The following is a 224,185-nucleotide window of genomic DNA, read 5'->3' on the forward strand; positions in this document are numbered from 1 at the left end:
GTTGACATGGCATAAAAAAGTCGGTGACGCAGTTGCGCGCGACGAAAACCTGATCGATATCGAAACAGATAAAGTTGTGCTCGAATTGCCAGCTCCTGCAGCTGGCGTGATCGTTCAACTGATCAAGACAGACGGCAGCACCGTGGTAGCCGATGAAGTCATCGCCATCATTGATACCGACGCTTCGGCCAAGGTCAGCCCAATGGAAGTGGCAGCAGTGCCTGTGCCGCAAGCCGGCAACGCACCGACTCCGGTGGCAGCGCCTGAATTGCAATCGAATTCGGCTGCTGGCATCGCCATGCCTGCCGCAGCGAAACTGCTGTCGGAAAATAATCTGTCTGCTTCGCAGGTCGCGGGCAGCGGCAAAGACGGCCGTGTCACCAAGGGCGATGCTCTCGGCGCGATCGCCAACAAGGCTGCACCGACTCCAGCGCCATTGGCGCCGGTAGCCGCCAAGCCAGCGCTGCAACAAGTCGCAGCGCCGACCAAAGCCAATCTGGATGACCGCCCAGAAGAGCGCGTGCCGATGAGCCGCCTGCGCGCCCGTATCGCTGAGCGCCTGGTGCAATCGCAGTCGACCAACGCGATCTTGACGACATTCAATGAAGTCAACATGCAGCCGGTCATGGATCTGCGTACCAAGTACAAGGACAAGTTCGAGAAGGAACACGGCGTCAAGCTGGGCTTCATGTCGTTCTTCGTCAAGGCTGCAGTTGCTGCGCTGAAGAAGTACCCGATCGTCAATGCATCGGTTGATGGCAACGACATCGTGTATCACGGCTACTTCGATATCGGTATCGCTGTCGGTTCGCCACGTGGCCTGGTAGTGCCGGTGTTGCGTGATGCCGACCAAATGTCGATCGCGGATATCGAAAAGAAAATCGGCGAATTCGGCGCCAAGGCAAAAGACGGCAAGCTGACACTGGACGACCTGACCGGCGGTACTTTCTCGATCTCCAACGGCGGTACTTTCGGTTCGATGTTGTCGACACCGATCATCAACCCACCGCAATCTGCAATCCTGGGCGTGCATGCGACCAAGGACCGCGCAGTGGTCGAGAACGGCCAGATCGTGGTGCGTCCGATGAACTATCTGGCCATGTCTTACGATCACCGGATCATCGACGGTCGTGAAGCAGTGCTGGCGCTGGTTGCAATGAAAGAAGCGCTGGAAGACCCGGCCCGCCTGTTGCTGGATCTGTAAGCGTTAAATTCGCAAAGCGAGCGCGCCCTGATTTCTATTTTTCGATCCAGAATTCGACGGAACGAAAAATAGAGCAGGGCGCGTCGTTTAGGTGGCTATGCAAGCACACCGCTAGATTAATGATGAGTGCCTTGTTGCCGCTTTTTGCAAGGATCGCAGGGCTTATAGCCTGGGTAGGCAGGCGGCATTGACAAGGCAATAACTCGAAGGATGGAAATGAGCAAACAATTTGATGTCGTGGTGATCGGTGGCGGTCCCGGCGGCTATATCGCAGCAATTCGCGCCGCACAATTGGGTTTCAGTACAGCATGTATTGATGAGTGGAAAAATGCCAAGAACGGTCCTGCGCCGGGCGGCACTTGCACCAACGTCGGTTGCATTCCGTCGAAGGCACTGCTGCAATCGTCTGAGCATTACGAGCACGCGGGCCATGCGTTCGCTGAGCACGGTATCAACGTCAAGGGCCTGGAACTGAACCTGGGCCAGATGCTGGCGCGCAAGGATGGCGTTGTCAAACAGAATAACGAAGGCATCCTGTACCTGTTCAAGAAGAACAAGGTCACCTTTTTCCATGGCCGCGGTTCGTTCGTCAAGGGCGATGCCGGCGTTTATGAAATCAAGGTTGCCGGTGCGACAGAAGAAACCATCAGCGCCAAGCACATCGTGCTGGCGACCGGTTCCAACGCCCGCGAACTGCCAGGTGCTCCGTTCGATGAAAAACTGATCCTGTCGAATACCGGCGCGCTGGCAATTGACGCGGTTCCGGCTAAACTGGGTGTTATCGGCGCCGGTGTGATCGGCCTCGAAATGGGTAGCGTATGGCGTCGCCTGGGTGCGGAAGTCAGCGTGCTGGAAGCGCTGCCGACTTTCCTCGGCGCGGTCGATGAGCAGATCGCCAAGGAAGCGGCGAAACTTTTCACCAAGCAAGGTTTGAAGGTCAGCCTGGGCGTCAAGATCGGCGCCATCACAGCTGGCAAGAACGACGTCACGGTGGAGTATGTCGACGCTACAGGCGCCGCGCAAAAAGCCGTGTACGACAAGCTGATCATATCGATTGGCCGCACGCCGAACACCATCGGCCTGAACGGCGAAGCGGTTGGCCTGAAGCTGGATGAGCGTGGTTTCATCGCGGTGGACGACGATTGCAAGACCAATTTGCCGAACGTATGGGCGGTTGGCGACGTGGTGCGCGGCCCGATGCTGGCGCACAAGGCTGAAGAAGAAGGCGTTGCAGTTGCAGAGCGCATTGCTGGGCAGCATGGCCATGTCAACTTCAACACGATTCCTTGGGTTATCTATACCTCCCCTGAAATCGCGTGGGTTGGCAAGACAGAACAACAACTGAAGGCAGATGGAGTAGCATACAAGGCTGGCACTTTCCCGTTCCTGGCGAACGGTCGGGCGCGTGCCTTGGGTGACACCTCGGGTATGGTCAAATTCCTGGCAGATGCCAAGACCGACGAAATCCTGGGCGTTCACATTGTTGGACCAATGGCATCAGAACTGATTTCAGAAGCCGTGGTGGCGATGGAATTCCGCGCATCTGCGGAAGATATCGCCCGTATCTGCCATGCGCACCCATCCTTGTCGGAAGCTACCAAGGAAGCGGCGCTGGCAGTGGACAAACGGTCCCTGAACTTCTAAGGGAGAAGCAACATGCGTTATCTGATCCTGTCGTTGGGGGTGGCACTGTCCGGCTGCGCGACTACGGCATCGGATAACGGTCATGTGCTGATCGAGGCTACTTCCGCCAGCCAACAATTGGCAGGTGCTCGTTGCGTGGTCAAGACCGACAGCAGCCGTTGGGATGTCGTCACCCCTGGCGATGTCCTCATCGTTGCGGCTGACGGCGACTTGCATGTGATATGCAATAAACCCGGCTACCGTACATCGGAAGTGGTTTATCGGGCTCCTCCGGGGCTGAATTCTCCTAGTGTCGGGATTGGCGCTGCCGGCGGTAGTGGCGGTATCGGTAGTGCCGGTGCGGGTCTGGGCGTCAACCTGCCGCTGACTTTCAGCGGCAAGGAAAAGGCGTACCCAAGCCGCGTCCTGATAGAGATGGGACCCTCGTAATCGAATCGATTGTCGTTCCGGAATGATATGGGCGAGCGCAAGCTCGCCCATTTTTGTTTTATCCAGGCGCCGACAATGGATGCAGCATACGGCAGATCGGGATTGCCGGTTTGTTGAGTTTTTATTGATTTTATCGGTCGCAGCATTGATTTTGGCCTCCATCAAGAATTGAAAAACAATGAACGTTTTAGAATTTTATGAACAGGCACTGACACAGCGCGGCTTCCAGGCCGATGAAGCGCAACGGCGCGCCGTCGAGCGCTTGCAGCGGGCTTATGATGAGTGGGTTGAGTACAAGGCGCAGCGTTCCAATTCGTTCAAGCGCCTGATCAATCGTCCTGAGGTGCCGCGCGGCGTCTATATGTGGGGCGGCGTCGGGCGCGGCAAGTCATTCTTGATGGACAGCTTTTATTCCGTAGTGCCGGTGGTGCGTAAAACCCGCCTGCATTTCCACGAATTCATGCGCGCCGTACATCGCCAGATGGACGAGATGAAGGGCGTTGCCGATCCGCTGGACGAAGTGGCGAAGCGGGTCGCAAAAAAATACCGCTTGATCTGTTTCGACGAGTTCCACGTCTCCGATATTGCCGACGCCATGAGTCTCTACAACCTGCTCAAGGCGTTGTTCGATAATGGCGTGTCATTTGTCATGACGTCGAACTACGAGCCGAGCACCTTGTACCCGGATGGCTTGCACCGTGATCGCATGCTGCCGACCATCAAGCTGCTGCAGGATAATCTGGACGTAATGAATATTGACGCCGGCATCGATTACCGCAAGCGCGCGCTGGAGCAGGTCCAGACCTATCACTCGCCGCTCAATGCCGATACCGACCGCGCCTTGCGTCATGCTTTTGCCGGCGTTGCCGAAACTGCCGATGACGATCCGATGGTCGACATCGAAGCGCGTAAAATAAAGGCCTTGCGTCGGGCGGGCGGGGTTATCTGGTTCGATTTCAACACCCTGTGCGGCGGTCCGCGCTCGCAGAATGATTATCTGGAAATTGCCAGCCGCTTCCATACGGTGATATTGTCCGGTATCCCGCAGATGTCGGCCGCAATGTCTTCCGAAGCGCGCCGCTTCACCTGGCTGATCGATGTGTTTTATGATCACAAGATCAAATTGATCATGTCGGCTGCGGTGCCGCCTGAAGAGTTGTATACGCAGGGCATGCTGGCCAATGAGTTTCACCGTACGGTGTCGCGTATCGTCGAGATGCAGTCGCGCGAATATATGGATGCAGAGCGGCGCTCCGAAGCGGATTCGATCGTGTAGATCGATGTCGTTGCAGGGCGCCCTGAATAATGTTGAGAAATGGATAGGATCACGTGGAATTCGCCTCTTTGAATTTGGCTTCTCTGTCGCCTTCGACGGCCGTCGCGCGCGTGCAGCGCGGCGCCTTGCTCGGTATGACCGCCGCATTGTTGACGTTGTCAGCCGCAGCCCAGGCCGCAGATACCGCTGAGCCGTTGAAGTCGGTTACCGAGCCGGCCACGGAACTGGCAGCGCGCTACCCACTGGAATCGCTGACGACGGTGGAAACTGCGAATCTGGCGGTAACCGACGTCGCCAACGCCAAGGCCGAGGTTGAGGCGCGCGATCTTGAGCAGCGACGCGCCTGCTATCAGAAATTCTTCATGAATCATTGCCTCGACCTGGCCAAGGATCAGCGTCGATTGGCGATGAAGACGATTCGTCCGGTCGATATTACCGCCAATGCCTTTTTGCGCCGCGACCGTGCCGATGAGCGTGACCGTGCACTAGAAATACACGACGCCGGCATGCCGGTCGAGGCCGCACAGAAGGCGCAAGACCAGAAGGAAAAAGAACTGTCGAATGCCGAGAAGGTCAAGCAAGGCGCGGCAAAGGAAAAGGAAGTCGCAGCCAATACGGCCAAACATGCCGGTGAAGCTGACAAGCGCGTTGCGGACCATAACGCACGCGTGAAAAAAGCGCAGGAAGATGAAGCGGCAAAAGCCCAGCAACGCATCGACAACGCTGCCGCTTTTGAGAGGAAGGCCCAGGAATCGGCTGCGCGTCAACGTGAGGTAGCGGCGAACAAGGCTCAGAAGGCCAAGGACCTGGCGGCGAAGAAGGCTGCCGCTGCGGAATCGGCGGCTTCTACGCCGGCCAGCGCCACTCCGGCGGCATCGACACCACCGGCAGCGACGCCGTAAATTAAATCACACCTGTCGTCGCGCTGCGCGGTTTATACCGCGCGGCGCATCTTCTTGACTGTATAGTTTTGCGCTTCCTTGGGCGGCGCCACCAGTTTGACGATCGCAAACGTGCAGTTGTCGGCAGCATGGCCTTCGGAGCGCTTGCGGGTCTTGGTGATCAGCATTTCGGCGGCATCGCGCGGCTTGTTCATGGCGATCGCCGCGCCCAGCTCATCTTCCGTAAAGTAATGCCAGAGGCCATCCGAGCACAGCAGGAAGGCATCGCCGGCTTTCAGGCCGGTGTGGCGGCTGATGGTAACTTTCGGGGTGTCGGTGCTGGAGCCGAGCGCATTGAGCAGGATGTTCGACAGATTGTGCGATTTGGCTTCGGCACGCGACAGTTTGCCTTCGCTGACCAGTTTCTCGACATACGAGTGGTCGATAGTGTGTTCTGCGAAATTGGGGCCGTCGAAACGGTACAGGCGCGAATCGCCGACATGGCCCCAGGTAGCGGTGCCATCCGGCGCCAGCACCAGGATCACCATCGTCGTGTGCGGGTCCTTGTCATTCGAGAAACCGCTCAGCTTGATGACGGTGTGCGTCTCCAGCGCAATGTTGTGCAGCATTTCTTCAACATTGTCGGCCAGCGGCGAAAATCCTTCGAAAATCTGTTTGGCGGTGCAAATGACCTGCTCGGCAGCCAGCGCGCCGCCGGTTCGGCCGCCCATGCCGTCCGCCAGTACCGCCATCATGTAACCCGGAGCTTTGGGGGCGGTAAACAATGCTGCACGGTCTTGTTGTTCCTGGCGGTCACCGATGTGCTGGCCAGTTCCTGCTTCGATCTTGTATTGGCTCATTCGTCTGGGTAGATTAAACTGCATCCTGTTCTAGGTAATTCCGTTTTTGCTTGTAGCTCGCCAGCTTGCTATCAATCCGGTGACAATTCAAGCTGGTTTGCTCGCTTTGCTCGCTTTGCTCGCTTTGCTTACTTTGCTTAGGCGAGCAACGCGGATCGGGAATTATTATACGCACGTATTATTTTAAAAGTGTTTCCATGTGTCAACGTTTTCCAACATCAGAATATGGCCATGATTGATCGGGAAGAAATCCTTCGTCGCATTATAGAACTCGAAGTCGAGCATCGCGACCTGGATGCCGCCATTCATACCATGACGAATCAGGTCCTGCATGAAGAATTACAATTGCGTCGCTTGAAGAAGCGGAAGCTGCAGCTGAAAGATCAGATAACGCTGCTAAGAATGCAATTAATCCCTGATATCCCTGCCTGATAGCCCACACCCAGGCTGATAAGATATACCTGTCATCAGCCGTTCTCAGTAAGTTACCTTGACCGAAGACACATCCCCCCCGCCTGCCGAAGGCCTAAGCGCTGCTGTTGCAGTTGTTGCCAGTGGCACGCACGACGCCGACGTTGACCGCCTGTTTGCCAGTTCCGGCCCACTTGGACAGGCAGTCGGCGGCTTTCGTCCGCGCCAGGCGCAGACCGAAATGGCGAAAGCCATCGCCGATGCGATTGCCCAGCAGCGCACCTTGATCGCCGAAGCCGGCACCGGCACCGGCAAAACCTTCGCCTATCTGGTGCCGGCCTTGCTGTGGGGCGGCAAGGTGATTGTCTCGACCGGCACCAAGAACTTGCAGGACCAGTTGTTTTTGCGCGACATTCCAACCGTGCGCAAAGCCTTGAGTGCGCCGGTCTCGGTCGCGCTGCTGAAAGGTCGCGCCAACTACGTCTGCCATTTCCACCTGGAGCGCACGCTGCAGAATGGCCGCATGACCTCGCGCGAGGATGTCGGCTACCTGCGCGAAATCTCGCGCTTCATGAAAACCACCTCGTCCGGCGACAAGGCCGAGTTATCCAAGGTGCCCGAGACTGCGCCGATCTGGAACCTGGTGACCTCGACTCGCGATACCTGCATGGGCGCCGAATGCCAGTATTACCAGGACTGTTTCGTCATGAAGGCGCGCAAGGAAGCGCAGCAGGCCGACGTGGTGGTGGTCAACCATCACCTGTTCTTTGCCGATGTGGCCTTGAAGGATACCGGTGTGGCCGAATTGCTGCCGTCGGCCAACACCATCATTTTCGACGAGGCGCACCAGTTGCCGGAAGTGGCGACGCTGTTCTTCGGCAATACCGTGTCGACTTCGCAAATCCTGGAGTTGTGCCGGGATGTGCTGGCGGAAGGCTTGTCGCATGCGCGCGACGGCGCCGATTGGGCGCAAGTGGTGCTGCCGGTTGAGAAAGCGGCGCGCGATTTGCGTCTGGCTTTTCCCCAGGATGTGGTGCGGCTGGCTGTAAACCAGATTGCCACGTCGAGCGTGTTCTTCCCGGCGCTGGAGACCATGCGCGAGCAACTGCACGGCATGATTGCGGTACTTGAGAAGCAGGCCGAACGGGCGGAAACCATCGAACAGTGCCGCACCCGCGCGGTCGAGCTCGGTTACAAGCTGGACGGCTGGAACAGCGCGCCGGCGGCGAGCGGCAAGACGCCGAAGAAAGCCAAGGGCGACGATGGCGACGACGAGGGCAGCGTGTTGTGGGTAGAGGCTTTTTCCTCTTCGCTGCAGCTGCACCAGACGCCGCTGTCGATTGCGCCGATCTTCAACAAGCAGCGCGAAGGCGTGGCGCGTTCCTGGATCTTCACTTCGGCGACGCTGGCGGTGAAGAACGATTTCCAGCATTACGCTTCGCAAATGGGCTTGTGGGACGAGCCGGCGCAATCCTGGCCTAGTCCCTTCGACTATGGCCAGCAAGGCCTGCTGTACGTGCCGCAGAACCTGCCGCAGCCGAATTCGCCAGACTATACCGATGCCGTTATCGACGCTGCGCTGCCGGTGATCGAGGCTTGCGGCGGGCGTGCTTTCCTGCTGTGCACGACGATTCGGGCGGTCAATCGCGCCGCCGAGCGCTTGCGTGCCGAGTTCGAGGCGCGGCATCTGAATTTTCCGCTGATGGTGCAAGGTGAGGCCGGGCGCACCGAGTTACTGGACCGTTTCCGCGCCGCCGGCAATGCCGTACTGATCGGCAGCCAGAGTTTCTGGGAAGGCGTCGATGTGCGCGGCGAGGCCTTGTCGCTGGTGATCATCGACAAGCTGCCGTTTTCGCCGCCGGACGATCCGGTGTTGGCTGCCCGTATTGAAGCATTGGAAGCGAAGGGCATGAACGGTTTCATGCATCATCAGTTGCCAGCCGCCATCATCAACCTGAAGCAGGGCGCCGGTCGCCTGATCCGCGACGAAACCGACCGCGGCGTGCTGATGATTTGCGATCCGCGCCTGATCTCGAAGGGTTACGGCCGTCGCATCTGGCAAAGCCTGCCGCCGTTCAAGCGCACCCGTGAACTCGATGTTGTACAGGCATTCTGGAGCGCTCAGACGGTCGAGGAGTGAGTCCGCCGATTGCGCTTGTGGGGCGGCGCATCGTGCAGTACATTGTGATGTCGATGCGATAAATTTTGCCCGGCGCAATTTGGCGTAATTTGGCGCAATTAGCCAAGCGCTTCCGGCGCTCTCCGGATTTGTCATCAAGTCGTAATAATCAGTCTTTATTGTCGCAGCTTGCCTCTTGCGAGGGGCGGTAATTGGGCTTGGAATGTTTTTTGTCGAACGTTCGTTTGGATAAAGGTAAGCAATGTTTGCAGCAGTGGATTTGGGATCAAACAGTTTCCGTTTGCATATCGGCAAATACAATGGTGACGCCATCCGCGTCATCAAGAGTGCGCGCGACCCGATTCGACTGGCTGCCGGCCTCGACAGCAAGGGCTATCTGACCGAGCAAGCCATGCAAGTCGCGCTGGATTCACTGTCGCGCTTCCGCGATATCCTGGCCGATTATCAATTAGAAGCAGTGCGCGTTGTTGCGACCAATACGTTGCGCATCGCCAAAAACGCCGCCGAATTCCTGCCGATCGCCGAACAGGCCATCGGTTATCCGATTGAAATCATTTCAGGCGAGGAAGAGGGCCGCCTGATTTACATGGGCGTCGCCAGCATGCTGCGCCTGCCCAATGAAAAGCGGCTGGTGCTCGACATCGGCGGCGGTTCCACCGAGTTGATCCTGGGACGCGGACAGCAAATCGAACGGGTTGAATCGTTTGGCATCGGTACGGTCAATCAAAGCCTGGCTTTCTTTGCCGATGGCCAGATTACCGCAGCAGCTTACGATGCCGCGGTGCTGTCCGCGCGCAGTCATTTTGAGGACGCTGCGCCGCCATACCGGCCGCAGAACTGGAGCCATGCCTACGGTTCATCCGGCACCATCCGCGCGATTGCCGAAACCATCGAGAAAAATGGCCTGGGCGACCACCGCCTGTCCTATACCAGCCTGGAAGCGCTGAAAAACTGCTTTGTCGAATTCGGACATGTCAGCCGCATCGATTTGCTGGGCATGAAGCCGGAGCGCGCTGCCGTGATGGTGGGCGGCTTGGCGGTGCTGATCGGGTTGATGCAGGAACTGGGTATAGAAGTGATCCAGCCGATTGAGGCGGGCTTGCGCATGGGCGTGATGTGGGACCTGCAGCTGCGCGGTACGCGCCTGGATAGGCGCGACCAGTCGGTACATGATTTTTCTCAACGCTTCCACGTTGATCAGTTGCGCGCCAGCCGCGTTGCTGAAACGGCAACTTCATTGTTCGACATGCTCAAGCCGACCACCGATGTGCTGAGCCAATACCTGCATTGGAGCGCGCTGCTGCATGAAGTGGGCCTGGTCGTGTCGCAAAGCGGTTATCACAAGCATGCGGCCTACCTGATTGAAAATGCCGACCTGTCTGGATTCACCACCCGCGAACAGCGCGCGATGAGCATGCTGATCCTCGGCCAGAAGGGCAATCTGCGCAAAATCAGCGATGCGCTGCTGGATCCGGATTTTTCCAAGGCGGTGCTGGCGCTGCGCCTGGCGGTGATGTTCCTGCATTCGCGGATTGAGGTCGATCTTGACGAATTGCGCTTGAAGATGAAGAGCAAGATCGAACTCGACATCAAGCACGACTGGATCGAGGATCATCCGACGGCCAGTTACTGGATGGCCAAGGAACAGGATTTCTGGCGCGAGATCGGCGTCGATTTCGCGATTCGTACGACTTGATTCGTTTGGCATGATTCGGCTTGCAGCGACGCATCTGCGCCGCTGCAAGCCGCTAACTCAGTACGTCAGGCCGTTGGCTTTGTTGAACAGGGCGATGTCCACATAATTGGACAGGCGGTTGCTGTTTGCCACGTCGCCCACCATATATCCCCCCACGTCAAAGCCGCCGCTCGGAATAGTGTATTCGGATTGGCCGGCGACCCGTTTGCCCGTCTGCAGCAGCCGCACCCACGATTTGGCCGCAGTGAAGCCTTCCAGCGTCAGCGCCGATACTGGTTCGTCGCGATACTTGCGCATCATGTTCAGGTGTTCAAGCTGGATCGACGAGCTGCCCATCCCAGGGTTGGGTACCACCTGTGAAAACACCGTCCACTCGACACCTTTGCCGCCGGCCAGTTGCCGCAGCGTTGTCAGGTTGGTGAGAGACGAGCCGGCGACAAAGGTCTGTGGCGCCAGTTTTCGAAAATCCTTCAGGAACAGTCCCGCGCTTACCGAATCGGCGATCATGACGACGCAGCCCGGTTTGGCATTGGCCAGTTGCTGGGTTTCGGCGCTGACTTTGGCGCGGTCACTGCTCAAGTGCACGGTGCCGCTGAGTTTGATGCCGCTTTGCTGCATTTGCTCGGTCAGGCGCCGATAGGCGTCCGCGGTAGCGGCGGATTCCTGATAGACGACGCCGATGTCCTTGATGCCGAGTTTGCCGAAATGGGAAAATATATGACGAATTTCCTCCTGGTAGCTGGGACGCCAGAACAGGACTTTCGCATCCTTCTGATAGTCGGCGCCGGCCAGCGGTGCGTAAAGCGTCAAGCCGCTGCGTTTGAAGTCGGGCGAGTTCAGCACTGCACGGGTGACATCGTCACCGACGCCGCCGAACAGATACGAAGCGTGCCCCTGATCGACCAATTCGGCCACTGCCTTGACCGCCAGATCGCTCTGGCCGCGATCGTCGCGCACCAGATATTGAATGCGGCGGCCATTGATGCCGCCCTTGGCGTTGAGCACATCAAAGTAGGTTTTTATCCCCGCCACATAGTCGCGCCCGAGATCCGCATTCGGCCCGGAAAGATCGATTGCCTGGCCGACTACGATGGTTTCCGGCACGGCTTCAGCGAGCAGCGGCAGGCATAGTGCCGCTGCGCTGAGGGACTTGCACAAAATGCGTTTCAAGTTTAATTTCATCGGAGCGGTTGAAATTCGGCGAGGGAGAAGTCGCGATTTTGGTTGCAAATTGTTACCGCTTGATGAATTTGTTGTGTGTTTTTTAGCTAATTTCTTGCTGTGGATTGAAGAATTGTATATATTATTTATACGATTTATTTTTTGGAGAGTCGAATGGTTACCAGTAAAAGTGTGAAACGTGTCGCGAAGAAGCCAGCTGCTGCGGTCAAGGCGGCAGTAAAACCTGTTGGTCGTCCTGCGATCAAGGCAAGTCCAGCGGCAACGTTGAAGTCTGCAGTTAAAGTGGCAGCTAAACCAGCGACTAAGCCGGCGACTAAGCCAGCAACCAAGCCGGCAACCAAGCCAGCCCTTAAGTCGACACCTAAATTGACCGTCAAGCCAGCCGCAAAACCGGCGGCCAAAGCAGCAAAGCCTGTTCTCAAGCCATTGACAAAGTCGTTGATCGTCACCAAGCCTCTCGCGCCGAAACCGGCTCTGCCAGCCGGCAAACCGCTGCCGGATGCAAAAGCCAAGGTCAAGAAAGCCAAGCTGGTGCGCGATAGCTTCACCATGCCTGCCGATGAGTACCAGGTCCTGGGCGACGTCAAGAAGCTGTTCCTGAAGGCCGGCCTGGAAGTGAAAAAGAGCGAATTGCTGCGCGTCGGCGTTGCGCTGATCCGTGATCTGGACCTGGCCAACCTCAAACTGGCCGTGGCCAGCCTGCCGCCAGTCAAGGCTGGACGCCCTAAGAAAGAGAAATAATCCTTCCAACGAAGGCAGCGCCGCCCGCGATTCGGCTTCCTTGACGGACTCATCATATGAATTTTTCAGGGCCGATTCGTGGTTTGGCGATATCCAATCTCTCCGGCGACATTCGTTTCCGGAACATCTCCTGCATATTTTTCCTGCCGATTCGTCACTGTTGCTGTGTCATCAAACCGAAATAAACTTGTCATTTCCTTGAAGTAATCGGAAGTTAGGCTTGTCATCGTCACAATCTGAAAGGACGATGAATGCGACTGCTAACCAATCCCGGCGATGCAAGCCCAAGTGTTTCCAAGTTAACGGTAAGTCTTGCAAGTACGCCGGAAGAAGTGCGCGAAGTGCAACGCCTGCGCTACAAGGTATTTATCGAGGCGATGGGCTTGTCGGCGCTAGCCAATGCAGATGGTTTGGACAGCGATGAATTCGATACCTATTGCGATCACCTGATCGTGCGCGATACCAAGACGCTACGCGTGGTGGGTACCTATCGCTTGATGAGTCCGCATGCGGCACGACGCATGGGGCGCTATTATTCGGAGCAGGAATTCGACCTGGGTCGTCTCGATAATCTGCGTAGCAGCATTGCCGAAGCAGGGCGCGCCTGCATTGATCCGGACTATCGCAGCGGTAGCGTGATCATGCTGCTGTGGGCCGGCTTGGCAGCATATATGCGACGCGAACGCTGTGACTATCTGATGGGATGCGCCAGCGTCAGCCTGGCTGACGGCGGGCATAATGCTGCGGCCTTGTATCACGCGCTGGATCAGAATAATTTTTCGCCTGCGGAATATCGGGTGACTCCGCATGTGCCTTTCCCGGTGTACGAACGCGAAGCCGGGCACGTGGCGCAAATGCCGCCGCTGCTGAAGGGTTATCTGCGCAGCGGCGCCTGGGTCTGCGGCGATCCCGCCTGGGATCCGGATTTCCATTCGGCCGACTTCTTCCTGCTGTTGCCGCTGTCGAAACTGGACGACCGTTACGCACGTCACTATCTCAAAGAAACGAGGGCAGCATGAAGCCCGGCGAGCAGTTCCTGGATGCGGCGTTCCTTGGCGCCGGACCGGGTTCCAAGCGCGATCCGATCCGCTTTCGCACGATCTGGATTTCCGATGTGCATTTGGGAACGACCGGATGCCAGGCTGCTCGCCTGCTGGAATTCCTGCGCGCGACCGAGTCGGATACCTTGTATCTGGTGGGCGACATCATCGACGGTTGGCAGCTGAAGCGGCGCTGGTATTGGGACCAGGTGCACAACAACGTGGTGCAGACGGTATTGAAAAAAGCCAAGAAGGGCACCGAAGTGATCTTCGTGCCAGGCAACCACGACGAAGCTGTGCGCCAATTCATCGATCTCGATTTCGGCGGCATACGGATCCGCGACGAGCTGGTGCATACCACCGCAAACGGCAAGCGCATGCTGGTGCTGCATGGCGACCGTTTCGATGGCGTGATCGCCTGCGCAAAATGGCTGGCATATGTCGGCGACGGCCTGTACACGGTCATCCTCAAGTTCAACCAATGGTTCAACGGCTGGCGTGCGCGCGCCGGTTTGCCGTACTGGTCGCTGTCGCAATACCTGAAAGGAAAGGTCAAGAACGCGGTCAATTACATCTCGTCGTTTGAAGATGCATTGGCGGCGGAGGCGCAAAAGAAGGGCCTCGATGGCGTCATTTGCGGCCATATCCACAAGCCGGAAATCCGCGACATCAATGGCATTACCTATTGCAATGACGGTGATTGGGTGGAAAGCCTGTCAGCGCTGGTGGAAGACGCCAGCGGCGAACTGCGCCTGGTTACCTGGCAAGAAATCATGCAACAAAAAAATACCGTATCCAGCAACCAGAATCGTGAATTATGCGAATTGCCATCGTAACGGACGCCGGACAATCGCAAATCAATGGAGTGGTCAATACCTTGCGGGCCACCTGCGCTTGTTTGCGCAATAACGGCCATGAGGTGCTGCTGCTCAGTCCCGACGATTTTCCTACTTTTGCCTGCCCCACTTATCCTGAAATCCGGCTGGCCCACAAGCCTTACGCCCGGGTTGCCGCCAGCCTCAAGGCATTCGGCCCGGACTGTATCCATATTTCGACCGAAGGCCCGATGGGCCTGGCGGCGCGGCGGTTTTGCCTGCGCCAGGGGATCGGTTTCACGACGGCCTATCACACGCGCTTTCCTGAGTACCTGAGCGCGCGCTCGATCCTGCCCAAGGCCATCACTTATCGCTGGCTGCGCTGGTTTCATGGGCCGTCGAAAGCGATCATGGTGCCGACTCCGCATATGCTCAAGGAACTTGAACAGCAAGGTTTCCGCCGGCTGGTGTTATGGGGGCGGGGTGTCGACACCGAACGCTTCAAGCCGGTCGAAGAAGACCATGCGTGCATTGAACGGCCTCTTTATTTGTATGTGGGCCGGGTTGCGGTGGAAAAGAATATCGAGGCATTCCTGCAAGTTGATTTGCCGGGCAGTAAATGGGTGATTGGCGATGGCCCGCAGCGCGAAGAGCTGCAGCAGCGCTATCCCCAGGTGCAGTTCCTGGGCGCCAAGCCGCATCATGAACTGACCTCATACTACAATTGCGCCGACGTCATGGTATTTCCCAGCCAGACCGACACGTTTGGCCTGGTGATGGCAGAAGCCATGGCTTGCGGCGTGCCGGTGGCGGCTTACCCGGTCTCAGGTCCGGTCGATGTGGTGGCGCATGGTCGTTCCGGGATACTCGATACCGACCTGACTTCCGCCTGCCTGCGCGCACTGGCTCTCGACAGGCGGGAAGTGCGACAGCATGCATTGGAGTTTTCGTGGGAATCGGCGACCCTGCAATTCCAGCATCACCTGCATCAGATCCAATGGCTGAAAGCGCCGTCAAAGAGCCTGCTGACCAGTCGCTCGCGGCCGGTATCCGGGCTGTAAATGCAAAAAAGCCTCGCTGAGCGAGGCTTTTTTATTCGGGATCATTTCCGGATGATTATTTCCAGAATTTCCACCACGGCGCTTTCGCGACCACTTGTCCGCCACCGTTATAAAACCGGCTGTTCGGGTAGTTTTTCTTCATGACGCGCTCGGCGTCGTCGCGCAACTGGGTCAAGCCCAGTGCATCGTATGACCTGACCATGATGAACAGCGCTTCCTCAACCGCTGGCGCATCGCGGTATTCCTGGATCGCGCTCTCCGCACGGTTGGCCGCTGCAACGTAGGCGCCGCGACGGTAGTAATAGCCGGCCACGTGGACATCGTACTGGGCCAGTGCATTTACCAGATACTTCATGCGTGCCAGCGAATCCGGGGCATAAGTGCTGTCCGGGAAGCGCACTACGACTTGCTTGAAGGCATCAAACGCGTCGCGGGCGGCTTTTGGATCGCGCTCGGTAGCGTCTTCGCTCGCCAGGAAGTCGAAAATACTGACCTTGTCGTTAAAATTGACCAAGCCGCGCAGGTAGTACATATAGTCTACATTCGGGTGATTTGGATGCAATTTGATGAAGCGGTCGATGGCGGCCAGCGCTTCAGGCTGCTCGCCCTGGCGATAGTGGGCGTATGCAATATCCATCTGCGCCTGTTGCGCGTAAGTGCCGAACGGATAGCGGGACTCCAGCTTTTCAAAGTACTTAATTGCCTTGTCATAGCCACCACTGTTCATTTCGTCCTTGGCCTCCGAGTATAATCGGGGCGCAGACCAGTTTGCGGTTTCATCGACCTTGTCTGGCAATAAGCCACACGCGGATAGGGATAGAGCGAATGCGACAGCAGCTAGTTTTAAGAGTCTTTTTTGCATAGTGGTTTGCAAGATTGCGCGTATTTACGTGTATTAACGATGGATTGATTATAGCCGATGGGACTTCATGTGATGTCATTTACCAAGCCAAATTTGGCTGAAAGTCTGCCAGAAGCTGATTTTGATGCCGATATCGAGGATATCGATGAGGGCGTTGAAGGAGCCGAGGCGGCCACCGCAAGTGCGCCGATCGTACTTCATTTGACGCCGGATGTGTGCGGTACGCGTCTGGATAAAGTAGTTTCGGGCCTGGTGCCGCAATATTCCCGTAGCCGTATCCAGCAATGGATAGAGGCCGGGCACGTTACCGTGGACGGCAAGCCGGCCACGACCAAGATGACCACCTACGGTGACGAGACCGTGGTGGTGCTGCCACAGCCGGCGCCTGACGAGCAGGCTTTCAAAGCCGAGGACATGGCCTTGTCGGTCGTGTATGAGGATGCCGCCATCATCGTCATCGACAAGCCTGCCGGGCTGGTGGTGCATCCTGCCGCTGGCAACTGGTCGGGAACGCTGTTGAACGGTTTGCTGTTTCGCTGGCCGTCATTGGTGGGGGTGCCGCGCGCCGGTATCGTCCACCGCCTGGACAAGGACACCAGTGGCCTGATGGTGGTCGCCAAGACGCTGGAAGCGCAGACCGACCTGGTGCGCCAGCTGCAAGCCCGTACCGTGAAGCGTCAATATCTGGCGCTGGTGTGGGGATCGCCGCAACTGAGCGGCACCATTGATAGCCCGATGGCGCGTCATCCACGCGACCGCATCAAGATGGCGGTATCGGATAGCCTGATCGCCAAGCCGGCGATCACCCATTATCAACGCCTGGCTACCGGATTGCTGGATCGCCGCCCGGTGAGCCTGATGGGATGCCGCCTGGAGACTGGTCGTACCCATCAGATTCGGGTGCACATGCAGTCGCTCGGTTTTGCGCTGGTGGGCGATGCACTGTATGGCAAGCAGCATCTGATGCCGACCTTTCCGCGCCAAGCCTTGCAGGCATCGCGCCTCGGATTGATTCATCCGGTGAGCGGTAAGCCTTGCGAATGGTTCGCGCCGTTGCCGGCGGATTTTGCCGAGTTGCTAACGCGTGCAGGCATCACCGCCCCGGAATAGCCGGCGTTGTTGCGCCGGGAGCGATCCCGCGCGGGTTTTCATGAAACTGAATTGGATTGCTGACCATATGCAATTGATTATTCCGGATTGGGCCAATGTCCCGCAGAATATTGGCGCTCTTTCAACCAAGCGGGGCGGAGGCGCCAGCCAAGGTCCCTACGACGATGGCAGTGGCGGCGGCGGGCTGAATCTGGGCACGCATGTCAACGATGCGCCGCAAGCCGTTGCTAGCAATCGGGCACTGCTTGCTGCGGTGTTGCCAGCCGAGCCGGTATGGATGACGCAGGTGCACAGTAACCATGTCATCGATGCCGGTGACGCTGAGATTGGCGTCGAAGCCGATGCTGCAATCGCTACCCGGCCTGGTGTAGTGTGCGCAGTGCAGACCGCAGATTGCCTGCCGGTGTTGTTTGCCGATTTGCAGGGGCGGGTAGTCGGCGCTGCCCATGCCGGTTGGCGCGGGCTGGTTGGTGGCGTCCTGCAAAACACGGTGGAGCGGATGCGGCAGGCGGGGGCTGGGCAGATCGTGGCCTGGCTGGGGCCGGCGATCGGGCCTGAACAGTTTGAGGTTGGCGCCGATGTGCTCTCGGCATTTACCGACGCGGCGCAATCAGCGCAAGTGGCGCCGCGGCTGCTCACGCAGACCCAGGCATGCTTCCATCCCATCAGCGCGCGGCCTGGAAAATATTTGGCGGATATCTATGGCTTGGCGCGGATCGCGCTACAGCAAGCCGGTGTCCAGGGTGTCTATGGCGGCGGATTGTGCACCGTTACCGACCGCATGTTTTACTCTTATCGCCGGGATCATGTGACTGGCCGCATGGCCTCATTGATCTGGTTGAAGTAACCGCGGGCTGCAAGATTATTTTTCTGGTGGAGTGAGCGGCTGATCGGCTGCTGGTGCGGTTGACAGGGCTTTCTGTTGCGCCAACAAGCGCGCAGATTTTTCAGCCCGTTGTCGATTTCTCTTGCGCTGCGGCGTGCCCATCAGGTATAAAACAATTGTCAAAGGAAAAACACCATACAGCAGAAATGTCATCAGGGCGGCAACCACGGAAGACTCCGTAATTGCCATCATGGAGACAACGTAAATCCAAGCGATGGCGACGATATACATACGAATTTGTTCGAGTTTCAGAGTCAATCCGATAAGATACGCCAAAACAACGGTCACAGCATGAATACGCCAATTTTTCCTGTCTTCGATCCAGCCGCATTGTCGCAACTCTCGCAGCAATTCAACCAGTCGTTCAATCCCCAGTTCCTCCAGCAGCTTGGCAAAGTGGCCGATCCCAATGTTTTCCTGGATTGGCTCAATGCCGCGGGCAAGCAGGGCGCAGGTGCGCAGGCCGCAGCCGGTTTCGGCGACCTGGGCATTTCGCTGGATCCTGCTGCATTGGAAAAGCTGCAAGTGCAATACACGGCGCAATTGACGTCGCTATGGCAGGACATGCTGGCCTCACGCGTGCCGACCATTGCCGACCGGCGCTTCAATGCAGCGGCGTGGCATGACAATCCGCTCCATGCATTCAATGCTGCCGCCTATCTGCTGAACGCGCAATTCCTGACCGCGATGGTCGATGCGCTGGACGCGCCGCCGAAGGTGAAGCGCAAGATCGGCTTCACTGTGCAGCAAATGATCGACGCCATGGCGCCGTCGAATTTCCTGGCGACCAATCCGGTGGCGCAGCAAAAAATTCTGGAAACCAATGGCGAAAGCCTGACCAGGGGCATCGCCCATCTCATCGCCGACATGAACAAGGGGCGGGTGTCGCAGACTGATGAGTCGGCGTTTGAAGTCGGCAAGGATGTCGCCACGACCGAAGGCGCGGTGGTCTTTGAAAATCCGCTGTTCCAGCTGATCCAGTACACGCCGCTGACCAAGAAGGTATATCAGCGGCCGCTGCTGATCGTGCCGCCTTGCATCAACAAATTCTATATCCTCGATCTGCAGCCACAAAACTCGTTAGTGCGCTACGCCGTTGAGCAGGGATATACCGTGTTCCTGGTTTCCTGGCGCAATGCCGATGAGTCGCTGGGGCATACGACCTGGGACCAATACATCGACGAAGCAGTCGTCAAGGCGATTGAGTTGGCGCAGGATATTTCGGGCCAGGAGCAGATCAATGCGCTGGGTTTCTGTGTTGGCGGCACGCTGCTGTCGACCGCGCTGGCAAAATTGGCAGCGCAAAAGATCAACCCGGTTGCCAGCCTGACCTTGCTGACCGCATTCCTCGATTTCACTGACACCGGCATCCTCGATGTGTATATCGACGACATGCAGATTCGCATGCGCGAACAGGCCATCGGTAATGGCGGCTTGATGCCGGCGCGCGAATTTGCGTCGGCATTTTCCAGCCTGCGGCCGAATGATCTGCTGTGGAACTATGTCGAATCGAATTACCTCAAAGGTGAGGATCCGACGCCATTCGATTTGTTGTACTGGAACGCCGACAGCACCAACTTGCCTGGCCCGATGTTTTGTTATTACCTGCGCAATATGTATCTGGATAACGCGCTGAGGGATGCCGGCCGGCTGGCGGTGCATGGCACCAAAATCGATCTCGGCAAGATCGATGCGCCGACTTTCATCTACGCTTCGCGCGAAGACCATATCGTGCCCTGGACGTCGGCGTATACCTCGACCACGTTACTGAATCCGAAAAAGCCGGCACGCAATCGTTTCGTGCTGGGCGCCTCGGGCCATATTGCGGGTGTCATCAATCCGCCGGCCAAGAACAAGCGCAGCTATTGGACCAATCCGAAAACCGGCGGCGATGCCGAGTCCTGGCTGGCGGCAGCGGTCGAACATCCGGGCAGCTGGTGGACAGAATGGGCGGCATTTTTGGCGGAGCATGCTGGAAAACAGGTGGCGGCGCCGCGCAAATTGGGAAATACTAAACATGCTGTGATCGAAGCGGCTCCTGGCAGATATGTCAAAGTCAGAGCAGAATAAAAGAAGACGCATGAAGTGCGCAAAGCGGGCAGGCAAGTAGAAGATAGGCAGCACATCGTTTTTTGAATTGTTTTTTTGAAGGAGACAAAAGATGGCAAAGCGAATCGTTTATGTGACCGGGGGTATGGGTGGAATCGGTACCCCTATTTGTACTCGTCTTTGCACAGATGGTCACACCGTGGTGGCGGGTTGCGGCCCGAATTCCACACGTAAGGACAAATGGCTGGCCGACATGCGCGCCAAGGGTTTTGATATCCATGCTTCAGAAGGCAACGTCTCCAGCTGGGAGTCGACCAAGGCGGCATTCGACAAGGTCAAGGCTGAAGTCGGCGAAATCGACATCCTGATCAATAATGCCGGCATCACGCGCGATGGTCAGTTCCGCAAGATGTCCAAGGCCGATTGGGATGCGGTGATCGACACTAACCTGAATTCCCTCTTCAATGTCACCAAGCAGGTCATCGACAGCATGGCGGATCGCGGCTGGGGCAGGATTGTCAATATATCATCCGTGAACGGCCAGAAAGGCCAGTTCGGCCAGACCAACTACTCGACCGCCAAGGCCGGTATCCATGGCTTCACCATGGCGCTGGCGCAGGAAGTGGCGACCAAGGGCGTGACCGTCAACACGGTTTCGCCAGGTTATGTCGGCACCGACATGGTGCGTTCGATCCGGCCGGATGTGCTGGAGAAGATCGTCGCCGGAATTCCGGTCAAGCGTTTGGGCGAGCCGGAAGAAATCGCTTCCATCATTTCCTGGATTGTGTCGGAAGAGGGTGGTTATGCAACCGGTTCAGACTTCTCGCTGAACGGCGGCTTGCATATGGGCTAAGTACCAATCAGCCGCGCGGACGCGCAATTTGTCCGCGCGGTTGCTGGAATGGCATTGCGTGAATTGCAATGCAATAAAACTTTCAACACGGACAGTTGCACATGTTTTGCGCAATATAATGGGCTGTGCTGTAGCAAACTTAGATTTGCAATGCGAAACATATAAAATGCGTTACGGCGCAGTAACCTGGGACTGAAATGACTACTACAAAAAAAATGTCTGAACGTTTGATCAAGAAGTATCCGAATCGCCGCTTGTACGATACGCAAACCAGTTCATACATCACGCTGACGGATGTCAAACAGCTGGTACTGGACAACGAAGAATTCGTTGTGCTCGATGCCAAGACCGATGATGATCTGACGCGCAGTATTTTGTTGCAGATTATCCTGGAAGAAGAATCCAACGGTACACCGATGTTTTCCAGCGCCGCGCTGTCACAGATCATTCGCTACTACGGCCATGCGATGCAAGGCATGATGGGCTCTTACCTGGAAAAGAATATCCAGGCGTTCATCGATATCCAGAACAAGCTGGCTGAAAACTCCAAGGGTTTTTACGAAGGCAAACCGTTCAGTCCTGAAATGTGGACGCAGTTCATGAACGTGCAAGGGCCGATGATGCAGGGCATGATGAGCAACTACATCGAGCAGAGCAAAGGCTTGTTCATCCAGATGCAGGAACAGATGCAGAATCAGACCAAGAACATGTTCGGCACTTTCCCGTTTGCGCCACCGCCACCCGACAAGACCAAAAAATAAACCGCAGTAGCGCTCGGCATCCTGTCGCACGGCAGGTTTTTAGCGCTCATTCAAGGTAACCATGGCAGTGGAAGGGGTACAATAGCGACTTTGCTTTGACCCCATTTTCGCCATGTCCAACGTCATTCCCGCAGCGCCTGCTGCGCCAGCTATAGCCCCTAAAGTCGGTTTCGTCTCCCTTGGTTGCCCCAAGGCACTGGTCGATTCCGAACAAATCCTGACCCAGTTGCGTGCAGAGGGTTATGAAACTGCCAAGTCTTACGAGGGCGCCGACCTGGTCATCGTCAACACTTGCGGCTTTATCGATGCCGCCGTGCAAGAGTCGCTGGACGCCATTGGCGAGGCGCTGAGCGAAAACGGCAAGGTCATCGTCACCGGTTGCCTGGGTGCGAAGAAAGACGCCGACGGCGACGACATCATCCAGAAGATCCACCCGAAAGTGCTGGAAGTCACCGGCCCGCATGCGGTTGGTGAAGTCATGTTCGCGGTGCACAAGCACCTGCCGAAGCCGCACGCGCCTTTCATCGATCTGCTGCCGCCGCAAGGCATCAAGCTGACCCCAAAGCATTTCGCTTACCTGAAGATTTCTGAAGGCTGTAACCACCGTTGCAGTTTTTGCATCATTCCTTCGATGCGCGGCGACCTGGTTTCACGCCCGATTGCCGATGTCATGCTGGAAGCTGAAAATCTGTTCAAGGCCGGCGTCAAGGAATTGTTGGTTATTTCGCAAGACACCAGCGCCTACGGCGTCGACGTCAAGTTCCGCATGGGTTTCTGGAACGGCAAGCCGGTCAAGACCCATATGACACAACTGGTGACAGCGCTGGGCGAACTGGCGGCACAATACGGCGCCTGGGTCCGTCTGCACTACGTTTACCCGTATCCGCACGTCGATCAGATCATTCCGCTGATGGCAGAAGGCAAGATACTGCCTTACCTGGATGTGCCGCTGCAGCACGCCCATCCAGATGTCTTGAAGCGCATGAAGCGCCCAGCCAGCGGCGAAAAGAATATCGAACGCATCCAGGCCTGGCGCGCCATGTGCCCGGACCTGACCATCCGCTCTACCTTCATCGCCGGTTTCCCGGGCGAGACCGAAGCGGAATTCGAATACCTGCTGGATTTCCTGAAAGAAGCTGAAATCGATCGCCTCGGCTGCTTCGCCTATTCGCCGGTCGAAGGCGCAACTGCCAACGCGCTGGACAATCCGGTGCCGGAAGAACTGCGTGAAGAGCGCCGTGGCCGCGTGATGCAGTTGCAGGAAGAGATTTCCAAGAAGCGCCTGCAAGCCAAGGTCGGCAAGACCATGCGCGTGCTGATCGACTCGGTTGATCGCAATGGCGGCGTTGGCCGTTCCAGCGCCGATGCGCCGGAAATCGACGGCGTGGTCTACGTCAAGCCGCCCTATGAGCCGCACAAGAAGCTGGTGGTTGGCGAGTTTGTCGATGTCACCATCACGGCATCCGATGCGCATGACCTGTGGGCCGCTGCATGATGGCAGGGAAGTTTGTAATTGCACTGGCGTTGTCGCTGGGCCTGACTTCAGGCCTGGCGCTGGCGGATGGCGATACTGCCGCCACAGCGCCGGCGGCAGTCAACCTGTTCGCCAAACCGCTCGACTTGCGCGGCACCTTGGGTGATGCCAAGATCGAAATGCATCTGCAATTGAAGCCGGATCCAACTGAGGGCATCCAGGGGACCTATGTGATTGCCGGACAGAGCGGCAAGATCCTGCTGGCCGGCGAATCGGAAAATACCGATGTCATCATGGAAGAATCGGTCAACGGCAAGGATGTTTCCGGCGAGTGGGCCGGCACCCTGGTTGGCAATACTTTCAGCGGCACCTGGTCGACCACTGACGATGCCGTCACCAAGCCGTTTGTGCTGGTGGTGCAGCACTCGGCGCAGACTGCGCGTTCAGGCAAGTAATTCAGATAAGTAGTTGTTCGAGAAACTCCTCAAGAAATTCGTCCAGGACACATGGCAAAAAAGAATTTTCAGACCGCGCTGATCCATAGCGAGTACCAGGCGCCGGACGGCTTTGATGCTTTCCCGGTCGGTATCCATCACGCTTCCACGGTGCTGTTCAAGAACGTCGCCGCGATGCGGGCCCGTGACTGGCAGGAAAAGAACGGCTATACCTACGGCTTGCATGGCACCCCGACTACGTTCACGCTGGAAGCGCGCTTGGCCGAAATCGAAGGCGGCCGGCATTGCCTGCTGGCCCCGAGCGGCCTGGCGGCGATCACGATGGTCGACTTGGCGCTGTTGAAGAGCGGCGACGATGTCCTGCTGCCGGATAATGTTTATAACCCGAACCGCGAACTGGGTAACTGGCTGGCGCGCGATTTCGGCATCAGCGCGCGCTATTACGATCCATTGATCGGCGCCGGCATTGCCGACTTGATCTTGCCAAATACGCGTCTGATCTGGACCGAGGCGCCAGGTTCGGTATCGATGGAGATGCCTGATATTCCTGCGATCTGCCAGGCTGCCCACGCCAAGAATGTACTGGTCGCGATCGACAATACCTGGTCGGCTGGCCTGGCCTTGCGCGCTTTCGACCTCGGCGTCGATATCGTCATGCATGCACTCACCAAATACCAGTCGGGCGGTTCCGACGTCTTGATGGGCGCAGTCATCACGCGCGACGACGACTTGAACCGGCGCCTTCAGGCTGCGCATATGCGGCTCGGTTTCGGCGTCGGGATGGATGATGTCTACCTGGTGTTGCGCAGCTTGCCGACCATGAAAATGCGCTTTGAAGCGCATGATGCGGCGGCGCGTACTGTCGCCGCCTGGCTCAAGCAGCGGCCCGAGATCAACCGGGTGCTGCATCCGGCGTTCCCGGATTGCCCTGGACATGAAATCTGGCAGCGCGATTGCAGCGGCGCCGCCGGCTTGTTCTCCGTGGTGTTCGATGAGCGCTACAGCGAAGAACAGACCGACCGCTTTGTCGATAGCTTGAAGTTGTTCAAGATCGGCTACAGCTGGGGCGGCGCCAACAGCCTGTGCGTCCCTTACCGAATCCAGAGCATGCGTCAGAGCTGGCCGGGCAACGGCATCCTGGTGCGTTTCAACATCGGCCTGGAAGATGCGCAGGATCTGATTGCCGATATCGAGCAGGCGCTTGCTGTTTTGTAGCGTCAGTTCTTAAGAAGAAAAAACCGACCTCAACAGAACAGGTCGGTTTTTTTTTGCCGACGTTTTCCCATAAATGCGCTTACGGGCGTTAAAGCAATTGCTGCAGCATGTACACCGCGCCGGGCTGATCTGTGCTCACCTGGTAGCTGGCCAGATTTTTCCTGGCTTGCGACGGCAACCCGTTGGTTGCTGCCTGATAGCCTAGCGTACCCCAGAACGATTGTGATTGTTGTACCGATACTAGCGCCGACCAGTTCAGGCCAACGCTACGCGCATGCGCCAATGCAGCGGCGACCAGTGCATTGGCAGCGCGCTTGCCGCGTGCTACCGGCGCCACGGCCAGGTCGTGCAGGTACAGACAGTCCGGCGCCGCAGCCAGCTTGAACTGCGCGCCGAGCGGGGTGATGACATCTTTACGGGATGGATAGCTGAACAGATAAGCGCCGGCACAATCAGGAGCCGGCGACCAGATCCAGCAGGTGGCAGGCGTCAGCGCCAGGCGGGCGCGAAATACTTCTTCGGATTCCAGCATCGACGGCGGGTAGCATTCGGCCTGGATCCGCATGACGGCGGGGATGTCGCTGGCAAGCATGGCCCGGACCACAGGAAGGACGATAGTGTTGGGCATGGCTGAAGCAATATCTGGTTGGAAATGCCGCCACTGCCCGCGATTGCGGGCAGTGTGCAGTCGCAAGCTTGGTTGCGAGATTGGTCAGGCAGGCATTGCCTTGTTGTCATTCAGGTCGATCAGGCCCTTGATCAGTCGATAGGCCTTCCACAACCAGGCCAGGCCCCACACCACGAAGGCCAATGGAATGCCGATTACGGTCAAGAACAGGGCGCCGCCGACAAACATCCAGACCAGATACCACCAGAACGAGCGGATCTGCCAGTTATGGTGGCTGTACACAAAGGAATCCGCCGCATCCTGGCGCTTGACGTAGTTGACGATCAAGGGAATCCAGGAAAGTGCTCCGAGCGAGAACAACAGGCTGGCGCCATGGCACAGGTAGAGCCACCAGGCAAGATTTTTCTCTGAAGACAACTTGCTATCGAAAACCAGTTCGTTGGCCATGTTTTTCCTTCAAGGTTAAGGATTTATCGTTACCGTCAGCGTCGATTTCTTCGAAAATCACGCCAGTATAGGCAAGATGCCATCCAAACCGACAAAATTCAAGGCCACGCCGGCTTGCGCGCGCACCACCGGCTTGGCGCGGAAGGCTACCGAAAGTCCGGCGATCTTCATCATGTTGAGGTCGTTGGCGCCGTCGCCCATGACGATCGCCTGGCTTGGGGCGATGCCCAGCTCAGTGCAGACGCGCTCGACCGTGTTTCTTTTTTCGTCAGCGTTGACGATGCCGCCGACCACTTTGCCGGTCAGCTTGCCGTCGACGATTTCCAGCACGTTGGAATGGGCGTAATCAAGTCCGAGTTTGGCCTTGATGCGGTCGGTGAAGAACGTAAAGCCACCCGACACCAGCAGCGTCTTGATCCCTGCTGCCTTGATTGCGGCCAGCATCGGTTGCGCTCCCAGCGACAGTTGCAGCCGTTCGTCATAGACGCGTTGCAGGGCAGACGCGTCCAGGCCTTTGAGCAAGGCCACGCGGCGCGTCAGGCTTTCGTTGAACTCCAGCTCGCCGCGCATCGCCGCTTCGGTAATCGCCGCGACTTGGGGCTTGAGGCCTTGCATGTCAGCGATTTCGTCGATGCATTCGATGGTGATCAGGGTCGAGTCCATGTCCATCGCCAGCAGCTTGAAATCGCTCAGCTTGAGGTGGGACGGGTGCAGCGCGTAATCAACACCGGCGTTGAGGCAAGCGGTGTCGAGTTGCGTCTTCTGCGCATCGGAAAGTGTGACGTTGTCGCAGCGCCATGCGTGGCGGCCGGCATCGCTGATGTCGATTGCGTGTGCGCCGGCCAAGGTGGAAATATGCTCGATGGCGCCAGGTTCTGCGTTCAGGCTTTGCAGGATCAGTTTCATGTTTCGCTTGCAGTGATAGATAAGGGATTGAATGGCATGGTCGGCATGTTCAGTTTATCCGGCCAGGGCCTTGATGGTCGATTTGACCTGCACCAGACGCGCTGCCAGGTCAGGCATGTTGGCGGTGATGCGCAACTTGTCCTGGCCGTTCAGTTTGATATGCCGGTTTTTTTGAATCAATTCAATGATGCGCATGGCGTCGATCGGCGGGTTTGGCACGAACTGCAACAGCGCCGAGTCGGTGTGCGCATCGATCTTGACGATGCCGATCGATTTCGCGGCAATTCGCAGCCGGTGCGTTTCGATCAAGGCCTTGGCCGGGTCCGGCAGCTTACCGAAGCGATCGATCAACTCCTCCTGCAGATCGTCGATTTTGCCTTGATCGTTGCAATTCGCCAGGCGCTTGTAGATCGACAGCCGCTCGTGCACATCGCCGCAGTAATCGCTCGGCAGCAAGGCCGGCACGTGCAGGTTGATTTCGGTGGTGGTCGAGAGCGGCGCCGCGAGGTCGGGCTCTTTGCCGTTCTTCAGCGAGCGCACCGCTTCATTGAGCATGTCGGAATACAGCTGGAAGCCGATCTCGTGCATTTCGCCGGATTGGTTGTCGCCCAGCACCTCGCCGGCGCCACGGATTTCCAGGTCGTGCATGGCCAGGTAAAAGCCGCTGCCGAGTTCTTCCATCTGCTGGATCGCATCCAGGCGGCGCTGCGCCAGTTTGGTCAAGCCTTGCACGTCATGCACCAGCAAGTATGCGTAGGCCTGGTGATGCGAACGGCCGACGCGGCCGCGCAACTGGTGCAACTGCGCCAGGCCGAACTTGTCGGCGCGGTGCATGATGATGGTGTTGGCGGTTGGCACGTCGATGCCGGTTTCGATAATCGTCGTGCACAGCAGGATGTTGAAGCGCTGCGCGACGAAATCGCGCATCACCTTTTCCAGGTCGCGCTCATGCATCTGGCCATGGGCGATACCGATGCGCGCTTCCGGCAGTAATGCTTCCAGCATCGCCTTGCGATTCTGGATGGTTTCGACTTCGTTGTGCAGGAAGTAGACCTGGCCGCCGCGCTTCAATTCGCGCAGGCATGCCTCGCGGATGGTTGATTCGCCTTCGCTGCGGACGAAAGTCTTGATCGCCAGCCGCTTTTGCGGCGCGGTGGCGATGATCGAGAATTCGCGCAAGCCTTCCAGCGCCATGCCCAACGTGCGCGGGATCGGCGTTGCGGTCAGCGTCAGCACGTCGACTTCCGAGCGCAAGGCCTTCAGCGCCTCTTTCTGCCGTACGCCGAAACGATGCTCTTCGTCGATGATGACTAATCCCAGGCGCGAGAACTTGATGTCGTCGGACAGTAATTTATGCGTGCCGATGACGATATCAAGCGTGCCGTCGGCCATGCCCTTGATCGCTTGCGTAACTTCCTTGCCGCTGCGGAAACGCGACAGCTCGGCGATTTTCACCGGCCAGTCGGCAAAGCGGTCGGCGAAGGTTTGCGCATGCTGTTCCGCCAGCAGGGTGGTCGGCGCCAGGATCGCTACCTGTTTGCCGCCCAGTACCGCGACGAAGGCGGCGCGCAACGCCACTTCGGTCTTGCCGAAACCAACGTCGCCGCAGATCAAGCGATCCATCGGCTTGCCGCTGGTCATGTCCTTGATCACGGCGTTGATGGCGGCGGCCTGGTCGGCGGTTTCCTCGAAGCCGAAGCTTTCGGCGAAGGCTTCGTAATCGTGCGCCGAATATTCGAATGCATGACCTTGCCGCACCGCGCGGCGCGCATACAGGTTCAACAGTTCGGCGGCAGTGTCGCGCACCTGTTGCGCGGCTTTGCGCTTGGCCTTTTCCCATTGGCCGGAGCCGAGCGCGTGCAGCGGCGCATCTTCCGGCGAAGCGCCGGAGTAACGCGAAATCACATGCAGCTGCGACACCGGCACGTACAGCTTGGTGTCCTTGGCGTATTCCAGATGCAGGAATTCGGTTTCGCCTTCGCCCAGGTCCATGCTGAGCAGGCCCATGTACCGACCAATGCCGTGGTTGACGTGCACCACCGGATCGCCGATCTTCAGCTCGGACAGATCGCGCACCATCGATTCGACCTGGGTCGCACCTTCCTGTTTCTTCTTGCCGATGCGGCGTCCGGAACCGGCATACAACTCGGTTTCGGTGATGAAGGTGAATTGCGGCAGTTCGAAACCGGCGTGCAGCGGCGCCACGCCCAGCATCAATTTTTCGCTGGATGTGATGAAGTCGGCATAGCCTTCGCACAGCGCAAGCGGCAAATTGTATTCGTTGAAATACTGCTGCAAGGTTTCGCGGCGGCCGTTCGATTCGGCGCAAATCATCACGCGGCGCTTGGTCTGCAGCAGATAGGAGCGCAGATTGGTCAGCGGATCTTCGATGCGGCGGTTGACGGCGATGTTGGGTATCGGCGCCGACAGTTCCGAGGCGACGTCGCTGTGCTTGATGATCCAGCGGCCGAACGGTTTGGCCAGGCTGAAGAACAATTCGTCGGTCAGGAACAGCGCTTCCGGCGCCAGCAATGGGCGCTCACGGTCCGACTTCAGAAATTTGTAGCGCGATTGCGTATCGCCCCAGAAACGCTGGATCGCGCCTTCGATATCCCCGACCAGAGCGAACATCGTGCTTTCCGGCAGATAGTCGAACAGGGTCGCGGTTTCCTCGAAAAACAGCGGCAGGTAATACTCGATACCGGCCGAGGCGATGCCGCTGCCGATATCCTTGTAGATCGCCGAACGCGACGGATCGCCTTCGAACACTTCGCGCCAGCGGCTGCGAAATGCCGAACGTGCCGCTTCATCCATCGGGAATTCGCGGCCCGGCAGCAAGCGCACTTCCTTGACCGGGTACAGCGAACGCTGGGTGTCGGCGTCGAAGGTGCGGATGGTTTCGATGGTGTCGCCGAACAGGTCGAGCCGGTAAGGCAGCACCGAGCCCATCGGGAAAATATCGATCAGGCCGCCGCGCACCGAATACTCGCCGGGCGACATGACCTGGTTGACGTGGCTGTAGCCGGCCAAGGTGAGCTGCGATTTCAGGCGCGCTTCATCGAGCGTCTCGCCTTGCTTGAAAAAGAAGGTGTAACCGGCCAGGAAAGACGGCGGCGCCATTTTCACCAGCGCGGTGGTGGCGGGCACCAGCAGCACGTCGCACTGGCCGTTCTGCACCTCGTACAGGGTCGCCAGGCGTTCTGACACCAGGTCCTGGTGCGGCGAGAAGGCATCGTAGGGCAGGGTTTCCCAGTCAGGCAGCAAGTGGCAGCGCAGGCCGTTCTGCTGGCCTTCGGCCTGGGCGGCCTGGAACCAAGGGATTTCGGTGCGTAGCCGCTGGCCGTCGGTGGCGTCCGCCACGACCACTACCAGCATCCGCTGTTGCGCCTTGAGCGCCAGCGCGGCTTGCGCCAGCGCGAACGCATCGGACGAACCATGCACCGCCGGCAGCGCAAAACGTGCAGCCGGCTTGGGCAACAATTTTTCTAGATCGAAGGACATTAGGGCCTGTTTAACACACTACAGCGCAAACCACAGCGCGCGCCGGCTTACCGGCCGTCGTGCAAGAGCGGCCCAGCCACGCAGGATGTGACTAAAAAAAGCCACAATACGCCTGATTTGACAGTTAAAATTCAGAGCCGCATTATAAACCACGGGCCACATTGCCGAATTTCATCTGCCCGACCGGCGTTTTGTGCCGCGCGTGGCCAGGGGTGAGCGGGTATTGTCGCAAGCAATCCCCCATTTTTTGTTAAATATCCATGACATTTCTTCATAGTTTCCAGCGGATCGCCTGCGCATGAGCGGCCCACGCCACCCACGTCATTTTGGCCTGATTCCAGCTGCCGGCATCGGCGCCCGGTTGGGTGCAGGCATTCCCAAACAATACATGCCGCTGGCCGGCAAGCCGATGCTGGCGCATGTGCTGGACACCTTTGCCGCAACTGCCGCCATCACCCATACCTTTGTCGTGGTTAGCGCTGACGACGGTTATATTGGCGACCTGGTGGCCGCTGCGCCGCATTGGCAGGGGCGTATCACTATTTTGTTTCATGGCGGCGCCGATCGTCACGCATCGGTGCTGAACGGCTTGAATGCGGTCCGTGCACAGGTCGACGATGATGACTGGATGCTGGTGCATGATGCGGCGCGGCCAGGATTGACCAGCGCCTTGATCGAGCACTTGATCCAGGCATTGCGGGATGATGCGGTCGGCGGCCTGTTGGCGCTGCCGGTGGTCGATACGCTCAAGCGCGGCGACCAGAGCGGCCGCGTGGCGCAGACCGTGGAGCGCACCGCGCTGTGGGCGGCGCAGACGCCGCAGATGTTCCGTTACGGCTTGTTGTTGCAGGCCTTGATGCAAGCGACGGCACTGACCGACGAGGCGGGAGCGATTGAGATGCAGGGATTGCAGCCGCGCCTGGTCGAGGGTAGCCCGCGCAATTTCAAGGTGACCTTGCCGCATGATGTGGCGCTGGCAGAGATGTTTTTGAGGAGTTGAAATTGCAGGACGTTTTTTTAAAGGAAGAAGCATGAGCAAGCATCCCGGATTTCGCATTGGCCAGGGCTACGATTGCCACGCATTGCAGGTCGGCAGGCCATTGATCATCGGTGGCGTGACGATCCCACACAAGACCGGTTTGCTGGGCCATTCCGATGCCGATGTATTGCTGCATGCAGTGATCGATGCCCTGTTCGGCGCAGCGGCCCTGGGCGACATCGGCCGCCATTTTTCCGATACGGATGCGCAGTTTGCCGGCGCCGATTCGCGCAAGTTGCTGCGCGAGGCGGTGCGTTTGATCGGGGAGGCCGGATTTGCAGTTGGCAATATCGATTCGACCATCATCGCCCAGGCGCCGAAGATGGCGCCGCATATTCCGCTAATGGTGCAGCATATTGCTGCCGATTGCGGTATCGCCGTGAATCAGGTCAACGTCAAAGCCAAGACCAATGAAAAGCTTGGCTATCTGGGACGGGAAGAGGGCATTGCTGCGGAGGCCGTCGCGCTGCTCTATCCTGTGTGACGGCAGGCCGCCGGCCTTGAGCCGGCTCGGCCTTCAGTTCAGCATTAAGTTTTCAGCTGCAATTCGATCTGGGTTACCAGGCCGCCGCCTTCGCGGTTGCTGACGCGCAGTTTGCCGCCGTGCTGTTTGACGATCCGGCTAACGATGGCCAACCCGAGACCCGAGCCATTTGCCTGTCCTCTGGCGATGTCAAGCCGTGTGAACGGCCGCAGCAAACGGTCTATTTCGCCTTCCGGGACCCCTGGACCATGATCGGCGATGCTGATGAGCAGCTTGTCCTGACGCGAGCTGCAATCGATATCGATGACAGTAAAATCGTCGCCTTCCTTCTTGCCATAACGGCGTGAATTCTCGATCAGGTTATTGAAGACGCGGCTCAGTTCGGTGACGTCGCCCATCGTGTGCAGATTGGGGGCGATATGGGTTTGAATGCGTATGTCGCTTTGGCGCGAGGCTGTTTGCACGACGTTTTCGATCAATTCGCTCATGTTGATCTTTTCGAAGGTGCTGGTGTCGGTCGGTTTTGCATAATGCAGGAACTGACCGATGATGCCATCCATCTGCGCCAGATCCGACTGCATGCCGTTGCGCGCGTCGTCGGGAAGGTTGGCCATTTCCACTTCAAGCAGCATGCGTGCAAGCGGAGTACGCAAATCATGTGAAATGCCGGCCAGGATAATCGCGCGATCGGATTCGATGCGTTGCAGGTCATTGACCATCTGATTGAAACTGCGGTTGGCCTCTTCAATTTCGGTGGGGCCGGTTTCGGGCAGCGGATCAGGGTGCAAGCCTTTCGCCACGGCGCGCGTCGCGGCGGTCAGGCGCGACAAAGGCTGGTTGATCAGCGTTGAAATGAACATCGCGCCAAGCAGCGACAGTACCAATGCAATCCCGGCCCATTGCAGCCATTGCACGCCCGAACTGCGGTCTACGCGATCGAGGTCGAGCATCAGCCAGTATTCGTCGCCGTCGATCTTGAAGCTGACCCAGAAGCCGCCGATGTCGTTGACCTTGGAAGAGAAGCGGGTCTGATTGCCAAGCCGGGCGCGGACTTCGTGTTCCAGGTCCGGCATGATCGTCGAGTCGGGCGGCGGATCGATCTGGTCGGTGTCTTCCAGAGGGTAGATACGGATGCCTTCATTGCTGGCGAGATCGAACAGCAGTTCGCGCCGCAGGTCCGGCGCCGAGTGGGTCAGGGCGGCGCGAGTGATGGTGACGATCGAGATGATCTGCGCCGCAACTTGTTGCGCGCGCGGGCCGCGTTCGACGATCCTGAAACTGGCGACCCAAGCCACCATGCTGACTGTGATGAGGAATGCCAGCATGAAAAAGGTCCGCCACAGCAGACCACTTTTCAGCCAGGCCAATCGATTAGCAGTCGTCATGTAGCGGGACTATACGGCGGCTTTGGATAACGGATACTGCGCAAGCAAACCATCAACGCGGCTGGCCTTCTGGAATGAACACGTAGCCGAGTCCCCATACCGTTTGGATGTAGAGCGGGCTGGCAGGATCCGGCTCGATCAATTTACGCAGGCGCGAGATCTGTACGTCCAGGCTGCGGTCGAATACTTCGTATTCGCGGCCGCGTGCCAGTTCCATCAGTTTCTCGCGGGATAGCGGCTGCCGTGCATGCCGCGCGAATACCTTGAGCACCGAAAATTCACCGGTGGTCAGCGGGATCGATTCGCCGTTCTTTTTCAGGGTGCGGGTGCCGAGGTCAAGCACGAATTCACCGAACTCGAAAGATTGCGGCGATTCCGATGGCGCTCCCGGCAATTCTTCCGGGCCTTTGCGACGCAGCACTGCGCCGATGCGCGCCACCAGTTCGCGCGGATTGAAAGGCTTGGGCAGGTAATCGTCAGCGCCCATCTCCAGGCCGACGATGCGATCGACGTCTTCGCCCTTCGCGGTCAGCATGATGATCGGTGTCTGGTCGCCAGCGCCACGCAGGCGTCGGCAAATTGCCAAGCCGTCTTCTCCAGGCAGCATCAGGTCGAGCACCAGCAGATCGTAGCGTTCACGAATCCATAGCTTGTTCATCGCCTGAGCGTTCTCGGCCGTGACAACCTGGAAGCCTTGCTCCGTCAGGTAGCGTCGCAGCAGATCGCGCAATCGGATGTCGTCGTCAACCACCAGGATTTTATGTTGGTGGGCGTTGGATGTTTGTGTTGAGGTGTTGATCGTATTCATGGTCGTATGGTAACTTCAGAGTGCGCAACAAAAATATAGTTGATGCCCATGGATTACAAAGTGTTACAAACTTTACCAAAAACGTCTTATGACAAGTAGTAGGGAAGCTTACACTTAATTCGTGACGATGAAATCCTAATCGCTATCCTGAATTCAAAGAAGAAGTGCATATGATGATGTTTCGGAAAATCAGTATTTGTTTATTGCTGCTGCTGGCGGCGATGAGCGCATCTGCGCGTTCCGAGCGCATGCCTGAAGAGCGTTCGCAGCGCGGCTCTCCTCCGCCTTCACAGTATGATGCACGACGCGGTGGCGCGCCAGATGAACAGTGGCAAAATCGCGGTCGCTACGGTGAGCCTAATGAGGGATCGGCGCGTCCCAAGATGTCGCCTGATGAGCGACGCGAATTGCGTCAGCAGATCGATCGGGCTGGGCGTGATATTTATCCGCCGCGACGCTGAGATCGAAAATAGTTTAACGCAAAATGGTATGACGAAAAAACCGGTGATGAAGATCTCCGGTTTTTTTATTGCCGTTCGGTCTGCAAGAGCAAATTCGCCGGGATGAAATGACTGCGCAGGGGAGATGTGTTGAAAAACGAGAGATGTAAACCAGAAAGGGGTTGCAAGATTTCTCTTGCAACCCCTCGAATTACTGGTGCGGCTGGCAGGAATCGAACCCACGACCCCTTGGTTCGTAGCCAAGTACTCTATCCAGCTGAGCTACAGCCGCGAAAAACAAAATTATATCTGAGCTTTGTTTATTTTGGAAGAGAAAATATTTAAAAAACTTTATATTTTCTTGCTGCTTGCAGAGTGAAACTCTTTTTCTGCTTGCGCTCAACCAAGTCCGCTACTATGCCATAGACATTTCCATTTGAGAAGCTTTATTTTGAATTTTGTTTTGAGAATAGTGCGTTTTTCCGATTGGCGTGGCTCAGTCACGGTCTTAACTTCCCGATGATATAATCAAATAATAATCATTATCATTTATTGCTTGGGAAAGGTTGATGTCATGAACGTGAAGTTATATGCAGCTGCGGCGCTGGTATCGGCAGGATTTGCGAGTGCGGCGATTGCCGCCGAATATCCGATCGGTAAGCAGCAAATCATGAATGGCCTGGAAATCGCTGCCGTCTATCTGCAGCCGATCAAAATGGAACCGGAAGGCATGATGCGCAAGGCTGAAGAGTCGGACATTCATGTCGAGGCCGATATTCACGCAGTAAAAAATAATCCAAACGGTTTTGCCGAAGGCGACTGGATGCCCAACCTGGTGATTTCCTATGAGTTCACCAAGGCCGGCTCGAAGCAGGTCATCAAGGGCGACATGATGCCGATGGTGGCCAGCGACGGTCCGCATTACGGCGATAACGTCAAGCTCGCAGGGCCAGGCAAGTACACATTGAAAATGATCATTTCGCCGCCTTCGGCCAACACCGGCGCGCATTTCGGCCGCCATGTGGACAAGGAAACCGGCGTCGGTCCCTGGTTCAAGCCATTTGAAGTAACGAATGAATTCACCTTCGCCGGCGTCGGCAAAAAAGGCGGCTATTGATTGCGTCGTCAATCAGTTGCAATGATCGCAGGATTTTATCGGAGAGCGTGACGATGGTTTCAGGCATGGTGAAGGGTTGGCTCGGTATCGGTATCTTATTGGCGGCGACGCTGGCAAGCGCTGCCGACCTGCCGACCTTCAAACTGGAAATGAAAGACGGTGTGTTGAACCCGGCCCGTATTGAAGTGCCGGCCGGGAAGAAGATCAAGATCGAAATCCACAACGTCGGCAAATCGGCGGTGGAATTCGAGAGCGTGCAGCTGCGCAAGGAAAAGGTGCTGGCGCCTGGTGCGGAATCATTCGTTGTGATTGCGCCGCTGTCGCCCGGCGAGTATAAATTTTTTGACGATTTCCATGCCCAGGCGCAGGGTGTGATTGTGGCCAAGTAAGAGGTCGTGCAATCGACTGTATATATAAGTCGGGCCGGATACTATCGTCGCCGCTGAGCGGCCGGGTTCCGGTTTCCGACTGACTGAGGATAGAAGAGATGGGTCAGATATTATTTATTGTCTGGCGCGAGAGCGTCGAGGCGTTGCTGGTGGTAGGCATCCTGCATGCCTGGTTGAAGAACGGCGGCGAAGCCGCGCGACGCGGCTTGCCGTACTTGTGGGGCGGCGTCGGCGTGGGTGTGCTGGCGGCGATCGGCCTCGGTGCGGCGCTGCTCGGTTTCAGCGAATTGTTGTCGGGCGATGCGCAGGATTACTTCCAGATCGTCATGGTGATCGTGGCTGCGATACTGATCGTCCAGATGGTGTTCTGGATGCGCAAGCACGGCCGCACGCTCAAGCGCGAAATGGAAACGTCGCTATCCGAGAACCTGAAAAGCGCCAATTGGTGGGGTGTATTCGCGTTGGCCGCGTTGGCGATTGCGCGTGAGGGCAGCGAAACAGTGATCTTCCTGTATGGGCTGGGCTTGTCGGAGCAGGGTAATAGCATGGGCTCGATGGTACTGGCGGCACTGGTCGGTTTCGCATTGGCCTTCCTGACTTTCTATCTGCTACAACTCGGCGGCAAAATTTTCTCGTGGCGTCGTTTCTTCCAGGTCACTGAAATCATCTTGCTGTTCCTGGCGGCAGGCTTACTGCTGACTGGTATCGAGCGCCTGATGTCGCTGGATCTGATCCCGACATTGATCGATCCGGTCTGGGACAGTTCGCGCCTGCTTGACGATACGACGACCTTCGGCAATCTGGTCTCGACGCTGACCGGTTATCGCGCGCAGCCCGCGTTGATGAGCCTGCTGGTCTATGCAGCTTATTGGGTTGGCGTTCTGCTGCTGCTCAAGCGCGCACAGCCGCCGCGGCCACAGGCAGCGCCCGCAACCTCGGCGACACCGGTAAAATAAGCTGATGAATACTTGCGCCATCCCTCAAACGCGATTGTCCCGCACCGCCGACTGGATGCGGGATCACGCCAAGCTGATTCGTTGGGTGCAGTGGGGGATAGTGCTGTTATACGGTTTCTTGATCCTGGTGCCGATCTTCCTGCCGCTGCCGGACGAGACTGCGCATATCTGGTCTAACCTGACCTTGATCGCGCAGTTTGCGTTCTGGGGTGTCTGGTGGCCGTTCGTGCTGATCAGCATGGTGCTGATGGGGCGCGTCTGGTGCGGCGTGCTCTGCCCTGAAGGCGCATTGACCGAATTCGCCAGCCGCCATGGTCGCGGCAAGGCGATTCCGCACTGGATGCGCTGGGGCGGCTGGCCGTTCGTGGCGTTTGCGCTGACCACGATTTATGGCCAGATGGTCAGCGTCTATCAATATCCGAAAGCGGTGCTGCTGGTGCTGGGCGGCTCCACCCTCGGCGCGATCATCGTCGGCTATCTGTATGGCCGCGACAAGCGGGTCTGGTGCAAATACCTGTGCCCGGTCAATGGCGTATTCGGGCTGCTGGCCAAGCTGGCGCCGTTCCACTACAAGGTTGATGAGACCGCCTGGCGTGCTTCCTACAATACCCATGGGCGCAAGACGATTGCCATCAATTGCGCGCCGCTGGTGCCGTTGCGCGCCATGAAGGGCGCTTCCGATTGCCATATGTGCGGGCGTTGCAGTGGTCATCGCGATGCAATTGAACTGACCTGGCGCGCGCCGACCGAAGAGATTGTCGAGCATGGCCGGCAGCACAACAGCCTGTGGGAAAGCGCATTGGCCTTGTACGGCTTGATGGGGATCGCGATTGGCGCTTTCCACTGGTCGGCCAGCCCATGGTTCGTGCAGATCAAGCAGGCGCTGGCGACCTGGCTCATCGATCGCGACATCATGTGGCCGTTCGCTACCAATGCGCCGTGGTGGGTATTTACCAATTATCCGGCGCAAAGCGATGTGTTCAGCTGGCTCGACGGCGGCCTGGTGATTGGCTACATCCTGGCCACCGGCCTGGTGCTTGGCACCGCATTGAGCCTGTTGTTCGCACTGGCTACGCGTTTGCTGGGCAGTTGGGATCGCAGCCGTTTCAATCATCTGGTGCAGGCGACGATTCCGCTTGCCGGCTGCGGCGTGTTTGTCGGCTTGTCGGCAACCACCGTCAGCCTGTTGCGCGGTGAACATCTGCCGGTATTCTGGGCCAATGACTTGCGCGCCATCCTGCTGATCGCTACCAGCTTGTGGAGCGTCTGGCTGGCCTGGCGCGTTACCGGCCGCCATACAACGTCGCTGCCGCGCCGCCTGCTGAGCATGACTGCTGTTATCGGCGGCTTGGCGCTGGTCAATTTTGCCTGGCTGCTGATGTTCTGGTTGTGGTGAAATCCCATCACTCCTGAGGCGGGATTCAACAATTCGTCGATACTTGCGCGGTTAGTGCGTAAAATGCGAGTTGTTGTCCCGTCTACATCAGGGCTTCGCTTCTCCAACTCTTGCTCACGCCCCCTCTATCATGGCTCGCCCACGTTTTTTGCCTGACAACTTCACGTTGTTGCTGGTCACAACCGTTCTCATCGCCAGTCTTCTGCCCTGCAAAGGCCAGGTTGCTGTTTCCTTCAATCTGATCACAACGTTTGCCATCGGCCTGTTGTTTTTCCTGCATGGCGCAAAATTGTCGCGGGAAGCAGTGGTGCAGGGCGCGTTGCATTGGCGTCTGCACTTGACGGTGCTGCTGGCGACTTTTGCCCTGTTCCCACTGCTGGGATTGGTGCTCAAGCCAGTCTTGCTGCCGCTGGTGACACCGGACCTCTATCTCGGCATTCTGTTCCTGTGCACGTTGCCGTCGACCGTGCAATCGTCGATTGCCTTCACGTCAGTGGCGCGCGGCAATGTGCCGGCGGCCGTTTGCAGCGCTTCGGCGTCGAACCTGATCGGCATCTTCCTGACGCCGCTGCTGGTCGGCCTGGTGGTGGTAGCGCACGGCCAAGGCCATGGTTCGTTCGAATCGATCATGAATATTGTGCTGCAGTTGCTGGTGCCGTTTGTCGCCGGCCAGATCGCGCGGCGCTGGATCAGTCCTTGGCTCGACAAGCACAAGGTGATTCTCAAGGTGGTCGACCAGGGTTCCATCCTGCTGGTGGTCTACACGGCCTTCAGCGAGGCAGTGGTGCAAGGGCTATGGCAGCAATTGCCACTTCTTTCCTTGCTGGGCCTGGTTGTGGTGGTGGCGCTGTTGCTGTTCGTGATGTTGACCATTGCAACGCTTGTCAGCCGCCGCCTTGGCTTCAATAAAGAAGACGAGATCACGATCGTGTTTTGCGGATCGAAGAAAAGCCTCGCAAGCGGGGTGCCGATGGCCAAGGTGCTGTTCGCCGGACACACCGTCGGCATGGTTGTGCTGCCGCTGATGTTGTTCCATCAAATACAGCTGATGGTCTGCGCCGTGTTGGCCAAGCGTTATGCTGACCGTCCGGTCGAAATATTGCCTGCCGGACCACGCGCGGTCTGGAATGACGTCAGTCCTGAAGATTGATCTGTTGCCGCGTTGTCCGAGTGGACAACGCGGCCTTCCTGCCTAGTCCTTAGCAGTTCCTCATTGCCCTTACGGCGCCGGATTCGGCTGGCGCTGGTGGATTGCTTCGATTTCGCGCAGGATTTCCTCATCCAATGTGAGGTTCACGCTGTCGAGGTTGCTTTGCAATTGTTGCAGCGTGGTCGCGCCGATGATGTTGCTGGTCAAGAAGCCACGGCTATTGACGAAGGCCAGCGCCATCTGCGCCGGATCCAATCCATGCTTGCGCGCCAGCGCGACGTAATCGCCGATCACACGATTGACTTGCGGATTGGTATAACGAGCGAATCGTTCGAACAAAGTCAGGCGACCCTCCGCCGGCTTTGCGCCATCCAGGTATTTTCCCGACAGTACGCCGAATGCCAGCGGAGAATAAGCCAGCAGGCCAACTTGTTCGCGGTAGGAAAACTCCGAGTGGCCAATTTCAAAAGTGCGATTGAGCAGGCTGTATGGATTCTGGATGCTGACTACGCGCGGCAGGTCGAATTTCTCTGAAGCGCGCAGGAACTGCGCAATACCCCACGGCGTTTCATTTGAAATGCCGATATGGCGGACTTTGCCGGCCTTGATGAAATCAGCCAGGATGGTCAGCGTCTCTTCAATCGGCACCGTATCTTCATCGGCGATATGGCTGTAATTCTGCATGCCGAAGCAATTGACGCTGCGGTCCGGCCAATGCAATTGGTACAGGTCGACGTAATCCGTCTGCAGGCGTTCCAGGCTGCCATGCAGTGCTTCAGTCAAACCTTTGCGATCGAAATTGTTGATGCCGCCGCGCACATGGCGTGGATTGTGCGGTTTGCGCGCCGGTCCGGTGGCCTTGGTGGCGATCAGCACCTGATCGCGTTTGCCGGATTTCTTCAGCCAGCTGCCGACGTAGCGTTCGGTCGAGCCCTGTGTCTCGGCGCGCGGTGGCACCGGGTACATTTCTGCGGTATCGATCAGGTTAACGCCATGCGCCAGCGCCAGGTCGATTTGCGCATGCGCTTCTGTTTCGGTGTTTTGTTCGCCCCAGGTCATGGTGCCCAGTGTGATCAGGCTGACCTTGAGATTGCTGTGTCCGAGTTCACGATATTGCATTGTTACTTCCTTTGCGGCGGGCTCTAAGAGAAATGATGATTTGACGACGTCGGCCGCCGGTCCGCAACAGTCTGCAAGCTGCGCCGAGGCGGCTGGTAATTGTGGCAAGCTGTTGGGTCTTGAAGTATAGCTGGAACGCCGTGATGCTGCAGGCCACGAGGCGCCCGCAGCATCGTCGCTCAGGTAGTTCCAGAGGTTCCTGGCGCTGCCACAGTTGGCGAGGACGGCGCTGGATTGACAGCGGTTGCCGGATTGACCAGCCGATCGAGGCCGAACAGGGCAGGAAACAGGCGTATCCAAAGCAGCACCACAACCACCGTGCCGACACCGCCCAGCAGCACCGCGTGCACCGGCCCCAGCCAGGCCGCTGTGACGCCGGATTCAAATTCTCCCAACTGATTGGAGGTGCCGATGAAAACCGAATTGACGGCGCTCACCCGGCCACGCATGTGGTCCGGCGTTTCCAGTTGTACGAATGAGGAGCGCACCACCACGCTGATCATGTCGGAGGCGCCGAGTACGACCAATGTCGCCAGCGACAGTGCGAACGAACGCGACAGCGCAAACACAATGGTCGCCAGGCCGAAGATCGCCACCGCAATGAACATGGTGCGGCCGACTTTCCTGCTGAGCGGCCGGCGCGCCAGCAGAATCGCCATCGAGAGGGCGCCGACGGCAGGCGCCGAACGCAGCAGGCCGAGGCCTAACGGGCCGGTTGCCAGGATGTCGTGCGCGTAGATCGGCAGCAGCGCGGTGGCGCCGCCCAGCAGTACGGCGAACAAATCAAGCGAAATCGCGCCGAGGATTGCCGGCCGGCTCTTGATGAAGGCGATCCCTGCCAGCAGTGATTTGAGGGTTGCCGGTTCGCGCCGCGGCAACACGCTTTCGATGCGGATCAGCGCCACCAGCAGGCTGGCGGTGATGAACAGGACGCTGCTGCTGGTGTAGACCGCGCTTGGCCCCAATACATAGATAAACCCACCCAGCGCCGGGCCGATAATCACGGCGGTTTGCGTGGCCGAGGCCGACCAGGCAATGGCGCGCGGCAGCAGCCGGGCTGGTACCAGGCCGGGCACCAATGCCTGCAATGTCGGCGATTCGAAGGCACGCGTGGCGCCGATCACGAAGACGATGGCAAAGATGGCTTCCTTGGTCAGCCAGCCGTTATAGGTGCCGATAGCCAGCGCAGCGGCAGCCAATCCTTCGATGAACAGGCAGATACGGGCGATCTTGCGGCGGTCGTAGCGGTCGGCGACATGACCGACAACCAGCGCCAGGAACAAGGCGGGCAGGAACTGCACCAGGCCGACCATGCCGAGGTCGAATGCGCTGTGTGTGATCTGATAGACCTGCCAGCCGACGGCGACGATCTGCATCTGGTTGGCGATGGTCGAGGCGACGCGGGCGCCCCAAAATAAGGTGAACGGACGGTGGCGCAAGACAGATTCGGCAGATTCGGATTCGATGCTGGGCGGTACGGGAGCGGGGGCAGTCATTGGTGGGGGCTTGATGAGACGTAGGCGTAATTAGGGGGCGAGCAGGGCAAGGCCATAGAATATGCCTTTCCAGAAAAAAAAGCCGCTATCTTCAGCGGCTTTTTTGTTGCGGTTTGTATTACTCAGGACGGAATTGGAAGGCAAAGGTGAATTCATCCGTGCGCGGCGTGTACTTCAGGCCTTTGCGCAGAGCCCAGGTTGCGTACTGGTGATACAACGGAATCAGCGCGTAATCGTTGAGAGCGGTGACTGCGCCCTGGCGCGCAAAATCGTCGCGTTGCTTTTGATCGACCGAAGCCAACGACGATTGAATCAGCTGATCCAGTTTCGGATTAGTGTACTTGCCCCAGTTCCACGAGCCCCAGCCGGTGTCAGGATTGGTGGTGCCGAGCAGTGTGCGCAAGCCGAAATCACCTGCCAATGTGCCCCAGCCCAGCAGCGCCGCACTATATTCGCCGGCTCTGGCTTTGCCGAAATAGACAGCCAACGGCAAGGTCTCGACCTTGGCCTGGATACCGACCCGATTCAGGAATTGGGCAACGGTCTGCACCACGCGTTCGTCGTTGATGTAGCGGTTGTTGGGGCCGTGCAGCGTAATGCCGAAGCCATTCGGATAGCCCGCTTCCGCCAGCAGTTTCTTGGCGCCTTCCGGATCGTATTTTTCAACTTTCAAGCTATCGGCGTAACCCAGGATGCCGGGTGCGACGATATTAGAAGCAGGCACTGCCAAACCTTCCAATGTGCGGTCAACCAGCGCTTGGCGGTTGATTGCCTTGGAAATCGCTTGTCGCACGCGAATGTCTTTCAACGGATTCTTGTCGAGTGGCTTGCCGTTGTTGTCAGTAATGTCCGGCGATTTGTCGCGCGATTGGTCTAAAGTCCAGAAGATGGTGCGCCAGGAGATTTTTTGCGCCAGCTTGAATTGCGGATTGGTCTTTAGTTTGGCGACGTCGGCCGGCGGCACGTTTTCGATGGCGTCGACTTCGCCCGCCAGCAGGGCTGCCAGGCGCGCACCGTCAGAAGTCAGGATGCGGAAAGTGACTTTATCCCAAGGTGATTTCTCGCCCCAGTAGGCATCGTTGCGCACCAGTTCAATACGGTCGCCGCGCTTGAAGCTGGAGAACTTGAATGGGCCGGTGCCGACCAGCGCCTTGCCGCTGTTGAAATCGTCGGTAGTGGCGTTTTGCGCAGCTTTCTTGGAGACGATGAAAATCGTGCTGACATCCAGGGCCAGCGGTCCATAAGGTGTCGCAGTCTTGAGGCGAACTGTATATGGATCGACCACTTGCTTGCTGACGATCTGTTTGGTGTAGCTGGTGAACGGGCCAGGGCTGTTGGTCAGGGTGGCAGGGCGGTCCAGCGAGAACACCACGTCTTCCGCCGTCAGGTCCGAGCCGTCGCTGAATTTGACGCCGTGGCGCAGCTTGAATTCCCAGGTCAGCGGATCGATGGCTTTCCAGGATGTGGCCAGGCCTGGGATCAGGTGGCCGTTGGCATCGACGTTGACTAATGCGTCGAACAGATGCGACGACAAGGAAATATTAGGGGCGATGTTGTTGAAATGCGGATCGAGCGTAGAAACATCGGCATACAAGCCGATCTTCAGGTCGGCTGCATGGCTGGCCTGCATGCCGAGCGACAACGAAGCCAGAACGCTAAGGCCGGCAAAGGCGGCGCTGAGTATTTTCTTTTTAGAAAGGTGAAGCATGCATTCTCCCAGTGTAAGGCGAGGCGGACGGGCGGCGACAGGTGTCGCAGCGAGGCCGGGTTGAAAAATCCTGGCTAATCGGCGCTTGCAAGGCGTGCAGCAAGCGCGAAGGTCAAGGTAAGAGCCTATTCTAGGGCTGTGGATTTAATTATCAAAACACAATAATTGCCTTTTATTATGTGTTTTGGTTATAAGGAAAATCCCGGCAGGCAATATATGTGGGAAAATAGGCAGCACATAAATCGATTAAATCCGTGATTCTTTCCATGGTCGCAACTTTTATTTACATGGAAGTGTTTTATGTGGATTTATCGAGTATAATGAGACCATCGTTTAAGATTCGAGCTAGTAGTGCAGTATTAGTCTGTCATTTCTTTCTTGCTTCAAACGATCTAACGGGCGACAGCCCAACTTAACTGAAATAGGAAATGTAATGGCAACTGGTATCGTAAAGTGGTTCAATGACTCGAAGGGTTTTGGTTTTATTACTCCTGACGAAGGCGGCGAAGATCTGTTCGCGCACTTCTCGGCAATCAATTCCAGCGGCTTCAAGTCGCTGCAAGAGAACCAACGCGTTTCGTTCGAAGTTACTGCTGGCCCAAAGGGCAAGCAAGCTTCCAACATTCAAGCTATCTAATAAATAGCTAGCTGTACAAGCTTCAAAGAAATCCCCGGTTCGCCGGGGATTTTTTTTGTCCTGACCAATTGCACTGATTGCGTTGGGCAAGCGCTGTATCGGCGCTTCTCCTCAGGATGTCTTTTCGAGTCCGTCCTTACGAGCCTGTCCTGATTTCCGTGTAAGCCACCGTTTGACTGGTGTCGACTTGAGTGCCGACGCGGCTTCGAACGCGATTTCTTCTCCTGGCAAACGCTATGGATACACCCGCCCGTCGATAGTTTCTCTTGCGATAGATCCACTGCTGTCAGGAACCTGTAAGGGTGGCCTGAAATGCTGGGGCTGTCTGTATCTTAGACGGCAACAAATTTGCTGCAGGCGGGAACGCGTAGTGCGGTGCAAGGGCTTGCCCGGACATCGGAAGCTGGCGTCAATCAATAGAAAAAATACAGAGGAAAGAGGACGACATGAATTACACAACCAAAGCGTATGTGGCGGCTGCACTCGTCACTTTGTCATTGTCGGCTGCCGCGATTGCGGCAGAACCGATCAAGATCGGCGTCACAGGTCCTTTCACTGGCGGCTCCGCACCGATGGGTGTGTCGATGCGCGACGGCGTCAAGCTGGCGGTAGCCGATATCAATGCCAAGGGCGGTGTGTTGGGACGGCAGTTGCTGTTGGTCGAACGCGATGACGAAGCCAAGAACGAACGCGGAGTGCAGATCGCCCAGGAACTGATCAACAAGGAAAAAGTGGTTGGCACAGTCGGTTTCATCAATACCGGCGTCGCGCTGGCGTCACAGCGTTTTTACCAGGAAGCCAAGATTCCGGTGATGGACAATGTTGCCACCGGCAGTATCGTTACCAAACAGTTCGTCGCGCCGGAATATAAAGATAACTACGTATTTCGTAATGCCGCCAACGATACGATCCAGTCGGCGATGATCGTCGACGAAGCGGTCATCCGTCAAAAACACACCAAGGTCGCGATTCTGGCCGACTCAACCAACTACGGCCAGCTCGGCCGCGAGGATCTGGAGCGTGCGTTGGGCAGCAAGGGCATCAAGCCGGTTGCCGTGGAAAAGTACAACCTGAAAGATGTCGACATGACAGCCCAGTTGCTGAAGGCGAAGCAGGGTGGTGCACAGGTGGTGCTGACATACGGTATCGGCCCTGAACTGGCGCAAATTGCCAACGGCATGGAAAAACTCAACTGGCGCGTACCTATCATCGGTAGCTGGACTTTATCGATGGGTAACTTCATCGATAATGCCGGGAAAAATGGCGAAGGTGCGCGCATGCCGCAAACTTTCATCCAGGACCCGGATACGCCTAAGCGCAAGGCTTTCATCGACGCCTATCAAAAGGCTTATAAGGTTGACCGCATTCCATCGCCGGTGTCGGCCGCTCAAGGCTACGATTCGATTTACCTGCTGGCCGCCGCAATCAAGCAGGCTGGCACGACCGACGGCGTCAAGGTGCGTGAAGCACTGGAAAACCTCAACACGACCGTTGACGGTGTTGTCACCAGCTACAACAAGCCTTACACCCATGACGACCACGAGGCAATCAAGCCGAACATGGTTGTGATTGGCGAGGTCAAGAGTGGCCGCGTGGTATTAGCCAAGTGATCGGATAGGCCGGCAGGAAATCAGTCAGGTGCTGGCGGGTCAGTGTTCAACCCGCCGGCTCTCCAATGATCTGCCGGCAATTCGTTTGATCGATATGGCGTTCAAGACCAGCCCTCGCGATGTGCGGGCGGCTGGTTTTATCGCATCAACCAGCATCGTCGATTTTGCCATACTGCGTTTCGCAGTTTCCTGGCGGGGTCTCTTGGATCGCAGTCTCTTGGATATATATCATGGAAATTCTGCTGCAACTTGTCTTTAGCGGTATCGCGCTAGGGATGATCTACGCTGTCATCGCTTTCGGTTACCAACTCACTTTTGCCACTTCCGGCACCCTCAATTTCGGTCAGGGCGAAGCCTTGATGCTCGGCGCGCTGGTCGGCCTCAGCCTGGTCGGCAATATCCACGGCGGCCCTTATCTGAATTATTGGCTGATGATTCCGGTGGTGATCGTCTTCGGCGCACTGCAAGGCATGGTGGTCGAATGGATCGGCGTGCGCCCTGCGCTCAAGATCAAATCCGAATTCGGCTGGATCATGTCGACCATCGCACTGGCGATCATTTTCAAAAACGTTGCAGAAAATATCTGGGGCAAGGACGATCTGACTTTCCCGACGCCGCTGTCGGCGACGCCGTTCCAGGTGCTGGGCGCGAATGTCCAGCCGATGCAGGTGGTGGTGGTGCTGGGCGCGCTGGCGATGATGCTGGCCGTTGAGCTGTTCAACCGCAAATCGATTTACGGCAAGGCCGTGGTGGCAACCTCGAATGATCGCGACGCCGCCGGGCTGATGGGGATCAATACCAGCATGGTGATTACGTTCTCGTATGCGTTGTCGTCGGCGACTGCGGCATTTGCCGGCGTGCTGGTGGCGCCGTTGACGCTGACCGGTGCCACCATGGGCACTGCGCTCGGCTTGAAAGCCTTTGCGGTGGCGATCATCGGTGGTTTGACGTCGGGCATGGGCGCCATCGTCGGCGGCCTGATCCTGGGCATCGCCGAAACACTGACCGGCTTCTACATCTCGACCGGCTACAAGGAAGTGCCGGGGTTGCTGCTGTTGCTGCTGGTGTTGGCGATCAAGCCGGCCGGCCTGTTCGGCAAGACGGCCATCAAGAAGGTGTGAATATGAATAAAAAATTATTCGCACTGTCGATCGTCGGCATTCTGTTGCTGTTGTTGTTTCCGCAGGTTATTCCGAATCCGTATTACATCCATCTGGCAGAGACCATCCTGATCTACGCGATCCTGCTGTTCGGCCTGGATATCGTGGTGGGTTACACCGGCCAGGTGTCGCTGGGGCATGCCGGCCTGTTCGGCATCGGCTCCTATACGACTGGCGTGCTGGTGTTCAAGCTGGGCTGGCCATTTCTGATTGCGGCACCGGCCAGCCTGGTCGTGACGGCGATTTTCGGCGCCATCCTGGCGTTGCCGGCATTACGTGTGACCGGGCCTTACCTGGCGATGGTCACGCTGGCGTTCGGCACCATCATCCAGATCCTGATCAATGAAATGTCATTCCTGACTGAGGGGCCGATGGGCATCAAGCTGAACAAGCCGTCATTCTTCGGCTATCAGTTGGGCGATGTCGGCTATTTTTACCTGGTTGCCGGGTTGATGGTGCTGTCCTTGATCGTAGTCCACCGGATCGTGAAGTCGCATCTGGGGCGCGCCTTCCAGGCATTGCGCGATAGCCCGATCGCTTCCGACTGTATGGGCGTTTCGGTGTATCGCTACAAGGTGTATGCGTTCGTGATCAGTGCTGCGCTGGCTGGCCTGGCCGGCAGTTTGTACGCCTACTCCGAAGAATATATTTCGCCGAACACCTACAACTTCGAGCTGACTATCCTGTTCCTGCTGGCGGTGATCATGGGCGGTCGCAAGAGCCGCATCGGCTCGCTGATCGGCGCCTTCATCGTCGTCATGCTGCCGAGCCTGCTGGCCGATATCGACCTGTTCCGTCAGATCGCTACCGTGGCGGCAGTGGTCGCTGTATTGGCGACAGCTTTCCTGCTGTGGAAAAAGCGCCGCACGCCGCGCCAGGTTGCGGTGCCGCTGGCGGCTACCCTCGGCATGGCGATTTTTGCCTACCGTCTGGAAAACATCACCGATTGGCGCCTCACCATATTTGGCGTGATGACGCTGTTCGTGGTGTATTACCTGCAGGACGGTATCGTCGGTTTCGTGCGCGGCCTGTTTGGCCAGCGGATCGCGGCAGCAGCAAAGCTGGTGCCCAAAGCCGCTTCAGCCAATCAAGAAAATACCTGGGCTGTGGCCGGTGGCAGCGGCGCGGTCGGCACTACGCTGCTAAGCGGCAAACAGATACTGATGCAGTTTGGCGGCCTCAAAGCGCTCAACGAAGTCAATCTCGATATCATCAAGGGCAGCGTGCATGGCCTGATCGGACCGAACGGTTCGGGCAAGAGCACCATGATGAATGTGCTGACCGGCATCTACAAGCCGACCTCAGGCAAGGTCGAGTTCAACGGCCGGACGATTTCCGGTGCGACGCCATCGGCGATTGCATTGGGCGGGGTGGCGCGTACTTTCCAGAACGTGCAGCTGTTCGGTGAAATGACGGCCACCGAAAACGTGTTGGTCGGTTTGCACCATACCTTCCGCAGCAACATGCTGGATGTGATTTTCAACACGCCGCGCTATCGCCGTGAAGAGCAAGGTGCAAGGGAGCGCGCGGCCAGTATCCTGCAATTTGTCGGATTGACCGATCTGGCGGCCGAAGAAGCTCGCAATCTGCCTTACGGCAAGCAGCGCCTGCTGGAAATCGGCCGGGCGCTTGGTCTCAATCCGGAACTGCTGTTGCTGGATGAGCCGGCGGCAGGATTGACGGCGCCGGATATCAAGGAATTGATTGCGATCATCCACAAGATCAGGCAACACGGCATCACGATTATCCTGATTGAACATCATATGGACGTGGTGATGACGATTTCCGATACCGTCACGGTGCTGGATTTCGGCCAGAAAATCGCCGAAGGCAAGCCGGCTGCGGTGCAGGTCGATCCGAAGGTCATCGAAGCCTATCTTGGCGGCAGCGCCGGCGAAACGGCTGAGGTTGATGCCGGCAGCATGTCATCCCCATCCAGCGCAGCGAGGTCTTAAGATGCTTTCAATTTCCAATTTGCACGCGGCATATGGCAAGGTTGAGGTGCTGCACGGTATTTCGCTGGAAGTACCGAAGGGCAAGGTAGTAACACTGATCGGCTCGAACGGCGCTGGCAAGACCACTACCATGCGCGCCATTTCCGGCATGATCAAGGCCAAGGCTGGCAGCGTAACCCTGGCCGGGGTCGATGTTACCGGCCTCGATTCGCACAAGATCGCCCGCGCCGGACTGGCGCATTCGCCCGAGGGACGGCGCGTATTTGCAACGATGAGCGTGGTCGACAATCTGTTGCTCGGCGCCTTTCCGCGGTTCACCCGGTCGCGTCCGCGCGGCGACATCAAGCTTGATTTGGAGCGAGCGCTGGAATTGTTCCCGCGTTTGAAGGAGCGCCAGCATCAACTGGCGGGTACGCTCTCCGGCGGCGAACAGCAGATGCTGGCCATGGCGCGCGCGGTCATGCTTAATCCGGAAGTGATCCTGCTCGATGAGCCTTCGATGGGATTGGCGCCGATCCTGGTGGAAGAAGTTTTCCGCATTATTTCGCGACTCAAGGCCGAGGGCGTAACGATGCTGCTGGTCGAGCAATTCGCCGCTGCGGCCTTGCACGTTGCCGATTATGGCTATGTGTTGGAGAACGGCCGAATCTCGGTCCACGGTCCAGCCGAAAAGCTGAAGAACGATCCTGCGGTCAAGGCGGCTTATCTGGGTGGTGGGCAGCACTAAATGGGTGCAATAATTGTCTTTTAATTATTGTATTTGAGGCTTGAGGCAATCGTCTGGCGGCCTTTGATAGGTCGATGATCAAGAATGGCAACAGTTGAAGAGGTTTAGCTAATCCAGAGTGTCCGGAACGTGAGAATCTGGCAATACCGTAATGCAATGTACGCATAAAACGGTCAACCACATGTCCAACTTCGGAGTACTCCAAATGAAACTCGACCACGAAATTCACGAAATAGCCACAGCTGACCAAGTAGACGAACACAGCTTTATCAACTCACCTGCGCCAACGCGAAGGGCAGCGGCCAAGGCGCTGCCCGAGCAACGCCTGCCATTTACGATCAGGATAGTGAACGATGAACAGGCCTTGCAGAAGGCGGTCGGCATTCGCTATTCTGCCTACAACCGGCACCTGCCGAAATTAGCCGAAAATCTGATTCGATTTGAAGAGGCTGATCTTGCGCAGGATACGATCATCTTGCTTGCAGAGTCGAAGCTCGATGGATCTCCGCTGGGGACGATGCGCATTCAGACAAACCATTATCACCCGTTGGGATTGGAGCAGTCGGTAACCTTGCCGCCGTGGTTGCAGGGGCGGCACCTGGCGGAGGCAACCCGGCTCGGCGTGAGCTCCGGCCAGGCCGGCAAGGTGGTCAAGACTTTGCTGTTCAAAGCCTATTTCCAATATTGCGTTGAAAACGGAATCGACTGGATGGTGATTACTGCGCGCTTCCCGCTGGATCGGCAATATGATGCGCTGCTGTTCCGGGATGTTTTTTCCGGGCGGGAGTTTATTCCGATGCAACACGTCGGCAATCTGCCGCACCGGGTAATGGCTTTTGAGGTGGCGACGGCCAGGGAGCGCTGGGCCGCTGCATCCCATCCGCTGTTTGATTTGATGTTCGAGATGCGTCATCCTGATTTGATGCTCGAGCAGCCGCCGAATGCAATGGGCGAGCAAATATCCTTGCTCAGGAGCCGTATTGCCAGAGATGGGGGAGTCGGGACACGTTAGGTCGGTCAATCAAATTTTAGAGCCGACAGTTTTCTTAAAGTCCCGCATTGAGGGGGTACTATTGTTAAAAATAAAAAATGTGTCTTTTTTTTACAGTACAGTAGAACCCTCTCACTCTGGATACGAAGTTTATGTGGTTATTTCACGCCGATACGCCGAAAAACCGTATTGCCGCCCTTAAGCCCCGCGATTGGGCCGGGTTTTATTTTTCGGTTGTATTGGTGCCGGCATTGATCATTGTGCTGACCGTGATTGCGTTTATCTCGCTTGAAAGCCGCTTTGGGCATCGCAACCCGAGTCCGTCGTTATTTCATGCCTTGAGTGATCCCGGGCAGCGCCTGCTGCCTGAGCAGGCATTTCAGCAATTGGCTGACACGCCATTGCAGGCATATCGCGACACGCAATTGCTGGAGACGCCATTCTGGTTCTCTTTCCAGGTATCGCCTAATGATGGAAATGCGCAAACCGAAATTGAGCTGCCGTCCAGGCACGCGCAACAGATAAGCTGCTGGGAAATGCCCGGACAACGCCTGCTGGGCGCCGGCAGCCGCGATCTGCTGGAGGGGCAGATCCGCGCCGAAAAGACCGGATTCGTCCTGACGCTGGGGCATATTGCAGCCGCCACCAACGTGATTTGCAAAGGAACCTTTTCCGGGCCGGCACGGATCTCGGTGCGGCAGTGGGAGAGCACCGAGTTTGAGCAATCGCAAAATGAGTTCTATCGCGGCATAGGCTTGCTGGAGGGCGGCCTGCTGACGCTGACTTTGTTCGTGCTGGTGGCGGCGCTGATCAACCGCGAATGGATGTACGTGTTGTTTGCCGTCTGGCTGCTCGGTAACTTGCGTCTTGGCGCCAACGCCATGGGATGGGATGCCCACTGGCTGGTCTGGACCATTCCCAATCAGTGGCTACCCTGGTTGCGGCAGTTCACCTTCGCCACGTACTACATCGTGACCTTCACTCTGTTTGGCAGGTTGTTTCAAGCCGAGTTGAAGCAGGTCGGATTTGCAATCCTGCAGGATATCCTGCGCTGGCTTGGCTTGATACTGTTGGGGGCGGCAGTGGTTTTGCCATACCGGCAGTTTCTGCCGATCCTGTGGGTCTGGACTGTCGTCGGGATTGTCATATTGGTGTTTTTGCTGGCCCGGATTGTCTGGTTGGCCCGTACGCGGGCGGTGCTCTGGTACTGCGCCTCCATGTTCGTGGTGTTGTTTACCAGGGTTGAGGAAGTGTTTGCCGCGGCATTTGGCATCAAGACCCTGGATGAAGTGCCGAACAATGTGATTGCGGCGTTGCTGTCGAGCTTGATGGCATCGTTTGCCTTCGCTGAACAAATGCGGGCAGGGAAGCGCGAACTGGCGATCGCCCAGGCCGAATTGCGGACAACCTACGAGGTCACTCCAATCGGTTTGTTTACGCTGGATGCGGATGGCCGCTTTGTGCGCACCAATCTCGCCCTGGAAAAAATCCTGGGAAGGGAGGGCGCCGACCAGCAGCTGAAAAAATGGGATGACTATTTCCAGCCCGGTGCGCGCGACAAGCTGCTCAAGATTGTGTCGGGAACCGGCGGCAATGAAGCTGAATTGCGCGGGATTGCCGGCCCTGACGGCAAAGCCAGTTTCTATCTGGTTCGAGCCACCTTTGCCAATGGCCGGATCGAAGGTTCGTTGCAGGACATCACGGACCGTTCGCAGGCGGTAGAGCGATTGCGCTTCCTTGCTGAACACGATCCATTGACCGGCGTGCTCAATCGGCGCGGCATAGAGATACTGTTGGAGCAGGCGATCGAACGGCAATGCGTTGATCGGCCCTTGGCCCTGGCTTATCTCGATCTGGATCGCTTCAAACTGATCAACGACCTGTTCGGACACCAATCCGGCGACGAGGTCTTGAAGCAGTTGTGCGATCGCGTCGAGCAATCGCTGGATCGCAACAGCCATATCGGCCGCATCGGCGGCGATGAATTCATCATCCTGTTCCAGGACACCAAAATAGAAGATGCGACGGCGATATGCTCGGCCATCGTCCAGAAGATCAGCTACCAGTCGTACCACATCGGCGCCCGCGCATTCCAGGTGAAGGGATCGATCGGGTTGATTGAAGTGGATGGCAGCATGCGCGTGCAAGACGCCATTTCAGCGGCTGACCGCGCGTGCCGGGAAGCGAAGAAGGCGCATGACGAACATATTGTGGTGTATCACAAGAATGCGCCGGTCTTCCTGGAGCGGCTGGAAGAACTCAGCCTGATCGAAAAACTGGGCGGCGAATTCCTGCCGGCCGGCCTGTTCGTCGAGATGCAGCCGATCATGTCGTTGCGCGAACCGGAAGAATCGCTCAATTTCGAAGTGCTGCTGAGGCTGCGTGATGCCGACAACCGCGTGGTGCCGGCCACCAAGGTGGTCGCCGCCGCAGAAGAGAACGGCAATATTGGCGCGATTGATCGCTGGGTCATGTCGACTGTGCTGGATTGGCTGGCGAAACACCAGTCTCAACTGAAGCGGACAAAATTCGTCTGCGTCAATTTGAGCGGAGCCTCGCTCAACGACGAGAAATTCGTCCAGGACATTTTCACGATCCTGCATCGCCATCCGCAAGTCGTACCGTTGCTCTGTATCGAAATCACCGAGAGCGTCGCCTTGCACGATCTCGAACATACCGGTCGCTTCATCGATCGCCTGCAGGCGCTCGGCGCCAAAGTCGCGCTGGACGATTTCGGTGCTGGCTATACCTCGTTCACCTATCTGAAGAGCCTGTCGGCCGATGCCTTGAAAATTGACGGCGCGTTCATTCAAAGCATGAATACGCATCCGGCGAATGAAGCGATTGTGGAAGCGATCGTCGAGCTGGCGCGTAATCTGGGCATGAAGAGCATTGCCGAATGGGTGGAAGATTGCAGGATGATCGAAGCCTTGGCGAAACTCGGAGTCGATTATGTGCAAGGTTACATCGTCGCCACGCCGCAATCGCCTGACGCCATACTGACTGCGCAGTCGGCCGCCAGTTTCATTACAGATCCCGCGTTGCTGCGTTTCGTGGCGAGCCGGCGTGTTGGCGGGGCGGCCTGGGCAGTTGGCGAGGATGACGATTTGCCGCCATCGGGCTTACATTAATTAAATCAACGCAGTGGTAAGCGATACCGCAGCTTTTTCAATGCATTCATGAACGCAGCAATCTCTGGTTTTTCTCTCGGTCTCTCGCTTATTCTCGCCATCGGCGCCCAAAATGCCTTTGTCCTCAAACAGGGACTCAGGCGCGAACATGTGTTCCTGGTTTGCCTGACCTGCGCCGCGTCTGACGCCATCCTGATACTGCTGGGCGTCCTGGGTTTGTCGATTCTCATCGAACAGGCGCCGTGGCTGATTGCCGTCATGCGTTATGGCGGCGCGGCCTTCCTGATCCTGTACGGCATCAAAAGCTTTATCGCGGCATGGAAGTCATCGGATGTGCTGCTGCAATCAGAGCATGTGAAAGCAGCGTTGCTGCCGACGCTGCTGACTTGTGCCGCTCTGACCTGGCTCAATCCGCATGTCTATCTGGATACGGTGCTGCTGATTGGTTCGATATCGACACAGTTTCCCGGCGAGCAGGCAATGTTTGCCGGCGGCGCCATGCTGGCGTCTTTCGTTTTCTTTTTCTCGCTCGGCTACGCTGCGGCCTGGTTGCGGCCGGTTTTCGCACGGCCGATGTCATGGCGTGTGCTGGAGGTTGTGGTCGGCATCACGATGTGGGTGATTGCCTATAAATTGCTGAGCGAATAATGGGAAGCGCGAAAAACCTGCTGCACGCCGCCATCTCGACACTGCGATGCTCACGGAACTCTCGCACGGCTGCGCTTCTCCTGCCGACATGACAGCGTTCGCTACGGTTTTACTAGCTCCCCTGATGTCTTTGTGTTCATGTTGCCTTGGCAATATTGCAACTTGCGAACGCAAGGGCTGGCGAGAATGTAAAATGGCGGCTGAAACCGACTTCAACTACCTGGCTGAGCAGAGATTCTTATGAGCGCGACCCTGAAACACATCGTATTTTGGAAATTGAAAGAACATGCGGAAGGCGCCGACAAGGCGACCAATGCGTTGAAACTCAAGGCTTTGCTGGACAGCTGCGCGGACATCGTGCCTGGCATCCTGAAATTCGAGGCTGTGATTGCGCAACCTGGTCTGGAAGCGACCTACGATGTCTTGCTCAATTCCGAGTTTGCATCTGCCGAAGCCTTGGATGCTTATCAGGTGCATCCAACCCATGTGGCGATCAAGCCGTTCGTGGCTGCAGTGCGCGAAGCGCGCCAGTGCATGGATTACCTGAGCTGATTTGATCCAGCCGCCGTCAGCCGCGCCTGACCATCATTCATTTCGTTGACCCCGCAGATGTTTCCTTCGCATATTTTCCCGATCGACAATCCCTTCCTGAGCCACCTCGGCGTCGAATTCGTCTCGATGGGCGATGGCGCCGCCGAATTGGCGCTGACTGTGCAGCCGCATCACATGAACAGCTGGCAGGTTACCCATGGCGGCGTGTCGATGACCATGCTGGATGTGGTGATGGCGTTGGCCGGGCGTTCCCTGTACCCGCAAGCTGAAGCCGCGGTAACGGTCGAAATGAAAACCAGTTTCCTGCAACCGGCCGGCCAAAGCGGTGCGCGCCTGGTGGCCAAAGGCAAGGCGTTCCATCAATCCACCACCATGTGTTTTTGCGATGCTGAGCTATGGCACGGCGAGCATCTGGTGGCGAAAGCGATGGGCACTTTCAAATACCTCAGGCATCAACGCGCCGCCCTTAAGATCAAGCCGGGCTGACGCGGCATGCCTGCATGGCAAGTTGCATGAATGAGTTAAATACACGAGTTAAATACACACGAGTTAAACCATGACATTTCATCTGACAGTAGATAACTGGGCAGTACAGAAAGCCGATGCCCGCGCGGTGCGCTTCGATGTATTCGTGATTGAACAGAAAATTCCGGTTGAGCTGGAATGGGACGATATGGATGAGCATTGCCTGCACGCAGTTGCCTACAACGAGGCCGGGCACGCCATCGGCACCGGGCGATTGCTGCCTGATGGCCATATCGGGCGCATGGCGGTGCGCGCCGCAGGGCGCGGCCAGGGAATTGGCGCGACGATCTTGCAGGCATTGATGGAAAAAGCGCGGCAACGCGGCGATACGGCCGTCGTACTCAACGCCCAAACCCAGGCCGAAGCTTTCTACAGCCGCCATGGTTTCAGCCGCGACGGCGATGAATTCTACGAAGCCGGGATTGCGCATATCTGCATGCGCCACGTATTCGATTAATCGCGGGACTCTATAGTCGGTGATCGGTTAGGAGTCTGCTCGCTTACCAGCTTACTGCATCGGTTCCCAGCGGCACCGAAGGCCGCGCCCAGTAAGCCGGCGTTGCCGATAATTGCGCAGCGTGCGTGACGGCAGTCAGGCGGCCGAAGCCCGAATCGCTGTGTTCCAGCAGATCCTGTACTTGTTCGAAACCGTTATCGGCTGTCGCCAGGCCATTGTCGATGCGGCCCAGCTGGCGCAGCCAGTTCCCGGTTTGCGCCAGCGATACCCGCACATGCCAGCTACCGCCCTCGGTTACCCGTCTTGCCAGCGCACTCATGGCGCCCGCCGCCATCAGGTAGCCGGCCGCGTGATCCAGCACTTGCATCGGCAATGGTTTAGGTTGTTCGCTATGTGCAGCTTGCGCTTCGGCATGGTTGAAACCGCTGGCGGTCTGCACCAGGGAATCGAAACCGCGCCTTCCGGCCCACGGGCCGACATGGCCGTAGGCCGATAGCGATACATAAATGATCCCAGGCCGTTTTTTTGCCGCCGCTGCCGGCCCGAAGCCCAAGGCATCCAATCCACCCGGGCGATAGCCTTGCACAAAGATGTCAGTGTCATGCAGCAGGTGACTCAGGGTCCGATGGTCGTCCGGCTGTCGCAAGTCTAGCTGGCAAGAGCGTTTGCCGCGTCCGGTGTCGATGACCAACGGACCGATGGCGGGTAATTGCGGCGCTGTCACCAGCAGGACATCGGCGCCGTGTGCCGCCAAAGTGCGGCCGCAGACCGGCCCGGCGATGATGCGGGTCAGGTCGAGCACGCGCACACCATCCAGAGGACGCTGCAACACTGCCGCAGGCAGGGCTTGCGGCGGCGCATCGCCGATTTTTTCGATGCTCAGCAGCGGCAGGGTTTGTACCGCCTGGCCTTGCGGATGACGATCCCACTCGTCGAATGAACGCATCGCAGTCACCACCAGCCCGGCGTTGGCGGCGGCATCTTCAAAATCTTCGGCTGCCCATTTTTGCAATGCCTGGCCGACGCTTGCGCGATCGTGTTCGCACTGCAGCAGTTTCAACACGCCATCGCGATGATGCGGGAAATTGGTGTGCAGGCGTACCCAGCGGCCATCGCCGCAGCTGTAGGTGCCGGCGATCTTGTCCCAGATTTCGTCGCTGCTGGCGCCGTTGACGCGGAAGTAGCGTTCACTGCGGAACTCGGCCGCGGCATGGCGCATGTCGACGCTGACCCGTTGGCGTACCTGGCTGCGCAAGTGCCACAGTTCAGATGCCGCCAATCCCGCAGCAGCAATGCTGACCTGGGCAGCGGTACCGACTGCAAACGATGAAGGCAGAACCGGATCGCTGCCGCTCAGCGAGACCTGGGACAAGGCGGCATCCGCTTGTCCCAGTGCGTGCCATACCTGTCGCAAGGCTTGGTGCGGATCAGGCGTTGTTTGCGCAGAATGCGGAATCGACGATGACGACATGCTTGGCTCTCCTGAAGGATCGGCTGCGCTGCCCGTATTGCTTGCGTGGATGTGTTAAATGTATCCAGTACCGCAACGGCGTTACTGTGGCACGGGAACAATTCTTTCATGCAGCATGGCGCTGCCGTTGGCTTGGATCCTGACCAGGGTCGAAGCGCGGGTGCCGTAATCGGGCGATTCAATGAATACCGACGACAGCACGCGTTCGCGCTCGATGCCGACGCCAGTGGATGGCAGGCGGCAATCGCCGGCGCGGGTGGTGTCGGTTAGCATTTCAAAGAAACAGGCGTCGGGCGCGCCCTGGCACAGCAGGCTGGCGAATTGCGCCTTGGTGCGCACCACCTTGGGCCAGCACACGTCCAACAAGGCGTTCGAGATGCCGTAGATGCCTGGCGTCAACGGTTGGCCGTTGCGCGGGTCGGCTTCACCCTTGTTCGAATACCAGATTAATTGCTTGCCGTCGCCGATCAGCAGATTGAAGCCGTTGTAGCCGGCGGCATCCGACGAGATTTGGGCGACATATTCCGCTGCGCTCAATTTACTGTCGAGGAAGTCCGCGACCAGTCTGCCGCGCGTCGGTGCATCGCTGCGTCGTTCCGCCGGCGCTCGAACGTTGGTGATGGCGGCAAAACGGCCGCTGCGGGTGATGCCGATCCAGGTGCCGCCATCCTGCAGATCGCGGCCGGCGTAGATGTCGGGACGGTCTTCCCACCAACTGGCAGGGGCGCTGGGGCGCGCATAGAATTCATCGCGGTTGGCGGCGGCTATCAGCGGCGAACCAGGAACTACTTGCCAGGCAAAAACAATCAAGCACATGATGAGATATTCACAAAAAATTCAGTATGACGAGGACCGTCGATAAACCTGGTGAGTCCATGCTGGACTACTGCCTGTTCAACAATGCGCGCAAAATCCGGCGGCACTGAAGCATACACTTCCATCCAGGTATGACGATCATCCTCGATCTCGGGCCGGCGCTTGAGGGCGCTGGCGACCCGGTGTTGCTGTGACAGGCCGGCTTGCATCGCCGTGGCGGCACTGTCGAATTGCTGGGCGTTGGCGGCGGCCACCCGGTAATAAATATAAAGATCGTTGCTCATGCTGCGCTTACGCCGGCTGCTCGGTTGCGGTGACATCGGTAATCACATACGGCAACGTGCCGATCTCCAGTTGCGGCCCATCGGCCGAACCGAGATGGAAGCTGCCGCCTTCTTCCAGCGCCGCCAGTTTGATTTCCACCAGGCAGGCGCTGTGGCCGGCGCCGTCGGCCTCAGCATTGACGATCATGCCGCACGGCTGTCCAGGATCGGCGCTGGAAAATACTTCGGTTGCGGCGGCAATGTCGATTGCCGCCACGCCGGCCAGCACGGCACGGCGCTTTAATTTACCCAGATACTGGCTGCGGGCGACGATTTCTTGCCCCGGATAGCAGCCTTTCTTGAAATTGACGCCGCCGATAACTTCAAAGTTGATCATTTGCGGCACGAATTGTTCTTGCGTCAGCGCCGTGATTTGCGGAACCCCGGCCAGGATTTCGGTCAGGCGCCAGCGCCCGGCGTCTGCTGCCGGCAGGTTCTGCGTCAGTTGCGGCCAGGCGGCGATGGCGATGTCGGGACTGGTGATCCATTGGTAACGCGGCGCACTTTCGGCATCGGCGAGGCGGATCAAGGTGCCGTGGTCGTTGTCGATCTTGGCGTAGGGTTTAGTCGGTAACGCTGGGAACCACGGCGCCAGCGTCGCGGCCACGGCATTGCCGGCCAGGCCGAGTACGACCTGGCTGTCCGAGGCATCCGCCAGTTTTGCTTTGGCGCGCATGACGAACATCTGCAAACGTTTCTGCAGCGTTGCCTGCAGGTTGCGCGGCAACTGCAGCAGGATGGCGTCGCCGGTCTTCCACATCAGGAAGGTCGCCAGCAGGCGCCCCTTCGGCGAACAATAGCCGGCCAGGCGGGCTTGCTCGGCCGAAAGGCCTTGAACGTCATTGGTCAACTGCGTATGCAGGAAGCTGGCAGCGTCTTCCCCAGTCAGTGCAATCAGGCCGAGATCGGTCAAGGGGGCGACAAAAGACTGGTTCGCCTCGAAAGGTGCGGGCGCGGTAGAGAGCTTTTGTTGCTGCAGGAAATCCAGCCAGGTACTTGTTATTTCATTCATAAATTGTGGGCAATCTCATTTCAGCGATTATCATATTGGGTTGATTATAGTGATGTCGCAAAAAAGGCGTTGGGCTTACCCCGGTTTTGCGAATCCACTGAACCCGTTTGGAGCGACCAGTCTTGTTTAAAAAACTATTGTTGAGCTTGATCCTGCTGGGTGGCCTGGCCGCCGGCGGCATGGTTTACTGGGCTAAACAGCCAGTTTTCGATGCCGGCCAGCCGCGTCCTTTCACGATCAAGCCGGGCAGCAGCCTGGCCAGTTCCGTACAGCAAATTGATGAGGCGGGCGTTGGCGTCAACCCCGAGTTGCTGGAATTGCTGGCGCGCGCCACCGGCAAAGGCGGCAAGCTGAAAGCCGGCAGCTATGAATTGAAGCCAGGCGCCACACCGTTGCGCCTGCTGACGCAACTGGTGCGCGGCGAATTTGCGCAGGAATCGTTGACGGTGATCGAAGGCTGGACTTTCCGCCAGATGCGCCAGGCGATAGCGGCGCAAGCGTCGCTGAAGCACGATACGGCAGCGTTGTCCGATGCGGAGCTGCTGGCCAAGATTTCACCTGACTACAGCATGCCGGAAGGCCTGTTTTTCCCGGATACCTATCTGTTTGCCAAAGGTTCCAGCGACATGCAGGTCTACAAGCAGGCGCACAACCTGCTGCTCAAGCGCCTCAACCAGGCCTGGGAAGGGCGTGACGCCTCGGTGCCTTACAAGACCCCATACGAAGCCCTGATCATGGCGTCCATCGTCGAGAAAGAGACCGGCCGCCGCGCCGACCGCAATACGATTGCCGGTGTGTTCGTCAACCGGCTCAAGATCGGCATGTTGCTGCAAACCGATCCGACTGTGATCTACGGTATGGGCGACCAGTATCAAGGTGTGATCCGCAAACGCGACCTGACCACCGATACGCCGTATAACACCTATACTCGCGCCGGCTTGCCGCCGACGCCGATTGCCTTGCCAGGGGCCGAGTCGATAGAGGCCGCCATGCATCCGGCGCAAACCGATGCGCTGTATTTTGTCGCCAAGGGCGATGGCAGCAGTCATTTTTCAAGCAGCCTGGATGAACATAACCAGGCGGTAAATCAATATCAGCGGTAGATCGGTCGACGATGGGCGATAATTACAAGATTGCATCGCGGAATCATCCCGTTGATTTTTTAAAGAACACATAGGCAACGCAATGGCATCAGGAAAGTTCATTACATTCGAAGGCATCGACGGCGCCGGCAAATCGACCCATATCGGTTTCGTTGCCGACTTGCTGCGCTCGCGCGGGCTGAATGTCGTCACCACGCGCGAACCCGGCGGGACGGCGCTAGGCGAGGCCTTGCGCGAAGTGCTGCTGCATCAGAAGATGCATCTGGAAACCGAGGCGATGCTGATGTTCGCCGCTCGCCGCGAACATCTGGCGCAAGTCATCGAGCCGGCGCTGGCGCGCGGCGATTGGGTGATTTCAGATCGTTTCACCGACGCCACCTTTGCCTACCAGGGCGGTGGCCGGCAATTGCCGCTGGCAAAACTGGAGGCATTGGAGCAGTGGGTGCATCCGCATCTGCAACCGGACCTGACCCTGCTGTTCGATGTGCCGCTGGAAGTGGCGCGCATGCGTCTCGATGCGACGCGCACACTGGACAAGTTTGAACAGGAAAAGGCCGACTTCTTCGCCGCCACGCGCGCTGAATATCTGCGCCGCGCGGCGCAGTTTCCGCAACGTTTCCGCATCATCGATGCTACCCGGACGATTCCCGAGATCCAGCAGGAGCTGGCGCAGATCATCGCCGCACTGCAAGGACCGGCGGCCTGATGCGTCGACGAATCAATTACTGCGCCATGACACTGACGCCAACCATGCCCATCAGCGAAGCACACATCAATGAGTAACTCTTTGTTCCCATGGCAGGAAGGCGTCTGGCAGCAGCTGCAGCAGATGCGGGCGCGCTTGCCGCACGCGATCCTGTTCCATGGCGCCGAAGGCATCGGCAAGACTGTTTTTGCGGAACAGTTCGCGCAGTCGTTGCTATGCGAGCAGCCGCAGGCCGATGGCCATGCTTGTGGTACTTGTGGTTCCTGCGGCTGGTTCGTCCAATACAACCATCCAGATTACCGCCGGGTGCGTCCGGAAATTCTCGATGGCGACGAAGCCGGTGAAGGTGATGACGGCGAGGCGGGCGACGGCAAGAAGAGCGCCAAGGCGACCAAGGCGCCGTCCAAGGAAATCAAGATCGACCAGGTCCGGGCCTTGTCCGGTTTCATGAATATCTCGACGCATCGGCAGGGCCAGCGGGTGGTGTTGCTGTATCCGGCCGAGGCGTTGAATACGGCCTCTGCCAATGCCTTGCTGAAAACGCTGGAAGAGCCGCCGCCGAATACCGTGTTCCTGTTGTGTTCCAATAGCCTGGATCGCTTGCTGCCGACGATCCTGTCGCGTTGTCGCAAGTTTGCCATGCCGCTGCCTTCGCCGGCAGAGGCGCTGTCCTGGCTGCGCCAGCAGGGCTTAAAAGAAGCGGATGCGAATGCTTTGCTGGCGGAGCAGGGCGGCGCGCCGTTGACGGCTTACGCGCAATCGCAGAGCGACGGCCGGGAACTGATCGATGAATTCCTGGAGCATTTGACCCGGCCCGGCATCGATGGCGCCTTGAAATGTGCGGAACATTTGCAGAAAACTCCGGTTGTCGAGTTGGTGGCCTGGCAGCAGCGCTGGCTGTATGACCTGTTTTCTTTCAAAATGTCCGGCACAATCCGGTATTATCCCCGTTATGAGAAAGCGCTTGCAGCGCTGGCCGCCAAGGTTGAAACTGGCGCCTTGCTGCGGGCCTTGAAGGCGACCGGCGAGCGTCGGGCGATTGCGGAGCATCCGCTCTCGGCGCGGCTCTTCATTGAAGAGATGCTGCTTGATTACGCCGCAATGTTTGCTTGAATATTGAAAGGATCAAGATGGCAGAAAACTCGATAAGCACGCCCGAGCCGGTCAAGCTGGCCAGGCCGTCGGTGTTGTCCCTGGTGATCAAGGAAAAATCGGCGCTGTACGCGGCTTACATGCCGTTCCTGACGAACGGCGGCATCTTCGTGCCGACCAACAAGACCTATCGCATTGGCGACGAGATCTATCTGATCCTGAGTCTGATGGATGACGCCGCCAAGTATCCGATTGCTGCCAGGGTGGCATGGATCACACCGAAGAACGCCAATAACAACAAGGCGCAAGGTGTCGGCGTGCATTTCCCTGACGACGACAGCGGCCAGCGCCTGCGCAAACGTATCGAAGAAGTGCTGGGCTCAGCATTGGGCTCGGCGCGGCCGACACATACTTACTAAAATTCACCATCAGATTCACACAGTTTCGGAACACAGCATATGGATTACAGCTTCAGATTGGCAAACCAGCAGGATTTGCCGGCAATTGTCGCCATTTATAACAGCACGGTCGCTTCGCGCGAAGTGACCGCCGATACCGAGCCGGTTTCGGTCGAATCGCGCCAGGCCTGGTTCGATCATCACAATCCTGAGCGCCGGCCGCTATGGGTGGCGGAGCAGGACGGCGCCATCCTCGGCTGGTTGTCTTATTCCGATTTCTACGGTCGCCCGGCCTATGCGGGCACTGCCGAGTTGTCGATTTACCTCCACGAAAATGCGCGCGGTAAAGGTCTTGGCCGTTACCTGCTGGGGCAAGCCATCGACCATGCACCGGCCATCGGCGTGCACACCTTGCTCGGTTTCGTGTTCGGCCATAACCAGCCCAGCTTGAAATTGTTTGATGCCTTCGGCTTCGAACGTTGGGCCAATATGCCCCGGGTTGCTACCTTGGATGGCATCGAGCGCGATCTGGTGATCCTCGGCAAGCGCGTCGCGTAACTGTCGATCTGCTCCAAAATAACGGGGGAGGCTGGCGCCGACCCCGGCGTTGGCTCCCCTCCGGTTTCAATCAATTTGCCTATTCACGTCCATTTGTTGTTGGTTTGATTACTTTATGGCGCCATGGCGCTGTTTCTTCAGGCCGACATCGTCCCGATCCGGCGGTAATCGCCATCCGGTGCTAAAGTACCGCCTTTCCCCAATTTGCTTCGAGTTGCCCATGTCACGCACCCTGGTTCTGGCCTCTAATAACGCCGGTAAATTAAAAGAATTCGGCCAATTGCTGGCGCAGATCGATTTCGACGTTCGTCCGCAGGGCGAGTTCGACGTGCCTGAGGCGGAAGAGCCGTACCTGACCTTTGTCGAAAATGCATTGACCAAGGCGCGCCACGCTTCGCGCCTGACCGGTCTGCCGGCACTGGCCGACGACTCCGGCGTGTGCGTCAACGCGCTGGGCGGCGCCCCCGGCGTCTTGTCGGCACGGTATGCCGGCGAGCCGAAATCCGATGCCGAGAACAACCGCAAACTGGTTGCCGATCTGGCACCGCATGCCGATAAATCGGCCTATTATTATTGCGTGCTGGTGTTTGTGCGTCATGCCAATGATCCGCAACCTGTGATTGCCGATGGCCGCTGGAACGGGGTCATCATCGATACGCCGCGCGGCGAGGGCGGGTTCGGCTACGATTCGTATTTCCTGCTGCCTGAGCAGAATAAAACCGCGGCTGAATTCAGCGCCGCCGAAAAGAATGCGATTTCGCACCGCGGCCAGGCGCTGCGTGCACTGGTAGAAAAGTTGCGATGATTCCTATCAAACCTATCGGCATGCCGGGCCAAGCCAAGAGCCAGCCAGCAGACAAGCCATCCGCTGCGGCCCAGGCCGCGCTGGCCTATCTGCAACCGGGCGCATTGAGCCTGAGCGCGTTGCCGCCGCTGTCGCTATATATCCACTTTCCTTGGTGCGTCAAAAAATGTCCGTATTGCGATTTCAATTCGCATGAAGCGAAGGGCGATGGCGGCTTTCCTGAAGAGGAATATCTGGCAGCGCTGCGTGCCGACCTGGAAGCGGCGCTGCCGCTGATCTGGGGCCGCAAGATCTACACAATCTTCATCGGCGGCGGCACGCCGAGCCTGATGTCGGCAGCCGGACTGGATCGGCTGATGTCTGATGTACGCTCGTTGTTGCCGCTGGACGGCGCGGCGGAAATTACGATGGAGGCCAATCCCGGCACCTTCGAAGCGGAAAAATTCAAGTCGTATCGGCAAAGCGGCATCAACCGGCTGTCGATCGGCATCCAGAGTTTCAACGCCCGCCATCTGCAGGCGCTGGGCCGTATCCACGATGATGGCGAAGCGCGTCGCGCGGTCGAGATCGCGCATTCGACTTTCGACAATTTCAATCTCGACCTGATGTATGCGCTGCCGTCGCAAACTCTGGAAGAGGCGCGGCAAGATGTCGCCACCGCGATCGGTTTCGCGCCGCCGCACCTGTCGCTTTACCATTTGACGCTGGAGCCGAATACCTATTTCGCCAAGTACCCGCCAGTAGTGCCGGACGACGACGCCAGCGCCGAAATGCAGGACATGATCAGCGCCCAGACCGGCGCCGCGGGCTACGGACACTACGAAGTGTCAGCCTACGCCCAGCCTGGCCGCCAGGCGCGCCACAACCTCAACTACTGGCAATTCGGCGACTATCTCGGCATCGGCGCCGGCGCCCATTCCAAGCTGTCTTTCCCGCATCGTGTAATCCGCCAGATGCGCTACAAGCAGCCCAAGGCTTACCTGGAACATAGCCGCTTGGGCAATGTGGTGCAGGAAGAGGTAGAAATCGGCCGCGACGATCTCGGCTTCGAGTTCATGCTCAATGCGCTGCGCTTGAATAATGGTTTTGAAGTCAATCAGTTCAGTGAGCGCACCGGCCTGGCGCTGAACGTCATCGAGAAGTCCCTGAACCAGGCCGAAGCCAAGGGGCTGCTGTATCGCGATCACAAAATCATCCGCCCGACCGAGTTGGGGCGCCGCTTCCTGAATGATTTGCAGCAAATGTTTCTGCTGGATTGAGCCGTTTGCGGGCTCTCTTCAATAGAAAAGTAATAAAATCCACGCCCAATGTCGTTAAATTCATGCAAATTGGGTATAATGGCGGCCTTCCCGGAAGGTTGGCAGAGCGGTTGAATGCACCAGTCTTGAAAACTGGCGAGGTGTTAAAGCCTTCGTGAGTTCGAATCTCACACCTTCCGCCATATTCTATGCGGGTTCCGGCTGTTTTTTGATATTGCTTAACTTACTCAAAAACACTGATTTTCCCGGACTTGCGGAAAGTTATTTCCGCAAGTCACGTGTTTATCGCGTCGGTTTTACTTCTTCTCCTACCCGTCGGTAGACCTTTTCGGTAATTTGCTGCTTGGTGTGTCCCAGCAATTTGCTTGCATCGTCCAAGCTCAGGATTTCACTGGCTGCCTTGGGGCGAATGTCCCTAAATTGAAATTGTTTGATGCGTTGCGCAAGCGTGTTGTCACTGCGTTTGGCAGCTATTACTGCGGCTCTTGCTCGTGCAGAATCAAACCGAAGTCGCAATGTTCCTTTGTTAAGCGGCTGTCCTTTTGGGGTGGCAATCAAGTATAGACTATGAATTTTGCGTGATCTCGATTGAATCCGATCAATGATCTGGCCAAGTTCGGACTTGAGGCCGTCCTGTTCAAGCATGATCCTAAGAAATTTCTTGGTTTTACCCTGCCGCACTTCCAGTGCGCCATTCCGAATATCAGTTAACATCATTTTGAGCACATCACCAGGGCGCTGGCCGGTCAGGTAAGCCACGTCCATGGCGTCCCGCAATTCCTCTGCAGCGACAGCATAAACAGCATCCCACACTTCTTTGTCAGCGTAAAAATCGCGCGGAGCCTCTTTGTTTTTACGTACTCCCCGACATGGATTTTCTTTCGCCGTGTAGCCCCATTCTCTCGCCATATTGAAGATATGTGACAGCAGAGTGATTTCTCGATTTGCTCGTACTTTGGCTGACCTTGTGTCGCGATAGCGAGCGATGAGTTGTGGGGTGAGGGCGTCAATAGGGGCTGTATCAAAGCCTTTGCGCAATTGCCTTATTGCATCTGTATTGTCGCGCTGAGTGCTGGGGGCTTTGCCGGATAACATCTCGCTCAAATAGCGATCAAAAATGTGCCGCATGATGCTCGTATCGACCGGCGCTGGCACACACTCCAATTCAGCCCACTTACGTTTGGCTTCATTCAGATCACTGCCAAGAGGTATTTCCTTGCGGGCGCCGTCTTCATCGCGCCCGTTGTAATAGTAGCCGACCCATTCCTTCCCACTCTTTAAACGCCGAACGCGCCTTAACATTCGTGGAGGAAGGTCACGTCCGGTCGATTTTGGTCTCATCCGCATAATTATCTTACTCCCGAAAAATCAGGCACCCAGGTCGTTCCTGATGCCAGTGTAGCTGGATTGATTCCAGCAAGTTTGAGGCGCGCATACATACGACCAATGATTGGTTCCCCAGCCTTGTTACGATGAATGGTCCAGCCGTTTATTTTCAACCATTCGAGCTGGTCGGCTCGACGGGCGCAACCGGTGATGGCAGATACTTCCTCAGCTTGTAGAATTTCGCTGCCGATTTCCATTGCAAAGATGGCGCTCATGCTGCCTCCAGCAATTGCAAACCTAGAAGGGGGATCGACTCGACAATGCTGTTCAATTGATGATCAATTTCGACCAAAGCAAATTGTTGTGCATTGGAGACGTGTCGTTGAATAGCGATGACAGTTCCAGTCTGCGGTCCGTAATTCAGATCGAAAGCGACTGCGTCACCAACGGCGGCGAGCTGAGCAGTCTTACCCATTGAATGCCCCCAGGAGCATGCCGTGCATCAGGATCACAAATACAACCACTGCCCATCCCATGGTGGCAATTAATGAAGTGCGGAATATCATATGGATAAATCTGCCTAACCCGAAATCCGCGCAGAACAATAGAATGAGGAGGCACAAGTGCATGAATATTTTCATAATGATTTTCAGTGAGTGAAATTGGTGGTGAGAAGCTGGTGCAGATCTACAGCCACACTGGCGCCGGCGACGGCCTTGTCGAGATAGCGGGCGGCGTAAGCTGCCGCATCGCGCAGACGCGTCTCTTCCTCGGAGACGTTCGTCGCGTCCGCAAATGTCTTGGTGGCCTTCTCGATATCCCGGCTTTGCTGTTCAATTGCCGACCAGTCGGTGGGCTGATAGTCCGGCAGCGGATTGTTGTGCAGGTATTCCTCGAACCGTGCCGCAATTTCTGCCGATTCCTCCGGTTCAATGACCGAAGTGGAAACCCTCTTTTTGGATTTTTCCGTACAGTTATTTACACGAGTCCAAGGTAAGTCAAAGGCAACAGCCTTGGCCTCACCAACGACCGTCCATTGATAACGGACCGATTCATAGACGGCGAGGGGATTCCACGCGTGATAGATGCCGCAGGGAACACGGGTGTCATAGGTGGCGTACTTGCCCTCGACGGTAGTGGTGCGCCTGGCAATCTTGACCAGTACATCGCGCCCGACTGTCGGGCCACCCTGCGCCCGCAGGTAGTCGCTAAACGATGCCTGCTTGATCGTTTTGATGGTTTCGACAAGACGGCCGTCAACCGTATTGACTTCAATCGCCTTGATGCTCTGCGCCGCCTGCCAGGCATCCTTGACGGCATCGGGAGCATGCTGGATACATTCGCCCTGGACGCGCCGTAACTCGCGCCATGTACCAACCGGTGCGCCGCCGATCTGCTGAAACTGACGGATACCCCAGGTCTGCGCCCAGAAGGACACGCGCTGGCCAGGGGTGATGACCTCATTGCCCAACGTGTCAGCGGTCACAATATAGGTTTCGCCATCCTCGACCATATGGTGGTCGCCACCATGCTCGATGCCGACATTCTTGGTTACATATTTGAGGATGTAGCCGGCAGCAGTACCTTTACCGGCCTCGATACGCACCAGCTTGACCCGGTTCCTATCGGCGCCGCGCTCGTCGCCATCCTCCATCAGCGCATAGGCGCTGATGATCGCCTCATAGCGCTCCAGGTGCTCAGAAGCCACAAACATCAGCATGTGCCAGTGCGGGCAGCCATCGTGGTGCGGCTCGGCAATGCGGATGCCATAGGCGTCAATGCCCTCGCGGTGCAGCTTGGCGCGGATGCGCTCCCAGACATCGCACAGATAACGCTGAGCATCGCGGGGCGTGGGTTCGCCGAAGGCAATGTATTTCGGATTCGGCTCGCCGTTCTTGCTCATGACCGCGTGATACTTGCTCGGTGCGGTAATGGTGGTAAAAATGCCAACATGGCCCAGATCATGGGCAATCTCTTCAAAGCCGCGGGCGCGCACCATCAGTTCATCGTGCCGAATCGACTTATTGGCTGTGCCGAGTGCCGCCAGCTCTTCCAGGCTGTAGACCTGGCCATGTTCGTTTTGCACCTCGACTGATGCGAGTAGCTTGGCATTTTGCTTATTGCGGCGGCGCTGGCGATAGACCGCTTCATTGCTGACATAGCAGCCAGTTCGGTAACTGGTAAAGCCGAGACGGATTGCCATATGTTCACAGCGGCGCGCATGTGCCTTGCGGATACTGCGCAGCCACCAGGCCTTGTCGACGGCCCGGCGAATGATGCCGATTTCCTTCTCCGGTCCCTCCATGCTGGGCGGCGTGGGGACATCGACGGCGTACTGGTCGCAGAGCTGCGTAATGGCCGACACAATGACATCGACCGACTGCAGGTCGGCGCAATACTGATAGCACTCGCGTGCTGCCAGCTCTGCCGTCTGGTGCAGCGCCTCGTCGGGAGCATCAAGCGGCAACAGGTGTTTCTCCGCCTGGATCGCCTGGATGACCTCAATTTTATGCGCGTGCTTCTCCACGCCGTCGCGGGTGAACAAGTTGCACAGGGTGCGGCTCATACGCTTGGGCAGACCGAGAATGTCGTCCTGATGGTCAAAGAGCAAATTCATGCTGCAATGCCGTCCGTGTCATGATTGGCGGCAGGGAACTGGCTCACCAGTTCACCGCCCTGAGCGCAGCGCAGGACGAGCTGCAGCACGCCGATCAGCCGGCGGGCTTCGCAATGCAGCTTGCCGCGCTCCAGAGCTGTTAGCGACTGCAGGGCGGCATCACCCTTAGTGCTACTCAGATTCGCCATCCAGGCCAGCATGCGACGATCTCGCTGGGCGATACTGTTCCAGCGTGATGCCCGCAGGCTTTCTTTATCGCCGGCCAGCACTACGTAGGCATACTCCAGGTGGGTGTGCGCGATATCGACGGGAGACTGTTGAGAGTGACTTGCCATGATTACCCCTTAAGGAGACCTACGGCCTGCAGCAAGGGACCGGCCATCATCAAGCCGCAGCCGAGGAACACCGTCAGTAAGTCGAGAAGAAACTGTTTCATGCGGTCACCTCGTCGTGCGTGACGACATCGCCCTGGGCCAAGGTGTGCTGACCTGCTTTGAAGTGGAACGTCATGTCGTGCCTGGAGCCATCTTCAAAATAGATTGTTATCGCTTGGACGGAAAATAGGCCGTTGTCCGGATTGAGGTGTCGGATCGTTTGCACAGGCTTGATCAGAACGTCTTTAATACCTAAAAAACTTGTTTCAGCCGACATGAGTAACCTTTCTTCGGGGTGAGCGAATCCCGCATGCCTGAAATCAGGCATTGCAGGGAACAACGGGAGGAAGTAAAACGAAACTAGCGGGGAGTTACGGCGGCGCCAGGCTGTGAGCAATCATCATTGGCGGCTCACAGTTGCAAGGCCAGCTGATTGGCGCAGGCATTGCGGACATGCTGCGATACGTGGATGCGGACATCCGGATTGGGGATAGCCGACAGCGACAAGGTGCGCAGCACTTCCAGACTGGCGACAAAGACATGGCCGCAATCGGGGTTCTGGCACATATAGGTAATCTCTTTCATCATGTCCGACATGGTGCGGCTCTTGGCGGCGCGCACGCGATGGCGGCAATGGGGACAAGGAATGCTGATAACTCTCATGCGAGTTTCCTGGTTACTGGATACAAGGCGCGGCGTCTGCCGGATATTTGGCGCGGTTGCTTACGCAAACGCGAGTTTGCAAGCCATTCTGCTGCCCGCCCAAGCTGGCAACGAAAATGAAATGGCAAACCGGGTTCGGACACATGTAGGTGATCTCTTTCATCATGTCCGACATGGTGCGGTTCTTGGCGACAGGCACGCGATGGTGGCAACGGGGGCAGGGAATGCTGATGGCGCGCATGGGAATCGATTGTTGATTATTGGTACGTGGCAAGTTCGCGCTTGTAGTCTTCCAGGCCGCGTATTGCCATGGCGTGAAGAAACCACGAAAAGGATTCCTGTTCATTGGCGGCATAGTGTTTAACCTCAATTACCTCGTCGGAAGTCATACGCACATTGCGCGTATGGCAAACGGTGCCATTGGGGAGGCGTTTGGCTTTTGGGAGGATTTTCATGGTGCTATGATGTGTGGTAACTAGAATTGACTCAATTTTAGTATGCAATCATATACATGTAAATAGAAAATGAAAATAAATGAATTCATTTGGCGATAGATTACGAGAAGAAAGAAAAAAATTGGAGCTAAGCCAGGATGCTATGGCGTCGGCTGGGGGGGTACAGCGGCTGTCACAAATCAACTACGAAACAGGAAAAAGAAGTCCAGACTGGGACTATCTCGCTCTTGTCGCAGCGATTGGTGTTGATGTTCAATATGTATTAACGGGGAAGGTATCTTCTGCAGAATTGTCTTCTGATGAAGACGAATTATTACGCGGATATCGGTGCCTCGATATTCGTGGAAAAGTTAGCGTTCTCGGAATGGTTGATGGCCTGGGAACAGATCCATCAACGGCTGTGCGCGAAAAACAAGCTCAACTCGTTCATACCATAACGGGGAAGAATGCCCAGGTCATTCAAAATACCGGCGGCAAGAACAACATTTCCACGGGTAAAACGACCATCAAGATTGACCGTAAAAAAAAGGACGGTCTATAAAATCAGGCCGCGTTTGTCCCTCCTGACAATCTCGATCAAGAAAGCCGCTGATAAAAAAAGGCGTAAGAAGAAACCGCGTTGGGACAAGAGGAAGGCCGCTAAAGCGGCTGGGGGCGAGATGATACCGATTGCTCCGCACAAAGTCACGCCGCCTCGTCGTTTTCCGCAACTATCTCGCGTCGTTCCTGAATCTTTGCCCACTCAAGTTTTGCTGAGCGCACAGCCGATTGCTTACTTGTATAAATATGCGGTAGCGTTTTGGGACGGTTTCGAGATCCTGCAAGCTGTTCCCCTTGTTTCTTGCTGACCTTGTCGCGCCATTTCGCAATGACGCCGGTAATACCCGGATCGGGATCGGCCTGATCTTCTCGCTCGGCGCTGGCTTCCTCTGTGCGCGTCTCGCATTCAATATCTGTGGTCAATCCCGCATCGCTCAGATTGTGCGTGGTTTTACCCACTAGCCATTCCTGATGATCAATTTCCTCTTTCCATCCACTGACTACCACTGGAGATTGAGGCGTCAGCGCCGGATTGCCGAGCGCCAGCGATAATTCAAAGGTCGCTGCGCCGCGCTGGATACGCTGCCATTCGGCGACCGCTGCCGTGCGTGCGTCGGCCTCATTGGCGTAGGTGGTGCGTAGCCGCTTGCTGTTGCCTGGCACGCCGGCCACGACGCTGCGCCGCAAGCTGTGCCGGTCGTCATACCAATAGGCTCGCACGCCGCTGTAACTGTTGCGCTCGGCGCTGTGATAGCGGTGCTTGTCGCCGTCCTGTCGCGTAATCTGAACCGTTGGCAAATCGCGTCCGGACGCCGTCTTGCTGCGGCCTGCCGGCATGAACAGCAAAGTTCCATTTTTGACGGTGGCCAGGGCGTCGTATTTTTTACCTAAGCGCCGCAAGAAAGCCGCATCGCTTTCTCGGGTCTGATCCAGGTGTTTGACGGGGATCGCCCGTAACGCTTCGGCAATGCCGGCAGTCAGCTCCTGCTGAAACGCGATCACCTCAATCACCGCGCCCAGGGTCGTGTCGTGGAAGCTGCGTTCCATCGGCTGTCGTAACGTGTCGATCAGGCTGGCGGCGCGGGCGTGCAAGGTCAGCACATCCGGCGTGCCGGCATGCTCAACTTCATCGACAGTGAATTCCCCCTTGTCGACCAGGCCGCTATCGCGCCAGCCGATCTGCACATTGATCCGGGCGCCCTTGGGCGGCAATGCCAGCAGACCATCGGCATCGGACAGAGACAGACGCAGCTCGTCGGCATTGTCGCTACGGAATTCCGTCAAACTCAGATTGACCAGGCGCGGCGCGAATTTGGGGGTGAGGTCCAGGCCGTCCAGGGTGATCTTAAACGCCGGCGCCGGATAGTCCATCGGCATGTCCATTACCGAAAGCTCCGCAGGCTGTTGGCAACGTTGCCCAACGTTGATGTGCCGGTATTGATCGCATTGCTGACGCTATTGCTGATGCCTTCGAGACCCAGCATATTCTTGATGCTGCCGAGATCCCCGAGCGTGTTGAGCATACCCAGCACCGACTCGTCTACGCGCTCCAAGGTGATCGAGAATTCAATCCTGGCGGCATCGCCATCCTGGCCCAGGACGGTGCGCCCCTCGGTCATGCTGGCGATGATGAACGATCCTAGTATTCGTCCGCTTCCCTGGATCAGAATCCACGCTTTACCGGTGTCGGCCATCATGCGTAGCGCATCGAGCGAATAGACGCTACCCGTTAATTCTGGCGCGAACCAGCCGGACAGGGTAAAGGTGTCGTCGCCCTTGCCGGTGAACTGGCGGGCATTACGGGCGCCGACCCGCGTTGTGGTCGGATGCTTCCAGTCGGTTTTACGCTGCAGCTCCTGGTAGGCCAGGGTCGGCAGGCTGAAGACGAACATGCCCAGGGCCATCATCATGATTGATATTCCTTCATCGAGTCTCAATAGTCGTAATCGGACAGACTGGAGCGCATCCGCACGGCCTTCTGGCGGTCTCGCTGTTCCAGCGCCTGGGCGACAGCGCGGGCAATCGCTTGCTCATCCATGCCGGGTGCGGCAGTGACGGTGATCTGGATCGTGTCACCCTGGATCACCATGCCGGCACCTGGTGCGCGTGGCGCAATCGGTGGCCGGGTGTCGAAGGCCAGCGCCGGCATGCTTGCTGCGCCGATGGCGATGCCGGCGCCGAGCTGGGCCAAGCGCTTGGCGAGACCGCTGACCTGGTCGAGCGGATCGTCCTGGCTGCGCTGCAGGCCGACGGACAGCCCTTGCATGGTGAAATCGCCCAGCTCGGCAAACACGCGGCTAGGGCTATGGATCCCCAGCTTGTCCTTGAACCAACCGACCACGTTGTCGCCGGCGCCAGTGACGGCGGCCTTGACTGTACCCAGTGCGCCGGTGATGCCATTGGCTAGCCCTTGCATGATGTAGAGGCCAAAGTCGCTAAATTTACTCGGCAGCTCAATACCGAACCAACTCATCACACCGGCAAACGCCTGGTAGAACAAACCGAGCGGCGACCAGTTCAACACCAGCGCATTGACGCCCACAATGCCACCACCAAATGCCTGTTTTACGTCCGCCCAAAGGCCGCCTGCGAATGCCTTGATGCTGGCCCAGGCGGCGGTAAAGACGCTGCCGACGCCGTCCCAGAGAGATGTAAAGAAATCCTTGATCGGCCCCCAATACTGATAGATCAGGTACGCGGCTACGCCAATCGCAGTCACGACCAGGCCAATCGGATTCATCAGGAACGCCCGTCCTACAAACAGCAGAATGCGACCTAACCAGGTGAAGGCGGAACCCAGCCCGCGCATGATTGGCGTCAACACACCGCCGGCAATGCCCATCTTGGCAAACAGAACATGCAACATCGCGTAAGGGCCAATCAAGGCAGCCAAGCCCAGCATCAGCGGCCCCAGCACAACCAGGATGGCCGCCAGGCTGCCAAAGCCGACGATCATGACCTTCGCCAGGGTGGGATTACGCTCCATGAAGCCATTTAATCCATCCAGGGCGGCGGTGACCGTTTCAATGGTGCGGGAGTAGAGCGGCAGGATTTTCTCGCCCATGGTCAACTGCAGGTCGGCCAGCTTGGCGTGCGCTTCCATCTCTTTACCGGCAGCTTGCTCGCGCGCCAACGGTTCGAGCTGGTCGACATCGTAGGCGCCTTCGTTCAATGTGCGGTTTTTATGGATCTGGTCACGCTGCAGATACATATTGGCCATCAGGTCGCCGGCCTTGCGGTTGGTGTAGAGGCTGCCGATGGTATCTAACACCTGCGATTTCTTGGTAATGCCGTGTTTCGCCAGTTGCGGCAGCAGCACTTGCTCCATCCACTCGAATTGGCTTTTCTTGAACAGGTCGGCCCCCAGCAGCGCGCCGGGATCGAGCTGGGCGGTCTGGCCGACCTTGTCGTGTTTGACTTTGGTGTGGTCGCCAATCAAGCCCAATTTGTCCAGGTTCATCGCAGCACGCTTGCTGGTGCGGCCCTGATACAGATTGTTGTAGCTCGACATCAAGCCGTTACCAACCCCAAATCCGCCCAGCTCCTGCACCAACGGTTCCAGCTCGTAGTAAAACGCCTTTTCGTCCATGCCCTTGGCGGCGATGCCGCCGGTCTTGATGAGATTCAACCACTCGGTCGGACCGACCCGGCCACCGGTGGCAGAAATGACCTTTTGCACCATGTTGGCCTGCTCGTTAAATTTACCGGCGCTGGCGGTGCCGCCGCGCACCTCGATGACCTTGAGCATGTCCATGAACTTGCGCTCATTCTCGCCGCCGGCTTCTTCCCCGTAAAACGCTTTATTCGCAAATTTCATCTTGGCCAGCATGGGCGCGACCATCTGCGCGTGCGGCAGATCGCCGAACACCGACATGCTGTCGCGCACCAATTCCAGGTTTTCGGCATGGCTGGTGCCGTAAGTCTTCATGCTGCGGGCGTATTTCTCGGCATCAGCGCTGGTTTGCGGTCCCAGGCCCAGCGCAGTAATGCGACCCTTTTCGGTCTGGTAGTGCTTCGCTTCCTGCAACCCTTTGACGATGGGTGTACCGACGGCGCTACCTGCGACGGTTGCGCCAATGCCGGCGGCAGCCACGTTGCCGGCGGTGGCGCGCAGCTTGTCGGCGTGTTGACGGGCACCGGCGACTCTCTGCTGCTGTGCGCCGACGGCGGCCAGCTTCTTCTGCTGTGCCGTCAGTTCGGCATTGGTAAAGGCTATGCTGTCTTTTAACCAGGTTTGCGCCGAACCCAGCTTTCGCGTATCGATGCCGGCGCCCGATAAACGGGTGCGCAGGATCTGCATTTGCTCGCCTTGCTGCTGGCCGGCCTGTTTCAGCGCGCCGGCGGATTTGACGGCAGCATTGAATTCGCGGGTCATGGCCCGCGTCGGCTGTTCGGCCTGATTCATCTTTTGCGCGAGGGCGGCGATCTGCTGCTGCGTCTCGCGCAACTTACCGGAGCTGGCCTGCAGACCGGCATTCAATTCACGGAAGCGCCCAACATCCTTCTGCTGGGCATTGAGCTCTTTCAACCGGTCGTTATTGGCCTTGATGGCTTTGCCGAGTGCGGACGACTCACCGGTGATCTTTTTTAAAGGGCCAGTCAGTTTATCCAGTGCCGCAAACACCACCTGCAGCCGCAATTGCTTGTCGCTCATGTTTTTATTAACCTCTCTATTCTTCGGCGCCGCTACGCACCCTGGCGCGTTCGCGCCAGGCCATCAAGTCCGATAACGATAAATCGTCCATGGCCTGCGGCGGCCAGTGAAACACCACCGCAATATCGGCCATCGGATCTTCTACGTATTGGGGAAGGCCGCCAGACGATCCGCTTTCTTCACCAAAAAAATCGCCACCTCCGAGCCAATCTCGGTCAGGTCGGCAGGGTCCATGCCGGCGACCTCCTGGGCGGTCAAGGTGGGCTGCGTGATGCGCGGCAGCACCGTCTGCAAAGCGGCCACGCCCAGATTACCCAGATCCATCAGGGACACACCGCGCAAGGCGCCAGCCTTCGGACGACGGATGGTGATCTCGCTGATGACGGTGTCGCCGCGTACAATAGGATCATCGAGAACAATCGTCTTGGAAGTGGCAGGGGTGATGCTGGTGGAGGTATCAGTTTTCTTCATAAGAGGAGCCTTTACAAGTGAATAAAAAAAAGAAATTGGTGTTGATGTGGCTGTTGGTGTTGATCCTGGCTTTGACAGCGATGTTGGTCGTGACGCTAGTCCCAACTTAAAGACCGATAGCCCGGCGAATCGACGCGTTGGTGTCTTTACCGCCGATTTTTTCAACGCCGTTGATGAAATCGAATTCATAGATCGGCTTGTTGTCGATGGTCAGCTTGTAGTAGCTGCAGGTCGTGGTGTATTTCTGCTTGGTGTCGTCGCCGTTCTTGGCGTTGCCCATATCGATTTCCTTGTGGCGACCGCGCACGACGATCTCGACGGCTGACACAGTGCCGTCGTCATCGCTTTCATAACCGCCGGCAAAGCGCAGCTGGGTAGCGTTATGACTGCGGGCGCCATACTGCAGCAGTGCGTCCAGTAACAAGCCGCCGGCGGTCCATTCCAGGGTGATGGCCTCATTGCCCAGATCGACGGAGACGGGGCCGGTCATACCGGCGGCGCGGTACTCTTCCATCTTGCGGGAGAGCTTAGGTAAAGTGATTTCTTCGACTTCGCCGCGATAGGAATTGCCGCTATCGAACAAATTAAAGTCCTTGAGTTTTTTAGACATGCCCATGCTGTGGTGTGCTTTCTCTATAAATGGGTAGGTCGGCGATTACGCGGCAACGGCAGCGGCGAAGTCGGCCAGGTAACGGTCGGTGATGCGCTGTTGGAACATCAGGTTCTCTAGCGGCGGGACCGGCGTGTAGTCGTAATCGATGGCCAGCTTGCCGTCCTTCAAATTCTCCTTGCTGTTGTACTGTTCATCGAACCAGGCGCTGCCACCCAGCAGATAACCCTGTTTGACCAGGTCGCGGAACTTGGCGTTGATGCTCTCAATCATGTCTTTCACCAAGGACGGATGCATTGGCACATCGACATAGGCCATGTGCGCTTCGGCAATGGTGTCGGCGACGACTTGGGCGGTGCGCGTGTAGTTCTCAAAGTAAAAGAAGCCGCCGACCTCGCAGGTACGCGAACCCCAGAAGCGGAAGCCGCCGCTGTTGATCAGGGTGGTGACTTCCTTGCTATTCAGGTAGCCGGCATCAGTGGCCGGATCTTGCAGATCCCAGAACACGTCTGCCGAGATCCCGGTCGGGCCATTGACCGGAATGTTTGACAGCGTCTTGTGCCAGCCGACTTCTTCGTCCAGTTTGGCGCGCAAGCCCAGCGCGTAGGCAACCGCCGGGATACTGGCCTCGGCGTTGGCGGCGGTATCCCAGCTCACGAAATCGGGCCAAATCAACATCAGTTCACGCTGGCCGAAATCCTTGCGGTACAGGGTGGCGTCTTCCTTCGTGAGACAGCCATGCGCTGCCGCATAGACGAAGCTGCGCAGTTGCTGGGCCACGCTGACTAAGGCATTGGTGACGGCCTTGGTATCCAATCCCGGCGCGCCCAGGATGCGCGGTTTCACCCCGAGCCGGGCCTGCGCCGCCAGTAGCGCCTTGATGCCGGTGTATTTGCCGGATGCGGTGGTGGTGCCGATCACGTTGGACGTTGTCTCAGCTTCATCTTTACCTTCGGCCACGCGCACCACAATCGTGAACGGTTTAGTTTGCGCGCCGATGGCCTCTAAGGTGCGGCGCAGCGTACCGGTGGTGCCGGCTTTGCCCAGGGCGGCAACGACGTTGGTCAGCAGGACCGGCGTATCGAGTGGAAACACCTTGGGGTCGGCATCCTCGGCGGTGGCAATTAAACCGATGACGGCGGTGCTGACGGTACGGATCGGGCGTGTACCCTCGGTTTTTTCGATGACGCGCACGCCATGGTGGTAATCAGTTGGCATCATTTCTCCTGTGGTATGTGGGTAGTGGTATCAAGCGCCTGGCGCGGATGGCCAAACAATGGCTTCGGGAAAGTCCGTCTGCGATTCGATGCGATTCAAGGCAACGCGGTATTGCTTCCATTGCTTGAGCAGTGCAATTTCGGCTGTGCTTGCGTCGTCGAGGTCGACGGCGTCCTGTAACGGCGCGATCTTCGCGGTGGCCGCACCCAGCAATGCATCACGCTGCCGGATAGCGCTGGCAGCCAGACGCGATTTCTGTCTAGCCTGATCGAGCTTCCATTTCCCGTTTGTCCAGGTGTGATCCATGGAGGGGCAAGGCAGTTCGGTTCCTTGCACGCTATCCGGCGTATCGCCAATCTTGTCGATAAAGACGGGCGCGCCATCGACGACGCTAAAGAGCGGTACGCCGCGCCAATCTGGGAACACCTCCCAATGATCGCCGGCGAACACCGCCACTTCCCGCATGCCCGCTTTGGGCGGCGCGATCTCGGTGGCAAATGCCGGCATTAGATACACCAGCCCATCATCGAGCGGCGACTTGTCGGCGGCGCAGGCGTGGATAAATTCGCCCGTGACCTGACTGAAATTGAAAACGATCTTTTCCATGCGACCTCTGTGATTAATATTTGATGCAGGCCAGCAACGCGACGTTGCGCGGGCGCGTTTCCGTGCCGCCTGTTCCCGCTGTCGTGTTGGACGTCCAGTAGTTACTGCCGCCCAACGCGATGCCAGCGCCACTGCTACCTGGAACGCCGCCCGAGGCAGTGACAATGCCTAGCGGACCGTGGCTGTGCATCCTGAAATCTTCAGCCTGTCCTGAACCAAAGACCCGGCCACTATCGGCGCCGCGACCTTCATCGAAGCCCCGGATGAATTCGCCGCGGAGATCGGGCAGATTGAACGTTGTGTTGTTGTCGCCGGCGCCAAACCTAGTGCCGATGGCGGCAAACAGTGCAGCGTAAGCGGCGCGCGATATCGCCGCGCCGTTGGCCTTGAGCCAACCGGCGGGTGCGGTCGACATGGCAAAGTAGGCTGTCATCCCTGCAGGACTTGCCAAGGCTGCAACCTGCTGCAGCGCTTCCATATTGGCGAGGCTCTTATTGTTGCTACCAATGGGCTGCGTTCGTGCGGTCGGGTCTCCCGTGAAGGCAGGGCTGTCCAGCGGCGCGGCATCGGTCAGGCCGTAGCCGGCCAGCGTTGTCGGATTGCTGCCGCCGGTGACATTCCCCTTGGCATCGACCGTGACCTGACGATACGTCCCGGCCTCGATGCCCGAGGTTTTATATTTGATCGTCATCTCGACGTCGCCCGTGCCGTCAAACGACACCGAGCCAGACACATCGCCTACCAAGCTAATCTTGCGTGCCGTTGCCAGCTTGCTGGCTTTATTCGCGGCCTTGTCACCGTTTTCCAGGGCGTCGACATGATCCTTCAGATAATTGGTACGGGCGGCCAGTTGCGCCGCCTGCCGATTGGCAATGCCACCAGGGCCGCCCACGACATCGTCGTCAGTGGCCAGCTCGTAAATCCCGGCCTTAAAATCGCGCTCTTCCACAATATTGGTCATTCTCGTTTTCCTTACACCATGCCGTAGCTGTAGGTGCCGTTGTATTTGATGCTGCCGTTATATTTGATCGCCGCCGACGTGAAATCCAGGCCGGTCAAGTGGCAGCAAGCGCGCTTGACGTTGTTGATGCGTTGCCGAATGATGCGTGCCTGCTGAATGGATACCGGGCGCGTCAGAACAATGCGGAAGGTGGCCCATTCGCACGATCCGCCATAGGTGTTGTTGCCGTCGAACTTGGCCGCGCCGTCATAGCGAATGCTGCCGCTACGCTCAAACAAGATCGCATTGGGGTGGCCAAGCGCGGCCAGAGCACGTTTAATGGCACCTGCTGTTCCCTTCTTGTGCCGGATCTCCCTTGCTGTGGCGACGACCTCGCGTTTCAATGCCTCTGGCCAATTCGCGTCCCATTCCTCGACGCCCACCGCCCAGGCCAGCCACGGCAGTAAATCGACAGGGCAGGTACGTGCGTTCCAGTTGTCGCGCAGGCGAAACGGTACGGCGCCAATGCTGGCGGTCGCTTGCTCCAGTGCGCGCTCTAGCGGCGTTGTGTTGGGTGGCAGCAGGCTTTTAACGGTTTTCATTGGCCTGTTCCTGCAATGCGGATGTTGGTGGCTTCGCACCACGACGCCTGATTGTCGGCACACACGATTTCGGTGATTGGGCTACGGCGCACCACCTTAAACACGCCAGGAACGTGCAACGCTGCCGACAAGGCGGAGTCTGTAACGTCATGCCCAAGCAACTGATGCTGCGCTTTGTACTCGTCAAAGCGCTCTATAGCAGCCTGCAGGACGATGCGTTGGTCCGGGCCGCCGTAGGTGTAGATATCGGCATCCAGCGTCCAGCGAATGATTTCACCGGCTTGCACCAGTACCTCTTCCGATAACGGCCGCACGTCGGCCGTGTTTAGGCGCGCGCGGACCTTGTCCAGTGTGGCGGTGGTTGGGGTGCCATCGCCGCTACGACCGATGACATAGATAACGGTCGTGCCTGGCTTGGGACTGGTGACAGAGACGTCCTTGACCTGTCCGTCTGCGGAGAGCGCGTGAAACTTGTAGGCGTTCTCTGATCCGGCGGTTGAATAGCTGTCATCTTTCAACAGCAGGCGACGGCGATAGCTTTCGTCATCCTCCATCACCAGGTCCACCGGCGGCAAGGCGTTAGGATCTGCGGGCGTGACGACCAGGCGCTCTTCGCCGTCGTAATAGGTGATGCCAATATGATCCAGATCCGGGCCAACGGCGAAGGCGATCAGCAGCGCCTTGCCTTCCTCGTTGATGCGTTGACGCAGTAACAACTCACGGTAAGCGGCAACTTCCAGCACTTTGTAGGCTGGATCGGATTCAACGATGCCGAGATCTTCAGGATTGCGCTCGACGTAGTCGGCTGCCATCTCGGCCAAGATGGATTCAAAGGAGAGCGCCTCGACAAATGCTGGCGGCGGCAGTTTCGACAGGTCGATGGTCGATACACTCATAATGCACCGCCTTGTTTGACTGGAACGGCAAGTTGCACGCCAGCGCCATCAGCCTGACCGTCGAGAATCAACGTGGCCGATCCGTCCGTATCACGTTGCAACTGCACACCGGTCAAGGCGATGCGACGCTCCCATCGCAGCACCGCATAGGCGGTGGCGGCATAGATGCGCAGCACGGTGGCGCCATTCAATGGCTGGTCGATCAGTTCTGGCACTTCGGAGCCGTAGGGACGGCGCATCAGGCGCGAGCCAATAGGTGTCGTGAGAATGTCGGCCAGGGACTGGCGGATATGGGCAATGCGGGTCATGGCGCGACCGGTACGGGCGTTCATCATGTCGGGCCACCTGAATCGTCGTCACCTTTCTTCACACCGCCGTGCTTATGCCCAAACAGGCTGACGCTATTGGCGATGACATCTCGCGTAGCCTGCATCACACCTTCGATCATTGCCGTGACGCCGCCGCCTTTACCTGCTTTGACGTTCATGCCGGCGTTCAACGCTGCGAAACCGTTGACGATCAGATTCTTTTGCACCAGTAGGTTGCCGGTGCATTCGGTGTCCTCGGCGTTGGAAGTGACTTTACCGGGGGCGACGGTGACGCTGGTGCCATCTGGCAGTGTGGCGCTCAAGGTGTGAGCATCACTGTCGTACTGGATCACGGTGCCGTCGACGTAGCGCGTGGTGTGGTGCGCCGGATTGGTCGACGGTGGTCGGGATTTGTCGGAGTAGAGCGCCGGCAGAATCACGGCATTGGTCAATTCGCCTTCTGGCGAGAAGACGATGACCTGTTCGCCTACGGACGGCGGAAACCAGGATTGGGCATCGCCGGCGCGTAACGTGATCCAGGGGCGCCATGTGGTGAGATTGCCACCAACACGGACGCGCACACGCTGGGCGTCGTGATCGATATCGGCAATGGTGCCGAACCGGATCAGATTCGACAGTAGGCGCAGCAGTTCGGAGAGGTCGGCAGTCATGCATCGCATGTTGCCGGGTTGCGCAAACTACCGCACCTGGTAGCGGGTTGGTATGGGTGTTACTGACTGCTGGGGGATGTTGCGATGCGAGGCAGCGTACTACAGTGCGGGGCTTGTAAAAAAGACGCGGCGACGTGACAAGTGTGGGGACACCGATCACGCCACCGTACCGGCAGGATACGACTGCAAGCACAGCCAAGGCCACGCCACCTGTACAGGTAGGCCGAAGGCTAGCATATTTAGGCAGGTATACCCAAATTGCAGGAAATTCGTTGCGGAAATTGTTCTAAAAAACTCGGTGAGGGGGAATACATCACCCTCGCTATCAAATGTCCGCGCTGCCGGACAGTCAATCATCTGAGAACCACGCGTTCCACATCAGCAAGCCATCGAGCATCAGACACGAAAGTTTTACATAGTGAACATCAATAAGTTACATCAGGGCGACTGCTTGCCCTTTCTGGAATCGCTCCCTAGCGAAAGTATCGACGCCCTCATTACCGATCCACCCTACGCCAGCGGCGGCCTGCACATCGGTGCGCGACAGGCCAGCACCACCGCCAAGTACATGCAAACCAGTACCAAGCGCGGCTTCCATGACTTTGCGGGGGACCACCGCGATCAGCGTTCGCATTTGCGCTGGTCAATGATGTGGCTGTCCGAATGCTGGCGCTTGCTGAAACCAGGCGCGCCGGTTTGCCTGTTCACTGATTGGCGGCAATTGCCGACCACGACCGACGCATTGCAAGCGGCTGGGTTCTCCTGGCGTGGGATTGCCGTTTGGGATAAAACTGAAGGCACGCGGCCAGTGATGGGGCGATTCCGGGCGCAGTGTGAATATATCGTCTGGGGCAGCAAGGGAAACATGTCGCTAGACCGCGGCGTCGGTGTTCTGCCCGGCGCCATTCGTCAGGTCGTTAAAACTGCCGACAAGCATCACATTACCGGGAAGCCTGTAGAGGTCATGCGTCAAGTCAACCGCATTTGCGCGCCATCGGGGCTCATCCTCGATCCGTTCGCCGGATCTGGCTCAACACTCGTGGCGGCGGAAATGGACGGCTATCAATGGATCGGATGCGAACTGTCGGAACATTATCGGGAGGTGGCCGAGGCCAGGTTGCAAGCGCTTAGATGTTCAGGTGCCGTAGCAGCGCATCGCGGATAAGCGTCTGATCGGTCGCACTGAAACCAAGTAAAGGCCGGGCCGGGTAGCGATATTCCGGCCCTTTCTTCGACACTTTGTCCGTCAATCCGTCCTGATGCACCCGGGCGATGCGCGCCACACGACCAAAGAAGCCGACTGAGAGTTGGTTTTCATCCTGTTCGATTTTAAGGTTCTTCTGCAGCCGGATTTTCTGAAACATCGCCGCCTTCTGCCGTTTTACTCTTCCCTTCTTGCCGCGCAGGTTCTTGCGCTGTTTCCGTTTCTCGTAGGGCGTACCATCCGGCGCCTGCTGGGCAGCAATGCTTTGCGCCTGGGACCGTCGCAAGTCCTGGGCAATCTTGCGCGTAAGAGTCCGGCGCTGACCAGGTTGCAGTTGCGCCAGCAGCGCGCCGGCCCAGGCTTCAATTGCCGTGAAGTCGTCACTCATTCGGGATTTGCCGGCGTATGCCACTCGGCCAGCAGCGACTCGCCCGTATAGGCTTGCCAGAATGCATCCGCGTAGCTTGGTGTCATTTGCGGCTCGGCCAGGTGCAATACTTCCAGTCGGCCGGCACCGGCCTGCTTGACCACGACGCGCTCGGTGAGCGCCAGCGTGATCGCGATATCGATGGATTCGTGGTTGTTGTAATCGACATCAAAGCCAATCCCAGTCTTGCGCAGATCCGGATTGTCCAGCAAGTCGCGCTGATGCAGTTGCGCCCAGGCCAGTAGCGGCACCATGATCGCGTCCTCACTGCCGGCGTAGTCAGTGATGATGATGTTCAACTTGTAGCGATACTCAAACGACAGCGAGGCGGTGCCGGTAGCCACCGTGTTGCCGCCATCCGCAAAAATCAGCAGCTTGTCGGGATTGCGCTGCAGCTCGGCATTGGACGCCGTCAAATGCGCTCTAAGGCTTTTCGGCTTGTACATCGGCGCTCTCCTGGCAATCTACCACCGTGTCGACCTTGGCCGCACACATCATCAACGCCGCCTTGGCGCGTTCCAGCGCAAGCAGCATGCTACCGTTCGTCGTCAGCACGCCGGTCGATAGGCTGCAGCGCGTGATCGCCGGGCAGGCGTTCACTTGCAGCGTCGGCGCCGGTGGTGGCGGGGCTGTCCCGCAGCTGGATAAGAGCATCAGGCAAAGGAGTATCGAACCAGGCTTGTATATCGGGATGGTCATGGCGGAGGCTTTCAATTTGGCTTTCTCGTTCAGTGAGGTTGTCAGCGATACGGTCGTGTTTGGCCTGCAGTCGGGCAGCAGCCTGTCGATTCCTGGCCGCCGTCCTGGTCAATGTCTCGATGGTGGCATCGCGTTCGCCGACTTGCTGTTCGACCCGTTCTGCTCTATCTCTGGTGGCAATGATGGCATTGCGCTGAATGGTGATGAGGAACACCAGAAACGCGACGATCAGCGCCGCGACGGCGCTTCTGACGATCACGCCCATAGACCGGCCCGCGTGCCACGGTTGTCAATAGTGAGTACCTGGCGCCGTGGTTTGACACCTTCGGCAGCAATACCGAGATGCACCCAGATCGCACCGCCCGCACGCTCATAGATCAGCTGGTCGAATGGCAGGCTCGATGTACTCAATGCCTGGCAAATCGCCAGCGGGGTGCCGAACGTCGGCGCCGTAAAATCACAAGCCAGGCCGACCAGGTGCGCACTGTTGGCAGCGCCGCCGACTGCTCGGTTCAGCTCGGTGCAATGATAGCCGCTGGAAATGACCATGGCCGCGCCGCCCAAGGTAAGCCGGACCAGCTCGGCGAACTGTGCCAGGCGCCGCAAGTTGGCCACAATGGTCGGCGTCGGCATGTTGGCGATGCCTCGGCTGCGCGCGGTATCGCTGCGCGTAAACTCTTCCAACGTGAAATGGTCGGTCAATGCGGTCAATGGATTCTCCTGATGAGTTGGGCAACGTTGCCCTGGGTGCGATGCGCGAGATAGCTCAAGATCAAGGCGACAGCAGTCTCACCAAAGGACGGATGACGTAGACCCAGCAGGATCTCCAGCGCGCTGGTGCCGGTGGCCACAATCAGCAGCCACGCCACCAGCGAAATGTGCATGCGGTGATTGGCGAGGCCGCGCCGGTAGCACAGCAGCCGCAGGCAGGTGCTGGCGTAACTGAGCAGTGCCAGCATCGTGAGCGCTTTACTCATTGCTGCCTCCCTTGCGCAGCCAGGCCGGGAGCTCAATGGTGTGAATGAGTTCAATGCCGTGCAAGGTCAGTGCGATGGCGGCCGCCGAGGCGAAGAAGGCAGCGACGCCGGATTGCTTCAAGGGCGTATTGCTAATGACCTCGGGCGCGGCCAGGTAGCCAATCGCTAGGGAGATGGCCATATAGGCCAGGCGCTGCAGCACAGCTAGATTTTTGCTGGAAATGGCGACCAAGGCCGCTCCGGCAAAGGCCCCAATGAGCGCATTGCCGTCGATGCCTGGAAACAGCGACGACAGCCCAATGCCGGCGGCGGTGGTCACAACGAGGGTGGTGGTGCTGGGTTCTGCCATCAATAGACTCTCTCAGTTAATCCCATAGGCTGATGACCTGGGCGGTTTTAGTAGGGGTGGCGGTCGGCTCGGGCAAGGTGACGAGCAAGCCGTGCGGCAGGATCGGCCCGTATTCGGCCAAGCCGGGATTTAATTCCAGTGCCGCCTCGACGACGTTGGCGGTGGCGCCCAGGTGACGCCAGCACAGTAAATCGAGCGTGTCGTGCTGCTGGGCGCGTACCTGCATCAAATCAGCTCGACCGTGACATGCGGACGGCCAAGGATGTCGGCAATGGCCCAATGTGCATTACGGCGTTGCTCACCTGGTGCGTTATCCAATGCCTCCATGGTTTTCTTATCCGACAGGGAGGACGCGGTGCTGTCGTAATCCCGATAGCGTTCGATCAGATCGGCTTTTGCGGTGCAATAGACGGCGCGCCGGTAGTGGGCAACCAGCTCGCTTTCGCGGTTGACCCGATCCGCCGGCACAGCTGCCAGCGAAGCGTAGCCGGCAGCAACTCTCTCCCGCTTCCAGTCACGCAGCTCGGCGTTGACGTGCATGATGGCGGCAACTATCGCCTGGACCAGACGCGGCGCCGTCACGGTGCCATCTAAGCGCATACTGTCGCGCATGTCCTGCAGCACGATATCGGGATAAAAGCCGTCGTTCTCGACGCTGCCGGCGTCCGGCAAGTTGACCGCACCGCCTGCAGAGGGCGGCGCGAAGGCTATAAAACTCATGTGGGGTTCTTTCGAAATAAACCGGCGGTGGGCGGGCGTCAGACAGACATCGCAGTGATCCCGTCATCGACCCGCGCCGCCGTGCGCCAGGGGGTGCTCGTTTAACCAGGAACGGTTTTAAGGATGCGGGCGCGCAAGCGATCCATCGTCTGCTTGACGCCAACGCCGGGGAACAGCGCTACAGCGCGCTCCATCAGCGCATGCGCCGCTTCCGCCTGCGGCAACTGTGATACCTTCAACAACTCGGCATCGTCCTGGTCGAGAACGGCCAATATTGCGTAAGCATTGGCTTTCAACAATTTGGCCCGTGCCTGGTCTGGTGCATCGGCGGTTTCGGTCAGTTGCCGCACCTGGGTCAATATTTCGATAGCAATAACGGGATCGCTGGCCAGCTTGCCTTTAAGGAAGGCTGCCGAGAATTCATCGAGCAGCATCGTCGGAATATCGCGGTTGAACTGGTCCGGCAAAGTCAGCTTGTGCTCTACCGCATAGCGCGCCATCTCGACCGCCCGGTCGTACTCGCCGCAGTCGATATGCCAGACCAGCAGTGACGTGAAGACGTCGTCCTGGCCGCCTTGACCCTTCGATAGCACGCCGTCGATCCAGTCCTGGTACTCCGGCAGCAATTCCGCCTTGACGGCGATCTTGCGTTCCATCGACTGGATATTGCTCAGGGTGCGGCGGTCGTTCGCCAATTTGTAGAGCATCAGCTCGTAGGCGCTGCCGGCAGTGACGCCGCCAGGCGCAGCGTCGGCAGCGGCGCGCTCGGCCAAGATGCGCGCTTTATGGCGCTGGGCGGGAGAAAGATCGCTCATCTCAGTCTGCCAGGTGGATGTTTTCAATCACGGCGCCTAAGCCCAGATCCTCGATCACGTAGGCGTCATTGGACGACTCATAGTTCTCGATGCGGTCGCGCTTGGCTTCGTCGACCACCCGGCGCCGGCGTGCCGATTCCTGCCAGTAGATCGACAGATTGTCGAAACGGGTGATCAGGATCGTGTTGTCGGGGAAGAAGGGGACTGCTACCGCCTGCAGGCCGCCGATGCGTTTTTGGCTGATGACGATGTCGGTAGCCAGCGTCTCGGTTGGCGCCTGCTTGGTATTGACCAAGGGGAAATATTTGTCGTGCAGCAGATTGCGGCCCACGATGGCGACCAGACCGGCGTCCTTCTGATACCAGGGATCGAGCAAGGTGAGGGCATCGAACACGGTGGCGTCCAGGTTCGCGTAATCGCCGCCGGCGCCAATGACGACCTTGCCGGCGGTTTTACCCTCATGCATCACGCGTTGCGGCGCTTGCTCCCGATATTGCTGCAGCCAGCCTTTGTTCACGTCCTGCAGCAGTGGATTCTTGTTGATGTCAGTATCGGCAGCAATCGACAGACCATTGAAACCGATCATCATGCGGTCCAACGCCTGGCGTTGGAGGATGGCATTGGCGACGCGCTGCTGGAAATCCGGAAACTTGGCCCAGGCATCCAAGGTTTGATATTTGATGTGGGTGTCGAAATTGGTCTTCTCGCAGCGATAGCCACGGTTGTCCAGGGCGGTCAGATCACGCGTTTTGCGGTCGGCCTTGTCGGTGTTGGTGCGGCTGGCAACGGGACCGGAAATGCCCAGGCCGATTTTTTCGCCTTCCTGTTCCGTGACGCCGTAGATATTGATTTTACTCAGGAATTCGCTCGACTCTTGGATCTTGCTTTCCAGTTTCTGCTGCACGCTGGGCGCCACGCCAAAGGTGCTGGCGACATTGCTGGTGTCGTTCAATTGCGCCAGGCGGGCGGTGTACTTGTCGAAGGCGATGCGGGTAAGTTTTTTCATGTCGGTTGATTCCTTAATGTGTGGGGGCGGTGGTCAAGCTGGGGCAGGCAGCGCTTAGAAATCGGTTTCCGCCACGCCATCGCCGCCGGTGGCCGCCGGACGTTGGGTCGCGTTCGCGTCCGTGGAGTCGACCTGTTGGCGAAATGCCGCGAAATCTTCGGTGGTTTGCTTCAAGGCGGCTTCCAGTGCGTCCACGCGGGTCTTCTCAAGCGCGAATTGATCGGCGCTGACATTCGCATGCGTCGCCAAGGTTTCGACGGCGTCGACCAGCTCGTTAAAGCGCGCATCGTCGCCCGTGGCTTTGCTGGAGAAACGTTTCAACAGATTTTTGACGGTGTCAGACAATTTGATTCCTTCGGAGGCAGTAGGGGAGGGTTCGTCGAATTCCAGTGCGGTTTCCACCGCCGCCGTAAACAAGTTATTGGGATCTTGTTTGCGGCTGGCGTAGGGATTCTGGTCAGGGTTCTTGGCGGCAAACGACAGCACTTCCGTGCCGAGGCTGGCCGGGCTGTCGGTGACGGCCAGACCGACCAGGTAAGCCTCTCCGGTGTCGGAGAACTTCGGATTGATTTCGATACTGGTGTAAATCTTCTGGCGTGCCTTGTTCATCGCCACCAGCTCCGGCGTCGGCGAGATTTGTGCGTAGAGCGCCAGTTTCTTGACACCGCCCAGCTCGACCTCTTCGGCCTTCACCGCTGTCACATCGCCATAGGCTTTGAAGGCGCCGTCTGCCCAGGTGCTGCGCAGGTGTTCGACCCAGATGCGGGCACCATAGACTTGCGGATCGAAATTGGCCGCCATTTGTTCAATGAAGGCGCGATCAATGACGCGGCCATCGGTGGTGGCGCCTTCGACGGCAACGCGGAAGAATTTGGATTTGGGGGCAGCAGCTTGGCTTGTCGGCATGGTTGGATGTTGGGCAAGTTGGAATACCGCCATGGTCATCATTCCTGCGCCAATCAACAATCGGCAGTGGGTTGGTAACGCTATTAGCGACTTTCCGACAAGGGCTTTTAGCGCGTAAGCCACCTACGCTTGCCGCATGTCAGAAACCACTCCATTCAAACTATCGCCGCGCTCTTCCTCGCGTGCGCAAGGAACGCGCAAGCCGTTGGCGCCCGCTGTCGTCGATGATCCGGCCGCCATGCGCGACGCCGCCCGCAGTCTGTACTGGCAGGGCTGGCGCATCTCGTCCATCGCCAGGCACCTGAAAGTACAACGCAGCACGATTGCCAGCTGGAAGCAGCGCGATCAGTGGCATTTGTCCACGGCCATCGACCGTGTCGAGGGACAAATTGAAGCGCGCATGGTGCAACTGGTCAGCAAGGAAGTCAAAAGCGGCAGCGACTTCAAGGAAATCGACCTATTAACGCGCTCTCTGGTGCAGATGTCGCGCAAGCGCCGCTATGACGGCGGCGGCAATGAAGCCGATCTCAATCCGAACCTGGACAAGAGAAACGCCGGCCCGAAGAAGAAGCCGACTCGCAACGAATTTAGCGACGAGCAACAAAGTCAATTACTGGACGCCTTCCGCGATTCGCTGTTCGATTACCAAAAGGTTTGGTATCGCAACGGCCACGAGAGAACACGCGTCATTCTGAAATCGCGCCAGATCGGTGCGACCTGGTATTTCGCCCGCGAGGCGCTGGCCGATGCGCTGGCGACTGGCCGCAATCAGATCTTCCTGTCGGCCTCCAAGGCGCAGGCGCATGTTTTTAAACAGTACATTGTGCAATTTGCCAAGAAAGCCGCCGGCGTTGAATTGTCGGGCGACCCGATTGTGCTGCCGAACGGTGCGCACCTGTATTTCCTCGGCACCAGCGCCCGCACCGCCCAGGGCTACCACGGCAATTTCTACTTTGACGAATTCTTCTGGACCCACAATTTCACGGAGCTGAACAAGGTGGCCTCCGGCATGGCGATTCAGAAGAAGTGGAGAAAAACCTATTTTTCGACACCATCGTCCGTCAATCACCAGGCGTATCCGTTCTGGATCGGCGAGGATTTCAGCAAGCGCCTGCAGAAAGCGAACAAGGCCAAGATCGACGTGTCGCACGCCAGATTGTCGAGCGGCTTCACGGGAGAAGACAAAATCTGGCGCCAGATCGTCACCATTCTGGATGCCGAGCGCGGCGGCTGCAACCTGTTCGACCTCGATCAGCTGCGCGATTACGAATACAGCCCCGACCAGTTCGACAACCTGCTGATGTGTAACTTCGTCGACGACAACAAGTCGATATTCCCGTTGGCCGAGCTGCAGCGCTGCATGGTCGATGCCTGGGACGCTTGGGATGACGTCAAACCGTTTGCGGCGCGTCCGTTTGGCTATCGCCCGGTCTGGATCGGCTACGACCCTTCATTGAGTGGGGATAGTGCCGGTTGCGTGGTGCTGGCGCCGCCGGTTGTCGCTGGCGGTAAATTCCGCGTCCTGGAGCGTTTCCAATGGCGCGGCATGGATTTCGCGGCGCAGGCGGAGGCGATCCGGCAGATGACCCTGCGCTACCAGGTCGAATACATCGGCATCGACACCACCGGCATGGGTATCGGTGTGTTTCCGATTGTGCGCCAGTTCTTCCCCGGCGCCACAGCCATCAACTATTCCCCCGAAGTGAAGACCCGCATGGTGTTGAAAGCCAAGGATGTCATCAGCAAGGGACGCCTGGAATTCGACGCCGGCGCCACCGACCTGTCGGCGGCCTTTATGGCGATTCGCAAAACCATCACCGCCAGCGGCAGGCAAGTCACCTATGACGCTGGCCGTACCGCTGAGACCGGTCACGCTGACTTGGCCTGGGCATGCATGCACGCGCTCGATCACGAACCGATTGAGGGCATATCCGAATCCACGACCTCATTTATGGAGATTTTTACATCATGAAGAAACAACGTTTTAAACACGCACGGCAGCACGCTGCCGCACCGCCGGCAAGTATCCCGGCAGCGGCAATGCCGTCCGTAGCAACCCAATCCATGGAGGCATTCTCGTTTGGCGATCCGACGCCGGTGCTCGATCACGCTGACATCATGGAGAACCTGGAGTGCTGGCTCAATGGCCGTTGGTATGAACCGCCGATCAGCTGGCAAGGTCTGGCGAAATCGTTTAACGCCAGCGTCCACCACAGCAGCGCCATTCACTTCAAGGTCAACATCCTGTCGTCCACCTTTGTGCCGAATAAATATCTGTCGCTGGCAACGTTTAAGCGCCTGGCGCTGGACTTCATGACCTTCGGCAATGCCTACCCAGAAAAGCGCAGCAGCCGCACGGGCAGGTTACTCGAGATCAAGCACGCGCTGGCCAAATACACCCGGCGGGGCAAGGATCTCGATAACTATTATTTTGTGCCAGGTTGGCAGCAGGAGTACGCATTCACCAAGGGCGCGATTTTTCACCTGATGGACCCCGATGTGAACCAGGAGGTGTACGGCATGCCGCAGTACCTGTCCGCCTTGCAGTCGGCTTGGCTCAATGAATCCGCCACGCTGTTCCGCCGCAAGTATTACCAGAACGGCTCGCACGCCGGTTTCATCCTCTACATGACCGACGCCGCGCAGAACATTGAGGATGTCGACAAGCTGCGCAAGGCCTTGAAGGAAAGCAAAGGGCCGGGCAACTTCCGCAACGTGTTCATGTACGCACCCAACGGCAAGAAGGATGGCATCCAGATCCTGCCGGTGTCGGAAGTCGCGGCCAAGGACGAATTCTTCAACATCAAGGGCGTGACCCGCGACGACCTGCTGGCCGCGCACCGGGTGCCGCCGCAACTGCTGGGCATCATGCCGAGTAATGCCGGCGGCTTCGGTGCGGTCGAGCCGGCGGCGCGCGTGTTCGCCCGCAATGAGCTGGTGCCGCTGCAATCGCAATTTTTAATGATCAACGAATGGGTAGGAGAAGAGGTCGTGAAGTTCGACAAATACCAACTGGACAACATGGAAGGGAAAGCAGCAGCATGAGCGATGTAGCTGACCGCGCCGAGTGGCGTATTGCCAAGGATCTCGAAAACGCTATGGCGCATGCACGCAAGATGCCGCAACTGGTGGCAGATGGGCATTGCCATTACTGCGACGAGGATGTCGCCCATGGCCTGCTGTTTTGTAATACCGATTGCCGCGACGACTACCAGAACGAACAGAAGGCGCTCAGGCGCGCCGGACGCTGACGGTATACCTGACCCGCTGCCATGTTGTTACGGCAGCGCCTGCATCGCCTCAAGCCGCTTACGCGGCTTTTTTAACGCCCTGGCATTGTTGCCTTGCCATGAAAAATATCCTTGGTAACGGCCCGCAAAACGTAGTCCCCCCACGCCTGCCCGCCCCGTTAAATGGTGTGCTTTTAACGCAATTGGCAAAAGCGCCAACCCTCCAAGTGGCGCGGGGTTCGCCGGGGAGATTGGCTGCAACGAGTTAACGCAAAATGACGCATTTTATTTGGTGTCTTGGGGCAAGGTAAATTTGCTTTATCCGTTTCCATTCGGGCAACGTTGGTTATTTGCAACCTATTCATATAGCTATCATGTAGAAAGTGTAACCAATTGAAACAATGAGCAAGGTGGCAATCTTTAACATTTGGGTTTTCACTACAATTAGCCTCTAATAATAGTGCATAGAAAGCAATAAAATGGTGGAGGGGACTTTGTCTGGCGCAGGTAAGGGGCAGTCGCCGGGCATTGCTCATGACAGCGGTATTGCTGCATTGATGGTCGTGGCGCAGTTATCGGGCGTGGCAGCCAGTGCTGAACGTCTCAAACACCTGTCAGGCAGCTCGGCCAGCGTCGACGCCATCACGGTCGTGCGCTTGGCGCGCCAGATAGACCTCAAGGCCCGACTGGTCAACAGCCAGTCCAATCGACTCGTGCAGACACCGTTACCGGCCATCGCCGAACTCAAGAACGGCAGCTTTCTGGTGTTGGCGAAATGCACCAACGATGCAGTGTTGGTGCACGATGAAGTCCATCAACGCACCTTTCAACTCCCTCTGGTCGAGTTCGAGCAACTGTGGTCAGGACGCCTGATCCTCATTACCTCACGCGCCATCCTGTCTCAGGGTGGCGGCAAGTTCGACGTATCATGGTTCATTCCTTCCATCGTCAAATACCGCAAGCAATTGCTGGAAGTGCTGGCTGGTTCTTTCTTCCTGCAATTATTCGGCCTTGTTTCTCCCTTGTTCATGCAAGTGGTGATCGACAAGGTGTTGGTACATAAGTCGATGTCGACGTTGGACGTGCTGGTATTCGGCCTGGTCACTATTTCCGTGTTCGAGGCATTGCTGGGCGGATTGCGCACGTATGTCTTTAGTCACACCACGAATCGGATGGATGTCGAGCTAGGCAGTCGCCTGTTCAATCACCTGTTGAATTTGCCGTTGGCCTATTTCCAGGCAAGACGCGTCGGCGACAGCGTCGCTCGTGTGCGCGAACTGGAAAACATCCGCAACTTCCTGACCGGTAACGCCTTGACCGTCGTGATGGATCTGCTGTTCACGATTGTCTTCTTCGTGGTGATGCTGTCGTACTCCGGTGTCCTGACCCTGGTGGTGTTCATTTCCCTGCCTTGTTACATTGCCTTGTCAGTGCTGGTCACGCCCGCACTCAAAGCTCGCCTCAACGAAAAATTCCGCCGTTCCGCAGAAAACCAGTCCTTTCTGGTGGAGTCGGTGACGGGCGTCGAAACCATCAAATCGATGGCAGTTGAACCGCTGATGCAGCGCCGCTGGGAGACGCAGCTAGCTGGCTACGTGTCGATTGCCTTCAAAGCCTCCAATCTATCGAGTGCCGCCAATCAGGTCGCGTCATTGATCAGCAAGCTGACTACCGCAGCACTCCTTTGGTACGGCGCCAAATTAGCCATTGATGGCAGCCTGTCGGTCGGTGAGCTGATCGCTTTCAATATGCTGGCCGGTCGCGTCAGCGCGCCGGTGCTGCGCCTGGCACAGCTGTGGCAGGATTTCCAGCAGGTGCGGCTATCGATGGACCGCCTGGGCGACATTCTCGACAACAAGGCCGAATCGAATACCTCGGGCGGGCAAACCTCGATGCCACCGGTCAAAGGCGAAGTCGTGTTCGATAAGGTGGTGTTTCGCTATCGTCACGATGGTCCGGAAGTGCTACGTGGCCTGTCGTTGACGGTAAAGCCTGGGAGTGTTACCGGTATTGTCGGCCCCTCTGGTTCTGGCAAAAGCACTTTAACCAAACTGGTTCAACGTCTGTATTCGCCGGAACGGGGGCGGGTGCTCATCGATGGCATGGACTTGGCAGTGCTTGATCCGGCATCGCTACGGCGGCAGATCGGCACGGTCCTGCAAGAGAACATGCTGTTCAAAGGAACGGTGCGTGACAATATCGCGTTCGCCTCACCTGGGGTGTCGTTCGAGAAAGTGGTCGAGGCGGCGACTTTGGCCGGCGCCCACGAATTCGTGCTGGAACTGCCACAAGGCTATGACACTGAACTGGGCGAGCGCGGCACCGGCCTGTCGGGTGGACAGCGGCAGCGCATCGCAATTGCCAGGGCACTGGCGACCAATCCCAAAATTCTGATCTTCGATGAAGCAACCTCGGCGCTCGATGCCGAATCCGAAGCCATCATCCAGGGCAACATGCAGCAAATTTGTGCTGGCCGTACTGTCTTCATCATTGCGCATCGTTTGTCGGCTGTGCGCATTGCCGAACGCATCATCACTGTCGAAAAGGGAGAGATCGTCGAAGAGGGTACGCACGACGAACTGATCCAACGGCACGGTGGTCGCTATGCCTCGTTATGGCAGCATCAAACGGGGTATCTGCATGCTGCTTGATACCTTGCGCCATTATTGGGACATCGCCCGGGCTTCGCTTGCCGAAGAAAGGGCGCAAGGTGCGCCGGCCAAACGACAGCGCGACGAAGTCGAATTCCTGCCGGCGGCGCTGGAGGTGCTGGAAACGCCGGCTTCCCCAGTTGGGCGCAGCCTGATGTGGGCCTTGATGATTCTGTTCACAATCGCCCTGATCTGGTCTATCGTCGGCAAAGTCGATGTCGTTGCCGTAGCACAAGGCAAGATTGTCCCGAACGGCAATAGCAAAGTGATCCAGCCGTTAGAAGCGGGCATCGTCAAAGCGATCCTGGTCAGCAATGGTCAGCATGTCACGGCAGGGCAGGCGTTGATCGAACTCGACCCAACTGACGCCACCGCCGATGTCGGCAAATCGCGCACTGCCCGGATTGACGCGATGCTGACAGCCAAACGGGCGCAGGCGCTGCTAGATGCGCAACGCGATAACAAGCCACCACAGCTTCCTCCCATACCTGATGCCACGCCAGAGCGCCAGCATGACGTGCAGCGCTTGGCCGAAGGGGCATTCATTGAGTATCGCAGCAAGCTGACCTCGCTGCGTGCGGAACTGCAAAAGCGCGAACACGAACTACAAACCACACGCCACAAGATCGAGGGCCTGCAGCAGACTTTGCCAATTGCGCGTGCCGAAGAGTCCGATTATCAATCGCTGCTCGGACAGAATTACGTGCCGCGTCACGCTGCACTGGAAAAGCAGCAGACGCGGATTCAGGCAGAGCAGGATCTGGCGTCGCAACAAAGTTACGCACACGAGCTAACCGACGGCATCGCCGAGCAACAACAGGACATCGAGACCGCTATTGCGCAGTTCCGGCGTGAACAGCTGGACGCGCTCAACCAGGCACAGCAGCAATTAGCACAGGTACAGGGCGACGAAGCGAAATCTGAGCAGCGGCAAACGCAAATGCATCTGACGGCTCCTGTTGCCGGCACGGTGCAGCAATTGGCGATTCATACGGTGGGTGGTGTGGTCACGCCGGCACAAGAGTTATTGGTCTTGGTGCCGGACGATGCTGGCTTGGAAATTGAAGTACAGATACTGAATCAAGACATTGGCTTTGTGCGGCCAGATCAAGAAGCGGCGATCAAGCTAGATGCCTTCCCTTATACCCATTACGGAACGTTGCCGGGTAAGGTGATTTCGATTTCGCAGGATGCGGTCAAGGACGACAAGCTGGGCTTGATTTATCCGGCGCGTATCAAGCTGCTGAAAACCACTATCGTTGCTGATGGCAAGAACGAGCCATTGACTCCGGGGATGGCGACCTCGGTAGAAATCAAGACGGAGCAAAGGCGGATTATTGAATATCTGCTGACGCCGTTGCTGAAATATCGGAGCGAGGCTTTGCGGGAACGATAAAAATCGTGGCGTAAGAAGTTGATTCTTTATTGAGACGTAGCCACTATCATTGAATAGTTGAAAACCAAGGAGAGTTCATTATGCTTCGAGTATCACAGGAGAAAAATGGTATCGATCAAGGAATAAATCAAATGAAATTGAAGCAATTTTGTGCGTTGTTCAGTTGGGAAGTGTGGGCAGTTGCAAGTGCGTTTATCGCTTTGAATTTTCCAGTCATGGCTGACGCAGGTGAATATTCTGCGACAGAAATAGAGATGGGCGCGCAGCCACCCTCAATCCAAAGTGATAGTGGGTCCATTAATTCATTTCTCAACGTAGGAGACTCCAATATGTCGAATCCTAAAGATGTATCTGTAACTGCGCAAAAATATCCGGCGCCACCACCTTTTTCACCGCAAGAGTTTTGGACAAAAGTCGTTCGAGTTATCAGTGAAAATAAAGGCTATGTCACTCACGATAAGTTTGAGAGTGGCTTTGGAGTGATTATGACTAAAGGGGCGCAAATAGAAGAGGTCACAGGTTTTAGCCTGAGAGCTGGAGAAGATTGGTACTTCGAGACGGGCATTCGCGAAACAACTGCTCATTACAAGGACTTATCAGACTACGCCTTTTCCGGCGTGACTTCCGGCTTACATATGCAATGGCCAGTAGATGCATTTGGGGATTGGCGACAAGGTAAATGCGTGCTGGCTGGATATGCAATCAAAGCTCTGCTTAACGTTGGTTGGAAACTGGAGGAAAAAAAAGTATGGATGATGAACAACGCCGAACTGATGGGTGATCAGTTTTCCCTGGGGAAAAGTAGGCTCTTCCTCAAGCACTATGTCCATTATCTAGACCCCGTTCATCCAGACGACAGTGCTACCTGCGTTACTGAGTTTTCTGTTGTAGGTAAGGCCTAATACGATTGTATTTTTTTGCCCACTTTTTTCAGCACACTACAGGATAATGATATGCCTCTCGACCCTAGTCTTCAAAAGCTTCTTAATACCTATGACCAGCAGAACGGCGGCTCCGGCGCTGCTACAGGGACCCACAGTGCAGCATATAACAGTGTCGTTGCCTCTCTCAATGCATCTCCAGGGCTATTGAACGATTTTACTGTTGCTGCGCAAAACGGCACTCTGACGGGTATTTTTAGTCAGTCTCCTAACCCGAATTCGCCTACAAATGGGGCTTATTTTTCGCCAACGGATAACAGTCACGGATACATGGTGATCACGCCATCGTTTTTAAGTTCGGCGGCACAGTCAAATCAGAACAATTTGATCTTTGTGTTGGGGCATGAATTGCAGCATTTATCTGACGATCCTGGCGTCTCTATAGCGTACAACTCGCTTGATCAATCTATTACCAATTACAACTCTAATTCGGCCAATGCTGGTAAGCCACAGAACTTAACCAATGCAACCAACAGCTATGTAACTACGCAATTGCAGGACGAGGGAACGGCTAATATCAAGGGTTGGAATGACGAAGTTAGCGCTGCGGTTGCGGCCAACGGTGGTGTGGCCTTAACGGCGCAACAATTGGCTAACTTAGCGAATAATAATGGACAGGCATCATATGGACTTCAGTTTTTCAATCTCAATTCAACACAGACAATAGCAACCCCAAAACCCGGCTACACGGTCAATTCTGATGGCACCATTTCGCCGAACACGGCGAATATTGTGCAGGCGGGAATAGATCAAGGGGCGCGCTTGCAATCAACGACGCTACAGCCCTATCAACAAACGGATGTAGGCATTGCTCTGAACAGGTTTGCTATTGATGAAAGTGGCAATACATTTGCAGTAGATTATACTCAACTGGGTATAACGGCGAGCGGTGGAAACCTAACACTTATACAGAACGGTTTTCGAGGAAACGCAACGATAGTGGATCTTGCTGATAACAGTACCAACAAATTTACTTTCTCTGGCAATACTGCGAATGTGGATGTCAAGTCAAGTGATGCGTCGGGTAATGCGCTAGATGAACAAAGAAATTACTCCATTACACCCAACGGCTCAGGTGGCAACACTGTCAGTTTGAGTAACGATGTGCTTACTACCACAAGTGCAGATGGCAAGATGGTATCAGTGTCGACCGACAGCAATGGCGATGGAAAAGTCGATAACAGTGACACGCAGACGTTTACTGATAGCACGCGAACTACCTTGTCAACTGACACATCTGTTTTCAATAATTATTCCGCTGGAACTAGCTCGACCACTACCGTCAATTACAATCCAGGGGTTGTGGGCGGACAATGTACATTTGATACCAAAGTTAATCAGATAGGATCGCCTAGTGTTGCTACTAGTGACGTTAACGGCACTGAAACTCCGACTGGATCGATTCTTACCGCTGCTATTACTGGAACTGGTGCAACGGTGAATGCGAACAATGCCCGCATTAATGAAGCGAATGCTGCAAGTGCAGCGTTAAATGGCAGTGGTAACACTGTTTCTAGCGGTACAAATACTACTGTCGCGCTTGGTGCCAACAGTAACAATGATGTCGTGACCATGGGTTCGAATGGTGCTGTCAGCGTCGCGGACGGTGATCACGGCGAAGTGATAAATCAGACCGGCGGGACCGTGACGCTTGGTAATGGAACGAACACTACGATTGTAGGTAGTAATGTCCAGATCGGTGGCGGTACGGGCAATACAGTATCGGTAGTGGGCAACGATACCGTTAGTGGTACGAACGATTATGTGTATTTGGGAAGCAACGAATCTGTTACGACAAACGGAACAGGCTTGGTTGTCGAGACCAGCGCAAACGATGTGATCTTTGGTTCTGGCGATACCGTCCGTGTGGGAGGCAACGGTGGCGGTAATACAGCCGATACAACTGTGGTGGGCAATAACGACGCTATCGACGATCTTGGCAGCAAGAATACATTATCGGTCGTGGGAACCAACCAGACAGTTCAGAATGACGCGGCAGGGACAGCGATCTATTTGGGTAGCAGCACGTCGGTGACGGACAAAGGTAGTAATAATATTGTCAATACGTCCGCCGGTGATGCAATCACGGCGACGGGAGATACTGTGCGCGTGGGTGGTAACGGCGGCGGCAATACTGCTGTGACGACGGTTCTTGGTGGTAATGATGTCATCAATGACCTAGGCGCTACCAATACTCTTGCCGTGGTGGGAAGCAATCAGACGATTCAGAATGACGCCGCAGGTACAGCAATTTATCTTGGCGCCGGCACATCTGTCACCGATCAGGGGACACATGACGTGATCAACACGGCGGCTAGCGATGCGATCACTGCGACAGGAGATACGGTCTACGTGGGCGGCAACGGTGGCGGTAACACTGCTGTGACGACGGTACTTGGCGGCAGCGACATCGTTGATGACCGTGGCACCAATGGCACGCTCGCTGTGGTGGGCTCTAGCCAAACCGTCCAGAACGATGCGGCAGGTACGGCTATTTATTTGGGTGCTGGCACATCCTTGACGGACAAAGGCACAAACGATGTAATCAATACAGCGGCCAGTGACGCGATCACGGCGACAGGCGATACGGTCTACGTGGGCGGCAACGGCGGCGGTAACACCGCTGTGACGACAGTACTTGGCGGCAGCGACATCGTTGATGACCGCGGCACCAATGGCACGCTCGCTGTGGTGGGCTCCAGCCAAACCGTCCAGAACGATGCAGCAGGTACGGCTATTTATTTGGGTGCCGGAACGTCTGTGACGGACAAAGGCACGAACGATGTGATCAACACTGCAGCTAGCGACGCAATCACAGCAACGGGTGACACCATCTATGTCGGTGCCAATGGTGGCGGCAATACTGCAGTAACCACAGTTCTTGGCGGCGGTGATTACGTTGATGATCGAGGCACCAGCGGCACGTTGGCTATAGTTGGGAATAACCAGACGGTCCGGAATGATGCGTCTGGTACCGCTATTTACTTGGCTAACAATACCTCTGTGACTGACCAAGGTACTCACGATATTATCAATACCGCCGGTAGCGATATAATCAATGCGACCGGAGATACGATACAGGTCGGCAGTAATCTGACCGCAGGTCAATCTGTGGGTAACACGACTGTCTTAGGCAATGGCAACACCATTAATGATGGCACGGGCAATACGCTTTCAATAGAGGGGAGCGATACTGTCTATGGGAAAAATGACGTGGTGTATGAATACAATTCGGCAGGGCAGGAGACTGACGAGGTGCACTTGGATGCTGCCGGGGACGAAAACTTCGATGCTAAATTTGCACCGGGGGCTTCATATTCCTACGAAATTGATCAATTCAATGATAGTGGGAATGAAATTCAAGCCGATAAATTTAACCAAAGCAGTGGGCAGTTGTCCGAGGTCGATACATGGGACGGTACGCATCCTTATGCATCCGAAGAGGAGTTTTCGAACGGTGGCACTTATTTCTCGGAGATCGAGACTTTCAATACTAGTACCGGTGCTCAAACGGCTGGCGAGCAGTTCAACTCGCAGACTGGGGCCGAGGTAGACTATTACAGTGGCGGCTCATGGTATGCCGGCAACCAAAACGCTACCGACTACTCCGATACGAACTATAGCGATACTGAGTATGAATACGATGGTGAAGATCCGATCATTCTCAACTTACAAGGCGGTAAAGTTCAAACTACCTCGGCTTCCGGATCTAGTGCTTATTTTGATATGCAAAATAGTGGGCAGAAGTTGCAAACGGGCTGGGCTACTGCTGGTGAAGGAATGCTGGTCTTTGATCCGAATAATACGGGTACTGTAACGAGTGAGGCGAATCTGGTTGCTGGTTTTGAGGAGCTGTCAACTTTGGCAGGGCAGACTGGCGGAGTACTCAATGAGAGCAATCCTCTGTGGAATGAGTTGAAGGTATGGGTAGATCCGACTGGTACTGCCAATTTCCAGAAGGGACAATTGGAATCGCTGGATCAACTAGGTATTACGTCTATTAATCTTAACTCGACTGCAGAAAAGGTAAATAGCAACGGGAATACAATTCTCAACGATAGTTCATTCACCTGGAAAAATGGGGCGAGTGGTGATATCGCGGGTGTAGATCTGGCCTTTAATCCGGTTGCTGCTACGAACAAATCGATAGCATCGTCAATCCTGAATAGTGGTATTGGGGCTACATCGTTTGGTTCCTTGAATCATCTTATCCAGTCGATGGCTGCATTTACAAATGACGGTAGCGGTATTGATCCTACTGTCCCGCATGCAAGTGCGAATGCAGATGCGTTTCATCTGGCGGTATCCCAAATGGCCCGGCATGTTTAATCGATGCTAGTTCGTTTTACTTCCTGGGATATTGAAGTTGCCGGGGACTCGGGTCAGTCATGATGAGAATTGTGGCTGACCTGCGCGATGGTTTCGGATTCAGTGGAGCTTGCAAAAAAAGGCAAACTTCACTGGTCGGTTGCATCTTTGTGGTGGCATTGATTGGTTTGCTAGCAAACGTCCAGATTTGTTATGGATTCGAGCCAAGGTCGCATGACCCGTTGTTTCAACTTAGCGGCGTACCGTTAAGTCCGGCCAGCGCAATGATGGCGTCTCCGGTCGCATCCCATGGATGTACTGACATGCCCGAAGCGACGTACACGCTGCTTGATGTGGTGGAAAACGCTTTATGCCACAACCCTAAAACCCGAGCTGCCTGGGCCAATGTCAAAGCGCAAGCGGCACAAGTCGGTGTCGCCAAGGCGGCCTATCTGCCTACCTTGACCGGCTCTGTGCAAGCGATCAAAGATCATTCTACCAGCCAAGGCACCAATGTCGTGCCGTTCTATATCGCATCGGACAGCAGCTATCACAACGACACGTTGACGCTCAATTGGGTGTTGTACGATTTCGGCTTGCGTTCGGCCACAGTCGACAATGCAGAAAAGATGCTGGCCTCTGCGATGGCAAGTCAGGACAACGTGTTGCAGACGGTGTTTGCAACAGCGGTCAAAGATTATTATTCGGCGCTTGTCGCGCAAAAGAATATCCAGGCGACGACCGAGATCGAAGCAGAAGCAAAGCGTGTCCTGGATGCCGCCATAGTACGCGTGCAAAAAGGTGTAGCGGCGATTAGCGATCAGTTGCAAGCCAAGACGGCTTATTCGCAAGCCGTATTTAATCGCAACAAAGCCGAGGGGGATTGGCAATCGGCGCTCGGCACGCTGGCAATCGATATGGGGCAACGCCCGGACGATTCTGTTGTGTTGATCGAGTCCGACAATCCAGCGATACCAGAATCTGAAATGGTTCGTTCTGTTGGCGAGTTGCTGCAGTCAGCCCAGAAAGCGCATCCGGCACTCGTTGCTGCCAGAGCGGATATGGAGGCGGCACAAGCCAACGAACAGATGGTGCGGGCACAAGGGCGCCCCTCAATTAGTTTAGTCGGTCGTTACAACGCCAATAATCAATCGCAGAGCTCAGGAGTGGGGCAACCCTATATTGGCGCCAATGGGCGGGATCGATACGTTGGCGTGCAGGTTGATGTTCCTTTCTTTGAAGGCTTTAGCCGAACCTACAAAATTCGCACGGCTCAGGCACAGGTGGAGGGAAAAGAGGCAAATCTCGCCGACGTCGAACTCCAAGTCGCTGTGGGCGTATGGACAAGCTACCAAAGCCTGAAAGTGAGCGCGGAGAATTTGCATACTTCGCAAGACATCCTAGATAGTGCGTACGATGCATTCAAGGCTGCTGAAAGCCGCTATCAAAAGGGTGTGACCAATATTCTGGAGGTGCTGACAACTCAGACGGCACTGGCCAATGCGCAGCAACAACGGATTCAGGCGATAGCCAATTGGCAAAATGCGCGAATTCAATTGGCGGCGAGCGTTGGCCGATTGGAGTTGTCATACCTAGTGAACGCAATGAAAAGTAGATAGAAAGAAAAATTGATCTGATAAGCAATAGTTGTTAAAATCAAAAAATTTATTAGAAATAATCAATGTTTCAATTGTTTATCCGTTATCTATCCATCGGTGCAATTAACACCATAATACATTGGTGTGTGTTCTATTTACTTCACTATATTGTCGGTGTAAATCAAGCTTTTAGCAATCTTGGAGCATTTTGTGTGGCAATAACATTCTCATTCTTTGCCAATGCCCAATACACGTTTAGAGCGGAAACGACTACGACGCGCTATCTACTTTATGTGATATTCATGGGGACGTTAAGCGCAGCTGTTGGTGCAATAGCTGATAATTTGAGGCTAACACCAATAGTTACTCTTATCGTGTTTTCTGCTATTAGCTTGCTGTGTGGCTTCTTTTATTCAAAATTTATTGTTTTTCGAAGCAGAAACAAATGAAAATATCCTTGGTTGTCCCAGTATTTAATGAAGAAGCTACAATTCCAATTTTTTACAAATCTGTTCGTGAGTACCAAGCTTTAGAGAAATATGAAATAGAAATTATATTCATTAATGACGGTAGCAAAGACAAAACTGCAGATGTCGCAGGTAGATTGGCTTTATCGGATTCTCTTGTGACTTTAATTAATTTCTCTCGTAATTTTGGGAAAGAGCCTGCGCTATTCGCTGGCCTGGAATATGCTACGGGCGATGCGGTGATTCCAATTGATGTTGATCTGCAAGACCCTATTGAAGTTATTCCTCTTTTGATCGAAAAATGGCAATTGGGTGCTGATATTGTACTTGCTAAGCGCATTGATCGACAAACAGATCATTATTTAAAGCGCTTTAGTGCAGAACTATTTTATAAGTTGCATAACAAAATATCCACTCCAAAAATTGAAGAAAATGTAGGGGATTTCAGGCTCATGGCTCGACAAGTCGTTGACGAAATAAAGCAACTTCGTGAGCGTAATCTGTTTATGAAAGGGATACTGAGTTGGGTGGGGTTTAAGGCCGAAATTGTTGAATATACGCGAGAGCGAAGAGTTGCCGGAAATTCCAAATTTAATGGATGGAAGTTGTGGAACTTGGCGTTGGAGGGCATTACGTCATTTTCTACTGTACCGTTAAAAATATGGACATATATGGGCCTGGGAGTTGCTTTGCTTGCGTTTTTTTATGCCGTATGGATGATTGTGGACAAAATGATCTGGGGAAATCCTGTTCCAGGTTATCCCTCAGTGATGACCGTAATTTTATTTTTAGGTGGAGTCCAATTGATTGGTATTGGGGTATTGGGTGAATACATTGGGCGGATCTATACCGAAAGTAAAAATAGGCCAAGATACATTATTAAAGAAATTATTAAATGAATAATATAGTTTTAAAAAAAAATCTCGGTATTATATTTGCATTGTTTTCTATTTATCAAATATCTTTGGCGCTAAATTATGTGACGCCACTGATGACAGATGATTTTACCTACATGAAATTAGGTACAAATCTGGTTGCTCATTACAATCACTATATGGGGTGGAGCGGTCGGGTAGTCGCGGATATGATAAGTACATTAATTCTTTCATTGGAAGAAAAGAATTTTATGTCACTTGCAAATGCAATCCCTCTGATCACAATTCCTTTACTAATTTGCATAATTGCTGGAATGAAAGAAAGTACTATTTCCATAATCGGAATATTTGTCGCATTTATATTTTATATATTATTCAATCCATCTCTTGGCCAAACGACGTTTTGGATTGTTGGATCAGCCAATTATTTATGGACATCGATGTTCGCATTGATTTTCATTTTGATATTGTATTTTCTATATTATGAAATAGAAATTAATAAATACTTTTTGATTGTTATTTCACTATTGGCAGGATGCTCAAATGAAAGTACGGCAATCTCATTAGTGATGCTAGCCGCCATATTTTCAGCTTATGCTTTTTTTTATAGAAAATCTATTTTTTATAAAGTGATGACATGTTTCATTCCTTTGCTTTTGGGTACCATTATCCTGGTGGCAGCTCCAGGAAATAGAAACAGATTAACAAATCCTGATTTTTCAGCATGGCGTCAACTTGGAATTATTGGGAAAATGGAATTGCATATATTTGATAGAATTCCTGCGATGTTGGAAAATACCTATCAAATATATCTTCTGATTACAGTGTTTTTCTTGATTATGGTGTTGCAGAAAAATAAGCCGAAAAAAAATGAATTGATAATATTTGTGTTGGCCCCAGTAGTGTTATCCATATTTATGGTGGCAATCATGGTCGCATCTCCATATTCGCCTCCTAGAGCTGCGAACATGTCCTTGATTGTTGTGTTAATACCAATAATTTATTTGCTTAGTAGAGTTCATAAGTCAATATCAGTAATCACCCTTGTTATTTCTGCCTATTATTTTTCGAATTATTTGCCCTTGGAATATATGAATTTAAGTAAGGGATTAATATAGGCAGCTCGAAGAACTCGTTTTTGATGCGATGAGGGTACGCAACGTAGCTCAACAAAATTTAATTGGGTTCTTTTTAGAGTCATACTTATGCGGAGCGTGGGCGGAATTTGGGCGAAAACGTAGGCTTTTCCAGACCACGCCAGACCGAGTAGCTTTTGTAACATCTAGCATTTACCCGGTCTAGCGAGGTTTGGGGCGATGTGTGATGGTGGAGGCGGCGGGAATCGAACCCGCGTCCGATACTTTGTAGGGCTGCTATTCGTAATTTCAAATAGCCAATATGCTAAGTCATTGGCGCGGCTTTGAAGAGAAGGTTATGAGCAGCAAAATCATTTCCGCAACTCTTTATCCAACCTCGTAAATAAAGGGACTGAAGCATCTAAAATTGATGAGATTGCGGAAATTATTTTAAGTTAAGTTATTGATTTAGATAATCTATGCAATGAACTTGAAAACTGGCGAGGTGTTAAAGCCTTCGTGAGTTCGAATCTCACACCTTCCGCCAGAACATCGAAAACCCCTTGATCTCATTGAGATTCCAAGGGGTTTTTTATTTTCAACTGTCAAATCGACATTCAATACGCAGGTCAACGTCCCCGATCTTTTCCGTGCACATTGCAAATCATTGAGGGGCGATGCGGGCGTCCACAATCAGACAAATCCCACGGTTTATCAGATTTTCCCTACATACCAATGAACGCATGTTTTTTATACTCGTTCCTGATATCCGCAGTCACAACGGCTGGATAAGCGCGATGCTCGGTCCGTCGAGAGCATTGAAATAGTGTGTGTCAGCTATGTTCCAGTTCGCAACTGTTGGCGCGATGCAGCGTTATGCAGATAAGGCTCACTACTCGGCAGATTTTCCCTGGGTATCGATAAATGCCTATTTTTATGCTTGTTCCTGAAGTCTTTAATCGCAAAGACCAAGAAAATATCGCCGATTTTTTAATGGGATTGCGAGTTTTCCATCGCACCGAGTTGCTTCAGGAATTCTTACTACGTCTATTTTTACTCACAAAATTCTTTTCGACAGCGCAATCGCTGGCGCCGTTGGCATCGACTTACGCGTTGCCAATGGCGCAGAGACAGAGCGCCGGTCCGGCGCGGTGGCGCAGTAAGTCATCCGGCGCCAATGACGTGTCGCTGATGAGTCGTTTTAGGAGCCGCCATTCTCCCGGTGTACGTAGATAGTGGGAGTTCAAGCTGCCCTTGCGCCGCCTGGTGGTCTGCAAGCGTTACCGGATGGCTGGCTCCTGCTGATTTGACGCGATGTACACGTTGACGCAGCGATCTTCTCTTGCGTGTCGCTGTCGGCATCGAATTGCTACGTTCGTATAGCTTTGGACGCGGGTGCTGATCGTGCATTCGTCGCTGAATGGCGATCGACGGATAACAGTCACATGGCGTGAATGGGGTGCGGCCCATTTTTAACACCGCAGTCTGTTCTCTTATATCTTGGAGCTTCTCATGAGTAAAATTTTGATTGTTGACGATCATCCCGTCATACGTATGGCAGTGCGTTCGCTATTGGAAAACGAGGGGCATCAGGTTGTTGCGGAAACGGACAACGGAATCGACGCCTTGGATCTTGCCAGGGAATTCCAGCCTGATTTGATTGTCCTAGATCTCACAATCCCCAAACTTGATGGCCTTGAAGTGATTGCGCGTTTCAGAGCACTCGATGTTCCCATGCATGTTTTGGTTTTTACTTCGCATAGTCCGAAACATTTTGCGCGGCGTTCCAAGAATGTAGGCGCCTCAGGCTATATATGGAAGCAAGGTGAATTGTCTGAGCTGGTTGCCGCAGTCAAGGCAGTTTTGTCGGGATATACCTATTTCCCCAATTTTGCAGTGCTGGGTGGTCAACCGGGCGAGGGGGGAGAAGCTGAGCAACTTGCGCGCCTGTCGAATCGAGAAATGACTGTGCTTCAGAATCTGGCCCAAGGAAAGTTGAACAAGGATATTGCCGAGCATATGTTGTTGAGCGATAAGACGGTGAGCACCTATAAAAACCGCTTATTGACAAAATTGAACATGCACTCGCTGCTTGACCTGATTGAGTTTGCCAAGCGCAATGGAGTCGGTGGCCACGAATGAGGCATTCCCTCTCGCATTGCTTGCTGCTGCTGTGGATGTGGAGTTTTCTTGCTTTCCCCGCCAGTGCACATGACGATGACGGAACACCCTTGCAATTATTTGGTCGCTCAACGATAGCGAAATTTAATTTTGAATTAAGCGGAGAAGATTGGAGCTGGTTGGGACGAAAACGTGAATTGGTGCTTGGCTTTGGCGCCCCCGGTTATCCGCCATTTGATATCGATATCAGCGATACGCATTATGAGGGCATCACCGCAGATTATGTGGCGATCATGGCCAAGGCAATGGGGGGCAAAGTCAGTGTTCGGCGCTATGCGACACGACGGGCGGCGTTGGATGCGTTAATGCATGAGGAAGTCGATCTCGGTGTGCAGCATGGCGCACCGGAATTGCTGTCGATTCTCAACAAGGCGCTGTCGGGCATTCCGCCTGAAGAGTTGGCGATACTGGCAAACCGCCGCCGCAATAATGCGGATGTAAAGGTCAGCACATGGCGTACTTACCCAGGTTATCTGTACCTGGGTATCGGAACCATGCTCATCTTAATGATCGGGACCTTGGCCTGGATCGGCTATTTGCGTCATCAAATGGCGAATCGCAAGTTGGTGGAGCGTGCACTGGGGGATCAGCTTGAATTCATACGGACGCTGATCGATGGCACTCCCCATCCGATTTACGTGCGCGACAGCGAAAGCAGACTCATTCTGTGCAATCGCGCATATCTGGATTTTTTTGGTGTTGAATCTCGGAAAGTCATGGGCCAGAGCCTGGCAGAGACGTTCATCGCACCGGATCCGTCGGCAGAGCATTTCCTGCGGTTATACCAGCAAGCTCTGGATACCGGCCTGGTGAGCACCCAGGATGTCGAGATTCAAGTCCGCGGCAGCTTGTTTCGTATCCATCATTGGATGTTTCCCTACAAAGATTCGGTCGGACAGCATGTTGGAATTATTGGCGGCTGGCTGGACATAACGGAAAGGGAAATCCTGATCCAGGAATTATTGAAATCCAAGGAGCGGGCGGATGCCGCCAACTCTGCGAAAAGCACCTTCCTCGCTACCATGAGTCATGAAATCCGAACGCCAATGAATGCCATCATTGGTATGCTCGAACTGACGCTCAAATATGCTGATCAGGGGCGTTGGGAACGCTCGTCAATCGAAGTGGCATACAGTTCGGCCATGGCGTTGCTGGATTTGATCGGCGATATTCTCGATATTGCGAAAATTGAATCCGGTAAACTCGACTTGTTCCCGCAGCGCGCCAATTTGCGAGAGTTGATTGAATCGGTGGTGCGGGTATTCGACGGCCTGGCGCGGCAAAAGAAAATTCTGCTGCATCTGCAGATTGACGAGCAGATCAGCAACGATGTCATGATTGACCCTCAGCGCTTCAAGCAGATCGCGATCAATTTGATCGGCAACGCGATCAAATTTACAGATCAAGGGACGGTCACGGTACGGCTTGAGGGGGAAATGCAGGAAGCCGACCGCATCCTGATCCGATTGCATGTAGAGGATACCGGCATAGGAATAAGCGCGGAAGATAGCGAGATGCTTTTTTCTCCTTTTTCACAAGGACGAGCCACCAAGAGCAATGCAAGTTCAGGGACCGGCCTGGGTCTGGTCATTAGCCAGAAATTGACAAAAATGATGGGTGGCCAGTTGCATCTTTCCAGCCAGTTGGGTGTGGGAACGACGGTGGTGGTGACGATGTCGTTGGCAATGCTGCCTACTGTTCCGGCGCTATCTGAACCGTTGCCGCATGACTCGAAACAGGCAAGAAAAATCAGTTCGTTACGAGTATTGGTCGTGGATGATCACGTGCCGAACCGGATGGTGATTACGCAGCAGTTGCAATTTCTCGGGCATCAGGTCGTGACCGCCCAGGATGGCGAGGCGGCGTTGCAATTGTGGGAGCCGGGCCGGTACGATCTTGTGATCACCGATTGCAATATGCCGATGATGGATGGGTATGAGCTTGCCAGGGCCATTCGACAAAGCGAACGAAACCATCCGACATTTTCCCCATGCACCATATTCGCTTTCACGGCCAATGCGCAGGTGGAAGAGGTCGCCCGTTGCCTGGAAGCGGGCATGGATGATTGTTTATTTAAACCGATCAGCCTGGAGAGGTTGCGCGAGCGACTGATTTCGATCACCGTCGATAATCCGCGATTGCATGGAGAAAAGAAAGTGGATTTCGCTGGCGAACCGGAAGAACTTTCGCCATTTGAGAGTGAAACGCTGAATATGTTGTCTGGCGGGAATGTGGCGATTGTCAGCGATTTGCTGCGGGAAATGATCAAATCCAACCGGCAGGATCAGGTCCAGCTCGACATTTATGCACATGATGCGAGATGGAATCAGGTGGCGGAGGTCGCGCACAGAATCAAAGGGGCCGCGCGACTTGCGAACGCTGACATGCTGATTGCCACTTGCGTTGCGTTGGAAAGCGCTTGCGGCGGGGTGATAGACAAAGCCGCGATACACGCAAAAATCGCTGCAGTGGCGACCGAAATAGAAAAGCTGGAAGTGGCGCTTAGCACGCACTTGTCCACCATCGATGAGCTTTAGCGATAATTTGATTTCTGTTCATCTCGGTGCCAGCCACGCCGACCTGACAATCGCCATTTTCCTACATACAGACTTAGATTTTCTCCAGAAAATGGCAACGGGTAAATACCAAAAAAATGCTAGGGAGCGCTGATGGTTTCTGTCGCTGAATTATCCATTCTTGTTGTTGACGGCGATTCGCTGCAAAGAAAATTTTTTGCCAATCTTCTGTATCAGGTGGGAGGCCGCTCGATTGTCGTTGCGTAGAGACATTTTTTCCTTTCCTCTTTCTGCCATATGCCGTTAGCTAAAGGCGGTGATCATTGCGATGTTTCAGTATTCAATCGTGCGGCCGGTGGCGAGCGCGGGAATGCAGGATGACGAAGGGACGCTATGGTTGACGTTGAACTCGGTGATGTCGACTACGAAGGGCGTTGAAGACCTTGGGGAATGTCACGGCGTCAGGAAACGCGTGGCGGATATACATGGAGAGAGTCTCTTGTGGAGAGGAATGGCGGAAGAAAACTATCGATTAAAAAATGAGATCTGGGGCAGCATTCCGGCAGCAGCGACGTGACAGCAAGACGTATTGTAGAAAAATCGAGATTGGATCGTATGCAGGAAAAATCCGGAGCGGGCTGCGATTAATCTGATTGATGCTGAGATTTGTTGTAGAGAGTGTATTTTTGACGAGGATGTTTCTGAGGCATTTACTTCTCTGGATTTCCCGGGCGAATCGGGCACTCTCATGGAGTGCCGATCGTGGATTAGCGGAGTGGTGGAGGGGCACGGAGGTGCTTTCTCGGAGGGGCGGGCACGGCGCGCGGCGGAAAGTTGTCCGACTAGCGCGCCGGCAGATGACGCTACAACGGCATTAGAAAGTGAACAGGCACAGGCATTGCGAAGATCCGTCGCCTCGCAACAAGCTGCTGACCAGTCCGCCGAGCGTGATTTTTCGGATCAGGTTATTGGCGGTGTCGGCCACATACATATTGTTCGCCGTATCGGTGGCGATGCCCTGGGGTTGGTCGAAGCGCGCGTTGCTGCCGTTGCCGTCGATATATCCTGCCGCTCCGGCTGTACCGGCGATGGTATTGACGACGCCAGACATGGAGATATTGCGAATCAGTTGATTGCCGGTGTCGCTCACCCGTATATTGCCGGCGCTGTCGACAGCGATGCCAACCGGCTGGTTGAAGCGGGCGCGCTGGCCGCTGCCGTCGCTGCTGCCAGCGCCATCGCCCGCCAAGGTGCTGACGTCGCCCGCCTGGGTCAATTTGCGGATCGTGTTGTTGTTGGTATCTGCAATGTACAGATTGGCCGACGTGTCGATCGCTATACCGTGCGGCAGATTGAATTGCGCGCCGCTTCCATTGCCGTCGCTGTTCCCGGCAAAACCTGAACTGCCGGCGATGGTGCTCACAAGACCAGAAGTGGTGATCTTGCGGATCGCATTATTGCCGGTGTCCGCCACATACAGATTGCCGGCGGCGTCGAGTGTTATCCCCCAAGGCTGGTTGAAACGCGCATTCCCCGCGTTGCCATCGTCGCGTCCGGCTTGGCCGGCGCTACCGGCCAGTGTCGAGACAATGCCGGCGGACGAGATCTTGCGGATCGTATTGTTTTGCGTATCGGCCACATATAGATTGCCGGCCAGATCGACCGCAATGCCGCCGGGCTGGCTGAACCGCGCCTGTTGCGCAGCACCGTCCTTGCTGCCTGCATTGCCAGCGCTGCCGGCCACGGTGGTTACCACGCCGGCGCTTGTGATTTTACGGATGGTGTTGTTGCCAGTGTCGCTGACAAACAGGTTGCCGGAGATATCGGCCGCGATGCCTGCCGGCTGGTTGAAACTGGCATTGCCGCCACTACCGTCGCTGCTACCTGCCTTGGTATTGTCGACGGTGGTGCAACTTGGCTGGCTGGTGCGGCAGCAGGCAGCCAGCATCAACACAAACAGGCACAGGGAGAGTCGGGCGGGTAGCTTGTTCAATTGCATTTAACCTCTGGCGAGTCTGGTACTTGGGGAGCGGGAAGTGTCGTCAAGGCGCACATTGATACACACATGCCCATGACAAATCGATATGAAGATATTACCGGATTTCGAACGTTTCTCGATAGGAATGTAGGTGCATGCCGAAGCGTTGGCGATTCGCTTAACAGAGTGGTGAAAGTTGTTTGGTGCGATGCCAAACAGGAAAAATCTGTTGTTAATTGGCCAAAATATTGGCCGTTGCAACAGCTAGCTTTCTCGGTGATCAAATTTCCATGCCAATTTGCAATGCCCATGATAAATTTCCGGTGTGCAATTTGTATCGAATTGTATCGCCAGATTCAGGTGACGGCGTTTGTTCAATCTGTCCAATTTTTTCATTTCAATCACAACGAGATTCTAGGGAATGATCGCATATGCTCAATAACGCCACTGTAGGTAAACGCGAAAGGGTGCTGGGAGCCGTGGCGCTTGCCGCAGTATTCGCATGCTGTCCATTGCCGGCGCTCGCCGCCCAAGTTGCGGCGGGTACCGTCCCCGATGCGATCACGCCGGACGGCGGCCGTTATTTTGGCCAACTGGTGGATGGCAAGCTGCAAGCGCAAGGTCGGATCGAATGGACCAACGGCGCCTGGTATGAAGGCGAATTCGACAAAGGTCTGTTGTCCGGAAAAGGCAAATACCGATGGACCAATGGTACTTACTATGAGGGCCATCTCAAGGATGGCATGCTGGCCGGGCAGGGGCGCATGGTCGAGCCGGAGGGAGCGGTGTATGTCGGGCAGTTCGCCAATGACCAATTCAACGGGCAGGGACGATACCAACTGGCCGATGGCAGCGTGTATGAAGGCGGCTTCGTCAACGGTTTGTACGACGGCAGCGGCAAATGGAGTGGGCACGGCGAAGAATATGTCGGCGGCTTCAGCAAGGGAAAGTACAGCGGGCATGGCGAGCTGGTGTACGCGAACGGCCGCAAATTCACCGGTGATTTCGTGGACGGCATGTATCAGGGAAAAGGCCGCTATGAGTTGCCGGACGGGCAGTTCTACGAAGGCGACTTTGACAAGGATAAGTTCACCGGCAATGGCGTCCACGGCTACAAAAGCGGCGTGCTGCACACCGGCGATTTCGTCAATTGGCTAGCGGAAGGCGCCGGCACGCTTTCCAGCCCGCAAGGGGATATGTATCAAGGCACTTTCGTCAAAGGCGAACTGGTCGGCAAAGGAACCTTTATCGGCAAGGACGGCAGCCGCTACGAAGGCGAGTTCAAAGGCAGCAAGTTCCACGGGCAGGGCACCTACAAGGACGCCGAGGGCAACGAATATGTCGGCAGTTTCAAGCATGGCGTGTATGACGGCGAGGGTGTTATTACCTACGCCGAGGCGCAAGAGGATGGCCGCACCAAGGATAGCGGTACGTGGCGCTATGGACAGTTCGAGGATAAGGCTGCCCTGCGCAACGTCCAGGAAAAAGTTGAAACGGCCATCTATAACCAGCGAGCCTTGCTCGACAAGACATTGGCCGGGCTAGCGCCGCATGAGCCCGGCAAGATCAATCTGTATTTGCTGGCGATAGGCGGTGACGGTTCGCAAGAGGTGTTTCACCGCGAAACCGATTTTGTCCGCCAGCAGTTCGACCGCGACTACGGAACTGAGGGGCGTTCGGTGGCCTTGATCAACAGCCGCAAAACAGTATCTGACGCGCCGATGGCAACCTTGACCAGCATCCGCGAAAGCGTGTCCGCCATTGCCGCCCGGATGGATAAGGAAAGCGACATCCTGTTTCTGTTCCTGACCAGCCATGGATCAAAGGATCATCAATTCAAGCTGGACCAGAACGGCATGGATTTGCGCAGTCTTGAAGCAAAGGAGCTGGGGCAAATACTCGCCGAGTCCGGTATTCGCTGGAAAGTGGTGGTGGTGTCGGCCTGCTATGCGGGCGGCTTCATCGATCCCCTCAAGGATGAACACACGATGGTCATGACAGCCGCACGCCGCGACCGGACTTCCTTCGGCTGCGCCGATGACCGCGATTTCACTTACTTCGGCAAGGCGTTCTTCGAGCGCTCCCTGCCTGGCAGACGCTCTTTCGGCGATGCTTTCGACAAGGCCAAAGCTCTTGTCGCGACCTGGGAAACGGAAGATTTCAAGGATGCGAAGGAAACCGGAGAAGTGATGCATTCGGAGCCGCAAATCTATCGCGGGGCATTGATCGATGCCTATCTGAAAAAATGGCAGGTGCAGAAGAAGCCGACGTTGGCCGTGAAAGACGCGCAGCAGGCGCCGCGCGCGCAGCTTGCTGACGATAAATAGATTTGCATCCGGTCTGCAAAGCCTGAAAACCGATCTAGCTTATCAGCCGCTCACGCTTCTGTTCTTCATCAAAGAACAAGCGTGACGGTTTGATCAGGTCGCTGCGGCTGATGATGCCGATCAGGCGCCGGCTTTCCAGATCGCTGACCACAGGCAGCCGTTCCAGATGATGACTGGCCATCCTTGCCGCTGCGATGCGGCAGGTTTCGGACGGCACTGCCATCAGTGCTGCGGATGGCGTCTGGTGTATGGGATTGAACAAGGTCGTCAACGGATTGTTGCCGTCGACCTGCGGACCGAAACTACTGCGCTCGACCATGCCTAGCAGGCGCTGTTCCTCATCAACTACCGGATAGCATCGGTGCGCTTGCTGCGTGCCGAAATAGCGCTCAAGGACTTCCGCGATAGCCAGGTTGGCCGGAATTGCCGTTACGGTATGGCTCATCACTTCATCGACATGCTGCCGCTCTAGCGGATCGACACCGTATTCACGATAGATGTGATAGCCCCGTCGGGCGATTTTCTCGGTCATGATCGAGCGCTTCATGGTGAGCACCGTAAAGCCATAGGCGACACCGGTGGTGAGCAGTAGCGGCAGCAGGGCGTTGGTGTCGTGCGTCAAGCCGAACGCGAATACTGCTGCGGTAAGTGGCGCGCCCAGCACGCCGGCCAGCACTGCCGCCATGCATACCAACGGCCACAAATGCGCGTCGCCGCCCGGCAGCCAGGGCGCCAACACCGCCCCTAATCCGGCGCCGATGATCAGTAACGGTGCCAGCACACCGCCGGAGGTGCCGGAACCGAGTGCAATGACCCAAATTACTGCCTTCACCAGCAACAGGCCCAGGACCAGTTGCAAGGCCAGGTTGCCATTGAGCAGATCCCCGATGACATCGTAGCCGACGCCGAGCGCACGCGGCTCGAAATAACCGCCAATGCCGACTGCGATGCCGCCCAGCGCCGGCCACCACATCCAGTGGATCGGCAATTTTCCGAACATGTCTTCGACTTTGTACAAGACAGTCGACATTAGTGCCGACAACGCGCCACCGAGAATGCCGGCAATGACACAGGAAAAGAGCGCACTGACGCCGACTTCCGATGTCTGCAGTGGAAACAACGGGCCGCTTTCCAGCAGCAGCGGACGGGTAAAGCCGGCCACTGCGCAGGCCACGATGACTGGCAGCAAGCTACGCGGGCGCAATTCGAACAGCAGTAGTTCCACCGCCAGTAGCACCGCCGCCACCGGCGTACCGAACACGGCTGTCATGCCGGCCGCGGCGCCAGCCACCAGTAAGGTCTTGCGTTCGGCTGCGGTCAGGTGGAAGTGCTGTGCAATCAGTGAACCGATGGCGCCACCGGTCATGATGATCGGGCCTTCGGCGCCAAACGGTCCGCCGCTGCCAATCACAATGCCGGACGATAAAGGTTTGAGTACCGCGACTTTGGCCGACATCTTGCTCTTGCCGAACAGGATCGCCTCGATCGCTTCCGGGATGCCGTGGCCGCGGATCTTGTCGGACCCGAAGCGCGCAATCAGGCCGACGATCAGGCCACCCAGCGCCGGGAGGGCAATGACCCAGGCGCCGAGATGATTATCGGCCGGAGAGTGCGTGGCGAAAGAGAAGGATTGGTAGAAGAACAGGTTGGTGAACATCCTGATCAGGTTGAGCAACACGAATGCGGCCAGCGTGCCGCAGCCGCCGATGACGACAGCAATCATTGCGATCCGGAGAAGGCGACTGTCGGCGGCGAAGTCGCGTTTATACAGATTGTGGAGGGATGACATGGCGAGGTTGATGGGTGCTCAGGTATTGATGGTCGGTACGCGGAAAATGTCGCTCAGCGTATTCAGTTCGGCGTGGTGCAGTTCAGCCAGCTTGGCTAGGCAGCGCTCGCCGGCCGGCAACAGGTAGACGTTGACTTGGCGCCGATCGACCTCGCTCGGCTGGCGTTTGACCAGTTTCAGCTTCTCGCAGCGCGACACCAATGCCACCACGCCGTGATGCTGTGATTGCAAGCGTTCGGCCAGCTCGCCGATGCTGGCCCAGTCCCGATCCGGGAAGCCCTTGACGTGCAACAGCAGCAAGTATTGCTGGGGCGTGACGCCTTCCGCCTGCGCAGCGTCTTCACTGAATCTCAGGAATTTTCGGAGTTGGTAGCGGAACGCGGACAGGGCTTCGAAATCCTGCTTGGTTAGCGCGGAGGATGGTTTTGGCATCTGATAATCGGCTTGCAGTAAAAAACGGGTTGTACTTCTGTGGTGCGCAAATATATCACAATATGATATATATTTCTGCGAAACAGACAAACCGAAGGAAAATGCGAACGAAAAAAAGCCCTGTTGAATCAGGGCTTTGGGTCTTAGTTATCAGGTAACCTGGATGACGCCGCTCATGTTTTCATGGCCGGAGCCGCAAAATACATCGCAATGAAATGGAAATTCGCCGGCCTTGTCGGGCGTGAAGCGCAGGCGCGAGGTGGCGCCGGGAAGGATATCGGTGCGCAGCGCAAAATCCGGCAGGTTGAAGCCCATCACGACATCTTGCGTGGTGAATTCGAATATCACCGGGACATTCTTTTTCAGATGGATCTCGCCTGGGGTGAAGTCAAATTTCTTTGCCACGACCTTGATTACCCGCTCCTGCGATTGCGCGCCCACGGCGGCAACCACGCCGCCCAAGCCGCCCGCGAGCGCACCGGCCAGCAACAGGCGCCGTTTGTGGTTGGTATTCATGCTCCCTCCTTTTTGACCGGCAATTCAATCAATTCATATTCTGCTTTCGGTACTTCCGCGACTACCTCACGGAAGCCAAGGCCGCGGTATGGATAGGCATCGTCCCAGGGCAGCGGGGTACGCTTCGGTTGCGAACCGGGCGCCGGTAGCGGAAAGATCAGCGACTTTGCGGCGTGGTGCGCAATGTGGCCGGTCATATGGTGGTTTTCTTGATGGATATGGCCGTAGAACACAGTCACGTTGGCATGTGGCATCAGCAGATCGACAGCCTTGGCGCCGTCGCGCGTCGCCCAGTCCCATTGCGGGTACAGGTCGAATAGCGGCCGGTGCGTGAAGACGACAATCCTGGCGTCTGCCGCTTGTTGCGCCAGATCGGCGGCGAGCCAGGCGAGTTGTTCTTCACCGATGGCGCCGGTCGGATCGGAAACATTATCGATCGTGATGAAATGCACGCCTTTATGATCGAAGGTGTAGTGCGTCTTGCCGAAGAACTCCTGATAGGCTTCGCCATGGTCGAGCGACGCATCGTGCTCGCCGGGCATGAAGTGGACAGTCTTGACCTTGAGCGCGCCGACAATCTCCTTGAATTCGGCGAGCCTCTTGCGCCGCTCTTGCGGATCGTCCGTAGTGTGGGTGAGGTCGCCGGTGAAGACGACGAAATCCGGTTGCTGCTCCAGGCTGTTGACGGCGGCAACTGCCTTTTTCAAGGTGCCGTGGGCATCGGGATTGGGTGCTCCTTCAAATCCCCAGTGGCTGTCCGATAGCTGAATGAAGAAAAAGTCTTCATTGGCCGCTCCCGGTTTGGCCGCTGCGCTGACCCAGCCGCTCAGCCCGGACACGTAGATGGCGCCACCCAGGCCGGCCAGCCTGAGGAAACTGCGCCGATTGATGTGATTGTCCATGACCCCTCCAAAGTTGGTTGAACCGGTCAGTTGACCGATACCATCCCATACCGGTGTACCCTGTCGTTTATTCCCGGTTTCAGAAAAAGCAGCTTTTCGGGAATAAAATTCACGTGGTAGCGGTCTCGTGTGCATGGAACCTGGAAACGCCTGAATGATCGAATCAACAAAAACAAAGCGCTTTCAAGCAGTTGTGCTGCCGCACCTGAACTCGGCATTCAACCTGGCCTGCTGGCTCACGCACAGCCGTCAGGATGCCGAAGACGTGGTGCAGGAGGCTTACTTGCGCGCCTTCAAGTTTTTCGATGGCTTCCATGGCGAAGACGGTCGTGCCTGGTTGCTGACGATCGTGCGCAATACGTTCTACAACTGGTATCAGGAGAACCACCCGCAGCAGCAGGGGCCGTTGTTCGATGAGGAGTTGCACAGCTTCGAGCAAACCGGCGCCGCCGCGCTGGCGCGTGCCGACGATAATCCGGAGCATCTGCTGATGCAGAAGGACAGCGAGCAGCTGTTGCAGCGAGCGCTTGGGGCGTTGCCGCTGGAATTTAGAGAGGTGATGGTGATGCGCGAGCTGGAAGAACTGTCCTACAAACAAATCGCCGCTATCGTGGGAATCCCCATCGGCACGGTCATGTCGCGCCTTGGGCGTGGACGCAGATTGCTGGCGCAGATCCTTGCGCCTGCGGATCGGGAGTGATGATGGATCACAAGGAAGCCTTGGAGCTGATGCCGGCCTATGTCGATATGGAGCTTGGCATCGTCGAGACATTGGCTATGGAACGCCATCTGGATGGTTGCGATGATTGCCGCCGGGAATATGCGGCGCAGCGCATTATCAGCGAACGCTTCAAGAAAGAAGTCGCGTATTTCGATGCCCCTGCACATCTGGCTGCGCGCATCAATGCCGCCTTGCCGCCGGATGACCATCCGCAACCGTCGCGGCGCTTTAACTGGCTTCGCTTCAACGGCGCCATCAACTGGTCACTCCCCGTCGCGGTAATGGCGAGCGTGTTGGCGCTGGCCTGGAGCGTCGGCATGTATCTTAGCGTGCCCTCGGCCGATGACAGGCTGGTGGAGGAGGTGATTGCAAGTCATGTGCGCTCATTGCAGGTCGATCATTTGTCGGATGTGGTGTCGACTGACCAGCACACGGTGAAGCCCTGGTTCAACGGCAAGCTGAATTTTGCACCGCCGGTGGTTGACCTGGCGCAACAGGGATTCCCGCTGATCGGCGGCCGTCTCGATTATCTGGACGGTAAGGCAGTAGCTGCACTCATCTACCGTCGCCAGCAACACCCCATCAATCTCTACATCTGGCCTAGCAACGGCAAGGATGTCGCTCCTCAGCAGCAGAATTTCCGGGGCTATCACCTGGTGCGCTGGACTTGGGATGGCATGGAGTACTGGACAGTGTCCGACCTGGCGGCCAACGACCTGAGGAGTTTTGCAGAGTCTATACGCTCCAGGGTGCGTCAGTGAGCAACACCTCCTGCTGCGGGTCGTGATCGGGCGGCTTGTTGTAATGTTTTCTTAAAACCAATATCTATTTCCAGGAAGAACTAATGTCATCTTGCAAATTGGGTACAATGCTTGCCGTACATCAATTGCAAAACATTTATCTTATTACCTGGAAATTTTGATGAAAAAACTGATCCTGATTGGCATGTTGAGTTACGGTACGGCGGCGCTTGCCGATGGCGGCAATACCTTGCTGGAAGTCCCGGTCACCTATCATCCTGATGCCGGCGTGGTGGCCAAGGTGAAAGAGGAATGCCAGATCGAAAGCATGCTGTCGCATCGCGTTGGCCCGGTACTGGCGAAAATGAATAAAACCGGCGATGGGACCATTCCAAGCGGAAGCGACGCCGCCGGAGCAAACCTGTTGCGTCTGCAAATCACGCATGTATTGGGTGTCGGCGGCGGCGCCTGGAGCGGCCCGAAAGCCATTACCGTCAATGCCGACCTGCTGGATGCCAGCGGCAAGGTCATTCGGCATACCAAGATCAATCGCTGGTCGATGGGCGGCATGTTCGGCGGCTTCAAAGGAACCTGTTCGATCCTCGACCGCAGCGCTGCCGCGATCGGCAAGGATTTGAGCCGCTGGGTGCGCGATCCGTCCTACCAGATCGTCGAAGAAGCTGCGCCGAAAGAAGCTGAAGCGGCGCCAACAAGCGAAGCGACACCCGAAAAAGTGCAGTAATCGCAGGCTGTTATCGCTACCATCCGGCGCGCTGGCGCACGAAAGAAAAGCCCTGGTCATGTCAGGGCTTTTTTTCGTTTACAAGGAAGTTTCGGGCAGCAACAAAGCAATAACATTTTGGTGTTTGACAGATGCTCAGCGATGGACAACAGTGAATGAGGCTAGCGCCGCAGCAGCAAGCGGAAACTTGCCTGCCTGTCCCGAAGAAAATCCTGCGGACAGGCAACCAACTGCCAAATTTGACAGTTCAGCAGGAACCACCAAAAAGCGTAATATCGGACAGATCATAAGGGCTGGCTAGACTGGCGTGCCATTGTCGTTGCCGCTGTTGCGACTGCTTTGGAGATGCCATTTTTCCCGCGCATCGGCTGCGCAAGTGAGGTTACTTTTCCTTGCAATAACGGGGAAAACGATACTTTCTGGCGTGCTACGATGGCCCTTCCTTTTCAACGCTAGATTAAGGAGATAGTAATGGTAAGGCTTAATGATGCGACCGTCATTTTTAAAGGACTAGCTTACGAGTTCGACAGCACTGGCGAAGCGGCCGAGTTCAAGAAACGCCTGGAAGCGGGTGGTGATCCGAAACAGTATGTGGATACGTTCAAATGCATTGATATTTACGCCGCTCCCAGCAGGCGCGAGCCGCAAGAAGCATGATGCAATTGTTTGCTGTTCCGGGCGGCCGTGGTGAAGTAATTGAGTTTGATTTTTTATCGATAAAGTTATGCCGTTCGCTGCGCAATGCGAGTATGGAAATTTCAGGTTCACGCCGAAAATCTGCGTGCACGTCAATGGCACGTTCGGCGTGGTGATCGTCATCGTCGCAAACTCAGGCCCGGACCGGGCAATTGAACAAACGTTTGAGCCGCCAGTTGCAGCGGTGAGCGCAACCGAAGCACTCTACCTCGGCACTGAATGGGCGCGGATCTGGATCGATTCGCAAAGCTAGACGCCGCCGGACCGGCAAAGTGCGTCGATGCTCATTGATGTCATTTCATCCTGGTATTTTCATGCTAGGATTTCCCTCTGATAAGTTTGACCAGGCGATGACGTCCGACAGGCGTTTGACGCATGCCGGTCCCATATAACCAAATAACCAAAGGGAAAACATGCAGCTCATCGGTATGCTCGATTCACCTTACGTTCGCCGCGTCGCGATATCTTTGCAACTGCTCGGCATTCCGTTCGAGCATCGCTCGGTTTCGGTGTTCAGCACCTTCGAGCAATTCCGTCAAATCAACCCGGTGGTCAAGGCGCCTTCGCTGGTATGCGACGATGGCGAGGTGTTGATGGAGTCGAGCCTGATCCTGGATTATGCCGAAGCGCTGGCCGCGCCGCGCAAGAGCCTGATGCCCGCCGCTATCGGTGAGCGCCAGCACGTATTGCGGCTGATCGGCCTGTCATTGGCGGCGTGCGAGAAGAGTGTGCAGATTGTTTATGAGCGCAACCTGCGGCCGGCCGAGAAACAGCACGAGCCTTGGGTCGATCGCGTGCAAGGACAGTTGTTTGCCGCCTACCAGGCGCTGGAGCAGGAACTGCGCAGCAAGCCGTTGGCGGTGGACAGCAACAGCATCAATCAAGCGGGTGTATCGGTTGCGGTGGCTTGGCAGTTCACGCAGATGATGCTGCCAGGCGTAGTCAAGATCGCGGATCACCCGTTGCTGCAGGCATTTTCCGAGCAGGCCGAGCAATTGGCGGAGTTTGTCGCTGCGCCTCCCGTTTGACGCTACGGTCGCCGCAGTTTCAGCAAAAGTAATCGGCGGCTCACGCCTTATTTGGAATGCGAGCCGCCAATCATCCCGCCGGTATCATCGCACCATGCCGGCCGGACATCGGGATCGTCGCACTTCAGGTTGGGAAACGCACAGCCCGTCAGCAGCGAAATGATGGCGAGTATTCCCAATGCTGTTTTCATAGAAGCCGCCCGTTGGTGTGGATTCAGTTCATCATGCGGCATTGCCGCAGTTCGCACTTGTAGATCTGCTGCTGGCCGTCCTGGCAACTGACCTGGTAGGTTTCAGCGCCGCTGGTCTTGGCGATCAGTGTTGCGCCAGTTGCCGGCGTGCAGGCGTTTTTCCTCGCCATGCGTTCCACCAGATCCGACAACTCGCCGTTTTTCCGGCCGCCCGATTGCGGCGGCATGTCAACGATCTGTTCGGATGGGTCGAGCGATTCAGACAGCGATACCGGCGCTTCCTGCTGTACCGGTGCGGTGCTGCGCGGAGGCGGGGTATAGCTGCTGCGCATGCTGGATTGTGGCGGTTGCATGACGCAGCCGGCCAGAATCATCGTGGCGAAAAACGGGACCAGAAATGGAAGTGAACGTAGAGGTGGATTTTTCATGCGTCTCCCAAGAAGAAAAACATCAGGTTGGACCGAGACCGTGGTGAGAAAGGTGATATCTCAAATGTATCATCTTTCAGACGTTATTCAAATTCCGCTGTAAGTTAAATGCCTGTGGCGGCGTCAACGAAAACCACAAGCCAACTACGACGTAATCAAGGTCCATCCTGGTGTGACGGGGACACAACTACCGATATGCATGCCATGCGCGCCTGAACTTTTTTTATCTTATTTGGCAGGCCCACTGATAAAACGCCAGACCAGCAGCGCTGCTGCGCAATACGATAGTCCGATTACGCTGAAAGCAAATGGCATGCGGCTATCCCAGGTCGTGACGCTATGCAGGATACTGCCGACAATGGCGACGCCGACCAGCGCGCCGATCTGGCGGTTGGCGTTCAACGCTGCAGCCGCGCTGTTGGCATGGCTGCGTCCAGCGACTTGCATGACAGTGGTGGTCATCGCCGGAATCGCGATGCCGACGCCCCAGTTGGCGATGGCTACGCCGAGCGCGAACAAGGGATAGGGCGTGTGCGACGTGGTTGAGGTCAACACGACAGCCATCAAGGTCGCCAGCAGCAAGCCGCCCAGCATCGGAACACGGGTGCCCCAACGCACAGTGATGCGGCCGGAAAGCAGATTCCCGAAAGAGAACACCGCCATCATCGGCAACAACTGCATGCCGGTGTGCAGCGCATCGCTGCCGCGTGCTTGCTGCAGGTACAGGCTGAGCAGGAACAACTGGCCGAAGACACCGAAATTGATCAGGAAGCCGATCATGTTGGAAGCGGCAAAGCGCGGCGTTGCGAACAGTGCGCGCGGTAGCAGTGGCTCGGCGCCGCGTCGTTCGCGCTGCACCAGGGCGCCGGCGGCAATCAGCAACACCGCTGCCGCGGTCAGGATCGGCGCCGAGGTCCAGCCATAGACCGGGCCTTCGATCAGCGCGAAGCACAGGGCGGCTAGCGCGGTAATGCCCAATGCATGGCTGAAAATGGTCAATGCACGCCAGTGCTTAGGGGCGGCTGGAATCAGCATGTGCGCCATGAACATGCCGAGCAGGCCGACCGGAACGTTGATCAGGAATACGCTGCGCCAGCCGAAACGATCGACCAGTATGCCGCCCACCAGCGGCCCCATGGCCGCCGCCACCGCAACAATGGCCGACCAGGTGCCGAGCATGCGGGCGCGGACTTTATCGTCTTCGTAAGCATGGGTCAGCAAACTCAGCGAGCTCGGCATGAACAGCGCCGAACCGACGCCCTGCAGCATGCGAGCGGCGATCAGCGTATTGCCGCTGGGGGCGGCGCCGCATAACAAGGAGCCAACCATGAACACCGCCAGGCCGGTCAGGTAGATCGTCTTGGCGCCGTAACGATCAGCCAGCGCACCGCCAACCAACAGCAACGCCGCAAACGTCAAGGTGTAGCCATCGACCACCCAGACCAGGCCGCTGAGCGGCGTCGACAGGCTGTGCGAAATGTCGGAAAGGGCAACGTTGACAGCCGTTACGTCCAGCATCGCCATCACGAAACCGATAGCCAACGTGATCAACGGCAGCAGGCCGGGCGTGACGGGTTGGGCGGCAACGGATGGCGTGGCCGGAATGGGGCACGGGGCGGACATGAAGTGTTTCTCCTGATAGGCGGGTGCGGCAGTGCACCAAACTATCATCATAGTGTTCGTCGGTGATGTAATAAAGCCGTATAATTTCATTGGATGGATGCAAAAATGCATCACGCTTGCATTCTTAATATAGTTGATGTCGGCCGCGTCTACGAAATTTCCGGCAAGGACTGACCGGCAAGACTGGAAACAACATGGATTGGGATAACGCCAGGATTTTCCTTGGCATTTACCGCGTCGGCACCCTGCGCGGCGCGGCAACCTTGCTGCAAGTTGACCAGGCGACTGTTGGCCGGCGCCTGGCCGCGATGGAGCAATCGCTCGGTGCGCGCCTGTTCTTGCGTACGCCCGCCGGCTACGTGCCGACCCCAGCCGGGGAATTGGCCTTTACCGCAGCGGAGCGGATGGAGCTGGCGGCCGATCAGTTGCAGCGGCAGATGCAAGGCATCGACGATCGCCTCTGCGGGGTAGTGCGGGTGGCGGCCACCGACACCATGGCCAAGCACTATCTGTTCATCGCCTTGCAGCGCTTGCGCGCGCTACATCCAGACATTCGGGTGGTGATGAGCACTTCCACTCAATTATCCAACCTGACCCGGCGCGAAGCGGACCTGGCGGTACGCACCTTGCGCCCCAGCAGCCCCGATCTGATTTCACGCCACCTGACGCGGCGCGCAGTTGGTTTGTATGCTTCAAAAAGCTACCTGAAGACGCACGGCGAACCGCAACCCGATACGGCGCTGGCTGGACACGATTTGGTGATTTATCAAAGCAGCATCTCGCCCTCCCAGAGTGAGGCCTTGTGTGGCGAGCCGACCGGCAACGCGCGCGTTGCGCTGGAAGTCAATTCCGGCCTGATGCTGATTGAGGGCGTGCGCGCCGGCCTTGGCCTCGGCGAATTACCGACCCACATGGCCGATCTCGATCCGCAACTGGTGCGCATCTGGCCGCACCGTACCGAGACTTATGACGTCTGGCTGGTGCTGCATGGCGACCTTAACCGCACGGCGCGGGTGCGTGCGGTGGCGGATGCAATCGTCGAGGTGTACACCGAAAACGATGAAAGCCTAAAAAAGCGACGCACCTGAGAAAAGCCCCGCCGGGTTGCAATAACCGGGCAGGGCTGATTTTCGTCTTTCTTCGGCAAGTCGGAGTTACATGATGCGCTTGCCGTTGATGGCGACACCTTGCGGACCGAACGTTGATTCCAGCGACAATTGCTTGCCGTCGTCCTTGATATAGCCTTGGTCGACATACATCTTCAACTGGCTTTCCTTCCTTTGCCGCTGGGCCGGCGCGGCCGCATTTTTCTGCTCGAATGCATTCAGGAACACATCGCGCGCGAGCGTCAGCGAACCTTTGCCGGAAATTCTTTCCTTCAGCAGCGCCATCACGTTGTCGCCCTTCAATGCGTCCGGCGCCAGGCCTTTGCCATCCAGGTTGACTTCAAAGGTGCCGGCGACGTCGCCGTTAGGCGTCTTCAAGCTGAGACGGTCGACGCGGAAACCGGGGGAGTTGGCGACCAGTTCGCCCGCATTTTGCATCAGCAAATCCATATGCGCCTTTTGCTGGGCCAGCTTGGCGTCGGTGCTGTCGTCACCCGCCGCTGCAACTGCGGCAGCATCGGCGCCGGCGGCTGGCTGGGTTTTTGCCATATCTTCATAGAACGCCTTGGAAGCCGCCTGGATTTTCAGTAGTGCATCCTTGTTCAGGTTGAGGTAGGAAAAGTCGAAGTGGATGTCGTCGGCGACAACGCCGTTGGCATCACCGAACAGGCTCTTGTCGATCTTGGTCTGGTAGACCAGGTCGAAATTGTTGCCGTGGTCTTTCAGGTCGGTATCCATGACCAGGTTTTGCAGTTTCAGGAAGGCGTTACCGTTTCTGGTCGCCTCGACACTGTCCAGCTTGATGCGGCCGTCCTGTTTCCAGGTATCGGTGGCGCTCTTTTCATCCTTGTAAGTGCCGCTCAGGTTGAGATTGCTCAAATTGAAGTTGAGCTGGGTGGCCGCTGTGGTGGCGCTGAGGGATGGCAGGTTGAGTTCGTATTTTTGCGTTTCGCCACTTTTTCCGTGGAAGTTCAGGGTCAGGTTTTTGCCTACAACATGCAAGCCTTCTTCATTTTTCCAATCGATTTCCGGCGCCGCGATGTTGGTCGAGAAGCCGCCGAAAAACAGTTTGTCGCTGCTGGCGTCGAGCTTCACCGGCAACGGTGTTTCCACGCCCTTGTCATCTACCAGTGTAATCGTGTGCGTGATCTTGGCCCAACGGTAAAACGGAATCGCGAACTGATTGATCTGATGTGTTACCGCCAGGCGGATTGGCTGTGGCCCCATCGCAATCGCGTACTCGGTCTTGGCTGTCGACGAGAACCAGCCGCGCTGAAACGATGCCAGCTTGGCGGTGACTGGCAGGGAGCTACTGTTCAGCGTTGCTTGATCGATTTTGCTCAATTCCGCTTCGGCGCGCATGCCAACCAGGCCGGGAACTACGGCAACCCATGCAAGCACGACGACGCCGACGGCGATGGCAATTTGAGAACGTTTCATGTTTTTTAAGTGAAAGGGTAAATGTTAATAATAACTTAAGTATTGCGGTAGGGTAAGTGTATTGTGATGTTTCTCTAGTTTTTTAGTCTAATTTTTAACTTACGAGCCACCGACGCCGGCTGGAGATGAGGAGGGCTTGTCGACCCGATCGGCAATCGGCTGGCGCTGCTCATCGGCCAAGCCGGCCAGCAATGCCGTGCCGTCATTGGCCACCCGGAATATGGCATAGCGGGCCTTGGCGAAACGTGCGCCTTCTCCTTCGGCGAAGAAGTAACTTTGGCTCGGCAAGCGAGCGCCGCCGTTTTCCCATTTCAGGCGTAACCGGATTTCATCGTTTTGCGCTTGCTCTCCGGCTTTGGCGATGCGCAGCAGTTGAGCGACGCCGTCTGCGTCAGCGTTCAGCATGACCGCCAACGCTTGCCCTTCGCCGGCAGTGGCATCGGTGGTCGACAGCAATTGCCCGACTTGTTGTGTCAGTTGATAGTCGAGCGCCATGTAATCGCCTTGCATCAACGAACGTGGATCGACCGGGCGCAACTGCAGCAGCACTGCGCGGCCATGTTTCAAGGTTTGCTCGTGCTGCCAGACGATGCCGTTGAGTAGCAGCAGCGTAACCAGGGCGGCAATGACGAAAGCCGGGAGGTGCCAGCGCTTCATGGTCATGGTGTTCTCCTCGACATGAACAGCCACGCCAGCAACAGCACGGCGCCGCTCGCCATCAGCAGTAATCCTTTATGCAGCAGCGGCCAGCTCAGGTTGTAATAGAAGGCGCCGAAGCCCGCCAGTGCCGCGGCAATGCCAAGCGCGGTCAGGTAGCTGCGACCTTCGGCCAAGCCGATCCATAGCACCAGCGCCGCAGTCGCCAGTGCCGGCGACAAGACGCAGAGAGGCAGCAGCACCGCCAGCGGCCAGATCCTGGCGCCTAATCCGGGGGAGTGGCGCAGCGTCGCCGCCACTGCCAGCAGCAAGGGCAGCAGGTCAAGCAAGCGGTGGGCCAGCCAGAGCGTATTGGGAGCCAGCCATTGATCGGCATCGGCGGGTGCGCCGAACAACGTGTGCCAGAAAATCGCCTGCCACACTTGTACGCCCAGCCAGAACCACAGCAGCGCGTGACGCAGCGGTTGCCAGACCGCAGGGCCGATTCCGAGCCGGTTCGGCGGTTGGGTCCATAGCCACCACAGCGCCAACGAAAACAGCAGGTCGCGCAGCGGCGCAAGTTGCCAGACCCAAGCCGTCTGCTGTTCCAGATCGTAGCTGTAGCGTCCCAGCCATGGCGTCATCCAGTACCACAATACCGCCAGCATGACGCCGGCCGCGATGAAGCGCAGCAGGCGATGGCTGGACAGTGCGAACAGGATCAGCGCCAGGATGAAAGTCGTCAGTTCCCACGAATCCGGCTTGAGGCCAAAACCGGCCAGCACGGCGCCGGCAATCGCCACTGGTACCGCCATCTGCGGCAGGAAAAACGATTTCCGGTTGAAGTGCATTACGGCGATGGCAAGCGCCATCAGCACCACCCCGCAAACCAGCCACGCGCTTTCGTTGCTGGCGATGAAGGCCGGCACCACCACGGCCGCCACCAGCAATGCGGCAGCAATCCACGCCGCAATGGTTTGCAGGATCATCACTGACCACGGCAGGCTGTCATCGTGCTCAGGTAGCGCCGCATCCTGACGCAACGCGCCACTGTCGCGCAAGCCGGTGATCACGCTGTCCCAGCCCGCAAGCTGATTGATTGATTGGCTCATGGCGCCAGCTCCTCTAATGGCGATGCGGTTTGCCATTGCCGGTGCCGTGCATGCAGCCACCAGGCGATACCGCCCAGGCCGCCGATGGCCAGCAAGGCTGTAGGATACAGCCAGCCATTGTCATGCGTGAAATTGGCGATCCATGCCAGCACGGCAGCCCACACTGAAAACAGCGGCAAGGCCAGCAGCAGCAGGTCGCGTCGCAGCGAATAGAAGTACAGCGCTGCGCCCACGCAGGCCAGCCACAGCAGCAGGACCAGGCCGTTAGCGGTCGGCGAATATTCACCGAACACACGCGAATGCGCGCCGGCCAGGATCATGCACGCCTGGATTGTCAGCAGCAGCGTTAACCCGAGGCCCAACAGGCGCGGCAGGATGCGTGCTGTCCATGGCGCTGCTGCGCTTTGCCGCCATTCGGTAACGATCAGCGCGGCCAGCCAGAAGCCAATCAGCGGTAGATTCGCATTGTCGAACGGATCCCATGTCGACAGCGCCGAACGCCAGGGCGCGTGCGGCAGCCACAGTTGCAGCGCCAGCGAGACGATGATGATCCACAAGCCCCACAACGGCGCGAAATTGGCAAGCAACGTCCATGGCAGCGCTAGCGCTGCCCACAGCGCGAACAATTGCCAGGCATCGGCGCCGGTCTGGTACGCCTGGCCGATTACCGCCAGCCAGATGCCGGCCATGGTGGCGACGGCAAACAGCGCCCAGCGCCGGGCCTGGCTGTCCGGTCGGGCCATGAAGGCCCACGCCAGCAACGCCAGCCAGCCGGCTTCGGCGGCGCCGACCCGCGCCAGGCGCGGCCAGGCCAGCCAGTTGGAGGCGAACAGCATCAGGGTGCCGGCCAGTACGCACAGCACGCCGCCGATCAGCAGCAGGCGTGCCGCAAGCTGACGCCAGCGCGCAGCGTCCGGCGCCAGATGCAGTGCGTATAGCGCCTGGCGATAGCCCTGATGGTCCAAGGCGCCGGTGTCGTGCCAATGATCAAGAATGCTGCGTGCATTCATCGTCAAACTCCAATTAGGTGAGAGATTGGCAACATATTGAGGCATAAAGTGTTTTTTGAAAAGCAACATTAGCATTCAACTGCCTGTTGCGATGCGGCTGCCGAAGATCAGAATTTCAACGGTTTCAGATAGCCGGTCAATTCCAGATACCCGCGCCCGGTGCGCTTGCCGTCGCGCTTGACGGTCACTGCGCCTTCCCAATATACCGAGCCGGTTGAGCCGCGCGAATCCAGTTCCTGGTCGTCCTGCAACGGCACCAATTGCCAATCGATAGCGCCGGTGCGCAACATGGCCTGCACCGGATAGCTGGCATCGGTACGCGGCGAGCGCCAATTGCGTTGCGGCTGGAATGCAACCTGGTCTGGCGTGAACTGCGTGACGTTGCCGTTGGCATCACGCAATGTCGCGTGAGACCAGATCCGCTCGCCGTTGCGGCTGCGGATCTGGAACGCCATCAAGGCTGAACCATCGTCCAGGTTGGCGCCCAGCCAGTCCCAGCCGGCGGCGTCGGCGGCCAGTACGCTGGTCGACCATTCATGATCGAGCCAGGCGTTGCCACTGACAGTTTGTTCGTGGCCGGCCCGGCTTAACTTGCCGCTGACCTGCAACTGCGGTTCGCTGTAGTAATAGCTGGCTTGCGCCGGCAATGGTCCTTTGCGGGAATAGCCGCGTTCGCCCTGCAAGAGCGGCGCCTGGGTTGGTGTCAGTTTGATGTCGAGCGTGAAATCGTTGGCGTCGATCCTGGCATGGTAGCTGCCGTCGGCCTGGCGCAGCAGGCGCCAATTATCGAGGACGACATCGGTGTTGCCTTCTTTTGCATAGGCCAGGCCGAAGCCGGCGCGCGCGCTTTTTTGGTCATGCAGCAGCTTGCCGACAGCAGGGTCGGACAGCGCGACATGGGCGATGATCAGTTGGTCGGGAGCGAAGGCGCTGGGATTGGCGCGGTCGTGATCGGTGGCGGAACGGAAAAAGGTAATCTGAAAACCGAGCGGTTTGCCGTCCGGTGTCGCCAGCCAGCCGGTTGCGTACCACCATTCGGTGCGGAAGTCGGGATGGGCGCCGCTGTCTTGCGGCAGCGTCAACGGCCGCTGTGGCGTCACCTGCGTGAACTGCGGCGGCGCCGCCTGTAATAACTGCGCAAGCGATAAAAAGAGCAGGCCCAGTAGCCAATCACGTAATTTCAAATGCATGTCACCAATCCTCCCGCACAGCGCGTACCGCATCGATCGATACTGCCCGCAAACCAGCCAGCAACGCCGTAGCGCCGGCCGACAGCAACAGCAGCAGGGCCACCGAACCCAGGCCGCGCCACGGCATGTGTAAATCCATGGTCCAGTGGAACGATTGCGGATTGACGACGAATACCAGGATCAGGCTGATGGTCCAACCGAGCAGGAAGCCGACCGCCATGCCGAGCGCAGTCAGCAAACCGCCTTCCAGCGCCAGCATGGCAAGTATCTGGCGGCGGGTGATGCCGACATGGCGCAACATGCCGAATTCCCGTGTACGAGCCAGCGTTTGCGCCGAAAAAGTCGCGGCCACGCCAAACAGGCCGATCACGATCGCCACGATTTCCAACAGGTAGGTCACGGCAAAGCTGCGATCGAAAATCTTCAAGGTGGTGGCGCGGATGTCTCCAGGTTGGGAAAACTCGAGCGCGGCGCCGAACGGCAGGCGGCGCATGGCGCCGATAACGGCGTTTGCATCGGCGCCTGGTTGCAAGGTAAGCGCGGCATCGCTGACCTGGTTGTCGCCGCTGAGTCGCTGATAGTCAGACAGGCGCAATTGAATCGCCCCGGTCTGCCGCGCATAATCGCGCCAGATGCCAGCCACCACGAAGGCATGACGCTGGCCGCCGATCGGCAGCATGACACGCTGGCCGAGCCGGTAACCATACAGGTCAACCATTGCTTCAGAAACCCAGATCGGCAGGGCGCCGGCAGCGTTGGAGGCAGTGAGAGCCGCCGGCGATATCAATGCGCCGCTGAGCGGCAAGGTACGGCCCGGATCACCGGCGTCGATCATGCGTGCGATCAGGGTTACCGGCGGCCTGGCCGGATCAAGGGCCAAGTTCGCGCTGCGCAGGAATGTGGTGTGCGCCACGCCTGGCACTGCGGCCAACGCTTGCTGTTCGGTCGGGCCCATGGCGCCGGTTTCACCACCGCCGGCGGTGCGCACATAAATATCCTCTGACAGAAGCTGTTGCACCCAATCGTCGACCGAGACGCGGAAACTGGAGACCATGATCGCCATGGCCACAATCAGGCTGAAGCTCGACAGCACGCCACCCAGCGCAATCGAAGCCTGTCCGGGAACGTTGGCTAGGCGCGCCAACGCCAAGGTCGGCACCGCGCTGAGACGCCGTCCCAGCATCACTCTTTGTAGCGCGGTAAATGCCAGTGCCGCCACGCGTGGCATGAGCGCAATGCCGCCGATCAGCAGCAACGCCACTGCGATATAGCCGAATACCGGCAGGTCGAACACCGGCGGCAATTGCGTCAGCAGCGCGCCCAGCAACAGGCAGGTCAGCGCCGGCCAAGGCGTTGCCAGCCGTGTCAGGGCCGTTTCTTCGCTGCCCGATTTTAATGCTGCCGCCGGGCGCGCGCGAGCGGCTTCCAAGGCCGGGGCCAGGCTGCCCAGCAGGGCAATGCCGGTGCCGAGCGCGAAGAAAAACAGGGCAGCCGGCAGATCAAACTGCACGCTCGGCTGTACGCCGCGGAAATAGCCGCCACCGAGGTCGCCGCCAAAAAAATGCAGCGCCGTGGCCGCCAACGCATAACCCAGCGCAAGTCCCAGCAGGGCGCCCAGCACGCCGAGCAGGCTGCCTTCCAGCAGCACCTGGCGCAACAATTGGGCGCGCTGCCAGCCCAGCACGCGCAGCAGCGCAAACTGCGGACGGCGCCGGATGACCGATAGCGCCTGGGTCGAGAACACCAGGAAAGCGCCCGTGAACAGGGCTACCAGCGCCAGTACGCTGAGATTGACGCGATAGGCGCGCGACATGTTGTTGGTGCGGCTGTCCTGGTCCTGGCTTTCCGAGACTTGAAAGGTATCCGCCAGCTGTGCCTGCAACCTCCGTTTGAATGCGGAGCGATTAACGCCTTGCTGCAGCTTGATGTCGATGCGCGACAACTTTCCGAGGCGCTGGAAGCGCCATTGGGCGGCGCCGATATCCATCACCGCGATGCGTTGCCCGGGCCGTGCGCGCACCAGGCCGCCGGCCACTCGCAGGGTAACGATGCCAGTGCCATTCTGCAGCGCCAGTTGCCCGCCCGGCCGCACTTGCAGCCATTCCTGCGCTGCAGGTGAAAGGAAAATCGCGTCGTCGGCGAGGGTGTCGAAAGGTCGTTGACTGTCCGGTACGCCGATCAGGTCAGGCGCAATGTGTGCTGCCCGCATGACATCGATGCCAAGCACTTTGAGGGGAGTGTGTTGGCCAGGCACGGTGATGTCCAGTTCCAATACCGGGCTGGCCAGCGCAACGCCGTCGTGGGTCGCCAGTTGCGGATAGATTTTTTCGTCGAATAAACCTTGTGCGCCGCGCACCTGCAAATCGGATTGGCCGGACAGGCTTCTGGCCGCAGCGGAAAACTCATTGAAGGCGGCGCCGTTGATCAGTTCGACCCCATAGCCGAGCGCGACGCCGAGCGCAATCGCGATAATTGCCACCAGTGCCCGCACCGGGTGGGCACGCCATTCGCCCAGTAGCAACCAGCGCGTGAAAGTGCGCATTGGATTAGCAGATTTCCTGGTGATCGGATCGACGGCCTGCATCAGCAGCTCAACCCTGCGCCGGCAGCGGCTGCAAGCCATCGGCCGTCATCAGCAGGATGCGGTCGGCGTTGGCTGCGGCCGCTGCCGAATGGGTGACCATGATGGCCGAGGCGCCGTTGGCCTTGATTTCCTGGCGCAGCAGGGCCAGCACTTCGTGTGCGGTATCGGGATCGAGATTGCCGGTCGGCTCGTCGGCCAGGATCAGCGTCGGCCGGTGCACCAGTGCGCGGGCGATGGCGACCCGCTGCATTTCCCCGCCCGACAGCTGGCGCGGGAAATCGTTGCCGCGGCCAGCCAGGCCGACCGCTGCCAGCAGTTCCAACGCACGCGTCTGCGGTTCATCGTTGAGCAGCAGCGGCAGGGCGACATTCTGCTGCACGGTCAGGTGCGGCAGCACGTGGAAAGCCTGGAAAATGAAACCGAGCTTTTGCCGGCGCAAACGGGTGGCGGCATCATCGTCCAGGCTCGACATGGCGACGCCGTCGATCAGTATCGCGCCGCCGTTGATGTTGTCGAGGCCGGCGATCAGGTTCAGCAGCGTCGATTTGCCGACCCCGGAATCGCCCATGATGGCGACGTATTCGCCGGCGGCCAAGGTGAAATCGAGATGGTGCAGCACTACGCGGCCGTGTCCGTAAGATTTGCGCAAGCCGCGGCATTCCAGTGCCGGGACGCTGGCGTTGATAGCGGATGTGGTATTGGTGGTGTGCATGCAGGGGCGATGGGGAAGTAGGCTGACCGTCGACAGTGTAGAGGATTTTCTCCTTGGCTGCGGATGCGCTCATTTCAATCAAAATCGCATGGCGTCAGGAATATTTGGCACAATACGCGCCTTTGCTGCCTTTATTTTCTTGTCATTGCTCGTGCAATCCTCAGGCCATATCAATATGAACCCCGAACACTTACAACTGCTGGTGACGCGCCAGATGCCTTTTGGGAAATACAAGGGACGGTTGCTGGCGGACCTGCCCGGCGATTACCTGGCCTGGTTTGCACGCGAAGGTTTCCCGTCAGGTGAATTGGGCGGCTTGATCGCCCTGATGTATGAACTGGATCACAATGCGTTGACGCACCTGCTGGCCCCTTTGCGCCAGAAATGAAGCAGAGTGTGAATCGTGTCACGGCAATCACGCCAAACTCTTCAACGACAGACAAACTCCCATGGCTACTCCGCTCAATCCCGCTGAACTGAAACAGTCTGCGATCAATATCAAGACCCGTTTCGTTGCGATCTCCTGGCGCGACCTGGCCATCAGCTTCGGGCCGATTGCGCTGTTGGCGATCATCGCGGTCTGGCTGGCAATCTGGTTCATCCATCCGGCGCCGCCGAAGACCATCACCATCGCCACCGGGCCGGAGCACAGCAATTTTTGGAACACCGCGCAGAAATACAGCAAGATCATGGCGAGCAACGGCATCACGCTGAAGATCGTCACATCGGAAGGATCACTGGATAACCTGCGCAAATTGAACGATCCGAAATCCGGCGTTGATGTCGGCTTTGTGCAGGGCGGGGTGGCCGGGGACATACCGATTGATGAGCTCGTGTCACTCGGCAGCGTTGCTTATGTGCCGGTGTCGGTGTTCTATCGCGGCCATAAAGCGCTCGATCGCTTGTCTGAGCTGGAGGGAAAACGTGTCGCCATTGGCCTGCAAGGCAGCGGTTCGCGCGTGTTGGCGCTGACCTTGCTGAAGGCAAACGGCATTGAGCCGGGCGGCAAGACCGAGCTGCTTGACATGGGCGGCGATGAGGCCGCCCAGGCACTGACCGACGGCAAGATTGACGCGGCTTTCCTGATGGGCGATTCTGCTTCGCCGCCAACCATGGGCAAGCTGTTGCGTACGCCCGGCGTGCGCTTGCTCGATTTCGCCCAGGCCAGCGCTTATGCGCGGCGCTTCAGTTATCTGAACGAGCTGCGGATACCGAAGGGCGTGTTTGATTTCGGCAAGAACATTCCAAATCGCGACATGCGCTTGATTGCTCCGACTGCCGAATTGGTGGCGCGTGAGGATCTGCATCCGGCCTTATCGGACCTGCTGATCGATGCCGCCAAGGAAGTCAACGGCGGCGCCAACGTGCTGCAGCGTGCCGGCGAATTCCCGGCGCCGCTGGCTCACGAGTTCCGCATCAGCGACGACGCCACGCGCTATTACAAATCCGGTAAGGGCTTCTTCTACCGTACCTTGCCATTCTGGCTGGCCAGCCTGGTCGATCGTACCCTGGTGGTGGTATTGCCGATCATCCTGCTGCTGATACCAGGCTTCAAACTAGTGCCGCTACTGTACGGCTGGCGCATCAAGTCGCGCATCTATCGCTGGTATGGCACCCTGATCGCGCTGGAACGTGCCGCTGTGACCCATACGCCGGAGGAACAGGCACATCTGCTCAAGCGGCTAGACCATATCGAAGAAGCGGTGAACCGGATGAAAATGCCGCTGGCTTTTGCCGATCAGTTTTATGTGTTGCGGGAGCACATAGGTTTCGTGCGGTCGCGCCTTGTCAACCGGAGCTGAAGTGTCTTAATCTGAGGGCTTGCTGTCATGGTTGCGGATTGAAATTGCTAGCACATCATCGATGAGAATGGCATGGAAAGATTCTAAAACAACTTTTGTAAATTGCCCTGCGGCATCGGTTATGATTTCACAAGGTCATTGTCAATCGAACAGAGGTGAGTCATGAGATTTCCCGTTTCCTGCCTGTGCGCCATGTTGCTGGCGCAGTCGCTGCCGGCGTTTGCCGCACTCGGCGGCGCTCCCGGCGCCGCGCAAGCCAGTAGTCCTCAAGCCAGCAGCACCCAAGCTGACAGCGTGCGCGCCAAAGCCGCTGCGCGCGTCACTAATTACAATGGTTACTCGGTCAGTGAGACCTTGGAGCCGTCTGGCACGACGGTCAAGGAATACGTTTCTGCTGACAACATTGTCTTTGCGGTGAGCTGGCAAGGTCCTAGCATGCCGAATCTGCAGGAGTTGCTGGGTAGCTACTCAGAGCAATTTGTCGCCGCGGCTAGCGTGCCCCATGCCGGGCGACGGGCGGTAGCGATCCAGTCCGATCAGTTGGTATTGCGTTCCGGTGGCCATATGCGTTCATTTGCCGGCAGCGCCTACGTGCCGGCCTTGTTGCCGCAAGGCGTGACCCCTAATGACATTCGCTGACCGGAGATGACCATGCGCCCTTTGACGTATCTTGTTTGCCTGCTCAGCAGCCTGTTGTTAGTTGCCTGCGGCGGCGGTGGCGGTTCCAGCGGCAGTACGACGCCGACTACCCCGCCGGTGGTGCCCCCGACTGTGCAAAATTCTGTGTCGATCGTGGTTGATAGTGGACCCAACACTTCGTCCGGCCAGTCGGTCGGCGCAGTGAATTCTCCGTATGTCTCGGTAACCATCTGCCAGCCTGGCAGCAGCACCCAATGCCAAACCATCGACCACATCCTGGTAGACACCGGTTCCAGCGGTTTGCGGATCATCTCGTCGGTGCTGTCGGGAGCGGCTACATTGCCGGCGCTCACCGATGCCGGTGGCAATGCAATCGCCGAGTGCGCGCGCTTTGCCGATGGCTATAGCTGGGGCTCGGTCAAACAGGCGGATTTGCGTGTCGCAGGTGAAGTGGCCAGCGGGATATCGGTCCAGATCATCGGCGACAACGCATTTCCCAACGTCCCGAGTAGTTGCTCGGGCGGCCTGGTGGCGGAGAATACCGTGGCGGCATTCCGCGCCAACGGGGTGCTCGGAATCAGTTCCTTTGCCCAGGATTGCGGCAGTGCCTGCGCATCACAAGCGCTGGCGGGTTGGTACTACACCTGCCCCGGAGGCACGTGCACGGCGGCGGCTCTGAGTGTCGCCAAACAGGTTGGTAATCCGGTCGCAGTTTTCCCGCAGGATAACAATGGCACGGTGATCCAACTGCCGTCGGTAGGCAGCAACGGCGCCGCCGGGGTGACCGGTTCGCTGATTTTCGGGATTGGTACGCAAACCAATAATGCCCTTGGCAGCGCCAGCATCTACACGCTGAATAGTTCGGGCAACCTGAGCGCCTTGTATCAGGGCACGGTGGTGCAGGCGTTTTTCGACAGTGGCTCGAATGGCTTGTTCTTCGCCGACAGCACGATTCCGAATTGCAGTGTCAGCCAAGGGTTTTATTGTCCGATTTCGACATTGAGCCGTAGCGTCGTCAATACCGGTATCAACGGGCGCAGCGGTACGGTGAATTTCAATGTGGCCAATGCCGATAGTTTGTTCCAGTCCAATCCAAACAACACGGCGTTCAACAACCTTGCCGGCGGTCCGGCCTTCACATCGTATTTTGACTGGGGATTGCCGTTCTTCTTCGGGCGCTCGGTGTATACCGCGATTGAAGGCGTCACGGCGGCGGGAACGGTAGGGCCTTATATAGCGTATTGAGTCAGGCAACTGATTCCAGGAATGCCCGGAGCGCCCAATCAGGCGCCTCCGGGCATTTTCTTTTGTGCGATCAGCGGCTGGGCAGGTAGCGCGTCGGGTCGACAGGCTTGCCCTGGCGGCGGATTTCGAAATACAGCTTGACGGCATTGCTGTCGGATTTGCCCATTTCAGCGATTTGCTGGCCCTTGCTAACCATTTGCCCTTCCTTGACGGTGATGGTCTTGTTGTGTGCATAGACCGACAGCAGGTTGCTGTTGTGTTTGACGATCACCAGATTGCCGTAGCCGCGTATGCCGCTGCCGGCATACATCACCTTGCCGCTGGCGGCAGCCAGCACCGGCTGCCCGAGCTGCCCAAAAATATCGATGCCCTTTTTACCCTGGCCGGCGCCATTGCTGGATTTTCCGTTCGCCGGCCAGCCCCAGTCGATGGCGTCCTTGGCATCGGCTCCCGTGTCGTTGTCACTGCTATCGGCGCTGCTATTGCCGCTGTTGCTGCGGGCAGGGCTTTTGGCACTGCTGGCCGTACTTGGCGCACTGCTGCGTGTGCCTTGCGGAACGACCCGCAGCACCTGATCCACCTTGATGTCATTCGGATCCGCCAGTTTGTTCCAGGCGATGATTTCGCTATTGCTGCGGCGGAATTTGCGGGCGATGCTGGACAAGGTGTCGCCCTTTTGCACCGTGTAATAGCCGGGGCCGCTGGGAGTTGGCGATGCGCCGCTGCCAGAGCCGGACGGTGTGCCGCAAGCTGCGAGTGCAAGGGTCAGGATAAGCGACAGCAAGTAGCCGGCAAATTTCGTTTGCTTGTGTGTTTGCGGGCCTAGCCCTCGGGGATTCTGTACCGACAATGACATTCCTCTGATTAATCGATCTCTTTTGATTCAATTTCAATGACGCCTGCCGACCTGCCTGTGGCGACGGCGCATCCTCTGACTCTACCGATGGCAACTAGTTGCGTACGTCGTCGAGAACATTGCAAGCAAGCGATTGTGTTGCCGTTCTTGCTAGATGCCCGAGGATATCTCAATTTTGACTATGGGGTAAATGGTGTTGCCGTGCGCCCATTGCGTCGCGTGGTCGAATGTTAGGAAAGCCGTATTTGAAGTTTCCTTTTAAATTGCTGATTGATGTATTTTTAATAATTTATTGTGTGGTCGATGCGCCCGGCGTTACGTTACATGTAACGTATCAATCGCCATAAATGCTGCTGGCAGTGGAGGCCTTCAAGATTTTGTTGAAAACTCTTTAGTCATTGATTAATAAGGGTTATTTGTATTTTTCGACGCCGATGGAGGATGTTTTTTACTTCCTGAATTCGCTGTTTTACGACTGGCACGCTCTTTGCGAAATAGCACCACATGAACGTGTGGTTCTAAATTTCACCAAGGGAGATACATCATGAAAGCATCGCGTAAAAGTGGCGTCGTTGCAGCATCCATCTTGTTAACAGCCTTGCTGGCCGGTTGTGCCAGTGGCGGCGGAGACCTAGGGAAGTCGCTCGGATCAACATCCGGGACTACCGCCGGCACAGGAGCCGGCAGCGGTTCAGGCAGCGGCTCGGGCGGCGGATCAGATGGTGGTGGCTCGGGCGGTGGCACAAGTGGCGGTTCTGACGGTGGCGGCAGTGGTGGCACAGGCGGCGGCACAGGTGGCGGTACAGGTGGTGGAACAGGTGGTGGCACAGGTGGTGGCACAGGTGGTGGCACAGGTGGTGGCACAGGTGGCGGCACAGGCGGCGGCACAGGTGGCGGCACAGGTGGCGGTACTGGCGGTGGCACAGGTGGCGGCACAGGTGGCGGAACAGGCGGCGGAACAGGCGGCGGAACAGGCGGCGGAACAGGTGCATCGGCCAATTTCCTTTCCAATGTCGGCAGCACTGTAACCACCACAGGAACCGCAGTAGCAACGATAGGCAGCACGGTCATTAACAATGTTCCGTTGTTGTCGACGCAATCCAAGAGCGGCTTGACCGGAGTGGTCGACGGCGCCAGCGGAATTGTCACCACGTTGGGCGCGGGTGTCACTAACGGCCTTGGCCAACTCGGCAGCAATCCAAATGCAATTGGCACCACTGTCTCCAGTGTCGGCGGTGTCGTTACGCAAGTCGGCAACACGGTGCAAGGCGCGGGACAACTGGTGACCGGACTCGGCAGCGGACCGTTAGCACCATTGGCGGCAGTCACCACGCCGGTAGGTGGTTTGGTAACGCAGGTGGGCAGTGCGGTTTCCGCGCTGGGCGCGCCACTGACCAATGCGTTGTCGACCGGCCCGGTGCAACAGATTACGCAAACCGTGGGCCAGGCGATTGTGCCGCTGACCAGCACCGTGACGACGCTGACACAGACAGTCGGGAATGCGACCGGTTTGAACCAGCCAGTGAACGGCTTGCTGGCTGCTGTCGGTGGTGGCGTCAATACTCTGGGCAATGCGCTGACTGGCGCCAATGTACCTGTGGTTAGCAGCCTGGGCCCGGTAGTCAACGGTGTCGGCGCCACAGTGGCCGGCCTCGGCACAAATGCCCTGGTGGGCACTGGCCAGCCTTTGCTGGGCAACAAGACCGGCGGCCTGCTGCAGCCTGTCGATAACGTGCTGACCGGGTTGGTTGGCGGACTGGGCGGCGCGGCTGGCGGCAGTGGCCCACTGGCTCCGGTTACCGGCTTACTGAGCGGCCTGACTGGCGGACTTGGCGGTGCAGCTGGTTCGGGCAGCGGCCCATTGGCTCCTGTTACCGGCTTGCTGAGCGGTCTGACCGGCGGACTCGGCGGTGCAGCTGGTTCGGGCAGTGGCCCATTGGCTCCTGTTACCGGCTTGCTGAGCGGCCTGACTGGCGGACTTGGCGGTGCAGCTGGTTCGGGCAGCGGCCCATTGGCTCCTGTTACCGGCTTGCTGAGCGGTCTGACTGGCGGACTTGGCGGTGCAACCGGTTCGGGCAGTGGTCCATTGGCCCCTGTTACCGGCTTGCTGAACGGCCTGACTGGCGGACTCGGTGGCGCAACTGGCACTGGATCGGGTAGCAATCCATTGGCGCCTGTTACCAACCTGGTAGCCGGCTTGACCGGTGCCGTCGGTGGCACAACTGGCACAACTGGCTCGACTGCCAATCCTCTGGCACCGGTGACAAACCTGGTTGCTGGCCTGACTGGCGGCAAAGGCACAACTGGTACAGCCGGTACAACTAGTAATCCGCTAGCGCCCGTCACCAATTTGTTGGGCGGCTTGCTGGGCGGCGGCAAGAAACAATGATGTAGATCGGCCCACTCGGAAGGAGGTGTCGGCTGCACATGCGACGCTTCCTGATTCGATGCTGGGCCGGTTGGCGGTGACAGCCCCCATCGAGAACCGACAAACCATCTCACACTGAGGCGCCGGGGCAAATCCTACTTCAAGGCCAGCTTCCTGGAAACGGCAATAACAATAAGGTAATACGTTTCCAGCGAGGCGCCGGCTGAGGTCTTACAGTTAATCTTTCCGAGGTGGGATCATGAGAGCGGAACAAATAGTCGATTTGATTGCATGCGCAAGCCCACAGGCGCAGGTACCGGGAAACGATTTACTGATCGGGATGCTGGCACGCGAGATTGCAGCGCTGTCGTACAAGCTGACCGAGCAGGAACTGTACCGCTTGATCGCGGTTGGCGCACTGGTCTATGAACGGGGGCGGCGAGGGCGGGCATGAGTGCTAACAGGCCCTAATGCAAATCGGCATTGGAGCAGACACGATTGCGGCCGGCGGATTTTGCTGCATACAAGGCTTTGTCGGCCGCTTGTACCAATTCAAATGGGATATTGCCGTCCCTGACCGGCACGAAGGCATCGACGCCGGCGCTGATGGTCACCACTCCGGCCGGGCCGTGCGGATGTTCGATATGCAGGTTGTATATCGCCAGCCGGATTTTCTCAGCCACGGCGATGGCGCCGGCCAGGTTGGTATCCGGTAGCAAGACTGCCAATTCCTCACCACCGTAACGCGTCGCCAGGTCGCCGGGGCGGTTCTTGCTGGCCTTGATGACTTCACTGATTTGTCGCAGGCATTCGTCGCCAGCCGGATGGCCATAGATGTCGTTATATTGCTTGAAGCAATCGACATCGATCATGACTAGCGCCAGCGGATTCTCGGTGCGCATGGCACGGCTGAATTCATCGCGCAAGGCGCTATCAAACTGGCGCCGGTTGGCTAGTCCGGTCAGGCTGTCCTGCAGTGCCAATTGCTCCAGGTGCTGGTTCAGCGTTTTCAATGAAGCCTGGACCTGCAACAAATCGGCTTCCGCCAACAAGCGCAACCGGATTTGGTGAATCAGCCGCCAGCCCAGTAAACCCAGGGCAGTCGTCAACAGCAAGGCGCCGAATAAATGCAGATGAGAGTCGGCGAGCCAGCCGCTCAACACCTCGTCCTTGGAGCGCGCCACCGTGACGAATAATGGATATTCCTGCAAATGCCGATAGGCGATCAAGCGCTCCAGTCCGTCCTGGCCGGAGGCGATGATGGCCGTACCCTCCGCATTCTTGGCGGCATAGTCACGATAGATCGGATAATTCGCCAGGTTCTTGCCGATGGTGTCGTCGCTCATCGGGCGTCGGACCAGCATGGTGCCGTCGTTGAGACTCAGAATAATCGAGCCGGCATGGCCGATGTCGAAGCTGTCGTAGTAATTCTTGAAGTAGCTGATGTTGATGGTGGCCAGCGCCAGTCCAGCGAAGCTGCCGTCCGCATGGTTGAAGCGGCGCGATACCGTGACGATCCATTCGCCGTTATAACGGCTTCGCACCGGCGGCCCGATGAAAGGGCCGCGGTCGGTCGAGCCGATGTGATGGATGAAGTATTGGCGATCAGCGTTGTTGAGGTAAGGAATAGGGCCACTTTTTGCGTTGACCAGCCATAGTCCCGTTTCGTCGTAAATCGATAAGTCGTTCAACTGCGGCAGTTCGCCGATGTGCTGGATCAGCAATCGATGCAGGCGTTCCAGCGCGACGCTGCCTGTACCATCCATTTCCAGGCGTTCAACCACGCCGACCAGCACCGTGTCAGCTTCTTTGAGGGTGTCATCGGCATGCTGCGACAGCGCGCGGGCGAGGTTGGAGGTGGCGATTTCGGTCTCGCGCAATTGCAGGCTGCGCGCGTTCCAGCTGCGCCATACCTCAATCAACATCAGGGACGTGCAGACCAGTACCACAAAGACCGTTGCCAGAAGCGTGATCGGCAGGGGCTTGAGACTAAAGCGCACTTGGCGGGGCGCTATCGCGATGGGGGTATTCATCGGAGTGTCCACCTGTGCTTGGAATTATTTTCAGGAAGAACGTATGCCTTTGCGATACTCTGTCGGGGAAGTCCACATATGCTTGCGGAATAGTTTGGCCACATGTTCACCGCTGAACAGGCCGCAGCGCCGCGCAATTTTATCGACCGGCAGGTCGGTCTCAGTCAGTTGCTGGCGCACCGCTTCCAGGCGCAGGTTCAGCAGGAAGTCGTGCGGCGTCTGGCCGGTTTCGCGCTTGAATTGGCGGACGAAATTACGTTCACTCATGGATACGTGATTGGCGGCATCGACGACGCTGATCGACTCGGCAAGATGCTCGACAAACCATAGCGATGCCTTGTGGATCTTGCTGCTCTTGGCCGGATCGGCCGAGCGCGTGGCGTGCTGGGCCGGCGGGTTGTCACGCCGGCGCTGGCATACCACCAGGCTTTGCGCGACACGTTGCGCAACTGCCGGACCGAGATCGTTTTCCAGCAGGCGCAATGCGAGCTCTGCCGCCATGCCAACATCGCAAGAAGTGAAGATGCCGTCGTCTTCGCTGATTTGCGACTCGCGATCGATTTTCACCAGCGGAAACTCGCGCGCCAGTTTGTCCAGCAACGCCCAATGGGTGGTGGCGCGACGATTGTTCAGGAAGCCGGCGGCGCCGATGACGAACACGCCGGTGCAAATCGCAGCAATCCTGCGGACGTTACTGCGCATGCGTTGCAGCCAGGCGATAAGATCGGGGTCGCGGTAAGCATCGAAATTGCCGGTGCCGCTGGCGATGAGTAATGTGTCGAATTGGTGTTCGCCGAAAGATGCCAGTGGCGAAGTCATGATCTGTACGGAGGCTGATGACATGATCATGCCGCCCGATATGGAAAGAACTGAAACAGCGTAACGCGTCGTGCCAGGAAATACTGTGGATATCAGTTTGTCGCCAATGCCGAAGACGTCGGCCGCGCCGACCACATCGGCGAGTACGACCCCTTCAAAAACGATAATACCGATATGCCTGGTTGAGCTGCTGTCGTCTATCACCTCAAGTGTCTTTACGCACTCGATATCCATGAGACTCTCCCTGCGGCCAACTTACTGTTTTGCATTGCCGGAACGCAATTTTTTATTAGTAAATTGTTATTCCTCATTCTGCTACAAAACTGAAATTTGTCCAGCTAATGATTGTTAAATATAGTCAGTTTTGTGGCGTGTTTGCACAAGCTTCTACATAGGAGCAAAAAGATTTCTTGAGGGAATTGATGTTGTGCACCAATGTTAATTTCTGCTGAGTATTTAGTTGGTGTACGGAAGCTGTTTTTCATCCATCTTATCCCTGTCAAACCTGGTGCTTGCATCATCGCCGACCGTTCGATTCAGTCACCTTCAATTCGAAGAACTGTAGTGTTCATGCTTGCCTCTCTTGTCGTCCAGTGCATCCTGCAAGCGAGAATTCTCCAGTGTCAGCTCCGCCACGATTTGCTTCAGCTTGGCATTCTCTTCTTGCAGGCATTTCAAATCGTGCGGATAGCCTGGAAGTCCACCGTACTGCTTCTTCCAGTTGAGGAAGGTGCGTTCAGTGATTCCAGCCTGCCTTATCACGTCAGCCACCGGCATACCCAGCTCTTCCTGTTTGAGAGCTGCGGCAATCTGATCGCTTGAGAATGGCGTGCGCTTCATGGCATCCCCTTGCGTTTCGGCTCAACGTGCGGTTAGGGCAGACAGTGTGTCCAGGCCAAGTCGTGCGCGTATCAATGGATCCTTGTACTGATCGCCGATGTTATTGATGCTGTTTTGACCGACGGTGCTGGTCGACGATGCCGAAGGTGCGGCTGCCGGTGTTGCAGGCGCGGCTGGTGCAGCGGCTCTTTCCATGCCAGGGCAGGAGCGTCCGGTCGATTCAACTGCTTTCCGGTTGGCCTCGCTTTGGCACAGTAACGCCAGTGCAACGTCGTTTAAACCCATCGCACGAAATTCCCTGGAATCGAGCCGGCGCACGCAAGCCTGGTCGACCATGGTGGTGCCGCCAGTTGCGCCAAAGCCGGTGAAGGACAGGCCGAACGATGCCGAACCCATGCAGGTATCGGACAGCGTTGTCGTCAGCGATGGTGCAACAATATTCGGTACGGTCTTGACGGTGTAGGTGCCGCCATAGTTCACCGTCGATGTGGTGCCTGCCGGATCGCCTGCGGCTGAGCTAGTGCCTGTCGGCGATGATGTTGTGCCAGAGGTTCCAGAGGTGCCGGAAGATGTGCCGGATGTGGAGCTGGGCAAAGTGACGGACAGGCTTACTGTCGAACTGCCGCCAGCTGCATTGCCGCCGCTTGAAGCGGTTGCGCTGCCGCCTGCTGCCGTGCCGCCTGCAGCCGAGCCGCCGGTGCCGCCGCCGCCGCCAACTGCGACCGAGGTAGCGGTGGATGAGGTCGAAGGCGTAGTCGTTTGTGCTATTGCTGGTAATGTGAAGGCCGAGGCTATCAGGATACCTATAAGTTTGCGTTTCATGGCTTCTCCATCGTAATGGTTGGTTTGATAAACGAGAGGGAAGGGGTCCTTCCCTCTCGCAACTCATCGGTAACCGAGCCGTTGCTTGCCGTTATTTTCCGGCGCTTACATGCGAGCTTGCGTTGCCGCCGTCACCGCCGCTGCCTGCTGTAGCATTGCCGGAAGAGCCGCCACCTGCGAACACGAAGTTGCCTGCAGAACCGCCGGCGTTGTACCCGCCGGTATTGGCGCTTGAGGCACCTGTGCTGGAAGTAGCTGAGCCGCCACCAGCAAGTGCATTGCCGTTTGCAGCTTGGACATTGCCTGCAGTGCTACCGGAACCGGAGCCGCCGCCATTAGCGCTGCCAAACAATGCGCCACCACCGTTGCCGCCTTGCGAGCTGCTGCCGGTTGTGCCACCCGATTTGGTGTCGCCGCCATTTGCCTTGCCACCGCCAGCAGCAGTCAGGTTGCCGCCGCTAGTGGCTGTGCCACCGGTAATGGTTTGGCTTGCATTGCCACCAGTTGCTTTGCCCCCTGTTGCCGAGCCACCTGTTGCGCTGCCCGAAGTTGCCGAACCGCCAGCGCCACCGTTACCGCCAATCGATACGCCAACTGCAGTGCTGGTGGTGTTAGTGGTTTTCGAGCCGGATGAACCCCATGAATGAGCGAATGCAGAGACAGCGAACAGCGACATGATTGATGCGGCAATAATTTGCTTTTTCATTTCTGTTTCTCCTTGGAGTGGGGGCATCATTCACTAGAGTGTCTTGTTTGTGCGCCCCTAGCCACAAACAAGCGTTACTACAGATGAAGTGCATGCCAGCAACGTGTTGCGTCGCGAAGCTCCGTTTCATTGGAGCTAGCTTCCCTTGCGACAACAGACGTTGCGGATGTCTCATCAAGCCAGAACGAAAATGTCTTTTTTCGACAAGGCCGAGCGTGATCGAATCGTGAGATGAAGAAACTGATCAGCGCTGGACTCGAGGAGCGAGCACATTTGCGTTGATCTGATAATAGGATTGCAAAACAGAGTGTTTACGACAAAACCTTGTCTGGTTCGGACACCGCATTTGGCGGAGATGGATATTTTTTTCCATGTCGGCGCGATGTGAGCGCTAACAAAAAATGTAAAAAATGACAGTACATTCGCAGCATCTCCAAGGCCGACGATTTCATTAGTGATGGGTGGAAATTTAATCGCGAAATGCGATGTCCGATTTTGACAAGGTGCCGCAAACAACGAGTTGCTTGTCTGGATTTGGAAGATGTGATGGTGTGTCGATGCGTATTTGATGGCAGGCGCAGTTGCGCCCAACAAGCTGCAACGCCTTTGCCATTGCGGCTCTCGCAGTTGGCGTGGAAATACCGGTAAGCCAATTGCGAAACGAATTTTTCACGTATGGCGCGTAATCGGATATATTGCCGCATGCAAATGCAGCGTCTCACCGACACCCAACTTCAAACGACATCCCTCCCATGAATATCGCCGAACTGCTTTTTCTCGCTGCCATTTGGGGCGCATCATTTCTTTTCATGCGCGTAGGAGCGCCGGAGTTTGGGCCGGTGCCGTTGATTGCATTGCGTGTCGGCATCGCCGCGCTGGTGCTGTTGCCGGTGATGCGTTCCGCCGCGGCCCGCAGTCACATGCGTAGCAAAGCCTGGCCGCTGTTGGTGGTCGGTGTCGCCAATTCGGCGCTGCCATTTTCCTTGTTCGCCTATTCGACCTTGCATGTCAGCGCCGGCTTCGATTCGATCTTGAATGCGACCACGCCGCTGTGGACCGGCCTGATTGCATTCCTGTGGTTGAAGGCGCCGATGAGCAGGGCGCAAGCGCTCGGCATGCTGGTCGGCATGATCGGCGTCATTACATTGGTGTGGGACAAGATCGGCGAGGGCTTGCCTAGCGTCTGGCTGGCGATTGGCGCAGTGTTGCTGGCAACCTTGTCGTACGGCTTCGCCATCAACTATTCGAAAACCCGGCTGGCCGGCGTGCCGCCATTTGTAGTGGCGTTCGGCAGCCAGTTTTTTGCGACCCTGGTGTTGTTGCCGCTGGCGATCTGCTACTGGCCGACCGCTGCGGTATCTGCCACTGCCTGGTATGCGGTGCTGGCGCTGGGTGTGGTGTGTACCGGCGTTGCCTATGCAATTTTTTACCGCTTGCTGGAACATGCCGGCGCGGCTTATGCAGCATCGGTGACTTTCCTGATCCCAATCTTTGGCGTGATCTGGGGTGCGTTGTTCCTGCACGAGCAGGTTACCGTTACCATGCTGCTGGGCTGCCTGATCGTACTGTTTGGCACCGCCTTGGCGACCGGCAAGCTCAATCTGATGCGCCTGCTCAAGTCCTAAGTCACTTTATTTTGATCGCACTGCACTGTAGGGGTTTTCCCGCTTAAGGCTTGATTTTTCCCGGTTCGCGGACGGACCGGCATGTGATGATCTGCAACGCGGCAGGCATCCATATGTGGTTTTCGAGGCTTGAAGGCTATTAGAGGGCTGCTTCTATGGCATAATCAAGAGCTAAATTCACTGTTTTGCGCGGCCTCGAACCCGCCCCGGATCATGCTTAAAACGCTCTACGACAAACTTTGGGAATCCCACGTCGTCCATACCGAACAGGATGGCACGGCGATTCTGTATATCGATCGGCATCTTTTGCACGAGGTCACCAGCCCTCAAGCGTTCGAAGGACTCAAGCTAGCCGGGCGCAAGCCTTGGCGGCTGCCGGCCAACCTGATGGTGGCCGATCATAACGTCCCGACCACCGATCGCGCCAACGGTATTGCCGATCCGATTTCGCGTTTGCAGGTTGAAACCCTGGACGCCAACGCCAAGAGCTACGGCCTGACCTATTTCGGCATGAACGATCACCGCCAGGGCATTGTCCACGTCATCGGGCCTGAACAGGGCGCAACGCTGCCCGGCATGACCGTGGTCTGCGGCGATTCGCATACCTCAACCCACGGCGCCTTCGGCTGCCTGGCGCATGGCATCGGCACTTCCGAAGTCGAGCACGTGCTGGCGACGCAAACCTTGCTGGCCAAGAAGTCCAAGTCGATGCTGGTGCAGGTCGATGGTGCGATTCCTAACGGCGTGACCGCCAAGGATATCGTGCTGGCCGTGATCGGTCAGATCGGCACTGCAGGCGGCACCGGCTACGCGATCGAATTCGCCGGTACTGCAATTCGGGCGCTGTCGATGGAAGGCCGCATGACGGTCTGCAACATGGCGATCGAAGCCGGCGCGCGCGCCGGCATGATCGCGGTTGACGACACCACGCTCAACTACGTCAAGGGCCGGCCGTTTTCGCCGGTCGGGCCGCACTGGGAGCGCGCCGTCTCGTACTGGCGCACGCTGCATTCCGATCCGGGCGCTAAATTCGACATGGTGGTGACCCTGAACGCCGCCGAAATCAAGCCGCAGGTAACCTGGGGCACATCGCCCGAGATGGTGGTGGCGGTTGACGGCCGGGTGCCGGATCCGGACAAGGAAAAAGATCCAACCAAGCGCGACGGCATGGAAAAGGCATTGGCCTATATGGCGCTCAAGCCAAACACCGCGATCGAAGATATCCGTATCGACAAGGTATTCATCGGCTCATGCACCAATTCGCGGATCGAAGATTTGCGCGCGGCAGCTGCCGTGGTGCGCGGCAAGTTCCGCGCTTCCAATGTCAAGCTGGCGATGGTGGTGCCGGGTTCCGGACTGGTCAAGGAGCAGGCTGAACGTGAAGGCCTGGATCGCATTTTCAAGGACGCCGGCTTTGAGTGGCGTGAGCCGGGCTGTTCGATGTGTCTGGCGATGAATGCCGACCGTCTCGAGCCGGGTGAGCGCTGTGCTTCAACCTCGAACCGCAATTTCGAAGGACGGCAAGGCGCCGGTGGCCGCACCCATCTGGTCAGCCCGGCGATGGCCGCGGCGGCAGGCATTGCCGGCCATTTCGTCGACGTGCGTTCACTTTGATCTTGTTATAAAACAGTTGCAGAAGGACTCTGGAAGATGAGAAAAGTAGCTACGCTATGTGTGTTGCTGATTGCTGGAGTGGTACTGTCGGCGTGCAATACAGTTCACGGTTTTGGCCAGGACATGGAACGCGTCGGCGAGAAAATTCAAGGCAAGTAGGCTGGCAAATAGGTTGGCAAGGTTGCCGCATGTGATGCCACCTTTTATGTGCCATGTGGCGCACTATTATTGGAATGAAATAGCATGAATAAATTTACTGTTCTCGATGGCTTGGTGGCGCCGCTGGATCGCGCCAATGTCGATACCGATGCGATTATCCCGAAGCAGTTTCTGAAATCGATTCAACGCACCGGTTTCGGCCCTAACCTGTTCGACGAATGGCGTTACCTGGACCATGGCGAGCCTGGCATGGACAATTCGCGCCGTCCGTTGAATCCGGATTTCGTGTTGAACCAGCAGCGCTACCAAGGCGCGTCGATTTTGCTGACCCGTAAGAATTTTGGTTGCGGATCCTCGCGTGAGCATGCGCCGTGGGCACTCGATCAGTACGGATTCCGCGCCGTGATCGCGCCGAGTTTTGCCGATATTTTCTTCAATAACTGCTTCAAGAACGGCCTGCTGCCTATCGTGCTGCCGGAAACCCAGATCGATCGCCTGTTCGATGAGGTCAAGGCGTTCCCGGGCTTCCGTCTGTTGGTCGATCTGGAAAAACAACTGGTCACGACTGCCAACGGCAACATCAGCTATCCGTTCGAGATCGGTGAGTTCCGCAAGTACTGCCTGCTCAACGGCCTCGACGACATCGGCTTGACCTTGCGCCAGGCCGACAAGATTCGTGATTTTGAAGAGCGGCACCTGTTTGCGCAGCCTTGGCTGGCCAACACGATTTAAATCAGTATTGCGCAGCATCGGTAACGAATATTTTTTGAATTTTTCAATCTCGGGAAAAAATGAAGATAGCAATTTTGCCAGGCGATGGCATCGGTACGGAAATCATTGATCAAGCGGTCAATGTGTTGAATGCACTTGGCGAAAAATTCGAACTGGAAAGCGCTCCGGTCGGTGGCGCCGGCTATGCCGCGCATGGTCATCCGCTGCCGGAGGGCACGCTGAAACTGGCGAAGGAAGCCGATGCGATCCTGTTCGGCGCCGTCGGCGACTGGCAGTACGACAACCTGGAGCGCTCGTTGCGCCCGGAGCAGGCGATCCTCGGCCTGCGCAAGCACCTCGGTCTGTTCGCCAACCTGCGTCCGGCGATCCTGTATCCGGAACTGGCCAATGCATCGACATTGAAGCCGGAAGTGGTGTCCGGACTGGATATCCTGATCATCCGTGAACTTACCGGCGACGTTTATTTCGGCCAGCCGCGCGGTGTCCGCACCGCACCGGATGGCGCTTTCAAGGGCGAACGCGAAGGTTTCGACACCATGCGCTACGCCGAGCCGGAAATCCGCCGTATCGCCCACGTTGCCTTCCAGGCAGCGCAAAAGCGCGACAAGCGCCTGACCAGCGTCGATAAGGCCAATGTGCTGGAAACTTTCCAGTTCTGGAGAGATATCGTCACTGAAGTACATCAGGAATATCCTGACGTTGCGCTGGACCACATGTATATCGACAACGCTGCGATGCAGCTGGTGCGCGCGCCGAAGAAATTTGACGTCATCGTCACCGGCAACATGTTCGGCGATATTTTGTCGGACCAGGCCGCCATGCTGACCGGTTCGATCGGCATGCTGCCGTCGGCATCGCTGGACGCCAACAACAAGGGCTTGTACGAGCCGTCGCACGGTTCGGCGCCGGATATCGCTGGCAAGAATATCGCCAATCCGCTGGCGACCATCCTGTCGGCGGCAATGATGCTGCGCTTCTCGCTGAACAAGGCGGAGCAGGCCGATCGTATCGACAACGCGGTCAAGAAAGTGCTGGCGCAAGGTTTACGTACTGCTGACATTTATGAAGCAGGTACTACCAAGGTCGGCACCATCGAAATGGGTGCGGCTGTGGTCAAGGCGCTGGGATAAAAGAATTTGGCAGGTGGGTCTGCCGTGGAGTACGGGGCTTTTCCCCGATTTTGTTAGGGAATCATGATGAAACTGGTTGGTTTGGTCGGTTGGCGTGGCATGGTGGGTTCGGTCTTGTTGCAGCGTATGCAAGAAGAGGGCGATTTCGCCCATATCGAACCGGTATTTTTCTCAACTTCAAATGCCGGCGGTAAAGCACCGGCACTGGCGAAAAACGAAACAACGTTAAAAGACGCCACCGATATTGAAGCGTTGAAAAAATGCGACATCATTATTACCTGCCAAGGCGGCGACTACACCAGCGAGATTTTCCCGCAGTTGCGCGCGGCCGGCTGGAATGGCTACTGGATTGACGCCGCTTCGACGCTGCGCATGAAGGACGACGCCATCATCGTGCTCGATCCGGTCAACCTGGACGTGATCAAGGACGGCCTGAAGCGCGGCGTCAAGAACTACATCGGCGGCAACTGCACGGTGTCCTGCATGATGATGGGCCTGGGCGGCCTGTTCCAGCACGACCTGATCGAGTGGATGACCTCCATGACCTATCAGGCTGCATCCGGCGGTGGCGCCCAGCACATGCGTGAGCTGCTGACACAGTTCGGTTCGATCAATGCCGAAGTCAAGGCATTGCTGGACGATCCGAAATCGGCCATCCTGGAAATCGATCGCAAGGTGCTCGGCAAGCAGCATTCGATGTCGGCTGACGAAACCAAGCAGTTCGGCGTGCCGCTCGGCGGCAACCTGATTCCCTGGATCGACAAGGACCTGGGTGGCGGCCTGTCGAAGGAAGAGTGGAAAGCCGGCGCCGAAACCAACAAGATCCTTGGCCGTGGCGAAGGTTTCAGCAATGGCGGCAAGGCAATTCCGGTGGATGGCCTGTGCATCCGCATCGGCGCCATGCGCTGTCATTCCCAGGCATTGACCATCAAGCTGAAGAAAGACGTGCCGCTGGATGAAATCAATGACATCATCGCCAGCAACAACCAGTGGGTGAAGCTGGTGCCGAATGAGCGCGAGGCCTCGATGCGCGACCTGACGCCTGCCGCCGTGACCGGCAGCCTGACAATTCCTGTCGGTCGTCTGCGTAAATTGCAGATGGGTGGCGAATATTTGTCAGCATTTACCGTCGGCGACCAATTATTGTGGGGTGCCGCCGAGCCACTGCGTCGCATGTTGCGGATCGTCCTTGATACCTGACTTGTCGCAGTAGTTGTGATATTGTTGCCGACTTGCAAGATAGCCCGCTAAGTACTTCCCCAATGAAGCTCTTAGCGGGCTTGCCGTATCTTGTCGGTATAACTAATAATCTACCGGCTATTGTTACGACAGCATGTCAATCTAGGTATTGATTTTTAGAAAAACTGGGTACAGTATTTGCTTTCAGCAAGCTTTGTTATTCCATAGACGCCAACGGATAGTCCTAATGCCACACAACATGCACACGAATTCTTCGAATACATTAATTTCCACCGGTTTAAAGACACTCACTGCAGCCGTGGTCTCGGCGTTAATGCTGATCTCCACTGCAGAAGCCGCCGGGTTGGGCAAATTAACCGTGCTGTCCTCGCTGGGACAACCGTTACGGGCAGAGATCGAGCTGACAGCGGTCAGCCCGGATGAGGCTGATGGCCTGGTCGCCAAGCTGGCCAGTCCTGAAACTTATCAACAAGCCAATATTGACTTCAATCCCGCCTTGTTGTCGCTGCAGTTCGCCATCGATCAGCGTAACGGCCGCAAATTCGTCCGTGTGACGTCGAACCAGGCGATGAACGAACCGTTCGTCGATATGCTGATGGAACTCGGCGGCACCAAATCGCGCCTGGTCCGCGAATACACCTTATTACTCGATCCTGCCGGTCAGCGTCAGAATCAGCCAGTCCAACTGGCTGCGCCGGCACCGGCTGCACGCCAGGCTGCCAATGCAAGTTCCAACCGCAGTGTCGCAGCGCCAGTGTCCCAGGCGCCGTCGTTCCAGCCGGCACCCGGTTCGACCATCTCTGATGCGACCCGTGCAGCGGCAGCCAGAGCAGTCGCCAATGCGTCTGGCGGAAGCGCTGCCAAGCCGGCCACGTCGAATGCATCCGGCAACACCGCAGGCGCAGTGGCCAAACCGGCCGCAGCGGCCCCGGCAGCAACGGCTGCCAGCGGCGATTACCATGTGAAAAAAGGCGACACGCTGGTCGGTATCGCCAACGCCAATCTGCCGTCGGGCATTTCGCTCGACCAGATGCTGGTGGCGCTGTATCGCAGCAACGAAGGCGCCTTCGTTGGCAAGAACATGAACCGTTTGCGTTCCGGCCAGATCCTGTCGATTCCGGATGCCGACAGTGCACGCAGCGTCAGCAAATCGGAGGCGCGCGGCGTAGTGCTGGCGCAATCCAAGGATTTCAAGAGCTATCGCAATACCCTGGCTAGCCAGGTTGAAGCGGCTGCGCCGAATCAGGCGGCTGAATCGAAACAAAGCGGTGGCGGCAAGATTACCGCCAAGGTCGAAGAGCAGGCCACGCCTGCCAGCGAATCGAAGGACAAGCTGAAACTGTCGCGTGGCGCTGCCGCAGCGGCAGCTGCAGCAGCCGGCGCTGCTGGTAGCAAGGAAGCTGCCGCAACTGCAGCGACCGAAGAAAAAATTGCGCGTGAAAAGGCTGCGGCTGAGGCCCAGTCGCGCGTCAAGGAACTCGAAAAGAATGTCAGCGATTTGCAAAAGACGCTGGAATTGAAGAACAAGAACCTGGCTGATCTGCAGAACCAGGCTAGCAGTGTGAAAGCTGCGCCGGCAACGCCTGCGGCGGCTCCTGCTGCAGTAGCAGCAACCCCGGCGGCAACGCCTGCAGCAGCGGCAACTCCTGCTGTAGCAACGCCTGCTGCGACAGCACCTGCGGCCGCAGCAGCAGCTACCGCGGCAGCGTCGGTTGCAACTGAAGCGGCTGCGCCAGCTGCGGCACCGGCAGCTTCCGCAGATGCCAGCGCTCCTGCGCCGGCAGCGCCAGTGGTGGCGGCCAAACCTGCTCCAGCAGCAGCGGTAGCCAAGCCGAAGGTGGCGACGTCAGCCCCGGCCGAGCCAAGCTTCATGGACAACCTTACCGAAAATCCATTGCTGTTGCCAGTCGGCGGCGTGTTGGTTGCATTGCTGGCCGGACTCGGTCTGTTCCGCTATCGTCGCAACCGTGCGCGTCAGCAGGCATTCCTGGATAGCAGCGGCGCACCGCTGACCAATTCGGGCCTGAAGGGCAATTCGCTGTTCGGTTCCACCGGCGGCCAAAGCGTCGATACCAAGAACAGCATCTTCAATTCGAATTTCGTACCGTCGGTCAGCCATCTCGACACCAATGTCGATCCGGTCGCCGAGGCAGATGTCTACATCGCCTATGGCCGCGATGCGCAAGCCGAAGAAATCCTCAAGGAAGCCTTGCGCAGCCAGCCGAGCCGTAACGCAATTCGCGTCAAGCTGCTGGAAATCTACGCCAACCGCAAAGACCCGCGCGCATTTGAAATCCTGGCCAGCGAGTTGTACAGCCTGACCCGGGGCGAAGGTGAAGATTGGCAGCAGGCGGCAGCACTCGGCCTGAGTGTCGATCCGACCAATCCTTTGTATGGCGGCGGCAAGCTGCAGGAACAGGTGATTGCAAAAGCTGATTCGATTACTGCGCCGACCCAGCCAATGGATGGCCTCGACTTCAATTCGTTGACCGCGCCGACTGAGCCACAAGCTGCGCCGATTCCAGAGCTGGTCCATACTGCGCCAGTGCAATTGCTGGAGCCGCTGACTGATAACGAACTCGGTAAACATGTAGCAGCAGCGCCAGCGCATGGCAACGACATGGATTTCGATCTGGAAGAGCTTGGCGCTGAAGGTTCGGCTAACCAGAATACCGTGTTGCTGTCGGCTGCGCACGATGCCGGCAAGTCGATGCTCGATTCGCTGGACTTCGAGCTGGACACCAAGGCCCACGCAACGCCAGCCGCGCCTGCCAAGGTTGCTGCTCCTGCGCCTGCCGCAGCGCCGTTGTTCACTGATCTGGAATTCCCGGTCAGCGGCAAGCCGTCGACTTATGAGCCAACGGTTGCGCATATCGATATCCCTGCTGAAACCAAGCCGGTGGTCAAGGCACCTGTAGCGCCGACATACGCCCAGCATTCGGAGCCGATGGTGGCGCCATTGGAATTCAACCTTTCCGGCATGAACCTGGACCTCGATAACGCCGTCCAGGCACATGCTCCGGCCGCAGTTGCAGCAACTGCAGCACCTGTGCACGCAGCGGCTGATAACGTCGCTACTGCAGTCGCCAATCCGGAAATGGCAACCAAGCTGGACCTGGCTGTCGCCTACAAGGAAATCGGCGACAAAGAAGGTGCCCGCGAATTGCTGGAGGAAGTCTTGAAGGGTGGCAGCGGTGAGCAGGTTGAAGCAGCCAAGACGCTGTTGGCCAAGCTGTAAGTGACGAAAACGCGGTAAAAACAGGAAAACAGTAGTACAAAAAAATAGCTTAGTATTTGTTTTCAGCGGGCGCAGCGTTATGCTAGCGCCCGTTTTCATTTTTTTTATGACTGGAGTTGCATTGAAGCGGATCGTTCTCGGCGTGCAGTACGACGGCACTCCCTGGCAAGGATGGCAGACACAGCCTAGCGGCAAGACCGTGCAGGACAGGCTGGAAGCCGCCTTGCAAAAATTCACCCTGACAGCGATCGACACGACTTGTGCCGGACGTACCGATTCCGGCGTGCATGCGCTGGAGCAGGTGGTGCATTTCGACACCGATTTGTCGCGCGAGTCGTTTTCCTGGGTGCGTGGCCTGAATGCCTTCCTGCCGCCGTCGATTGCGGTGCGTTGGTCCCGCGAGCTGCCGCTGGCCGCCGATGCGGACCAGGAAAACCAGTTTCACGCCCGTTTCAGTGCTACTGCGCGTACTTATCATTATCTGCTGTACAACAACCCGATTCGCTCGCCGTTGCTGGAGGGGAAGGCCGGTTGGGTATTTAGGGCGCTGGACGTTGATCTGATGCGTGAAGCGGCGGCACACCTGGTCGGCACCCACGACTTTTCCGCGTTCCGGGCTGTAGAATGCCAGGCCAAATCGCCAGTGCGCACGATGGAAGAGATCCGCATTGAGCGGCGCGGCGACCTGATTGTCTTCAGCCTGCGCGCCAATGCTTTCCTGCATCACATGGTGCGCAATATCGTCGGCTCGTTGATCTATGCCGGCAACGCTAGCAAACCGCCGGAATGGATCGCTGAATTGCTGCAACAGCGCGATCGCAGCCGCGCCGCTCCCACTTTCATGCCGGACGGCTTGTACCTGGCTCAGGTCGCCTACGATCCAAAATGGCAGTTGCCGCAACAGCCGACGGCGTTTTTACCGTGGCTGTAGGTGTTAATACAATTTTATTGTTTATTTATCATTTCGCTCAGAGTGGTATATTGACTGTCTGTGGCAACTTGCTTCCCATGAAATCACCCAGATGAAATACAAAGCACCATGAGCCACCGTACCAGAATCAAGATCTGCGGCCTGACCCGCGAGCAGGATGTCCAGGCGGCCATCGCCGCCGGCGCCGATGCGCTCGGCTTCGTGTTCTATCCGAAGAGTCCGCGCTATGTGACGCCGCAGCAGGCGGCGCGCCTGCTGGCCACGGTACCGCCGTTTATCACCACTGTCGGCTTGTTCGTTAACGCCGAGCCGCAGCAACTGGCCGATATCATTGCCGAGGCGCCGGTGTCATTGTTGCAATTCCATGGCGACGAGACTGCGGCGCACAGTGCCGCGCTGGCGCAGCGGGTCAACCGCCCATTTATACAAGCTATGCGCGTCGGGACTGCTCATGTGCCCGCCGATTTGCTAGAATACGCTCAGGCCTATCGTTCCGGCAGCCGTTTGTTTGCAGGCTTGCTGCTGGATACGCTGGTTGAAGGTTATGGTGGCAGTGGAAAGGTATTTGATTGGTCTCTCATCCCAAAAGAACTCGCGCCTCAGGTCGTTTTAAGTGGTGGCTTGAGCGTGCACAATGCGACTGACGCGGTAAAACGCGTACGTCCTTTTGCGGTCGACATCAGCAGTGGCGTCGAACAGGAAAAGGGCATCAAGGACGCCGCCAAGATCCGCGCATTCATCGATGCGGTACGGCAGGCAGACGCCGATAGCGGCGGCTTATAGTCCGGATTGCCGCGCGCTATTCACGCATTCTCCGCGCGGCACGACAGAGTCAGCACACATACAGAGAGAAATACCATGAAAGAATTCAACCCGCTCGAGCAATACGCCGAGCGCCAAGCTATCGCCAGCACCAGCTTGCGTCAAAGTGCGCAATACAACCTGCCGGACGCCACCGGCCATTTCGGCATGTACGGCGGCAGTTTTGTTTCGGAAACCCTGACATTGGCGCTCTCCGAACTGCAGCAAGCCTATGCCAAATATCAAAATGAGCCGCAATTTCTGGCTGAATTCCATAGCGAACTGAAGCATTATGTCGGCCGTCCCAGCCCGATCTATCACGCCAAGCGCTGGTCCGAACAGATGGGCGGCGCGCAGATCTATTTCAAGCGTGAAGACCTGAACCATACCGGCGCCCACAAGATCAATAACGTGATCGGCCAAGCCTTGCTGGCCAAGCGCATGGGCAAGCCGCGCGTGATCGCGGAAACCGGCGCCGGCCAGCACGGCGTTGCCACGGCAACCATTTGCGCCCGTTTTGGCCTTGAATGCGTGGTCTATATGGGCAGCGAAGACGTCAAGCGGCAAATGCAGAATGTCTATCGGATGAATCTGCTGGGCGCCAAGGTGGTTCCGGTGGAATCCGGCTCGAAGACCTTGAAGGATGCGCTCAACGAAGCCATGCGCGACTGGGTCACCAATGTCGAAGATACGTTCTACATCATCGGCACTGTCGCTGGCCCGCATCCGTATCCGATGATGGTGCGCGATTTCCAATCGGTAATCGGCAACGAATGCCTGGTGCAGATGCCTGAAATGACCGGGCGTCAGCCGGACCACGTGGTTGCCTGCGTTGGCGGCGGCTCGAATGCGATGGGGATTTTTTATCCGTACATCGATCACCACGATGTGCGCCTGGTTGGCGTCGAAGCAGCCGGCGAAGGCCTGGCCAGCGGCAAGCATTCTGCTTCGCTGACGCTTGGTTCGCCGGGCGTGCTGCATGGCAACCGTACTTATCTGCTGCAGGATGAAAACGGCCAGATCATCGAGACCCATTCGATTTCCGCCGGTCTCGATTATCCGGGTGTCGGCCCTGAGCACGCCTGGTTGAAGGATTCCGGCCGCGCCACCTACGAAACCGTGACCGACGATGAAGCACTGGCGGCATTCCATACATGTTGCCGCATCGAAGGGATTATCCCGGCGCTGGAATCGAGCCATGCGCTGGCTTATGCAGCCAAGCTGGCGGCGACCTTGCCGAAGGATAAGATCGTCCTCGCCAATCTGTCCGGCCGCGGCGACAAGGACATGCATACCGTAGCGGAGCGTTTGAAGCTGGACTGATTGCGATCAGTTGTCGGCCTTGTCCGCAGCGGCCCCTCAAGTTCGCTGCGGACTGAAAAAAACACGTAATCCATCGTACGCAACCCATATCAAAAAATACTATGTCCCGAATCCAAGCCACACTGGCCGCTCTCGCTGCAAACAACAAGAAGGGGTTGATCCCTTTCATCACTGCCGGCGATCCGGCGCCTGAATTGACCGTGCCGCTGATGCATGCGCTGGTCCGCGGCGGCGCCGACATCCTTGAATTGGGCGTGCCTTTCTCCGATCCGATGGCGGAAGGCCCGGTCATCCAGCGCGCTTGCGAGCGGGCGCTGAAGTTCGGCGTCAGCCTGCATGATGTGCTCGGCTATGTGCGGCAATTCCGCAAGGACAACAGCAGCACGCCGGTGGTCCTGATGGGCTATGCCAACCCGCTTGAGCGGATGGGCGTCGATGCCTTCATCGCTGCAGCCAAGGAAGCCGGTGTCGACGGCAGTATCGTGGTCGATTATCCGCCCGAGGAGTGCGAGGAATTTGCGGCCAAGATGCAGGCCAACGGCATGGATCCGATCTTCCTGCTGGCGCCGACCTCAACCGAACAGCGGATCCAGCAGGTCGCCAAAGTTGGCGGCGGATTCACGTATTATGTATCGTTGAAGGGTGTTACCGGCGCCGGTAACATTGATACAGCCGAAGTCGCCGCGCGCGTGGCGGCGATCCGCAAACATGTCAAATTGCCAATCGGCGTTGGTTTCGGCATCCGTGATGCGGCCACTGCCAAGGCGGTGGCGCAGGTGTCCGATGCGGTGGTGATCGGTAGCCGGATCATCCAGGAGCTGGAAAATACCCCGCGCGAGCAAGCGGTGGCGGCGGTGGAGAGTTTTCTGTCAGGGATCCGCAAGGCCTTGGATGAATAATTTGTAGTTAAAATTGCAATTTCATCGGGATTTACCGGAATTTGCAGATATTGTTTGGTTTTAGTTGTTGCGGGGCAATTTGTCTTGCTGCGATGGCTCTTAAGCGCAGTCCCGTAAATGTTTTAACTGTTTCGCCGTTTTGGGGTTGAAGGTACAATTCGGCAAGAAAAAATCTGAAGGAGGTCGCTCCATGAGCTGGCTAGAAAAATTACTGCCCCCACGTATTCAGCGCAACGAGTCGGCAACGCGCAAGTCCATCCCTGAGGGATTGTGGGTCAAATGCCCGTCTTGCGAGGCGGTTTTGTATCGCACCGATCTTGAATCGAACATCCACGTTTGCCCGAAATGCAGCCATCACATGCGCATTCGTGCCCGCGAACGCCTGGATGCCTTGCTGGATGCCGGCGGCCGTTATGAAATCGGCCAGGAAACATTGCCGATCGATACCCTCAAGTTCAAGGACAGCAAGAAGTATCCAGACCGCCTGAAAGCGGCAATGGACGCTACCGGCGAAACCGACGCACTGATCGTGCTGGGCGGCTCGATCATGAGCCTGCCGGTCGTCGTCGCCTGCTTTGAATTTGAATTCATGGGCGGCTCGATGGGTTCCGTGGTGGGTGAGCGCTTTGTGCGCGGCGCCCAGGTTGCATTGGAACAGAAAGTGCCGTTCATCTGTATTACCGCCACCGGCGGCGCACGGATGCAGGAAGGCCTGCTGTCCCTGATGCAAATGGCCAAGACCACGTCGATGCTGACCAAGTTGTCGGAAAAGAAATTGCCTTTCATCAGCGTGCTGACCGATCCGACCATGGGTGGCGTGTCCGCTTCGTTCGCCTTCATGGGCGACGTCGTGATCGCTGAGCCGAAGGCGCTGATCGGCTTCGCCGGCCCGCGCGTGATCGAGAATACCGTGCGCGAAAAATTGCCGGAAGGCTTCCAGCGCGCCGAGTTCCTGGTCACCAAGGGCGCTGTCGACATGATTGTCGATCGTCGCAAGATGCGCGAAGAAATTGCGCGTTTGTTGGCGTTGTTGCAAGATCAGCCAGCCGAATCCATCGCTTGATGTGCATTGTGCTGGTCACGGCCTGAACTGTCATCGGTTCGGGCTTTTTGTTTTTTAGGCCGGCTTCGGATTGCTTATTGCAGTTGCCGGAGCAGGCTTTTCGCTGGGTTTTCATATGCCAAACATGCCGCCTAAACCGGTAACGCTCGCCGACTGGCTCACATTGCTTGAGTCACGTCATTTCAAGACCATCGATATGGGCCTAGACCGGGTAGTGCAGGTGAAGGAGCGGCTGCAGCTGCAATTCTCCTGTCCGGTCATCATGGTCGCCGGCACCAATGGCAAGGGATCGACCTGCGCCATGCTGGAGTCGATCCTGCTGCGCGCCGGCTACAAGGTCGGGCTCTACATCAAGCCGCACTTCCTGGATTTCAACGAACGCGCCCGTATCGGCGGCGAATCGGCATCGGATGCAGCGTTGATTGCCAGTTTTGAAGCGGTGGAAGCGCAGCGCGGCGATATTTCGCTGACCTATTTCGAATTCACGACCTTGGCCATCATGCATTTGCTGGCCAATGCCAACCTCGACGTGGTGATCCTCGAAGTCGGCCTTGGCGGTCGGCTGGATGCGGTCAATATTGTCGACGCTGACGTTTCGATCGTCACCAGCGTCGATATCGACCATACCGATTACCTAGGCGATACCCGCGAGAAAATCGGCTTTGAAAAGGCCGGCATCTTCCGCGCCGGCAGAGCTGCCATCTGCAGCGACCCGATGCCGCCGCAATCGCTGATCGATCACGCCAATGCGATTGGCGCCGACCTGTGGCTGATGGGGCGTGATTTCAACTATACCGGCGACAAGCAGCAATGGAACTACGGCGGCCGCGGCCAGCGCCGCAATTCACTCGGTTATCCCAGCCTGCGCGGGGCCAATCAGTTGCTGAATGCATCGGCGGCATTGGCTGCATTGGAAGTGCTGCGCGATCGTTTGCCGGTCGGCGCCCAGGAAGTACGCAACGGCTTTGCCATGATGGATCTTCCGGGGCGTTTCCAAGTGCTGCCAGGGCAGCCGCTGGTGATCCTCGACGTCGCACATAATCCGCATGCAGCGGCGACGCTGGCGCAGAATCTCGACAACATGGGCTTCCATCCCTACACCTACGCGGTGTTTGGCGCCATGCTGGACAAGGATATCGAAGGCATCGTCGCCCAGTTGAAGGGCCGCATCGATCATTGGTGCCTGACCGCGTTGCCATTGCCGCGCGCGGCCTCCGGCGAGCAATTGAAAGAACGTTTAGCCGAGGCTGGTGTCCATTCCGGGGACAGCGCCAACGCGGAATCCAGCGTGCTTTCCTTCGATTCTCCTGCAGAAGCCTATGCAAATGCCTTAAGCAGGGCAGGTGAGAATGATAGAATTGTGGTTTTCGGATCATTCCTGACGGTGGCCGGCGTAATGCAAGCCAGGAAATCCGGATTCCACTGACGATTTTCAAGCGGATTCGATTCGGATCCGCCAACTAGCAAAATATATCGCATGGGTTTGTTCTCTTTTCTTCGCAAAAACAAGCAGCAAACCGACCCTGACCAGGGCGTTTACCGTTCCCGGGACGATATCGGAATCGGCCCCGGCGCCGAGCAGCCAGAACTGCCTTTGCGCAGCCGCAAGGCGCGCACCAGCAAGGCGGCCAATCAGCAGAACGAAGCGGTGGATCCGGTGCTGCCGGAAAAGAAACGCGCCCGTCGCCGCCTGGTAGGCGCCGTCGCGCTGGTGTTGGCGGTGGTGATCGTGCTGCCGATGATCCTCGATTCCGAACCGAAATCGCTGCCGGAAGATATTGCCATCCAGATTCCTTCGCGCGACAAGCCGGAAGCCAGCGCTTCTGCCAGCTCCGCTGCGTCAGTGAGCAGTAGCGGCCTTGATAAGCAGGAAGAAATCGTTGATCCGGCCAGCAGCACACCGCCAGCCGCAGCTGCCGTGACTCCGCTGCCTGTCGCTGCACCGGCAACAACGCCGCCGGCAAGCGCCACTGTCAAGCCTGCAGCTCCCGATAACCTTGCTGTTGTCACGCCGCCGGTGCCGAAACCCCCGGTTGCGCCTAAACCCGAAGTGAAGCCAAAGCCGGAAGCCAAACCGAAAGCTGAGGTCAAGAAGCCAGACTCTGTAGCCGACAAGAGTGACGATTCAGCCCGTGCACTGGCGATTCTGGATGGCCATAGCGATGTCGCGCCGGCGCCGGAGAAAAAGCCGGGCAAATTCGTGCTGCAGGTTGCCGCGCTGGAGTCCCAGGACAGGGTCAATGAACTGCAGGGCAAGCTGAAAGACGCCGGCATTCGCTCCTATACGCAAAAAGTGCCGACCGCCAGCGGCGAGCGCATCCGCATTCGTGTCGGTCCGTTCAGCAGCAAGGAAGAAGCTGAAAAAGCACGCGCCAAGCTGGCCAAACTCGGCCTCAACGGCAGTTTGATCCCGGGCTGATAAATGGGAGCTGGTGCGGGGCAGATGCGCGCAGCTTGATTTTCGCGCTATTTGCGCCATATAGATTACTGATCAGAACCCTCCGAGCCGCGTGACAATTTTCGATTATCTGGTGTTGTTCGTGCTGATCTGCTCGGTGGTGATCAGTACTTTGCGCGGCCTGGTGAAGGAAATCCTGTCGCTGGCGAGCTGGGTGATTGCTTTGGTGGTCGCCAACGCATATGGTGAAAATCTGGCAGAATTGCTCCCCGATGCAATTCCCGGAAATGTAACCCGATTAATCGTGGCTTTCCTGGCGCTGTTTATTGGCGTAAGGTTATTAATGATGTTGTTCAGCATGGCTATCAATGCCGTGATCAAGGCCAGTGGTCTGGGAGTGGTGGATCACGGGCTGGGTGTGATATTCGGACTGGCGCGTGGCGTGGTGATCGTGCTGGCGGCAGTCCTGGTGTGTGGCGCTACGGCAATACCGCAACAGCCTTTCTGGCGCGATGCGATGCTGAGCCCGCTGGCGGAAACCGCGGCGCGAACCGTCATCCCCTATTTGCCAGGGGCGTTCGCGAGCCACCTGAAGTTTTGAATTTGCTGTAATGGATTGCCTGCGTCTTCACGCAGCTGCCATTGAGCCGTAACGGATTGTTTATTGTTTAGGAGTCCACCATGTGTGGCATAGTCGGCATCGCTTCCCAAAACCCAGCCAATCAACTCATTTATGATGCCTTGTTGCTTTTGCAACACCGCGGTCAGGATGCGGCAGGGATCGCAACCAATCACGGCAACGGATTTTTCATGCACAAGGCCAACGGCCTGGTGCGCGACGTCTTCCGTACCCGTAACATGCGCTCGCTGCCAGGCAACTACGGCATTGGCCAAGTGCGCTACCCGACCGCCGGCACTGCCAGCGCGGAAGAAGCACAACCGTTTTACGTCAATGCCCCGTTCGGCATCATCCTGGCGCATAACGGCAACCTGACCAACGCTGAGCAGCTGAAGATCGAGATGTTCAAGAACGATCGCCGGCACATCAACACTGATTCCGATACCGAAGTGCTGCTGAACGTGCTCGCGCACGAAATCCAGCAAGCCACGATCGGCTATTCGCTTGATCCTAGCGTGTTGTTCAAGGCGGTCGCCAACGTCCATCGCCGGGTGCGTGGTTCGTATGCAGTGGTGGCGCAGATCGCCGGCCACGGTTTGCTGGCTTTCCGCGATCCTTACGGCATTCGTCCACTGTGCATCGGTGCCAACGAAACCGACAAGGGCACCGAATACGTGGTCGCCAGCGAATCGGTTGCACTGGAAGGCCTGGGCTTCCGTTTCCTGCGCGATGTGATGCCGGGCGAAGCGATTTTCATCGATATCGACGGCCAGATGTACAACCAGCAATGCGCTGAAAATCCAACCCTGAATCCATGCGCGTTTGAGTTCGTCTACCTGGCACGTCCGGATTCGATCATCGACGGCGCCTCGGTGTACGCCACTCGTTTGAAAATGGGTGAGTACCTGGCTGACAAGATCAAGCGCGAATTCCGCAGCGGCGACATCGACGTGGTCATGCCGATCCCCGATTCGTCGCGTCCGGCGGCTATCCAGCTGGCGCTCAAGCTGGGCATCGAGTATCGCGAAGGCTTCATCAAGAACCGTTACATCGGCCGCACCTTCCTGATGCCAGGGCAGGCGATCCGCAAGAAATCGGTACGTCAGAAACTGAATGCGATCGGTTCCGAGTTCAAAGGCAAGACCGTGTTGCTGGTTGATGACTCGATCGTGCGCGGCACTACCAGCCGCGAAATCGTGCAAATGGCGCGCGATTCCGGCGCCAAGCGCGTGATCTTTGCCTCGGCAGCGCCACCGGTCAAGTTCCCGAATGTCTACGGCATCGACATGCCGACCCGCGGCGAACTGATTGCCTACGGCCGTACCGACGAAGAAGTCTGCCGTGAAATTACTGCCGATGCGCTGGTGTACCAGGATATCGATGCGTTGAAGCGTTCGATCTCCGATACCAATCCGCTGCTGCTGAATTTCGAAGCATCCTGCTTTGACGGCAACTACATCACCGGCGATATTTCGCGCGATTACCTCGATCGTATCGAGTTTGCACGGAATAATCCGAAGCCTGAGGCTGAAGAAGGCGTGCGTTCGCAGTTGAATCTGAGCTTGGCACAAGTCGACTGATTTTACTTTCTGAACGTATGCAATATTCAGCTTAAGAAACTGGGCCACGCAAAGCACGAAAGGCACGAAAATATCCGTTAATGACTTCTCTCATTCGGTTTGTTTTTGTGCCTTTCGTGTTTTGGGCGAGACAAAAGGCCCGACAAGTAAAGATCCAAACATGACACAAAAATACGGTTTCACCACCACCATCCTGCACAGCGACCGCCAGAAGACAATCGAGCACGGCGCCCCGCACAAGCCAATCCATACCTCGGTCACCTGGGGCTATAGCGATGCACGCCAGTTGGCTGAAGTGTTCCAGGGCAAGCAATCGGGCTATCGCTATGGACGCCAGGGCAATCCTACTGTCTCGGCATTGGAAGACAAGGTTACCAAGATGGAGGGCGGTCTCGCCACCATCTGTTTCGCGTCCGGCATGGCGGCCATCGGCGCACTGATCCAGGCCTTGTTGCGCGAAGGCGATCATGTAGTGTCTTCGGCATTTTTGTTCGGCAATACCGCCAGCATGTGGCAAACCTTTGGCGCCCAGAGTGGCAAGGTAAGCATGGTTGACGCCACTGATGTGGCGCAAGTGGAAGCTGCGTTGACGCCGGCGACGCGCATGGTGTTCGTCGAAACCATCGCTAATCCGCGTACCCAGGTTGCAGATCTCAAGCGGATCGGCGAGTTGTGCCGCGCGCGCGGGATTCTGTTCGTGGTCGACAACACCATGACTTCGCCTTACCTGTTCCAACCCAAAACGGTTGGCGCCGGCCTGGTGATCAACTCGCTGACCAAATCGATTGGCGGCCATGGCAATGCGCTGGGCGGCGCAGTCACCGATACAGGTTTGTTTGACTGGACCCGTTTTCCGAATATCTACGATGCCTACAAGCGCAACCCGGAAGCGCAGTGGGCGTTGGCGCAAATCCGCGCCAAGAGCCTGCGCGATTTCGGCGCTTCGCTCGGGCCTGAAGCGGCGCATCATATTGCCGTGGGCTCGGAAACCATCGCCTTGCGCATGGAGCGCAGCAGCGCCAGTGCGCTGGCGGTAGCGCAAATGCTGGAAGCCGATCCACGCGTCGCCGCCGTTCACTATCCGGGCCTGGAGTCCCATCCGCAGCATGCCTTGGCGAGTGAATTATTCCGCAGCAGCGGCTATTTGTTCAGTTTTGAATTGAAGCCGGAAATCGATTGTTTCGATTATCTGAATCGTTTGAAGCTGGCGATTTCCGGCACCCACCTGGGCGATAACCGGACGCTGGTGATTGCTGTCGCGCATACCATTTTCTACGAAATGGGCGCAGAGCGGCGCGCCGCCATGGGTATCGGCGAATCGCTGATCCGGGTCTCGATCGGCATTGAAGACACGGCTGATCTGGTGGCGGACTTCAAGCAGGCGTTGCAAGCCTAAACCAGTAGCGGGCAGGAAGAAGAGAGCGGGGTGGTTGCCAGGCAACCGCCCCGTTTGCATTTCGGATTCAGATGGTGGTGCGGTCCAGCCACTTCGTCACTTGCAGCGGTACAAACGACCTGAAGCGTTGCAGCAGCGCTTCGGGCTGCGCTTCGGCCATCAGCAGTTCGGCTTGTTCGCCCTTGAGGAAGCGCTGCGACACCATGTGCTGGATGAACTGCAGCAAACCGTCATAGAAGCCGTCGACGTTCAGCAAGCCAATCGGCTTCTTGTGAAATCCCAGCTGCGCCCAGGTGAAGACTTCGAACAATTCTTCCAGGGTGCCGACGCCGCCTGGCATGGCGATAAAGCCGTCGGACAGTTCCGCCATCATGGCCTTGCGTTCGTGCATGTCCTTGACGATATGCAGTTGCGTCAGACCCTTGTGTCCCAATTCCTTTTGTAGCAGCGCTTCCGGAATCACACCGGTGGCGCGGCCGTCCAAGCGTATGACTTCGTCGGCGATGATGCCCATCAGGCCGACGTTGCCGCCGCCATATACCAGCGCAATATTGTCGTTGACCATGGCTTGCGCCATTGCACGCGCGGCCTGCGCATAGACTGGCGATGCGCCAGGGGAAGAGCCGCAATAGATGCAGAGAGATTTCATGTGTTCAATGTCGATCTGGTTAGGAAGCTGAGTTGCCCGGGAGCGGCCGCGATGTGGCTGCGGCGGCATGTGGAGGCGTCAGGCATTGGTTTGCAAATATTTGGTTTTCAATTGTTCGAAATGTAGAAGCGTCTCACCGCGCAGGTAAGGGTGCATCAGCGACAGCACCTGATAGCAGCCGCTCGCTAGTGCATGTTCAACTACCGCCTGTTCAGTGTACTGGCGCGGGTTGAGGACATACTGATACGACAACCAGTAACTGGCCACTACGACCATGTTGCTGGACAGCGCATCGATCTCTGCCGGGCTGGCTTCCAGTGTCTTGCCTTCATGCAGGCCTTGGCACAACTCTTTGACGACCGCGATCTTGTGGCCGAAGATTTCCTTGAAGTGCAGTTCCAGCGTGCGGTTGCGCGACAGCAGGTCGTTCAGGTCGCGATAGAAGAAGCGATAGCGCCAGATCAGCTGGAACATATGGTGCAGGTAGTGCCAGACATCGTGCATGGTCGGGCGCTGACCTTGCGTCATGGCCAGCATGCGGCTGATTTCCTCTTCGAATGTGACGAAGATGGAATTGACGATGTCATCCTTGTTGCGGAAATGGTAATACAAATTTCCCGGCGAAATTTTCATCTCGTCGGCAATGATGGTGGTGGTGATATTCGGTTCGCCGAACTCGTTGAAGAGTCGCAGCGACAGATCCATGATTTTTTCGCGAGTGCGACGTGGCGCCTTCTGCTCCATGACTTATTTTCTTTCTGTTCTGATATCCAGACCGCAATGCAGGTTTTACCGGACTGGTAAGCTTGCTTAAGGAAGATTGTATATTGCTTCTTACCCGTTCATCTAATTGCATTGCTGAAATGATAGGACTTGCATTCGTTACCGGGCTATCGGCGGCGCCTGTTATAGAATGGCAGGCATCATGGCAATGCATCCTGTCGGCTTGGCGGGAAATGCATTGACCTCGTCATTTTATTCAAAGGTAAGCATGTCAGAGTCTCCTCCCCAACGTCCCGATACCCCATGCGTTGCCGTTTGCTCCACCACGTTTGACGACGTCTGCCGCGGCTGTGGCCGCACCGTCAACGAAGTTGCCCATTGGGTTTTCATGACTGAAGAAGAGAAAACCAAGGTGTGGGAGCGGATCACCGCAGAGGGTTACCCGCGCCGTCAGGGATAGGCCGGTTTGTCGTCTCATTCAGCATAGCCGTTCGGGTTCTGGCATTGCCAGCGCCAGTGGTCCGCACACATGTCCGCCAGGCCCTTCCTTGCCCGCCATCCTAATACTGTTGCCGCTTGTGTCGGATCGGCATAGCAGACTGCCGTGTCCGCGATACGGCGCGGCCTGATTTCGTAAGGAACCCGGCGCGCACTGGCTTCCTCGAATGCAGTCAGCATTTCCAGCACGCTGTAGCCGCGACCGGTGCCGAGGTTCAGCGTGAAGCCGCGACGATGGCGAAACAGATAGCGCAGGGCCGAGATATGCGCGTCAGCAACGTCTTCGACATGGATGTAATCGCGCACGCCGGTGCCGTCGGCGGTAGGGTAATCGCCGCCAAATATCGACAAGCTTGCTTGTTGTCCAAGCGCAACGCGGGTTATCGTCGGTAGCAGGCTGCTTTGGCCGGCGCGTGGCGATTCGCCGAGCATGCCGCTGACATGGGCGCCGACCGGATTGAAATAGCGCAGCACGCCAATTGCCCAACTGTCGTCCGCCTGGCTCAGGTCCGACAGTATCTGCTCCACCATCAATTTGGACTGGCTATACGGATTGTCCGCTCGCAATGCGGCAGTTTCTGCAACCGGGATGATCGATGGCGTGCCATATACCGCCGCCGAAGAACTGAAAATGAAGTTTCTGACGTTATGCTGCCGCAATGCCTCCAGCAACGACACCGTGGCGCTGACGTTGGTCTGGAAGTAGGGCAATGGCTGCTCTACCGATTCGCTCATCACTTTCAGGCCGGCGCAATGGATGACCGCATCAATGCCATGGGTTGCGAGCAGATGATCCAGCGCTGGTCGGTCATCAATATCCATCTGGAAAAAATGCATGTTGCCTTGGCCGCAATGTTCGGCGCGCCGGATGGCTTCTATGGAACCGTTCGATAAATTGTCGATGGCGACGACGGTATATTTTTGTGTCAAAAGCGCAACACAGATATGGGAGCCGATATACCCGGCTGCACCGGTTACCAGAATGGTTTTGTTTATAGTCGTCAAAATGTGTTGAAATTGATCGTTTTTTTGGGTTTTGTGACATATTGTAATGCCAAAACTTGCTGTATATTCCGCCGTGCTGATAGCTGCAATATGCATGATCCGGATGGCCTGGAACTGTTTCGGGCGCTGGTTTTCATAGGAGAGCAAGGGCAGCGATGTAATCAAGACGGTCGTGTTCAGTTTGCAACGTTTCCGCGTGGCACATAGTTTATAATGCCGCCCGAAATGTAAAGAAATATAAAAATAATAGTCGGCTCAACTCCCTAGATTGTTGGCAGGACATGAAGATCGATTCAATGGGCGTTGGAGAGTAGTGAAATGATGGACCGGGGAGTCAGTTTTTCAGTTGCATCTCATGCGGCATGGGCGCCTGGTCTGGATACCGAGGCCGCCTGGCAGGCGTGGGCTCGCAACCCATTCACGATTGCAGGCCAAGCCGATGCTGCGGTTTCCGCCATGCCGGCCATGTTGCGCCGTCGCGCCGGATTTGTCGGCAAGATGGCGCTGGAAGTGGCCTATCGTTGCCTTGACGGGCAAACCGATGTCCCCACCGTATTCTGTTCACGCCACGGCGAATGCACGCGCTCGGTCGAGTTGTTGTCGGACCTGGCGCAGGAACTGCCTTTGTCGCCAACCGCCTTCAGTTTGTCGGTTCACAATGCCGCTGCCGGTTTGTTTTCAATTGCACGGCATGATCAGGGTAGTCATTCGGCGTTGTCGGCCGGGCATAGTGGGGTCGAGCATGCGGTGATCGAGGCTTGCGGGCTACTCGCCGATGGCGCGCCTTCGGTGCTGCTGGTGGTTTACGACGGCGTACTGCCTGAAGTGTTTCATGCTTTCCAGAATTGCCAGGAGCAATCGTTTGCCTGGGCGTGGCTGATGCAGCCGGCGTCGGCCGACTCTGCCGAAACGATGTCGCTGTCGTGGGCAGGCGTTGACGGCAAGGGCAATGCCGTAACCACGGCGGCCGCGCCAGACTTGCAGCAGCCTGGTGGACTCGACGTGCTGGCCTTTTATCTGCGGCGCGACCCCGAACTGGCGCGTACGGTCGATGCGCGTTGCTGGCGCTGGGAGCGTCATGCTTAATCGTTTGAATCGTCACTGGCGCGTCATCGCTACCGGAGTCAGTTTTGTCGTATTCGCCGTTGGTGGCCTGATCTTGCGCGTGTCAGTTTTCCCCGTTTTGAATCTGCTGATCTGGGAGCGGCAATTGCGCGTGACGGTGGCGCGACGCGTGATTCGGTTGGTGTTTCGTGCGTTTGTCGGGTTCATGCGCCGCATAGGCGTGCTGAACTACGATATCAGCGGACTGGAAAGACTGGAGCGGCGGGGCTTGCTGATCCTGGCTAATCATCCGACGCTGATCGATACGGTATTTTTGATGGCCTTTGTTAAACGCGCCGATTGCATCGTCAAGGGACGCCTCTGGGACAACCCTTTCACGCGCGGTCCGGTATGCGCCGCCGGCTATATCAGTAATGACGATGACGGCAACGGCTTGCTGGATGACTGCATCACTTCACTGCGGCGCGGCAGCAATCTGATTATTTTCCCCGAGGGCACGCGCACTGCCGGCGACGGCCAGATCAACCTGAAGCGCGGCGCCGCCAATATTGCCGTGCGCAGCATGTCGAATGTGACGCCGGTGGTGATTCGCTGCCTGCCGCCGACATTGGGCAAAGGTGTCAAATGGTGGCAGGTGCCGCCGGTAGCGGCGCATTTCAGCATCGAGGTGAAAGATGATATCGACGTCAGCGGATTTGTCGCCGACAGCGGCAGCGAAGTGCTGGCGGCAAGGCATTTAACCGCCTATTTACAGGATTATTTCAGGAAGGAAAGTCAAGTCAATGCAGCAGCTTGAAGAGGAAGTCAAACAGGTCATCATCGATGTCCTGCAGTTGGAAGACATTACGCCGGCAGATATCGTCGCCGATGCTCCTTTGTTCGTGGATGGCCTTGGCCTCGACTCGATTGATGCGCTTGAACTGGGTGTGGCGATTCAGAAACGCTACGGGATTTCATTATCGGCCGATTCGGCTGAGACACGTAACCATTTTGCTTCGGTACGAACGCTTGCCGCGATGATTGCCAGCAATAGAAAGAAATGACGGTGTGACATGATGTTGACAGCTTCAATGAGCAAGGAACAAATTTATCTGTGGCTGGTGGACGTGCTGCATGAGATGTTCGAGATCGACAAGGACAAGGTGACGCCGCAAGCGAACCTGTATACCGATCTGGATATCGACAGCATCGATGCGGTCGACCTGGTGGTCAAGCTCAAGCAGCTGACCGGCAAGCGCCTGCAGCCGGACGTTTTCAAGGCAGTCCGGACAGTGCAGGACGTGGTCGATGCACTGGCCGCGCTGCTGGCGGAAGAAACCTAGTAAGCGCTCAGGCAACACCTCAGTATGAAAAACATCAGGCGCTGGCTGCCCACTGTGTTGACCTTGCTCGTCACCTTGCTGTATCCGCTCGCGATATGGTTCGGACACGGCCGGGTCGAGCCGCGTCTGCTCGCGTTGCTGCTGGTGCTGGCGGCGGCTACTCGCTTGCCGACCTTGAAAATCAACAAGAGCAGTCGCTGGTGGCTGGCTGGCGCGTTATTGCTGGCCGCCGCAGCCATCTGGAACAATGCCTTGCTGCCGCTGAAGCTCTATCCGGTTCTGGTTAATCTTGGCATGCTGGCGGTGTTTTCTTACAGCTTGTATGCGCCGCCATCGGTGATCGAGCGTATGGCGCGCCTGACCGATCCGGCGTTGCCGGCTTACGCGGTGGCATACACACGCCGTGTTACCCAAGTATGGTGCGGATTCTTCATCGTCAACGGATTATTGGCGCTGTATACCGCCGTATGGGCATCGGAAGCCGCGTGGTCGCTGTATAACGGCGTGCTGGCCTATCTGCTGATGGGCATCTTGTTCGTCGGCGAGTACCTGGTGCGGATAGTCGTCAAGCGTCATCATCAGGCGGACTCCCAGCATGTTTGAACCCCGCAATATGCTGACCGCGTTGAGCGCGCTTTCCGAGAGTGATCGCGAGCGGCCATTTGCCTGGCGTGATGGCGAGGTGTTGAGCTATAGCTGGCTGCTGGAACAGGTTGCCGCCTGGCGCGACTTGCTGCTGATCCAGCCTGGATCTTGTTTTGCCTTGTATTGCGTCGATAGCGCAAGCTTCGCCGGCGCCTTGTTCGGCGCCTGGCAAGCCGGCAAAACCGTTTATCTGCCTGGAGACATGCTGCCGGCCACCTGCGCCAACTTGAGCGCGGTGGTGGATGGCTTTCTGGGCGATTTTCCGGCCGAGTATTCACCGTTGGCGCCAGCCGTCTGTGCAGGCAACGACGATGTGATGGCAAGCCAGGATTTCAAGGCCTTACTGCCGGATTTCCCAGGACTGGTGATTTACACCTCCGGCAGCACCGGCGAGCCGCAAGCGGTGCCGAAATATCTGGCGCAGCTTTCAACCGAAGTCGCCTCCCTCGAACAATTGTTCGGCGCCAGGATTGGCGCGGCCGATATTGTCGCAACGGTATCGCATCAGCATATCTACGGATTGTTGTTCAAGGTGCTGTGGCCGTTGACCAATGGGCGGGTTATCCATGCCCGCCATATCGGCTATCTGGAAGAGTTGCCGGCACAACTGGGCGAGCGGCAGTCGGTCTTGATATCCAGCCCGGCTCATCTGAAACGATTGCCTGAACTCTCGTCTTCATTCTCTTCGATCCGTGCGATATTTTCTTCCGGTGGCCCGTTGCCGCCGGACGTGGCAATCGAGGCGGGGCGGGTGCTGGGCAGCGTGCCGGTCGAGGTCTACGGCAGTTCGGAAACCGGCGGAGTAGCCTGGCGTCAGCGCGAGGCCGGCAACGATGACAGCTGGCAGGTGATGCCGACGGTTGCATGGCGCATTGGCGCTGCCGGTAACGTGCTTGAAATACGTTCGCCGCATCTTCCCGACATGGAATGGTTTGCCATGGCGGATCAGGTGCAAGCTGTCGACGAGCAGCGTTTCCAGCTAAGGGGGCGGATCGATCGGATCGTCAAGGTTGAAGAGAAACGTATTTCATTGGATGCGATTGAGCGGCAGCTCAAGATGCTTGCGCCGGTAACGGATGCGCGCGTCTTGCTGATCGATGGCGTCGAAGATCAGCAACGTCAGCGTATCGCCGCCTTTGTTGTGCTCTCCGACGGCGGTCGGGAAATTCTGGCGGAGCAGGGCAAGCTCGTCTTGAACCGCCAGTTACGGGACGGCATCGCCCACGCAGTGGAAGCGATTGCATTGCCGCGCAGCTGGCGTTACCTGGGTGCGTTGCCCTTCAATGCGCAGGGCAAGACCACGCGTGCCGACCTGCTGGCTTTATTGGAACCGCAATCGACGGCCAGCGAACCATCGGATGCGCAACCGACCAAGCCGGCGCATCGGCTGTTGGAGCAGGGAGATGAGCGCATCTTGCTGGAATTGACCGTGCCGAAAGATTTACTGTATTTCAATGGTCATTTCGATGGCGCACCGATTTTGCCCGGTGTCGCGCAGCTTGATTGGGCGATTCATTATGGTCGCGCATACTTCACCTTGGCGCCGCAATTCCTTGGCGTGCTGGCGCTGAAGTTCCAGCGCGTGATCACGCCCGGGATGGTGGTGCATCTGGAACTGAATAACGACACGCAAAAAAGCTGTCTGGGATTTCGCATTACATCAGCCGCAGGCCAGCATGCCAGTGGCCGTATCACATTTGGAGTCACCGATGTACCAGCCTGAACCCATGGCAAACCAGTTGCCCGCCGCTTTCAGGCCATGTGCCGTGATTCCGGTCTACAACCACGAGCATGCGATCGGCGCCGTCGTCGCAGCAGTCCTGGCCCGTGATTTGCCGTGTGTGTTGGTCGACGACGCCAGCTCGGCTTCTTGCGCTGCCGTGCTCGACGCGCTGGCGGCTGCGAATCCTGACCGGGTAACCTTGTTGCGGCATGCCGTCAACCGCGGCAAAGGCGGGGCGGTGCTGACCGGCATCCAGCATGCTGCTACGGCCGGCTATACCCATGCGCTGCAGATCGATGCCGACGGCCAGCATTGTACCGATGACATTCCTCGCTTCCTGCAACAGGCCGCCGCCAAGCCGGATAGCCTGATCGCCGGCTGCCCGCAATATGATGACAGCGTGCCGTCAGTGCGGCTGTATGCGCGTTATCTGACGCATGTCTGGGTCTGGATCAATACCTTGTCGCTCGATATCAAGGATTCCATGTGCGGATTCCGGGTCTATCCGTTGCCTTCGCTGGTGCGTCTGGCGCAGCGGACCAAGCTCGGCGAGCGCATGAATTTCGATATCGAAGTGCTGGTGCGGCTGTATTGGGACGGTGTCGCCATCGTTAATCTGCCGACCAGGGTTGCGTATCCGACGGACGGCATCTCGCATTTCCGCGCCGGTCTCGATAATTTACTGATATCGCGCCTGCATGCGACCTTGTTTTTCGGCATGCTGTGGCGCGCGCCGCGCCTGCTCGGTCGCCGCTTGTCGGCGCCATGGGGCGCGCGTTGAGCACAGCGAAACCTCATTGGGCGCAGATCAACGAAGCCAGCTTTGTGCTCGGCATGCGACTGTTGTTCTGGATTTACCGGATCGCAGGGCGCTGGCCGTTTCGTCTCGCCTTGTATCCCGTGCTCGGCTGGTATTTACTGAGCAAGCCGGCGGCGCGGCAGGCCTCGCAAGAGTATCTGCGACGGCTGCGGGCCTACGATCCGGAGGCAGCCAGCAACAACCGCATACGGTCGGGTTTGCCTGGCGTGTTCCAGCACTTCGGCGCGTTTGCAGAAAATATTCTCGACAAAATGCTGCTGTGGGGCGGACTGTTCAAGACTACTGAGGTGATCTCGTACGGTCGTGAACAGATGATTGAGAACATCGAGGCGCAGCGCGGCGGATTGCTGATTTGCGCGCATCTGGGCAATCTTGAGTTGTGCCGCGTGCTGTCGCGCCAGCGCAGCGCGCTGCGTATTACCGTACTGGTGCACACCAAGCATGCCCAGGCCTTCAACCGCCTGCTGGCGCAGCTTGACCCGCAAAGCCAGCTGAATCTGATGCAGGTGACCGAGATGACGCCGGCCACCGCGATGATATTGGCGGAGAAAGTCAGCCGTGGCGAATTCGTCGCCATTGCCGGCGACCGGATTCCGGTGTCGCCATCGCCGCGCGTGGCGCACGCTTCCTTCCTCGGTGAAACCGCTGCCTTTCCGGTGGGGCCGTATGTGTTGGCCAGCTTGCTGCAATGCCCGGTCTATCTGTTGTTTTCGCTGACCAAGAACGGCCGCTCCGAATGCCATTTCGAATTGTTCCGTGAAATGGTCCAACTGCCGCGCAAGAACCGCGATCAGATCCTTGATGAACTGGCTGCTGCTTATGCGGCGAGGCTGGAGCACTTTTGCCTGAAGGCCCCGCTGCAATGGTTCAATTTTTATGATTTCTGGCATTTATCTGGATACCAAGATGCATCTCGCTGAATTGAAAGACCCGTCTGTGACTGCGCCTGTCGCAACTGACCGCCGCCGCGCCGTCTGTTTTGACCAGGGCCGGCTGACGATTGAAGATATTGTCGATATCGCATCCGGCGCCGCACAGGTCCAGCTGTCCGAAGAACCGACTTTCCGCGCTGCGATTACCCGCGGCGCCGATTTCCTCGACCGCCTGTTGCGCGAAGACGGCACCATCTATGGTGTGACCACCGGTTACGGCGATTCCTGCACTGTGACCGTGCCGCCGGAACTCATCGCCGAGCTGCCGCATCATTTGTACACTTACCACGGCTGCGGCCTCGGCGAATTGTTCAGTCCGGCGCAGGCGCGCGCCATCATGGCAACCCGGCTAGCTTCGCTGAGCAAAGGCTATTCAGGCGTCAGCGTCGGCCTGCTGGAACAAATCGCGCGTTTGTTGAAAGAAGATTTGCTGCCGCTGATTCCATCCGAAGGATCGGTCGGCGCCAGCGGCGACCTGACGCCGCTGTCCTATCTCGCGGCGGTACTGTGCGGCGAGCGCGAAGTCTGGCGCGACGGCATCAAGGTGCCGGCTGCCGCGGCCCTGGCCGCAGCCGGCATTACGCCGCTGCGCCTGCGGCCGAAGGAAGGTCTGGCGATCATGAACGGCACCGCGGTGATGACGGCGTTGGCCTGCCTGGCCTATGATCGGGCTGAGTATCTGGTGCAGATCGCAACCAGGATCACGGCGATGGCCAGTTTCGCGCTGGATGGCAATGCCCATCACTTTGACGCTACGCTGTTCTCCGTCAAGCCGCATGGCGGTCAGCAACAGGTCGCGGCCTGGCTGCGCCAGGATTTGCCGGTCGACGATGCACCACGTAACCAGAAGCGCCTGCAAGACCGCTATTCGATCCGTTGCGCGCCACACGTGATCGGCGTGCTGGCCGATGCATTGCCTTGGATGCGCCAGTTGATTGAAAACGAATTGAACAGCGCCAACGATAATCCGATCATCGATGCTGAAAACGAACGCGTGCTGCACGGTGGCCATTTTTATGGCGGTCACATTGCGTTTGCGATGGACAGCATGAAAAACGCGGTCGCCAACGTCGCCGATCTGCTGGATCGGCAAATGGCCTTGCTGGTCGATAGCCGCTACAACCATGGTCTGCCAGCCAACCTGTCCGGCGCCGAAGGGCCGCGCGCCAGCATCAACCACGGTTTGAAGGCCTTGCAGATCAGCGCTTCGGCCTGGACCGCCGAAGCGCTCAAGCAGACCATGCCGGCATCGGTTTTCTCGCGCTCCACTGAATGCCATAACCAGGACAAGGTCAGCATGGGCACGATTGCCGCTCGCGACTGCATGCGGGTATTGCAGTTGACCGAGCAGGTGGTTGCCGCGCTGCTGGTCAGCGTGCGCCAAGGCGTATGGCTGCGTTCCCGCGTGGATGGCGCGGCACAGCCGCAACAGAATCTGCAAGACATGATGGGGCAGTTGGGCGCCGATATTGCCGTGATACAGGAAGACCGCATGCTGGAGCCGGATTTGCGCTTGCTGCTGGAGCGTATCCGCCTGAAACATTGGCAGTTGTACGCGTAACGCCATGAGCACGCTAAAAGACAAACCGCGCAGCCGCTGGTCGGCAGAAGTCGAACTGCAGATTCAGTTCTACGATCTCGATCCGATGGAAATCGTCTGGCACGGCAATTACGTCAAGTATCTGGAAGTGGCGCGTTGCGCATTGCTGGAATCGATCAATTACAACTATCCGCAAATGCAGGAATCCGGTTACAGCTGGCCGGTAATCGACCTGCATCTGCGCTATGCGCATCCGGCGACTTTCGGCCAGCACATCAAAGTACGCGCCGACATCATCGAATGGGAAAATCGCCTGAAGATCGAATATGTCATCACCGATATCCACAGTGGCCAGCGGCTGACGCGCGGCACCACCACGCAAGTAGCGGTGGATATGGCGACGCGCGAAATGTGCTTTGCTTCGCCGCCTGTGCTCTTTCAAAAATTGGGAATCGTTGAAACATGAAGCGTTTAATCAACATGATCAGGGCCGTTCGCAGCCTGCCAGTGATCGCTCTGCTGGCGTGCGCGGGCTTGCCGGCGCACGCCGCAGCGCCGGTCGACAAGATCCAGGCCATGCTGGCCCGGCCGCCGATACTTTGCGGCCGCTTTGACCAGAGCAAGCAACTGGTCGGCATCAAGAAGCCATTGCTTTCCAATGGCCGCTTTTGCGTGGTCAGCGGCAAGGGCGTGTTGTGGCGTACTTTGCAGCCTTTCCCGAACACGCTACGTCTGAAGCGCGATGAAATTGTGCAGATGCAGGGCGACCGCATCGCGATGCGCATGGACGCCAAGCAGGAGCCGGTGGTGCGCATGATTAACGGCGTGTTGTTTTCGTTGCTTGCCGGAGATCTGAGCCAACTGGACAAACTGTTTGAGCTGGATGGCAGCGTGCAAGGCAATAGCTGGAAGGTGGCGCTGAAGGCGCGTGAGCCGGCGTTGGCCAAGGCCATCGGCACGCTGGCGCTGACTGGCGGCGCCTATGTCAAAACCGTCACCATCGACGAGGCCAGCGGCGATCACACTGAAATTACGTTCTCCGGCCTGCAAAGCGGTCCGACCGCGATGACGGCTGAAGAAGGGGCTGCGCTTGAGTAAATTCGCCTGGCCTAAGCGCATGGCGCTGGTCTGGGCGCTGGTGGTCGGCTTGCTGCTGGCGCACAACGGCTACCTGTGGCTGGTCAAGGGCGTGGTGCCGGATACCGACATCCTGGCCCTGTTGCCGGTCGAACAGCGTGATCCTGTTTTGCAACAGGCGTTCACGCATATGGTCGACGCCGCCCAGCAGCGCCTGATCGTCATGGTCGGCGCCGCCGATTGGGATCAAGCCCGAGCTGCTGCAGACAGTTACAGCGCGGTACTGGCCAAACATCCCGAGCTATTACAAAGCAGCGTCAAGCTGAGTGCGCAAAGCCAGCAGGACTGGCTGGCGCCGGCGCAGCAGATGCGTCTCGGCTTGCTGACTCCGGCGCAGCAACAGGCCCTGCGCGAACAGCCAGCCAAGTATTGGGCCGACAGCGCATTGCAGCAGTTGTATAGCCCATTCTCCGGTCCCAAGCTGGGAGCATGGCAGGATGATCCATTCGGCCTGTTCAGCGGCTGGGTGCAGGCGCGTGCGCAGGAAACGCCGGTACGCCCGCGCGATGGCTATTTGTTTGTCGAGGAGAAGGGACGTCCTTACATAGTATTGCTGCTGAACCTGCGCCAGCCGGCCTTCTCGATGGCGACCCAGCAGGCGCTGTTGCCGTTGTTGGAGCAGGCCGCTACGGCGGCTCGCCATACGGTGCCGACGGTTGAATTGATCCGTGCCGGCGTGGTGCTGCATGCCGGCGCTGGCAGCGCGCAGGCCAGCCGCGAGATGTCGACCATCGGCATCGGCTCGTTACTGGGCATCGTGTTGCTGATGTGGCTGACGTTCCGCTCGCTGCGGCCGATCGGCATGATCGTGTTGTCGATCGGGGTCGGTTGCCTGGCGGCGTTTTCATTGTGTTGGATGATCTTTGGCCAAGTACACCTGCTGACGCTGGTGTTTGGCGCCAGCTTGATCGGTGTAGCGCAGGACTATGGCATTTATTTCCTGTGTAGCCGGGTGGCGGCCGACCAGTCGCTCGGTTCGCCGCAATTGCTGCGACGCCTGATGCCTGGCCTGACGCTGACGTTGGCAGCGGCGGTGATTGGTTACATTGGGCTGGCGCTGACGCCGTTTCCCGGATTGCGGCAAATGGCGCTGTTTTCGGTGCTCGGTCTGGTGTTCGCCTGGTTGACAGTGATTTTCTGGTTTCCGGCGCTGCTCAAACCGGCGACGCTGAAAAGCTCCAGCTTTGCCGGTTGGATCGGTCGTACGCGGCGGCATTGGCCGTTGCTAGGTTGGAATCGCGCCAGCCTACTGGCGGCGGTATTGTTTGCCGCCTTCGCATCGATCGGGATTGCGCGCTTGCAGGTCAATGACGATATCCGTTCGTTGCAAACGCCGCCGAAAGAGTTGCTCGCGGAGCAGATCAAGCTCGGCAAGTTGCTCGACGCGCCGACCCCGGTGCAGTTCTATCTGGTGCGCGGCGCCAGCGCGGAGCAGGTATTGCAGCGCGAGGAAGCATTGAAGCTGAAACTGGAGCCGCTGGTGGCACGGCACATTATTAGCGGTTATCAGGCGATGTCTAACTGGACGCCATCGCTGCAGGCGCAAAATGCCAACCGCGCGCTGGTCAGCCAGGCATTGTTGGGCGACGACGGGCCGCTGAAGATGCTGGCCGCGCAGCTGAGCGAAGATGCCGCTTGGGTAACGCAAATGCGCAATCGCGCACTGGCCGGCGGTAGTGCAGGGCATGAACTGACCCCGGCCGAGTTTTTGAAAAGTACCGCCAGCGAGCCTTCGCGTCATCTATGGCTGGGCCAGGTGACGGGTGCGCAGGGCAATGTATATGCCAGCATTGTGGCCCTGCGCGGTGTCAATAATTATGCCGATCTGCCGATTCTGAAACAGGCCGCCAACCAATTGGATGGCGTGCAGTGGGTCGACAAGGTTAGCGAAATATCTTCTGTATTGGGAGATTACCGGCAATACATGGGCTGGGTGCTGCTGTGCGCGTATGCCGCGATTTACCTGCTGCTGTTCATGCGCTATCGCCTGGCGGCCTGGCGTGTGCTGGCGTCGCCGGCCCTGGCTACGTTGGCGATACTGGCGCTGCTCGGCTGGAACGGCCAGCCGCTGCAGTTGTTCCATGTGCTGGCCTTGATGCTGGTCCTCGGCCTGGGTGTCGACTACGGGATTTTCCTGCAGGAGCAAGGGATGCAACGTGAGCGCTTTGCCTGGCTGACCGTTGGTCTATCGGCAGCGAGCGCCTTGCTGTCGTTTGGTTTGCTGGCCTTGTCCGGCACGCCGCCATTACATGCATTTGGATTGACGATGTTGATCGGGATTGCGGTTGTCTGGATGATCGCGCCGTGTTTTAGCCAGGATTCACAACAGGAAGATGAAGATGCAATTACAAGTTGAGCAGTGCGATGTACTGGTGATCGGCGCTGGACCGGCCGGATCGGTAGCTGCAGCGTTGTTGTTGAAGCAAGGCCGGCAGGTCTTGGTGCTGGAACGTGAACAGTTTCCACGCTTTAGCATCGGCGAGAGCCTGCTGCCGCAGAGCATGGAATACTTGCAGGAAGCTGGCATGCTGCAAGCGGTGGTCGAAGCCGGGTTTCAGTTCAAGAACGGCGCCGCCTTTGTCCGCGGCGATAGTTATACCGATTTCGATTTCCGCGACAAGCACTCGGCTGGCTGGGGCACCACCTACCAGGTGCAGCGCGCCCATTTCGACCACGTACTGGCGAATGAAGCCGCGCGCCAGGGTGCGGAAGTGCGGTACCGTCACGTGGTGACGGCGTTCGATCAGGACGGTGCCAAACCACGCGTTACTGTGCGCCGTGAAGACGGTACGGAATACGTGGTGGAAGCCGGTTTCGTGCTCGATGCCAGCGGCTTTGGCCGTGTCCTGCCGCGCCTGCTGCAATTGGAAACGCCATCGAATTTCCCGGTACGCGGCGCCATCTTTACCCATATCGAGGACGGCATTACTGCAGCCGGTTTCGATCGCAACAAGATACGCATCACCGTGCATCCTGAACATTGCGATGTCTGGTACTGGCTGATTCCATTTGCCGGCGGCCGTTGCTCAATCGGCGTGGTGGCGGAAACGGCTTTCCTGGAGCAGTTCAAGGGTAGCGAGACCGAGCGTCTGCAGACGCTGGTGATGCAGGACCCAGCTTCGCGCGAACTGTTGAAAAATGCGCGCTGGGATACGCCGGCGCGGCAGATCGTCGGTTATTCGGCCAACGTCAAGTCGCTCTGGGGCAAAGGCTATGCCTTGCTCGGTAACGCCGGTGAATTCCTCGATCCGGTGTTTTCTTCCGGCGTCACGATCGCGGTCAAATCCGCCAGCCTGGCTGCTGCGGCGTTGAAGCGCCAGTTTGCCGGCGAAGAAGTCGATTGGCAGAGCGAGTATGCGACGCCGTTGAAAAAGGGTGTGGATGCTTTCCGTACCTTTGTCGAATCCTGGTACTCGGGCGGTTTCCAGAAGGTGATTTTCTATGAGCGCCAGCAACCGGAAGTGCGGCGCATGATTGCGGCGATCCTGGCTGGATACGCCTGGGACGAAAGCAATCCCTATGTCAGGGAAAGCAAGCGGCGCCTGGCGACGCTGGAGGAAATATGCAGCTAGGTCGAGCGGCCCACCGTCGTCTTGTCACGTTGTTGGCCGCGCTGGCGCTGGCCGGCTGCGCTGCTGCGCCGCCGGCGCCACCGCCAGCACGCCTGGGCTTGAAACTGGCGCCGGCAACATTGGGTTCCAGCGTCAGCCTGCAACAGCACCTGACGGTCGAGCGCAACGGTCGCACCGATCAACTGGATGCAGCGCTGGAAATCGATCCGCAGCAATTCAATATGGTCGGGCTGGCTTTCGGCCAGCGCGTGCTGACCTTGCACTATGATGGCGTTACGCTGCAATCCTGGCGGCATCCTATGCTGCCGTCGCAGGTGCGTGCCGAAGACGTGCTGGAAGACACGCAATTGACCTTGTGGCCGGTGGATGCCATTCGGCAGGCGCTGCCGGCTGGCTGGGAAATCCGGCAGCAGGGTTTGCGGCGCACGCTGTCGCTGCAAGGTGAACCTGTGATGGTGATCGATTACAGTACGGCATTACCTTGGGGTGGCAAGATTGAGCTGACTAATCTGCGTTATCACTATCATTTGACGATTGAATCGGTCAGCGATGATGTTGCCGAACCAACCACTGCGCCATAACCATGCTTTATCTTAACCACCTCGGCATGATTTGCCCGCTCGGCGACAACCACGCCGAGATCAGCCGACGCCTGTTCGACGGTGACAGCGGCGTCGCCGCAACGGCACGCTATTCGGCTGGCCGGGAGCTGGCCTTGGGTTGCGTAGACGCCATCTTGCCCGGCGTCGATGCCTTGCCGCCGCAGCAGCGCAGCCGCAACAATCAACTTGCGTTGGCGGCGCTGGCGCAAATTCGCCCGCAAGTCGATGCCGCGTTAGAACGCTTTGGCGCGGATCGGGTGGCAGTCGTGCTTGGCACCAGCACCTCCGGCATCGCGCAAAGCGAAGCAGCATTTCGGCATCGTTCCGCGCATGGCCGGTTTCCTGCCGAATTCAGCTATGGGCAACAAGAGATGGGATCGCCAGCAGCGACGCTGGCAGCCGTGCTGGGTATTACCGGCCCAGCCTATGTACATTCCAGCGCCTGTGCGTCCAGCAGCAAGGCCATCGCCAGCGCGGCGCGCCTTATAAGAATGGGCGCATGCGACGCCGTGCTGACCGGCGGAGTTGATTCCTTGTGCAGCTTTACCGTGGCCGGTTTTGCGGCGCTGGAATCGGTCAGTGCTGCGCGCTGCAATCCATTTAGCGCCAATCGCAACGGCATCAATATCGGCGAGGGCGCAGCCTTGTTCTTGATGAGCAATGAAGCCTCGACCGTGAGCTTGCGCGGCTGGGGAGAATCCTCCGATGGTTACCATATTTCCGCCCCTGATCCAGCGGGAGGTGGCGCGCGCAGCGCCATTGAACAAGCATTGTCACGTGCCGGGATTAGCGCCAAACAGGTGGAGTACATCAATTTGCATGGTACCGCGACCGTGCAAAACGATGCGATGGAAGGCCGCGTCATTGCCGAGCTGTTCGGCGCGCAAACTGCGCTCAGTTCGACCAAACCATTTACCGGCCATGCGCTGGGGGCCGCTGGCGCAGTGGAAGCCGGCTTGTGCTGGCTGGCGATGCAGGACAGTAACCCGGTAGGCCGCCTGCCGCCACATTTATGGGACGGCGTCCGCGATCCTGGCTTGCCTGACCTGAACCTGATTGCTGCCGGCGACAGCTTAGGGCATCCTTTGCGCTGGGCGTTAAGCAATTCGTTCGCATTTGGCGGCGCCAATGCGACTTTGGTGCTGGGGCGGGAATGATGCAGACAAGTTTAGATACGCTGCCGGCTATTCGCGATCTGCTGCCGCATTCCGGCACCATGGTGTTGCTGGATCGGGTGCTTGAAGTCGGCGCCGAGGATCTGTGTGCGGAGGTGCTGATTCGGCCGGACAGCCTGTTTGCCAATGCAGATGGCGTTGGCAGCTGGGTCGGCGTCGAATACATGGCGCAGGCAATTGCCGCGTACGCGGGCTATGCGGCTCGCCTGCGCGGCGAGCCGGTTAAAATCGGCTTCCTGCTTGGCACGCGGCGCTACGAAGCGGCCGTCCCTTGCTTCCCGATCGGCAGCGTATTGCGGGTGCAGGTGCAAAAGATCCTGCAGGCCGACAACGGCATCGGATCCTTCGAATGCCAGATTCATCACGCGCAGCGACAGTTGGCTTGCGCGACTATTACCGTATTTCAGCCGACCGATGCGGCTGGTTTTCTTGAGGGAAGTACTGAATGACCTTGCAATTGAATACTGCCGAAAACACTGTCGAAAGCACGGCCGCAGTGGCAAGGAAAACTGTCCTGGTGACAGGTTCCAGCCGCGGCATCGGCAAAGCCATCGCGCTGCGGTTGGCGCGCGACGGCTATGACATCGTCTTGCATTGCCACCAGGAACGCGCTGCGGCAGATGCCGTGGCGCAGGCAGTGCGCGATCTTGGCGCGCAGGCGCGGGTATTGCAATTTGATATCGGTCAGCGCCAGGCAACCGCAGATGTGCTGCTGGCCGATGTCGAGCAGCGCGGCTGTTACTACGGCGTGGTGTGCAATGCCGGCGTGGCGCGCGATAACGCTTTTCCGGCCATGCCGGGTGAGGATTGGGATCTTGTACTCAAGACCAATCTGGACGGGTTCTACAATGTGCTCAATCCGCTGGTGATGCCGATGGTGCAGCGCCGGGCGCCGGGGCGTATCGTGACCATGGCATCGGTGTCGGGCCTGATCGGCAATCGCGGCCAGGTCAATTACAGTGCTGCCAAGGCAGGCATTATCGGCGCCACCAAGGCGCTGGCAATCGAACTGGCGAAGCGGAACATCACCGTTAATTGCGTTGCCCCCGGTTTGATAGAGACCGACATGATCGACGATGTTCCGCTGGACGAAGCGCTCAAGCTGATACCGGCGCGCCGGGTCGGCAAGCCGGACGAAGTGGCGGCTACCGTGGCCTTCCTGATGCATGCCGATGCCGCGTACATCACGCGCCAGGTTATCTCGGTCAACGGAGGCATGGCATGACCCGGGTTATGACGGAGCGTCGAGTTGCGGTGACCGGCATGGCCGGCATCAGCCCCATCGGCAACGACTGGACCAGCATCCGCGCGCACCTTGGCAGTTATCGCAACGCCGTAGTGCGCATGCATGAGTGGTCGGATTACGATGGCTTGAATACGCAGTTGGGTGCGCCCGCCGCCGAGTTCACGCTGTCGGATCGCTACAACCGCAAGACCACCCGCAGCATGGGCCGGGTTGCCCTGATGGCGACCCGCGCCAGCGAACTGGCATTGATCGACGCCGGCTTGATCGATGATCCGCTGTTGAAAAGCGGCCTCTGCGGCATCGCCTATGGCTCGTCCGCAGGAACGCCATCGGCGATCGGCGACTTCGGCCGCATGATGGAGGAGCGCAGCACGCGCGGCATCAATGCCACCACCTACATCAAGATGATGGCGCATACCGCGCCGGTCAACATCGGCGTGTTCTTCGGCATTACCGGCCGCGTCATCACGACGTCCAGCGCCTGCACCTCAGGCAGCCAGGGCATTGGCTACGCCTACGAAGCGATTCGCAGCGGCCGGCAACGGGTCATGATTGCGGGCGGCGCCGAGGAGTTGTGCGCGACCGAGGCGGCGGTGTTCGATACCTTGTTTGCGACCAGCGTGCGCAACGACGCGCCGGCCATGACGCCAAGCCCGTTTGACCGCAGCCGTGACGGCCTGGTTATCGGTGAAGGGGCGGGAACGCTGATCCTGGAAGACTTCGAGCATGCGCGCGCCCGCGGCGCCAGAATTTACGCTGAAATCGTCGGCTTTGGCACCAATAGCGACGGTTGCCACGTCACCCATCCGAATGCGGACACGATGCAGGGCGCGATGACACTGGCGCTCGCCGATGCAGCGCTGCCGGCGTCGGCTATCGGTTATATCAATGCTCACGGCACCGGCACGGAGCAGGGCGATATTGCCGAATCCCACGCAACCGCCGCAGTCTTCGGCCAGCAGACGCCGATCAGTTCACTGAAGAGCTACACCGGCCACACGCTTGGCGCTTGCGGCGCATTGGAAGCCTGGGCCAGTATCGAAATGATGCGTTCCGGCTGGTTTGCACCAACCATCAATCTGACGCAGCTTGATCCGCTGTGCGCCGAGATGGATTACATCGTCGATCAGGGCCGGGAGTTGCAATGCGAGTATTTCATGTCGAACAATTTTGCGTTCGGCGGAATTAATACGTCGCTGATCTTCAAGCGGGTGGAGTAACCGGCCTATGCGCTCCGCGGTGCTCTGGCTGGTCGATGCCAATGCCGTATCGGACGCCGATGCGGCAGCTTTGACCGCTTGCTTGAGCGACGCAGAAATGTCGCGCTATCAGCGCTTTGTGCGCAAGGTCCGGCAGCGGGAATTCCTGCTAGGTCGAGTTCTATTACGATTCGTCGCATCACGGACGGCGGGTATCGATTTTGACGCGATTGACATCGTCGAGAGCCCGGGCCTGGCGCCATTGCTGCAATTTCCAGCCGCGCTCCCATTGCTCGCTGAGCGCGAATTCTCGTTCAGTCTTTCGCACAGCCGCGGCCGGGTCGCTTGCGCCACCAGCCTCGATACGCCGCTGGGACTGGATATTGAAGCGCTCGATGCAAGCCGGAATGTCGATGCTGTTGGCAGGGAGGCTTTTTCCGACGCTGAAAGCCGCTGGTTATCCAGCCGTCCGCAAGCGGACAAGGTCGCCGCATTCTATGGTTTGTGGAGCGACAAGGAAGCACTGTACAAGCTGACGTCGCATGCCGGTGATCAGGCAGTGCCGCCGGAGCTGGTGATTGGAAACGTGCGACAAGAATCCGGGCCGCAATGGCACGCGCAGGCTTGCGCGTTGCCCGATTTTGCCGTTTCCCTGTGCAGTCGACAAGCGCTGACATCAATCGAGCAGATTCACCTGCAGGGGACGACGCCGGCTGCCTGGTCCAGGCAGTTGGACGGTGCCTCTGTGCAGAGGTGACGGAAAGCCGGATTTACAATTTTGTGAGCCGTTTGGCGTTCGCCGTTGCCCGTGCGTGGATCGGCTGCAGCCCGGTTTCGGCGACATCCGCCAGCGATGCGTTGAATTGCGACACCGCTTCGGCGGAGTTGAGCAGGGTATCGTGCGCCAGCTTGCTTTGGCGGCGCCCGGATTGATGCAGGCTGCTGCTGCCGGCGACTGATATCAGGTTCGCCGTACCGCTCAGCATGTGCTGAATGGCCATTACGGCAACTTCCTGATGCAGGCCGAGCATGCGGATCGCCATTGCATGCGCGGATTCCGCCACTGCCTCGATTTTTTCACGGCTCATCAGATCGAATTCATGCTGGTCACGCTGGCTCGGCGCCGGGCCGGCCATTGCCATACGGGCGGTGCGGTGGCCGATGACCTGGGCCGATGCGGTCATCATTTCCCCGGCTTTGAACATCAGGTCGGTCCAGGCATTCAGCGGATGGGCAGTGTTATTAGCGGCGGTGGTACGAACGCGATGAGTTTTCATGGTGACTCCTTGATAATCTGACGACAAGTGACATGCATAATGTGATGATGACGGTCGTGCAGCAGGGGTGTCATGCCTGTTTGAAACTTGAACTGATAGCGCTAACTACCGCTAACAATACCCGGTTTTGGTCTAAGCTTGGAAAGTTTTTGCGGCACCGCAACATAATTTTACAATTCTGTGCAAGCCGTGGCTGACAGGCAACCGATTCGTCGGATAATCTTCCTTGTGCCTGAGGAGCCGTGTATTTTGGGCTTTCTTGCCTGCAGTTTTGCCATTGCCAGACTTGCTTCGTTAAAATTCAGGAATCTGCGTAAATCGATAACATTGCTTCAGGTAAAATCCAAATATGAAAATTTTGATCAGCAACGACGATGGTTATTTGGCGCCCGGCATTATCGCCCTGGCGAATGCCCTTACCCCAATTGCAGAAATCGTTGTTGTGGCGCCTGACAGCAATCGCTCCGGCTCTTCGAATTCCCTGACCCTGGACCGGCCTTTAGCTGTGCAGCGGGCAGAGAATGGCTTCTATTTTGTGAATGGCACGCCATCCGACTGCGTGCATATCGCATTGACCGGCTTGCTCAATTTCCGTCCTGATCTGATTGTCTCGGGAATCAACCAGGGACAGAACATGGGCGACGACACGCTGTATTCGGGCACCGTTGCGGCGGCGACGGAGGGTTTTCTGTTCGGGATTCCGGCTATCGCGTTCTCCCAGTTGCATAAGGGCTGGGATGAGCTGGAAAGCGCGGCCCAGGTTGCGCGCGACATCGTTGAGCGCGGCTTCAATCATTTGCCGCAGCCTTATCTGTTGAACGTGAATATTCCGAATCTGCCATATGAACGCCTGAAACCGGCCCTGGCAACACGCCTGGGCAAGCGGCATGAATCGGAACCCGTCATTCGGGACAAGGACCCGCATGGCCGCGACATCTACTGGATTGGGCCGCCGGGCGCCGCCCGCGATGCCGGCGACGGCACCGATTTTCATGCGACCGCAAACGGGCATGTGTCGATCACGCCTTTGCAAATCGATTTGACGCACGCGGCGCAAATGGCTGCGCTGCGGAAAGACTTGTCATGACCGACAAGGTTAAGCGTTTTCCATTGCAGTTGTCTTCGGTGGTCGACAAGAAGCCTGCCGCCGACCGCAGCAACCGCAGCGTGGCGACGCCGCAGACCGCGACCAAGAACGTTGCCTGGGAAAATTCCCGTAATACGCCACGTGGCGTTGCGGCGCCGTCAGTGCTGCCGCCGAAAGCGGCGCCCACCGTCAGTAAGCCGATGGCGCGTCCGAGCGAGACCGCCAGTCACGTTGATCGCTCCAGTTCGATGATCTCCGATGGCGTGCGCAAAGCCATGGTGGCGCGCGTCGCCAAACAGGGCGTGACCGATACCAAAGTGCTGGCAGCGATGGAAAACGTGCCGCGGCATATGTTCATGGAGCCTGGCTTGTCGAGCCAGGCGTACATCGATGCGTCTTTGCCGATTGGCCATCATCAGACCATTTCGCAGCCCTACATCGTGGCGCGCATGATCGAAATCATGCGCGCCAACTCCCAGGGCGGCGTATTGAACCGGGTGCTGGAAATCGGGACCGGTTGCGGCTACCAGGCGGCCGTACTGTCCCAGGTGGCCAAAGAAGTTTATTCCATCGAACGCATCAAGCCGTTGCATGAACTTGCGAGAAGCAACTTACGTCCGCTACGCATAGCCAACATCCGTTTGCACTACGGAGATGGTATGCTTGGGCTGCCGCAAGCAGCACCTTTCGACGGTATCATCCTGGCTGCGGCCGGCCTCGAAGTGCCGCAAGCGCTATTGGATCAAATGACGATCGGCGGCCGCCTGGTGGCGCCGGTCGGTTCCCGTCATCAAGTACTGCAGCTCATCCAGCGGACAAGTAAATTTGATTGGACCAGCACCACACTGGAAGACTGTCATTTTGTGCCGTTGCGTGCCGGGACGGTCTGAACGATGTTGGGTTGGGCAAGATCAATTGACGAATAATCAGCGACAACGTCGCACATACTAAATGTAATGAGAATGAAGAAAACTCGCTTTATAGTTCTGGGAGTGTTGGTCGGTACGCTTGCCGCATGTACCACTCCGCGTACCCCCGCTCCGGTCGTTGACCGTCGGCCGGGCGCCGGCACCGCCACTCCTGGCACAGCATCGGAGACGCCAAAGGCGCCTGAAGGACGTGGTTATTACACCGTGAAGAAAGGCGATACCTTATATCGGATCGCATTGGAATTCGGGCAAAGCTATCGGGATATCGTGGCCTGGAACAAGCTGGAAAATGCCAACGATATCAAAGTTGACCAAGTGTTGCGGGTAGCGCCGCCCGATGCTGGCTCGGCGCCTGCCGGCGGTGCGCAGATCGGCAATGTAGCAACCGGCTCGGGCGTTGAAGTACGTTCGCTGAGCTCTGCGCCATCGGCGATGCCAGCCAACGGCGGTAACAAGAGCGGGCCGCGTGGCGACAAGCGCCCTTATTCGGACAGCGCGCTGGCCGAACTGCAGAAGCCGGACGCAGCGCCGTCGGTGGATGTGCCGAAAGCAGCCACGCCGGCGACGCCAGCGGTCGTGGCGCCAGCCGCAACGATTGCTGCCGGCGCAGCGGCATCGAGTTCCGCCGGTGATGACGAAGGTCGGGTTGACTGGATGTGGCCTGCCGAAGGCAAGCCGCTCGGTGGTTTCGATGCGGGCAAGAAGGGCATCGATATTCCCGGCAAGGCAGGCCAGCCGGTAGTTGCGGCAGCAGGCGGCAAGGTGATGTATGCAGGTAGCGGTATTCGCGGATATGGCAATTTGGTTATCATTAAACATACCAGTAGCTTGTTGTCCGCTTACGCGCATAATAAGACCATATTGGTGAAAGAGGGCCAGACGGTCAGCAAGGGCCAGAAAATTGCCGAAATGGGAAATTCGGATAGCGATGCGGTCAAATTGCACTTCGAAATTCGTCAACAAGGCAAACCTGTCGATCCATCAAAATTCTTACCTAGTCGATAAATGACAAAACGGCCGATAGCTCATCAGGACGAACAGCATGACGTCTCCTCGGAAAATCTTTCCGACGATATGCGTGACGAGGACGATGTTGATGCTGCCGGCGCAGAACCCGATGCCGACGAGGATGAGGTTGTCGTCGACGGGGTGGTCGTTGTCGTCGATGGCGTCGAAGAGCTTAAGAAGGTATTGGCTGCGGAGCTGTCGACCGACACCACGCAGCACTACCTGAACCAGATCGGCACCCGGCCGTTGTTGTCCGTGACCGAGGAAGTACATTTCGCAACGCTTGCCAAGCAAGGCAATTTCGAAGCGCGGCAGAAAATGATCGAGCACAACCTGCGGCTGGTTGTCTCGATCGCCAAGCACTATATCAACCGTGGCGTGGCCTTGCTCGATCTGATCGAGGAGGGCAATCTCGGCCTGATGCGGGCAATCGACAAGTTCGAGCCGGAGCGCGGTTTCCGTTTTTCGACGTATGCGACCTGGTGGATACGCCAGAGCATCGAGCGCGCCATCATGAACCAGGCGCGCACCGTGCGGCTGCCGGTGCATATGGTGCGTGAGTTGAACCAGATCCTGCGCGCGAAATATCACCTGGAAGCGCAGCATCACGACGGCAAGGATGCCAGCGCCGAAGATATCGCCCACTTGGTCGATCGCGCGGTCGAAGATGTGCAGGATGTGCTGGCGTTATCGGAACATGCGGCGTCTCTGGATGCGCCTTTGGATCAGGATCCGCTGGCCAGCCTGATGGATTTGCTGCCAAGTGCAACCGAAGAAAACCCGGATTCCCGTGCCGAGCAGCAGGAAATGTCGATCCTGGTGCGGGTCTGGCTGGAAAAGCTGACCGACAAGCAGCGCAACGTGATCATGCGCCGTTTCGGCCTGGATAATGACGATCCGTCGACGCTGGAAGAGCTGGCCGCCGAGATTGGCGTCACGCGCGAGCGGGTGCGGCAGATCCAGCAGGAAGCGTTGCTCAAGCTCAAACGCTTGCTGGGCGCAAAAGGCGTCGGCAAGGACTCTTTCCTTTAATCGCTCGATGCGGCAATAATTTGCCGCCAGCGCCATTTCGGCGCTTCTGAAAGCGGATCCGCGCTGTTTCAGGCGCGCATGGCGCTATAATCTCACGCTATTTTCTTTCCAACCCAATTCCGCGCCGCGCATGTCGGGCGGTTATCACTGCGTTTAGTTCCTATGCAACAAGATACTATCGATATCAAATCCCTCGACATGGATGCGCGCGGGATCGGCCATCTGGAGAATGAGGATGGCACTCAGGGCAAGGTCATTTTTGTCGAAGGCGCCTTGCCTGGCGAGCGGGTCAGTTTCCAGTCTTATCGCAAGAAACCGAAATGGGAAGCGGCGACCATGACCGCCTTGCATACGGAATCGGTCTTGCGTGTCAAACCGCATTGCGCAGTTTTCGGCATCTGCGGTGGCTGCGCCATGCAGCATCTCGAACCGACGGCGCAGGTCGCGGTGAAGCAGCGGGTGCTGGAAGACAATTTATGGCATATCGGCAAGGTCAAGGCCGAAACCATGTTGCGCCCGATTTACGGGCCAACCTGGGGTTATCGCTATCGCGCACGTATTTCCGTGCGCAATGTGCCGAAAAAGGGTGGCGTGCTGGTCGGTTTTCATGAGCGCAAATCCTCGTTCATCACCGACATGAAAAACTGCGAGATCCTGCCGCCGAACGTATCGGCGATGCTGGTGCCATTGCGGCATTTGATCGGCTCGCTGAGTTTGATCGAACATATTCCGCAGATCGAATTGGCGGTCGGCGAGGGTCCGCAGGGCAAGATTACCGCACTCGTACTGCGCATCATGGCGCCGCCGACGGCTGATGACGAAGTCAAGCTGAAGGCTTTCGCCGATCAATATCAAGTGAACTGGTGGTTTCAGACCGGCGGGCCGGACACGGCGTATCCGTTTTATCCCGAGCAAGCCGAGTTGTATTACACCTTGCCTGAATTCGGTGTCCGGATGCCGTTCAAGCCGACCGATTTCACGCAGGTTAATCACCAGATCAATCGGGTATTGGTGGCGCGCGCGCTGCGTCTGCTGGATGTGCAGCCGGGCGATCGGGTTGCCGACCTGTTTTGCGGCTTGGGCAATTTCACGCTGCCGCTGGCGACGCAGGCACGCGAGGTAGTGGGGATCGAAGGCAGTCAGGCGCTGATTGACCGTGCCGGCGAAAATGCCGGAGTGAACGGCTTGGCAGGAAAGACCACTTTTTATTGCCGCAACCTGTTCGAAGCGACATCCGAACACCTGGTTGCGCTGGGCAAGTTTGATCGCATGCTGATCGATCCGCCGCGCGATGGTGCAGCGGCGGTATGCGATGCGATCGTCGGCTTGGCGGCCCTGGATCGCTCTTTGATGCCGGCCAGGATCGTTTATGTGTCTTGTAATCCGTCGACCCTGGCGCGCGATGCCGGCGCCTTGATTGCCGGCGGTTATCGCTTGAGTCAGGCTGGCGTTGTCAACATGTTCCCGCATACGGCGCACGTTGAGTCGATTGCGGTATTCGATCTGCCTTGATCGCGGACGTAGATTGTAAAAAAGCCGACCTGAAGGTCGGCTTTTTCGTTGGTGTCTGCGGTTTAGTTTCGGTTGCCGCCGAAAATGCCCAGCAGCGACAGCAGGTTGACGAAAATATTGTAGACGTCGAGATACAGGCTCAATGTTGCCGAAATGTAATTTGTCTCGCCACCGTTGATGATGCGCTGCACGTCATACAGGATGTAAGCCGAGAAAATTGCAATTGCAATCACTGATACCGCCAAGTACAGGGCCGGAATCTGCAGGAAAACATTGGCCAACGAAGCCAGCAGCAGTACTACGACGCCGGCAAACAGCCATTTGCCCATGCTCGAGAAATCGCGCTTGCTGACGGTTGCAATACTTGCCATTACAACAAAAACACTGGCGGTGCCGCCAAACGCCATCATGATCAGCGTTGCGCCATTGGAGTAGCCGACCAGCGTATGGCCGATCAGGCGTGACAGCATCAAGCCCATGAAGAAGGTGAAGCCGAGCAGCAGCAGGACGCCCCAGCCCGTGTTCTTGGTCTTTTCAATTGCGTAAAAGAAACCAAATGCCACAACCATGAAGCCGATGAAGCCAATCAGCGGGCTGTTACGGAAGAAGCTGAAGTCCATCTGAACGCCAAGCCACGCGCCTGCAATGGTCGGCAGCATGGACAGCGCCAGCAGCCAATAGGTATTGCGCAGCACCCGGTGCTGCGCGCTGAGCGCGGTGCTGCCCGGGGAGTAGGTCTGTTCCAGATTCTGATTCATAGAGGACTCCTTTGAAAATTGCAAAACTATTAAACTATTGCGATCATAGCATTACTAATGGTATCTAACGGCATTCCTTCATCAGACAGTAAAGTGGCAAAGTGGTTCTATGCAATCTAACTCTTGCGTTTTCCCCAGTTTTGACAATTCTGTATAGGTGTTTCGTGTTAAAATCAAAGGTTGATTGAATTATTAACCAGTCATTTAAATAAGCATTTTAACCCTTTCATTTCATTGGAGTTTTTCAGATGGCAATTGAACGCACCCTGTCGATTATCAAACCGGACGCAGTCGCAAAAAACGTAATCGGTCAAATTTATACCCGTTTTGAAAACGCTGGCCTGAAAATCGTTGCTGCACGCATGACGCAACTGTCCCGTGAAGAAGCTGAAGGTTTCTACGCGGTTCACCGTGAGCGTCCTTTCTTCAAGGACCTGGTTGATTTCATGATCTCCGGCCCAGTCATCATTCAAGCGCTGGAAGGCGAAAACGCAGTATTGAAGCACCGCGACCTGATGGGCGCTACCGATCCTAAGAAGGCAGAAAAAGGCACTATCCGCGCCGATTTCGCTGATTCGATCGATGCTAACGCAGTACACGGTTCGGATGCAGTAGAAACAGCGAAAGTTGAAATCGCTTACTTCTTCCCAGCACTGAAGGCTTAATTGCTGCTGTAATTGTTTTGTTTTGTTTTGTTTTAAGTTGAAACTTGTTTGTCGCTTGTTCTGCAAGCTTATGTAGTTGCTTCAAACGTTTTGCTTAATTAATTGGGGGCAGAGGACTCGCGGCATTGATGCCGCCTTTGGACTCTGCCTTGCAATTATTTTAAATTGGAAATGCCATGACTGCTCTCATCAACCTGCTGGACCTGGATCCTGCACAACTTACCGCGTATTGCGGAGAGTTGGGTGAGAAGCCGTTCAGAGCAAAACAATTACTGCGCTGGATTCATCAATTCGGCGCACACGATTTCGACGCAATGACCGATTTGGCGAAGTCATTGCGCGACAAGTTGGCGACCCGTGCGTTTATCGCCGCGCCAGCTGTGATCAGCGATCACACCTCGACCGACGGCACCCGCAAATGGCTGCTGGATGTCGGTCAGGGCAATGCGGTGGAAACCGTGTTCATCCCCGAAGAGAACCGTGGCACGCTGTGCATTTCGACGCAAGCCGGCTGTGCCGTGAACTGCCGTTTCTGCTCCACCGGCAAGCAAGGATTCAGCCGCAACCTGAGCGTTGGCGAGATCATCGGCCAACTGTGGATGGCTGAGTTCGAATTGCGCAAGTCGAAAGGCATCGAGCCAGGTCACAAGGGCGAGCGCCAGATCACCAATGTGGTGATGATGGGCATGGGTGAGCCGCTGTTGAATTACGAGCCGACGGTGACTGCGCTCAAGCTGATGCTTGACGATAACGCGTATGGCCTGTCGCGCCGCCGCGTGACTTTGTCGACCAGCGGCGTAGTGCCGATGATCGATAAACTGTCGCAAGACTGCGCGGTGGCGATGGCGGTTTCGCTGCATGCCTCGAACGACACTTTGCGCGATGGCCTGGTGCCGCTGAACAAGAAATACCCGTTGCGCGAGCTGATGGCTGCCTGCAAGCGCTATCTGGAGTTCGCGCCGCGCGACTTCATTACTTTTGAATACTGCATGCTGGATGACGTCAACGATACCGATGCGCATGCGCGTGAGTTGATCGCCCTGGTGCAGGGGCAGGCGGGCGGACCGGCCGTGCCATGCAAATTCAACCTGATTCCTTTCAACCCATTCCCTGAGTCGGGCCTGAAACGTTCCAAGAATCCGCGCATCAAGGCATTCGCGCAGATATTGATGGACGCCGGCATCGTCACCACCGTGCGCAAGACGCGCGGCGACGATATCGACGCTGCTTGCGGTCAGCTGGCAGGTGAAGTGCAGGATCGCACGCGGGTGCAGGAACGCATGCAGAAAATGACCGAATATCAGCAGAAGTTCGGAAAGAATTTTGGCCGCATCATCGAGGTGTCTCAGTGATAGAAAAAATCAGTCTAAAGCTTGGATCTTGGAATCGTCGTATCGCGCTGGCGGCAGGCGCGTTGTCTTTGTTGGGTAGTTTGAGTGGTTGTGCGAATCAGTCGGTTGGCACCAATAACGAAACAGGTTCGCGACAAGAGTTGGCTACCAGTTCGGACCAGACCGAGGCGCAACGACGCGCCGGTATTCGTCTGCAATTGGCGGTCGGCTATTTCGGCCAGGGCCAACTGGAAGTGGCGCTTGATGAAATCAAGCAGGCCGTGGCGGCGGATCCGGATCTGGCTGACGCCTACAGCGTGCGTGGCCTGATCTATATGGACATGGGTGAAAATCGCCTGGCCGACGACAATTTCCAGCGCGCGCTGCGGCTGTCGCCGAACAACCCGGACTTTGCCAATAATTACGGCTGGTTTCTTTGCCAGAACGGCAGAGCCAAGGAATCGATTGCACATTTTGAAACAGCGTTGAAGAGCCGGGCTTACCAGTCGCCGGCAAAAGCGCTGACCAATGCCGGCGTCTGCAGCCTCAAGTTCAATGACACGGTGGCGGCTGAGCGTTATCTGTCACAGGCTTTCCAGTTTGATGCGAGCAACCCGCTGACCAATGCCAATCTGGCGAAACTGGCGTATGACCGCAACGATTATGAGCGCGCACGGTTTTATATCGGCCTTGTATTGAAAACGGATGTGCAAAACGCGGAAGCGCTTTGGACGGCCATTAAGGTGGAGCGGAAGTTGGGTGATACCGCTGCAGAAGCAAGTTTGGTAACCCAGTTGCGCCGTCGCTTTGCCGGCTCCCCGGAGTTTGCCGCCTATCAACGTGGAGCGTTTAATGAGTGAGTCGGAACAGGTGAAGTCGGTGATCGTTGATGAGGCAAGTGCGGAAGCAGTTCCTCACGAAGCGATCAGTAATAGTCCGGCGTCACTTGGCGCGCAGCTGGCCGCCAAGCGTGAACAGCTTGGCTGGTCGGTCGCAGAAGTGGCAAGCCATTTGAAGCTGGCGCCGCGCCAGATCGATGCGATCGAGGCTGACAATTACGCGGCATTGCCTACCATGGTGATGACGCGCGGTTTTATCCGCTCTTATGCAAAATTGCTGGGCCTGGATGCGACGGCGTTGCTGGCGCAGATTTCACCAGCGGCCGCGCCCAGGGAAGTCCCGAGTGCCCGCCATAGCCAGTTGTCGACCCCTTTTTCGGAATCCCGTTTCAGTTTGATGGGGCGTTCCAAGTTTGCTTATAAATGGCTGGTGGTGGGCGCTGTGTTGCTCCTGCTGCTGGCTGTTGCGATACGCCTGGATCTGCTGCCAATGGTGGAAAACGCGCTGCATGCGTCTGCTGAAAGAGCTACAGCGGCAGCGACTTCGAGTGCTGCAGCCAGCGGACAGACCAGTGCTGAATTGCCTTTGCCGGCTGCGTCTGCAGAGGCTGCCGCAACTGCTACTCAAGCGAGCTCCAATCAGGCGCCATCGCCGGCTGCTGGCGCGGCGGTTACGCCTGAACCGGCTGCAAACGCGCCTGCTGCGACGGCAACTGCTGTAGCTGCAACGCCTGCTGCGGCTGCTGGCGCCGGTGGCAATCAACTGAACCTGGATTTCAGGCAGGATTCGTGGGTTGAAATCAAGCGTGCCGACAATACGGTGCTGATTTCGCGTTTGGTAAAAGCCGGTGATTCGCAGTCGTTTGATGTGACCCAGCCGGTCTCGATCACTATCGGCAACCTGGCGGGTGTCGACGCCACGCTGCGTGGCGAACCGGTTGACCTGAAGGCCGGCTCCAAGACCAACGTGGCTCGGTTGACTTTGAAGTAAGCGTGGACAAGTTGAAGGAGAGCGGCGCATGTCGCAGATAAATTTACCGATCGGCTCCGGCCCCAGCGTGCGGCGTAACAGCCGCAGTGCTGCGATCAGCTACGGCGAGCGCAAGATACTGGTTGGCGGCGGCGCACCTGTCGTGGTGCAGTCGATGACCAATACCGATACTGCCGATGCAATCGGCACGGCGATCCAGATCAAGGATCTGGCGCGCGCCGGTTCGGAGCTGGTGCGCATCACCGTGAATAATCCCGAAGCGGCTGCGGCCGTGCCGGCCATTCGCGAGCAACTCGACAAGATGGGCATTGATGTGCCGCTGGTCGGTGATTTTCATTACAACGGCCATACGCTGTTGAATGACTATCCAGAGTGCGCCCAGGCTTTATCGAAATACCGTATTAACCCGGGCAATGTCGGCAAGGGCGCCAAGCGCGATACGCAGTTCGCGCAAATGATCGAGGTCGCCTGCAAGTACAACAAGCCGGTGCGTATCGGCGTCAACTGGGGCAGCCTGGATCAGGCGCTGCTGGCGCGGATCATGGATGAGAATGCCTTGCGCAGCCAGCCATGGCCGGCACAGGCCGTGATGTATGAAGCCTTGGTGACTTCGGCCATCGAGAATGCGCAACGTGCGGAAGAGCTCGGCTTGGGCGCTGACAAGATCATCCTGTCGTGCAAGGTTTCCGGCGTCCAGGATTTGATCGCGGTGTATCGCGAACTGGCGCGCCGTTGCGATTATCCGCTGCATCTGGGGCTGACCGAAGCCGGCATGGGCAGCAAAGGCATCGTTGCTTCGACAGCGGCGTTGTCGGTGCTGCTGCAGGAAGGCATCGGCGATACCATCCGTATTTCGCTGACGCCGGAGCCGGGTGGCGATCGGACCAAGGAAGTCATCGTCGGGCAAGAGATTTTGCAAACCATGGGCTTGCGCAAGTTCGCGCCGATGGTGATTGCATGTCCGGGTTGCGGGCGCACTACGTCGACCGTTTTCCAGGACCTCGCAGACAAGATACAGACGTATTTGCGTGACCAGATGCCAGTCTGGAAGAAGGCGTATCCAGGCGTTGAAAGCATGAATGTGGCGGTGATGGGCTGCATCGTGAATGGCCCTGGCGAATCCAAACATGCCAATATCGGCATCAGTTTGCCCGGCACCGGCGAATCGCCGGCGGCGCCCGTGTTCATTGATGGCGAGAAGAAGTTGACCTTGCGCGGCGATCGGATTGCCGAGGAATTTCAGGCGGTGGTGCTGGAGTATGTGAAGAGCCATTACGGCCATGCAGTAGCTTGAGCGGATGTCGTCGGCCTGGAGCCGATTGAGCATCCACCGAAATTAATCACTACCTGTGTATTGAAGAAGAATGTCAGAAAATAAGAAGGCCGATAAAATCGTCGGCGTAAAAGGTATGAACGATGTCCTGCCTGCCGATGCGGCACTGTGGGAATTGTTCGAGAACACCGTCGAGTCGGTGCTGAAGAGCTACGGCTTTCAAAAGATCCGCACGCCAATCGTTGAGCCGACCGCGTTGTTTGCGCGCGGCCTGGGTGCGGTTACCGATATCGTCGAAAAGGAAATGTATTCGTTCACCGATTCGATGAACGGCGACAACCTGACTCTGCGTCCGGAAAGCACCGCCGGCGTGGTGCGCGCTGCAATCGAGCACAACCTGACCTATGACGGCCCCAAGCGGCTCTGGTACAACGGCCCGATGTTCCGCCACGAACGTCCGCAGCGCGGGCGCTATCGCCAGTTTCACCAGGTTGGCGCGGAGGCCCTCGGGTTTACCGGCCCGGACATCGACGCTGAACTGATCATGATGTGCCAGCGGCTGTGGGACGATCTCGGCCTGCAGGATGTGAAACTGCAATTGAATTCTATCGGCGATGCCGAAGAGCGTAATCGCCATCGTGCCGACCTGATCGCGTATTTTGAAAAGCATCAGGATCTGCTCGACACCGACGCACAACGACGTCTGCACAGCAACCCGCTGCGCATCCTCGACACCAAGAATCCGACCATGCAGGAAATGGTCAACGGTGCACCGCAGCTGCTCGATTATCTGGGCGAAGAGTCGCGCGCGCACTTTGAAGGCGTGCAGAAGATACTGAACCACAACAACATTCCGTTCACGATCAACCCGCGCCTGGTGCGCGGCATGGACTATTACAATCGCACCGTGTTCGAGTGGGTCACCGACCAGCTCGGTTCACAAGGCACGGTTTGCGGCGGCGGGCGTTACGATCCGTTGGTCGAAATGTTCGGCGGCAAGCCGACACCGGCTTGCGGTTTCGCGATGGGCGTTGAGCGTTTGCTGGAACTGATGCGCGCCAATGGCGAACAGGCCGTGCGTAATGAGTGCGACGTTTACCTGGTGCATCAGGGCGAGGCGGCACAGCTGCAATCGTTCGTGCTGGCGGAACGTTTGCGTAATGCCGGGCTGGATGTTGTGCTACATTGCGCCTCGTCCAATGCCGGCGGCAGTTTCAAATCGCAGATGAAGCGCGCGGATGCCAGCGGTGCGGCATACGCCATCATCATCGGCGAGGATGAAGTCGCTAACCATACTGCGACCGTCAAGACCTTGCGGGCCGACGGCGATGGCAGCGACAATGGCGAAAAAGCTAGTGCCGGCAATCAAAGTGTCGTACCGTTCGACGCGGTCAGCGATTATCTGGTGGACCAGATCGTCGGCGGCGACGATCATGACCACGGCGATCATCAACATATTCACTATCATCACTAAAATAAAATCATATGGCATTCGATCTCGACGAACAGGAACAACTGGCAACGCTTAAGGATTGGTGGAAGAAATACGGCAACCTGACAACCTGGGTGCTGATTATCGCCCTGGGTGCGTACGCAGGCTGGTCCGGCTGGAATTATTACCAGCGCAGCCAGGCCTTGCAGGCGTCGCAGCTGTATGACGAATTGCAAAAAGCGGTAACCGCCAAGGACACAGCCAAGGTCCAGCGCGCTGCTGCCGATATCCAGCAGAAATTCGGCCGTACTGCCTATGCCGGCATGGCCGCTCTGTCGGCTGCCAAGGTTGCCTTTGACGCCAACGACTTGAACGGCGCCAAGGAACAGTTGCAATGGGCGGTCGATCATGGCGCCGACGAAGACTATCGTGCGCTTGCGCGCGTGCGCCTGGCTGGCATCCTGCTGGATCAGAAGGCTTACGACGATGGCTTGAAGGTGTTGGCGGCAGACGTTCCAGCGCCTTTCGCCAGTGCCGTAGCCGATCGCAAGGGCGATATCCTGGTTGCACAGAACAAGCTCGACGATGCTCGCGTCGCCTATCAGCTGGCACTGGATAAGATGGATAGCAAGAATCCAGGTCGGCAACTGATTCAATTGAAACTTGATGCGATTGGCGGCGCTCCAGCCAAAGCCGCAGCCTGATAATTCGGAAAAAAGGAAGAATATGCGTATTGCAGTGAAAGTCGTTTTTGCCGGTGCATTGCTGATGTTGGGCGGCTGTTCCTTGTTCGCCGGTAAGAAACCGAGTAATCCTCCTGCGCCGTTGGTCGAGTTCACGCAGAGCCTCAAAGTGCGTCAGGCATGGACGTTGTCGATCGGCAGCGCTTCGATCTTCACTTTTTCTCCGGTTGCGGCTGGCGGCAGTGTCTATGCCGCTGCAGCTGACGGTACCGTGGCGCGCGTGGATGCTGCGACTGGCGTGGTGGCTTGGCGTATCAATGCCGGCATGCACCTGACAGGCGGCGCCGGCAGCGATGGCACTACTGTGGCCGTGGCTGGTGAAAAGGGCATGTTGCTGGCCTTCGATGCGCAAGGCAAAAAGCTTTGGCAAGCCCAGGCCTCAAGCGAAATCCTGTCGGCGCCGGCAGTTGGCCAGGGCCTGGTGATCGTGCGCAGCCTCGATAATCGGATTGCTGCTTATGATGCCGCGACTGGTGAACGTCGCTGGGCGGTATTGCGTACATTGCCATCGCTGACCTTGCGTTCGGCTCCTGGCGTCCTGGTTGTTCCTCAGGCAACTTTCCTGTCGTTGCCGGGTGGTCGTTTGTCGGCACTGAACCTGACCAATGGTGGTCCGTGGTGGGAAATGGCGATTGGCGATCCGCGCGGTACGACCGAGCTTGAGCGCATCGCTGATGCGTCCGGCACGCCGGTCATCATCGGTCGCCAGGTCTGCGCCGTTGCGTATCAAGGCCGGATCGGCTGTTTTGATGCCGGCAGCGGCACGGCCCACTGGGTCAAACCGTTTTCCAGCGATGTTGGCATCGGCGCCGATGACCGCACGATCTATGCTGCCAACGAGTTCGGCGCTGTGAGCGCGTTCGCTTTGGACGGCGGTGCGGTAGTATGGCAAAACAAGCAGCTCGCCAATCGCGTACTGACAACCCCGGCAGTGCTGGGCAATGCAGTGGTGGTCGGCGACTTTGAGGGATATATTCATTTCTTATCCCGTGAAGATGGCGCCCTGATCGGACGCGTTCGTGCAGACAGCAGTGCTGTGTTGCCGAACCCGATCGTAGTGGGTTCCAATGTGATTTTTCAAACCAAAGCAGGAACCTTGATCGCTTTTGCGACAGAGTAACAATTTAATGAAGCCAGTAATTGCACTAGTAGGACGTCCCAATGTCGGCAAATCGACGTTATTCAATCGTCTGACGCGTTCCCGTGACGCGTTGGTCGCCGATTTGCCCGGCCTGACTCGCGATCGCCATTACGGCGAAGGGCGGGTTGGCGAACGGCCATTCCTGGTGATTGATACTGGCGGTTTCGAGCCGGTTGCCAAAGACGGCATCATGCACGAGATGGCGAAGCAGACCAAGCAAGCCGTGGCGGAAGCCGACATCGTGATTTTCATCGTTGACGGCCGCCAGGGCCTGACCCCGCACGACAAGACCATCACCGATTTCCTGCGCAAGTCGGGCCGCTCGGTGATGCTGGTGGTGAACAAGTCCGAGGGCATGAAGTACACCTCGGTCACGGCCGAGTTCTACGAGCTTGGCATGGGCGACCCCTATGTCATTTCCGCTGCGCATGGCGACGGCGTTGCTGACTTGGTCGAAGAATCGCTGAATCTGGCTTTCTCCCAGCGTCCGGCGGAAGAAGCCGAGCCGGAAGACAAGGATCGTGGCATCAAGATCGCCATCGTCGGTCGGCCGAATGTCGGCAAGTCGACGCTGGTCAATACCTTGCTGGGCGAAGAACGCGTCATTGCATTCGACATGCCTGGCACCACGCGCGATTCGATCGAAATTCCGTTCGAGCGCGACGGCAAGAAATATACGCTGATCGATACCGCCGGCATTCGCCGTCGCGGCAAGGTGTTCGAGGCGATCGAGAAGTTTTCGGTGGTCAAGACTTTGCAATCGATTTCAGAAGCCAACGTGGTTTTGCTGTTGCTCGATGCGCAGCAGGATATTTCCGAGCAGGATGCGCATATCGCCGGCTTCGTGCTGGAAACCGGGCGGGCATTGGTGGTCGGCGTCAACAAGTGGGATGGCTTGACCAGCGACCGTCGCGATGAAATCAAGATGGACATGGATCGCAAGCTGAACTTCCTGTCGTTTGCAAAATTCCATTTCATCTCGGCACTGAAATCGACTGGCATCACACCGCTGATGAAGTCGATTGATTCGGCATACGCCGCCGCGATGTCCAACCTGACTACGCCGAAGCTGACGCGGGCCCTGATCGAGGCTGTGGAGCATCAACAGCCACGTCGCAAGGGATCGATTCGTCCGAAGCTGCGTTATGCCCACCAGGGCGGCATGAACCCGCCTATCGTCGTTATCCACGGCAATGCACTGGAATCGATCGAAGATAACTATAAGCGTTATCTTGAGAAGCATTTCCGGGAAACTTTTTCGCTAATTGGGACTCCATTACGCATCGAGTTCAGATCTAGTCGGAACCCTTACGCGCGCCAGGAAAAATAATTTTTCCATTGGCAGTAAATGAGAAAATCGTTTACATTCGTTAAACACCCACCGAGTCATTCACTTAGAATCTTATTGGTTCTATAAGCAGTTTGCGTTTGACTTCTAATCACAACAACACAGTGGAGTAGCCATGAGTAATAAAGGGCAATTGTTACAAGACCCGTTTTTGAACGCCTTGCGCAAAGAGCATGTTCCGGTTTCGATCTATTTGGTCAACGGCATCAAGCTTCAAGGCCATATCGAATCCTTCGATCAATACGTCGTTTTACTGCGTAATACCGTTACCCAAATGGTATACAAACACGCCATCTCAACCGTAGTTCCTGCACGCGCTGTCAATCTGAATCTTGAATCTGAAGCAGAGTAAACATTTGCTGCCGATTGCGGCAGCGCCACGATTGGTCCTATGCGTGCAGCGTTAGTCGGAGTTGACTTCGGCAAAGGCGACTTTGCCGCAAGTCTGGATGAGCTTTCCTTGCTGGCCGGCTCGGCTGGCGCTTTGCCTATCGTTACGATCACCTGCAAGCGCAGCAGCCCTGATGCTGCTCTGTTTGTCGGCTCCGGCAAGGCGCAGGAAATTGCCGATGCGGTGCTTGATGATGAGCTCGAAATCGTCATTTTCAATCACGCTTTATCGCCGGCACAGCAGCGCAACCTAGAGCGCGTTCTCAAAGTAAGGGTGCTGGACCGTACCAGCCTGATACTCGATATCTTTGCCCAAAGAGCCAAAAGCCATGAAGGTAAAGTGCAAGTTGAGCTTGCGCAATTGCAACATCTTGCGACGCGGCTGATACGCGGCTGGACTCACTTGGAACGGCAAAAAGGTGGTATCGGCTTGCGTGGTCCGGGTGAAACGCAGCTTGAAACCGACCGCCGCCTGTTGGGCGATCGCGTCAAGGCCTTGCGCGCCAGGCTGGACAAGCTACATCGGCAGCACGCCACCCAACGGCGCGCGCGCGGCCGTAGTGCAACCATTTCGATTTCGCTGGTCGGTTACACCAATGCCGGCAAATCAACCTTGTTTAACGCGCTGGCGAAGGCCGGCGTCTATGCTGCGGACCAATTGTTTGCAACCCTGGATACCACTTCCAGGCGCGTTTATCTGGGCGAGGCGGGCAGTGTGGTGATTTCCGATACGGTCGGCTTCATCCGCGAATTGCCTCACCAGTTGGTCGCCGCATTTCGGGCTACGCTGGAAGAAACCATTCATGCCGATTTGCTATTGCATGTGGTCGATGCCGCCAGTCCGGCCCGGCTGGAGCAGATCGAACAGGTCAACCTGGTGCTCAAGGAGATCGGCGCCGATCATATTCCACAGATTCTGGTGTGGAACAAGATTGATGCCGCAGAACTGGCGCCGGGGGTAGAACGTGATGAGTATGATAAAATTCAGCGAGTTTTCATTAGCGCGCAAAAAGGTATTGGTCTTGATTTGTTGCGTCAGGCAATCGCGGAATTCGTGACGCAAAATCCGGTGCTGCCGAATTATTCGATTCCGGTTACGGATATTGAAGAGCCGCTTGAATTACAGCACGAAGCACAGCATATTAAGCAGGTGTGAAACAGTCTGAATCATCGCCCCTAACACACGCCTCTAACGAGCATTCCAACCCCTTATTCATTTACTTAAAGATAACGATCGAATGCTTGGTACCTTATTCAAAAAACTTGGTTTGAAATTTTCGTTGAATGACCCGCAATGGGGTCGTAATTCGCAAAATGACAACAAGCAAAACAATGATGGCAAAAAGCCAAATAACGGTCCTCCGGATCTGGACAAGCTCTGGCAAGACTTTAATCAGCGCCTGAGTCGCCTGCTTGGCGGCAAGAGTGGCGGTGGCGGCGACTCCAGCGGCGGCGGCTTCAATCCGGACATGAAGGGCGCCGGTGTCGGCGTCGGTGCGATTGCCGTGGTGGCGTTCCTGTTGTGGCTGGCCAGCGGTTTCTTTACCGTACAAGAAGGTCAGACCGGCGTTGTCATGACGTTCGGCAAATACAGCCATTCGACCACGCCGGGTTTCAACTGGCGCTGGCCGTATCCGATCCAAAGCCATGAAATCGTCAATGTCTCGCAAGTGCGGACGGTTGAGGTCGGTTATCGCGCCAATGCCAAGAACAAGCAGCCGAAGGAAGCCCTGATGCTGACCGATGATGAAAACATCATCGACATCCAGTTCGCCGTGCAGTACACGCTGAAGAGCGCCTCCGACTGGATTTTCAATATCCGCGATCCGGAAGAGACGGTGCGTCAGGTTGCCGAAACCTCGATTCGTGAAATCGTCGGTAAGAACAAGATGGATTTCGTGCTGTACGAAGGTCGTGAGAAGGTGGCGCAGGATACCAGCCAGTTGATGCAGCAGATCCTGGATCGCTATAAGGCCGGTGTGCAGATCACCAATGTCACGATGCAAGGCGTGCAGCCTCCGGAGCAAGTCCAGGCCGCGTTTGACGATGCAGTCAAAGCCGGGCAGGACCGTGAGCGCCAAAAGAACGAAGGCCAGGCTTATGCCAACGACGTGATTCCGAAGGCTCGCGGCGCTGCTTCGCGCCTGTTGGAGGAAGCCGAGGCATACAGTGCGCGGGTAACTGCCAATGCCGAGGGTGACGCTTCACGTTTCAAGCAAGTCTTGACCGAATATCAGAAAGCGCCGGCAGTGACGCGCGATCGTATGTACTTGGATACCATGCAACAGATTTTTGCTAACACGACAAAAGTAATGGTTGATGCTAAAAGCGGGAACAATTTATTGTATTTGCCATTGGATAAGCTGATCGCGCAATCCGCTGCCAGCGCCACATCGGCCAGCAGCACCGCTGCCGGTGCAGCGTCCGGGACCGTTACGGCTCCGGCCTTGAAGGATACTGTGGTGCCGACGGAATCGCGGGCGCAAGCCGACGATCGCTCCCGTGATAGCCGCGACTCTCGTGATCGGGAGGGCCGATAATGAATCGTATTATCGTAGCTGTCGTAGGTGCATTCATCGCCCTGATGATCCTGTCGTCGACGATCTTCGTGGTCAATCAGCGTCAGTACGCCATTTTGTTCGCTTTCGGTGAAGTCAAGCAGGTGATCAACGAGCCTGGTTTGCATTTCAAACTGCCGCCGCCGTTCCAGAATGTGCTGTTCCTGGATAAGCGCATATTGACCATCGATCCGCCGGATACCGACCGTTTCATCACGGCCGAGAAAATGAATATCCTGATCGATGCCTTCGTCAAGTGGCGCATTACCGATCCGAAACTGTATTTCGTCAGTTTCGGCGGCGATGAAAAGCGCGCCCAGGATCGCATGTCGCAAATCGTCAAGGCAGCCTTGAACGATGAAATCACCAAGCGTACAGTGCGCGAAGTGATTTCCGGCCAGCGCGGCAAAGTCATGGACTCGATTCGTCAAAAGGTGCAGGATGAATCCAAGCAGATCGGCGTCGATATCATCGATGTACGTTTGAAACGTGTGGATTACGTCGACCAGATCAACTCCTCGGTTTACGATCGGATGAAATCCGAACGTCTGCGCGTGGCGAATGAATTGCGTTCGACCGGTTCTGCCGAGTCCGAAAAAATTCGTGCTGATGCTGACAAGCAGCGCACGGTGATCCTGGCAGAAGCCTATCGCGACGCAGAAAAAATGCGTGGTGAAGGTGACGCCAAGGCTTCGCAGATTTATGCCCAGGCATTCGGACAAAATCCGGAGTTCTACAAGTTTTATCGTAGCCTGGAAGCCTATCGCGCCAGCTTCAAGACCCGTCAAGATCTGATGGTGATTGATCCGAATTCGGAATTCTTCAAGTATTTCCGGAGCCCGGCTGGTGGCACTGCGGGTCCTGCCAAAAAATAAATAAGCCGCTTTAATTTACAGCGGTAAGCACTGCACAGGAATGGCGCCTCAAGCGAAGGCGCCATTCCTTATTTTCGAGGCGCATCTATTTGATTTTCCAAATAGTTGCGCTGCTGATTGTTAATGATATTATTCTGGCAAGATTTGAGACTTCAATTCTTGCAGAAAAATTTTTCTAAGATTCATTTTTTCTATGCCAAATTGGCTCCTCCCTGAAAATATCGCTGACGTTTTGCCGTCCGAAGCGCGCAAAATTGAAGACTTGCGCCGCCTGATACTGGATAATTTCCGTTTGTACGGTTACGAGCTGGTCATGCCGCCGATGCTGGAATACCTGGAATCGCTGCTGGCCGGCGCCGGCCAGGATACCGATTTACGTACCTTCAAGCTGGTCGACCAGTTGTCCGGCCGTACCCTCGGGATTCGTGCCGACATGACAACCCAGGTGGCGCGTATCGACGCCCATCTGCTCAATCGCGAGTCGGTTACCCGTCTGTGCTATGTCGGCAGCGTGTTGCATACCCGCCAATCCGGCTTGCACGCTACGCGTGAACCGCTGCAGATCGGCGCTGAAATCTATGGCCATCTCGGTCTGGAAGCAGATGCCGAAATCCAGGAACTGTTGTTGGCGACGCTGGCCTTGGCCGGGATTACCCAAGTGCGCCTGGATCTGTGCCATGTTGGCATTTTGCGCACGATCATCGCAGGCGACGAAGCTGCCAAGGTGAACGAGGCTGAGTTGGTGGCATTGCTTGAAGCCAAGGATTTGCCTGGCTTGCGCACTATTAGCGTTGATTACAAGCCGGAAACCCGTGCCGCGCTGCTGGCACTGCCTGGTTTATATGGCGACGCCAGTGTCCTCAAGCAGGCGCGCCAGGTGCTGCCTGCGCTGCCAGCCATCGGCAAGGCGCTGGATGAACTGGAAACCTTGGCCGAAGCGGCGGGGAAAGATTGCGTGACGGTCGATTTAGCCGATTTACGCGGGTATCATTACGAAAGTGGTTTAATTTTCGCTGCGTACGTGCCCGGCTTGCCGAATGCGCTGGCGCGCGGTGGCCGTTACGACGTTGGCGCCGCTTTTGGACGTTCGCGTCCGGCGACAGGTTTTTCTATGGATTTGCGGGAATTGGCAAGGCTGATTCCTGTAGCGGTACGCAAGCGTGCGATTCACGCTCCCTGGGGAGTGGAAGCAGGTTTGAAGGAAAAGATCGTTGAATTGCGCAAGGCTGGGGAAGTTGTGATCCAGAGTCTGCCCGGTCATGAAAACGATCAAGACGAGTTCGATTGCGACCGCGCGGTCGTGCTCGAAAATGGAAACTGGATTATCAAAAATTTGGACTAAGTGATGTTACAGAAAAGCACCGCAAAAAACGTCGTTGTGATTGGCACCCAATGGGGCGACGAAGGAAAAGGCAAGATCGTTGATTGGCTGACCGATCACGCACAGGCAGTTGTGCGTTTTCAGGGGGGGCATAACGCTGGCCATACATTGGTCATCGGCGGTCACAAGACTGCATTGCAGCTGATCCCGTCCGGCATCATGCGCCCAGGCGTGGCGTGCTACATCGGTAACGGCGTCGTGTTGTCGGTGCCCGACTTGCTGCGCGAGATCGACAAGCTGCAGGCTGCCGGCGTCGAAGTGGCGTCGCGCCTGAAGATCTCCGAAGCTTGCCCGATCATCCTGCCATACCACACCGCACTCGATGCGGCGCGGGAAGCGGCGCGCGGCGATGCCAAGATCGGCACTACCGGCAAGGGTATCGGCCCGGCCTACGAAGACAAGGTTGCCCGTCGCGCGATTCGCGTGGCCGACCTGCTCAACGAAGAACGTTTCGCGGAAAAGCTGAAAGCCAATCTCGAATACCATAATTTCGTCCTCACCAATTACCTGAAGGCGCCGGCCGTCGATTATCAAAAGACGCTGGACGATGCGCTGGCAACCGTCGAGCGCTTGCGTCCGATGGTGGCCGATGTATCGAGCGACCTGTACGCGGCTTACAATGGCGGCGCCAGCCTGCTGTTCGAAGGCGCGCAGGGCAGCTTGCTGGACGTTGATCACGGCACTTATCCGTTCGTTACATCGAGCAACTGCGTGGCCGGCAATGCCGCTGCCGGCAGCGGCGTCGGTCCGAACATGCTGCATTACATCCTGGGCATCACCAAGGCTTACACCACGCGTGTCGGCTCCGGCCCGTTCCCATCCGAATTGCCTACCGACCAAGGCGTCGGCAAGCATCTGGCCAGCGTCGGCCACGAATTCGGCACAGTGACCGGCCGTGCCCGTCGTTGCGGCTGGTTCGATGCCGCCTTGCTGAAGCGTTCGGTGCAGATCAACGGCGTGTCCGGCATGTGCCTGACCAAGCTGGATGTGCTGGATGGCCTGGAAACACTGAAGCTGTGCACCGGCTACACGCTCAACGGCAAGACCGTGGATATCTTCCCGGTCGGCGCTGAAGAAGCGGCGCTGTGCGTACCGATTTACGAAGAAATGCCGGGCTGGAGCGAATCCACGGTCGGCGCCAAATCGATGGACGCATTGCCTGCTACAGCTCGTGCCTACATCAAACGTATCGAAGAATTGGTAGGCGTGCCTATCGATATGGTTTCGACCGGTCCTGACCGTGAGGAAACCATCGTTTTGCGCCACCCATTTAAATAAAAACAATATGAATAAATCTGATGACAAGCACCTGTGGGTGTCGTGGGATGAGTATCACCGCATCATTGAAAAACTGGTCCTGAACGTCCACGCCTCCGGCTGGCAGTTTGACCAGGTCCTGTGCCTGGCGCGCGGCGGTTTGCGTCCGGGCGACGTGTTTTCGCGTATTTTCGATGTGCCGCTGGCGATCCTGTCGACCAGCTCCTACCGGGAAGAGGCTGGTACGGTGCGCAGCGAACTCGATATCGGCAAGCACATCACGATGAGCCGCGGCGCCTTGGCGGGCCGGGTTCTGGTGGTCGATGACCTGGTCGATTCCGGCGTTACGCTGGATAAGGTGCTGCATCACCTCAAGGAGAACTACGCTCCGGTGACCGAGGTGAAATCGGCTGTGATTTGGTGGAAGGCCTGCTCCTCGCTGAAGCCGGATTTTTACGTCGATTACCTGCCGACCAATCCATGGATTCATCAGCCTTTCGAAGAGTACGACAGCCTGCGTCCACATCAATTGGAAGCATGGAGTAAAAAGGGCGTATCGAGATAATCGAACGCGCTTACAAAGAAAGCCTCGTTGCTGATACAACGAGGCTTTTTTACATCCTGACCTTTATGCCAGGCTGACCCAGCTGGAATCCTGCGTGTGGCTGCGCAGCACCGCATCGATAAATTCCATTCCCGATACACCATCCTCGACCGTCGTCAGGAAACGACTGCTGTCGGGCGGGGGTTGGCCGTTGTTGATTGCAGCGATTTGCAGAGCGGCGTCTACGTACAGCTGGGCAAACGCTTCCAGGTAACCTTCGGGATGCCCGGCCGGCACGCGTGTGGCGTGCGCGGCCACCTGGCCCGATGCGCGGCCACGCGTGATGCATTGCGCCTGGCCGCCTTGTGGCGTGAACCATAGTTGGTTGGGATTTTCCTGGTCGAACGCCAGACTGGCTTTGCTGCCATACAAGCGCAACCGCAATGCATTTTCGCAGCCAGTGGCGACCTGGCTGGCCCACAAGGTTCCGCGCGCGCCGTTGGCGTAGCGCAGCATCACCTGCACATGATCGTCTACCTGGCGTCCCGGTACAAATGTGTGCAGTTCGGCCAGCAGTTGTGTCGGTGTCGCGCCACTGATGTATTGCGCCAGCTGATAGGCGTGGCTGCCGACGTCGCCCAGGGTGCCGGCCGGACCGTTACGGGCCGGATCGGAACGCCAGCCTTGCGCTCCCGGGTCTTGCTCACCGCTGGCAGCAGCAGCGGTGGCCGCCGGTATTTCAGCGGCCAGCCAGTCCTGGGAGTATTCCACCTGCAGCAGCCGCAGTTCACCTAGCGCGCCTGCCGCAACCAATTCCCTCGCATGGCGCACCAGCGGGTAGCCGGTATAAGTGTGGGTCAAAGCGAACAGCAGGTTCTTCTGACGCGCCAGTGCGGCCAATCCTTGCGCCTCTTGCAGGGAAATGGCCAATGGCTTGTCGCAGATGACGTGGATGCCTGCTTCCAGGAACGCCGTAGCGACTGGAGCATGCAGATAATTTGGCGTGACGATGGCCACCACGTCGATGCCGTCGGCACGGGCAGCTTCCTGGCGCGCCATCTCGACGTAACTGGCGTAACTGCGAGCAGGGTCGAGGCGAATCGCGGCGGCGCTTGATGCCGCGCGCGCCGGGTCGCCGGACAAAGCGCCGGCGACCAACTCATAATGATCGTCGAGGCGCGCCGCCATGCGATGCACAGCGCCGATGAAGGCGCCGTCGCCGCCACCCGCCATGCCCAGGCGTAGACGCCGTGACAGCCTGGTTTCCTGTTTGCCGTGATTAATTCCCATGGTTAGTCCAATCCTAATATTTGTGCAATCTGCGCCGGCTGTACCTGGCCATCGGCAAAATCGTCAAAGGCCCGTTCACTGACACGAATGATATGGTTGCGGATAAATTCCGCTCCCTCGGCCGCGCCGTCTTCCGGATGCTTGAGCGCGCATTCCCATTCAAGCACGGCCCAGCCGGGAAAATCGTACTGCGCCATTTTTGAAAAGATCGCCTTGAAATCGATCTGGCCATCGCCCAACGAACGAAAACGTCCGGCGCGATCTTGCCAGCCAGAGTATCCGCCGTAGACTCCTTGCCGGCCGTCGGGGCGAAACTCTGCATCCTTGACGTGGAAAGCCTTGATGCGTTGGTGGTAAATGTCGATGAACGCCAGGTAGTCGAGCTGCTGCAGCAGGAAATGACTCGGGTCATAGAGGATATTTGCGCGCGGATGGTGATCGACAGCCTCCAGGAAACGCTCGAAAGTCACGCCATCATGCAAGTCCTCGCCGGGATGCAGTTCATAGCAAAGATCGACGCCGGCATCGTCAAACGCGTCAAGAATCGGGCGCCAACGGCGCGCCAGTTCGGCAAAAGCAGCTTCGACCAATCCATGCGGGCGCTGTGGCCACGGATACAGATAGGGCCATGCCAACGCACCGGAAAAACTCACATGCGCGCGCAAGCCTAGTCGTTTTGAAGCGATTGCCGCGCAATGGAGTTGTTCTTCGGCCCACGCGGTGCGCGCCACCGGATTGCCGCGCAGTTCGAGCGGCGCGAAGCCGTCGAACATCATGTCGTAGGCCGGATGTACTGCTAACAGCTGTCCTTGCAGATGGGTCGACAGCTCGCTGATTTGCAAGCCGTGCCGGGCCAACATGCCGCTGATGTCGTCGCAGTAAGTCTGACTTTTGGCAGCTGTTTGCAGGTCGAACAGACGCACGTCGGTCGGTAGCTGCAGCGCTTTGTAGCCGAGGGCCGATGCCCATCTGGCCAGGTTTTCCAGCGTGTCGAACGGCGCTTTATCGCCCATGAACTGGGCCAGGAACAGGGCCGGACCTTGTATGGTTTTCATGGCGCAAATCCTTTCGTTGCAAGGGCGTTGCAAGGTTCTTGTTTTCAGTGCGGTGCTGCAGGTGGCAAGCCCGCTGCAGCACCGCAGTCGCTAGTTAAAACGGTGAATCCGGGAAGTAGAACTGCTTGGCGTTTTGATTGGTGATCAAGACCGATGGAATGATGGTGGTCGGTGGCAGCTTTTCACCTTTCAGGCGGGCTTCCGCCGTCATCTTGATGGCGTCGTAGATAAATTTCGGCGAGTACGAAACGTCCGCCTTGATCATCTTGTCGCCATCGATGATCTTCTTGACGGCGCCCTTGGCGCCGGCGCCGCCGAAGATTTCCTTGATGTCGCTGCGCTTGGCCTGGTCGATGGCTTTTTGTACGCCGACAGCCATGTCGTCATCCGCCGCCCAGACCGCATCGATCTGGCGGAAGCGCGTCAGGTAGTCTTGCATCACCTTGAAGGCATCGTCGCGATTCCAGTTGCCGAATTTTGCGTCGAGGATCTTGATGTTTGGATATCCTTTCATTACTGCGCTGAAGGCATCGAAACGCTCATTATCCAAGGTGGTAGGAATGCCGCGCAGAACCACGATGTTGCCTTTACCGTTCAGCTGCTTCGCCAGATATTCGGCGGGTAGCTTGCCGAACGCCGTGTTGTCGCCGGCGACATAGGCATCCTGGGCTGAGGTATTGGTTAGGCCGCGGTCAACCACCGTGACATATACGCCCTTGTTCTTGACTTGCGCCACCGGTTGGGTAAGTGCCGCCGACTCCAGCGGGAAGATGACCAAGGTGTTGATCTTGTTGACAGTCAGCATGTCTTGCAACTGATTCGCCTGTTCCGACGCAGTCGCCGAGGTCTTGACGATGATCTTCAGGTCCGGATGGGCTTTTTCCAGTTCTTTCTTGGCCTCGTTGGCCCACCAGACAATGCCGGCGGTGAAGCTATGGGTGGCGGTCGGGATGGCGACGCCTAGCGTCACTTTTTCGGCGGCGTGGACCGGCAGGGCGGACAGGCTCACTACGGTCATTGCGGTTGCGGCGGCTGCGGACAACAAGCCGCGGCTAAAAATACGGTTGATCGAATACATGGTATCTCCTCCAGGTAATGGTGCCGGTAGCGGCATCCGGTTTGAAATCATGAAATCCACAAACGATATTGATATCGATATTGAAATTGCGGGGCGACAGGTTTTTAGATGCACCTTTAATGTCGGCCGCGCTGGAAATACGCCACTGCGATGATGACGACGCCTTGTACTGCTGCATTCAGGTAGACGCTGATGATGCTGGTCAGGTTAAGAATGTTGCTGATCACGGACAACAAGATGGCGCCCACGACAGTGCCCACGATGCGCCCGGAGCCACCCTTGAGCGCAGTGCCGCCAACCACCACGGCTGCAATCGCTTCCAACTCCCACAGCAGGCCGGTGGTGGGCGAGGCGGAACCCAGGCGCGGCACATACAACACGGTCGCGATGCCGACGCATACGCCCAGCAACATGTAGGTGCAGGTCTTGACGAAGTCGACTCGAATGGCGGCGTAACGGGCCACCTGTTCGTTGGAGCCGATAGCCTGCACGTGGCGTCCGAAAGCAGTGCGATTCAAGATCAATGCGCCACTCAGCGCTACGGCGAGGAACACCCAGATCGGAATCGGAATGCCCAATATATTGGTGTAGTAGACCGGGCTGTACAAATCGGACAGCTGGTTGTCCAGCGTCAGTGCACCGCCGTCCGCCAGATAGGTCAGCACTGAGCGAAAGATGCCCAAGGTGCCCAGCGTGACGATAAAGGCTTCGATCTTGCCTTTGGTGATCAGCAAGCCGTGCAGCAAACCAAATGCCAGGCCGAGCAGCAACGCCATCACGATACCGATGACGACGATGGTGAGCGGTCCCGGTACAACACCGCCGACACCGGTCATCAGCATATTCATGAAGTAAATCATGCTGCCGGCGATTAACGCAGCCATGGAGCCGACAGACAGATCGATACCGCCCGAAATGATGACAAACGTCATGCCGACCGCGATGATGCCGATGAACGCAGTGCGGGTCAGCACGTTCATCAGGTTGTCGATCGTGGCGAAATCGTGGTTGAGCAGGGTGCCGGCGATACACAGGCCAATCAGCCCGATCACCGGGCCCAGGCCCTTCAGGTGATTAAGGTATTGCGTGAGGTTTTGCATGAGCCGGGCGGATGCGCGGGAATCAATGGGTGCCGGTAGCATGGGAAATCAACTCCTCTTCGGTCAACTGGTCGCTGGCTAGCGTGGTTTGCAAAACGCCCGCGCGCATGACCGCGACGCGATGGCAAAGACCGATCAGTTCGATCAGCTCGGATGAAATGACGATCACCGCTCGGCCTTCGGCGGCCAGGCGATGAATCAGGAAATAAATGTCGCGCTTGGCGCCGACATCGACGCCGCGGGTCGGCTCGTCCAGAATCACCACGCGCGGATCGGCATGCAGGTATTTGGCCAGCGCCAGCTTTTGCTGGTTGCCGCCGGACAGCATGCGTGCTTTCACCTGTGGGTTGCCGGTGCGGATATTGAATTCCTGAATTGCGCGGGTGAGGGCTTTTTTTTCAGACGTCAGATCCAGCAAAGGATGGCTGTAGCGCTCCAGCGTCATGATGGTCAGGTTTTCGCGCAAGCCAAGGTCAACGTGCAAGCCCTTGCCCTTGCGGTCTTCACTCAGGTAGGTCAAGCCGTGCTGCATGGCTTGGCGTGGCGTGCGCAGTTCGACCTCTTTGCCGTCAATGGTGAAACGGCCGCCACTGCGCGGGCGCAGGCCGATCAGTGCCTCCATGGCTTCAGTACGTCCGGCTCCGACCAGTCCGGCAAAGCCGAGGATTTCGCCGGCGCGCACTTCAAAATCGAGATCGGGAACCCAGCCCGGCACCGCCAGGTGCTCCACCTTCAGCAGCACTGGTGCATCTGGCGCCGGCAACGCCTTGGCCGGAAACATGTCCGATACGTCGCGTCCCACCATCAGGTTTGCCATCTGATGACGATCCAGGCTGGCGGTCGGTTCGCGGGTGATGAAACGGCCGTCGCGCATGATGATGACTTCATCCGTATGGCTTTCGATTTCATCCAGCTTGTGCGAGATATAGATGATGGTGACGCCTTGCTCCTTGAGTTGCGCCATCAATGCAAACAGTCTTTGCGTTTCGCTCGATGTCAGCGTCGCGCTGGGCTCATCCATGATCAGCAGACGCGCCTTGCGCGACAAGGCTTTGGCAATTTCCACCAGCTGTTTTTCCGCGACGATCAGGCTGCTGACCTTGGAGTCCGGACTGACGTTGAGGCCGACCTGGGCCAGGCAGTGCGCCGCTTCCTCGCGCATGGCGGCATCATCCAGCAGCCAGCCTTTGTGCTTTTCGTGGCCCAGGAAAATGTTTTGCGCGATCGTCAGATGTTCGGCCAGATTGAATTCCTGATGGATCAGGACAATCCCGCAAGCCTCTGCCTGGCGCGAGCCGGCGAAATGGCGGCTCCGGCCATCAATGATCAACTCGCCTTCGGTAATGCTTTCATAGCCGGCCAAAATTTTCATCAAGGTGGATTTGCCGGCGCCGTTTTCACCCAGCAAACCATATACCCGGCCCAGCTCCAGGTCGAAGCTGACGCCGTGGAGCACGCGCACCGCGCCAAAATCCTTGCGAATATTCACGAAGCGCACCGCAGTATCCATGGTTAGCTGCTCTCTCTCTGGACCAGATGATGATCAAGCAGCACGCCTTGCACCGTTGCCTCCGGGTCTGCCAGGCGTTGCAGCAACAGCTGCGCCGCAGTTTCCCCGAGCAGCCGCATGGGCTGGGCGATGGTGCTTAGCGGCGGCCAGGTTTGCGCGGCGATGGCGATATCGTCGAAACCGATGACGGCAACCTCTTCAGGCACGCGCTTGTTCAACTGGCGCATCGCGCTCAGCACGCCGATGGCTAGCGTGTCCGATACCGCGAATATGGCGCTGGGTGCATCCGGGTGCTGCATCATCTGCAAGGTGGCGTGTTTGCCGGCATCGTAGTCCAGGCTGTCGACTTGCTGACGCCATTCGGGACGCACCGGCAATCCGGCAGCTTGCATGGCGTCGAGGTAGCCGCGCTGGCGCTCGCGGGCGTAGCGAAAGCGTTGATCCGAATTGATTAATCCGATGCGTGTGTGGCCGCGTTCAATCAAGTGGCGCACTGCGTCGCCGGCGGCGCGATAGTTGTCCACGCCGACATACGGTACGGCGATGGCGGGATCGAATTCGCAACAGGCGACCCAAGGCAAGACGTTGGATTCGTTGGCCAGTGCGTGTTGTACGGTATCCGGATCGAGGCAGATCGCGCCATCTGCCCGATGTGTGCGCAACAGATCGAAATACGCGCTTTCGCGGCCTTCGTCGGCGCCGGTATCGCACAGCATCACGAAATAACCGTGCTCGCGCGCGACGCTATCGATGCCACGGACGATCTCCGAGTAAAACGGATTGCCCACATCCGGCACCATGGTCAGCAACAACCGGCTGGCGGCGGTGCGCAGGTTGCGGGCCAGATGATTCATGCGGTAACCGAGCGCCGTCACGGAGGCCAACACCTTGTCGCGCGTTATCGGGCGCACGCTATCCAAGTCATTCATCACACGGGATACGGTCGCTACGGATACACCGGCGTGCTTGGCGACAGCGGCAATCGAGACAGGGGTGTTTTTAAATGTCATGTAATGAAACGAGTGGGTCTGGTGTATTTAAATGTAATCGATTACATTCGGTTTATACGTGCTCGTCAGGCGCTTTGCAAGCTGAATTCATGTTGTGATGCAGCATCGCAATCAGGTGTAAAAGAAGGTAAAAGGGATGTGTGAGGGGAGGTGGCGTAGAGGAAGCGTAGGGGAAATGTCGTAGAAAAAGCAGAGCCCGGATATCACAGTAGTCAGACCAAAATAAAGGGATTTAACCATGAGCAGCACGGCAATCGGCAGCACTGCAGTCAGCACCGCACCATATGAACAGCACCCGCAAACCTGGCGCGCTGTCATTTCATCGTCGATCGGGAATGCATTGGAATGGTTCGATGTTTTACTTTACAGCGCCATGGCGGTCACCATCGCCAAGCTGTTCTTTCCGACCGAGAACCAGACCGTTTCGCTGTTGATTACCTTTGCGACCTTCGGCGTCTCGTTCTTCATGCGGCCACTGGGAGCGGTTGTTATCGGCGCCTATTCTGACCGTGTCGGCCGCAAGGCTGCGCTGACCTTATCGATCCTGCTGATGATGATCGGCACGTTGTTGATCGCCATCATGCCGACATATGCGCAAATCGGCCTGTTGGCGCCGGCCGGCATCGTTCTGGCGCGCTTGCTGCAAGGCTTTTCCGCCGGTGGCGAGTTCGGCAGTTCGACTGCATTCCTGGTCGAACATGCGCCGCACCGACGAGGATTTTTCTCCAGCTGGCAGGTCGCCAGCCAAGGCCTGAGTATCGTGCTGGCTGCGTTGGCGGGCGCGCTCCTGTCGTCGCAGCTTTCCACCGAACAGCTGGAATCCTGGGGCTGGCGTCTGCCGTTCTTCTTTGGCCTGTTGATTGGTCCTGCCGGCTACTACATCCGCAAAAATCTTGAAGAATCGCCTGAGTTTGCCCAGGCCAGCGCCACCGCCACACCGCTACGTGACATCGTGGCCAGTCAGAAAATGCAGTTGCTGATCGGTTCCGGCAGCGTCATCATGGCCACCGTGTCGGTCTACCTGGTGGTCTACATGCCGACCTATGCGGTCAAGCAACTGGGCATGACCTCGACGGCCTCGTTCAGCGCCACTATCCTGGCAGGCGTGATCATGCTGCTCTTCTCGCCATTGGTTGGTCACCTGTCCGACAAATACGGCCGCACGCCGTTCATGTTGAGCAGCAGCGTGTTGTTCGTCCTCCTGACTTACCCGTTGTTCTCCTGGTTGTCGCACAACCCGAGTTTCATCAACCTGTTGCTGGTGCAAGGCGTCATCGGCCTGCTGATGACCATGTATTTCGCGTCGATGCCGGCACTGCTGTCGGATATCTTTCCGGTCCAGACACGCGGCACCGGCATGTCCCTGAGCTATAACATCGCCGTGATGATTTTCGGCGGCTTCGCCGGCATGACGATCACCTGGCTGATCGCCGTTACTGAAAACAAGCTGGCAGTGACTTTCTATGTGATCGGCGGGGCGTTGCTGAGCGTGATTGCGACGCTTGCCGCACGTTATAAATTGCACCTGCGTTGATGCTTGTTTGAAAATGCATGACAGGCAGGCAAGTTGGCTTGCCTGTCATGCAAAAAATATTCGATTGTAAAAATAAACGAAAAATTGTTTCTATTTATGGGATTCGTGCCTACAATGGCGGAAGGTGAAAGTAAAACCTTATCCATACCCAAAAACGGAGACCAGACATGATTGACGTGGCAGTATTCGGCGCCGGCCGTATCGGCAAGATCCATGCAGGAAACCTGGTGCTGCAAGCCGGCGCCAACCTGAAATATGTCAGCGATGTCAATGCGCAGGCGGCGCAGGAACTGGCGACGCGGCACGGCGCCCAGGTCGCCGACATCGACCGTGTATTGGCCGATCCGAGCGTCGGCGCAGTGCTGATCGCTTCCAGTACCGACACACATGCCGATCTGATCATGCGCGCTGCTGCCGCCGGCAAAGCGATCTTTTGCGAGAAACCGGTCGACCTGACGCTGGAGCGCGCCAAGGCTTGCGCCCAGGCTGTCAAAGCTGCCGGCGTGACATGCATGATCGGTTTCCAGCGCCGTTTCGATCCGACTTTCGCGGCCCTCAAGGAACGCCTGGTTGCCGGTGAAATCGGTGACCCGGAAATGCTGGTGGTCACCAGCCGCGACCCGGGCGCGCCGCCGGTGTCTTACATCAAGAGTTCCGGCGGTATTTTCAAGGACATGCTGATCCACGATTTCGATATCTTCCGTTGGATATTGGAAGACGAAGCGGTCAGTATCTCGGCCACCGGCAGTTGCCTGACTGATCCGGCGATTGCCGAAGCGGGTGATATCGATTGCGCCGCTGTCACCATCCGCAGCCGTCGCGGCCGTTTGTGCCAGATCAATACCAGCCGTCGCGCCGCCTACGGTTACGACCAGCGCTTTGAAGTGTTGGGCAGCAAAGGCATGCTGCAGGCCGGAAACCACAAGCCAACCGAAGTGACAGCGTCAACTGGCAGCAGTGTCAGCCATGATCTGCCTGAACACTTCTTCCTGGAACGCTATCGCGCTGCCTATGCACGCGAGATTGCCCATTTCTTCGATGCGGTAGTCAACAAGGTTGCTGTGCGCACCACCATTGAAGATGGCGTAAAGGCGCTGGAACTGGCCGAAGCGGCGACGTTGTCGTGGCGTGAAAACCGTACCATCGAGTTGGCAAAATGAGCCATTCGACAACCCATGCGCCGACGCTGAGAGTCGGTATTGTCGGACTTGGCAGGTTGGGGCGGCGCCATGCGGAAAACCTGATGACGCGGGTTGCCGGAGCGACGCTGGTGGCCGCTTGCAGTCCGCTGCCGGCAGAACTCGAATGGGCGCGCGATACGTTGCAGGTGCCGCATCTGTATGCCGATTACGAAGCCTTGCTGGCGCATGACGGACTGGACGCCGTATTCCTGGTGACGCCGACCTCGCTGCATTCGCAGCAGATCATCCAGGCCCTGAAGGCCGGCAAGCATGTGTTTTGCGAAAAACCGCTGTCGCTGGACCTGGAAGATTGCCGTCGGGTGAGCGCCGAAGCCGCGCGCCATCCGCAGCTGAAAGTGATGATCGGTTTTGTGCGGCGCTTCGATGCCAGTTATCGGGATGCCTATAACAAGATCCAGCAGGGTGCGATCGGCTCGCCGTTCATGGTGTATTCGCAAACCTGCGATCAGTACGATCCCGATGGTTTCTTCGTCAAATTTGCGGCGACCAGCGGCGGCATCTTCCTCGATTGCAGCGTGCACGATATCGATCTGGCGCGCTGGCTGCTGGGCAATCCGCAAGCGGTCAGGGTCTATGCCAGCGGCACTACCGCCATCCATCAGGATCTGCAGCAATTCCACGATGTCGACAACGGCGTTGCCATCTGCGAATTCGACAGCGGCCGCATCGCAACCTTTTACGCATCGCGCACCATGCCGCACGGGCATGACACGATGACGGAAATTACCGGCACCGCGGGGCGTTTGACCGTGGGCAGCAATCCGCGCCGCAACCGCGTGGAAATCGCCGATGCACATGGTGTGCGCAACGAATGCCTGCCCAGCTTCTTCGAACGTTTTGAAGATGCGTTCCTGACGGAAGTCAGTGTTTTCGTCGATGCCATACGCCGGGAACAGAAGCTGGAGTTGACCTTGGCCGACGCCACGGAGGCAACCAGGATCGGTATCGCCTTGCGTGAATCGCTGCTATCCAAGCAACCAGTGTTGTTGTAACAACGAGGCCGGCGACCACGAAAGTGTGGTGGCACCGGCCTTTGTTATTTAATAAGAAGAGTTCAGCGGCTATCGATATGACGAACTATTCCTGCCTATTCATCATAGCCATCCATCGGGGTCGTTTCCTCGACATTCAATTCCAGCCTATAAGCCAGCGCAATGAACAGCGCCTGGCACAAGCACATCGCATTGGTCAGCGAACGGAATGCGAATGCGCTGCCTTCTTTTACTGTCAATAGCACCGATGCATGCCGCGCCAATGGGCTGAGCTGGCTATCAGTGATGACCAGTGACTTTGCCTGGTGATGGTGCGCCAGCCTGACGCAGGCTTGGGTTTCCTTGCCGTACGGTGTGAAACTGATGGCGATCACCACATCATTCTTGCCGATGCTGCGGATCTGCTCGCGGATCATGCCGCCCAGGCCGGACAGATGGTGCACTCGCTTGTTGGTGTGCTGTAGCGCATACACGATGTAGCTGGCGATAGGGAAGGAGCGGCGCACACCGATCACGTAGATGTTTTCCGCCTTCTGCAACAGCTTGACCGCTGCTTCGAACTGGGCATCGTCCATGCCGCTCAATAATTCATCGAGGCCGCTGCGGCTGGCGTCGATGAATTCGCGCGCCATGGCGCCGCTGGTCAGCGGCGTTTGCTTGGCGTCGATCAGCTTGCGTATGCGCTGCTGGTAGTTTTGCGATGGAATTGCCTGCGCAGTGTAGGCATCGCGGAAAACCGCCTGCATCTCGCTGAAGCCGCTGAAACCGAACTGCTTGGCGAAGCGCACGATGGCCGACGGCTGCACATTGCAAGTCTCGGCAATGTCGCTGATCCGCACCAGCATCAGGCTGCCGCGATGCTGTTCAATATATTTGGCGATGATCTTCAACTGCCGCGAAAGCGTGGCGTATTGCTCGGCGATTTGCAGCATCAACTGATCGACAGTCGGTGTATCTGCCATGGCATTCTTTCCTGTATGAATCATGTGGCAATTATAGAGATATTTTCGCTGATGAAAATAAAATTCTAAATTAAAATTAATTGAAAAAATCGTTGCATGTTGAGTGCGCTTGTTCTATTGTTGAGTACCGATGACGCATTCGGTATCGGGCGATCAGCCTAAACGGCAGTGGATAAAACAACAACGGAGATAACTATGCAACGACTCAGAAGCAAGGGCCGGGGACATTCCCTGATAAAGGCCT

223 protein-coding genes and 2 tRNA genes (2 of these 225 cut by a window edge) are annotated in these 224,185 nt (G+C 57.2%); 140 read left to right on the plus strand and 85 right to left on the minus strand.

The annotated features are described in order from the left end of the window. The 5 genes from odhB to ACIPF8_RS01535 all read left to right on the plus strand — a co-directional run. A protein-coding gene (gene odhB, locus ACIPF8_RS01515) for a 2-oxoglutarate dehydrogenase complex dihydrolipoyllysine-residue succinyltransferase (RefSeq protein ID WP_400416728.1) crosses the window boundary here: on the plus strand, positions 1-1,204 show its 3' portion. It extends 59 nt beyond the left edge of the window; the window shows 1,204 of its 1,263 coding nt (coding positions 60-1,263); its start codon lies beyond the left edge, outside the window; its stop codon occupies positions 1,202-1,204. A 216-nt stretch (positions 1,205-1,420) separates the two neighbouring features. Then, positions 1,421-2,848, plus strand: a complete 1,428-nt coding sequence (gene lpdA / locus ACIPF8_RS01520) for a dihydrolipoyl dehydrogenase (RefSeq protein ID WP_400416729.1) — start codon at positions 1,421-1,423, stop codon at positions 2,846-2,848. 12 nt (positions 2,849-2,860) lie between these two features. Next, positions 2,861-3,277, plus strand: a complete 417-nt coding sequence (locus ACIPF8_RS01525) for a hypothetical protein (RefSeq protein WP_400416730.1) — start codon at positions 2,861-2,863, stop codon at positions 3,275-3,277. Between the two features lie 178 nt (positions 3,278-3,455). Next, positions 3,456-4,553 (plus strand): cell division protein ZapE, encoded by a 1,098-nt coding sequence (gene zapE / locus ACIPF8_RS01530; protein WP_400416731.1) that lies wholly within the window; start codon positions 3,456-3,458, stop codon positions 4,551-4,553. Between the two features lie 68 nt (positions 4,554-4,621). Then, the gene (locus ACIPF8_RS01535) at positions 4,622-5,455 is read left to right on the plus strand and encodes a hypothetical protein (RefSeq protein WP_400416732.1); all 834 of its coding nucleotides are present in this window, start codon (positions 4,622-4,624) and stop codon (positions 5,453-5,455) included. A 32-nt stretch (positions 5,456-5,487) separates the two neighbouring features. Here the strand turns inward: ACIPF8_RS01535 and ACIPF8_RS01540 are convergent, their stop codons facing one another. Continuing rightward, positions 5,488-6,294: a PP2C family protein-serine/threonine phosphatase gene (locus ACIPF8_RS01540; RefSeq protein WP_400416733.1), complete on the minus strand. Its 807-nt coding sequence runs from the start codon at positions 6,292-6,294 to the stop codon at positions 5,488-5,490. Between the two features lie 231 nt (positions 6,295-6,525). Here ACIPF8_RS01540 and ACIPF8_RS01545 point away from each other — a divergent pair, with 231 nt between their 5' ends. The 3 genes from ACIPF8_RS01545 (at position 6,526) to ACIPF8_RS01555 (ending at position 10,541) form a co-directional block, all read left to right on the plus strand. After that, positions 6,526-6,726, plus strand: a complete 201-nt coding sequence (locus ACIPF8_RS01545; protein WP_041743193.1) for a YdcH family protein — start codon at positions 6,526-6,528, stop codon at positions 6,724-6,726. A gap of 58 nt (positions 6,727-6,784) precedes the next feature. Continuing rightward, entirely contained in the window at positions 6,785-8,845 is a 2,061-nt protein-coding gene (locus ACIPF8_RS01550) for an ATP-dependent DNA helicase (RefSeq protein WP_400416734.1), read from the plus strand. Between the two features lie 241 nt (positions 8,846-9,086). Then, complete coding sequence (locus ACIPF8_RS01555) at positions 9,087-10,541, plus strand: Ppx/GppA family phosphatase (RefSeq protein ID WP_400416735.1); 1,455 nt, start codon at positions 9,087-9,089, stop codon at positions 10,539-10,541. Positions 10,542-10,598: 57 nt separating this feature from the next. Here the strand turns inward: ACIPF8_RS01555 and ACIPF8_RS01560 are convergent, their stop codons facing one another. Beyond that, on the minus strand, positions 10,599-11,711 hold the full coding sequence (locus ACIPF8_RS01560; protein ID WP_400416736.1) for an ABC transporter substrate-binding protein: 1,113 nt from the start codon (positions 11,709-11,711) through the stop codon (positions 10,599-10,601). A gap of 146 nt (positions 11,712-11,857) precedes the next feature. Beyond that, positions 11,858-12,172, minus strand: a complete 315-nt coding sequence (locus tag ACIPF8_RS01565) for a hypothetical protein (protein WP_400416737.1) — start codon at positions 12,170-12,172, stop codon at positions 11,858-11,860. Here ACIPF8_RS01565 and ACIPF8_RS01570 point away from each other — a divergent pair. From ACIPF8_RS01570 to ACIPF8_RS01585, 4 genes are all read left to right on the plus strand, one after another. Further along, the gene (locus ACIPF8_RS01570; protein ID WP_400416738.1) at positions 12,162-12,464 is read left to right on the plus strand and encodes a hypothetical protein; all 303 of its coding nucleotides are present in this window, start codon (positions 12,162-12,164) and stop codon (positions 12,462-12,464) included. The two genes, ACIPF8_RS01565 and ACIPF8_RS01570, sit on opposite strands and share 11 nt — an antisense overlap. A gap of 251 nt (positions 12,465-12,715) precedes the next feature. Next, complete coding sequence (locus tag ACIPF8_RS01575; protein ID WP_400416739.1) at positions 12,716-13,483, plus strand: GNAT family N-acetyltransferase; 768 nt, start codon at positions 12,716-12,718, stop codon at positions 13,481-13,483. Continuing rightward, positions 13,480-14,340 carry a UDP-2,3-diacylglucosamine diphosphatase gene (locus ACIPF8_RS01580; RefSeq protein WP_400416740.1) on the plus strand — a complete coding sequence of 287 codons (861 nt, stop codon included), beginning with the start codon at positions 13,480-13,482 and terminating at the stop codon, positions 14,338-14,340. The genes ACIPF8_RS01575 and ACIPF8_RS01580 overlap by 4 nt, the downstream gene beginning before the upstream one ends. Next, positions 14,322-15,380 (plus strand): glycosyltransferase family 4 protein, encoded by a 1,059-nt coding sequence (locus ACIPF8_RS01585; RefSeq protein ID WP_400416741.1) that lies wholly within the window; start codon positions 14,322-14,324, stop codon positions 15,378-15,380. The genes ACIPF8_RS01580 and ACIPF8_RS01585 overlap by 19 nt, the downstream gene beginning before the upstream one ends. Before the next feature lie 55 nt (positions 15,381-15,435). Here ACIPF8_RS01585 and ACIPF8_RS01590 read toward each other — a convergent pair whose 3' ends face one another. Then, positions 15,436-16,242, minus strand: a complete 807-nt coding sequence (locus ACIPF8_RS01590) for an outer membrane protein assembly factor BamD (protein ID WP_061533651.1) — start codon at positions 16,240-16,242, stop codon at positions 15,436-15,438. 57 nt (positions 16,243-16,299) lie between these two features. Here ACIPF8_RS01590 and ACIPF8_RS01595 point away from each other — a divergent pair, with 57 nt between their 5' ends. Continuing rightward, positions 16,300-17,352, plus strand: a complete 1,053-nt coding sequence (locus ACIPF8_RS01595) for an RluA family pseudouridine synthase (RefSeq protein ID WP_400416742.1) — start codon at positions 16,300-16,302, stop codon at positions 17,350-17,352. A gap of 67 nt (positions 17,353-17,419) precedes the next feature. Further along, on the plus strand, positions 17,420-18,199 hold the full coding sequence (gene pgeF, locus ACIPF8_RS01600) for a peptidoglycan editing factor PgeF (RefSeq protein WP_400416743.1): 780 nt from the start codon (positions 17,420-17,422) through the stop codon (positions 18,197-18,199). Between the two features lie 15 nt (positions 18,200-18,214). Here the strand turns inward: pgeF and ACIPF8_RS01605 are convergent, their stop codons facing one another. Further along, positions 18,215-18,469: a hypothetical protein gene (locus ACIPF8_RS01605; protein WP_400416744.1), complete on the minus strand. Its 255-nt coding sequence runs from the start codon at positions 18,467-18,469 to the stop codon at positions 18,215-18,217. Between the two features lie 60 nt (positions 18,470-18,529). Between ACIPF8_RS01605 and phaC the strand changes: the two genes are divergently transcribed. The 6 genes from phaC (at position 18,530) to ACIPF8_RS01635 (ending at position 25,045) form a co-directional block, all read left to right on the plus strand. Beyond that, positions 18,530-20,308: a class I poly(R)-hydroxyalkanoic acid synthase gene (phaC, locus tag ACIPF8_RS01610; RefSeq protein ID WP_400416745.1), complete on the plus strand. Its 1,779-nt coding sequence runs from the start codon at positions 18,530-18,532 to the stop codon at positions 20,306-20,308. A gap of 91 nt (positions 20,309-20,399) precedes the next feature. Next, on the plus strand, positions 20,400-21,140 hold the full coding sequence (locus tag ACIPF8_RS01615; protein ID WP_061537260.1) for a 3-ketoacyl-ACP reductase: 741 nt from the start codon (positions 20,400-20,402) through the stop codon (positions 21,138-21,140). A gap of 197 nt (positions 21,141-21,337) precedes the next feature. Continuing rightward, entirely contained in the window at positions 21,338-21,901 is a 564-nt protein-coding gene (phaR, locus tag ACIPF8_RS01620; RefSeq protein ID WP_061533646.1) for a polyhydroxyalkanoate synthesis repressor PhaR, read from the plus strand. Positions 21,902-22,013: 112 nt separating this feature from the next. Beyond that, positions 22,014-23,396 (plus strand): 30S ribosomal protein S12 methylthiotransferase RimO, encoded by a 1,383-nt coding sequence (gene rimO, locus ACIPF8_RS01625; protein ID WP_400416746.1) that lies wholly within the window; start codon positions 22,014-22,016, stop codon positions 23,394-23,396. Then, positions 23,393-23,830 carry a hypothetical protein gene (locus ACIPF8_RS01630; protein WP_400416747.1) on the plus strand — a complete coding sequence of 146 codons (438 nt, stop codon included), beginning with the start codon at positions 23,393-23,395 and terminating at the stop codon, positions 23,828-23,830. Before rimO ends, ACIPF8_RS01630 begins: the two co-directional genes overlap by 4 nt. Positions 23,831-23,881: 51 nt before the next feature. Then, complete coding sequence (locus ACIPF8_RS01635) at positions 23,882-25,045, plus strand: cystathionine beta-lyase (RefSeq protein WP_400416748.1); 1,164 nt, start codon at positions 23,882-23,884, stop codon at positions 25,043-25,045. Positions 25,046-25,133: 88 nt separating this feature from the next. On the opposite strand, the gene ACIPF8_RS01640 is transcribed toward ACIPF8_RS01635, so the two are convergent. From ACIPF8_RS01640 to mfd, 4 genes are all read right to left on the minus strand, one after another. Beyond that, a complete protein-coding gene (locus tag ACIPF8_RS01640) occupies positions 25,134-25,673 on the minus strand; it encodes a GNAT family N-acetyltransferase (RefSeq protein ID WP_400416749.1) in 540 nt (179 codons plus the stop codon). An 84-nt stretch (positions 25,674-25,757) separates the two neighbouring features. After that, positions 25,758-26,120, minus strand: coding sequence for a DUF4870 family protein (locus ACIPF8_RS01645; protein ID WP_400416750.1), 363 nt, complete (start codon positions 26,118-26,120; stop codon positions 25,758-25,760). A gap of 57 nt (positions 26,121-26,177) precedes the next feature. Continuing rightward, positions 26,178-27,026 carry a phosphoserine phosphatase SerB gene (gene serB / locus ACIPF8_RS01650; RefSeq protein ID WP_400416751.1) on the minus strand — a complete coding sequence of 283 codons (849 nt, stop codon included), beginning with the start codon at positions 27,024-27,026 and terminating at the stop codon, positions 26,178-26,180. Positions 27,027-27,080: 54 nt separating this feature from the next. Then, positions 27,081-30,527, minus strand: a complete 3,447-nt coding sequence (gene mfd / locus ACIPF8_RS01655) for a transcription-repair coupling factor (protein ID WP_400416752.1) — start codon at positions 30,525-30,527, stop codon at positions 27,081-27,083. A gap of 298 nt (positions 30,528-30,825) precedes the next feature. On the opposite strand from mfd, the gene ispD reads away from it, so the two are divergent. Beyond that, positions 30,826-31,527, plus strand: a complete 702-nt coding sequence (gene ispD, locus ACIPF8_RS01660; RefSeq protein ID WP_400416753.1) for a 2-C-methyl-D-erythritol 4-phosphate cytidylyltransferase — start codon at positions 30,826-30,828, stop codon at positions 31,525-31,527. Between the two features lie 31 nt (positions 31,528-31,558). Beyond that, the gene (gene ispF, locus ACIPF8_RS01665; protein WP_400416754.1) at positions 31,559-32,050 is read left to right on the plus strand and encodes a 2-C-methyl-D-erythritol 2,4-cyclodiphosphate synthase; all 492 of its coding nucleotides are present in this window, start codon (positions 31,559-31,561) and stop codon (positions 32,048-32,050) included. A 44-nt stretch (positions 32,051-32,094) separates the two neighbouring features. Here the strand turns inward: ispF and ACIPF8_RS01670 are convergent, their stop codons facing one another. Further along, positions 32,095-33,435, minus strand: coding sequence for an ATP-binding protein (locus tag ACIPF8_RS01670; protein WP_400416755.1), 1,341 nt, complete (start codon positions 33,433-33,435; stop codon positions 32,095-32,097). 52 nt (positions 33,436-33,487) lie between these two features. After that, on the minus strand, positions 33,488-34,243 hold the full coding sequence (ompR, locus tag ACIPF8_RS01675) for a two-component system response regulator OmpR (protein WP_400416756.1): 756 nt from the start codon (positions 34,241-34,243) through the stop codon (positions 33,488-33,490). 393 nt (positions 34,244-34,636) lie between these two features. On the opposite strand from ompR, the gene ACIPF8_RS01680 reads away from it, so the two are divergent. Beyond that, the gene (locus ACIPF8_RS01680; protein ID WP_400416757.1) at positions 34,637-34,810 is read left to right on the plus strand and encodes a hypothetical protein; all 174 of its coding nucleotides are present in this window, start codon (positions 34,637-34,639) and stop codon (positions 34,808-34,810) included. A gap of 88 nt (positions 34,811-34,898) precedes the next feature. Here the strand turns inward: ACIPF8_RS01680 and ACIPF8_RS01685 are convergent. Then, a tRNA-Arg gene (locus tag ACIPF8_RS01685) sits at positions 34,899-34,975 on the minus strand. A gap of 282 nt (positions 34,976-35,257) precedes the next feature. Between ACIPF8_RS01685 and ACIPF8_RS01690 the strand changes: the two genes are divergently transcribed. The 5 genes from ACIPF8_RS01690 (at position 35,258) to ACIPF8_RS01710 (ending at position 39,691) form a co-directional block, all read left to right on the plus strand. After that, positions 35,258-35,800, plus strand: coding sequence for an iron transporter (locus ACIPF8_RS01690; protein WP_400416758.1), 543 nt, complete (start codon positions 35,258-35,260; stop codon positions 35,798-35,800). Between the two features lie 65 nt (positions 35,801-35,865). Further along, positions 35,866-36,189 (plus strand): cupredoxin domain-containing protein, encoded by a 324-nt coding sequence (locus ACIPF8_RS01695; RefSeq protein WP_400417010.1) that lies wholly within the window; start codon positions 35,866-35,868, stop codon positions 36,187-36,189. A gap of 98 nt (positions 36,190-36,287) precedes the next feature. Continuing rightward, positions 36,288-37,145 carry an FTR1 family protein gene (locus ACIPF8_RS01700; protein WP_400416759.1) on the plus strand — a complete coding sequence of 286 codons (858 nt, stop codon included), beginning with the start codon at positions 36,288-36,290 and terminating at the stop codon, positions 37,143-37,145. 4 nt (positions 37,146-37,149) lie between these two features. After that, complete coding sequence (locus tag ACIPF8_RS01705) at positions 37,150-38,541, plus strand: 4Fe-4S binding protein (RefSeq protein WP_400416760.1); 1,392 nt, start codon at positions 37,150-37,152, stop codon at positions 38,539-38,541. Positions 38,542-38,671: 130 nt separating this feature from the next. Further along, positions 38,672-39,691, plus strand: coding sequence for a bile acid:sodium symporter family protein (locus ACIPF8_RS01710; RefSeq protein WP_400416761.1), 1,020 nt, complete (start codon positions 38,672-38,674; stop codon positions 39,689-39,691). 69 nt (positions 39,692-39,760) lie between these two features. On the opposite strand, the gene ACIPF8_RS01715 is transcribed toward ACIPF8_RS01710, so the two are convergent. From ACIPF8_RS01715 to ACIPF8_RS01725, 3 genes are all read right to left on the minus strand, one after another. Then, positions 39,761-40,810, minus strand: coding sequence for an NADP(H)-dependent aldo-keto reductase (locus tag ACIPF8_RS01715; RefSeq protein ID WP_400416762.1), 1,050 nt, complete (start codon positions 40,808-40,810; stop codon positions 39,761-39,763). A 179-nt stretch (positions 40,811-40,989) separates the two neighbouring features. Then, positions 40,990-42,306, minus strand: a complete 1,317-nt coding sequence (locus tag ACIPF8_RS01720) for an MFS transporter (RefSeq protein WP_400416763.1) — start codon at positions 42,304-42,306, stop codon at positions 40,990-40,992. A 118-nt stretch (positions 42,307-42,424) separates the two neighbouring features. Then, complete coding sequence (locus ACIPF8_RS01725; protein ID WP_400416764.1) at positions 42,425-44,014, minus strand: ABC transporter substrate-binding protein; 1,590 nt, start codon at positions 44,012-44,014, stop codon at positions 42,425-42,427. Between the two features lie 433 nt (positions 44,015-44,447). Here ACIPF8_RS01725 and ACIPF8_RS01730 point away from each other — a divergent pair, with 433 nt between their 5' ends. From ACIPF8_RS01730 to ACIPF8_RS01780, 11 genes are all read left to right on the plus strand, one after another. After that, positions 44,448-44,651: a cold-shock protein gene (locus ACIPF8_RS01730; RefSeq protein WP_014005790.1), complete on the plus strand. Its 204-nt coding sequence runs from the start codon at positions 44,448-44,450 to the stop codon at positions 44,649-44,651. 446 nt (positions 44,652-45,097) lie between these two features. After that, positions 45,098-46,261, plus strand: coding sequence for an ABC transporter substrate-binding protein (locus ACIPF8_RS01735; protein ID WP_400416765.1), 1,164 nt, complete (start codon positions 45,098-45,100; stop codon positions 46,259-46,261). A gap of 230 nt (positions 46,262-46,491) precedes the next feature. Then, positions 46,492-47,382, plus strand: a complete 891-nt coding sequence (locus ACIPF8_RS01740) for a branched-chain amino acid ABC transporter permease (RefSeq protein WP_400416766.1) — start codon at positions 46,492-46,494, stop codon at positions 47,380-47,382. A 2-nt stretch (positions 47,383-47,384) separates the two neighbouring features. Then, entirely contained in the window at positions 47,385-49,376 is a 1,992-nt protein-coding gene (locus ACIPF8_RS01745; protein WP_400416767.1) for an ATP-binding cassette domain-containing protein, read from the plus strand. Between the two features lies 1 nt (position 49,377). Further along, positions 49,378-50,103, plus strand: a complete 726-nt coding sequence (locus ACIPF8_RS01750) for an ABC transporter ATP-binding protein (RefSeq protein WP_400416768.1) — start codon at positions 49,378-49,380, stop codon at positions 50,101-50,103. A gap of 205 nt (positions 50,104-50,308) precedes the next feature. Continuing rightward, on the plus strand, positions 50,309-51,115 hold the full coding sequence (locus tag ACIPF8_RS01755) for an N-acyl amino acid synthase FeeM domain-containing protein (protein ID WP_400416769.1): 807 nt from the start codon (positions 50,309-50,311) through the stop codon (positions 51,113-51,115). Between the two features lie 131 nt (positions 51,116-51,246). Then, complete coding sequence (locus ACIPF8_RS01760) at positions 51,247-54,225, plus strand: putative bifunctional diguanylate cyclase/phosphodiesterase (RefSeq protein WP_400416770.1); 2,979 nt, start codon at positions 51,247-51,249, stop codon at positions 54,223-54,225. Positions 54,226-54,273: 48 nt separating this feature from the next. Beyond that, the gene (locus ACIPF8_RS01765; RefSeq protein WP_400416771.1) at positions 54,274-54,873 is read left to right on the plus strand and encodes a LysE/ArgO family amino acid transporter; all 600 of its coding nucleotides are present in this window, start codon (positions 54,274-54,276) and stop codon (positions 54,871-54,873) included. Between the two features lie 240 nt (positions 54,874-55,113). Continuing rightward, positions 55,114-55,425 (plus strand): Dabb family protein, encoded by a 312-nt coding sequence (locus ACIPF8_RS01770; protein WP_400416772.1) that lies wholly within the window; start codon positions 55,114-55,116, stop codon positions 55,423-55,425. Positions 55,426-55,482: 57 nt separating this feature from the next. Further along, on the plus strand, positions 55,483-55,911 hold the full coding sequence (locus ACIPF8_RS01775; RefSeq protein ID WP_061537252.1) for a PaaI family thioesterase: 429 nt from the start codon (positions 55,483-55,485) through the stop codon (positions 55,909-55,911). Positions 55,912-55,981: 70 nt separating this feature from the next. Beyond that, complete coding sequence (locus ACIPF8_RS01780) at positions 55,982-56,407, plus strand: GNAT family N-acetyltransferase (RefSeq protein ID WP_400416773.1); 426 nt, start codon at positions 55,982-55,984, stop codon at positions 56,405-56,407. A 43-nt stretch (positions 56,408-56,450) separates the two neighbouring features. Here the strand turns inward: ACIPF8_RS01780 and ACIPF8_RS01785 are convergent, their stop codons facing one another. From ACIPF8_RS01785 to ACIPF8_RS01800, 4 genes are all read right to left on the minus strand, one after another. After that, positions 56,451-57,878 carry a CoA transferase gene (locus ACIPF8_RS01785; protein ID WP_400416774.1) on the minus strand — a complete coding sequence of 476 codons (1,428 nt, stop codon included), beginning with the start codon at positions 57,876-57,878 and terminating at the stop codon, positions 56,451-56,453. 81 nt (positions 57,879-57,959) lie between these two features. After that, positions 57,960-58,694, minus strand: a complete 735-nt coding sequence (locus tag ACIPF8_RS01790) for an NRDE family protein (RefSeq protein WP_400416775.1) — start codon at positions 58,692-58,694, stop codon at positions 57,960-57,962. Continuing rightward, positions 58,685-58,978, minus strand: coding sequence for a DUF4936 family protein (locus ACIPF8_RS01795; RefSeq protein ID WP_400416776.1), 294 nt, complete (start codon positions 58,976-58,978; stop codon positions 58,685-58,687). Before ACIPF8_RS01795 ends, ACIPF8_RS01790 begins: the two co-directional genes overlap by 10 nt. A gap of 7 nt (positions 58,979-58,985) precedes the next feature. Further along, entirely contained in the window at positions 58,986-60,029 is a 1,044-nt protein-coding gene (locus tag ACIPF8_RS01800; RefSeq protein WP_400416777.1) for a YgfZ/GcvT domain-containing protein, read from the minus strand. Between the two features lie 122 nt (positions 60,030-60,151). Here ACIPF8_RS01800 and mltG point away from each other — a divergent pair, with 122 nt between their 5' ends. From mltG to ACIPF8_RS01840, 8 genes are all read left to right on the plus strand, one after another. Then, positions 60,152-61,132 (plus strand): endolytic transglycosylase MltG, encoded by a 981-nt coding sequence (mltG, locus tag ACIPF8_RS01805; protein ID WP_400416778.1) that lies wholly within the window; start codon positions 60,152-60,154, stop codon positions 61,130-61,132. Positions 61,133-61,214: 82 nt separating this feature from the next. Then, the gene (gene tmk / locus ACIPF8_RS01810; protein ID WP_061533619.1) at positions 61,215-61,838 is read left to right on the plus strand and encodes a dTMP kinase; all 624 of its coding nucleotides are present in this window, start codon (positions 61,215-61,217) and stop codon (positions 61,836-61,838) included. 69 nt (positions 61,839-61,907) lie between these two features. Then, positions 61,908-62,951 (plus strand): DNA polymerase III subunit delta', encoded by a 1,044-nt coding sequence (locus ACIPF8_RS01815; RefSeq protein WP_061533618.1) that lies wholly within the window; start codon positions 61,908-61,910, stop codon positions 62,949-62,951. Between the two features lie 17 nt (positions 62,952-62,968). Continuing rightward, positions 62,969-63,349 carry a PilZ domain-containing protein gene (locus tag ACIPF8_RS01820; RefSeq protein WP_061535318.1) on the plus strand — a complete coding sequence of 127 codons (381 nt, stop codon included), beginning with the start codon at positions 62,969-62,971 and terminating at the stop codon, positions 63,347-63,349. 39 nt (positions 63,350-63,388) lie between these two features. Then, the gene (locus tag ACIPF8_RS01825) at positions 63,389-63,886 is read left to right on the plus strand and encodes a GNAT family N-acetyltransferase (protein WP_400416779.1); all 498 of its coding nucleotides are present in this window, start codon (positions 63,389-63,391) and stop codon (positions 63,884-63,886) included. A gap of 220 nt (positions 63,887-64,106) precedes the next feature. Beyond that, complete coding sequence (gene rdgB / locus ACIPF8_RS01830; protein ID WP_400416780.1) at positions 64,107-64,691, plus strand: RdgB/HAM1 family non-canonical purine NTP pyrophosphatase; 585 nt, start codon at positions 64,107-64,109, stop codon at positions 64,689-64,691. After that, positions 64,688-65,950 (plus strand): radical SAM family heme chaperone HemW, encoded by a 1,263-nt coding sequence (gene hemW, locus ACIPF8_RS01835; protein WP_061533615.1) that lies wholly within the window; start codon positions 64,688-64,690, stop codon positions 65,948-65,950. The genes rdgB and hemW overlap by 4 nt, the downstream gene beginning before the upstream one ends. A gap of 92 nt (positions 65,951-66,042) precedes the next feature. Continuing rightward, positions 66,043-66,132: transfer RNA gene (locus tag ACIPF8_RS01840), tRNA-Ser, on the plus strand. Positions 66,133-66,232: 100 nt separating this feature from the next. Here ACIPF8_RS01840 and ACIPF8_RS01845 read toward each other — a convergent pair. The 9 genes from ACIPF8_RS01845 to ACIPF8_RS01885 all read right to left on the minus strand — a co-directional run bounded on the left by ACIPF8_RS01845 (position 66,233) and on the right by ACIPF8_RS01885 (position 71,385). Beyond that, on the minus strand, positions 66,233-67,297 hold the full coding sequence (locus ACIPF8_RS01845; RefSeq protein ID WP_400416781.1) for a tyrosine-type recombinase/integrase: 1,065 nt from the start codon (positions 67,295-67,297) through the stop codon (positions 66,233-66,235). Between the two features lie 2 nt (positions 67,298-67,299). Continuing rightward, positions 67,300-67,551, minus strand: a complete 252-nt coding sequence (locus ACIPF8_RS01850) for a DUF4224 domain-containing protein (protein WP_400416782.1) — start codon at positions 67,549-67,551, stop codon at positions 67,300-67,302. Next, positions 67,548-67,751, minus strand: a complete 204-nt coding sequence (locus ACIPF8_RS01855) for a hypothetical protein (protein WP_400416783.1) — start codon at positions 67,749-67,751, stop codon at positions 67,548-67,550. The genes ACIPF8_RS01850 and ACIPF8_RS01855 overlap by 4 nt, the downstream gene beginning before the upstream one ends. Positions 67,752-67,925: 174 nt before the next feature. Next, entirely contained in the window at positions 67,926-69,893 is a 1,968-nt protein-coding gene (locus ACIPF8_RS01860) for a replication endonuclease (RefSeq protein WP_400416784.1), read from the minus strand. Beyond that, positions 69,890-70,228, minus strand: coding sequence for a hypothetical protein (locus ACIPF8_RS01865; RefSeq protein ID WP_400416785.1), 339 nt, complete (start codon positions 70,226-70,228; stop codon positions 69,890-69,892). The genes ACIPF8_RS01860 and ACIPF8_RS01865 overlap by 4 nt, the downstream gene beginning before the upstream one ends. A 97-nt stretch (positions 70,229-70,325) precedes the next feature. Then, positions 70,326-70,544, minus strand: a complete 219-nt coding sequence (locus ACIPF8_RS01870; protein WP_400416786.1) for a hypothetical protein — start codon at positions 70,542-70,544, stop codon at positions 70,326-70,328. Positions 70,545-70,678: 134 nt separating this feature from the next. Then, entirely contained in the window at positions 70,679-70,930 is a 252-nt protein-coding gene (locus ACIPF8_RS01875) for an ogr/Delta-like zinc finger family protein (RefSeq protein WP_400416787.1), read from the minus strand. Positions 70,931-70,943: 13 nt separating this feature from the next. After that, positions 70,944-71,204, minus strand: a complete 261-nt coding sequence (locus tag ACIPF8_RS01880; protein WP_400416788.1) for an ogr/Delta-like zinc finger family protein — start codon at positions 71,202-71,204, stop codon at positions 70,944-70,946. After that, a complete protein-coding gene (locus ACIPF8_RS01885) occupies positions 71,188-71,385 on the minus strand; it encodes a hypothetical protein (RefSeq protein ID WP_400416789.1) in 198 nt (65 codons plus the stop codon). Before ACIPF8_RS01885 ends, ACIPF8_RS01880 begins: the two co-directional genes overlap by 17 nt. A 79-nt stretch (positions 71,386-71,464) precedes the next feature. On the opposite strand from ACIPF8_RS01885, the gene ACIPF8_RS01890 reads away from it, so the two are divergent. After that, positions 71,465-71,926, plus strand: a complete 462-nt coding sequence (locus tag ACIPF8_RS01890; protein WP_400416790.1) for a helix-turn-helix domain-containing protein — start codon at positions 71,465-71,467, stop codon at positions 71,924-71,926. 143 nt (positions 71,927-72,069) lie between these two features. Here ACIPF8_RS01890 and ACIPF8_RS01895 read toward each other — a convergent pair whose 3' ends face one another. The 13 genes from ACIPF8_RS01895 to ACIPF8_RS01955 all read right to left on the minus strand — a co-directional run bounded on the left by ACIPF8_RS01895 (position 72,070) and on the right by ACIPF8_RS01955 (position 82,901). Further along, positions 72,070-73,308 (minus strand): contractile injection system protein, VgrG/Pvc8 family, encoded by a 1,239-nt coding sequence (locus ACIPF8_RS01895; protein ID WP_400416791.1) that lies wholly within the window; start codon positions 73,306-73,308, stop codon positions 72,070-72,072. Next, positions 73,308-73,835, minus strand: a complete 528-nt coding sequence (locus ACIPF8_RS01900; RefSeq protein WP_400416792.1) for a phage tail protein — start codon at positions 73,833-73,835, stop codon at positions 73,308-73,310. The genes ACIPF8_RS01895 and ACIPF8_RS01900 overlap by 1 nt, the downstream gene beginning before the upstream one ends. A 23-nt stretch (positions 73,836-73,858) precedes the next feature. After that, positions 73,859-76,579 (minus strand): phage tail tape measure protein, encoded by a 2,721-nt coding sequence (locus tag ACIPF8_RS01905; protein ID WP_400416793.1) that lies wholly within the window; start codon positions 76,577-76,579, stop codon positions 73,859-73,861. A 16-nt stretch (positions 76,580-76,595) separates the two neighbouring features. Further along, on the minus strand, positions 76,596-76,712 hold the full coding sequence (locus ACIPF8_RS01910; RefSeq protein ID WP_400416794.1) for a GpE family phage tail protein: 117 nt from the start codon (positions 76,710-76,712) through the stop codon (positions 76,596-76,598). A gap of 8 nt (positions 76,713-76,720) precedes the next feature. Continuing rightward, positions 76,721-77,050 carry a phage tail assembly protein gene (locus ACIPF8_RS01915; protein ID WP_400416795.1) on the minus strand — a complete coding sequence of 110 codons (330 nt, stop codon included), beginning with the start codon at positions 77,048-77,050 and terminating at the stop codon, positions 76,721-76,723. A 106-nt stretch (positions 77,051-77,156) separates the two neighbouring features. Continuing rightward, entirely contained in the window at positions 77,157-77,666 is a 510-nt protein-coding gene (locus ACIPF8_RS01920) for a phage major tail tube protein (RefSeq protein WP_400416796.1), read from the minus strand. A 39-nt stretch (positions 77,667-77,705) separates the two neighbouring features. Then, the gene (locus ACIPF8_RS01925) at positions 77,706-78,878 is read right to left on the minus strand and encodes a phage tail sheath protein (RefSeq protein WP_400416797.1); all 1,173 of its coding nucleotides are present in this window, start codon (positions 78,876-78,878) and stop codon (positions 77,706-77,708) included. A 30-nt stretch (positions 78,879-78,908) separates the two neighbouring features. Continuing rightward, entirely contained in the window at positions 78,909-79,484 is a 576-nt protein-coding gene (locus ACIPF8_RS01930) for a tail fiber assembly protein (RefSeq protein WP_400416798.1), read from the minus strand. Between the two features lie 13 nt (positions 79,485-79,497). After that, on the minus strand, positions 79,498-80,445 hold the full coding sequence (locus ACIPF8_RS01935; protein WP_400416799.1) for a phage tail protein: 948 nt from the start codon (positions 80,443-80,445) through the stop codon (positions 79,498-79,500). Between the two features lie 11 nt (positions 80,446-80,456). Further along, positions 80,457-81,026: a phage tail protein I gene (locus ACIPF8_RS01940; protein WP_400416800.1), complete on the minus strand. Its 570-nt coding sequence runs from the start codon at positions 81,024-81,026 to the stop codon at positions 80,457-80,459. Beyond that, positions 81,023-81,922: a baseplate J/gp47 family protein gene (locus ACIPF8_RS01945; protein ID WP_400416801.1), complete on the minus strand. Its 900-nt coding sequence runs from the start codon at positions 81,920-81,922 to the stop codon at positions 81,023-81,025. The genes ACIPF8_RS01940 and ACIPF8_RS01945 overlap by 4 nt, the downstream gene beginning before the upstream one ends. Continuing rightward, entirely contained in the window at positions 81,919-82,257 is a 339-nt protein-coding gene (locus ACIPF8_RS01950) for a GPW/gp25 family protein (protein WP_400416802.1), read from the minus strand. Before ACIPF8_RS01950 ends, ACIPF8_RS01945 begins: the two co-directional genes overlap by 4 nt. Beyond that, complete coding sequence (locus ACIPF8_RS01955; RefSeq protein ID WP_400416803.1) at positions 82,254-82,901, minus strand: phage baseplate assembly protein V; 648 nt, start codon at positions 82,899-82,901, stop codon at positions 82,254-82,256. Before ACIPF8_RS01955 ends, ACIPF8_RS01950 begins: the two co-directional genes overlap by 4 nt. A 258-nt stretch (positions 82,902-83,159) precedes the next feature. Here ACIPF8_RS01955 and ACIPF8_RS01960 point away from each other — a divergent pair, with 258 nt between their 5' ends. Both ACIPF8_RS01960 and ACIPF8_RS01965 read left to right on the plus strand, forming a co-directional pair. Next, positions 83,160-83,333, plus strand: coding sequence for a Com family DNA-binding transcriptional regulator (locus tag ACIPF8_RS01960; protein WP_400416804.1), 174 nt, complete (start codon positions 83,160-83,162; stop codon positions 83,331-83,333). Between the two features lie 19 nt (positions 83,334-83,352). Next, positions 83,353-84,066: a DNA-methyltransferase gene (locus ACIPF8_RS01965; RefSeq protein WP_400416805.1), complete on the plus strand. Its 714-nt coding sequence runs from the start codon at positions 83,353-83,355 to the stop codon at positions 84,064-84,066. On the opposite strand, the gene ACIPF8_RS01970 is transcribed toward ACIPF8_RS01965, so the two are convergent. From ACIPF8_RS01970 to ACIPF8_RS02020, 11 genes are all read right to left on the minus strand, one after another. Beyond that, positions 84,029-84,493, minus strand: a complete 465-nt coding sequence (locus ACIPF8_RS01970) for a phage virion morphogenesis protein (RefSeq protein ID WP_400416806.1) — start codon at positions 84,491-84,493, stop codon at positions 84,029-84,031. The genes ACIPF8_RS01965 and ACIPF8_RS01970 overlap by 38 nt on opposite strands. Then, on the minus strand, positions 84,490-84,978 hold the full coding sequence (locus tag ACIPF8_RS01975; RefSeq protein ID WP_400416807.1) for a phage tail protein: 489 nt from the start codon (positions 84,976-84,978) through the stop codon (positions 84,490-84,492). The genes ACIPF8_RS01970 and ACIPF8_RS01975 overlap by 4 nt, the downstream gene beginning before the upstream one ends. Beyond that, entirely contained in the window at positions 84,956-85,231 is a 276-nt protein-coding gene (gene lysC, locus ACIPF8_RS01980; protein ID WP_400416808.1) for an Rz1-like lysis system protein LysC, read from the minus strand. The genes ACIPF8_RS01975 and lysC overlap by 23 nt, the downstream gene beginning before the upstream one ends. 255 nt (positions 85,232-85,486) lie before the next feature. After that, positions 85,487-85,942, minus strand: coding sequence for a D-Ala-D-Ala carboxypeptidase family metallohydrolase (locus ACIPF8_RS01985; protein WP_400416809.1), 456 nt, complete (start codon positions 85,940-85,942; stop codon positions 85,487-85,489). Then, a complete protein-coding gene (locus ACIPF8_RS01990; RefSeq protein ID WP_400416810.1) occupies positions 85,939-86,208 on the minus strand; it encodes a phage holin family protein in 270 nt (89 codons plus the stop codon). Before ACIPF8_RS01990 ends, ACIPF8_RS01985 begins: the two co-directional genes overlap by 4 nt. Continuing rightward, the gene (locus ACIPF8_RS01995) at positions 86,201-86,557 is read right to left on the minus strand and encodes a putative holin (protein WP_400416811.1); all 357 of its coding nucleotides are present in this window, start codon (positions 86,555-86,557) and stop codon (positions 86,201-86,203) included. The genes ACIPF8_RS01990 and ACIPF8_RS01995 overlap by 8 nt, the downstream gene beginning before the upstream one ends. A gap of 16 nt (positions 86,558-86,573) precedes the next feature. Next, positions 86,574-86,783 carry a tail protein X gene (locus ACIPF8_RS02000; RefSeq protein ID WP_400416812.1) on the minus strand — a complete coding sequence of 70 codons (210 nt, stop codon included), beginning with the start codon at positions 86,781-86,783 and terminating at the stop codon, positions 86,574-86,576. Further along, positions 86,783-87,277, minus strand: a complete 495-nt coding sequence (locus tag ACIPF8_RS02005) for a head completion/stabilization protein (RefSeq protein WP_400416813.1) — start codon at positions 87,275-87,277, stop codon at positions 86,783-86,785. Before ACIPF8_RS02005 ends, ACIPF8_RS02000 begins: the two co-directional genes overlap by 1 nt. A gap of 101 nt (positions 87,278-87,378) precedes the next feature. Beyond that, entirely contained in the window at positions 87,379-88,119 is a 741-nt protein-coding gene (gene gpM / locus ACIPF8_RS02010; RefSeq protein WP_400416814.1) for a phage terminase small subunit, read from the minus strand. Beyond that, positions 88,094-89,098 (minus strand): phage major capsid protein, P2 family, encoded by a 1,005-nt coding sequence (locus tag ACIPF8_RS02015; RefSeq protein WP_400416815.1) that lies wholly within the window; start codon positions 89,096-89,098, stop codon positions 88,094-88,096. The genes gpM and ACIPF8_RS02015 overlap by 26 nt, the downstream gene beginning before the upstream one ends. Before the next feature lie 54 nt (positions 89,099-89,152). Beyond that, positions 89,153-90,037 (minus strand): GPO family capsid scaffolding protein, encoded by an 885-nt coding sequence (locus ACIPF8_RS02020; RefSeq protein ID WP_400416816.1) that lies wholly within the window; start codon positions 90,035-90,037, stop codon positions 89,153-89,155. 205 nt (positions 90,038-90,242) lie between these two features. Between ACIPF8_RS02020 and ACIPF8_RS02025 the strand changes: the two genes are divergently transcribed. From ACIPF8_RS02025 to ACIPF8_RS02090, 14 genes are all read left to right on the plus strand, one after another. After that, complete coding sequence (locus ACIPF8_RS02025) at positions 90,243-91,976, plus strand: terminase ATPase subunit family protein (protein ID WP_400417011.1); 1,734 nt, start codon at positions 90,243-90,245, stop codon at positions 91,974-91,976. Then, on the plus strand, positions 91,973-93,049 hold the full coding sequence (locus ACIPF8_RS02030; protein WP_400416817.1) for a phage portal protein: 1,077 nt from the start codon (positions 91,973-91,975) through the stop codon (positions 93,047-93,049). The genes ACIPF8_RS02025 and ACIPF8_RS02030 overlap by 4 nt, the downstream gene beginning before the upstream one ends. Further along, complete coding sequence (locus ACIPF8_RS02035; protein ID WP_400416818.1) at positions 93,046-93,255, plus strand: hypothetical protein; 210 nt, start codon at positions 93,046-93,048, stop codon at positions 93,253-93,255. Before ACIPF8_RS02030 ends, ACIPF8_RS02035 begins: the two co-directional genes overlap by 4 nt. A gap of 473 nt (positions 93,256-93,728) precedes the next feature. Beyond that, complete coding sequence (locus ACIPF8_RS02040) at positions 93,729-95,885, plus strand: type I secretion system permease/ATPase (protein WP_400416819.1); 2,157 nt, start codon at positions 93,729-93,731, stop codon at positions 95,883-95,885. Beyond that, the gene (locus ACIPF8_RS02045) at positions 95,875-97,281 is read left to right on the plus strand and encodes an HlyD family type I secretion periplasmic adaptor subunit (RefSeq protein WP_400416820.1); all 1,407 of its coding nucleotides are present in this window, start codon (positions 95,875-95,877) and stop codon (positions 97,279-97,281) included. The genes ACIPF8_RS02040 and ACIPF8_RS02045 overlap by 11 nt, the downstream gene beginning before the upstream one ends. Positions 97,282-97,361: 80 nt before the next feature. Then, positions 97,362-98,183, plus strand: coding sequence for a hypothetical protein (locus tag ACIPF8_RS02050; protein WP_400416821.1), 822 nt, complete (start codon positions 97,362-97,364; stop codon positions 98,181-98,183). A gap of 51 nt (positions 98,184-98,234) precedes the next feature. Next, positions 98,235-102,551 (plus strand): beta strand repeat-containing protein, encoded by a 4,317-nt coding sequence (locus ACIPF8_RS02055; protein WP_400416822.1) that lies wholly within the window; start codon positions 98,235-98,237, stop codon positions 102,549-102,551. 71 nt (positions 102,552-102,622) lie between these two features. Next, positions 102,623-104,149 (plus strand): TolC family protein, encoded by a 1,527-nt coding sequence (locus ACIPF8_RS02060; RefSeq protein WP_400416823.1) that lies wholly within the window; start codon positions 102,623-102,625, stop codon positions 104,147-104,149. Between the two features lie 62 nt (positions 104,150-104,211). Beyond that, positions 104,212-104,577: a GtrA family protein gene (locus ACIPF8_RS02065; protein WP_400416824.1), complete on the plus strand. Its 366-nt coding sequence runs from the start codon at positions 104,212-104,214 to the stop codon at positions 104,575-104,577. Next, positions 104,574-105,494, plus strand: a complete 921-nt coding sequence (locus tag ACIPF8_RS02070) for a glycosyltransferase family 2 protein (RefSeq protein ID WP_400416825.1) — start codon at positions 104,574-104,576, stop codon at positions 105,492-105,494. The genes ACIPF8_RS02065 and ACIPF8_RS02070 overlap by 4 nt, the downstream gene beginning before the upstream one ends. Further along, positions 105,491-106,588, plus strand: a complete 1,098-nt coding sequence (locus tag ACIPF8_RS02075) for a DUF6056 family protein (RefSeq protein WP_400416826.1) — start codon at positions 105,491-105,493, stop codon at positions 106,586-106,588. The genes ACIPF8_RS02070 and ACIPF8_RS02075 overlap by 4 nt, the downstream gene beginning before the upstream one ends. Positions 106,589-107,470: 882 nt before the next feature. Beyond that, positions 107,471-107,782, plus strand: a complete 312-nt coding sequence (locus ACIPF8_RS02080; protein ID WP_400416827.1) for a hypothetical protein — start codon at positions 107,471-107,473, stop codon at positions 107,780-107,782. 276 nt (positions 107,783-108,058) lie between these two features. Then, the gene (locus tag ACIPF8_RS02085) at positions 108,059-108,688 is read left to right on the plus strand and encodes a response regulator (protein WP_400416828.1); all 630 of its coding nucleotides are present in this window, start codon (positions 108,059-108,061) and stop codon (positions 108,686-108,688) included. Further along, complete coding sequence (locus ACIPF8_RS02090; protein WP_400416829.1) at positions 108,685-111,264, plus strand: response regulator; 2,580 nt, start codon at positions 108,685-108,687, stop codon at positions 111,262-111,264. The genes ACIPF8_RS02085 and ACIPF8_RS02090 overlap by 4 nt, the downstream gene beginning before the upstream one ends. Positions 111,265-112,117: 853 nt before the next feature. Here the strand turns inward: ACIPF8_RS02090 and ACIPF8_RS02095 are convergent. Continuing rightward, complete coding sequence (locus ACIPF8_RS02095; RefSeq protein ID WP_400416830.1) at positions 112,118-113,242, minus strand: NHL repeat-containing protein; 1,125 nt, start codon at positions 113,240-113,242, stop codon at positions 112,118-112,120. A 410-nt stretch (positions 113,243-113,652) separates the two neighbouring features. Here ACIPF8_RS02095 and ACIPF8_RS02100 point away from each other — a divergent pair, with 410 nt between their 5' ends. Then, positions 113,653-115,548 (plus strand): C13 family peptidase, encoded by a 1,896-nt coding sequence (locus ACIPF8_RS02100; protein ID WP_400416831.1) that lies wholly within the window; start codon positions 113,653-113,655, stop codon positions 115,546-115,548. A 34-nt stretch (positions 115,549-115,582) separates the two neighbouring features. Here the strand turns inward: ACIPF8_RS02100 and ACIPF8_RS02105 are convergent, their stop codons facing one another. The 4 genes from ACIPF8_RS02105 to ACIPF8_RS02120 all read right to left on the minus strand — a co-directional run bounded on the left by ACIPF8_RS02105 (position 115,583) and on the right by ACIPF8_RS02120 (position 119,187). Beyond that, positions 115,583-117,337: a chloride channel protein gene (locus ACIPF8_RS02105; protein ID WP_400416832.1), complete on the minus strand. Its 1,755-nt coding sequence runs from the start codon at positions 117,335-117,337 to the stop codon at positions 115,583-115,585. An 18-nt stretch (positions 117,338-117,355) separates the two neighbouring features. Further along, positions 117,356-117,769: a MarR family winged helix-turn-helix transcriptional regulator gene (locus ACIPF8_RS02110; protein ID WP_400416833.1), complete on the minus strand. Its 414-nt coding sequence runs from the start codon at positions 117,767-117,769 to the stop codon at positions 117,356-117,358. Between the two features lie 150 nt (positions 117,770-117,919). Further along, entirely contained in the window at positions 117,920-118,285 is a 366-nt protein-coding gene (locus ACIPF8_RS02115) for a cupredoxin domain-containing protein (protein WP_400416834.1), read from the minus strand. Beyond that, complete coding sequence (locus tag ACIPF8_RS02120) at positions 118,282-119,187, minus strand: metallophosphoesterase family protein (RefSeq protein ID WP_400416835.1); 906 nt, start codon at positions 119,185-119,187, stop codon at positions 118,282-118,284. The genes ACIPF8_RS02115 and ACIPF8_RS02120 overlap by 4 nt, the downstream gene beginning before the upstream one ends. Positions 119,188-119,341: 154 nt before the next feature. On the opposite strand from ACIPF8_RS02120, the gene ACIPF8_RS02125 reads away from it, so the two are divergent. The 6 genes from ACIPF8_RS02125 to ACIPF8_RS02150 all read left to right on the plus strand — a co-directional run bounded on the left by ACIPF8_RS02125 (position 119,342) and on the right by ACIPF8_RS02150 (position 123,114). Next, complete coding sequence (locus ACIPF8_RS02125) at positions 119,342-119,887, plus strand: sigma-70 family RNA polymerase sigma factor (RefSeq protein WP_400416836.1); 546 nt, start codon at positions 119,342-119,344, stop codon at positions 119,885-119,887. Continuing rightward, positions 119,887-120,669, plus strand: coding sequence for an anti-sigma factor family protein (locus tag ACIPF8_RS02130; RefSeq protein ID WP_400416837.1), 783 nt, complete (start codon positions 119,887-119,889; stop codon positions 120,667-120,669). The genes ACIPF8_RS02125 and ACIPF8_RS02130 overlap by 1 nt, the downstream gene beginning before the upstream one ends. A gap of 160 nt (positions 120,670-120,829) precedes the next feature. Further along, on the plus strand, positions 120,830-121,390 hold the full coding sequence (locus ACIPF8_RS02135) for a hypothetical protein (RefSeq protein WP_400416838.1): 561 nt from the start codon (positions 120,830-120,832) through the stop codon (positions 121,388-121,390). A gap of 471 nt (positions 121,391-121,861) precedes the next feature. After that, positions 121,862-122,047, plus strand: coding sequence for a hypothetical protein (locus ACIPF8_RS02140; RefSeq protein WP_400416839.1), 186 nt, complete (start codon positions 121,862-121,864; stop codon positions 122,045-122,047). A 67-nt stretch (positions 122,048-122,114) separates the two neighbouring features. Beyond that, complete coding sequence (locus tag ACIPF8_RS02145) at positions 122,115-122,339, plus strand: hypothetical protein (protein ID WP_400416840.1); 225 nt, start codon at positions 122,115-122,117, stop codon at positions 122,337-122,339. A 160-nt stretch (positions 122,340-122,499) separates the two neighbouring features. Continuing rightward, positions 122,500-123,114 carry a glutathione S-transferase gene (locus ACIPF8_RS02150; protein WP_400416841.1) on the plus strand — a complete coding sequence of 205 codons (615 nt, stop codon included), beginning with the start codon at positions 122,500-122,502 and terminating at the stop codon, positions 123,112-123,114. A gap of 47 nt (positions 123,115-123,161) precedes the next feature. Here the strand turns inward: ACIPF8_RS02150 and ACIPF8_RS02155 are convergent, their stop codons facing one another. The 3 genes from ACIPF8_RS02155 to ACIPF8_RS02165 all read right to left on the minus strand — a co-directional run bounded on the left by ACIPF8_RS02155 (position 123,162) and on the right by ACIPF8_RS02165 (position 125,356). Beyond that, positions 123,162-123,305: a hypothetical protein gene (locus ACIPF8_RS02155; protein WP_156477114.1), complete on the minus strand. Its 144-nt coding sequence runs from the start codon at positions 123,303-123,305 to the stop codon at positions 123,162-123,164. Positions 123,306-123,328: 23 nt separating this feature from the next. Next, on the minus strand, positions 123,329-123,733 hold the full coding sequence (locus tag ACIPF8_RS02160; protein ID WP_400416842.1) for a hypothetical protein: 405 nt from the start codon (positions 123,731-123,733) through the stop codon (positions 123,329-123,331). Between the two features lie 228 nt (positions 123,734-123,961). Continuing rightward, complete coding sequence (locus ACIPF8_RS02165; protein ID WP_400416843.1) at positions 123,962-125,356, minus strand: MFS transporter; 1,395 nt, start codon at positions 125,354-125,356, stop codon at positions 123,962-123,964. Between the two features lie 194 nt (positions 125,357-125,550). Between ACIPF8_RS02165 and ACIPF8_RS02170 the strand changes: the two genes are divergently transcribed. Continuing rightward, positions 125,551-126,444: a LysR family transcriptional regulator gene (locus ACIPF8_RS02170; RefSeq protein ID WP_400416844.1), complete on the plus strand. Its 894-nt coding sequence runs from the start codon at positions 125,551-125,553 to the stop codon at positions 126,442-126,444. A gap of 66 nt (positions 126,445-126,510) precedes the next feature. On the opposite strand, the gene ACIPF8_RS02175 is transcribed toward ACIPF8_RS02170, so the two are convergent. From ACIPF8_RS02175 to ACIPF8_RS02205, 7 genes are all read right to left on the minus strand, one after another. Next, positions 126,511-127,902 (minus strand): DUF945 family protein, encoded by a 1,392-nt coding sequence (locus ACIPF8_RS02175; RefSeq protein WP_400416845.1) that lies wholly within the window; start codon positions 127,900-127,902, stop codon positions 126,511-126,513. Between the two features lie 99 nt (positions 127,903-128,001). Next, the gene (locus ACIPF8_RS02180) at positions 128,002-128,565 is read right to left on the minus strand and encodes a GDYXXLXY domain-containing protein (RefSeq protein WP_400416846.1); all 564 of its coding nucleotides are present in this window, start codon (positions 128,563-128,565) and stop codon (positions 128,002-128,004) included. Continuing rightward, positions 128,562-129,650, minus strand: a complete 1,089-nt coding sequence (locus tag ACIPF8_RS02185) for a DUF4401 domain-containing protein (protein WP_400416847.1) — start codon at positions 129,648-129,650, stop codon at positions 128,562-128,564. The genes ACIPF8_RS02180 and ACIPF8_RS02185 overlap by 4 nt, the downstream gene beginning before the upstream one ends. Continuing rightward, the gene (locus ACIPF8_RS02190; protein WP_400416848.1) at positions 129,647-130,660 is read right to left on the minus strand and encodes a DUF2157 domain-containing protein; all 1,014 of its coding nucleotides are present in this window, start codon (positions 130,658-130,660) and stop codon (positions 129,647-129,649) included. The genes ACIPF8_RS02185 and ACIPF8_RS02190 overlap by 4 nt, the downstream gene beginning before the upstream one ends. 107 nt (positions 130,661-130,767) lie before the next feature. Further along, positions 130,768-131,850, minus strand: a complete 1,083-nt coding sequence (locus tag ACIPF8_RS02195) for a lipocalin-like domain-containing protein (protein ID WP_400416849.1) — start codon at positions 131,848-131,850, stop codon at positions 130,768-130,770. Position 131,851: 1 nt separating this feature from the next. Beyond that, the gene (locus tag ACIPF8_RS02200) at positions 131,852-134,392 is read right to left on the minus strand and encodes an ABC transporter permease (protein WP_400416850.1); all 2,541 of its coding nucleotides are present in this window, start codon (positions 134,390-134,392) and stop codon (positions 131,852-131,854) included. Between the two features lie 49 nt (positions 134,393-134,441). After that, the gene (locus ACIPF8_RS02205) at positions 134,442-135,146 is read right to left on the minus strand and encodes an ABC transporter ATP-binding protein (RefSeq protein ID WP_400416851.1); all 705 of its coding nucleotides are present in this window, start codon (positions 135,144-135,146) and stop codon (positions 134,442-134,444) included. A gap of 175 nt (positions 135,147-135,321) precedes the next feature. Between ACIPF8_RS02205 and ACIPF8_RS02210 the strand changes: the two genes are divergently transcribed. From ACIPF8_RS02210 to ACIPF8_RS02225, 4 genes are all read left to right on the plus strand, one after another. Then, a complete protein-coding gene (locus tag ACIPF8_RS02210; protein WP_400416852.1) occupies positions 135,322-135,534 on the plus strand; it encodes a DUF3820 family protein in 213 nt (70 codons plus the stop codon). 61 nt (positions 135,535-135,595) lie between these two features. Next, complete coding sequence (locus ACIPF8_RS02215; protein ID WP_400416853.1) at positions 135,596-136,948, plus strand: TAXI family TRAP transporter solute-binding subunit; 1,353 nt, start codon at positions 135,596-135,598, stop codon at positions 136,946-136,948. Between the two features lie 162 nt (positions 136,949-137,110). Then, entirely contained in the window at positions 137,111-137,587 is a 477-nt protein-coding gene (locus ACIPF8_RS02220) for a DUF2844 domain-containing protein (protein WP_400416854.1), read from the plus strand. Between the two features lie 12 nt (positions 137,588-137,599). After that, the gene (locus ACIPF8_RS02225; protein WP_400416855.1) at positions 137,600-138,832 is read left to right on the plus strand and encodes a DUF3443 domain-containing protein; all 1,233 of its coding nucleotides are present in this window, start codon (positions 137,600-137,602) and stop codon (positions 138,830-138,832) included. A 70-nt stretch (positions 138,833-138,902) separates the two neighbouring features. On the opposite strand, the gene ACIPF8_RS02230 is transcribed toward ACIPF8_RS02225, so the two are convergent. Continuing rightward, a complete protein-coding gene (locus ACIPF8_RS02230; protein ID WP_400416856.1) occupies positions 138,903-139,616 on the minus strand; it encodes a peptidoglycan DD-metalloendopeptidase family protein in 714 nt (237 codons plus the stop codon). Positions 139,617-140,232: 616 nt separating this feature from the next. Here ACIPF8_RS02230 and ACIPF8_RS02235 point away from each other — a divergent pair. After that, complete coding sequence (locus tag ACIPF8_RS02235; RefSeq protein WP_400416857.1) at positions 140,233-142,077, plus strand: collagen-like triple helix repeat-containing protein; 1,845 nt, start codon at positions 140,233-140,235, stop codon at positions 142,075-142,077. Positions 142,078-142,315: 238 nt separating this feature from the next. Further along, entirely contained in the window at positions 142,316-142,510 is a 195-nt protein-coding gene (locus tag ACIPF8_RS02240; RefSeq protein WP_061537241.1) for a hypothetical protein, read from the plus strand. Positions 142,511-142,523: 13 nt separating this feature from the next. Here the strand turns inward: ACIPF8_RS02240 and ACIPF8_RS02245 are convergent, their stop codons facing one another. The 5 genes from ACIPF8_RS02245 to ACIPF8_RS02265 form a co-directional block, all read right to left on the minus strand. Beyond that, on the minus strand, positions 142,524-144,089 hold the full coding sequence (locus ACIPF8_RS02245; RefSeq protein ID WP_400416858.1) for a diguanylate cyclase: 1,566 nt from the start codon (positions 144,087-144,089) through the stop codon (positions 142,524-142,526). A 30-nt stretch (positions 144,090-144,119) separates the two neighbouring features. Beyond that, a complete protein-coding gene (locus tag ACIPF8_RS02250) occupies positions 144,120-145,142 on the minus strand; it encodes a GlxA family transcriptional regulator (RefSeq protein WP_400416859.1) in 1,023 nt (340 codons plus the stop codon). A 312-nt stretch (positions 145,143-145,454) separates the two neighbouring features. Then, positions 145,455-145,748, minus strand: a complete 294-nt coding sequence (locus ACIPF8_RS02255) for a transposase (protein WP_061537240.1) — start codon at positions 145,746-145,748, stop codon at positions 145,455-145,457. Positions 145,749-145,769: 21 nt separating this feature from the next. Further along, positions 145,770-146,570 (minus strand): hypothetical protein, encoded by an 801-nt coding sequence (locus tag ACIPF8_RS02260; protein WP_400416860.1) that lies wholly within the window; start codon positions 146,568-146,570, stop codon positions 145,770-145,772. Between the two features lie 91 nt (positions 146,571-146,661). Then, positions 146,662-147,276, minus strand: coding sequence for a hypothetical protein (locus ACIPF8_RS02265; RefSeq protein ID WP_400416861.1), 615 nt, complete (start codon positions 147,274-147,276; stop codon positions 146,662-146,664). Positions 147,277-148,028: 752 nt separating this feature from the next. Here ACIPF8_RS02265 and ACIPF8_RS02270 point away from each other — a divergent pair. From ACIPF8_RS02270 to ACIPF8_RS02350, 17 genes are all read left to right on the plus strand, one after another. After that, positions 148,029-148,901 carry a DMT family transporter gene (locus ACIPF8_RS02270; protein WP_400416862.1) on the plus strand — a complete coding sequence of 291 codons (873 nt, stop codon included), beginning with the start codon at positions 148,029-148,031 and terminating at the stop codon, positions 148,899-148,901. Positions 148,902-149,114: 213 nt separating this feature from the next. Beyond that, positions 149,115-150,515, plus strand: a complete 1,401-nt coding sequence (gene leuC / locus ACIPF8_RS02275; protein WP_400416863.1) for a 3-isopropylmalate dehydratase large subunit — start codon at positions 149,115-149,117, stop codon at positions 150,513-150,515. Between the two features lie 36 nt (positions 150,516-150,551). Beyond that, on the plus strand, positions 150,552-150,674 hold the full coding sequence (locus ACIPF8_RS02280; RefSeq protein ID WP_400416864.1) for an entericidin A/B family lipoprotein: 123 nt from the start codon (positions 150,552-150,554) through the stop codon (positions 150,672-150,674). An 84-nt stretch (positions 150,675-150,758) separates the two neighbouring features. Next, positions 150,759-151,406 (plus strand): 3-isopropylmalate dehydratase small subunit, encoded by a 648-nt coding sequence (leuD, locus tag ACIPF8_RS02285; RefSeq protein WP_400416865.1) that lies wholly within the window; start codon positions 150,759-150,761, stop codon positions 151,404-151,406. A gap of 59 nt (positions 151,407-151,465) precedes the next feature. Beyond that, entirely contained in the window at positions 151,466-152,536 is a 1,071-nt protein-coding gene (gene leuB / locus ACIPF8_RS02290; protein ID WP_400416866.1) for a 3-isopropylmalate dehydrogenase, read from the plus strand. Between the two features lie 66 nt (positions 152,537-152,602). Continuing rightward, positions 152,603-153,736, plus strand: a complete 1,134-nt coding sequence (asd, locus tag ACIPF8_RS02295; protein ID WP_061535314.1) for an aspartate-semialdehyde dehydrogenase — start codon at positions 152,603-152,605, stop codon at positions 153,734-153,736. A gap of 238 nt (positions 153,737-153,974) precedes the next feature. Continuing rightward, the gene (locus ACIPF8_RS02300; protein WP_400416867.1) at positions 153,975-156,974 is read left to right on the plus strand and encodes a FimV/HubP family polar landmark protein; all 3,000 of its coding nucleotides are present in this window, start codon (positions 153,975-153,977) and stop codon (positions 156,972-156,974) included. A 106-nt stretch (positions 156,975-157,080) separates the two neighbouring features. Beyond that, complete coding sequence (gene truA, locus ACIPF8_RS02305) at positions 157,081-157,905, plus strand: tRNA pseudouridine(38-40) synthase TruA (RefSeq protein WP_400416868.1); 825 nt, start codon at positions 157,081-157,083, stop codon at positions 157,903-157,905. A 96-nt stretch (positions 157,906-158,001) separates the two neighbouring features. Continuing rightward, complete coding sequence (locus tag ACIPF8_RS02310) at positions 158,002-158,688, plus strand: phosphoribosylanthranilate isomerase (RefSeq protein ID WP_400417012.1); 687 nt, start codon at positions 158,002-158,004, stop codon at positions 158,686-158,688. A gap of 75 nt (positions 158,689-158,763) precedes the next feature. Continuing rightward, positions 158,764-160,029 (plus strand): tryptophan synthase subunit beta, encoded by a 1,266-nt coding sequence (trpB, locus tag ACIPF8_RS02315; protein WP_400416869.1) that lies wholly within the window; start codon positions 158,764-158,766, stop codon positions 160,027-160,029. A gap of 101 nt (positions 160,030-160,130) precedes the next feature. Next, the gene (gene trpA, locus ACIPF8_RS02320; RefSeq protein WP_400416870.1) at positions 160,131-160,928 is read left to right on the plus strand and encodes a tryptophan synthase subunit alpha; all 798 of its coding nucleotides are present in this window, start codon (positions 160,131-160,133) and stop codon (positions 160,926-160,928) included. Between the two features lie 190 nt (positions 160,929-161,118). Further along, entirely contained in the window at positions 161,119-161,991 is an 873-nt protein-coding gene (accD, locus tag ACIPF8_RS02325) for an acetyl-CoA carboxylase, carboxyltransferase subunit beta (protein ID WP_400416871.1), read from the plus strand. 124 nt (positions 161,992-162,115) lie between these two features. Continuing rightward, the gene (folC, locus tag ACIPF8_RS02330) at positions 162,116-163,417 is read left to right on the plus strand and encodes a bifunctional tetrahydrofolate synthase/dihydrofolate synthase (protein ID WP_400417013.1); all 1,302 of its coding nucleotides are present in this window, start codon (positions 162,116-162,118) and stop codon (positions 163,415-163,417) included. A gap of 51 nt (positions 163,418-163,468) precedes the next feature. Further along, positions 163,469-164,410 carry an SPOR domain-containing protein gene (locus ACIPF8_RS02335; protein WP_400416872.1) on the plus strand — a complete coding sequence of 314 codons (942 nt, stop codon included), beginning with the start codon at positions 163,469-163,471 and terminating at the stop codon, positions 164,408-164,410. A gap of 91 nt (positions 164,411-164,501) precedes the next feature. Next, positions 164,502-164,990 (plus strand): CvpA family protein, encoded by a 489-nt coding sequence (locus ACIPF8_RS02340; RefSeq protein WP_400416873.1) that lies wholly within the window; start codon positions 164,502-164,504, stop codon positions 164,988-164,990. Positions 164,991-165,070: 80 nt separating this feature from the next. Then, on the plus strand, positions 165,071-166,588 hold the full coding sequence (gene purF, locus ACIPF8_RS02345; RefSeq protein WP_400416874.1) for an amidophosphoribosyltransferase: 1,518 nt from the start codon (positions 165,071-165,073) through the stop codon (positions 166,586-166,588). Between the two features lie 160 nt (positions 166,589-166,748). Continuing rightward, a complete protein-coding gene (locus tag ACIPF8_RS02350; protein ID WP_400416875.1) occupies positions 166,749-167,984 on the plus strand; it encodes a cystathionine gamma-synthase family protein in 1,236 nt (411 codons plus the stop codon). 67 nt (positions 167,985-168,051) lie between these two features. Here the strand turns inward: ACIPF8_RS02350 and ACIPF8_RS02355 are convergent, their stop codons facing one another. Both ACIPF8_RS02355 and ACIPF8_RS02360 read right to left on the minus strand, forming a co-directional pair. Then, on the minus strand, positions 168,052-168,633 hold the full coding sequence (locus tag ACIPF8_RS02355; protein ID WP_400416876.1) for a TIGR00730 family Rossman fold protein: 582 nt from the start codon (positions 168,631-168,633) through the stop codon (positions 168,052-168,054). 78 nt (positions 168,634-168,711) lie between these two features. Continuing rightward, positions 168,712-169,377: a TetR/AcrR family transcriptional regulator gene (locus ACIPF8_RS02360; protein WP_061533573.1), complete on the minus strand. Its 666-nt coding sequence runs from the start codon at positions 169,375-169,377 to the stop codon at positions 168,712-168,714. Positions 169,378-169,624: 247 nt separating this feature from the next. On the opposite strand from ACIPF8_RS02360, the gene ACIPF8_RS02365 reads away from it, so the two are divergent. Continuing rightward, the gene (locus ACIPF8_RS02365; protein WP_061539923.1) at positions 169,625-169,816 is read left to right on the plus strand and encodes a DUF1289 domain-containing protein; all 192 of its coding nucleotides are present in this window, start codon (positions 169,625-169,627) and stop codon (positions 169,814-169,816) included. Between the two features lie 14 nt (positions 169,817-169,830). Here ACIPF8_RS02365 and galE read toward each other — a convergent pair whose 3' ends face one another. Continuing rightward, complete coding sequence (gene galE / locus ACIPF8_RS02370; protein ID WP_400416877.1) at positions 169,831-170,859, minus strand: UDP-glucose 4-epimerase GalE; 1,029 nt, start codon at positions 170,857-170,859, stop codon at positions 169,831-169,833. Positions 170,860-171,177: 318 nt separating this feature from the next. Between galE and ACIPF8_RS02375 the strand changes: the two genes are divergently transcribed. From ACIPF8_RS02375 to ACIPF8_RS02465, 19 genes are read left to right on the plus strand one after another with little or no spacing between them, the layout of a single operon-like run. Continuing rightward, on the plus strand, positions 171,178-171,945 hold the full coding sequence (locus ACIPF8_RS02375) for a beta-ketoacyl synthase chain length factor (RefSeq protein WP_400416878.1): 768 nt from the start codon (positions 171,178-171,180) through the stop codon (positions 171,943-171,945). Beyond that, positions 171,938-172,720, plus strand: coding sequence for a lysophospholipid acyltransferase family protein (locus ACIPF8_RS02380; protein WP_400416879.1), 783 nt, complete (start codon positions 171,938-171,940; stop codon positions 172,718-172,720). Before ACIPF8_RS02375 ends, ACIPF8_RS02380 begins: the two co-directional genes overlap by 8 nt. Then, positions 172,707-172,967: a phosphopantetheine-binding protein gene (locus ACIPF8_RS02385; RefSeq protein ID WP_400416880.1), complete on the plus strand. Its 261-nt coding sequence runs from the start codon at positions 172,707-172,709 to the stop codon at positions 172,965-172,967. Before ACIPF8_RS02380 ends, ACIPF8_RS02385 begins: the two co-directional genes overlap by 14 nt. A gap of 27 nt (positions 172,968-172,994) precedes the next feature. Beyond that, a complete protein-coding gene (locus ACIPF8_RS02390) occupies positions 172,995-173,246 on the plus strand; it encodes an acyl carrier protein (RefSeq protein ID WP_400416881.1) in 252 nt (83 codons plus the stop codon). A gap of 24 nt (positions 173,247-173,270) precedes the next feature. Next, positions 173,271-173,849, plus strand: a complete 579-nt coding sequence (locus ACIPF8_RS02395; protein ID WP_400416882.1) for a hypothetical protein — start codon at positions 173,271-173,273, stop codon at positions 173,847-173,849. Further along, a complete protein-coding gene (locus tag ACIPF8_RS02400) occupies positions 173,842-175,614 on the plus strand; it encodes an AMP-binding protein (RefSeq protein WP_400416883.1) in 1,773 nt (590 codons plus the stop codon). The genes ACIPF8_RS02395 and ACIPF8_RS02400 overlap by 8 nt, the downstream gene beginning before the upstream one ends. Continuing rightward, positions 175,601-176,395 carry a glycosyltransferase family 2 protein gene (locus ACIPF8_RS02405; protein ID WP_400416884.1) on the plus strand — a complete coding sequence of 265 codons (795 nt, stop codon included), beginning with the start codon at positions 175,601-175,603 and terminating at the stop codon, positions 176,393-176,395. The genes ACIPF8_RS02400 and ACIPF8_RS02405 overlap by 14 nt, the downstream gene beginning before the upstream one ends. After that, complete coding sequence (locus ACIPF8_RS02410; RefSeq protein WP_400416885.1) at positions 176,380-177,354, plus strand: acyltransferase; 975 nt, start codon at positions 176,380-176,382, stop codon at positions 177,352-177,354. The genes ACIPF8_RS02405 and ACIPF8_RS02410 overlap by 16 nt, the downstream gene beginning before the upstream one ends. Then, a complete protein-coding gene (gene hutH / locus ACIPF8_RS02415) occupies positions 177,341-178,927 on the plus strand; it encodes a histidine ammonia-lyase (protein ID WP_400416886.1) in 1,587 nt (528 codons plus the stop codon). The genes ACIPF8_RS02410 and hutH overlap by 14 nt, the downstream gene beginning before the upstream one ends. Positions 178,928-178,931: 4 nt before the next feature. After that, positions 178,932-179,372: a thioesterase family protein gene (locus ACIPF8_RS02420; protein ID WP_061533564.1), complete on the plus strand. Its 441-nt coding sequence runs from the start codon at positions 178,932-178,934 to the stop codon at positions 179,370-179,372. A gap of 14 nt (positions 179,373-179,386) precedes the next feature. After that, on the plus strand, positions 179,387-180,004 hold the full coding sequence (locus ACIPF8_RS02425) for an outer membrane lipoprotein carrier protein LolA (protein ID WP_400417014.1): 618 nt from the start codon (positions 179,387-179,389) through the stop codon (positions 180,002-180,004). A 19-nt stretch (positions 180,005-180,023) separates the two neighbouring features. After that, the gene (locus ACIPF8_RS02430) at positions 180,024-182,399 is read left to right on the plus strand and encodes an MMPL family transporter (protein WP_400417015.1); all 2,376 of its coding nucleotides are present in this window, start codon (positions 180,024-180,026) and stop codon (positions 182,397-182,399) included. Beyond that, positions 182,383-183,615, plus strand: a complete 1,233-nt coding sequence (locus ACIPF8_RS02435) for an NAD(P)/FAD-dependent oxidoreductase (RefSeq protein ID WP_400416887.1) — start codon at positions 182,383-182,385, stop codon at positions 183,613-183,615. The genes ACIPF8_RS02430 and ACIPF8_RS02435 overlap by 17 nt, the downstream gene beginning before the upstream one ends. Beyond that, positions 183,606-184,196, plus strand: coding sequence for a DUF3261 domain-containing protein (locus ACIPF8_RS02440; protein ID WP_400416888.1), 591 nt, complete (start codon positions 183,606-183,608; stop codon positions 184,194-184,196). The genes ACIPF8_RS02435 and ACIPF8_RS02440 overlap by 10 nt, the downstream gene beginning before the upstream one ends. 2 nt (positions 184,197-184,198) lie before the next feature. Beyond that, a complete protein-coding gene (locus ACIPF8_RS02445) occupies positions 184,199-185,374 on the plus strand; it encodes a beta-ketoacyl-ACP synthase (RefSeq protein WP_400416889.1) in 1,176 nt (391 codons plus the stop codon). Continuing rightward, entirely contained in the window at positions 185,374-185,841 is a 468-nt protein-coding gene (locus tag ACIPF8_RS02450; protein ID WP_400416890.1) for a 3-hydroxylacyl-ACP dehydratase, read from the plus strand. Before ACIPF8_RS02445 ends, ACIPF8_RS02450 begins: the two co-directional genes overlap by 1 nt. A gap of 47 nt (positions 185,842-185,888) precedes the next feature. Continuing rightward, entirely contained in the window at positions 185,889-186,617 is a 729-nt protein-coding gene (gene fabG / locus ACIPF8_RS02455) for a 3-oxoacyl-ACP reductase FabG (protein ID WP_400417016.1), read from the plus strand. Further along, entirely contained in the window at positions 186,614-187,858 is a 1,245-nt protein-coding gene (locus tag ACIPF8_RS02460; protein WP_400416891.1) for a beta-ketoacyl-ACP synthase, read from the plus strand. Before fabG ends, ACIPF8_RS02460 begins: the two co-directional genes overlap by 4 nt. A 7-nt stretch (positions 187,859-187,865) precedes the next feature. Next, positions 187,866-188,594, plus strand: coding sequence for a 4'-phosphopantetheinyl transferase family protein (locus ACIPF8_RS02465; protein ID WP_400416892.1), 729 nt, complete (start codon positions 187,866-187,868; stop codon positions 188,592-188,594). A gap of 13 nt (positions 188,595-188,607) precedes the next feature. Here ACIPF8_RS02465 and ACIPF8_RS02470 read toward each other — a convergent pair whose 3' ends face one another. Then, positions 188,608-189,114 carry a polyhydroxyalkanoate granule-associated phasin gene (locus tag ACIPF8_RS02470; RefSeq protein WP_400416893.1) on the minus strand — a complete coding sequence of 169 codons (507 nt, stop codon included), beginning with the start codon at positions 189,112-189,114 and terminating at the stop codon, positions 188,608-188,610. A gap of 349 nt (positions 189,115-189,463) precedes the next feature. Here ACIPF8_RS02470 and surE point away from each other — a divergent pair, with 349 nt between their 5' ends. The 5 genes from surE (at position 189,464) to rlmD (ending at position 194,682) form a co-directional block, all read left to right on the plus strand. Beyond that, positions 189,464-190,201, plus strand: coding sequence for a 5'/3'-nucleotidase SurE (surE, locus tag ACIPF8_RS02475; RefSeq protein ID WP_400416894.1), 738 nt, complete (start codon positions 189,464-189,466; stop codon positions 190,199-190,201). Beyond that, positions 190,198-191,091, plus strand: coding sequence for a protein-L-isoaspartate(D-aspartate) O-methyltransferase (locus ACIPF8_RS02480; protein ID WP_400416895.1), 894 nt, complete (start codon positions 190,198-190,200; stop codon positions 191,089-191,091). Before surE ends, ACIPF8_RS02480 begins: the two co-directional genes overlap by 4 nt. A gap of 72 nt (positions 191,092-191,163) precedes the next feature. Beyond that, the gene (locus ACIPF8_RS02485; RefSeq protein ID WP_400416896.1) at positions 191,164-192,135 is read left to right on the plus strand and encodes a peptidoglycan DD-metalloendopeptidase family protein; all 972 of its coding nucleotides are present in this window, start codon (positions 191,164-191,166) and stop codon (positions 192,133-192,135) included. Further along, positions 192,136-193,170, plus strand: coding sequence for an RNA polymerase sigma factor RpoS (gene rpoS / locus ACIPF8_RS02490; RefSeq protein ID WP_400416897.1), 1,035 nt, complete (start codon positions 192,136-192,138; stop codon positions 193,168-193,170). A gap of 162 nt (positions 193,171-193,332) precedes the next feature. After that, a complete protein-coding gene (gene rlmD / locus ACIPF8_RS02495) occupies positions 193,333-194,682 on the plus strand; it encodes a 23S rRNA (uracil(1939)-C(5))-methyltransferase RlmD (RefSeq protein WP_400416898.1) in 1,350 nt (449 codons plus the stop codon). 62 nt (positions 194,683-194,744) lie between these two features. Here the strand turns inward: rlmD and ACIPF8_RS02500 are convergent, their stop codons facing one another. After that, on the minus strand, positions 194,745-195,440 hold the full coding sequence (locus tag ACIPF8_RS02500; protein ID WP_400416899.1) for a Bax inhibitor-1/YccA family protein: 696 nt from the start codon (positions 195,438-195,440) through the stop codon (positions 194,745-194,747). Positions 195,441-195,688: 248 nt separating this feature from the next. Here ACIPF8_RS02500 and ndk point away from each other — a divergent pair, with 248 nt between their 5' ends. The 16 genes from ndk (at position 195,689) to ACIPF8_RS02580 (ending at position 212,229) form a co-directional block, all read left to right on the plus strand. Further along, the gene (gene ndk / locus ACIPF8_RS02505) at positions 195,689-196,105 is read left to right on the plus strand and encodes a nucleoside-diphosphate kinase (RefSeq protein ID WP_400416900.1); all 417 of its coding nucleotides are present in this window, start codon (positions 195,689-195,691) and stop codon (positions 196,103-196,105) included. 176 nt (positions 196,106-196,281) lie between these two features. Next, complete coding sequence (rlmN, locus tag ACIPF8_RS02510) at positions 196,282-197,457, plus strand: 23S rRNA (adenine(2503)-C(2))-methyltransferase RlmN (protein ID WP_400416901.1); 1,176 nt, start codon at positions 196,282-196,284, stop codon at positions 197,455-197,457. Then, the gene (pilW, locus tag ACIPF8_RS02515) at positions 197,454-198,296 is read left to right on the plus strand and encodes a type IV pilus biogenesis/stability protein PilW (RefSeq protein WP_400416902.1); all 843 of its coding nucleotides are present in this window, start codon (positions 197,454-197,456) and stop codon (positions 198,294-198,296) included. Before rlmN ends, pilW begins: the two co-directional genes overlap by 4 nt. After that, a complete protein-coding gene (locus tag ACIPF8_RS02520) occupies positions 198,289-199,266 on the plus strand; it encodes a helix-turn-helix domain-containing protein (protein ID WP_400416903.1) in 978 nt (325 codons plus the stop codon). Before pilW ends, ACIPF8_RS02520 begins: the two co-directional genes overlap by 8 nt. Before the next feature lie 28 nt (positions 199,267-199,294). Next, entirely contained in the window at positions 199,295-200,560 is a 1,266-nt protein-coding gene (gene ispG, locus ACIPF8_RS02525) for a flavodoxin-dependent (E)-4-hydroxy-3-methylbut-2-enyl-diphosphate synthase (RefSeq protein WP_400416904.1), read from the plus strand. A gap of 70 nt (positions 200,561-200,630) precedes the next feature. Continuing rightward, complete coding sequence (gene hisS, locus ACIPF8_RS02530) at positions 200,631-202,013, plus strand: histidine--tRNA ligase (RefSeq protein WP_400416905.1); 1,383 nt, start codon at positions 200,631-200,633, stop codon at positions 202,011-202,013. Positions 202,014-202,024: 11 nt separating this feature from the next. After that, on the plus strand, positions 202,025-202,675 hold the full coding sequence (locus ACIPF8_RS02535) for a tetratricopeptide repeat protein (protein WP_061533546.1): 651 nt from the start codon (positions 202,025-202,027) through the stop codon (positions 202,673-202,675). A 22-nt stretch (positions 202,676-202,697) separates the two neighbouring features. Next, on the plus strand, positions 202,698-203,834 hold the full coding sequence (gene bamB / locus ACIPF8_RS02540) for an outer membrane protein assembly factor BamB (RefSeq protein WP_400416906.1): 1,137 nt from the start codon (positions 202,698-202,700) through the stop codon (positions 203,832-203,834). Positions 203,835-203,841: 7 nt separating this feature from the next. After that, positions 203,842-205,185: a ribosome biogenesis GTPase Der gene (gene der / locus ACIPF8_RS02545; RefSeq protein WP_400416907.1), complete on the plus strand. Its 1,344-nt coding sequence runs from the start codon at positions 203,842-203,844 to the stop codon at positions 205,183-205,185. A 133-nt stretch (positions 205,186-205,318) separates the two neighbouring features. Next, positions 205,319-205,555, plus strand: a complete 237-nt coding sequence (hfq, locus tag ACIPF8_RS02550) for an RNA chaperone Hfq (protein WP_019141241.1) — start codon at positions 205,319-205,321, stop codon at positions 205,553-205,555. Between the two features lie 39 nt (positions 205,556-205,594). Beyond that, entirely contained in the window at positions 205,595-206,749 is a 1,155-nt protein-coding gene (hflX, locus tag ACIPF8_RS02555) for a GTPase HflX (RefSeq protein ID WP_400416908.1), read from the plus strand. 82 nt (positions 206,750-206,831) lie between these two features. Next, the gene (hflK, locus tag ACIPF8_RS02560) at positions 206,832-208,133 is read left to right on the plus strand and encodes an FtsH protease activity modulator HflK (protein ID WP_400416909.1); all 1,302 of its coding nucleotides are present in this window, start codon (positions 206,832-206,834) and stop codon (positions 208,131-208,133) included. Beyond that, entirely contained in the window at positions 208,133-209,026 is an 894-nt protein-coding gene (gene hflC, locus ACIPF8_RS02565) for a protease modulator HflC (protein ID WP_400416910.1), read from the plus strand. The genes hflK and hflC overlap by 1 nt, the downstream gene beginning before the upstream one ends. Before the next feature lie 193 nt (positions 209,027-209,219). Then, the gene (locus tag ACIPF8_RS02570) at positions 209,220-210,368 is read left to right on the plus strand and encodes an ATP phosphoribosyltransferase regulatory subunit (RefSeq protein ID WP_400416911.1); all 1,149 of its coding nucleotides are present in this window, start codon (positions 209,220-209,222) and stop codon (positions 210,366-210,368) included. A gap of 3 nt (positions 210,369-210,371) precedes the next feature. Then, a complete protein-coding gene (locus ACIPF8_RS02575) occupies positions 210,372-211,685 on the plus strand; it encodes an adenylosuccinate synthase (RefSeq protein ID WP_400416912.1) in 1,314 nt (437 codons plus the stop codon). Positions 211,686-211,692: 7 nt separating this feature from the next. Next, positions 211,693-212,229, plus strand: coding sequence for a phosphoribosyltransferase (locus ACIPF8_RS02580; RefSeq protein WP_400416913.1), 537 nt, complete (start codon positions 211,693-211,695; stop codon positions 212,227-212,229). A gap of 63 nt (positions 212,230-212,292) precedes the next feature. Here ACIPF8_RS02580 and ACIPF8_RS02585 read toward each other — a convergent pair whose 3' ends face one another. From ACIPF8_RS02585 to ACIPF8_RS02610, 6 genes are all read right to left on the minus strand, one after another. Then, positions 212,293-213,498 carry a Gfo/Idh/MocA family protein gene (locus ACIPF8_RS02585; protein WP_400416914.1) on the minus strand — a complete coding sequence of 402 codons (1,206 nt, stop codon included), beginning with the start codon at positions 213,496-213,498 and terminating at the stop codon, positions 212,293-212,295. Positions 213,499-213,500: 2 nt separating this feature from the next. After that, a complete protein-coding gene (locus tag ACIPF8_RS02590; protein ID WP_400416915.1) occupies positions 213,501-214,553 on the minus strand; it encodes a sugar phosphate isomerase/epimerase family protein in 1,053 nt (350 codons plus the stop codon). Between the two features lie 94 nt (positions 214,554-214,647). After that, positions 214,648-215,571 (minus strand): substrate-binding domain-containing protein, encoded by a 924-nt coding sequence (locus ACIPF8_RS02595; protein ID WP_400417017.1) that lies wholly within the window; start codon positions 215,569-215,571, stop codon positions 214,648-214,650. A 176-nt stretch (positions 215,572-215,747) separates the two neighbouring features. Continuing rightward, entirely contained in the window at positions 215,748-216,773 is a 1,026-nt protein-coding gene (locus ACIPF8_RS02600) for an ABC transporter permease (RefSeq protein ID WP_400416916.1), read from the minus strand. Next, positions 216,754-218,241 carry a sugar ABC transporter ATP-binding protein gene (locus ACIPF8_RS02605; RefSeq protein ID WP_400416917.1) on the minus strand — a complete coding sequence of 496 codons (1,488 nt, stop codon included), beginning with the start codon at positions 218,239-218,241 and terminating at the stop codon, positions 216,754-216,756. Before ACIPF8_RS02605 ends, ACIPF8_RS02600 begins: the two co-directional genes overlap by 20 nt. Before the next feature lie 2 nt (positions 218,242-218,243). After that, positions 218,244-219,251, minus strand: a complete 1,008-nt coding sequence (locus ACIPF8_RS02610) for a LacI family DNA-binding transcriptional regulator (RefSeq protein ID WP_400416918.1) — start codon at positions 219,249-219,251, stop codon at positions 218,244-218,246. A gap of 238 nt (positions 219,252-219,489) precedes the next feature. Between ACIPF8_RS02610 and ACIPF8_RS02615 the strand changes: the two genes are divergently transcribed. The 3 genes from ACIPF8_RS02615 (at position 219,490) to ACIPF8_RS02625 (ending at position 222,979) form a co-directional block, all read left to right on the plus strand. Next, positions 219,490-220,785 (plus strand): MFS transporter, encoded by a 1,296-nt coding sequence (locus tag ACIPF8_RS02615; RefSeq protein WP_400416919.1) that lies wholly within the window; start codon positions 219,490-219,492, stop codon positions 220,783-220,785. Positions 220,786-220,952: 167 nt separating this feature from the next. Beyond that, entirely contained in the window at positions 220,953-221,945 is a 993-nt protein-coding gene (iolG, locus tag ACIPF8_RS02620) for an inositol 2-dehydrogenase (RefSeq protein WP_400416920.1), read from the plus strand. Continuing rightward, the gene (locus ACIPF8_RS02625; RefSeq protein ID WP_400416921.1) at positions 221,942-222,979 is read left to right on the plus strand and encodes a Gfo/Idh/MocA family oxidoreductase; all 1,038 of its coding nucleotides are present in this window, start codon (positions 221,942-221,944) and stop codon (positions 222,977-222,979) included. Before iolG ends, ACIPF8_RS02625 begins: the two co-directional genes overlap by 4 nt. Before the next feature lie 95 nt (positions 222,980-223,074). Here the strand turns inward: ACIPF8_RS02625 and ACIPF8_RS02630 are convergent, their stop codons facing one another. Next, complete coding sequence (locus tag ACIPF8_RS02630; RefSeq protein WP_400416922.1) at positions 223,075-223,941, minus strand: MurR/RpiR family transcriptional regulator; 867 nt, start codon at positions 223,939-223,941, stop codon at positions 223,075-223,077. Positions 223,942-224,136: 195 nt separating this feature from the next. Here ACIPF8_RS02630 and ACIPF8_RS02635 point away from each other — a divergent pair, with 195 nt between their 5' ends. Further along, on the plus strand, positions 224,137-224,185 hold the start of the coding sequence (locus ACIPF8_RS02635) for a sugar ABC transporter substrate-binding protein (protein WP_061533537.1). Its footprint extends 1,007 nt past the window's final position; only the first 49 of its 1,056 coding nucleotides appear in the window; its start codon is at positions 224,137-224,139; its stop codon lies off the right edge, out of view.

The sequence above is a fragment of the Collimonas sp. NPDC087041 genome, from assembly GCF_044745265.1.
Classification (GTDB): Bacteria; Pseudomonadota; Gammaproteobacteria; order Burkholderiales; family Burkholderiaceae_D; genus Collimonas.

What these genes read in the sequence shown, in the direction of transcription:
- ACIPF8_RS02110 (WP_400416833.1), bottom strand. Translation starts at nt 117,769, where the DNA reads ATGCCAAAACCATCCTCCGCGCTAACCAAGCAGGATTTCGAAGCCCTG.
- ACIPF8_RS01850 (WP_400416782.1), bottom strand. Translation starts at nt 67,551, where the DNA reads ATGAGCGCCATCTTTGCAATGGAAATCGGCAGCGAAATTCTACAAGCT.
- ACIPF8_RS02380 (WP_400416879.1), top strand. Translation starts at nt 171,938, where the DNA reads ATGCTTAATCGTTTGAATCGTCACTGGCGCGTCATCGCTACCGGAGTC.
- ACIPF8_RS02405 (WP_400416884.1), top strand. Translation starts at nt 175,601, where the DNA reads ATGTACCAGCCTGAACCCATGGCAAACCAGTTGCCCGCCGCTTTCAGG.
- ACIPF8_RS02020 (WP_400416816.1), bottom strand. Translation starts at nt 90,037, where the DNA reads ATGGCGGTATTCCAACTTGCCCAACATCCAACCATGCCGACAAGCCAA.
- mfd (WP_400416752.1), bottom strand. Translation starts at nt 30,527, where the DNA reads ATGTCCTTCGATCTAGAAAAATTGTTGCCCAAGCCGGCTGCACGTTTT.
- trpA (WP_400416870.1), top strand. Translation starts at nt 160,131, where the DNA reads ATGTCCCGAATCCAAGCCACACTGGCCGCTCTCGCTGCAAACAACAAG.
- ACIPF8_RS02260 (WP_400416860.1), bottom strand. Translation starts at nt 146,570, where the DNA reads ATGAAACGCAAACTTATAGGTATCCTGATAGCCTCGGCCTTCACATTA.
- ACIPF8_RS01640 (WP_400416749.1), bottom strand. Translation starts at nt 25,673, where the DNA reads ATGCCCAACACTATCGTCCTTCCTGTGGTCCGGGCCATGCTTGCCAGC.
- ACIPF8_RS01745 (WP_400416767.1), top strand. Translation starts at nt 47,385, where the DNA reads ATGAATAAAAAATTATTCGCACTGTCGATCGTCGGCATTCTGTTGCTG.
- ACIPF8_RS01920 (WP_400416796.1), bottom strand. Translation starts at nt 77,666, where the DNA reads ATGGGCATGTCTAAAAAACTCAAGGACTTTAATTTGTTCGATAGCGGC.
- ACIPF8_RS01815 (WP_061533618.1), top strand. Translation starts at nt 61,908, where the DNA reads ATGAGTAACTCTTTGTTCCCATGGCAGGAAGGCGTCTGGCAGCAGCTG.
- ACIPF8_RS02335 (WP_400416872.1), top strand. Translation starts at nt 163,469, where the DNA reads ATGGGTTTGTTCTCTTTTCTTCGCAAAAACAAGCAGCAAACCGACCCT.
- ACIPF8_RS02210 (WP_400416852.1), top strand. Translation starts at nt 135,322, where the DNA reads ATGAACCCCGAACACTTACAACTGCTGGTGACGCGCCAGATGCCTTTT.
- ACIPF8_RS02570 (WP_400416911.1), top strand. Translation starts at nt 209,220, where the DNA reads ATGCCAAATTGGCTCCTCCCTGAAAATATCGCTGACGTTTTGCCGTCC.
- ACIPF8_RS01800 (WP_400416777.1), bottom strand. Translation starts at nt 60,029, where the DNA reads ATGAATGAAATAACAAGTACCTGGCTGGATTTCCTGCAGCAACAAAAG.
- ACIPF8_RS02460 (WP_400416891.1), top strand. Translation starts at nt 186,614, where the DNA reads ATGACCCGGGTTATGACGGAGCGTCGAGTTGCGGTGACCGGCATGGCC.
- ACIPF8_RS01940 (WP_400416800.1), bottom strand. Translation starts at nt 81,026, where the DNA reads ATGAAAACCGTTAAAAGCCTGCTGCCACCCAACACAACGCCGCTAGAG.
- ACIPF8_RS02170 (WP_400416844.1), top strand. Translation starts at nt 125,551, where the DNA reads ATGGATTGGGATAACGCCAGGATTTTCCTTGGCATTTACCGCGTCGGC.
- ACIPF8_RS01945 (WP_400416801.1), bottom strand. Translation starts at nt 81,922, where the DNA reads ATGAGTGTATCGACCATCGACCTGTCGAAACTGCCGCCGCCAGCATTT.
- ACIPF8_RS02005 (WP_400416813.1), bottom strand. Translation starts at nt 87,277, where the DNA reads ATGAGTTTTATAGCCTTCGCGCCGCCCTCTGCAGGCGGTGCGGTCAAC.
- ACIPF8_RS01780 (WP_400416773.1), top strand. Translation starts at nt 55,982, where the DNA reads ATGACATTTCATCTGACAGTAGATAACTGGGCAGTACAGAAAGCCGAT.
- ACIPF8_RS02195 (WP_400416849.1), bottom strand. Translation starts at nt 131,850, where the DNA reads ATGCATTTGAAATTACGTGATTGGCTACTGGGCCTGCTCTTTTTATCG.
- ACIPF8_RS01700 (WP_400416759.1), top strand. Translation starts at nt 36,288, where the DNA reads ATGGGTCAGATATTATTTATTGTCTGGCGCGAGAGCGTCGAGGCGTTG.
- ACIPF8_RS02055 (WP_400416822.1), top strand. Translation starts at nt 98,235, where the DNA reads ATGCCTCTCGACCCTAGTCTTCAAAAGCTTCTTAATACCTATGACCAG.
- ACIPF8_RS01760 (WP_400416770.1), top strand. Translation starts at nt 51,247, where the DNA reads ATGTGGTTATTTCACGCCGATACGCCGAAAAACCGTATTGCCGCCCTT.
- ispG (WP_400416904.1), top strand. Translation starts at nt 199,295, where the DNA reads ATGTCGCAGATAAATTTACCGATCGGCTCCGGCCCCAGCGTGCGGCGT.
- ACIPF8_RS01720 (WP_400416763.1), bottom strand. Translation starts at nt 42,306, where the DNA reads ATGACTGCCCCCGCTCCCGTACCGCCCAGCATCGAATCCGAATCTGCC.
- leuC (WP_400416863.1), top strand. Translation starts at nt 149,115, where the DNA reads ATGCTTAAAACGCTCTACGACAAACTTTGGGAATCCCACGTCGTCCAT.
- ACIPF8_RS02045 (WP_400416820.1), top strand. Translation starts at nt 95,875, where the DNA reads ATGCTGCTTGATACCTTGCGCCATTATTGGGACATCGCCCGGGCTTCG.
- ACIPF8_RS01915 (WP_400416795.1), bottom strand. Translation starts at nt 77,050, where the DNA reads ATGAAGAAAACTGATACCTCCACCAGCATCACCCCTGCCACTTCCAAG.
- phaR (WP_061533646.1), top strand. Translation starts at nt 21,338, where the DNA reads ATGACTACTACAAAAAAAATGTCTGAACGTTTGATCAAGAAGTATCCG.
- ACIPF8_RS02615 (WP_400416919.1), top strand. Translation starts at nt 219,490, where the DNA reads ATGAGCAGCACGGCAATCGGCAGCACTGCAGTCAGCACCGCACCATAT.
- ACIPF8_RS02250 (WP_400416859.1), bottom strand. Translation starts at nt 145,142, where the DNA reads ATGGATATCGAGTGCGTAAAGACACTTGAGGTGATAGACGACAGCAGC.
- ACIPF8_RS02035 (WP_400416818.1), top strand. Translation starts at nt 93,046, where the DNA reads ATGAGCGATGTAGCTGACCGCGCCGAGTGGCGTATTGCCAAGGATCTC.
- ACIPF8_RS02390 (WP_400416881.1), top strand. Translation starts at nt 172,995, where the DNA reads ATGAGCAAGGAACAAATTTATCTGTGGCTGGTGGACGTGCTGCATGAG.
- ACIPF8_RS01670 (WP_400416755.1), bottom strand. Translation starts at nt 33,435, where the DNA reads ATGACGACTGCTAATCGATTGGCCTGGCTGAAAAGTGGTCTGCTGTGG.
- ACIPF8_RS01970 (WP_400416806.1), bottom strand. Translation starts at nt 84,493, where the DNA reads ATGAGTGACGACTTCACGGCAATTGAAGCCTGGGCCGGCGCGCTGCTG.
- ACIPF8_RS02430 (WP_400417015.1), top strand. Translation starts at nt 180,024, where the DNA reads ATGGCGCTGGTCTGGGCGCTGGTGGTCGGCTTGCTGCTGGCGCACAAC.
- ACIPF8_RS01875 (WP_400416787.1), bottom strand. Translation starts at nt 70,930, where the DNA reads ATGAGAGTTATCAGCATTCCTTGTCCCCATTGCCGCCATCGCGTGCGC.
- ACIPF8_RS02395 (WP_400416882.1), top strand. Translation starts at nt 173,271, where the DNA reads ATGAAAAACATCAGGCGCTGGCTGCCCACTGTGTTGACCTTGCTCGTC.
- folC (WP_400417013.1), top strand. Translation starts at nt 162,116, where the DNA reads ATGCCGCCTAAACCGGTAACGCTCGCCGACTGGCTCACATTGCTTGAG.
- ACIPF8_RS01540 (WP_400416733.1), bottom strand. Translation starts at nt 6,294, where the DNA reads ATGAGCCAATACAAGATCGAAGCAGGAACTGGCCAGCACATCGGTGAC.
- ACIPF8_RS02105 (WP_400416832.1), bottom strand. Translation starts at nt 117,337, where the DNA reads ATGTCATCCCTCCACAATCTGTATAAACGCGACTTCGCCGCCGACAGT.
- ACIPF8_RS02500 (WP_400416899.1), bottom strand. Translation starts at nt 195,440, where the DNA reads ATGAATCAGAATCTGGAACAGACCTACTCCCCGGGCAGCACCGCGCTC.
- ACIPF8_RS02360 (WP_061533573.1), bottom strand. Translation starts at nt 169,377, where the DNA reads ATGGAGCAGAAGGCGCCACGTCGCACTCGCGAAAAAATCATGGATCTG.
- ACIPF8_RS02375 (WP_400416878.1), top strand. Translation starts at nt 171,178, where the DNA reads ATGATGGACCGGGGAGTCAGTTTTTCAGTTGCATCTCATGCGGCATGG.
- ACIPF8_RS02350 (WP_400416875.1), top strand. Translation starts at nt 166,749, where the DNA reads ATGACACAAAAATACGGTTTCACCACCACCATCCTGCACAGCGACCGC.
- ACIPF8_RS02385 (WP_400416880.1), top strand. Translation starts at nt 172,707, where the DNA reads ATGCAGCAGCTTGAAGAGGAAGTCAAACAGGTCATCATCGATGTCCTG.
- ACIPF8_RS02095 (WP_400416830.1), bottom strand. Translation starts at nt 113,242, where the DNA reads ATGCAATTGAACAAGCTACCCGCCCGACTCTCCCTGTGCCTGTTTGTG.
- hemW (WP_061533615.1), top strand. Translation starts at nt 64,688, where the DNA reads ATGATTCCTATCAAACCTATCGGCATGCCGGGCCAAGCCAAGAGCCAG.
- ACIPF8_RS02220 (WP_400416854.1), top strand. Translation starts at nt 137,111, where the DNA reads ATGAGATTTCCCGTTTCCTGCCTGTGCGCCATGTTGCTGGCGCAGTCG.
- ACIPF8_RS01885 (WP_400416789.1), bottom strand. Translation starts at nt 71,385, where the DNA reads ATGAAAATCCTCCCAAAAGCCAAACGCCTCCCCAATGGCACCGTTTGC.
- pgeF (WP_400416743.1), top strand. Translation starts at nt 17,420, where the DNA reads ATGCAATTGATTATTCCGGATTGGGCCAATGTCCCGCAGAATATTGGC.
- zapE (WP_400416731.1), top strand. Translation starts at nt 3,456, where the DNA reads ATGAACGTTTTAGAATTTTATGAACAGGCACTGACACAGCGCGGCTTC.
- ACIPF8_RS02610 (WP_400416918.1), bottom strand. Translation starts at nt 219,251, where the DNA reads ATGACATTTAAAAACACCCCTGTCTCGATTGCCGCTGTCGCCAAGCAC.
- ACIPF8_RS02160 (WP_400416842.1), bottom strand. Translation starts at nt 123,733, where the DNA reads ATGAAAAATCCACCTCTACGTTCACTTCCATTTCTGGTCCCGTTTTTC.
- ACIPF8_RS01950 (WP_400416802.1), bottom strand. Translation starts at nt 82,257, where the DNA reads ATGATGAACGCCCGTACCGGTCGCGCCATGACCCGCATTGCCCATATC.
- ompR (WP_400416756.1), bottom strand. Translation starts at nt 34,243, where the DNA reads ATGAATACGATCAACACCTCAACACAAACATCCAACGCCCACCAACAT.
- hisS (WP_400416905.1), top strand. Translation starts at nt 200,631, where the DNA reads ATGTCAGAAAATAAGAAGGCCGATAAAATCGTCGGCGTAAAAGGTATG.
- ACIPF8_RS02145 (WP_400416840.1), top strand. Translation starts at nt 122,115, where the DNA reads ATGCCGTTCGCTGCGCAATGCGAGTATGGAAATTTCAGGTTCACGCCG.
- ACIPF8_RS02120 (WP_400416835.1), bottom strand. Translation starts at nt 119,187, where the DNA reads ATGGACAATCACATCAATCGGCGCAGTTTCCTCAGGCTGGCCGGCCTG.
- rdgB (WP_400416780.1), top strand. Translation starts at nt 64,107, where the DNA reads ATGTCACGCACCCTGGTTCTGGCCTCTAATAACGCCGGTAAATTAAAA.
- ACIPF8_RS02175 (WP_400416845.1), bottom strand. Translation starts at nt 127,902, where the DNA reads ATGAAACGTTCTCAAATTGCCATCGCCGTCGGCGTCGTCGTGCTTGCA.
- ACIPF8_RS01615 (WP_061537260.1), top strand. Translation starts at nt 20,400, where the DNA reads ATGGCAAAGCGAATCGTTTATGTGACCGGGGGTATGGGTGGAATCGGT.
- ACIPF8_RS01905 (WP_400416793.1), bottom strand. Translation starts at nt 76,579, where the DNA reads ATGAGCGACAAGCAATTGCGGCTGCAGGTGGTGTTTGCGGCACTGGAT.
- ACIPF8_RS01630 (WP_400416747.1), top strand. Translation starts at nt 23,393, where the DNA reads ATGATGGCAGGGAAGTTTGTAATTGCACTGGCGTTGTCGCTGGGCCTG.
- ACIPF8_RS02225 (WP_400416855.1), top strand. Translation starts at nt 137,600, where the DNA reads ATGCGCCCTTTGACGTATCTTGTTTGCCTGCTCAGCAGCCTGTTGTTA.
- ACIPF8_RS02365 (WP_061539923.1), top strand. Translation starts at nt 169,625, where the DNA reads ATGTCAGAGTCTCCTCCCCAACGTCCCGATACCCCATGCGTTGCCGTT.
- ACIPF8_RS02165 (WP_400416843.1), bottom strand. Translation starts at nt 125,356, where the DNA reads ATGTCCGCCCCGTGCCCCATTCCGGCCACGCCATCCGTTGCCGCCCAA.
- ACIPF8_RS02300 (WP_400416867.1), top strand. Translation starts at nt 153,975, where the DNA reads ATGCACACGAATTCTTCGAATACATTAATTTCCACCGGTTTAAAGACA.
- lpdA (WP_400416729.1), top strand. Translation starts at nt 1,421, where the DNA reads ATGAGCAAACAATTTGATGTCGTGGTGATCGGTGGCGGTCCCGGCGGC.
- ACIPF8_RS02065 (WP_400416824.1), top strand. Translation starts at nt 104,212, where the DNA reads ATGTTTCAATTGTTTATCCGTTATCTATCCATCGGTGCAATTAACACC.
- ACIPF8_RS02535 (WP_061533546.1), top strand. Translation starts at nt 202,025, where the DNA reads ATGGCATTCGATCTCGACGAACAGGAACAACTGGCAACGCTTAAGGAT.
- ACIPF8_RS01900 (WP_400416792.1), bottom strand. Translation starts at nt 73,835, where the DNA reads ATGATGATGGCCCTGGGCATGTTCGTCTTCAGCCTGCCGACCCTGGCC.
- leuD (WP_400416865.1), top strand. Translation starts at nt 150,759, where the DNA reads ATGAATAAATTTACTGTTCTCGATGGCTTGGTGGCGCCGCTGGATCGC.
- ACIPF8_RS02025 (WP_400417011.1), top strand. Translation starts at nt 90,243, where the DNA reads ATGCGCGACGCCGCCCGCAGTCTGTACTGGCAGGGCTGGCGCATCTCG.
- ACIPF8_RS02470 (WP_400416893.1), bottom strand. Translation starts at nt 189,114, where the DNA reads ATGAAAACTCATCGCGTTCGTACCACCGCCGCTAATAACACTGCCCAT.
- hflK (WP_400416909.1), top strand. Translation starts at nt 206,832, where the DNA reads ATGCTTGGTACCTTATTCAAAAAACTTGGTTTGAAATTTTCGTTGAAT.
- ACIPF8_RS01790 (WP_400416775.1), bottom strand. Translation starts at nt 58,694, where the DNA reads ATGTGCTTGATTGTTTTTGCCTGGCAAGTAGTTCCTGGTTCGCCGCTG.
- hutH (WP_400416886.1), top strand. Translation starts at nt 177,341, where the DNA reads ATGCATCTCGCTGAATTGAAAGACCCGTCTGTGACTGCGCCTGTCGCA.
- ACIPF8_RS02630 (WP_400416922.1), bottom strand. Translation starts at nt 223,941, where the DNA reads ATGGCAGATACACCGACTGTCGATCAGTTGATGCTGCAAATCGCCGAG.
- phaC (WP_400416745.1), top strand. Translation starts at nt 18,530, where the DNA reads ATGAATACGCCAATTTTTCCTGTCTTCGATCCAGCCGCATTGTCGCAA.
- ACIPF8_RS01755 (WP_400416769.1), top strand. Translation starts at nt 50,309, where the DNA reads ATGAAACTCGACCACGAAATTCACGAAATAGCCACAGCTGACCAAGTA.
- ACIPF8_RS01990 (WP_400416810.1), bottom strand. Translation starts at nt 86,208, where the DNA reads ATGAGTAAAGCGCTCACGATGCTGGCACTGCTCAGTTACGCCAGCACC.
- ACIPF8_RS02440 (WP_400416888.1), top strand. Translation starts at nt 183,606, where the DNA reads ATGCAGCTAGGTCGAGCGGCCCACCGTCGTCTTGTCACGTTGTTGGCC.
- leuB (WP_400416866.1), top strand. Translation starts at nt 151,466, where the DNA reads ATGAAGATAGCAATTTTGCCAGGCGATGGCATCGGTACGGAAATCATT.
- ACIPF8_RS02100 (WP_400416831.1), top strand. Translation starts at nt 113,653, where the DNA reads ATGCTCAATAACGCCACTGTAGGTAAACGCGAAAGGGTGCTGGGAGCC.
- rlmD (WP_400416898.1), top strand. Translation starts at nt 193,333, where the DNA reads ATGCAACAAGATACTATCGATATCAAATCCCTCGACATGGATGCGCGC.
- ACIPF8_RS02130 (WP_400416837.1), top strand. Translation starts at nt 119,887, where the DNA reads ATGATGGATCACAAGGAAGCCTTGGAGCTGATGCCGGCCTATGTCGAT.
- ACIPF8_RS02150 (WP_400416841.1), top strand. Translation starts at nt 122,500, where the DNA reads ATGCAGCTCATCGGTATGCTCGATTCACCTTACGTTCGCCGCGTCGCG.
- ACIPF8_RS02410 (WP_400416885.1), top strand. Translation starts at nt 176,380, where the DNA reads ATGGGGCGCGCGTTGAGCACAGCGAAACCTCATTGGGCGCAGATCAAC.
- ACIPF8_RS02590 (WP_400416915.1), bottom strand. Translation starts at nt 214,553, where the DNA reads ATGAAAACCATACAAGGTCCGGCCCTGTTCCTGGCCCAGTTCATGGGC.
- ACIPF8_RS02595 (WP_400417017.1), bottom strand. Translation starts at nt 215,571, where the DNA reads ATGACCGTAGTGAGCCTGTCCGCCCTGCCGGTCCACGCCGCCGAAAAA.
- ACIPF8_RS02575 (WP_400416912.1), top strand. Translation starts at nt 210,372, where the DNA reads ATGTTACAGAAAAGCACCGCAAAAAACGTCGTTGTGATTGGCACCCAA.
- ACIPF8_RS01680 (WP_400416757.1), top strand. Translation starts at nt 34,637, where the DNA reads ATGAGCGACGCGAATTGCGTCAGCAGATCGATCGGGCTGGGCGTGATA.
- ACIPF8_RS02190 (WP_400416848.1), bottom strand. Translation starts at nt 130,660, where the DNA reads ATGAATGCACGCAGCATTCTTGATCATTGGCACGACACCGGCGCCTTG.
- ACIPF8_RS01865 (WP_400416785.1), bottom strand. Translation starts at nt 70,228, where the DNA reads ATGGCAAGTCACTCTCAACAGTCTCCCGTCGATATCGCGCACACCCAC.
- ACIPF8_RS02180 (WP_400416846.1), bottom strand. Translation starts at nt 128,565, where the DNA reads ATGACCATGAAGCGCTGGCACCTCCCGGCTTTCGTCATTGCCGCCCTG.
- ACIPF8_RS02265 (WP_400416861.1), bottom strand. Translation starts at nt 147,276, where the DNA reads ATGAAAAAGCAAATTATTGCCGCATCAATCATGTCGCTGTTCGCTGTC.
- ACIPF8_RS01740 (WP_400416766.1), top strand. Translation starts at nt 46,492, where the DNA reads ATGGAAATTCTGCTGCAACTTGTCTTTAGCGGTATCGCGCTAGGGATG.
- ACIPF8_RS02205 (WP_400416851.1), bottom strand. Translation starts at nt 135,146, where the DNA reads ATGCACACCACCAATACCACATCCGCTATCAACGCCAGCGTCCCGGCA.
- ispF (WP_400416754.1), top strand. Translation starts at nt 31,559, where the DNA reads ATGAGCAAGCATCCCGGATTTCGCATTGGCCAGGGCTACGATTGCCAC.
- bamB (WP_400416906.1), top strand. Translation starts at nt 202,698, where the DNA reads ATGCGTATTGCAGTGAAAGTCGTTTTTGCCGGTGCATTGCTGATGTTG.
- accD (WP_400416871.1), top strand. Translation starts at nt 161,119, where the DNA reads ATGAGCTGGCTAGAAAAATTACTGCCCCCACGTATTCAGCGCAACGAG.
- asd (WP_061535314.1), top strand. Translation starts at nt 152,603, where the DNA reads ATGAAACTGGTTGGTTTGGTCGGTTGGCGTGGCATGGTGGGTTCGGTC.
- ACIPF8_RS01710 (WP_400416761.1), top strand. Translation starts at nt 38,672, where the DNA reads ATGGCTCGCCCACGTTTTTTGCCTGACAACTTCACGTTGTTGCTGGTC.
- ACIPF8_RS01765 (WP_400416771.1), top strand. Translation starts at nt 54,274, where the DNA reads ATGAACGCAGCAATCTCTGGTTTTTCTCTCGGTCTCTCGCTTATTCTC.
- ACIPF8_RS01935 (WP_400416799.1), bottom strand. Translation starts at nt 80,445, where the DNA reads ATGACCAATATTGTGGAAGAGCGCGATTTTAAGGCCGGGATTTACGAG.
- ACIPF8_RS02125 (WP_400416836.1), top strand. Translation starts at nt 119,342, where the DNA reads ATGATCGAATCAACAAAAACAAAGCGCTTTCAAGCAGTTGTGCTGCCG.
- ACIPF8_RS01725 (WP_400416764.1), bottom strand. Translation starts at nt 44,014, where the DNA reads ATGCTTCACCTTTCTAAAAAGAAAATACTCAGCGCCGCCTTTGCCGGC.
- ACIPF8_RS01930 (WP_400416798.1), bottom strand. Translation starts at nt 79,484, where the DNA reads ATGGAAAAGATCGTTTTCAATTTCAGTCAGGTCACGGGCGAATTTATC.
- ACIPF8_RS01750 (WP_400416768.1), top strand. Translation starts at nt 49,378, where the DNA reads ATGCTTTCAATTTCCAATTTGCACGCGGCATATGGCAAGGTTGAGGTG.
- hfq (WP_019141241.1), top strand. Translation starts at nt 205,319, where the DNA reads ATGAGTAATAAAGGGCAATTGTTACAAGACCCGTTTTTGAACGCCTTG.
- ACIPF8_RS02445 (WP_400416889.1), top strand. Translation starts at nt 184,199, where the DNA reads ATGCTTTATCTTAACCACCTCGGCATGATTTGCCCGCTCGGCGACAAC.
- ACIPF8_RS01595 (WP_400416742.1), top strand. Translation starts at nt 16,300, where the DNA reads ATGGGACTTCATGTGATGTCATTTACCAAGCCAAATTTGGCTGAAAGT.
- ACIPF8_RS02245 (WP_400416858.1), bottom strand. Translation starts at nt 144,089, where the DNA reads ATGAATACCCCCATCGCGATAGCGCCCCGCCAAGTGCGCTTTAGTCTC.
- hflC (WP_400416910.1), top strand. Translation starts at nt 208,133, where the DNA reads ATGAATCGTATTATCGTAGCTGTCGTAGGTGCATTCATCGCCCTGATG.
- ACIPF8_RS02435 (WP_400416887.1), top strand. Translation starts at nt 182,383, where the DNA reads ATGCAATTACAAGTTGAGCAGTGCGATGTACTGGTGATCGGCGCTGGA.
- rlmN (WP_400416901.1), top strand. Translation starts at nt 196,282, where the DNA reads ATGACTGCTCTCATCAACCTGCTGGACCTGGATCCTGCACAACTTACC.
- ACIPF8_RS01605 (WP_400416744.1), bottom strand. Translation starts at nt 18,469, where the DNA reads ATGTATATCGTCGCCATCGCTTGGATTTACGTTGTCTCCATGATGGCA.
- der (WP_400416907.1), top strand. Translation starts at nt 203,842, where the DNA reads ATGAAGCCAGTAATTGCACTAGTAGGACGTCCCAATGTCGGCAAATCG.
- ACIPF8_RS01735 (WP_400416765.1), top strand. Translation starts at nt 45,098, where the DNA reads ATGAATTACACAACCAAAGCGTATGTGGCGGCTGCACTCGTCACTTTG.
- ACIPF8_RS02050 (WP_400416821.1), top strand. Translation starts at nt 97,362, where the DNA reads ATGCTTCGAGTATCACAGGAGAAAAATGGTATCGATCAAGGAATAAAT.
- purF (WP_400416874.1), top strand. Translation starts at nt 165,071, where the DNA reads ATGTGTGGCATAGTCGGCATCGCTTCCCAAAACCCAGCCAATCAACTC.
- ACIPF8_RS01925 (WP_400416797.1), bottom strand. Translation starts at nt 78,878, where the DNA reads ATGCCAACTGATTACCACCATGGCGTGCGCGTCATCGAAAAAACCGAG.
- ACIPF8_RS01695 (WP_400417010.1), top strand. Translation starts at nt 35,866, where the DNA reads ATGGTGAAGGGTTGGCTCGGTATCGGTATCTTATTGGCGGCGACGCTG.
- ACIPF8_RS02450 (WP_400416890.1), top strand. Translation starts at nt 185,374, where the DNA reads ATGCAGACAAGTTTAGATACGCTGCCGGCTATTCGCGATCTGCTGCCG.
- ACIPF8_RS02090 (WP_400416829.1), top strand. Translation starts at nt 108,685, where the DNA reads ATGAGGCATTCCCTCTCGCATTGCTTGCTGCTGCTGTGGATGTGGAGT.
- ACIPF8_RS02235 (WP_400416857.1), top strand. Translation starts at nt 140,233, where the DNA reads ATGAAAGCATCGCGTAAAAGTGGCGTCGTTGCAGCATCCATCTTGTTA.
- ACIPF8_RS01995 (WP_400416811.1), bottom strand. Translation starts at nt 86,557, where the DNA reads ATGGCAGAACCCAGCACCACCACCCTCGTTGTGACCACCGCCGCCGGC.
- ndk (WP_400416900.1), top strand. Translation starts at nt 195,689, where the DNA reads ATGGCAATTGAACGCACCCTGTCGATTATCAAACCGGACGCAGTCGCA.
- ACIPF8_RS02520 (WP_400416903.1), top strand. Translation starts at nt 198,289, where the DNA reads ATGAGTGAGTCGGAACAGGTGAAGTCGGTGATCGTTGATGAGGCAAGT.
- ACIPF8_RS01895 (WP_400416791.1), bottom strand. Translation starts at nt 73,308, where the DNA reads ATGGACATGCCGATGGACTATCCGGCGCCGGCGTTTAAGATCACCCTG.
- ACIPF8_RS01770 (WP_400416772.1), top strand. Translation starts at nt 55,114, where the DNA reads ATGAGCGCGACCCTGAAACACATCGTATTTTGGAAATTGAAAGAACAT.
- ACIPF8_RS01705 (WP_400416760.1), top strand. Translation starts at nt 37,150, where the DNA reads ATGAATACTTGCGCCATCCCTCAAACGCGATTGTCCCGCACCGCCGAC.
- ACIPF8_RS01855 (WP_400416783.1), bottom strand. Translation starts at nt 67,751, where the DNA reads ATGGGTAAGACTGCTCAGCTCGCCGCCGTTGGTGACGCAGTCGCTTTC.
- ACIPF8_RS01870 (WP_400416786.1), bottom strand. Translation starts at nt 70,544, where the DNA reads ATGTCGGCTGAAACAAGTTTTTTAGGTATTAAAGACGTTCTGATCAAG.
- ACIPF8_RS02255 (WP_061537240.1), bottom strand. Translation starts at nt 145,748, where the DNA reads ATGAAGCGCACGCCATTCTCAAGCGATCAGATTGCCGCAGCTCTCAAA.
- ACIPF8_RS01785 (WP_400416774.1), bottom strand. Translation starts at nt 57,878, where the DNA reads ATGTCGTCATCGTCGATTCCGCATTCTGCGCAAACAACGCCTGATCCG.
- ACIPF8_RS01555 (WP_400416735.1), top strand. Translation starts at nt 9,087, where the DNA reads ATGTTTGCAGCAGTGGATTTGGGATCAAACAGTTTCCGTTTGCATATC.
- ACIPF8_RS02070 (WP_400416825.1), top strand. Translation starts at nt 104,574, where the DNA reads ATGAAAATATCCTTGGTTGTCCCAGTATTTAATGAAGAAGCTACAATT.
- ACIPF8_RS02075 (WP_400416826.1), top strand. Translation starts at nt 105,491, where the DNA reads ATGAATAATATAGTTTTAAAAAAAAATCTCGGTATTATATTTGCATTG.
- rimO (WP_400416746.1), top strand. Translation starts at nt 22,014, where the DNA reads ATGTCCAACGTCATTCCCGCAGCGCCTGCTGCGCCAGCTATAGCCCCT.
- ACIPF8_RS01635 (WP_400416748.1), top strand. Translation starts at nt 23,882, where the DNA reads ATGGCAAAAAAGAATTTTCAGACCGCGCTGATCCATAGCGAGTACCAG.
- ACIPF8_RS02585 (WP_400416914.1), bottom strand. Translation starts at nt 213,498, where the DNA reads ATGGGAATTAATCACGGCAAACAGGAAACCAGGCTGTCACGGCGTCTA.
- iolG (WP_400416920.1), top strand. Translation starts at nt 220,953, where the DNA reads ATGATTGACGTGGCAGTATTCGGCGCCGGCCGTATCGGCAAGATCCAT.
- hflX (WP_400416908.1), top strand. Translation starts at nt 205,595, where the DNA reads ATGCGTGCAGCGTTAGTCGGAGTTGACTTCGGCAAAGGCGACTTTGCC.
- ispD (WP_400416753.1), top strand. Translation starts at nt 30,826, where the DNA reads ATGAGCGGCCCACGCCACCCACGTCATTTTGGCCTGATTCCAGCTGCC.
- ACIPF8_RS02270 (WP_400416862.1), top strand. Translation starts at nt 148,029, where the DNA reads ATGAATATCGCCGAACTGCTTTTTCTCGCTGCCATTTGGGGCGCATCA.
- ACIPF8_RS01580 (WP_400416740.1), top strand. Translation starts at nt 13,480, where the DNA reads ATGAAGCCCGGCGAGCAGTTCCTGGATGCGGCGTTCCTTGGCGCCGGA.
- ACIPF8_RS02280 (WP_400416864.1), top strand. Translation starts at nt 150,552, where the DNA reads ATGAGAAAAGTAGCTACGCTATGTGTGTTGCTGATTGCTGGAGTGGTA.
- ACIPF8_RS01955 (WP_400416803.1), bottom strand. Translation starts at nt 82,901, where the DNA reads ATGACTGCCGACCTCTCCGAACTGCTGCGCCTACTGTCGAATCTGATC.
- ACIPF8_RS02400 (WP_400416883.1), top strand. Translation starts at nt 173,842, where the DNA reads ATGTTTGAACCCCGCAATATGCTGACCGCGTTGAGCGCGCTTTCCGAG.
- ACIPF8_RS01845 (WP_400416781.1), bottom strand. Translation starts at nt 67,297, where the DNA reads ATGCGGATGAGACCAAAATCGACCGGACGTGACCTTCCTCCACGAATG.
- ACIPF8_RS01690 (WP_400416758.1), top strand. Translation starts at nt 35,258, where the DNA reads ATGAACGTGAAGTTATATGCAGCTGCGGCGCTGGTATCGGCAGGATTT.
- ACIPF8_RS01545 (WP_041743193.1), top strand. Translation starts at nt 6,526, where the DNA reads ATGATTGATCGGGAAGAAATCCTTCGTCGCATTATAGAACTCGAAGTC.
- ACIPF8_RS02185 (WP_400416847.1), bottom strand. Translation starts at nt 129,650, where the DNA reads ATGAGCCAATCAATCAATCAGCTTGCGGGCTGGGACAGCGTGATCACC.
- ACIPF8_RS01730 (WP_014005790.1), top strand. Translation starts at nt 44,448, where the DNA reads ATGGCAACTGGTATCGTAAAGTGGTTCAATGACTCGAAGGGTTTTGGT.
- ACIPF8_RS02425 (WP_400417014.1), top strand. Translation starts at nt 179,387, where the DNA reads ATGATCAGGGCCGTTCGCAGCCTGCCAGTGATCGCTCTGCTGGCGTGC.
- ACIPF8_RS02015 (WP_400416815.1), bottom strand. Translation starts at nt 89,098, where the DNA reads ATGAAAAAACTTACCCGCATCGCCTTCGACAAGTACACCGCCCGCCTG.
- ACIPF8_RS01775 (WP_061537252.1), top strand. Translation starts at nt 55,483, where the DNA reads ATGTTTCCTTCGCATATTTTCCCGATCGACAATCCCTTCCTGAGCCAC.
- surE (WP_400416894.1), top strand. Translation starts at nt 189,464, where the DNA reads ATGAAAATTTTGATCAGCAACGACGATGGTTATTTGGCGCCCGGCATT.
- trpB (WP_400416869.1), top strand. Translation starts at nt 158,764, where the DNA reads ATGAAAGAATTCAACCCGCTCGAGCAATACGCCGAGCGCCAAGCTATC.
- ACIPF8_RS02465 (WP_400416892.1), top strand. Translation starts at nt 187,866, where the DNA reads ATGCGCTCCGCGGTGCTCTGGCTGGTCGATGCCAATGCCGTATCGGAC.
- lysC (WP_400416808.1), bottom strand. Translation starts at nt 85,231, where the DNA reads ATGACCATCCCGATATACAAGCCTGGTTCGATACTCCTTTGCCTGATG.
- ACIPF8_RS02155 (WP_156477114.1), bottom strand. Translation starts at nt 123,305, where the DNA reads ATGAAAACAGCATTGGGAATACTCGCCATCATTTCGCTGCTGACGGGC.
- ACIPF8_RS01975 (WP_400416807.1), bottom strand. Translation starts at nt 84,978, where the DNA reads ATGTACAAGCCGAAAAGCCTTAGAGCGCATTTGACGGCGTCCAATGCC.
- ACIPF8_RS02485 (WP_400416896.1), top strand. Translation starts at nt 191,164, where the DNA reads ATGAAGAAAACTCGCTTTATAGTTCTGGGAGTGTTGGTCGGTACGCTT.
- ACIPF8_RS01825 (WP_400416779.1), top strand. Translation starts at nt 63,389, where the DNA reads ATGGATTACAGCTTCAGATTGGCAAACCAGCAGGATTTGCCGGCAATT.
- ACIPF8_RS01645 (WP_400416750.1), bottom strand. Translation starts at nt 26,120, where the DNA reads ATGGCCAACGAACTGGTTTTCGATAGCAAGTTGTCTTCAGAGAAAAAT.
- ACIPF8_RS02420 (WP_061533564.1), top strand. Translation starts at nt 178,932, where the DNA reads ATGAGCACGCTAAAAGACAAACCGCGCAGCCGCTGGTCGGCAGAAGTC.
- ACIPF8_RS02215 (WP_400416853.1), top strand. Translation starts at nt 135,596, where the DNA reads ATGGCTACTCCGCTCAATCCCGCTGAACTGAAACAGTCTGCGATCAAT.
- ACIPF8_RS01585 (WP_400416741.1), top strand. Translation starts at nt 14,322, where the DNA reads ATGCGAATTGCCATCGTAACGGACGCCGGACAATCGCAAATCAATGGA.
- ACIPF8_RS01525 (WP_400416730.1), top strand. Translation starts at nt 2,861, where the DNA reads ATGCGTTATCTGATCCTGTCGTTGGGGGTGGCACTGTCCGGCTGCGCG.
- ACIPF8_RS02135 (WP_400416838.1), top strand. Translation starts at nt 120,830, where the DNA reads ATGAAAAAACTGATCCTGATTGGCATGTTGAGTTACGGTACGGCGGCG.
- ACIPF8_RS01575 (WP_400416739.1), top strand. Translation starts at nt 12,716, where the DNA reads ATGCGACTGCTAACCAATCCCGGCGATGCAAGCCCAAGTGTTTCCAAG.
- serB (WP_400416751.1), bottom strand. Translation starts at nt 27,026, where the DNA reads ATGAAACTGATCCTGCAAAGCCTGAACGCAGAACCTGGCGCCATCGAG.
- ACIPF8_RS02355 (WP_400416876.1), bottom strand. Translation starts at nt 168,633, where the DNA reads ATGAAATCTCTCTGCATCTATTGCGGCTCTTCCCCTGGCGCATCGCCA.
- ACIPF8_RS01910 (WP_400416794.1), bottom strand. Translation starts at nt 76,712, where the DNA reads ATGGCCGATATTGCGGTGGTGTTTCACTGGCCGCCGCAGGCCATGGAC.
- ACIPF8_RS01890 (WP_400416790.1), top strand. Translation starts at nt 71,465, where the DNA reads ATGAATTCATTTGGCGATAGATTACGAGAAGAAAGAAAAAAATTGGAG.
- ACIPF8_RS02625 (WP_400416921.1), top strand. Translation starts at nt 221,942, where the DNA reads ATGAGCCATTCGACAACCCATGCGCCGACGCTGAGAGTCGGTATTGTC.
- ACIPF8_RS01795 (WP_400416776.1), bottom strand. Translation starts at nt 58,978, where the DNA reads ATGAGCAACGATCTTTATATTTATTACCGGGTGGCCGCCGCCAACGCC.
- ACIPF8_RS01715 (WP_400416762.1), bottom strand. Translation starts at nt 40,810, where the DNA reads ATGCAATATCGTGAACTCGGACACAGCAATCTCAAGGTCAGCCTGATC.
- rpoS (WP_400416897.1), top strand. Translation starts at nt 192,136, where the DNA reads ATGACAAAACGGCCGATAGCTCATCAGGACGAACAGCATGACGTCTCC.
- ACIPF8_RS02000 (WP_400416812.1), bottom strand. Translation starts at nt 86,783, where the DNA reads ATGCAGGTACGCGCCCAGCAGCACGACACGCTCGATTTACTGTGCTGG.
- tmk (WP_061533619.1), top strand. Translation starts at nt 61,215, where the DNA reads ATGGCATCAGGAAAGTTCATTACATTCGAAGGCATCGACGGCGCCGGC.
- ACIPF8_RS02115 (WP_400416834.1), bottom strand. Translation starts at nt 118,285, where the DNA reads ATGAATACCAACCACAAACGGCGCCTGTTGCTGGCCGGTGCGCTCGCG.
- ACIPF8_RS01590 (WP_061533651.1), bottom strand. Translation starts at nt 16,242, where the DNA reads ATGCAAAAAAGACTCTTAAAACTAGCTGCTGTCGCATTCGCTCTATCC.
- ACIPF8_RS02240 (WP_061537241.1), top strand. Translation starts at nt 142,316, where the DNA reads ATGAGAGCGGAACAAATAGTCGATTTGATTGCATGCGCAAGCCCACAG.
- ACIPF8_RS02200 (WP_400416850.1), bottom strand. Translation starts at nt 134,392, where the DNA reads ATGCGCACTTTCACGCGCTGGTTGCTACTGGGCGAATGGCGTGCCCAC.
- truA (WP_400416868.1), top strand. Translation starts at nt 157,081, where the DNA reads ATGACTGGAGTTGCATTGAAGCGGATCGTTCTCGGCGTGCAGTACGAC.
- ACIPF8_RS02080 (WP_400416827.1), top strand. Translation starts at nt 107,471, where the DNA reads ATGCCTATTTTTATGCTTGTTCCTGAAGTCTTTAATCGCAAAGACCAA.
- ACIPF8_RS02480 (WP_400416895.1), top strand. Translation starts at nt 190,198, where the DNA reads ATGACCGACAAGGTTAAGCGTTTTCCATTGCAGTTGTCTTCGGTGGTC.
- ACIPF8_RS02580 (WP_400416913.1), top strand. Translation starts at nt 211,693, where the DNA reads ATGAATAAATCTGATGACAAGCACCTGTGGGTGTCGTGGGATGAGTAT.
- ACIPF8_RS02030 (WP_400416817.1), top strand. Translation starts at nt 91,973, where the DNA reads ATGAAGAAACAACGTTTTAAACACGCACGGCAGCACGCTGCCGCACCG.
- ACIPF8_RS01820 (WP_061535318.1), top strand. Translation starts at nt 62,969, where the DNA reads ATGGCAGAAAACTCGATAAGCACGCCCGAGCCGGTCAAGCTGGCCAGG.
- ACIPF8_RS02140 (WP_400416839.1), top strand. Translation starts at nt 121,862, where the DNA reads ATGGTAAGGCTTAATGATGCGACCGTCATTTTTAAAGGACTAGCTTAC.
- ACIPF8_RS01860 (WP_400416784.1), bottom strand. Translation starts at nt 69,893, where the DNA reads ATGAATTTGCTCTTTGACCATCAGGACGACATTCTCGGTCTGCCCAAG.
- ACIPF8_RS02605 (WP_400416917.1), bottom strand. Translation starts at nt 218,241, where the DNA reads ATGGATACTGCGGTGCGCTTCGTGAATATTCGCAAGGATTTTGGCGCG.
- ACIPF8_RS02600 (WP_400416916.1), bottom strand. Translation starts at nt 216,773, where the DNA reads ATGCTACCGGCACCCATTGATTCCCGCGCATCCGCCCGGCTCATGCAA.
- ACIPF8_RS02085 (WP_400416828.1), top strand. Translation starts at nt 108,059, where the DNA reads ATGAGTAAAATTTTGATTGTTGACGATCATCCCGTCATACGTATGGCA.